Below are 227,064 nucleotides of genomic sequence, written 5' to 3' on the forward strand. Positions count from 1 at the left end.
CTCGGGCTGGAGCGGTCCGCGGCTGCTGGCGGAGTGGACGCTGACGGGCGGCCCGCGGGGGCTCTCGTTCCTCGCCGACGACGCGGTCCCGGGCGGGCCGGGGCCCTCCGTCGAGATCCGCACGACCCTCGGCGATCCGCGGCACGACGTCGCGCTGCTCTGCTGCCGGGAGGAGGCGCCCGTCTCGTTCGTGCAGCCGGAGGCGCTGCCCGCTCCCACGCGGATCGCGGAGATCCCGGTCGACGGTGCTCCGGAGCCCTTCGAGGTGTGGGAGGGAGCCGGCGCGGTGCGCGCGGCCGCGTGGGTGCGCGGGCACGTCCTCACGCTGGAGTGCCGCGGAGTCGATCTGGACGCTCTCGCGCTGGACGAGGTGGACGACATCGAGCCGTTCGTGGCCGGCTGGCTGGAGTTCGTCGGCGCCTCGCGGCGCTGAGCGACGACCCGCGCTCCCGCGCTGCTGGGAGAGCGCGGAGTCCCGCCCGGCGCGCCGGTGAAAGATGTGCGCCGATCCCGGACAGGAGGGAGCATGAGGCACATGCCAGCTCCCCTCGCGGGTCCCGACCGGTTCGCCGCGGTCGCCGCCGCGGTCGCCGATCCCGTCCGCCGCTACCTCTGGCGGCGCACCGACTCCGCCACCGCCGACGACGTGCTCGCCGCGACGCTCTCGGTGCTCTGGCGCCGCAGCGCCGACGTGCCCGAGGACGACCCGGTGCCGTGGGCGATCGGCGTCGCCCGGCTCCAGCTGCAGAACGCCCGGCGGATGCAGCGCCGCCAGGTCATGCTCGCCCAGCGGATCGCGGTCGTCGATCCGCCCCAGGTGCAGATCGACGAGGGCGAGGCGTCGGGCGCGGAGGAGACCGTGCGCCTCGTGCTCGCCCGGATGCGCGAGCAGGACGCCGAGCTGCTGCGCCTCTGGGCGTGGGAGGAGCTCGACGTCCGCGGGATCGCCGCGGTCCTCGGAGTCACGGCGAACGCCGTCTCGATCCGCCTCCATCGCGCGCGGCGCCGCTTCGCCGAGCTCTACGACTCCGCCGACCCGCACGCGCCCGAAGGGGGACTCCGATGACCGGAACCGACGACGAGGACGTCCGCCGCCTCCTCCGCACGGTCGACCCCGCGCGGAGCCTCCCCGCGCTCGACCGCGACGAGCTCGCCGAGCAGATCGCCGCCGCGACGGGTGAGGGCACGCGGACGGTGCACTCCCGCCGCCGGTCCCCCTGGCTGATCGTGGGAGTCGGCGCGCTGAGCGCCGGGGCCGCCGCCTCCCTCCTGCTGCCCTTCGCGCTCGGCGTGGGCGGGGGCAGCACCTCGACGCTGATCCTGCCGAGCACGGGCGGGCCGATGGCCGCGTGCTCGCCGGTGACGGCCGCCGCGCTGGCCCCCGCTCAGCTCGCGTTCCGGGCCGAGGTCCGCTCGATCGACGGGAGCACCGTCACCCTGCACGTGCTCGAGCGCTACGCGGGCGAGGTCGGCGACGGCGTCACAGTCACCCAGGGCAGGGAGACGGCGGTGGACGGGGCCCCGATCGTGTTCGAGACCGGGGTCGACTACCTGGTCGCGGCCGACGGCGACACGATCCTGACCTGCGGCCTCAGCGGTGAGAGCTCCCCCGAGCTCGCGGCGCTGTACCAGGAGGCGTTCTCGCGGCAGTAGGCGGAGGCGGGTAGCGGCCCGCGCGGGCGGTGGCAAGGGCCTCCCCGATCGGGGGGAGCGGCGCGCAGGCTGAGGCATGGGCCTCTCGGCCCTCCCCCTCCGGTCGCCCGGCGGCGCCCGCGGGCCCTCGGCGACGCCGCCCCGCCCGCCCCGCAGGAGGCCCGCATGCCGGTGTTCCGGCTCCTCGAACCGCTCCACGCCGCCGGTGTCGCGCTCGCCGACCTCGCGAGCGATCGGCTCCGCCTCCACGGCGACGGCTCCGACGTCCGCATCACCGCGGTGACCGTCGCGCACACCGAAGCGGGCCCCGGCGCCCTCTTCGCCGCGCTCCCCGGGAGGAGGAGCCACGGGGCCCGGTTCGCGGCCGACGCGGCGGCGGCAGGAGCGGTCGCCGTGCTCACCGACGCGGGCGGGCTCGACGAGGCGCGCGCCTCCGGACTGCCCGTCCTCCTCAGCGACGACCCCCGCACCGCCCTCGGCCCGGTCGCCGCGCAGGTGTACGGCACGAGGAGCGGACCGGTGCTCCTCGGCGTGACCGGCACCAACGGCAAGACCAGCACCGTGCACCTCCTCGACGCGGTGCTCCGGCAGCTGGGCGTCGTCTCGGGGCTGAGCTCCACCGCCGAGCGCCGCAGCGCCGACCACGTCGTCGCCAGCCGCCTCACCACGCCCGAGGCCTCCGAGCTGCACGCGCTCCTCGCCCGGATGGCGGAGGACGGCGTCGAGGCGGCGGCGATCGAGGTCAGCGCCCAGGCGCTCGTGCGCTCCCGGATGGAGGGGATCGTGCTCGACGTCGCCGGGTTCACCAACCTCAGCCACGACCACCTCGACGACTTCGGCGACCTGGACGAGTACCTCCGCGCCAAGCAGCGCCTGTTCACGCCCGAGCGGAGCCGCCGCGGCGTCGTGGTCGTCGACACCGAGGCGGGGCGCCGGGTCGCCCGCGAAGCCTCCGTCCCGGTCGTCACGCTCTCGGCCGGGGACGGAGCCGACTGGCGGATCGACGTGCTCGAGACCGCGGTCGACCGCACCCGCTTCCGGCTCACCGCCCGCGACGGCTGGTCGACGACCACCACCGTCCCGCTCCTCGGACGCCACATGGCCTCGAACGCGGCGCTCGCGCTGGTGATGCTGATCGAGGCGGGCCACGCGCGCGACCGGGTGGCCGCGGCGGTCGGCTCCGGGATCGACGTCACCGTGCCCGGGCGGACGCTGCTCGTGTCCGGCGCCGACGGGCCGCGGGTGTTCCTCGACTTCTCACACACGCCCGACTCGGTCGCGCGCACCGTCGACGCCCTCCGCGAGGTGACGCCCGGCCGCGTGCTCGTCCTCCTCGGCGCCGACGGCGACCGCGACCCGAGCAAGCGCGCGCCGATGGGCCGGGCCGCCGCCGAGCGCGCCGACCTGGTGATCGTCACCGACCACCACCCGCGCTTCGAGGACCCCGCGCGGATCCGTCGCGCCCTGGTCGACGGCGCCCGCCGCGTCGAGCGCTGCGAGGTGCTCGAGATAGCGGAGCCGGCCGACGCCGTCCGCGCCGCGCTGCACCGGGCCGGCCCGTCCGACTCCGTCCTCTGGGTCGGCCCCGGCGACACCGACTACCGCGTGGTCGGCGCCGACGACCTCCCCTACTCCCCCCGCGCCGACACGGCCCGCGCGCTGGCCGAGGCCGGCTGGAGCGTCGACCTGCTTGACTGACCGGGTGTTCTCGACCCTCCCGGTGCGCCGCGTGCAGGCCCGACCCGAGCACCCCGCCGACCTCGCGCGCTGGCCCGCGACGCTCGCGCCCGTGCGGCAGGTGCTGGCCGAGGGCTGGGATCTCGGCCAGGTGACGGTGATCACCGGCGAGAACGGCTCGGGCAAGTCGACGCTGCTCGAGGCGGTCGCCCTCGCCTACGGGCTGAACGCGGAGGGCGGATCCACGGGTGCGATGCACTCCTCCCGCGCCTCGGAGTCGGACCTGGCCGAGCACCTCCACCTGGTCCGCGGGGCCGGGGCGTCCAAGCGCGGCTTCTTCCTCCGCGCCGAGACGATGCACGGCTTCTTCAGCTACCTGGAGGATGTGGGGATCGACGGCGGGTACCACGAGCGGAGCCACGGCGAGTCGTTCCTCGACATCGTGGCGAACCGCTCCCGGATCAGCGGACTCTGGCTCCTCGACGAGCCCGAGTCGGCCCTCTCGGTGTCGGGCTGCCTTGCCCTGATCGGGCAGCTGCGCGACCTGGTCGCCGGCGGCTCGCAGGTCGTCCTCTCCACGCACTCGCCGATCCTCGCCGCCCTCCCCGGAGCCGACCTCTTCGAGCTCGACGAGACGGGCCTGCGCCTTTGCCGCTACGACGACCTCGACCTGGTGCGGACCTGGCGCGGCTTCCTCGACCAGCCGGCCCGCTTCCTGCGCCGGCTGGAGTAGGTCGGCGGGCGCTCGGCCGCGCCGGAACGGGCCGTTCGTGTTCGCCACGAAGGGAGGTACGTCGGCAGGCCGCCTCGATCTCGCGCATCCCGAGCCGCCCGGGCGAAGCCCTCCTCCGGCACGAGCACTGTCAGGCCGCGGAGGCCGCCGTCGGCCGGGCGACCCGGGGCGCCCAGCCCACCGCGATCGCGGCGCCGGCGAGCGCGAGCTGTCCGAGCGGCGGCAGGACGGCCGAGACCAGGGAGCCGTCGCCGCCGGACGTGACGAAGGTGTCGGCGACCGACATCCCGAAGCCGAACCCGGCGAAGAAGCGGAAGACGACGGCGCCGGCGACCAGGGCGAGCATGAGCACCGCGATCCGCCGCGGAGTGAGCGGCGACCTCCGGCCGACGAGGGCGCCGACCGTCACGACGATCGCGGCGGCCGTCCAGAACGCGGCCCAGCCGGTGACCCAGATCGCGTGGGAGCCGAACTCGAAGCCGTCGCGCTCGGACATGGTCGCGTAGATCTCCGCCAGGGCCACGCCGGGGACCTTCGCCTGCGGATTCCAGACCAGCAGATCCACCGCGCCCACCACCGTGACGCCCGCCATGAGCGCGAGGCCCGCGAGGGCGACGGGGAGGCGCTGAGCGCGGGTCGCCGTCCGCGGTGCGAGAGCGATGGTCCGCGAGCCGCCGAGGACGATCGCCCCGCAGACGAGTCCGGCGAGGGAGACGGGCAGGCCGACGAGGGCGAGGGGTCCGGGGAGGAGGAGGCCGGCCGCGGTGAGCACCGGGCCGACGACGGCGCCGACCAGGGAGATCCGCGCGAGCACCGTGCGGGCCGACGCCGCGGCGCCGAGGAGGTGGACCGCGCCGAGGACCGCGACCGCGACGGCGGCGACGAGCACCGCGGTCTGCACGGCGCCGACGGCGGCCAGGGCGGTGTCGGAGGCGGCGCCCGGCTCGGGGACGATCCCTCCGCCGGTCAGCGCGATGCCGCTGAGCATCAGCGCGGCCGCGGCGAAGAGCGCGAGTCCGCGGCGGGCGAGGCGGCGCGGGAGCGTGCCCCGCGCTTCGCCGGTGTGCGCGGGCAGGTCGCGGTCGACGCTCGCCAGCAGGGCGAGCGCTCCGAGGACGACGCCGCGCCGGGGCAGTCCCAGCTCGGCGGCCCCGGCCAGGTCGGCCCGCCACTCCTCGAGGTAGCGCTCGCGGGCGAGCGGGGGCAGCAGCAGCGACAGGAGCCGCAGGAGCGCGCTCATGCGGTCGCCTCCGCCGCTCGCGGCGCCGTCCGCGCGGTCGACCGCATCCGCTCGACGGCGGCCCGGGCTGCCGGGGCGCCCTCCGCGGTCAGCTCGTAGAGCCGGCGACGCGGGCCGCTCCGCTCGCTCGCGGCCTCCCACTCCGAGACCACCCAGCCCGCTCCCTCGAGCCGCTCCAGGATCGGGTAGACGCTGCCCGCCGGTCGCCCGGTGGCCTTGATCACGACCATGCCCCAGGTCGGGCCGTCGGCATCGAGGAGGGTCCGGAGGACCTCCGCGGTGGCGGGCGTGAGGCGAGGGAGTGGCTGCACACGGATGACGCTACCTATGTAGAGATAGCGGGGTCAATCGGACCGCCTCCGTACGTCCGGGCGATTCCACGCCACTCCTCGGCCTCGGTCGGGCCCTCAAACGTTCGACGACTGCGCCGCCCCCGTCCGAGGAGGACCGGCGTCGGCCCCGCCCCCGCTTCCCTGATCGGCGGGATCGGCGCCTTGATACTCCGATGACCAGGGCGGGATCAGCTGCCGCATCACCCTTCACGGCGGGGTGGTCGCCGACCAGATCAGCACAGGCGCGTCCGCCTCGGCGATCCCCACGGCGACCCCGCAGCAGCCGCGGACACTGCCGCTAGCCGGACCCCGCACGCAGAACGTCGGCCGAGAGCGGCCGCCCTCCACCCTCGGGGGACGGCGGGCACTCTCGGCCGACGTTCTGCGCGCGAGCGCGGGGACTACTTGCGGAACATCCGCGCCGTGGTCTCGAAGAGGCCCTTCACGGGGCGCTGCTGCTCGCCCTGCTGGGCGCCGAGGACGATGATGACGGCGGTCAGCACGGGGATCGCCCACTGGGTGACCTTCTGCACGCGGAGGGCCGTGGTCAGCTCCTGCGAGTTCTGCTCCGACGCCTCGGTCACGCCGGGGGCGCCCTCGTCGGCGTGCTTGGCCTGCGTCGCTCCGGCGACCGCGGCGATCACCGAGGCTGCGCCGGCGAGCCCGGTCACGACGGTCTTGACGACGGTGTTCGTGCGGCTCTCCTGCTGGTTGGCCAGGCGGGTCTTGTTGGCGAGGACGAGACCGATGCCGCCGACGCCGTGGGCGGCGATCGCGGCGAGCTGCACGGGGGTCCAGCGGGCCCAGCCGTTCGAGGAGAGGCGGAGGCGCTCCGCCGGGTCGGACGACGTGGACGCGGCGCCGTTCAGGCCGACGGCGCCCATGAGCGAGCCGCCGAACCAGGCGGCGGCTCCGAGGTCGTGGAGACTGCGGACGAGGGTGTTGCGGGAGGGCATGTGGGCCTCTTCTCTGCCGGCGGCGGACGTCGGCGGTGGTCGGCTGGTGCGGACTCCTCCGACGCTACGCGCGCCCTGGAACCGCGCACGGGGCTTGACCTCTCCCCCTCCGACACGCTCCGCTGGAGGTCACCGACCGACCCGGACCGACCGACCCGAGGAGCCCCGCGATGCCCACCGACGACGAGAAGCGGACGACCCGCGACGAGTTCCACGACGCCGTGAACATGACCGCGAAGGAGCTCGAGGAGTGGCTCGGCACCGACGAGTCGAAGGAGGTCGGCCAGAAGCCGGAGGGCGGCGGCGAGTCCGTCGGCCACGAGAGCGGGCGCCGCATCGTCGACCTGCTCGGCACGAAGCAGGCCGACCTGAGCGACGACGACTACGCCCACATGACGAAGGTCGTCGGCTACGTGCACCGGCACGCGAAGCAGCGTCCCTCGGGCGATGTCACCGAGACGAAGTGGCGCTACTCCCTGATGAACTGGGGCAACGACCCGCTGAAGGGCTGACCCGGTCCGAGAGCTGCGCTCAGCACATCCCGAAGAGGTTGCAGAGGGCGCCGCGGTCCTGGATCGACTCCATGCCGCCCGGCTTCTGCACCTTCGGCAGCTCGTAGGAGGCGGCGACCGTCTGCACGCCGGCGGACGAGGCGGCCTGCACGGGAGCGGCGGCAGGAGCAGCGGCGGGAGCGAGGACGGCTCCGAGGGCGAGGGCGGCGGCGGCGAGGATCGGGGCCATGGTCGTTCTCCTGTGATCGAGGGGTGCGATCGGCTCGACCGCTCCACCAGCATGGCGACGCCCCGTCGCACCGCTCCTGTACGAAAGACCAGTCCGCCCTTGTACGGAAGGCCGACGGGGCTCGGAGAAGGCTTCGGTACCCTGGTCCCGTGGTGGGGACGACGCGGTGGACGAACGACGTGCGGACGCTGCCCGGCGGCTGGATCACCCGGTCCCTCCTCCTCGGCTCCTTCACGCTCCTCGTCGTCATCGACCTGATGGGCGGCAGCGTCGACCTCACGTCGGTCCGCGGCTGGATCGAGCTGGCGCTCCCCTACCTGCCGCTCCTGGCGCTGCTCGCCGGCGCGATCCCCGCGGCGGTCTCGCTCTACCTCGTCTACGCCGTCGTCCTGATGCTCGGCGCCCCGCCGCTGCTGCTCGCGGCGCTGATCTTCCCGACCATCGTGGTGGTCGGCTTCGTCACCTTCCTCCTCCCCTGGCGCGCGGGGCTCGTCTTCGTGCTCGGCACCCTCGTCCTCCTGCCCGCGGTGCTGCTCGTCGACCGCGCCATGGGCACGGCCGTCTACGTCCTGGGCGCGTTCGTCCTCTTCGGCGGCACCGCCGGGCTGGGCCTGAACGCCTTCCGGGGCCGCAGCGAGCGGAGCGAGCGCCGGGCCGACCGCATCCAGGAGGAGCAGGCGCGGATCCGCAACGAGGAGCGGACCCGGCTCGCGCACGAGCTGCACGACATCGTCGCGCACGAGGTCACCATCATCGCCATGCAGGCCCGCCGCGCGACCTCGGTCGAGGACCCGGCCAAGACCGAGCGCATCCTCGAGAGCATCGGCGACGCGGCGCAGCAGGCGCTGCAGGATCTGCGGAGCCTCGTGACGCTCCTCCAGGACGAGGACGAGGCAGGCGCTCCCGCCCGCGGCGACTCCGACCTGCTCGGGACCCCGGAGGTCTCGGGCGCCACGACCACCGCTGTCGGCTTCGTCCACGACGTGCGGAACGTCGCCGACGCGATCGAGCGCGCGGGCTTCCGGGTCCGCCTCGACGTGGCGGGCTCCGTGGCGCAGGTGCCCGCGAGCCTCCGCCAGGTGCTGCGGCGCACGGTCCGGGAGCTGGGCACGAACGTGCTCAAGCACGGCGACACCGCCGGTGAGGTGCAGCTCCGGCTCGAGGTGTCGGGGGGCGAGGTGCAGCTGAGCTCCTCCAACGCGATCGCCTCCGCGGCTCCGATCGTCTCCTCGCACCTCGGGATCGAGGCGATGTCGGCCCGCTGCGCCGTCTTCGGCGGGCGGCTGGACGCGGGAGCCCGCGGCGGCCGCTGGACCACGACCATGACCATCCCCCTCGAGGGCCGGGCGTCCGGTGCGCTCGTCGCGGGGGCGACCGACGAAGGACGAGAGCGATGACCCGCGTGCTGCTGGTGGACGACGAATCGATGACCCGCGAGATCCTCCGCGACTACCTCTCGCAGGACCCGGCGATCGAGGTGGTGGGCGAGGCCTCCGACGGGAGGATCGCGGTGCAGCAGGCGGCGACGCTCCAGCCCGACCTGATCCTGATGGACATGCAGATGCCGGTCATGAACGGCGTCGCCGCGACCGAGCGGATCCACGCCGAGCACCCGGGCATCGCGATCCTCGGGCTCAGCACGTTCACCACGGACCGCTACGTCGTCGACCTGCTCCGCGCGGGCGCCTCCGGCTACCTGGTCAAGGACACGAAGCCGCGGGAGATCATCGCGGCGGTGCACGCGGTGCTCGCGGGCGAGTCCGTGCTCTCCGCCGAGGTCACGCGCCACGTGGTGAAGGGGCTCGAGGAGTCGGTGCCGGCGGAGACGGTGCCGGACCCCGATCTGCTCGAGGCGCTCACCGAGAAGGAGCTCGAGGTGATCCGCCTGCTCGCCCGCGGGATGAGCAACCGCGAGATGGCGCAGGAGCTGTTCGTCACCGAGTCGACCGTGAAGGCGCGGTTCGTGAAGGTGATGGAGAAGCTGGGCGTGCGCGACCGGGTGCAGATCCTGGTCTCGGCGATCGAGCACGGGCTCGTCGACCTGGGGACGCGTCCCGGCCGGAGCTGATCGAGCCCGCCGGATTCAGCCCCAGCCGACCACGTCGGCGACGGGCCGCACGAGCCCCGCGACCGCCCGCTCGAGCGCACTCTCGTCGACCGCGGCGAGCGCCGGCTCCGGATCGAGCACCAGGGCGCCGCCCCAGCCCATCACCTCGTACTCCACCAGGGTGCGCGCGAGCGTCTCGGGCGACCGCCAGGCGCGGAGGAGGTTCGCCCGCGCGAACGCGTGCGCGGCGCGTGCTCCCTCCCCGTGCGCGGCGCGGCCGTCGAGGACGGTGCGCAGCACGGTCTCGAGGGTCGGGATGCCCTGGCCGGCCGGGGAGACGACCTGCCAGGTGAGGGAGGGGCGGCTCGAGCGCAGGCCCCGCGCGACCTGGGCGACCGCATCGCCGCCGGCGGAGCGCAGTGCGGCGGGGACGAGCGGTTCGGCCCCCGCGGTGAGGCGGCACAGCGCCAGGAATGTCGCGGCGTGGCCGACCTCGCCGGACGGGTCCGCGCCGGTGACGATCGTGCTCTCGTAGCCCTGCTCGCGGGACTGGTGCAGAGCGCTCGGCAGCGGAGCCGCGGCGGGCACGGAGACGGGCCGGGACGTCTCGCAGACGGCGCGTTCGGGCCCGACCACGGCGAGCACCGGATCCCCGGCTCCCTGGGCGCGCTCGAGCGTCAGGGCGGTCCAGGCCGCGGCGCCCTCCGGAGGGAGCACCGCGGTGAGGCTCTGCGCCCCGGCCGTCGCCGTCCACGCGAGCGAGACCGCTCCGGGGGGAACGGCCGAGCGGAGGCGGGCGGTGCGGTCGGGCCCGTCGTCTCCGGCCGGGTCGCGCCAGCCGAGGGCGACGACGGCGAAGCGGGAGCGCTCGTCGACGACGGCGAGCGGGGGTGCGGCGGTCATGGGCTCCTCCTTCCTGGAGGGGTGGAGGCGGCGGGAACGCCCAGTGCGGCGAAGGGCTGCTCGGCCAGGCGGGCCGCGGCGTCCGCGAGCAGCGGGCGCGGCGGCCGCGCGGCGAGGGAGTCGACGAGCTCGCCCGCGAAGCCGGGCGCACCGCGCAGCAGGGCATCCCGGGCGACGGTGCGGGCCAGACGCTCGTCGTCGTGCACCAGCCGCTCCGCACGCAGCACCGCGCGGTGCCGGGCGTGCTCGAGGGCGGAGTCGTCGCTCACCGCGAGGGCGCGGAGGCGGTGCCACGGATCGACGGGCACGGCGGTGTCGTCGACCAGCACGAAGAGGTCGTCGGCGACGGTGTCGCCCGGGCCGAAGAGTCCGGCGCTCGCGTCGAGTCCGGCCTGCGCAGCGAGCGCCTCGGCGGCGATCAGGTCGCCGAGCAGCTCGTCGGAGACGCGGGTCGACGGCGCGGCGGCGGTCGCGGCGAGCCGGCGGGCGGCGGGCTCGGCGCGGTACTCGGGGCGGGCCGTCCCAGGTAAGACGGCGACCGGTCCTGCCGCGCGATCGGGCGTCTCCGCGAGGGCCGCGACCAGGCGGTCCAGGAGCCGGGCGGGGTCGTCGGCCGTGACGCCGACCAGCACGGAGCCGGCCGGGCGGTAGTGGCGCCTGTGCAGCGCGCGCAGGACGGGCTCGGTCGCGCGGCCCTCGAGGTCGAGGTCGCCGCTGCCGTCGTGCGCGTTCGGGGCGTCGGCCCAGTAGCGGGCGGTCAGGTGCGGCCACGGCAGCACGCCGCCCGGAGCGGGGGCGAGGCGCGCGGCCCGCTCAGAGGCGACCGCGCGGATCTGCTCCGCGATCTGCTCCGGCCGGAAGGCGGGGCGGAAGACCTGCTCGACGAGCCGCTCCGCGATCACGGCGGCCGACCCGGGAGAACCCGTCTCGAAGAACTCGGAGTAGTCGAGGTGCGTGTGACCGCCGAGGACGCCGCCGCTCTCGGCGACGCGGGTCTGCCGGACGAGACCGGCGACCCCCTCACTGTCCTGGTAGACGAGGTGCTCGATCAGGTGCAGCATCCCCTCCTCGCCGTCGCGCTCGTGGCGCATGCCGGCGGGCACGGCGAGGGCGACCGAGTCGTTGCGGACCTCCGGCCGGTGCACGACGAGCGCGCGGGCGCCGGAGGGCAGGGCGGCGGACAGGGTCGGGACGTCGCGGGCGCTCATTCCGCCCGCTCCCCCAGCTGTGCGGCGGACAGGCGCAGCAGCAGCCGCGCCTGATCGCTGCTGGCGCCCCCGGAGCGGTGCCAGTCGACGGCGTGCTGGGCCAGCCGGAACGCGGTGCCGACGCGCAGCAGCTCGGCGTCGTGGTCCTCCTCGAGCGAGAGTCCGCGGCGGAGCGCGTCGAGGGCCGGGCGGAGCGCGGGGTGGAAGGCGTGCAGCTCTGCGAGCTCCCCGAGCACCCAGGCGGCGTCCCAGACCGGGTCGGCGAGCCCGACGTCCTCGCCCGTGAGCAGAGCGACGCGGGTCCCGTCGACGACGAGGTGGGCGAGGCCGGGGTGGCCGTGGACCACGACCGCGGCCGGCGAGGCGACGACCGCCTCCGCCCAGTCGGCGAGCTCGAGGAGACCGCCGGCGCCGAGCTCCTCGGCGGCGGGCGCCCAGCCACCGGCGAGCCAGCCGCGGGCGCGCTGCAGCGGACGCGGAGGGAGCGGCTCCCCGGCGGGCCGGGCGCCGTGGAGCGCGTCCAGCGCGCCCTTCCACTCGCGGCCGACGGAGACGAGCGCCTCCTCCGACAGCTCGTGGAGGAGCGCGGGCAGCAGGGCGCGGGCGGTGGTGCGGTAGCGGCGGATCGACGGGTCGGCGCCTCCCGGCACGATCCGGGGATCGGGCGCTGCGAGGCGGACGGGCACCGGCGAGAACGGCAGCGGCGCCTGCTCTCCGAGGCGGCGGGTCCAGACGGTGGTCCCGTCGGGTCCTTCCGAGAGCTCGGTCACGAGCAGCCCGGTGACGAGGGCCCGCGGAGGGGCGGTGGTGCTCACGCCGACCTCGCCTCCTCCGCGGCAGCCGGTGCCGTGCGCAGCGACTCCAGGTGGCGCAGCACCGCGGGGAACGCGGGCGGCACCCAGGCGAGCGCCGTGTCGCTGGACTCGCTCGGCCCGGGCACGGGGTCGATGATGGTGAAGTTGGCCGGCTCGCGCAGCAGCGCGAGGGTGGACTCGACGACCGGGTTGCCGAGCGCCCGCGGCGGGAGCGACGGAGCGATGCACACCGGCGCCTCCGTCGTGAGGGCCGCGAGCAGCGACGGGGAGTCGGTGATGCCGTGCGCGAGGCGCGAGGCGTAGTCGAGGGTGGCCGGGTAGATCAGGATGAGGTCGGCCCATTCGGCGAGGTCGACGTGGGCGACGACGATCTCGTCGTCCCAGCGGTCGTCCTGGATCCGGCCGCGCAGTCGCGACTCCAGGTTGTGCCGGGTGGTGAAGCGGTAGGCCGAGTCGCGGACGAGCACGCGGAACTCGGTCGCCGGAGCGGCGGCGCGCGCCCACTGGATCCAGTAGGGCATGACCTGGGTCATGGCGGAGCCGGTCAGGACGAGGGCCACCCGGGAGTAGCCGAAGCGGCCGAGCGAGAGGTCGGAGAGTGCGGCGCTCTGCGCACCGGGCGGGGTGGTCATGGCGGTCTCCTCAGAGGGCGGCGGGCGGGAGGGCGGATCGGGTCGCGGCCGGCGGTGAGGACGGCGGCGGACGGGCGGACCGTGCCCGCGGAAAGGGCGGACGGGGATGGGCGGACCGTGCCCGCGGAAAGGGCGGACGGGGATGGGCGGACGGCGCGAGCGGACGGCACGCGCCCGGGAGGGGCCGGGGCGACGCGGTCGAGGACCGGTCGCCCCGTGCCCGTCAGCACCCTGCGGTGAGGGTGACGCCGATGATGACGCCGGCGCAGAACGGGGTGGTGGCGGGCGCCTCGGAGGCGGCGTCGGTGCCGATCTCGTCGGCGGCGGTGAAGGTGTCGTGGGCGGTGGCGAGCTCGGCGAGGTCGGCGGACTGGACGGTCTGGCCGGTGATGGTCGACATGGTGTTCTCCTTGGATGAGTGGTGGCGGCGGATCCGCCGGGTCGTGCGGGGAGTGGTGCGGGTGGTCCGGCCGGAGGGCCGGGGAGCGGGTGCTGCGGGAGCACCCGGGCGGGAGGAGGGCCGGGTCAGCAGCCCGCGCCGAGGGTGGCGCCGACGATGATGCCGACGCACAGGGGCGTGGTGGCGGGCGCCTCGGTCGCGGCGTCCGAGCCGAGCTCGTCGACGGTGGCGAAGGTGTCGTGCGCTCCCGCGAGGGCGGTGAGGTCGGCGGACTGGGCGTCGGTGGAGATGGTGGTCATGATGTGTCCCTTTCGTGGAGTACCTCGGGCTGAGGTGGTGGTCCCCTCGGGATCGAGGGGAGGTTCGTGGGGCCCTAGCGGGCGGTGAGTCCCGGGCGGTCCGGGTCGATGCGCGCGGCGCGGGCGGCGTCGGCCCAGGCGTCGGCGGCGGGGATCGTCTCGGCCGAGGAGCGCAGGAGCGCTTCGGCGAGGACGCGGGAGCGGTGCTGGCCGAAGCTCAGTCCGCGGTAGGAGGAGCGCTCGTCGGCCGGGTCCTCGGCGTAGGCGAGGCCGTCGGCGAGCCTCTCGGCGAAGGCCGAGACGGCGGTGCGGGGCGAGGGCCGGGCATCGAGCAGCGGAGTGATCCTCCGGGCGACGTCGTCGGCGGAGTCGGCGGGCAGGTAGACGACGAGGGCGTCGGAGCGGGGGAAGGCCCGCGGGTCCGAGAGCGCCTTGGCCTGGTGGCGGGCTCCGGAGGCGGCGAGCGCCTCCAGGAGCGGGCCCCACAGGGCGAGCGCGTCCTCCGCCGAGTCGGCGACGAGCGAGAGGCGCACGACCCGGTCGGCGATATCGAGTCCCATCGGGCCGAGGGCGAGGAGGTAGCCGGGAGTGGTGCGGGTGCGCCAGCTCGGCAGCCGGACGCCGGCGACGGCCCCGTCGGCGGAGCGGACGAGATCGACCTCGGGCACGAGGACCCGGACGCGGCCCAGCTCGACGACCCGGCGCTCCTCCCCCTGCACGGTGGCGGAGCCGAGCACTCCGGAGGGAGCGGGCTGCAGGACCGTGCGGTGCGGGATCGCGTCGATCAGCCGGGGGGCGAGGTCCTGGCCGTCGCCTCCGGCGGTCTCGCCGAGCAGCGGGTTCCGGAGGTGCAGGTGGGTGTAGAGGGTGGCGGCGAGTCGTGCCCGCAGCTCGATCGGCCCGGTGGCCTCGATCACGGTCCCGTCGACCTCGGCCCGCAGCCGGGCGGCGTCGACGCTGATCACGGCCTCGTCGAGGACGGAGCGGGTGGTGAGGGCGGTCATCGCGGGCTCCTGTCGAATCCGAGGGCGGTGGAGTAGGCGGAGGGGGCGAGCAGGACGCGGCGGCCGATGCCGGCGGCGGCCCGCTCGATCCCGGGGAGGCGGGAGACCATCGAGGCCCGGGCGAGGGTGCGGTCGACGAGGTGCCAGCCCAGGTGGGCGGTGGCGCGGACGGCGAGGGCGTCGTCCGCGCCGGCGGTCTCGGCGGCGTAGGCGAGCCACATCCGCCGGATCCTCGGGACCAGTGCCGCCATCCGCTCCGCGATGCGGGCGTCCGCGGCCGCGGTGTCGAAGGCGAGGGGAGGAGCGGAGGCGCCCTCCCGGGTGGTCACGGTGTCGAGCACCGCGCGGTGGATCCACTCCCCCGCCAGCGTGCCGAGGTCGCGGGCCGGATCCCCGATCCCGAACTCCTCCCAGTCGAGCAGCTGGAGGCGCCCGTCGCGGAGGTGGAACTGGTCGAGGCGGAGGTCGCCGTGGATCGGGGCCGTGCGGTTGCCGCTCTCCCACTCGCGGAGATCCTCCGTGGCCGAGACGAGCTGCTCGTCGTGCTGCAGGTCGCCCCAGAAGGCGAGCTCAGCGAGGGTGAGGTCGACGTAGCGGGTGTGCGGGATGCCGACGCGCAGCATCTCGACGGGAGGGCTGGGGTGCGAGGTCGCGGTGAGGCCCGCCACCGGGCCGGCGTGCAGCCGGGCCAGGAGCCGGCCGGCCTGTTCGGGGAAGTCCGCGGGGACGCGCTCCTCCACGAGCAGGAGGGCCAGGCTGGTGCCGGGGCAGTGCTCGAACACCAGCAGGGAGTCGTCCTCGTCGGCCGCCAGCAGGCGGGGTCCGGCCGGGGCGTGCTCGGGGCTCCGGGCGGCGAAGCCGGCGAAGTCCCTGGAGCGGCGGAAGGCCGCGGGGCCCGCCGTCCGGGGCGAGACGTGCTTGACGAAGACGCGGGCGCCGTCGTCGAGGGTCATCGTCCACGACGCGTTCCGGCCGGCGAAGGCGGGGCGGTCGATCGCGGCGACGCGGTGGCGTCCGCCGCCGAGCAGCCGCTCGGTCGAGGCCGCCGCCCGGAGGGCCGCCGGATCCGCGGGGCGGTGCCCGGGGGTCGCGGGGCGGAGCCCGGGAGTCGCGAGGAGAGTCACGATCGTGTCCTTCGGTCGGTCGAGCGGATCAGAAGAGGTAGGTGACGACGAGGTAGGCGCCGCCCGCTCCCCCGACGAGGAGGGCGGTGTTGACGAGCAGCTTCTTGAGGGGCGAGGGGCGGGTCGAGGCGGTGCGCGAGGTGGTCATGGTGGTGTCCTTCCGAGGGGTGGTGATGGTGGATATCGGGAGCCGGGCCTAGGAGGCGTCGGCGGCCTTGAGGGAGGCGCGGAGCGAGACGCGGGAGCCGGTGCGGAGCGCGTTGTTGCGGTAGACGCGGACGACCAGGCGGAACAGCAGCGGCACCGTGATCGCGGCGACGACGGCGGCGATCACCATCTCGGGGGTGCCGACCGAGTCGAGGCCGAAGCGCATCGGCATCAGGTAGGAGGAGAAGAGGGGGACGAAGGAGAGCGCGTGCACCCAGGCCTCGTCGAGGTTCGCCGGCACCACGTAGAGCGCGATGATCAGCAGCGCCATCTGCACGACGGAGAGCGGCATGGCGGCGGTGCCCAGGTCCTCCTGCCTCGACACGGTCGAGGCGAGCAGGGTGCTGAGGAGCGCGAAGAGCACGTAGCCCTGCAGGAACCAGACGAGGAACCAGACCAGGCTCGGGCCGAGCTCGATCTCGAGGACCGACCACCCGCCGACCACGCTGAACCCGCCGACGACGGCGCCGCCGATCACGAGCAGCTGGGCCAGGGTCACCAGGCCGACGCCGATCATCTTCCCGGCGAGCAGCGGGGCGACGCCGATCTTCGTCAGCAGGATCTCGACGATCCGGGACGACTTCTCCTCGACCACCCCCGAGGCCAGACTCGACGAGGAGTAGACCATCGCGGCGAGCAGGGCGCTGATCATCGCGGTCGCGAACAGGATCCGGGTGTCGAGGACCACGGTCCCCGCCTCCCTCGTCGCGTCGACCAGGAACCAGCCGCCGATCCCGGCGCCGAGGCCGGCGATCGCGGCCAGCGCGAGGGTCGCGGTGAGGATCGTGCGGTTCCCGGTGCGGGTCAGGATCTCGCGGCGGACGATCGTCGCGGCTCCCCGGGCCGGCGTCGGAGGAGCGGAGCTCTCGGCGGTCCGGGCGTGGGCGGCGCGGGGGTGCGTGGTGGTCATCGTCCTGCTCCTTGGATCTCGAGGCGGCGCTCGGCCGCAGGGGTGGAGGCGGCGGTGAGCCGCTCGGACAGCAGCTCGGTCAGCGAGCGCTGCGCGGTGCGGATGCTCCGGAGGCCGCCGTGGCGGGTGAGGGTCGCGAGCACCTGCTCGGGGACGTCCCGGCCGCTGCCCTCGATCGAGACGAGCAGCGACTCCGGCTCACCGGGGACCGGCTCGGCCGACAGTCCCGGTGTGACGCCGAGCTCGGCGACGAGCCGGTCGTCCAGGGGGCGGGAGAACTGCAGCTGCCAGCGGCTGCGGCCGTCGTCCTGCAGCTCGGCCACCGCTCCGCTCGCGGTCACACGGCCGGAGTCGAGCACGCAGACGGTGTCGCAGAGGCGCTCGACCAGGTCGAGCTGGTGGGAGGAGAAGAGCACGCCGACGCCGCGGGCGGACTGCTGCCGGATCAGGCCGGCCATCGTCTCCACGGCGACCGGGTCGAGCCCCGAGAAGGGCTCGTCCAGCACCAGGAGCGACGGATCGCCCACCAGGGACACGGCCAGCTGCACGCGCTGCTGGTTGCCGAGCGAGAGGTCCTGCACCAGCGTGTCGGCCCGCTCGGCCAGGCCCAGCGCGTCGATCACCTCCTCGGCGGTCTCACGGGCTCCCCGGGCGTCGTGCCCCTCGAGCAGAGCGAAGTGGATCACCTGCTCGCGGACCCGCATCTGCGGGTAGAGGCCGCGCTCCTCCGGCATGTAGCCGATCGAGCGGCGGTCCTCGGCGGTGATCGGCGCGCCGTCCCAGGTGATGGTCCCCGTGTCGGGGGTGAGCAGGCCCAGGATCAGCCGCATCGTCGTGGTCTTGCCGGCGCCGTTGCCGCCGATGAAGCCGACGATCTCGCCGCGGCCCACGGACAGGTCCACGTCGTGCAGGACCCGGTGGCCGCCGAATGCACGGCTCACGCCGCTGAGCTGAAGCCCTCGCATGTCATCTCCTCGAAGTCGTTTCTCTTGACTCCTCAGACGCTACGGACGCTCTCGCGACGGGCTCCTGTACTTCGGTACAGCGCCGAGGTGGCCGAAAGTGCAGGTCCCGCATCACCGGACGTGCAGGTCCCGAGGCGGCCGCGCGTGCAGGTCCGGGGGCGGCCCGGGTGCGGGCCGCCTGCGTCCCGAGCACGACGGACGCCCCCGTGCTCGTCCGGTCGGCGACCGGAGCGCACAGGGGCGTCCGTGGAGGAGGAGGGGCGGGGTCAGGCCGTCGCGCAGCTCCCGTCGACCTCGCCGATGACGCCGTCCGTCACCGACACGACCGCGCAGTTCGGGTAGCCCCGCTGCGGCCGGTGCGCGGGGTCGAGCGCACGGAGGATGCTCCCGAGCACCGCTCCGTGCGTCACGACCAGCACGTCCCCGTGCTCCGCCGCCGGCGCGAACCGCGCGATCGCGGCCTCCACGCGGGCGCGCACGGTGGCACCGCTGTCGGCCCGGCCGGAGGGGTCGTGGCGGTGGATCGCGTCGAGCACCGAGTCGAGACCGGCGTCGGTCATCCGCGGCCAGTCGGCGGAGGAGGGCACGTAGGAGTAGCCGTGATCGGCGAACACCGGCTCCCAGAGCGAGGCGTTCGGCTGCCCCTCGAAGGCGCCGAAGTGCCACTCGCGGAGCTCGACCATCGGCTCGGCCTCGAGCGACGGGTGCCCGGCGAGCGCCGCCGCCGCCGTGGTGCGGGTGCGGGTGAGGTCGCTCGTGAACGCCGCGACGAGCGGCACCTCGCGCATCCGCTCGCCGAGGGCCGCCGCCTGGCGCTCGCCGCGCTCGGTCAGGGGCGAGTCGCACCAGCCCTGCAGCTGGCCGGCGACGTTGAAGAGGGTCTCGGCGTGGCGGACGAGGTGGATCGTGCCGCTCACGGGCGCTCGCTCGCGGGCGTCGTCGGGCGGGCGGGGGTGGCGCGGTGCATGCGGTTCTCCGGGGTCAGCGCGCTACTCCGGAGCGGCGCGCGCGATGTGGAGGGCCAGGAAGGCGACCTCCTCGTTGGGCAGGGCGGCCTGGTACTCGGCCGCCACGAAGGAGCGGACCCGCTCGGCGGAGGCGATCGCGCGCGGGTAGCGGGCGCTGAGGCTGGTGAAGAGGAAGTCGTCCTCGCTCTCGAGCAGGCCGCCCGAGAAGAAGCGCTCGGCGAAGTACTGCAGGTGCGCCACGAAGCGGGCGGAGCGGAGGTCGTCGCGGTCGAGCGCGGCTCCGCTGGAGTGCTGGATGATCGCGGTCACCGAGCGGATGAGCTGCACGATCCGGAGCGAGTCGATCCCGACCTTGCCGAGCTCCGCGTTGGCGAGGTGGAACGCGACGTTCGCGGCCTCGTCGGCGGGCAGCTCCACGTCCAGGCGCTCGCGCATCCGCTCGACCGCCCGCTCCCCCACCGCGTACTGCACGGGGTAGACCGTCCGCATCTCCCAGGCCAGCCGGTTGGCGACCGAGAGCCCGCGCCGCTGCCGCTCCACCGCGAAGTGCAGGTGGTCGGTGAGCGCGAGGTACACGTGGGGGTCGAGCTTCAGCCCCTGCTCCTCCGCGTCGGCGACGACCGCGCGGGTGAGCTCGACGAACTCCGGCGGGATCTGCGCCAGGAGCTCGACGAGGTTGCGCTGATCCGAGTCGTCCAGCGCCACGAACACCTGGTCGACGCTCGAGGACTCGATCGCCTCGCCGGCCTTCGCTCCGAAGCCGATCCCCCTGCCCAGGAGCACGCGCTCGACGCCGCGCTCGTCGACGACGAGGACGACGCTCGAGTTGAGCACCTTCTTGATGGTCTGCATGCGTGTCTCCGTCGACGGCCGCGTCAGGGCTGGGGTGGGGGTGGCGGGGCCTCTGCCCGGAGAGCCGGACGGCGCCTCCGGGCAGAGGAGGATCATCCCAGATCCGCGCCGTTGGAGGCGATGACCTTCTGGTACCAGAAGAACGAGTCCTTCCGGTAGCGCTCGGTGCTGCCGTGGCCGAGGTCGTCCATGTCGACGTAGACGAACCCGTAGCGCTTCGAGATCTGCGAGCTGGAGGCGCTGATCAGGTCGATCGGCGCCCAGCTCACGTAGCCGAGCAGCTCCACGCCCTCGTCCACCGCCTGGATCATCTGCTCGAAGTGCGCGCGGAAGTAGTCGATCCGGTACGGGTCGTGGACCCGGCCGTCCTCGGTCAGCTCGTCGCGCATCCCGAGCCCGTTCTCGACGATGAACAGCGGCTTGCCGTAGCGGTCGTAGAGGTCGATCAGCGAGATCCGCAGCCCGACGGGGTCGATCTGCCAGCCCCACTCGCTCGACTCGAGGAACGGGTTCTTGACGCCGAGGACCGTGTTGCCGGGGGTGCGCTCGGCGTCGGGGCGCACGGACTCCGTCATCGACATGTAGTAGCTGAACGAGATGAAGTCGACGGGGTGCTCGCGCAGCAGCTCGACGTCGCCCGCCTCGAACGGGATCTCGACTCCGCGGCTCTCGAGCGCCCGCAGCGCCAGGCGCGGGTAGGCGCCGCCCGCCTGGACGTCGGTGCAGAGGTAGAGCATCCGCTCCTTCGCCTGCGTCGCCGCGACGTCGTCGGGGTGGCAGGTGTTGGGGTAGGTGGTCAGCATCGTGAGCATGCAGCCCATCCGCGACTCGGGCCACAGCTCCTTCAGCGTCCTCGTGACCGAGGCGGAGGCGACGAACTGGTGGTGCAGGGCCGTGTAGCAGGCCTGCTCCACGCTGCCCTCGACGGTCTCCTCGATGATCCCGCCCGAGGTGAACGGGTGGCGGATGATGCCGTCGATCTCGTTGAAGGTCAGCCACATGTCGACGAGGTGGCCGAAGCGCTCGAAGCAGGTCCGGGCGAAGCGCTCGAACAGCCCGATCGTGCGGCGGTCGACCCAGCCGTTGTGCTTCAGCGCGAGCGCGAGCGGCGGATCGTAGTGCGAGAGCGTGACCAGCGGCTCTATCCCGAGGCGCCGCATCTCGGTGAAGAGGGCGAGGTAGTAGGCGATGCCCTCCTCGAGCGGCTCCGCCTCCTCCCCCGTCGGGTAGAGGCGGGTCCAGGCGATCGAGACGCGGAGGGTGGTGAAGCCCATCTCGGCGAACAGCGCGAGGTCGCCGGGGTAGCGGTGGTAGAAGTCGATGCCGCGGCGCTTGGGGTAGTACTCGGTGTCGTCGTCGGCCATCGCCGCCGTGATGCTCTCCACCGTGTTGCGGTGGTGGATCGCGTACTCCTTCGGGTCCGCCTTCGGCTTGTAGGAGGCGACGTCGCTGACCGCCGGGCCGCGCCCGCCCTCGCGCCACGCGCCCTCGACCTGGTTGGCGGCGAGGGCGCCGCCCCATCGGAATCCGTCAGGAAGCGCCATCGGCGAGCTCCTTCTCTCTCTGCGTCACGGTCATGATCCGGTCGCCGGCGGTGATCCGCTCGGCGGCCTCGACGAGCACGGTGTACTCGGCGGAGTTGGTCACGAGCACCGGGGTCGTGGTGTCGTAGCCGGCCGCGGTGATCGCGGCCAGGTCGGCGGTGAGGAGCAGCTGCCCGGCCTCGACCCGGTCGCCGACCGCGACGTGCGCCTCGAACGGCGCGCCGTCCAGCTGCACCGTGTCGATGCCGACGTGGATGAGCACCTCGACGCCGTCCGCGCGGCGGAGCCCCACGGCGTGGCGAGAGGAGAGCAGCGCGATGACCTCGCCCGCGAACGGCGCCCGGACGGCTCCGTCGGTGGGGCGGATCGCCAGCCCCTCGCCGAGCACGCCGGCCGAGAACACGGGGTCCGGCACCTCCGAGAGGGGGATGACGGAGCCGGTGAGCGGCGCCTGCAGCGCGAGCGGGCTCCCGGCGGCGGCCGCCACGTCGCCGAGCGCCTGGACGCTGGCGGAGGCGTCGTCGCGCCAGATGACGAAGGAGACGACGAACGAGACGGCGACCGAGATCAGCAGGCCGATCACGGCGTTGAGCAGGTTCCAGGGGTTCAGCCCGTCGATGAACATCGAGATGCTCGCGACGCCGGGGCTGACCAGCGCGAACGCGGCGACCTGCGTGGCGCCGATGTAGGCGCCTCCGACGACGCTGCCCGTGATGACGGAGACGAGGGCGCGCTTGTTCTGCAGCGTGACGCCGTAGAGCGCCGGCTCGGTGATCCCGAAGAGGGCCGAGAGGCCGCCCGAGAAGGCGGTGGCGCGGAGGGTCGCGCTCTTGGTGCGCAGGGCGATCGCGAGACTGGAGCCGGCCTCCGCCGCGTTGTGGGCGAGCGAGGAGGCGAGGTAGAAGGTGTCCTTGCCCGCGCTGGCCATCGTCGCGATGGTCGGCGGGATGAAGGCCTTGTGCATGCCGACCGAGATGATCAGCGGGAGCACGCCGGCCAGCAGCGCGACGGCCACCCAGCCGAGCGCCCCGTAGAGGCCGATCATCGCGCCGGTGAGCATGGAGCCGAGCCAGTAGCCGAGGGGGCCGAGCAGGAAGATCGTGGCCGGAGCGACGATCACGAGGCACATCAGCGGCACGTAGAACGTGCGGATCGGGCCCCACGAGTGCTTCGTGAAGAAGCGCTCGACGACCGAGAGCAGCAGCACGGCCAGGATCGCCGGGAACACCTGGGCGTTGTAGGCGATGACCGGCACCGGGATGCCGAAGAGCGCGACGCCGCCCTCCTGGTTGAGCAGCGTCGTGAACGCCGGGAAGACCAGGACGCCGACGAGCCCGAGCGCGAGCGGTCGGTTCACGTCGAGCTTCTTCGCGCTCGTGTACGCGACGAGCAACGGCAGGAAGCCGAACACCGCGTCCGGGATGGCGGACAGCAGCTTGAAGTTGTCGGAGGCCGGGTCGAGCCAGCCCAGCGCCGAGGCGAGGACGAGGAACGACTTGAAGATGCCGGCGCCCGCGATGGCCGGGATGATCGGCGTGAAGACGCTGACCACGAAGTCCATGATCGTCGCGCCGAGGCGCTTGAGGGACCGCGGCTGCTTCGCCTGCTCCGCGGATGCGGTGGTGCCGCCGCGCAGCTTCTCGACCGCCGCGTACATCTCGCTGACGCCGCTGCCGACGATGACCTGCGTCTGCGGGCCTGTGACGACGCCGATCACGCCGGGCACCGCCTTCAACGCCTCGACGTCGGCCTTCGCGTCGTCCGCCAGCGCGAACCGCAGACGGGTCGAGCAGTGCTGCAGCTTCGCCACGTTGGCGGCGCCGCCGACGTGCTCGAGGATCGCCTTCGCGCTCTCCTGGGTACTCATCGGTACTCCTCCGGGTGTGTGGGGACGCGCGCTTCCCTGCGCTGTGCTGCCCGGCCGTCCGTCGCCGTCCCCGCCCCCTCCGGCACCGTCATCGGTGCTCCGGCGGAGCGTCAGGAGGCGTCCGGGCACAAAAAAAGGACCCGACGACGCTCATTACGCGTTTCGTCGGATCCTGCCTGCACGACCAGTCACATGTCCGAGAGCGACGCTAACACGGGGGTGGGTGGGGCGTCAAAGAGGGGGGGCGTGCGCTCGGCCATCGCGTACGGGCGGTTGTTGCACCGGTGTCGGCATGATGGACACGTGGACACTCTCGACGTCGTTGCGGCGGTCATCAGCGATCGCGGCCGTATTCTTGCCTGCCGTCGGCGGGCGGACAAGGCGGCGGGCGGGCTCTGGGAATTTCCCGGCGGCAAGAGAGAACCTGGCGAAACGGCTGAAGTCGCCCTCGCGAGGGAGATCCGCGAGGAGCTGAGCGTGGAGATCGAGGTCGGCCCCAAGCTGACGTCAGATGAAACGGAGGTCGGCGCTCTCACCATTCGGTTGCACTGCTTCCGAGCCGTGGTTCGTGGCCCACGCCCCACGGAGAGCACCGACCACGACCAACTCCTCTGGCTCCTTCCGAGCGAACTCCCCGGACTGGAGTGGGCCCACCCCGATCTGCCGGCCGTTCGGCTTCTTTCCTCTACGGATCGATGAGGTCGAAGCCCTCGTCAGACCTGAACGCTGTGATGATCGAGAGGCTGCGGATGAGATCCAGCATGTCCTCTTCCGGGCGACCGGGAAGCAGGATGACGGGGACTGCCGCGTAGCCCTCGCGCTGCGCAAGATGCGCATAGTCGAGCACCTGCCCGATGGCCATGCGGACGAAGGACCGGGCGGTCGACTTCTTGGCTTCGACGATCCAGCCGCTCGATCGGACGTACAAGTCCGGCTCGACCCGTGAGCTGCCGACCGGGAGGGTCAGACGACTGGGCGGCGTGCCGTTCTCGGTCAGCCAGAGCCCAAAGTCGGACTGCAGCTCGAACTCGATTCGGGAGACGACCCGGTCATCGAGAGGGCTGACATCCGCACCCGCGATGACTATGTCGGAGTGCTCGGGAGGCGTCCAGTCGCCGAGCGAGGCAGCGGGCTCCTGCATGCCACCATAGGTCGGCAGCCGAGTGATGTCCGCCGCGAGCGGCAGGAGAGTGAAGATGATGCCGCGTCGCTGCGTCCCTTCGGTGTCCGGGATGATCTCCCACCGGTAGGTCGGAGTCCCTGTCGTGAAGGCACCGATGTAGGTCACGCTCGTTCCCTGCACCGTGAAGAGCCGAAGCACCCGCCCATCCTGCGCCGCGTCCCGGAGAGCCCTGTTGCCGCGAAGAAAAACTTGGTCACCGACCTGCCCTTCTCCCGTGTAGGAGTAAGACCCGTCCTCGCGAAGTCCCTCGAACCGGTCGTAGCCGTATCGAGCTCCCTTCGCCGGATCGGTGAAGATGAAGATTTCACGGAGCGCTCGCGGCGTCACGATCCCCTGCTGCTGCTGCCCTCCGTAGGCGCGGTGAATATCACGCCGGAGGACCTGGTCGCCCACTTCCAAGGTGAACCGACGCTCGGTGGTGTCTCGTCGAAGCAGACGGGAGCGGACAGCCTCCGCCTGCGCTTCGGTCAGATCCCACCGAGATTCCTCAGCCGGAAGAGTTCCGTAGGAGGAGCGGAGGAGGCTTCGGATTCGACGCTGAGAAACGCCCAGTTCAAGTGAGAGTGTGGCGGGAGTAACGGGAGGCATCTCGCGAGACTAGGAATGCTCGGAGCACGTTCTGTCGAGATGTACTCGTGTTAGCGACAGAGTTACTCATATTGCCTAAGTGCTGAACTTTGTGCCGCATGCGTCCCAGAAGAGAGGTCACAGAAGAGACCATTACTCACTATCGCAGAGTTGAAGGACGCTAATGCGGTCACGCCGGCCGCTGTTGCGGCGTCGGGACGACCCTCCATCAGAGGAAAGAGGTTCTCCCCCTCAATACCGGCACCCCGCCAGCACCGCCTCCGACGCCGCCCGGTCCCGGGCGCCGATCCCGAGCCCGTACTCGCTGAGCACCGCCACGAACTGCTCCACGTACCCGCAGCGCAGCTCCGCGGCCGGTGGCAGCCACTCCCCCGGGCCGGCGTCGCTCTTCGCGCGGTTCGTCTGCTCGGAGGCGGCGACGAGGTTCGCGGGGTCGTTCGCGAAGGCGAAGCGCTGGTCGTCCGTCCACGACCAGGCGCCGTGGTGCCACGCCCAGCCGAGGGCGACGACGTGGTCGATCTGCACGAGGCGGGAGGTGTCGGTCCCGGAGACGAAGGCGACCGAGGTGCCGTCGTAGGGGTCGATCAGGGTGCCGGTGAGGACCTTGCAGTCGCGGGTGCCGGGCTTGAACACGGGGGCGAGCAGGTCACGGCCGAGGACGTCGTTGCGGGTGTCGCAGCCGTTGCGGTCGACGTCCGACCACGCCTGTCCGAAGAGGTCGCGGTCGTAGGGGACGGCGGCGGGGCCTTCGACCGCGGGGAGAGCGGCCAGCGTCGCGAGGGACGGAGCGGACGGCCCCGTTTCCGGAGCGGACGGCTCGACGTCCCCCGAGGGGCTGCTCGGCGCGGGAGCAGCGGGACTGCTCGACGCCGCAGAAGCACCGGCCGAGGAGGACACCGCCTCCGGTCCGCCTCCTCCCGCCGTGTCCGACAGCGCGACGGCGGCGACGGCGAGCGCCGCAGCTCCCAGCAGAGCGAGGATCGCACCGGCCCGTCGACGAGGGCGCCGGCGCACGGGGAAGGTAGGCCAGTGGCGCATGATCGACCCTCCTGCGATGAGACCCGCGATGCGGTCGACGCGACGCGCCTCCTCAGTATGCGGAGTGACCCGCTCCGGGCTCGACGGTCGGGTGGAGCGTCGGGAACGGGGCGGCCGCGCGGAGCGACAGCGTCGACGACCGGGCTCGAGCCTCCCGGAGGCCACCTCGTCGCGCCCGCGCCGTCGACCCGCGCCTGCTTGACTGCTCCCATGGAGATCTTCATCGGAGTGGTCGGCCTGCTCGGCGGGCTGGTCATCGCCGGGCTCGCGGTCGTCGCGGTGGTCATCGGACGGCGGCGGGCGGTGCCGGCGTCGCTGGTCGACGTCGAGGTGCGGCTGACGCACGCCGGGGACGACTGGTGGCGGGTGGGCGCGCGGGTGCGCAACTCCGGCCGCTCGCTCGTGCCGGTGACGAGCTACAGCGACGGGCGGCCGATCTCGGTCGATCTCGGCGGGGCCGTGTCGGCGGAGTGGTACGGGTCGGCTCCCCGGTCGGACGCGTGGCGGATCGATCCGGCGGTCGGGCTCCTCCTCGGACCCGTCGCGCTGGAGCGCGGGGCCGACCTGGGGGCGACCATCGTCGTGCGCGGGCGGCCGCAGGTGCGGATCGACGCGCCGCTGCGCTACGTGCCGGTGCGCGAGAACGTGATCGAGTCGCAGACGCCGGACGCCGCTCCGGTCTGGGGCGTGTCCGAGGCCGCGACCTCTCCGGCAGCAGCGCCTGCGTCGGCTCCCCCCGCGCCGATCCGCCCGCGCCAGCAGCGTCCGATGGACGCCGACCCGTCACGTCCCGAGCGCGAGAGCGTCCTCCGCGGCGGCTTCGGAGTGTGGGCGGCCATGATCGCGGGGGGCGCCGGAGCCGTCGGCGTCGCGATCGGGATCGCCCTCGAGCTGGCCGGCGTCGAGGCGTCGGGGCTCGGCGGCGCGGGCATCATCCTGATCGCGGCCGGCTTCCTCGGCCTCGTCGGCACCCTCGTGATCCGGCTGCTGCGCCGCTGGCTCGAGCCGCCCGCCCTCTGGCGGACGCCCGCGCAGCGCCTCCGCCGCCCCGGGACGATCACCGTCCTCATCCTGAGCTACGCGGGGCTGGCGCTGTTCTGCACCGAGTTCGCGGCGCAGTCGGTGACCGGCGACACGACCTGGGTGGCCGGTGTCGCCGTGCTGATGCTGATCGCCGCATTGATCGGCATGGGACTCGTCGGGTTCCTCCGTCTGGTGGTCCTGCTTGGCGTGCGCCGCGCCTCCCGGGAGACCCCGTGACCCGTGAGGTCGTCGTCGTCGGAGCCGGCCTGGTCGGAGCGGCGACAGCCCGCGCCCTCACCGAGCGCGGCGATCGCGTGGTGCTCGTCGAGCAGTTCGAGCGGGGTCACGACCGCGGCTCGTCCCACGGCGCGACGCGCATCTTCCGCCGCGGCTACCTCGAGGACGACTACCGCGCCCTCACCGGACGGGCCGGGCGCGCCTGGGCACGGCTGGAGGCTGAGACCGGCCGCCGCCTGCTGCACCCGGTCGGCGCGATCGACCACGGCGACCCCGCCGTGCTGGCCGCCGTCGAGGCTGTCCTCCTGCGCGACGGGATCCCCGTGGTGCGGATCGAGGCGGACGAGGCGCAGCGGCGCTGGCCGGGACTCCGCTTCGAGACCGACGTCCTGCTGCACCCCGAGGGCGGACGCCTCGACGCGGTGGCCGCGATCGACGCGATGCTCGACTCCGCCCTCGGACGCAGCGCCGTCCTCCGGACGCAGACGCGGGTGCTGGGCATCGAGGAGCGCGCCGACGACGTGCGCGTGCTGACCACCGATGGCGCCCTCGACGCCGACGCGGTCGTCGTGGCCGGCGGATCCTGGACGCCGCCGCTCGTGGACGGCCTCGTCCGCGCGGCCGGCCGACGCCTCCCTCCGCTGCGCGTCACGCAGGAGCAGCCCGCGCACTTCGCGACGGACCTGCCCCTCGACTCGTGGCCGAGCTTCGCCCACCACCGCGCCGGCCTGCCCGTCGTCTACGGGCTCGCGACGCCCGGAGTCGGGGTGAAGGTGGGCGAGCACAGCACCGGAGTCGTCGTCGATCCGGACGAGCGCACCTTCGAGCCCGAGCCCGAAGCGCTCGCCCGCCTCGTCGGCTACGTCGCGGAGTGGATTCCGGGCGTGGACGCGGCGAGCGCCACTCCGATCAGCTGCCTCTACGACAGCACGCCCGACGAGGACTTCGTGCTCGACCGCGTGGGCCGCGTGACTCTGGCGACCGGGTTCTCGGGGCACGGCTTCACGTTCGGTCCGGTCCTGGGCGAGCTGCTCGCGGACCTCGTCGCCGGCGGAGTGGCGCGGGAGCGGTTCCAGCTGCTGCCGGCGTGAGGGGCGGGTGCGTCCGGAGGAGTGGCTTCCGACCGGGGAGCAGCGGCTTCTGACCGGGGAGCAGCGGGTGGATTCCGACGCAGCAGCGTCTGCTCAGCGGCCTGCGGGGCCCGTCCCGTGCTGCTCGCGGCCGTCCGGGTCGAGGAGCACGGCGTCGTCCCAGCCGCTCGCCGCCTCCCTCGCACGGGCCTTCGCGGGCGCGCGCCGAGCCACCGCGACGACGATCAGCGCCCCCAGCATCACCAGGGCGGCGGTCTGCAGCGGCGGCGCGACCATCGCGAGCGCCTGCCGCACGTAGAGCTCCGGCGGGACCGTGATCGAGTCGCCCTGGTACTGGTTCGGCAGCAGGAGGACCACGACCGGGAGCGCGAGCACTGCGGCCCAGAGGACGACGGTCACCGCGATCGCGGCGGCCCAGAGCAGGCGGACCCGCGTCATCGGCCGGGAGCCCTCAGCAGCGGGACCACGACCGCCAGGCCGAGCGCGATCAAGCCGACGGTGAGGAACGGTCCGATCGCGTTGTCGCTGAGCACGCGGAGGTACTGCTCGGGCCCGAAGGCGCTCTGCGACGGCGAGTAGTCGTACCAGCTGTGGGAGCTGTTCCAGAGGGCGAGGAGTCCGACGAGGACGCTCACGGCGCCGACGACCGCCAGGGCTCCGGCGATGCGGCGAGTGGAGACAGCGGGGCGGGGGTCGGCGTCGGTCGCGTCGCGACGCTCACCGGAGCCGGGCGCCGCGTCGCCGGGAGCGGAGTCGGGTTCGGCGGGGAGCGGGACGGTCGGCTCGGTCGGGAGTGGGACTGTCGGCTCCGCGGGTCGGGGCGCGGTCGGCTCCGCGGGTGTCGGGACGGCCCGCACCGCCGCTCTCGCGCGCTCCGGAGCGGTCCGTCGGCCGGAGCCTCGGGAGCCCGTCGGGCGGCCGACCGATCGCACGTCCTCGTGCTCGGGAGCGGACCGGCCGCCTCTCCGGCCGGCCGAGCGCCCGGTGCCCGCGGCCCCGCTCGACAGGAACGGGGAGCGGAGGCGCTCCTCTCCGCTGCCGCGCCGCTCGGCCTCGCGTCCGTCGTAGCCGCGCTGGAAGCCCGCGTGGTAGCGCGGGTCGGTGCCGCCCTCGTCCGTTCCGCCGCTCTCGCGTGGGGAGCCGTCCGCTCCGGTGCTCCGCGCCATGCCGTCCCCCGCTTCGTGCAGTCGGGCCATCATGTCGCACCTCGCCCGCTGCGGGGAGGTGCCGGGCGGAGCTCGGGGTGCGGTCGGCGGACGCGGGGGTTCAGCGCCCGGCCGCGGTGGTGCGGGACGGGAGGCTGACGATCCCCGCTCCGACCAGCAGCAGGCCGATCGTCACCGCCGTCAGGGCCGGCCAGCCACCGGCTCCGACGGCCAGGCCGAGGAGCCAGCCGCCGGCGGCCGAGCCCGCGTAGAAGGCGATCGTGTAGACCGCGCCGGCGTGCCCGCGGAGTGCCGGAGCCGCCCGCGCTCCCGTCCAGGCGGCGCCGGTCGCGTGCAGGGCGAAGAAGCCGGCCGTGAAGACGAGGAGTCCGGCGATCACCACGGCCACGTTCTCGGCGAGCATCACCAGCAGTCCGACGATCATCAGGGCGACGCCGATCCGCATGACGAGGCGGGGACCGATCCGCGGCCCCCATCTCCCCGCGAGCCGGGAGGAGACGGTTCCCGCGAGGTAGGCGGCGAAGAGGAGGGAGACGAGCGCGGGCGCGAGTGCGAACGGGGGCGCCTCGAGCCGGAACGCCAGGTAGTTGTAGACCGCGACGAACACGCCGACCGCGAGGAACGTCTGCAGCGCGATCGCGACGAGCATCGGATCGCGGAGCACCTGCGCCGTCTTTGCTCGCCAGCCGCCGGGAGCAGTCTCGCGCGCGCCGCCGCCCCGGGGCGTGAGCACCGCGAAGACGATCGCCGCCGCTGCGCAGACGGCCGTCACGACGAGCAGGGCTCCGCGCCATCCGAGCGCCGCCGCGAGCGGTCCGGCGAGCAGGCGTCCGGCGGCACCGCCGATCGTGGTCCCGGAGACGTAGGCGGTCGCGGCGGCCGTCGCTCCGGCGCCCCCGACCCGGTCGTGGATCGCCGCGACGGCGAGCGCCGGGACGGCACCCAGTGCCGCTCCCCCGAGGAAGCGCAGGACGAGGAGGAGCTCGAAGGTCGGGGCGACGCAGGCGAGCAGCGCCAGGACCACGGACGTGAGGACCGCGATCCGCATGGATTCGAGCCGTCCGATGCGCTCGGCCACCGAGGCCCACGGCAGCACCGAGAGCGCCAGTCCGAGGGTCGCGGCCGAGACGGTGAGCGCGGCGTCGGACGGGGCGAGGGCCCATTCCCGCGCGAGCTGCGGGAGGACGCTCTGCACGGCGTAGAGCTCGGCGAAGGTCGCGACTCCGGCGGCGAGGAGGGCGATGGTCAGCCGCCGCTGCGAGAAGGGTGCCGCTGCGCGCATCGGTCGGGTGCGTGCGGCGGTGCTCATGATTCCGACGGTAGACCGCCTCCGGTTGCATGACTAATGTGCTTTCTCGTACTGTTCATGCGTTCTGGTCATGTCCGGATCTAGGGTGGTGGCGTGTCCGACGACTGGCCCGCGACCCTCCGCCTCCTGCCCCTGCTCGTCGCGGTCGCCCAGACCGGGAGCGTCACGGCGGCGGCAGCCGAGCTCGGGATCCCGCAGCCGACCGCGAGCCGGTCGCTCGCCCGGCTGTCCGCTCTGGTCGGCACTCCCCTGGTCCGCCGGGAGGGCCGTGGGGTGGTGCTGACGGAGGCGGGGACCCGTCTCGCCGAGGCCGCGCAGGACGGCATGTCGGTGATCCGCGCCGGGCTCGCGGAGGTGCGGCAGGCGGGCGACGTGGAGCACGGCCGGATCGACCTCGCCTTCCAGACGCTCCTCGGGGAGAGCTTCGTGCCGGATGTGATCCGCCGGTTCCGCCGCCGCTGGCCGCAGGTCGGCTTCGGGCTCCGTCACGGCTCCCGCGCCCTCTGCCTGCGGGCCGTGGCGGAGGGCGAGTCCGAGCTGGCGATCGTCGCGGATCCGCCCGATCTCCCCGGCACCACCACGACGACCCTCTACTCGGAGCCTCTCCTCGCGGTCGTGGACCCCCGTCATCCGCTGGCCTCGCGGCGCTCGGTCACGGTGGAGGACCTCCGCGGCCTCGACCTGATCATGCTGGCGCCCGGCTACGGCCTCCACGAGTCGGCCCGGCGCCTGCTCGCCGTGGACGGCCGCGACCCGGTGCCGGCGTTCGAGGTCGGCGACTACCGCGCCGCCCGGGGACTCGCGGCAGCCGGTCTCGGACTCACGATCCTGCCGCCGAGCCCGTCCTCGGTCGACGACGACGTCCGCGAGATCCCGATCGACGATCCGGGCGCGAGCCGTGAGATCGGTGTGCTCGCCCGCGACACCGGAAACCCGGTCGTCCCCGAGTTCCTGCGGGCCCTGCACGCCGCGGCGGCCGCCCGGCGCCGGTGACCGCTGCTCGGCTCTGCTGTCAAGCACAGGAAGCGGAGGCCCTTCGTGCAGCAAGCTTCGAGAGGATCCCCGCACCGCCAGCGACACCCCCATCCCCCCGCTCCTGCACCACGTCACCGAGGACGGCCCCGGTCATGATCCTTCTCCGCACCCACGCCAACCGCTGGACCGCGCGCGCCCGCCGCAGCGGCGTCGTCCTCGGCATCATCACCCTGGTCTCCGATCTCCCCCGCCCGGCCTACCGGACGGTCCGCCTCGACCCGACGAGCGGCGAGCGCTTCCTGCTCCGCGACACCGCCGAGCTCGAGGAGGCCTTCGCCGTGCTCCTCGCCGGGCTCGAGCGCTCGCGCATCGCGGCCTCGGCGCCCCCGGCCGAGTCCGCTCCCCCGTGCGCCCCGGTCGACGCGCCCGTCGCAGTCGAGGACGACCTCGAGGAAGCCGCCTGACCCGACGGCGTCCTTGCGGGGAGACCCTCACCGCGCATCAGGCGCCGAGCTCTCCGCCCGCCTCCTTCACACTCGACGTGTCGGATCGACGTGCCGTGACACCTCGACCGGCGGATCCGTCCTCGGCAGGTCCCGCGGACCGATGACCCGTCGGAGCCGGGCCGACCTGCGCGACCGCAGGAGAGCCCGGCGCCAGCGCGGATCGGTGCGGGCCCGGAGGCGGGGGTCGAGCGGGCGGAAGCCTCCCGCGGTCCGCTCCTCGATCAGCACGATCGTCGCGGTCGCGAGGTGCAGTCTCCGGATCGGCTCCCTCTCGGGATGCGGATGCCCGGAGCGCGTGCGGAGCTGCTGCTCCAGCTGCTCCGGGTCGGCGGACCACCAGGTGCTGACGCCGACGCGTCCATCGGGGAGAGGGAAGCGCTCGGTGATGCGGTACGGGAGGCCGTGCTCGGTCATGCAGTAGTGCCTTTCGAGGAGAGGGTCCGGGAGCCCGGGTCGCGCTGCAGCGGCCCGGGCTCCGGTTCACGAGGTGCGGGTCGAGCGACGGCGCAGCGCCGTCAGGGCGCCGCCGGCCAGGAGCAGAGCGCCGGCTCCGGCCGCGAGGGGCCCGGCCGCCGCTCCCGTCGAGGCGAGCACCGTCGGCACGAGTCCGACCGGAGGCACCGCCACCTGGGCGCAGCTGGCTCCGCCGTCGTCCGCGCACGGGTGCAGGACGGTCGTCGGATCGAAGCCCTCCGGGACCTCGGTCAGGCGTGCCCGGTTGGGGATGGTCCACGCGTCCGCGCCGTCGGCGACCCGTCCGGTCACGGTGAACGTCGTCGACGCTCCCGGGGCCAGAGACAGGTTCTCGACAGTCAGGTCGGACGACGCCGGGCCGCCGTCCCGGGAGATCGTGACGTCGCTCAGGTGCGCGAGCTCGGGGATGTCGGTGAGGGTCACCCCGTCCGCCGGCCGAGCCCCCTCGTTGGCGACCACGATCCGGAACCCGGCACGCCCGCCGTGGTCGACCTGATTCCCGATCGCCGTCTTCTCGATGGAGAGCCTTCCCTCGACGGGCGGCACCGGGATCTCGGCGCAGGACGACGTCGCATCGTCAGCGCAGGCGTTCTCGACCGTCGGCGGGTCGAAGCCCTCGGGCTGGTGGGTGATCGAGACGCGGTTGGGCAGGGTCGCGGCGTCGTACCCGTCGGCGACCCGGCCGCTGACGTGCAGCGACACCTGGCCGCCGGCGGGGATGTCGAGACCCGTGACGGGCTCCGTGGCCGGCTGCGTTCCTCCGGCGCCGTTCTCGATGGTCGCCTCGAGCAGGTGGTCGAGCGTCGGGACGTCGGTCACGGTCACGTCCGTCGCGTCGACCGTTCCGGTGTTCGCCACGACGATGTCGAAGCCCGCCGTGCCGCCGTGCTCGGCGCTCGCCTGGGACGCGGTCTTCCGGATCAGGAGCGACCCCTCGCCGATGTCGTGCGGGACGGTGGCGCAGGGGTTCGCGTCGGTCCCCGTGCCGGACGAGGCGGGAGCGAAGGGCGCATCGGCGAGGCAGGCCGTGTTCGTCAGCGCGCGGTCCCCCTCGCCGGTCACGATCACGTCGAAGGTCAGCTCGGCCGTCGCCCCGACCGGCAGGCTGCCGGCCGCCCAGGAGATGCGGCCCGTCTCCGCATCGATCGTGGCCGTGCCCTGCGAGGCGCGGAGGGAGCCGGAGTCGAGCTCGGCGTCGTCGAGCACGCCCTTGTCGAGGTAGTCGATGACGGCGGCGTCGGAGTAGTCCCCGGTCCCGTCCGAGGTCAGCGTCACCCGGTAGGGCACGCGGGCGCCGCGGAGCAGCGGAGTGGCGGAGTCGACCGACGAGGTCTTCGCGATGGTCACGTGCGGCGCGAGCGGATCGAGGCGTGCGACCGCGACCGCACCGTCCGAGCCGTAGGCCCAGTCGTCGATCGCCCGCAGGTCGCCGTAGGAGCCGTGCACCGAGTCGTTGGCGTTGGGGACGCGGCCCCGCCCGGAGTCGTCGCCCTCCCAGCGGTGCACCCCGCCGGACGAGTCGGTGCCGCCGTCGCCGGACGTCACCGAGGAGGTGCCGGAGTACCGCTCCGAGTTCGATCCGGCGAGGAGCGAGTCGTCCCAGTGCACCGTCGACGGGTCGTCGCCGCCGCCGGTCGACCTCACGACGGACACGCCGCCGGCGGACGTCTCGGCGTCGACCCGCGTGAAGTGGAACTCGTTCGTGCGGCCGATGGAGGCACGGAAGGTGACGTCGGGGTCGGTCACGTCGACCGTCCCGCCCTTCGCGTCCCGTCCGTCCCAGTCGACCGAGAAGGGACCGGTCGTCCCCGCGATCCGGGTGAGGTGCACGTCGCGCTCGCCGTCGTAGGCGCCGTCCCCGTCCGCATCGACGTCCACGACGACGGTGCCCGGCTGCGTCCCCAGGACGCCCGTGAGCGTGCCCGCGTCGGAGCCCGCGGACGACCGCCGGAAGGCGAGGCCCTCGATTGTCGGCGCCTGGTAGGCCGGAGCGATCGACTCCGGCAGGTCGGACGACGGCGGGTCCAGGAAGAGCTTGTAGGTCTGCAGGCCGTCGATCCCGGAGCGTCCGGACGCCTGGACGTACTGCGCCCCGATGCCGCCCGCCTCGCTCGACTGCGGCATGGGGACCGAGAGATAGGACGGATCGGACGACCCGACCTTCACGTTGCCCTTGTTCGTGGCCTGGACCGTCGAGGCGACCCCGTCGTAGCCGCGCAGCCCCAGCTCGTAGCGGGCGCCCGTCTCCGTGACGGCGTGGAGCGTGAAGGACGAGCGCCGCTCCTCGGGCGAGGAGTAGGACTCCTTCGCCCCGGACTGGATCGCATAGGAGTCGGACCACACGCGGCCCGCGACCGCCGCGCCCCGTGCGTCTTGGACGCCGATGCTCCAGACGAGGTTCACCGGGGCCGTCACGTCGTCGTCGGACACCCGGATCTGGAAGACGCCGGTCTCGTCCGCCACGAACGAGCCGCCGGCGGACACCGAGGGCGCCGCTCCGGGCGCGAAGTCCTGCTCGTCGAGGACGGCTCCGCCCGGAGCCGTCACCCGGGCGGTACCGCCGCCGGTCTCGCCCTCGCCGGTGCCCGAGCCCGCCTGGAGCGGGTGGAGGTCCACCCGGAGCGTCTCGCCCTTCTGGACCCAGGCCGAGACGGTCGTCACGCCGGCGTTCGTCGCGCCTCCCTGCAGGAGGGTGTTCTCGATCGTCGTGTGAGGACCGTCGGCGGCGAGGGCGGGCGGCGGCGCGAGGCCTCCGCCCAGCAGCCCGCTCACGAGCACGCAGCCCGCCGTCGTGCCGACCAGCGCTCGCGCCGTCCGCGCTCGGGGTCGTCCGCGCTCGTCCCGCCCCGACTGTTCCGTTCGACTCATCCGATGTCCTCTCCTCTGCCGACCGAGCGCACTGCGTCGGCGGCGACCGTTCAGCCCCACGGAAGGAGAGTATTGCTCGGTTCGACTGTCACCGCGGCCGGGACGGCTGCATCCGTGGAGAACGGCGCGAGATGGGCGCTGTGGAGGAGGAAACGGCGCATGAGACGAGCCGAGCTGCGTGTTCGCGACACGTAATCGCAGAGCCTGCGAGGAGTGATCGCGAGCGCGGGCGCGGACTGATCGCGGATGCGGGCGGAAGACGGTCGACGTCGTCGACGGCGCGAAGAGGCGTCCTGCGAGGCGGAGAACCGGCTGTTCCCTCGCCCTGCACTCACCGGGAGACCGACGCCGACGGCCACCGGAACGAGCGACCGTTAAAACGAGAACGGCCCGCCGAAGCGGGCCGTTCTGCTCTGTCTCAACCAGAGTGCGCCCGGAGGGATTCGAACCCCCAACCTTCTGATCCGTAGTCAGATGCTCTATCCGTTGAGCTACGGGCGCAGTCCATAGCGTGGGCCAGAGGCGCACGCAACGAGGTACGACTATACATGCCGGGAGCCCCCTCCGCGAATCGGCGGCGGGGGCGCAGACGGCTCCCTCTCGGGACGCCGCCGCAGCCACCAGAACCCAGGCTCCGTCGGGGTGTCCCGGAGCGCCTCGCAGAGCCTCCGACCGGCGGACGCCGCTGCTCCCCCTCACGGCGTACCGTGGGCTCATGGAGGCCGCCGCGATCGAGCTCGTGGGCTTCGTCGTCTCTCCGCTGCACCGCTACGAGGGCCGCCCCGCCGATGGTCCGGTGCCGTCCGAGGGCAACGAGCAGCCCGAGCGGATCGAGATCCGCGCAGGCCTCGGCATCGTCGGCGACCGCTTCTTCGCCCAGCGCGCGCACCGCCCCGCGGCGATCACGCTCTTCGCGGTCGAGACCCTCGAGCACATCGCCGCCGAGCTCGGCGCAGGGGCCTTCGACCCCGCCGACGCCCGCCGCAATATCATCGTCCGCGGCGCCGACGTCGATGCCCTCGCCGGCCGCACGTTCGCGATCGAGCAGGGCGGGGAGCGGATCGAGTTCCAGGGCGGACGACCGGCGAACCCCTGCGCCTGGATGGACGTCGTGCTCGCCCCCGGGGCGTTCCGGGCGATGCGGAGGCGCGGCGGCGTCCGGACCGCTCCTCTGACGAACGGCGTCCTCCACACCGGGCCGGCCCGCCTGATCCTCCACAGGTCGGACGACATGCTGATCTGAGCCCGGCGGCGAGCGCTTAGGCTCGCAGCGACCGACTCCCACGATCGAAGGAGGCCCCGTGCTCCGCCCGAGCGACCTCCTCCCCACCCTCGCCACGACCCTGCGGCGCGGAGTCCGCGACGTCTTCGCGACCACGCGCTCCCGGGGGCGGGATCCGCACCGCCGCACCCGCAGCACCGACGTCTCGGTCCAGCGCGTGCACCACCGCGACGTCTGGGCGCGGGTGAGTACGGTGGGGCGCGACGGCGAGCGCACGTTCGTCCTCGTGCCGGGGATCGGAGTCGCGGCCACCTACTTCGAGCGCCTCGCGCCCGCGCTCAACGAGTTCGGTCCGGTGCACGCTCTCGACCTGCCGGGCTTCGGCGGCGTGCCGCACCCGATCGACGCGCGGCGCATGGACATCGGCGACTACGCCGAGCTGGTCGGCGCCGTCATCGACGAGCTCGGCCTCGACGATCCCGTCGTCCTCGGCCACTCGATGGGGACGCAGGTCGTGGCCGAGCTCGCCGCCCGCCGTCCGGAGCTGACCACCATCGTCCTGCTCGGACCCGTGATGAACCGGCACGAGCGCCGCCTCCCGACCGCCGCGCTCCGCTTCGCCCAGTCGAGCGTCCGCGAGCCCCTCAAGGTCGCGATCCTCGCCGCGGGCGCCTACCTCCTCTGCGGACCGCGCTGGTTCTCCCGCGTGCTGCCCGAGATGATGCACTACCGGATCGAGGAGACCGTCCCCCGGATCCGCGCGTCCGCCCTCGTCATCCGCGGCGAGTTCGACCGGCTCGTGCCGCACGAGTGGGCGGAGGAGATCGCCCGGTCGATGCCGCACGCGCGGGCCTGGGAGATCCCCGACGCCTCCCACTCCGTGATGCACGCGCACGCGGAGGAGGTCGCCCGCCTCTGCGTCGAGCACGCGCGGGCGCCGCAGCCCGACCGGGACGAGGCCGCCCTCCGCCGCTACCCCGACTCGGAGGTCGATCACGCCGAGGAGGACGCGCCCACCGAGGACCCGATCGGCGCTCTCCGGGGACGCATCACCGAGCTGGCCGGCATCCTCATGGACGACGACTCCCTCATCGCCGAGGGCAAGACCCTCCACGCCGAGGCGAGCGATCCCGAGGCACTGCACCAGGTCGCTCCGGACCCGGGCGACGGCGAACTCGTCGAGGGCGGCGGACCGAGGAAGGACGGCGAACAGGACGGCTGACCACCGCACACCGCCACCACCCGCACGTCGCGCGGCGTGAGACGCCGAGCGCAGCAAGAGCAGCCCTCCCGCCGACGCCACTCGGCGCCCGCCCGTCAGGACTCCGCGCCGACGATCTCCTCGCGGATGCGCCGCAGATCCTCGGCGAGCGCCCCCAGCAGGATCCAGTGCTGCGGATGCGGAGTCGCGATCACGAGCGGCGCGGTGAGAGCGGGCAGCTCGTCCGTGATCGCCTCCGGCTCGGGAACGTCGACCGAGGACTGCACGAGGAGCCGCAGATCGTGGGCGGCCCGGTGCAGCTGGACGGCGATGTCGGCGATCGTCGGCTCCCCGACGAGCTCGTCGTCATAGAGGTCGTGCACGGTCCGGGTCATGCCGCGGACCCGGGTCACGATGCGCCCCAGCCGCGGGACGACGGAGTCGAGGGCCAGCAGCCGGTCCCGGTGGGCGGAGCGGCGCGGGTTGAGGCGGAGGGACTCCTCGCCGGTCGCGATCGCCTCCTCCGCCTTGCTCTGCATGGTCTGCAGCAGCCGGGCGTTGATGAGCAGCTCGTCGAGCCGACGTCGCGGGACGGGGGCCTGGAGGGCGTCGCCGAGGTCGTCGAGGGCAGCGGCGAGCTGAGCGGTGAGGTCTCCGATCGCCCGCTCGGCCGGCGCCAGCACGACCGGAGGGACGATGAGCACGTTGATGACGACTCCGACGGCCGCGCCCACTAGGGTCTCGAGGATGCGGTCGAGCGCGTAGTTCGGCGTGACCGCGCCCACCGAGAGCACGAGCATCGCGCTGATCGGGATCTGCACCGCGGAGGCGGGGGTCAGGCGCACGGCCCACCCGACGGCGATCGCGGCCACGATCGCGAGGAGCACGATGATGCTCTCGCCGCCGAGCACCGTGCCGATCACGGATCCGACGATCACGCCGATGATGACGCCGACCGAGCGCTCGAGGGCCTTGGAGAACGACTGGTTGATGCTCGGCGCGACGACGAGGAGCGCGGCGATCGCGCCGAAGACGGGCAGCGTCCCTGGGAAGACGACGCCGGCGAGGAGCCAGGTGACGACCGTGGCGGCCGCCGTCTTGACCAGCTGCAGCACCGGCGGCCGCGTCGGCACGGTGAAGCTCGAGGTCAGGCGCATGGGACCACGGTAGCGAGCGCCCGCCGCCTCGCGGTCCCCGCGCGGGTCACCGGCTCGCGGCCGCCTCGACGCTCGCGAGCACCGCGCGGAGCGAGCGCGACGCCTCCGTCCGCAGATCGGCGGGCACCCCCGAAAGCAGCGCCCGCTCGGCGTCGAGCACCTCGGGGAAGGCCCGGTCGACCAGCTCCTCCCCCTCGCGAGTCAGCGTGATGAGCGAGCCGCGCCCGTCCGCCGGGTTCGCGGCGCGCCGCACCAGGCCCCGCCGCTCCAGCGAGTGCACGCGCTTGGTGATCGCGGGAGCGGAGGCGAGGGCGATCGTCCGGAGGGTCGTCGGCGACTGCGGAGCGCCGGCGCGACGCAGCGTGGAGAGCACGTCGAACTCGCCGCGAGTCAGCCCGTAGGCGGCGAGCAGCTCCTCCGTCGCCCGCACGATCAGCGCGGAGGCGCGGATCACCCGCCCGACGACGTCGACGGCGGAGGTGTCGAGCTCGGGCCGCAGCACCGCCCAGCCCGCCCTGATCTCGTCGACCGCGTCACTCGGCTGGCCTTCAGAGTCATTCACACGTAAAGTATATCTGCTTCACCCGTGAAACACTTCTCCGGCCGCCGCCGCTCGGACCCCGATCAGAGGACCCGATGGCCGCCACCCCCGTTCTGCCCCACCCCCGCGAGCTCCTCGCCTTCGGCCCGCACGCCGGCGCCCATCGCGTCGCCCTGCGCGCCGGCGTCTCGATCGCCGTCCCGCTGCTCGTCCTCTGGGCGCTCGGCCGCACCGATCTCGCCCTCTACGCGACCTTCGGCGCCTTCACGGCCCTCTACGGTCGCCAGCACACGCACCGGCCGCGCCTGCTGATGCAGCTGTCGGCCGCCGCGTTCCTCGTCACCACCGTGACCCTCGGCACCGTCGTCTCCCTCTCTCCTCACCGCGACTGGCTGATCATCCCCGTCGTGGTCGCCGTGACCGTCGCGGCGGCCTACCTCAGCGACGCCCTGCACTGGCACCCGCCCGGCCCACTGTTCCCGGTGTTCGCCGTCACGGCGTGCGCGTCCGTCCCGTCCGAGCCCTCGCGGATCCCGCTCGCCGTCGCTCTCGCCGCGGGCTCCGCCGCCTTCTCGGTCGTCGTCGGCCTGAGCGGTCTCGCGCTCCCCCGCGCACGCCGCCTCGCCCCGACGCCGTGGCGCACCTCGTTCCGCGCGGCGGCGGCCCGTCCGGCGACGCGCGCCGCCCTGCTGCGCTTCGGGGCCGTCGTCCTGGTGGCGGGCACCGTCCCGACCGCGACCGGCCTGGGCCACCCCTACTGGGCGATGGTCTCCGCCGTCGCAGCCGTCTCGGGAGCGGACGCGGGCGCCCGGCTCGTGCGCGCGGGCCACCGGATGCTCGGCACGATCGTCGGAGTGCTGATCGCGGCCGCGCTCCTGGCCCTGCCGCTCTCCCCGCTCGCCGTGATCGTGGTGGTGGTGCTCCTCCAGATGACCGCCGAGCTCGTCGTCGGCCGCAACTACGGTCTGACCCTCGCCTTCGTCACTCCGCTCGCGATCCTCATGGTCGAGCTCGCGCACCCCGTCGACGAGCTCGTGCTGCTGCGCGACCGGGCGCTCGAGACCGCGCTGGGCGTGCTCGTCGGAGTCGTGGCGACGCTCCTGACCCACGCCGCCTCGCAGCGCTCGCGCTCCCGCTCCTAGGCTCAGGAGGATGGACCGCACGATCCCCGCTGTGCTCGCCGAGATCACGGCGGCCGTCGCCGAGGTGCGCGACGTCGCACGGTCGCAGCAGGACGGCGCGCGGGCCCGCGTCGCGGACCGGCTCGACGAGCTGTTCGCCGGAGCGACGACCCGCCGAGAGGTCCGGGCGGCGGCCGCCGACGCGCTCGGGCTCTGGGGCGGGGCGGGCTCCTTCTCGGACGTCGACTCGGCCGAGGCCGACCACGCGGTCAGGCGCCTGTACCGGGCCCTGCGCGCCGGCCGCTCCTGGCTGCTCCACGCCGGCTGACCCGCACGTCGCGACCGCCGCACGACGCCGAGAACGACGAAGGCCCCCTGCTTCCGTGGAAGCGGGGGGCCTTCTCGTTGGCGGTACCGGTGGGATTTGAACCCACGGTGGACGCAAGCCCACACATGTTTTCGAGACATGCTCCTTCGGCCGCTCGGACACGGTACCGGGGTCGAGTGTACGCGACGGCCGGAAGTCGCGCCAATCGAGACGACGGGCCGCCGTCAGGCGGGGAGGAGGAAGCCGAGCACGCGGTCCCACTCCGGAATCGCGAGCAGGTGGCCGCGGCCGGGAACGACCTCGAGGCGGGAGTCGGGCAGCCGTGCGGCGTACCACTCGGCGTGGCGGCGGCCGGCGACCGCGTCCTCGGCGCCGTAGAGGAGGAGCGCGGGCGGCTCGGCGGACTCGACGGCGAAGCCCCACTCCTGCACGCCGTAGCCGATGAGATCAGCGGCCATGCCGAGGGCGCCCTGGGCGGCGGCGCGCTCGAGCATGCGCGAGAGGCGCTCGCGGACTCCGGGGGTCTCGAGCACCGCGGTGTCGGCGTCGCCGGAGCCGAGCATCCCGAGCAGCGCGTCCGGGGCGGGGGTCGGGCCGAAGGCGCCCTCGAGGGTGCGGGTGAGCGAGCGGACGGCCTCGTCGAGCGGGAGGTCGGCCAGGCGGGCGAGCTCGGCGCGGTTCTCGTCGCCGACCCACGGCACGGCGCTGTCGGGAGCGGGCGTGCCGATCACGGCGACGCGCTCCACGAGGCCGGGGTAGTTCGCGGCGAGTGCGAGGGCCACGCGGCCTCCTGCCGACCAGCCGGCGGCGCTGACGGAGGCGATGCCGACGGTCGCGAGGTACTCGGCGATGTCGGCGGCGGCCTGCTCGGGGCTGGCTCCGACGCCCGCTCCGGCGGGGTCGAGGTCGGTCAGAAGGGAGGAGGCGCCGTAGCCCGGGCGGTCGAACGAGAGCAGGCGCACGCCGTGGCGCGCGGTCTCCTCCGGGTCGGGGTCGAAGTCCGAGGAGCCGGGAGCGGGATGCGCCAGGACGACGACCCGCTCGGCGCCCTCGGGGCCGGACCAGCTGACTCCGAGCGGGCGGCCGGACTTGAGGACGTGCACTGTAGAGGGCATGTCCCCCAGTCTCCCGCAGACGTCCGACGCCGACGGGGCGGCGCTCGGGGCGGCGTCGTCTTCCGTGGCGCGATCCCCCGCCTCCACCCCCTCCGCGACGACGCTCCTCCACAGACGGCTTCCACGTGACCTCTCCCCCGGCCTGGCGCGCCCCGCTCCCGGCGTCGGTGGTCGACGGTACTGTCGAAGACACGTTCGAACGAGCGGCGGTGTCGGGGGTCCCCCGTAGCGTCGCGCTCGTCCCCCTCCCCCGCCCCGAAAGGACCTCATGGCCTCCTCGAAGACGCGCACCGCCCCGTACCGCTGCTCGGAGTGCGGATGGACGACCGCGAAGTGGGTCGGCCGCTGCGGCGAGTGCCAGCAGTGGGGCTCCGTGATCGAGAGCACCGAGCGCACCGGCCTCGTCCGCGCGGTCGCCGCTGTGGCTCCGGCCGCCGGCCGCATCGCGCGGCCCATCACCGAGATCGAGACCACGTCGGCGGCGCACCGCCCCACCGGCGTGGGCGAGCTCGACCGCGTGCTCGGCGGCGGGATCGTCTCCGGCGCGGTCGTGCTGCTCTCGGGAGAGCCCGGCGTGGGCAAGTCGACCCTCCTGCTCGAGGTCGCGAGCCGCGCCGCGGCCGAGGGCCAGCGGGTCCTCTACGTCAGCGCGGAGGAGTCGGCCGCGCAGGTGCGCATGCGGGCCGAGCGCACCGGCGCGATGCACGACAGCCTCTTCCTCGCGGCCGAGACCGACCTCGCCACTGTGCTCGGCCAGATCGACGAGGTCCGACCGGACCTGCTCATCGTCGACTCGGTGCAGACGGTCGCGAGCGACACCGTCGACGGCCTGCCCGGCGGTCCCAGCCAGGTCCGCGAGGTCGCCGCGACCCTCATCCGCGTCTGCAAGGAGCGGGCGCTCCCCCTCGTGCTCGTCGGACACGTCACGAAGGACGGCTCCATCGCGGGGCCGCGCCTGCTCGAGCACCTGGTCGACGTGGTCTGCCACTTCGAGGGCGACCGGCAGACGGCGCTGCGCTTCGTCCGCTCGCTCAAGAACCGCTTCGGCCCGACGGACGAGGTCGGCTGCTTCGAGATGACCGCCGAGGGCATCGCCGAGATCCCCGACCCGAGCGGTCTGTTCCTCAGCCGCACCCGCTTCCCCACCCCGGGCATCTGCGTCACGGTCGCGATGGAGGGACGCCGCGCGCTCCCCGTCGAGATCCAGGCGCTCGTGATCGCGAACGACGGCGAGCACCCCCGCCGCGTCACGAACGGAGTCGACGCGTCCCGGGTCGCGATGATCCTCGCGGTCCTCGAGCGGCAGGCGGGCATCCCCCTGCGGCGCTGCGACGTCTACGTGTCGACCGTCGGCGGCGTGAAGCTCATGGAGCCGGCGGCGGACCTGGCGATCGCGGTCGCCATCGCCTCCGCCCACGCCTACACGCCGCTGCGGCCCGGGATCGCCGCGTTCGGCGAGATCAGCCTCTCGGGAGACATCCGGCCCGCCTCCGGAGCGAAGCAGCGCGCCTCTGAAGCGACACGACTCGGGCACTCCTCGCACCTCGACTCCAGCGCCTTCACCCTCTCGAGCGCGATCACCCACGCGCTCGTCCCCGTTCCCGAGCGCATCCGTCCGGAGCGGGTCCCCGCGCACTGACGGCCGCGTCCCCGGCACGCTGCACACGCACCCGTCCACCGATCGGAGCCGCGGGCGCCCCCGTCCACCGCATCGTCGATGCATCGACACCGGAGGCGAACACCGGCTCCATGGGCACTGCTCAGCAGCTCCCCGCGCCCACCGCACGCGTCCGCTCCGCCGCAGCCGCCCGTCGCAGCCTGCCCTAGACGCCGCCCGCGCCGCCGCTCGAGGAGCTCGACGAGGATCCGACGTAGCTCGACGTCGATGACGAGAACGAGGACACGCTGCCGGCGAAGGCCGCCGCGTGGAAGCCGTTCGGTCCGGAGTACCAGACCGGCTCCTCGCCGGTGCGCTCGTAGGCCGACGCGAGCTCCGCCGACCACTCCTTCTCGAGACCGAAGAGCACGGCCCACGGCAGCAGGCGCTCCGTCACTTCGACCACCTCGACCGGTCCGACCGTGCGCCGGTCCGCCCCGCGGGGCGACTGCAGCATCGCGATCCGGTCGGCCTCGGCCAGGCGGATGTACAGCTCGAGCCCGCGCAGATGGTCGCGCAACTCCGCGCCCGCGGCCGTCAGCGGCACCCTCGAGACCAGGATCGTCCCGACGACGGCCGCGACGATCGCGACCAGCATCAGCACGAGCGGGAGCGCTCCGCCGAAGGAGCCGGTCATCAGGAGGATCGCGCCCAGGAAGGCGGCCATGACACCCAGCAGCAGCGGGACGATCACGAGCACGCTGCCGCCGATCGTCCCGGCCTTCTTCAGTCCCGCCTCGGTCACCCGGTTGCCCAGCGCGGTCCGGAACTGTCCGACGGCCTTGCCGAACTCCTTGTCCTTGCCGGAGAGCTCACGCACCGTCCCCGGCACCCGGCCGAGGGCGATGTCGAGGAACTCGCGGTCGTCGGAGGCGAGGGGCCGCGGGCGTCCCGCGCGTCGCGTCGGCGTCGTCGCGGGGTCGAGCACCCGCACGGCGTACTCCTGCTTCCGCCCCTCCCCCGTCTCCTCGATGCGCACGAGTCCGCGGACGGCGGCGTCCAGGAGTCCGGCCGCAGGGGCCTTCGACGTCTTCCGCAGCAGCGCGGCGGAGAGGAACAGCCCCTCCGCGGGCGGGTCGTACTCGGCGACGACGGTCGGGCGGCCGGGAGCGTCGCGGAGCACGGTCCGGCGGCGGTGCACGGCGAGCGCGAGGCCGATCAGGACCGCGGCGAGGCCGCCCAACTGCACCCAGGACCAGCCGGAGGCGAGGTAGCGGTCGTCGCGCGGCGTGAAGGTCCCGGGAGCGAAGCCGATCGCCACGGTCACGTTCTCGCCCGGAGCCAGCGACTCCCCCGATGCCGTGACGACCGCGCCGTCGCGGCCGATCGGGCAGGGCGTCGTCGAGCCCTCCGGTCCCCGGTAGCAGCTGACGGTCCCCGTCGCGGCGGAGGCCAGCGACCCGGCGAGCTCGACGCGCACGTCGTAGCGGTCGAAGGACTGGCGCCAGCCCGTGCCGTTGACGTCCCAGTAGAACTCGTCCTCGCCGCTGCGCGTGCCGGATCCAGGGAGGGTCGTGTTGTGCTGCGTGTAGGTGAAGACGTAGGTCTGGCTGCCGCTGACGAACTCGTCCGCCGCGCTGGTGACCAGGAGGAAGCCGTCCTCGCGCTCGGTGTCGACCGGCCGCGCTGCCCCGTCGCCGTCGGTGACGGATACCAGGTCGACGTCGGTCGGGTGCCCCTCGTAGTCGAGCGGGATCGCGCGCTGCATGCCGCGGTTCTGCGACGGCGGGAACTCGGCGACGAAGGTCTCGACGGTGGTCAGCGTCGAGCGGCCCTCCTCGTCGCGGTCGAGGCGGAAGTCGGCCGAGTACTCCGAGAACCGGAAGCCGTCCACATCCGCGCGCACGACACCCGCGACGGTGTGCGCACCCGCGACGGGCTGCGGAGCCGCCACGGCCTGCGCCGCCGCTCCGCCGACCAGCAGCGGGACCGCGAGGGCCGCAGCCGCCGCTCGCCGCGCGACCACCCCCGCCCGGCCGGTCGAGGCGGACAGGATCGTGCCGAGCAGCCCCCACATGCCTGCGATGCTACGCGCCGACGCACGGCCGGCACGTCCCCCGGGCGGACTACTGGAGCAGGAACTGCGTGGGCGAGCCCGAGGGGATGCCGGCGACCGACACCGACAGGTTGTAGGCGGCGCCGCCCGCCTCGACCGCCTCGCGTCCGCCGGAGCAGGTGTCGGCGGAGGAGCGGGTGCGGTCCCACGTCAGCGCGCTGCCCATCACCGAGCGGCCCGCCTGGAGGAGCACCGGCAGATCGGCCGCGCCGGTCTGGCAGTCCGTGGAGGTCCAGATCTGCTCGGAGCCGCTCGTGATCGTGAAGACCTGCTTGCTCGTGCCCGCGTCGATCACGCAGTCGGTGCTCGAGATGTTGGCCAGCGAGAGCGAGAGCTGCGGATCCTCGCCGGGCGCGTAGCTCGTGGCGTCCGTGACCGCGGTGACGGCGACGGAGTCGGCCGTGCAGGCGGGTGCGGCGCCGGGCGTCGCACCGGGCGAGGTGGTCGGGTAGAGCGTCGGCAGCACGACGGTCGGCGTGGGGCTCGACGCGGCGTCGGAGCCGGTCATCCGCGGGAGCAGCGACAGCACCACCGCCAGGCCCGCGACGATGACGACCAGCGCGAGCAGCACTCCGGCGCGGCGTCGCCGGTAGACCCGGGAGGGCAGGCGGCGGGGCGGCGGAGTCACCGGGACAGGCTACGACGTGGCGGCGGTCAGAGCGTCTTCAGCATGCGGGTGTTGCCGAGCGTGTTCGGCTTCACCCGGGCGAGGTCGAGGAACTCGGCGACTCCCTCGTCGGGAGAGCGGAGCAGCTCGGCGTAGACCTCGGGGTCGACGACCTTCTCGCCGATCGGCTCGAAGCCGTGGCGGGCGAAGAAGTCGACCTCGAAGGTGAGGCAGAACAGGCGCTTCAGGCCGAGCTCGCGCGCGTCGTTCTCGAGGCGCTCCAGGATGTGGTGACCCACACCCCTCCCGAGCCAGTCCTGCGCGACCGCGAGGGTGCGCACCTCCGCGATGTCGTCCCACATCACATGCAGCGCACCGCAGCCGATCGCCGTCCCGTGGCCGTCCTCGGCGATGCGGAACTCCTGCACGGCGCCGTAGAGCACCACGCGGTCCTTGCCCAGGAGGATGCGCTCGTTCACGAGCGGCTCGCTGAGCTCCTGGATGAAGGGGACATCGCTCGTGCGCGCGCGGCGCACCGGGTACTTCCAATCGGCCATTCGACAAGCCTAGGCCGCACCGGGCGCGGGATCCTGCGAGCAGGCGCCCACCCCCGGACGACGACGTGCCCGCCCCCTCGCGAGAGGGGACGGGCACGGGGTCGTTCGGCAGCCTGCTACGACATCAGGTCGGGCGTCGCCGGGCCGGCCGTGGCCGCTCCGGTGGACGCGCCGGCGCTGATCGAGATCAGGCGCGGGGTCGTGGTGAAGACGAACCTGTTGTCGGCGAAGTCCACGTGGATGTGGTCTCCGGCGCCGAGCTCGCCGTGCAGGATCCGCTCGGACAGCTGGTCCTCGATCTCGCGCTGGATCGCGCGGCGCAGGGGGCGCGCACCGAGGGCCGGGTCGAACCCGACCTCGATCAGGCGCTCCTTGGCCGGCTGCGTCAGCTCCACCGTCATGTCACGGTCGAGCAGACGGTCGCCCAGGCGCTTGATGAAGAGGTCGACGATCTGGAGCAGCTCGGGCTTCGACAGCTGCGGGAAGACGATGACGTCGTCCACGCGGTTGAGGAACTCGGGCTTGAAGTGCTTCTTGAGCTCCTCGTTGACCTTGCCGCGCATGCGGTCGTAGCCGGTGGCGTTGTCGCCCTCGATCTGGAACCCGACGGGACCACCGGCGATGTCACGAGCACCGAGGTTGGTGGTCATGATGATGACGGTGTTCTTGAAGTCGACGACACGGCCCTGGCCGTCGGTCAGTCGACCCTCCTCCAGGATCTGGAGGAGCGAGTTGAAGATGTCCGGGTGCGCCTTCTCGATCTCGTCGAAGAGGACCACGCTGAACGGCTTGCGGCGCACCTTCTCGGTGAGCTGGCCGCCCTCCTCGAAGCCGACGAACCCGGGAGGGGCGCCGAACAGCCGCGAGACGGTGTGCTTCTCGCCGTACTCCGACATGTCGAGCGAGATCATCGCATTCTCGTCGTCGAAGAGGAACTCGGCGAGCGCCTTGGCCAGCTCGGTCTTCCCGACGCCCGTGGGGCCGGCGAAGATGAACGAGCCCGAGGGGCGCTTGGGGTCCTTGAGGCCCGCGCGGGTGCGGCGAATCGTCCGCGAGAGTGCCGCGATGGCCTCCTCCTGGCCGATGACGCGCTGGTGCAGGGCCTTCTCCATGAAGACGAGCCGCGAGGACTCCTCCTCCGTGAGCTTGAAGACCGGGATGCCCGTCGCCTGGGCGAGGACCTCGGCGATCAGGCCCTCGTCGACCACGCCGGTGGCCTTGACGTCGCCCGACTTCCACTGCTTCTCGAGGCGCAGACGCTCACCGAGCAGCTGCTTCTCCTCGTCGCGGAGCGACGCGGCCTTCTCGAAGTCCTGGTCCTCGATCGCGGCCTCCTTGGCGGAGCGGACCACGGCGATGCGGTCGTCGAAGTCGCGCAGCTCCGGCGGCGCCGAGAGGATCGAGAGGCGCAGGCGTGCGCCTGCCTCGTCGATCAGGTCGATCGCCTTGTCGGGGAGGAAGCGGTCGCTGATGTAGCGGTCGGCCAGGTTGGCCGCCGAGACGATCGCGCCGTCGGTGATGGACACCTTGTGGTGCGCCTCGTAGCGGTCGCGCAGGCCCTTGAGGATGTTGATCGTGTGGGGCAGCGACGGCTCCGCGACCTGGATCGGCTGGAAGCGGCGCTCGAGAGCGGCGTCCTTCTCGAAGTGCTTGCGGTACTCGTCGAGCGTGGTCGCGCCGATGGTCTGCAGCTCGCCGCGGGCGAGCAGCGGCTTGAGGATCGAGGCGGCGTCGATCGCGCCCTCAGCGGCCCCTGCGCCGACGAGGGTGTGGATCTCGTCGATGAAGGTGATGATGTCGCCGCGGGTGCGGATCTCCTTCGTGACCTTCTTGAGGCGCTCCTCGAAGTCACCGCGGTAGCGGGATCCGGCGATGAGCGACCCGAGGTCGAGCGTGTAGAGCTGCTTGTCCTTCAGCGTCTCGGGCACGTCGCCGCGCACGATCGCCTGGGCGAGGCCCTCGACGACGGCGGTCTTGCCGACGCCGGGCTCGCCGATCAGGACGGGGTTGTTCTTGGAGCGGCGGGAGAGGATCTGCATGACCCGCTCGATCTCCTTCTCGCGCCCGATGACCGGGTCGAGCTTGTTGTCGCGTGCCGCCTGGGTGAGGTTGCGGCCGAACTGGTCGAGGATCTGCGATCCCCCCTGAGGCTGCTGCTGCTCACCGCCCACGGCGACCTGCTCCTTGCCCTGGTAGCCGGAGAGCAGCTGGATGACCTGCTGGCGCACGCGGTTCAGGTCGGCACCGAGCTTGACCAGCACCTGAGCGGCGACGCCCTCGCCCTCGCGGATGAGTCCGAGCAGGATGTGCTCGGTCCCGATGTAGTTGTGGCCGAGCTGCAGCGCTTCGCGCAGGGACAGCTCGAGGACCTTCTTCGCCCGAGGCGTGAAGGGGATGTGGCCGGTCGGCTGCTGCTGCCCCTGGCCGATGATGTCCTGCACCTGCTCGCGCACAGCGTCGAGCGAGATCCCGAGGGACTCGAGCGCCTTGGCGGCCACTCCCTCGCCCTCGTGGATCAGGCCGAGCAGGATGTGCTCCGTGCCGATGTAGTTGTGATTGAGCATCTTGGCCTCTTCCTGGGCCAGGACGACGACGCGCCGCGCGCGATCGGTGAATCTCTCGAACATGCTGTCACTCCCTACAGAACCCGCAGGGGTGGGCTCCGATACGTCGACTGTAACCAGCGCTCCCCCCGGTGAGCAGGCCTGTTCGCCCTGGGCGTGCACGCGATCCGGGAGGGGTGCGGGCGGCGGTCCCGTCCACCGGTCCATGCGAAGGCATACACTTCCCGCATGAGCAACCTGGAGGAGCATCCCGACGAGCTCCCCGTCGCCGCGGAGCCGGTCCCTCGCGAGCCCGGCGCGGTCGAGATCCTGGAGGCGCGGCTCGTCCCGCTCGGCGGTCCGCGTGCGATCGAGGTGCGCCGCACCCTCCCGCAGCGATCGCGCTCGACGATCGGCGCGTGGTGCTTCGCCGACCACTACGGCCCGGTGCGGCTCGGCGAGGAGGCCGGGATGGACGTCCCGCCGCACCCGCACACGGGCCTGCAGACCGTGAGCTGGCTCTTCGAGGGCGAGATCGAGCACCGCGACAGCGTCGGCAGCCTCGCCGTGGTGCGCCCGGGCGAGCTCAACCTGATGACGGCCGGACGCGGCATCTCGCACTCGGAGGTCTCGACCGGGGGCGCGCCCGTCCTGCACGGGGTGCAGCTCTGGGTCGCGCTGCCCGAGGAGGCACGGCTCGTCGATCCGTTCTTCGAGCACCACCGCGGCGTTCCCGTGGAGCTGCCCGGCGCGCTGGTGCGCGTCTTCGTCGGAGGGATGCTGGGCGCGTCGGTGCCCGCGAGCACCTTCACTCCGCTGGTCGCCGCGCAGATCGACCTCGAACCGGGTGCCCGGGTCGAGCTGCCGGTCGAGGAGTCGTGGGAGTACGGCGTGCTCGTCGACGCCGGCCCGGTGGCGGTCGAGGGTGCGGACGTCCCGCGCTCGGACCTCGCCTACCTCGCGCCCGGCCGCTCGCACCTGGTGCTGACCGCCGGGGACGCGGGCGCGCGCGTGGTGCTGCTCGGCGGCGAGCCGTTCGCCGAGGAGCTGGTGATGTGGTGGAACTTCGTCGGCCGCAGCCACGACGACGTGGCGGCCGCCCGCGAGCGCTGGCAGTCCGACGTGATCGCCGGGGCGGATCCCGCGGGACCGTTCGGCACCGTCGACGGGTACGGCGGACGCGCGCTCCCCGCGCCCGTGCTGCCGACCGTGCGCCTCAAGCCGCGCCGCCGGGCCTGAGCCGAGACCGTCAGGCCGAGGCGCTCCGAGGCGGGGCCCACGACTCGGGAGCGCGGGAGTCGCGATGATCCCGCTCGACCACCGCGACTCCCGCGCTCTCACCGGCGCGTCAGGACGCGTCCGACTCCTTCTTCGCGGCGGCCTTCGCTGCTGCCTCGCGGTCGGTGGCCTCGGCCGTCTCGCGGAAGGCGCGGCGAGGATCCTGCAGCGCGCTCATCGGCGAGAGGTCGCGCGGAGTGACGGCGTCGACGAGCCAGCCCGTGATGATCCGCCACTTGCGGTCCAGGGTCGGCATCGCCGCTCCGTGGTAGGCGCGGTGCGCGAGCCAGGCGGGGAGGCCGCGCAGCTTCACGCCCTTGATCAGGCCCGCGCCCTTGCCGATGCCGTACTCGGCGACGGTCCCGACTGAGGCGTGCCGGTACTCCTCCACGGTGCCTCCGGTGAGATCGGCGATGATGTTGCGCGCCAGGAGCTTGGCCTGCCGGACCGCGTTCTGCGCGTTCGGCGGGTAGTACGCGGGCTGCTTCTCGCTGGTGAGGTCCGGCACCTGCGCGCCGTCGCCGGCCGCCCAGGCGCCGCCCACCGGCTCGCCGTCCTCGCGGATGACCCGCAGGCGCGCATCCGCCATGACGTGGCCCTTCGGCCCGCGGGGCGCGTCGGTCGCGTCGAGGATCGGGTTCGGCTTCACGCCGGCGGTCCACACGATCGTGGCCGTCGGGATGCGCTCGCCCGAGGAGAGCTCCACGACGCCGTCCTCGCAGGAGGGCATCGTCGTCTTCAGGTGCACGTGCACGCCGCGCGAGCGGAGGTGGTCGAGCGTCCACTTCGAGAGCTCGGGACCGACCTCGGGGGCGACCCGGTCCAGTGCCTCGACGAGGTGCCAGGTGACGTCGCCCATCGAGAGGGAGGGCTGCGCGGCGAGGGTCTTGCGGCTGAGGTCGAGCAGCTCGCTCAGCGCCTCGACGCCGGTGTAGCCGCCGCCGACGAAGACGAAGGTGAGCAGGCGCCGGCGCTCGGCGGGATCGGTGGTGAGCGCCGCCTTCGCGATGTTCTCGATGACGCGGTCGCGCAGGTGCGCCGCCTCCTCCACCGTCTTGAAGCCGATGCCGTGCTCGGCGAGGCCCGGCGTGGGGAACGTTCGGGTGACGGCTCCGAGCGCGAAGACGACCTGGTCGAACTCGATCGTGCGGGTGGAGCCGTCCATCGCGGCGACGGTGGCGCTGCGCTCGGCGAGGCTCACGCCGGTGATCGCGCCGCGGATCACGCGGGTGCGCTTGAGCGCGGAGACCAGCGGCACCGTGACGTGGCGCGGCTGGACGTGCCCGCCGGCGACCTCGGGCAGCAGCGGCTGGTAGGTCATGTAGGGGTTCGGCTCGACGACGGTGACGTCGATCGGCGCCTCCCCCCGCCTCTTCTCGAGGCCCCAGGCCGTGTACAGGCCGACGTAGCCGCCGCCGAGGATGAGGATGCGCGTCGTACGGGATGCCGTCATGTCCGTTCCCTTCTCGAACCCGGCGCCGGGCAGGCGGAACCGGATGGTGCTGAGGACGCTCCGACGCTACGCGGGGCGCGGCGGCCCGCACAGGGCCTTGCGCGACGAGCCGGGGCCGCGCATCCTCCGCCTGCGGGCGGACGGGAGCCGCGCTACTGCAGCGCCGAGGTGAGCCGCGCCAGGTTGTCGAGCAGGGTCGAGCGGAGCGGCTGCTGCCGCCACTCGCGGAGGGTCAGCTCACGGGAGTGCTCGCGGTAGTCCTGCTGCACCTGGCGCAGATCCTCGACGAACTCCGAGCCGCGCACCATCAGCGAGACCTCGAGGTTGAGCGTGAAGGAGCGCATGTCCATGTTGCTCGAGCCGATCACGGCGACGTCGTCGTCGATCGTGAAGTGCTTCGCGTGCAGGATGGTCGGCTTGCGGTACATCCAGATGCGCACGCCCGCGGTCAGCAGCGTCTCGTAGTACGAGCGCTGGGCGTGGTAGACCACGGCCTGGTCGCCGATCTCGGAGACGAAGAGCTCCACGTGCACGCCCCGCCGGGTCGCCGTCGTGATCGCGTAGAGCATCGCCTCGTCGGGCACGAAGTACGGGCTGGTGATGATGATCGACTTCTGCGCCGAGTAGAGCAGCGTCAGGAACAGGCGCAGGTTGTTCTCGCCCTCGAACCCCGGGCCGCTCGGCACCACCTGGCAGTCGATGGTGTCGCGCTGCTGCAGCGCCTCCATCGGCTCCGACTCCCGCAGGAGCAGCTCGTCGGTCTCGCTGTACCAGTCGGTGATGAAGATGGCGTTGATGCCCTGCACCACCGGCCCCTCGAGGCGCACCATCAGGTCGTGCCAGTGCAGGCCGCGGCGGATGTTGCCGCGCTTGTTGTAGCTGGAGTCGACGACGTTCTGCGAGCCCATGAAGGCCGCGTTGCCGTCGACGATCAGCAGCTTGCGGTGGTTGCGCAGGTCCGGCCGCTGGTACTGCCCGCGCCACGGCCGCACGGGGAGCATGTACGACCACGAGGCGCCCGCCCGCTCGAGGGCGCGCAGCCGGCGATGGGTGCCGCTGTAGTAGCCGGGCACGCGGATCGACGCGATGTGGTCGAGGAGGATCCGCACCCGCACCCCGCGCGCCACCGCGCGGTCGAGCGCGTCGAAGAAGGGCGCGGTGGTCGAGTCGGCGGCGAGGATGTAGAACTCGCAGTGCACGTACCGGCGGGCGCGGTCGATCTCGGCGGCCATCGCGCGGATGGTCTGCTCGTAGTCGCCCTGGAGGCGCGCGTCGTTCCCGCCGACCAGCGGCATCGCGCCGAGGTTGCGGTTGAGGGTGACCACCGACTCCAGCCACTGCGGCCACGGGTGCTCCCGGGCGACGCGGTCGATGCCGTCGGTCGACTCCAGGATGAACCGGTTGATCTCCTGCTGCTTCCGGCGGCGCTTGCGCGGCAGCCGGTAGCTCCCGATGAAGAGGAACAGCAGGATGCCGACGTACGGGATCAGGAAGATCGCCATCAGCCAGGCGAGGCCGGTGGTCGGACGGCGGTTCCGCGGCACGACGATGACGGCGATCACGCGGACCACGAGCTCGACGACGACGGCCGCGATCGGGAGGATCACCGCCCAGTCGGGTGCGGGCACCGCGCCTCCTCGTTCGTCGTGCGGAGCCGCTCAGCGGGCGTGGAAGGCACCCGCGCGGCGGCGGTGGTCAGGAGGCGTCGCGGGGAGGCAGGCCGCGGCGCTCGCGCTCGCGGGCCTCGATGCGGTCGTACGCGCGGCGCTCGTTGCGGTCCGAGCGGATGAGGGCGCGCATCACGAACCAGAAGATGGCTCCGACCGTGATCGTCGGCACGAGGGCCCACAGCCCCTGGTTCCACAGCTCCCAGTCCATGCGGCGATCCTACCCGCGGCACCGGCGCGGGAGCCGTGAGCCCGGAGGCCCGTGCGCCCAGCGGCCTTCGCGGGCGCTGGGCGCTACTGGCTCTCGACCGACTTGTTCAGCGCCGCGGCATCGGAGTTGAGGCCCTCCAGCTCCGAGCGCAGGCCGTCGTACACGGCGATGTCCGCGTCGATGGCGGCCCGGGTGGCGTCGACGGCCTGGCTGCGGGCGAGCAGATCGGCGCGCTCCGCCTCGAACTCGGCCGTCGATCCGAAGTCGCCGCTGTCGGCGCGCGAGTTGAAGTCGTCGATCTCGACGTTGAGCGCGTCGTACTCGGCGTTGTTCGCGTCGACCCGCGCCGTGAGGTCGGCGTACATCGTCTCGATCCGGGAGACCAGGTCCTCGATGCGGTTCTCGAGATCGGTGAAGACCGCCTCGTAGCGGGCGTTCAGGCCCACGACGACGGAGCGGTCGTCGAAGAACTCGGCGTAGTGCGCCTCGAGCGCCGGCGGCAGGTCGGCCACCTCGGTCCCCAGGATCGAGTGCAGCTCGTTGACGCGCTCGCCGAGGCCGCCGGTGCGGTACAGCTCGAGGCGCTCGGCGATCGTGCCGTCCTGCGGGAGGGTCTCGTACGCGGCCTCGAGCTCGTCGCCCAGCTCGGCCTGCTCCTCCGCGTCGAGCCGCACCCACGCGGCGTGCAGCATCTCGTGGGCCGCCGTGACGTCGCGGATCCCGTCGAGGTCGGGGTTCGCGACGTCCGAGATGTAGATGCTGGTGCCGGTGTAGCAGCCGAGGACGATGTCGTCGGAGGCGCCGTAGCCGCAGAGGTCGTTGAAGCCGGCGGTCGGCTCGACCGACGGGCTCGACGCGTAGTAGAGGGCGCGGCCGCGGTCGGACATGGCGGTCCGCTCCGCGAAGCCGGCGATCGTGGGGTCGGGCGTGAACGCCTCGGCCGCTCGCCGGTCGGCCAGCGCGGTACCGACGTCGCCGGAGGAGGTGAGGACGCTCGCGGCGACCGCGGTCCCCACTCCGAACTGCGCGATCGTGAGGACGCCCGCCGCGACGGCCGCGACGATGCTCGATGCCCTGACCATGTCTCCCCCTCGGCTCCTGCGACCCTACTTGACGAGCGGGAACAGGATCGTCTCGCGGATCCCGAGGCCGGTGATCGCCATCAGGAGGCGGTCGATGCCCATGCCCATGCCGCCGGTGGGGGGCATGCCGTGCTCGAGGGCGCGGAGGAAGTCCTCGTCCAGGCGCATCGCCTCGTCGTCGCCCGCGGCGGCCTGGCGGGCCTGCTCGACGAAGCGCTCGCGCTGCACGACCGGGTCGATCAGCTCGGAGTAGCCGGTGGCCAGCTCGAAGCCGCGGACGTAGAGGTCCCACTTCTCGACGACGCCCGGGATGCTGCGGTGCGCGCGCACGAGCGGCGAGGTGTCGACGGGGAAGTCCATCACGAAGGTCGGACGCGTCAGGCCGCCCTTCACGAAGTGCTCCCACAGCTCCTCGACGTACTTGCCGTGCGTGGGGACGTGCACCTCGACGCCCTCGCGCGCGGCGAGGGTCTCGAGCTCGGCGAGCTCCGTCTCCGGCGTGATCGCGATTCCGGCCGCGAGCGACAGGCTCTCGTACATCGAGATGCGGTCCCACCGGCCGCCGAGGTCGAACTCGGTGCCGTCGGCCCAGGTGACCACGTGCGAGCCCGCGACGGCCTGGGCCGCGTTCTGGATCAGCTCCTGGGTCAGGTCGGCGATCGAGTTGTAGTCGCCGTACGCCTGGTAGGCCTCGAGCATCGCGAACTCGGGCGAGTGGGTGGAGTCGGCGCCCTCGTTGCGGAAGTTGCGGTTGATCTCGAAGACCCGGTCGATGCCGCCGACGACGGCGCGCTTGAGGTAGAGCTCGGGCGCGATGCGCAGGTACAGCTCGGTGTCGAACGCGTTCGAGTGCGTGGCGAAGGGTCGGGCGGAGGCGCCGCCGTGCATCACCTGCAGCATCGGGGTCTCGACCTCGAGGAACTCGTGCGAGGCGAAGGTGTCGCGGAGGGAGGCGTTCACCCGGGCGCGGGTGACGACCGTCTCGCGGGCCTGGGGGCGCACGATCAGGTCGAGGTAGCGCTGGCGCATCCGGGTCTCGTCGCCGAGCTCGTTGTGCAGGTTCGGCAGCGGCAGGATCGCCTTCGCGGCGATCGTCCACTGCGACACCCACACGCTCAGCTCGCCGCGCTTGCTCGAGACGACCTCGCCCTCGACGAAGAGGTGGTCGCCCAGGTCGACGAGCTCCTTCCACGCCGCGAGCGACTCCTCGCCCACGTCGCCGAGCGAGACCATGGCCTGGATCCGCTCGCCGTCGCCGGCCTGCAGGGTCGCGAAGCAGAGCTTGCCCGTGTTGCGCTGGAACACCACGCGGCCCGCGAGGCCGACGCGCTCGCCGGTCTTCACGTCCGGCTCGATGCCCTCGTGGCGCGCCCGGACGGCCGCGATGGTGTCGGTGACTCCGACCGCGACGGGGTAGGCGCCGGCGCCGAGGTCGTCGCCCGCGAGCTCGAGCAGGCGCTCGCGCTTGGCGAGGCGGACGGCCTTCTGCTCGGAGGCCTCCTGCTGCGCGGCCCGCTCGGCGGCGGCCTGCTCGGCGGCGGGGGTCGTGGACTCGGGGACGTCGGGGGTGTCGGCCATGAGGGGTCGCGGTGCTTTCGGTTCGGGGCGGACGGCCGCGATCAGGCGAGCAGGATCGGGGCGTTGTCGAGGAGGCGGGTGGTGCCGACGATCGCGGCGACGAGCACGAGTGCCGGGCCGCGGTGGTCGGCGTCGACCGGGAGGAGCGTCGCGGGATCCACGACGACGAGGTAGTCCAGCTTAACGAGCGGCTCGGCGTGCGCGACGGCCTCGGCGGCCTCGATCGCCGCGGCGGCACCGCGGTCCGCGGCTTCCGTGGCGGCCGCGAGGAGGCGCGGGAGCACGAGGCCCGCGCGGCGCTGCTCCTCGTCGAGGTAGCGGTTGCGGCTGGAGCGGGCGAGCCCGTCCTCCTCCCGCACGATGCCGACGCCCTCGATCGCGACGGGCAGGTCGAGGTCGCGGACCATGCGGCGCACGAGGAACAGCTGCTGCGCGTCCTTCTGCCCGAAGACCGCGACGTCCGGCTGGGCGATGCTCAGGAGCTTGGCGACGACGGTGAGCATCCCGTCGAAGTGCCCCGGCCGCGCGCGCCCCTCGTAGAAGCCGCCGACCTCGCCCGCGACGACCCTCGTGGAGGACGGCCCGTCGGGGTACATCTCGGCGACTCCCGGAGCGAAGAGGAGGTCGGCCCCGGCCGCGTCGAGCAGGGCGGTGTCGCCCTCGAGGTCGCGCGGGTAGCGGTCCAGGTCCTCGGTCGGACCGAACTGCAGCGGATTCACGAACACCGACACGACGACGACGTCGGCCAGCTCGCGCGCCCGCTCGACGAGGGCGAGGTGCCCGGCGTGCAGGGCGCCCATCGTCGGCACGAGCGCGATGCGCCGACCGGCCCGCCGCGCCTCCTGCAGCCGCTCGCGGAGGTCGCCGATGCGGTGGACGGTGCTGATCACCCGACGATGCTACCGGCGGTCCCACGGCCGCCCGGGCCCTCGGCACCGAGACGCCGTGCTCCTCCGCGAGGCACCGCCTCCCGAGCGGCGTCCCACCCGGGAGCGGCGTCTCGAGCGGCGCGCCCGTCAGCCCGCCGCGCGGCGCAGGGCGTCGTCGACGGAGGAGCGGACGAGGCTGGAGAGGAAGAAGCCCGGCTTCTCGACGCCGATGCCCGCCAGCAGTCCCGCCGCCTGGTCGACGATCGCGGTCGAGAAGGTCGTGGCGGTCGAGACGGCCTCCGCGTAGGCGGCGCGGTCCGACTCCGCCACGGAGACCGGCTCCCCGCCCATCTCGACCACCAGCGCCTGCGCGATCGGCAGCACCGGGCCCGGTGCCGACACGGCGAAGTAGGTCTCGGCGAGGCGCGCCAGGTCGAGGCTGGTGCCGCTGAAGGCCATCGCCGGGTGGACTGCCAGGGGGATGACCCCGGAGGCGAGCGCCGGAGCGAGCACCCCGTAGCCGTGCTCAGGCGCCGTGTGCAGCACCAGCTGGCCGGGCTGCCACGCTCCGGTCGCGGCGAGCCCCGCGACCAGGGCGGCGATCTCGCTCCCGGGGACGGCGACGATCACCAGCTCGCTGCGCTCGACGAGCTCGGGGATCGCGAGCACGGGGACTCCGGGGAGCAGCGCGTCGGCGCGCTCGCGGCCGCTCTCGCTGGTGGTGGCGATACCGATCACGGCGTGGCCGGCCCCGGCGAGCGCGGCACCGAGCACCGGGCCCACGCGTCCGGCACCGATGACGCCGACGCCCAGGCGTCCGTCGCGGCGGTTCTCAGGCATGCGGTTCCCCCTCCGGAGCGGGCCAGTCGGGCAGGGCGGGTGCGGCCGCGCGCCGCCCCCACTGGTGGCTCGCGTCGCGGTCGGCGGCCCGCACTCCGGCCGTCGCGAGGCTCTCGAAGAAGGCGAGTCCGTCGGCTGCGCTCATCACCGGCACGAGCGGAGTGACGGGGCCGGCCACCGTGTGCACGCGCGCCGAGGCCAGCCCGAGCAGGCGCTGGAGCGGTCCCTGCTGGACCCCGACGCTCTGCATCCGCGCCAGGGGCACCACGGCGACCCGCCGCCAGACCGCTCCACTGCGCAGGATCGCGACCTCGTCCGTCAGCCGGTACCCGGTCCTCCGGAACGAGAAGGGGCGGAGCCACACCGCCGAGCGCGGCGCCCGGGTGAAGCCGGCCGCGTCGCGGTGCCGGAGTGCATCTCCGACGGGCGTCGACTCCGCTCCCTCGGCCGGTCCGGGCAGCAGGAGGGCGAGGACGCGCTCGACGGCGGCGAGGTCGCCGACCGGCAGGATCGTGGTGTTCGGCTCGCCGTTCGCCCCGCGGGAGGCCGCGTGGCCGGCGCGGTCGATCCGCACCTGCCACCAGCCGAAGGGGCGCCAGAGCAGCGGCTGCGTGATCTCGACGGCGTGGATCCGGCCGGGCGGGATCGTGTCGCTGCTGGTCGAGAGCACGCCGTAGCCGACCCGCACGCCGTCGGGCGTCGCGGCGATCGAGTACCGGAGCGAGCGCACGAACTGGCGGACGTAGTAGCTGCCCGAGCCGATCAGGCCCGGCAGGATCGCGAAGAGCACGTAGGGCGAGCCGTAGACGGCGACGAACACCACGGCGACGACCGAGGCGGCCAGGAACAGCGTGAAGCCGCTGAAGACGAGCGAGCCGAGGAGTCGGCCCGGCGGGATCGAGACGACCGACTCGGGCGGCGTCTCGTCCTGAGGCTCGCCGAACTCCTCCAGCCGGCGCGCCAGGAACCCGCCCGCCGGAGCCGCACCGTCGACCGTCGCCTCCCGCTCGCGCACCCCGGACGCGAGCCGCAGGATGTCGCGGCGCAGGGCGTCAACCAAGCGCGACCCGAGGTACGACAGCTGGACGTTCGCGTCCTGCCCGGCCACGCTCACCTCGAGCTTCGCGGCTCCGAACAGCCGCGCGAACAGCGGACGCTGCACCGCGATGCCCTGGATGCGGTCCAGCCGCGCCCGCCGGTTGGTCCGGAAGAGCACGCCGGAGCGCACCTCGACGAGCTCGTCCGTGATGCGGAAGGTGTGCATCCGCCAGGACAGCCAGAACGCGAAGACGGCGACCGCCAGGCCCACCGCGACCGCCAGCAGCGCCCAGCCGACGAGACCGCGGCGCAGCAGCTCGTCGACCGGATCGCCGCTCTCGAACCCCTCCGGCCCGGGCAGGAACAGCTCGACCAGGCGCTCGCGGAGGTTCGTGATCACGATGCCGAGGACGACCAGCAGGCCGATCCCGCCCTTGAGGACCGGTGTCGCGGGGTGCAGGCGGTGCCACTCCCCGTCGGCGAGGTCCGTCTCGACGGCGCGGAGCTCGGTCACAGGCCGGCCCGGCGCGACTCGGCGAGCTCGACCAGGCGGTCGCGGAGCTCCTCCGCGTCCTGCTCGGCCAGGCCCGGGATGCTGACGCCGGTCGCCGCGGCGGCGGTGACGAAGCGGAGGTCGGCGAGGCCGAGCGCCCGGGCGAGCGGCCCGCGGTTGACGTCGATGAGCTGCATCCGCCCGTACGGCACCGACACGAAGCGCTGGAACATGATGCCGCGGCGGAAGAGCAGGTCGTCCTGGCGCAGGAGGTAGCCGTAGGCGCGCGCACGGCGCGGGGCCACGATCAGGAGGGTCACCGCGAGGGCGGCCGCGGCGGCCAGCGGGATCCAGCCCCACGGCAGGCCGATCAGCATCAGCACCACGGGCACGGCGAGCAGCAGCACGCTCGACACGACGGCCGACACGATCTCGACCGCGACGTACCGGGGCGAGACGCGGCGCCACTCCCCCGTGATGTCGAGGCGGTCCCGCCGGCGTCCCCTCGCGTCGCGGCGGGTCGTCGGCGACGCGTCCTCGGGCTCGGCGGGCATGGCGTCGTCCTCACTGCCCGCGGCGATCCGGGCGTCGGCGTCAGGCGTGGTTCACCTCGCCGACGGCGCTGTCGTCGTCGTCGCTCGGCGGGATGGTGCACAGGTGCTCGGCGACCAGGCCGGCCACCAGCAGGACGAGCGCACCCACGATGGTCGCGACGTCCTGCCACACGGAGCCTAGCGAAGGGATCGCACGGCTCAGCAGGTACACCAGGATGCCGCCGGAGGCTCCGAGCAGCAGAGCACCGACGTGGCTGGACGCCTTCGCCAGCACCACGACGCGCATCGCCCGGAACGGATCGATGGGCCGGCGCAGCGTGCCCTTCGTGGCGCGGTGGATCGGGACGGCGAAGCCGAGCACGAGAGCCGCGACCACGATCAGGGTCAGCGGAACCGTCAGCGGCGGGATGAGCACGGGGCGGCCGGCGGCGGCGATCGCGAGGTCGAGGAGGAACCCCGCGACGGCCCCGGCGAGGCCGAGTCCGAGCAGGGTGCTGATGCGGGTGCGCCTCACGGGGTCCTGCTCTCGGGGTCGGCGGTGCTGCCGCGGGCGGAGTCGCGCCCCGGCCAGGTCAACCCGGCCGGGTGGTCGGTCACGCGGTCGGTCGCCCGTGCGCGCAGCTCGGCCACGGGTCCGGCTCCGGGAAGGACCGCCGCCGGCTCGGCGTCGAGCCAGGGCTCGAGCACGAAGGCCCGCTCGGCCGCCCGCGGGTGCGGGAGGGTCAGGTGCGGGTCGTCGCGGAGCACGCCGCCGACCGCGATCACGTCGATGTCGAGGGTCCGGTCGCCCCAGCGCTCCTCGCCCTCGCCGCGGATCCGGCCGCCGGCCGATTCGATCGCCGCCGTCGCCGCGAGCAGGTCGTCGGGCTCGAGGACGGTCGAGCCGGTCACGACCGCGTTGAGGTACCCGGGCGCGTCCTCGTCGACGCCCTCGGGCTTCCACGCGGGCGACTCGACGACCTTGGACACCGCCTCGATGCGCAGGCCCGGCGTCGTGGCGAGGGCCCGCAGCGCCTCCTCGAGGTGCGCCAGGCGGTCGCCGAGGTTGCTGCCGAGCGCGAGCACGACGTGGCGGACCGGGCGGACGCGCTCCTGCCGCGGCCTCACGAGCGGGTCCTCGTGATCTGCACGGCGACGTCCTCGAACGGCAGCGGGATCGGCGCGTCCGGCTTGTGGACGGTGATGCGGACGACGTCGGCGGCGGCGAAGCCCAGGGCGACCCGGGCGAGGCGCTCGGCCAGGGTCTCGATGAGGTCGACCGGGTCGCGGGTCACCGCGTCGGCCAGGGCGATCGCGAGCTCGCCGTAGTGCACCGTCTCGGCCAGCGCGTCGCCCTCGGCCGCCGGCGCGGTGTCGAGCCAGACCGTCGCGTCGATCACGAAGTCCTGGCCGTTCTCGCGCTCGAAGTCGAAGACGCCGTGGTGCGCGCGCACGCGCAGCCCGGTGAGGGTGATGGAGTCGCGCACGGCGAGGGCGGCGGGGTCGATCGCGGTCACGGGGTCTCCTCCTGAAGTCGGGCGGCGAGGGCCAGGGCGCGGGCGGACGAGCGGACGTCGTGGACCCGGACGCCCCAGGCGCCGTGCTCGGCGGCGACGAGGCTCAGCATGGCGGAGACCTCGTCGCGCTCGGCGGCCGGGGCGCCGGCGGGGGCGAACGGAGCGAGGAACCGCTTGCGCGAGTGGCCGACCAGGACCGGGAAGCCCAGCGAGACGATCGCGTCGAGCCCGGCCAGCAGCGCCCAGTCGTGCGCGCCGACCTTCGCGAAGCCGAGGCCCGGGTCGAGCAGGAGGCGGTCGTCCCGGATCCCGGCCTCACGGGCGGCGTCGACGCGGCGCTCGAGCTCGCCGCGGACGTCCGCCACCACGTCGCCGTAGGAGGCGAGAGCGGTCATGCCCGCGCTGTGCCCGCGCCAGTGCATCGCGATGTAGACGGCGCCGCGCTCGGCGACGAGCGCGAGCATCCGCGGATCGGCGAGGCCGCCGGAGACGTCGTTGACGACGACGGCGCCCGCGTCCAGGGCGGCCTCGGCCGTGGCGGCGCTCATCGTGTCGATGCTGACGCGCACCCCCTCCGCGGCGAGGGCGCGGACGACGGGCAGCACGCGGCCCTGCTCGGCGGCGGAGTCGACGCGCGCCGCACCGGGACGGGTGCTCTCGCCGCCGACGTCGACCAGGTCCGCGCCGAACGCGGCGGGTCCGTCCCCGGCGGGCCGGGTCAGGTCGAGGCCGTGGCGGACGGCGTCGTCGACGGACAGCCAGCGGCCGCCGTCGCTGAACGAGTCCGGAGTGACGTTGAGGATCCCCAGGAGCGCGGCGCGGCCGGTCGGCGTGAGGTCGGCGACGGTGGTGGCCACGTCACTCCCCCCGCGCGGCGCCGATCAGCGCGATGATCTCGGCGCGGGCGGCCGGGTCGGCGAGGGAGCCGCGGGCGGCGACCGTCACGGTCGAGCTCGCGGTCTGGCGCGGCCCGCGCATCCGCACGCAGCCGTGCTCGGCGTCGACCACGACGAGCACTCCCTCGGGAGCGAGGCCCTGCTCGAGCGCGTCGGCGATCTGCTCGGTCATCCGCTCCTGGATCTGCGGTCGCGACGCGACCGTCTCGACCACGCGCGGCAGCCGGCCGAGGCCGACGACCCGCTCGCGCGGCCGGTAGGCGATGTGCGCGACGCCGAGGAACGGCAGGAGGTGGTGCTCGCAGACGGAGCGGAAGGCGAGGTCGCGCACGATCACCGTCTGGTCGAGCGGCGACTCCTGGCCGCCCTCGACCACCGCGAACGTCTCGGTCAGCTGGGCCGCGGCGTCGTCGTCGAACCCGCCGAAGAACTCCTCGTACGCCTCGGCGAACCGCCGCGGCGTGTCGAGGAGTCCCTCGCGGCCCGGGTCGTCCCCGATGGCCGCGAGGATCTCGGCGACGGCCGCCTCGATGCGCGCCTTGTCGACGGGCACGCGCGCGCTACGCCGTCGCGGGGCGCGGGTTGATCAGCGGCGGGCGCTTCGGCGCGACCTCGTCGGCACCAGCGGAGGAGACTCCCCCGTCGGTCGCACCCGAGTCGATCGGCGCCTTGGCGACCGGGACCGCGATGGGCGGCAGGTCGGACAGGGGGCGCTTGTCGCTCGAGAGCCACTGCGGGCGCTCGTCGATGCGGCGGACGTCCTTGAAGATCTCGGCCAGCTGGTCGTGGTCGAGCGTCTCCTTCTCGAGCAGCTCCATCGCGAGGCGGTCGAGGATGTCGCGGTTGTCGTTGATGACCTGCCACGCCTCGTCGTGCGCCTGCTCGATGAGCTGGCGCGTCTCGGCGTCGACCGTCTCGGCGATCTGCTCGGAGTAGTCGCGCTGGTGGCCCATGTCGCGGCCGAGGAACATCTCGCCCGACGACTGGCCGAGCTTGACCGCTCCGACGTTCGCGGACATGCCGTAGTCGGTGACCATCTTGCGGGCGATGGAGGTCGCCTTCTCGATGTCGTTCGACGCTCCGGTGGTGGGGTCGTGGAAGACGATCTCCTCCGCGACGCGGCCGCCCATCGCGTACGTGAGCTGGTCGAGGAGCTCGTTGCGGGTCGTGGAGTACTTGTCCTCCAGCGGGAGCACCATCGTGTAGCCGAGGGCGCGGCCGCGCGGCAGGATCGTGACCTTGGTCACGGGGTCGGTGTGGCGCATCGCCGCCGCCGCCAGAGCGTGTCCGCCCTCGTGGTAGGCGGTGATCAGCTTCTCCTTGTCGCGCATGACCCGCGTGCGGCGCTGCGGCCCCGCGATGACGCGGTCGATGGCCTCGTCGAGCGCGCGGTTGTCGATCAGCTGCGCGTTGGAGCGGGCGGTGAGCAGTGCGGCCTCGTTGAGGACGTTGGCCAGGTCGGCGCCGGTGAAGCCCGGGGTCTTGCGGGCGACGACCTCGAGGTCGACTCCCCCGGCGAGCGGCTTGCCGCGGCCGTGGACCTCGAGGATCCGCTTGCGGCCGAGCAGGTCGGGGGCGTCGACGCCGATCTGGCGGTCGAAGCGGCCCGGACGCAGCAGCGCGGGATCGAGGATGTCGGGGCGGTTCGTCGCCGCGATCAGGATGACGTTCGTCTTGACGTCGAAGCCGTCCATCTCGACCAGCAGCTGGTTGAGGGTCTGCTCGCGCTCGTCGTGACCGCCGCCCATGCCGGCGCCGCGGTGGCGGCCGACGGCGTCGATCTCGTCGACGAAGATGATGGCCGGCGAGTTCTCCTTCGCCTGCTGGAACAGGTCGCGGACACGGCTCGCGCCGACGCCGACGAACATCTCGACGAAGTCCGATCCGGAGATGGAGTAGAAGGGGACGCCCGCCTCGCCCGCGACCGCGCGCGCCAGCAGGGTCTTGCCGGTGCCGGGAGGGCCGTAGAGCAGGACGCCCTTCGGGATGCGGGCGCCGACGGCCTGGAACTTCGCGGGCTCCTTGAGGAACTCCTTGATCTCGTGCAGCTCCTCGATCGCCTCGTCGGCGCCGGCGACATCGCCGAACGTGACCTTGGGCGACTCCTTCGAGACGAGCTTCGCCTTCGACTTGCCGAACTGCATGACGCGGTTGCCGCCGCCCTGCATGCCCGAGAGCATCAGCCAGAAGAACGCGCCGATCAGGAGGATGGGGAGCAGGAAGCCGAGGGCCGAGAGGAACCAGTTGGTCTGCGGGACCTCGTCGTTGTAGCCGGTGCTGCCGAGATCGGCCGCGGACACCGCGTCGACGACCTCTGCGCCGCGAGGGGCCACGTAGTAGAACTGCACCTGCGTGCCGTTGTCGCCGTCGGCCTGCTTGAGCGTGAGGTCGACGCGCTGCTCGCCGTCCACGATCTTCGCCGAGTCGACCTTGCCGTCCTTCAGGAGGTCGAGACCCTCCTGCGTCGTGACCGGCCGGAAGCCGGACATGGTGATCAGCGAGGAGCCGATCCACACCGCGACGATCGCCAGGACGACGTAGAGGATGGGACCCCGGAAGATGCGCTTCACGTTCATGCTTGTTGCGGGTGCGACACCCGGCGCCTTTCTGACGAGGAGATTGTGCCTGCCAGGCTACCTCCCGCACTCTGAGCGCCGCCCACGCGTTCGCCGTGGGCCGAACGGCCGCGGGCTGTGTGGTCTGGCGGGGATGCGGCGGGCCGCATCCCCGCGCGCGGTCGGCTTCGCGACGGGTGCGTTCCGCAGAGCGGGTCTCGTCGGACTGCCGGGAAACGCTGACACGCGTCGGCACCGTCCGGCGGGGATGCGGCGGACCGCATCCCCGCGCGCGGTCGGCTCCACGAGATGGTGCGTTCCGCAGAGCGGGGTGCGTCGGACTGCCGGGAAACGCTGGCACGCGTTTCCCGGTCCGCGTCCTCTGCCTTGCGGGTGGAGGTCGCGGGGATCGGCGCTTCGGCAGTAGGGACGCGCCGCGAGAGCGCAGGAGTTGTCGCACTCGAGCTCGACAGCGACAACTACTGCGGTCTCGGGAAGGAGGCGAAGGTGTCCGAGCAGGACGCGCCGCGAGAACGCAGGAGTTGTCGCACTCGAGCTCGACAGCGACGACTACTGCGGTCTCGGGGGGGCGCTGGCGTCCGAGCGGGGCGTGCCGCGAGAAGGGGCAGCAGGCGCGGACGGGCAGGCCGGGCCCGCCCGGTCCGCGTCAGGCCGACTCGAGGAGGGGCTCCGGGTCGCGGAGGCCGGGCACGAGGCGACGGCGGCGGCGGGCGGCGGCCAGCACGGTCACGGCGAGCGCCCCGACCAGCCAGAGCACGAGCACCAGGACCGCGTGCGCGACTCCGATGCTGCCGCCGGCGATCAGCGAGCGGAACGCCTCCACCGTCCAGGTCAGCGGCAGCACCCCGTGGATCGCCTGGAAGAAGGCGGGCGCGGTCTCGACCGGGTAGGTGCCTCCGGCCGAGGACAGCTGCAGCACGATCATCAGCAGCGCCAGGAACCGGCCCGGAGCGTCCAGCAGCGCGATCAGCGCCTGGTTGATCGCCACGAAGGTGAGGCTCGTGAGCACGGCGATCCCGATCAGCCCGGGCAGGTTCGACGCCTCGACGCCCACTCCGAAGCGGATGACGAGCGCGGCCAGGACGCCCTGGGCGACCGCCATCAGCGCGCCGGGCAGGTAGCTGCGCAGCGCGATGACCCAGGCGGGCCGGCGCGCGGCGAGGAGGCGGGAGCTGAGCGGGGCGCTCATCAGGTAGAAGGCCAGCGCGCCGACCCAGAGCGCGAGGGCCATGAAGTAGGGGGCGAGGCCGTAGCCGTAGGACGGCACGCGGTTCATCCGCTCGGCGTCGATCCCGACCGGGGCGGCCGCGACGGTGCTGAGCTCTTGAGCCTGCTCGCCGGTGTAGGTGGGCACGTCGTCCGCGCCGTCCGAGAGCTTCGTGTCGAGGGTGCGCGATCCGGAGGCGAGCGAGTCGATCCCGTCGGCGAGGTCCTGCGAACCGGTGGCCGCGTCGGCCGAGCCGGTCGCGGCGGTCTCGGCGCCGTCCGCGAGGTCCGAGGCGCCCGTCGCGAGGGCGGCCGTCCCGGAGGCGAGGTCGGAGGCGCCGGCGGCCGCGGAGGCGATTCCGCTGGTGAGCGGGCCGACCGCGCCGGAGAGGGTGTCCACTCCGCCGGCGACCTGCGCGGCTCCGCCGTCGAGGGTCGCAGCTCCCTGGGCGAGGGCCTGCGCACCGGTCTGCAGCTTCTGGGCGCCGTCGGCGGCGGAGGTCGCCCCGGTGGACAGAGCCGCGGTGCCGGTCGCGAGGTCGGCGGCTCCGCCCGAGACCGTGGCGGCACCGGCGGCCAGCGCCGTCAGTCCGCTGCCGTCGTCGCCGACGAGCGCGGTCGCACCGGAGGCGAGCGTCTGCGCGCCCGCGTCCGCCGAGGCGGCTCCGCCCGCGAGAGCGGCCGCACCCTGCTCGAGGGCGGTCAGCTCGGCTACGCGCTGGGCGTCGGACAGCGAGTCGTACCGCGAGAGCAGGGAGGCGAGGCCGGAGTCGACTCCGGTCGCTCCGGTGGCGAGTTGCGGAGTGGCGGTCGCGAGCGCTCCCGCGCCGGTCGCGAGCTGCTGGGCTCCTGCGAGGGCCTTCCCTGCTCCGTCGGAGAGGGAGGCGGACCCGGTGGCCAGCGCCTCGGCGCCGGACGCCGCCGAGGCCGCGCCGTCCTTCAGGGTCGACGTCCCCGCGGCGAGGTCGGTGGCGCCCGAGGCGAGCGACGCCGCTCCTCCGTCGAGCTGCTGGGCGCCGTCGGCGACCGTGCGGGCTCCCGTGTCGAGCGCCGCCGCCTGGTCGGGCAGCTGCCCGGTCCCGCTCGCGATCCGCTGGAGTCCCGACGAGAGGTCGGACGCTCCGGAGGCCGCGCTCCCCGCGCCCGAGCGGAGGGAGTCGGCGCCGGTCGCCAGCTGCGCGGTGCCGTCCTGCAGCTGCGCGAGCCCGACAACCAGCTCGGAGGAGCCGGACGCCGCGGTCCCTGCGCCGTCCGCCAGCTGAGCGGCGCCGCCGGCGGCCTGCTCGAGGCTGGAGTGCACGTCGGTGAAGCCGAGGTAGACGTTCTCGAGGTACGTCGCGCCGACCTTCTCCTCCAGCGTCTTCGTCACGGTGGTGCCGATGGTGGAGGCGATGTTGCCGACGATCAGGTTGGCCGCGTCGTTCGTCTCGATCGACAGCTTCGCCTGCACGGCCGCGGCGGGGTCGTCGCCGCCGACCGAGGCGACGTCGGCCGAGAAGCCGGCCGGCACCGTCAGGACGGCGAGGACGTCGCCGGAGGCGAGCTCGCGGGACGCCTCGTCGGCACCGGTCGCCGTCCAGGCGAAGTCCGAGCCGGACGTGTCGGTGGTGAGCTGCTCGGTCAGGTCGTCGCCGAGGGCGAGCGCGGAGCCGTCCGAGGCGGTCGCGCCGGTGTCCTCGTTGACGATCGCGGCGGGCACCGTGTCGAGGTGGTGCGTGGGATCGAGGTTGGCCGAGGTCAGCAGTCCCGCGTAGATCAGCGGGATGAGCGCGATCGCGGCGAAGACGACGACGAGGCGCGGGTTCACGGCGCGCAGGGCGCGGCGGAGCGGGGAGGTGGTCATGGTCCTTCTACTTCGTGGAGTGCAGGGCGGCGAGCCGCGGCGAGGCGACTCCGGTGACGAGGAGCTCGGCGATGTCGGCGGAGGCCGAGGCCACGGGACGGCGGGCGTCGCCGTCGAGGAGCCAGCCGACGACCAGCCAGGTGGTGCCGGCGGCGAGGAGGACGGCGAAGCGCTCGACGCGGGCGTGGTCGCCGCCGCCCGATCCGCGCTCGGCGAGGGGCGAGAAGGCGAGGAGCCGCTGCGCGAGGAACGCGACGACCGACTCCTGCACGGCGCGGGCCGTGCCTCCGCTCAGCACGCGGCGGTAGAAGTCGGCGTGCACGAGCAGGCCCTCGAGGAGCCCGCGGACGATGCGGGGGACCGCGCCCTCCCAGTCGGCGGGGGCGGTGCCGGGAGCGACGTCGCCGAACAGCGCGTGCATCCGCTCCACCGCGGCGGCCTCGATCAGGGACGGCACATCTCCGAAGTGCTGGTAGAACGTGGGGCGGCTGACGCCCGCGGCGCCGCAGAGCTCCGTGATGGAGGGCTGGTCGTCGCCCGGGCGGTCGAGGGCACTCGTGATCGAGGCGAGCAGGAGCTCGCGCGAGCGGGTGAGCCGCGGATCGGTCACGGGGTCCTTCTTCCCGGCGCGAGGAGCGCCTTCTTTACGTCCGTCAGATAACTTACAACCGTAAAGAAGAGCGCGCAAGCGTCAGGAGGAGGGCGGCTCCGGGAGCAGCGTCGCGATGGCGGACGTGTCGACGATCACCGAGTCGTGCGGAGTCAGTCCCGGGCTCCGGGGCGTCGGCACCGGCAGGCGCACGAGCAGGGCGCCCGGATCCACGCCGAAGCGCCCGGAGCGGGTGCGGCCGACCGGATCGCCGTCCAGCTCGGCGAGCACCGGCTGGTCGAGCTCGAACGAGAACTCGCGGCCGGGCCACTGCCGGAGCGAGGCGAGCCCGTTGCGGTTGCCGGTCGCGACATCTAGCGCGAGGCCGAAGCGCCGACGCAGCAGCACCAGCTCCAGGTCGCCGTCGTCGAGCACCGCGCCCGCGGCCAGCTCGATGTTCGCCACCACGGAGCTGCAGTTGCAGGCCAGCACCATGAAGCAGCGCTGCGGAGGCTCCTCCGCGCCGTCGATCGTGAGGGTCACCTCGAATCCGGCCTTGAACATCGCCGGCGCCCCCGCCGCGAAGTAGGCGCCCCAGCCCACCCGCTTCTTCAGCTCCTCGTCCGTCTTGTCCATGATCTCGGCGTCCAGGCCCACCCCGCCCATCACCATGAACACCCGCTCCTCGCCGTCGTCGAACGCGGCCGTGCCCACGTCGATGGCGCGGTCCTGCCCGAGCAGGGCGATCTCCACCGCCTCGGGCAGCGAGCCGAGCGGGATCCCGAGGTTCCGCGCGAGGAGGTTGCCCGTGCCGCTGGGCAGCAGGCCGTAGGGGACGCCGGTCCCGCGCAGCACTGTGGCGACGGCGCGGACGGTGCCGTCGCCTCCCATCGAGCACACCAGGTCCGGGCCCGCCTCGAGCGCGGCGCGGGCCGCAGCGGCACCGGAGTCGCCCGGGCTGGTCTCGAACCAGAGCGGCTCGTTCCAGCCGTGGCGGCGCGCGATCGTCGCGACCAGGTCCTCCGCGGCGCCGACGTCGTCGAACTTGCTCGGGTTGATCACGACGGCGACGGTGCGCTTCTCGGGTGCCTTCACCCCGTCAGTCTGACGGCACCGGCGACCGGTCCAGTCGCGCTGACGCCTCCAGGGCGAGCACGGCGCCGATCTCGGCCGAGAGCGTGGCGGGCAGCGACGGAGGCGCGTCCCAGCGGGGCCCGGCCAGCAGCACGCCGCGGCGGACGCTCGAGCTCTGCAGCGCGGCGACGCTGCCGGTGACGAAACCGCGGACGCGAGCCGCCACCGCGGGCGCGACTCCGCTCGTCGTGGCGAGGTCGACGAGGTGCCGGTAGGCGATGCCGCCGAACAGGGCGCCGTCCCCCGAGCCCTGGTCGACGAAGACGCCGTCAGGGGCGAGCCGGTCCAGCAGGTCCTCGGCCGTGCGGGAGGCGTGGGCGACCAGGCGGGGGTCGGGCCGCAGGCGGTGCAGGGCGAGCGCCGCGCCGATGTAGACGGCGTGGTTGTAGCTGAAGGCCCAGTCGTCGCGCGCGGAGCCGCCCTCGCGGCCGATGCCGTCGGCGACGAAGCCGGTGTCGTCGTCGCGGAGGCGCACGTGCATCCAGTCGAGGGCGGCGCGCGAGAGCTCCTCCCGGCCGTCCGGTCGCAGCCGCTCCAGGCGCGCGCCGAGGATCGCGAACGGGCCGTTCGCGGGTGCGTTCTTGTAGTCCAGCTGCCGGCGGCGCCAGGCGAGGCTCGCCCCGTGGCGGAGGTTCCAGCCCTTCGCGACGGCGAAGCGCCACAGGCGGTCGGCCCGGTCGAGGAAGCGCGGGTCGCCCGAGGCCTCCCCGAGGCGGGCGAGCGCGCTGCCGAGCCACATCATGTCGTCGAAGTAGCCGTTGACCAGGCGCCCGCCGTTGCGGAGGCGGATCGCGCGGTGGATCCGCCGGGCACGCTCCAGGTGCGCCTCGTCGCCCGTGCGCTCGAAGGCGTCGACGGCCGCGTCGATCGCGTGCGCGAGCCACCAGTAGTTGAACTCGAAGTCGGCCCGCAGAGAGGTCGGGTAGCTCATGTGGTAGCCCAGCAACGGCACCGCGAAGAGCCGCTCGAGGCTCTCCTGCGCGGTGTCCGCGGCGCTACTCGTAGACGTGCGGGGCGAGGACGGCGACATCGCGGAGGTTGCGGTAGCGCTCGGCGTAGTCGAGCCCGTAGCCGATCACGAACTCGTTCGGGATGTCGAAGCCGACGTAGGCCACGTCGACCTCGACCTTGGCGGCCGCGGGCTTGCGGAAGAGCGCGCAGATCTCGACGGACTCGGCGCCGCGGCTGCGGAGGTTGCCCTGCAGCCACGAGAGCGTGAGGCCGGAGTCGATGATGTCCTCGACGATCAGCACCTTGCGGTTCGTGATGTCGGAGTCGAGGTCCTTCAGGATCCGCACGACGCCGGAGGACTTGGTGCCGCTCCCGTAGGACGAGACGGCCATCCAGTCCATGACGATGTCGAGCTTGAGCTCGCGGGCCAGATCGGCCATCACCATCACGGCGCCGCGCAGCACCCCGACGATGAGCAGGTTCTCACCCGCGTAGTCGCGCTCGATGGCGCGGGCCAGGGCGCGGATCCGCTCGTGGATCTCGGCCTCGGTGTAGAGGACCTCGGTGATGTCGTCGGCGATGTCGGCTGCTTCCACCCGGCCACTCTACGGGTGACCGGCCCCCGTCTCCCCTCCGCGAGACTCCGCTCTCGTACACCTCCGTCGGCGAGTCGCGTGCCGGAGCGGCATCTCGCGGGGAGGGGTCGGGCGCCCCGCGGGGACCGGCGTCGCGGGGACGGGGTCAGGGGGAGGCGGGTGCGGGGTCAGGGGGCCGCGGGTGCGAAGACGAGGGTGGTGCCGCGGCGGGTGGCGAGGACGCCGGGGAGGTCGACGCCCTTCTGGCCGTGCCAGTCGGTGACCAGCGCGGCGACCGCCAGCGTCTGCGAGCGCGAGAGCGCGACTCCGAACTCGTTCGCCACGACCAGGCGGATGATCCGCTGCCGCAGCGCCGGCGGGTCCGCCGCGAGCCCGCGCGCGTCGACCGTGACGTGCCCCGCCTCGTCCTGGCCCACCAGCTCGAGCGCCCAGTCGAGGGCGAGCGCGTCGAGCGCGTCCCCGTCCTCCCGCAGCTGCTCGGCCGTGCGCGCCAGAGCCTGGGCCACTCCCGGCCCCAGCTCGTCCTCCAGCACGGGCAGCACGCGATTCCGCACCCGGACCCGCGAGTAGCGGGGGTCGTCGTTGTGCGGGTCGTCCCACGGCACGAGCCCCTGGTCGGAGCAGGCGAGACGGGTCGTCTCGCGCCGCAGGCCCAGGAGCGGCCGCCTCAGCGGCCCGCTCACCGGCGCCATCCCGTGCAGCGAGGCCGCACCGGCTCCGCGGGCGAGCCCCAGCAGCACCGTCTCGGCCTGGTCGTCGAGGGTGTGGCCCAGGAGGATCGCGGCGGCGCCCGTCGCGGTCAGCGCGTCGTCGAAGGCGCGGTAGCGCGCGCTGCGGGCGGCCGCCTCCGGACCGCCCTCGGCGGACACCGTCACCACCTCGCGCAGCACCGGCGCGAGCCCCAGCGCGTGCGCCTGCTCCGCCGCCCGCCGCGCGACCTCCGCCGACGCCGCCTGCAGCCCGTGGTCGACGATCACCGCGCCGGCCCGCCTCCCGCCCCGCGGGGCCTCGAAGCCGACCGCCGCCGCGAGCGCGAGCGAGTCCGCTCCCCCGCTCAGCGCGACCAGCACGAGCGCTCCGGGGTCGAGCCCGTCGAGGCTCTCGCGCACCGCCCGCCGCAGATCGGCGACGGCGGGGGTCAGGCGGGGGCGATCGGGCACATCAAGTAACGTAATGCCAGCGATCCGCCCCTCCCGCGCGCGCACCCGCGCGAGCGTTCCGGAGGCCGATCCGTCCGCCGATGCGCCGCTCACGGCGCCACCGACTCAAGGAGAGAGCATGGCCGCATACGACGTCGTCGTCGAGATCCCCAAGGGGAGCCGCAACAAGTACGAGGTCGACCACGAGACCGGTCGCGTCTACCTCGACCGCGTGCTCTTCACCTCCTTCGTCTACCCGACGGACTACGGGTACTTCGAGAACACCCTCGGCCTCGACGGCGACCCCGTCGACGCGCTGGTGCTGCTCGAGTACCCCGTCTTCCCGGGCGTGGGCGTCTCCGTCCGCCCGGTCGGCGTGCTCAACATGAGCGACGAGGCCGGCTCCGACGCGAAGGTGATCGTGGTCCCCGCGAAGGACCCGCGCTGGCAGCACATCCAGGACATCGGCGACGTCCCGGAGCAGACGAAGAACGAGATCAAGCACTTCTTCGAGCGCTACAAGGACCTCGAGCCCGGCAAGTGGGTCAAGGTCGACGCGTGGGGCGACGCCGCCGAGGCGGAGCAGATCGTCCAGGACGGCATCAAGAAGCTGGCCGAAGAGGGTCACTGACCCCTCGCATCAACGAAGGAACCCCCTCCCGTCGTCTCGACAGGAGGGGGTTCTCTCGTTGTGCGGTGCGGCCGCGGCTCAGGCGGCCGGGCGGCCGACCATGCCGGCGGGCGTGCCCCAGGTGTTCCAGATGCGCACGGGCTTGCCGTAGTCGGCGGCCTCGATGATCTGGTTGTTCCCGAGGTAGATGGCCACGTGGTAGTAGTCCCCGCCGCCACCCCAGAAGATCAGGTCGCCGCGCTGGCGCTGGCTGTAGGGGACGAGCTTGCCGGCGCCGGCCATGGTGTTGTACTGGTTCGTCGCCGAGTGGGTGCCGATGTAGATGCCCGAGGACGCGTACGAGGCCTTGGTGAGGCCCGAGCAGTCCCACTGGTCCGGGCCCATGCCGCCGAGGACGTACTCCTCGCCGAGCTGAGCCATCGCGTACGAGATCGCGTTCTCGACGGCGCCGCTGGTCGGCACCAGGACCGGAGCGGTCACCGGCTGCGGGAGCGGCTGAGCCGCCGGCTGGGCGACCGGCTGAGCAGCGGGCTGGGCCGGAGCAGGAGCCGGAGCCGGCTGCTGCTGCGCGGGCTGCGGAGCGGCGGGCTGCGGGAGGGACGCGGTCTGATGCGACGGGGCGGCGGCGTCGGCCTGCGCCGAGGACTGCTGCTGGGCGGAGCGGGCGGTGGACTGCGCCTGAGCGGCGGCCTCCGCCTCGGCCTGCGCCTGGGCGGCGGCCTCGTCGGCCTGGCGCTTCTGCTCGCCCGCGAGGTACTGGGTCTCGGCCTCGACCGAGGAGTCCTTCAGCAGCGCGAGCTGGGCGACCAGCTCCTGCGACTTCTCCTCCTGCGCCGAGAGCGACGCGCGGGCCGACTCGGCGGCGGCGTCGGCGTCCTTGCGGGCTGCGTCCGCCTCGTCCGAGAGCGCCTGGTGCTCGGTGACGGCGAGGTCGGCCTGGTCGCCGAGCGACTCCGCGTTCTGCTTGTCGGCGAGGGCGTCGGCGTAGACCTTCTGCGACTGCTCCGAGAGCTGCGACATCGCGCCGAGCTGGTAGAGCAGGTCGCCCGCGTCCTTGCCCTTGGCCACGAGGCTGGCGGAGAGGTCGCCACCGGCGGCGCGAGAGAGGTGCGCGGCCAGCAGGCCGGCGCGCATCTTCGAGGTCTGGGCCTTGGCGGAGGCGGTGGTCGCCTTCTCCTCGAGGTCGTCGACGGCCTTCGCAGCGGCGTCGAGCGCCTCCTTGGCCTGGCGCCAGGCCTCGGCCTTCTTCATCGCGGTGATCGACTTCTCGTCGACCGCGGTCTGCAGGCTCGCGATGAGGCCGGTGATCGAGTCGATCTCTGCCTGCTTGCTCGCCTCGTCCTTCTTGGCGTTCTGCACGTCGTCCCACGAGGGGTACTTCGCGTCGTCGGCGAGGGCCGGGGTGATGCCGAGGGACGCGGTGACCGCCGTGACCGCGAAGGCGGCGGAGATGACGAGCGGGAGGCGGCCCTTCCAGGCGCGCTCCCGGGGTGCCGGGGTGAAGGTGCGTGCGGTCGTCTGTGCGTCAGCCAAGGGTGACTCCTCGTTGGGCCATGAAAGGTTGGGCGTCGACGGCGGAGCCGTTGACGCGGGTCTCGAAGTGCAGGTGGCAGCCGGTGGAGGCGCCGGTCGAGCCGACGGCGGCGATCTGCTCGCCCGCCTGGACCTGCTGGCCGACGCGGACGTAGATCCCGCCGGACATGATGTGGGCGTAGCCGGTGCTGATGCCGCTGCCGTGGTCGATCAGAACCCAGTTGCCGTAGGTGCCGTTGGGGCCCGCGTAGGAGACGGTGCCGCTGTGCGCCGCGAAGATCGGGATGCCGCAGCCGCCCGCGAGGTCGGTGCCGCGGTGGTACGAGCCGGAGGATCCTCCGCCGGTCGAGATGCTGTCGCGCGGGCCGAAGGTGCCGGTGATGCGGCCTCCGGCAGGGCGGACCCAGCCGGAGTCGCTGACGGCGCTGGAGCCGCCGCCGCCCGAGGGGGCGACGTACCCGCCGCCGCCACCGCTGCCGCCGCTGGACGCGGCCGCGGCCCGGGCGGCCTCGCGGCGCGCGGCCTCGGCCTGGGCGGCGGCCTGGCGGGCGGCCTCCTCCTCGGCGAGCTTCCGGAGGCGCTCGGCCTCGCGGGCGGCGACGCCGGCCTCGTACTCGGCCACGGTCTTCGACTCGGTGTCGCGGAGCGCGGCGAGCTGCTGCTCGAGCACGACGCTCTGCTCCTGCTGCTCGGCGAGCGCGGCCTCGGACGCCTCCTGAGCGGCGGTCGCCTCGGCCAGCTTCTGCTCGGCGGCGACGCGGAGGCGCTCGCGCTCCGTCTGCGCGACCTCGGCCTGGTCGGCGAGGGACGACGCGGTGTTCCGGGCGGTGCTGGCCTGCTCGTAGATCGCGGAGGAGCGCTCGACCAGCTTGGTCATGCTCCCGATCTTCGACAGCAGCTGGTCGGCCTGGCCGGCCTTCTGGTCGAGGAAGATGTTGACGGACAGGTCGGTGCCGGTGCTGCGGTAGAGCTGCGCGGCGAGCAGGCCCGCCTGCTGCGAGGCCTTGTCGGCCTCCTCGGCGCTGGCGGCGGCCCGGTCCTCGAGCTTCTTCGACTGGTCCGAGGCCTCGTCGAACGCCTGCTGAGCGGCGAAGTGCTCGTCGCCGCGCTGCTGCGCGAGCTGCTGAGCGGAGGCGACCTCGCTCTGGAGGTCGCCGATCAGGGACGTGATCCGGTCGACCTGAGCGGCGGCGGCGGCGGTGTCGCCCTTCGCCGCCTCGACGTCGGCCCACGACGGGTACTCGACCGCCTGGGCGGGAGTGGCGACGAGCAGGCCGGCGACGAGCGCGACGACGGCGGAGGCCAGGGCAGCACCTCGGAGTCGCCCGAGTCGCGGCGCGCCGGGGAGGCGGGCGGGACGCGGACGGCGCAGGGAGTGGGGCATGGGACCTCGGGGATAGGGGGCCCTCCCTCCGCGGCGGTGCGGCTCCGGCGCGCGGGTGGGGGGAAGAGCGATTCCGCCCCACCCTAACCGCGGCCCTGCCCGATCTCCTAGACCCGGGTCAACCCCGGACGGGGTGCACGCCGCCTGCGGAACCGTCGATTTTGCATCCTGCGCCGCGGCCCCCTATGCTTGCGTGTCGGTAGTCATGGGGGGTCGGCCGCAGGGTCGCCCCGCGAGTCTCCGGCCCCATCGTTTAGTGGCCTAGGACACCGCCCTTTCACGGCGGCAGCACGGGTTCGAATCCCGTTGGGGTCACGGATGGGTCGGTACTACCAGCACCACCAGAAGTACCAGCACCACCGGAAAGTGCGCCGGCTCGAGAGGGTCGGGGCGTGAAAATAGAACAGCCTCGAAGGCAGTATGCTTGTCTTCGCAACGAGGCCCTGTAGCGCAGTTGGTTAGCGTGCCGCCCTGTCACGGCGGAGGTCGCGGGTTCAAGTCCCGTCAGGGTCGCAAAGAGGCCCTTCCGAGAGGAAGGGCCTTTTTCAGGAGATCACCTCTCCAGCGACATCACGTCGCAACGGCTCTGTAGCTCAGTTGGTAGAGCGCACGACTGAAAATCGTGAGGTCACGGGATCGACGCCCGTCGGAGCCACTGGAACCCTCGCCTAGCTTCTACATGGCGGGGGTTTCTTCGTACCCGGAGGTCCCCGCCGCCGCGATCCGCCGCACATCCCTCCCGTTCCGGCCCGCGCCGAGCAGTGACTGCGGCCCGGATCCCGTCCAGGCGGTCTGCGTAGGCTGGCCCGGCCATGGAACCCGACGCCTTCCCGCCGCCCGATCCCGCGACGCTCGCGCCCGACTCCGCTGCGGCGACGTCGTGGCCGGCCGAGCCCCTCCCCTCGGTCCATGCGCCCTACTCCTCCCTCCTCTACCTGCCCGATCCTCGGGTCCGCTGGGGCCTGCCGACCGCCGTGCTCACGATCGTCGGGATCGTCCTGCCGCTGGCCGTGCTCATCCTGCTGTTCGGGTTCGGCGTGCTCCCCTACTCCGCCGGACTCGCCTTCGCGGGGGCGCTCGCGAGCTACCTCGTCGCGCTGATCGTCCCGTTCGCGGCGTCTCGGCTGCGCGGCCTGGGCACGATGGCGGCCGACTTCGGGCTGCGGTTCCGCTGGATCGACGTGCCCATCGGGATCGGGCTCGGCGTCGCGGTGCGCGTCGTGATCCTGTTCGTGCTCGCCGCGTTCGCTCCGCTCCTCCAGGACGCGCAGGGGAACCTCGACATCGACCCCGACCCGCTGTGGTTCGTGCTGAGCTCGGTCCTCATCCCCCTCGTCGTCGCGCCGCTGGTCGAGGAGGTCCTCTGCCGCGGCGTCGTGATGCGCGCGGTGCGGAACCGGATGCTCCGGGGCTCCGCGGAGTCGGCGCCGCCCACCCGCGGCCGCCGGGTCTGGGCGATGGTGTTCAGCATCCTGGCGTCCACGGCGGTCTTCGCCCTGCTGCACGGGCACCAGATGGTGAACCCGGCGACGATCGTGACGCTCGGCGTGACCACGGTCACCGCGGGACTCGCGCACGGCTGGATCGCGACGATCACCGGGCGGCTCGGAGCGGCGATCGTCTCGCACGCGACACTGAACGGCTCCGCGGTGCTGCTGCTGGCGCTGCTGCCGCTGCTGACTCCGTAGGGGGATCTCGAGAGGCCCGATGCGCGGGCTGCTCGATCGGCAGGAGTCGGGGCGGCCCGATCGGCGGCGTGGGGCGACGCGTCAGACGTCGTAGGTGCGCGCCCCGGGCAGCGGGCCGCGGACCTGGCGGTGGAGGCGCTCCATGTCGGCGTCGAGGGTGGCGGCGGTGCGGGCCGCGTCGGCGAGGCCGTCGAGGAGCTCCTGCGGGACCTGGCGGTCGTACTTGTAGTAGATCTTGTGCTCCAGGCTCGCCCAGAAGTCCATCGCGATGGTCCGGAACTGCACCTCGACGCAGACGTCGACCGATCCGCCGGAGAGGAACACGGGCACCTCGACGATCGCGTGCAGGCTCTTGTAGCCGTTCTCCTTCGGCTCGGCGATGTAGTCCTTCACCTCGAGCACCGTCACGTCGGACTGCGAGGTGAGCAGGTCGAAGACGCGGTAGACGTCCGAGACGAAGCTGCAGGTGATCCGCACGCCGGCGATGTCGGTGATCGCGTCGGCGATGCCCTCGAAGGTCGTCTCGCAGCCCTTGCGCTCGATCTTCTCGATCAGGCTGTCGGCCGACTTGAGCCGGCTCGTGACGTGCTCGATCGGGTTGTACTCCTGCAGCTCGCGGAACTCCTCCTGCAGGATCGACACCTTCGTGACGATCTCGTCCATCCCGAACTTGTACTGGAGCATGAAGCGCGCGAAGTCGTCGCGCAGGGCGCGGATCTCGGCGACGGTGGTGGCGTCGAGCGCTTCGGCGACGGCATCCGTCAGCGGAGGGACGGCGTGCGCGGGTTCGGGGATGCGGGATTCCACAGTCGGACACCCTACGCGCGGAGTCGTTCGAGACCGGTGGGAGGCGCCCGGCCTAGCCTGGGAGCGTGATCACCGAGCCCCGCCCGCTGCGCTTCTGCGCGTTCGTCATGAACACCGCCTCCCACATCCAGCACGGCCTCTGGCGCCACCCCGACGCCCGGCAGCACGAGTTCGACGACGTGCAGCTCTGGATCGACCTCGCCCGGACGCTGGAGCGCGGCCGCTTCGACGCGATGTTCTTCGCCGACGTGGCGGGGCTCTACGGTCCGGCGGACGGCGACTGGGACGTCAACGCCCGCGAGGGGCTGCAGCTGCCCAGCAACGACCCGTCCGTGCTGCTCTCGGCCCTGGCAGTGAGCACCGAGCACCTCGGCTTCGCGTTCACGAGCTCGGTGCTGCAGTCGCATCCGTTCGACTTCGCCCGGAAGGTCTCGACCCTCGACCACCTCTCGAAGGGGCGGATCGCCTGGAACATCGTCACCAGCGCCCTCGACGGCGCGGCCCGCAACTTCGGCTACGACCGGCTCGAGGAGCACGACGAGCGCTACGCCTGGGCGCAGGAGTACCTCGACGTGGTCTACAAGCTGTGGGAGGGCTCGTGGGACGACGGTGCGCTCCTGCGCGACAAGAGCGGCTCCTTCGCCGACCCGGCGCGCATCCACCGCATCGACCACGTCGGGAAGCGCTACCGCGTGCAGGGGCCGCACCTCTCGGCTCCGTCGCCCCAGCGCACGCCCGTGCTCTTCCAGGCCGGCTCCTCCCCCGCGGGCCGGCGCTTCGCCGCGCGGAACGCGGAGGCGCAGTTCGTGTTCTCGGGGTCGCCGGAGAAGACCCGCGAGCTGATCGAGGACACGCGGGCCCTCGCCGCGGCGGCCGGTCGCGGAGCGGGTGCGCCCTCCTTCTACCTGGGGCTCTCCTTCATCACCGGCGACACGGAGGAGGAGGCGCGCCGCGCCGAGCGCGAGATCGACGAGTACCTCTCCTCGGACGCGTTCCTCGTGCACTCGAACCTCGGCTTCGACCCGGCGACGGGCGAGAAGCTCGACCCCGACCTGCCGCTCTCGGCGATCGAGACCTACGCCGGCCAGAGCCACCTGCAGTGGATCCGCGACGCCTCCCCCGACCGCGAGCCGACCGTCCGTGATCTGGCCCGGCTCTCGGCGAAGCTGCGCGGACGGGTCGTCGGCACTCCGGAGCAGATCGCCGACCACCTGGCGGGCTGGCGCGACGCGGGGATCGACGGGATCAACGTCGTCAACTGGATCCTGCCCGGCAGCTACGAGGAGTTCGTCGACCGGGTGATGCCGGTGCTCCAGGAGCGGGGCCTCGCGCAGACCGAGTACGCCGAGGGGACGCTGCGACGCAAGCTGTTCGGGACGGACGAGCTGCCGGCGACGCACCCGGCGCGGGCGTACCGCGGGGCGTTCGCGGGCTGAGCCGTCGCGGGCCGGGCTCTGCGCGTCCACTGCCCCTGCACCGGCTGCCCGCCCCGCCCCGCGCACTCCGCCGAGCGGGGGACGCGAGGGCGGGCGCGGCTCCGTAGCGTCGAGGGATGATCCAGACCTGGGGAGTCCTGACCGCGCTGTACGGAGTCGTCGTGGCGGCCGTCGCGGTGCTCGCGATCGTGCTGCTGGTGCTGCTGTGCCGCCTGGTGCTCGCCGCGCGCGAGAACCTGCAGGCCTCGACGCGGCTGCGCGAGCTGCAGATCGAGCGGATGCTTCTCGAGGACGAGTAGCGGACGCGACGCCGGCCGCGACCAGGTCTCCTCAGCGAGGAGCACTCGCGGCCGACGACGCGCGGTCCGGTCAGGGCAGAGCGGGTCGCGCCTCCGGGCGGGGCGCCCGCGGGATGAGCAGGCCGAGGGCGACGGCGACCAGCGCTCCGATCGCGCCGATCACGAACGTGGTCTCGAAGCCCTGCGAGCTCGGCAGCTGCACGTCGCCGACGGACACGGTCAGCTGCGCGAGCACGCCCGCGGTCACGGCGGAGGAGAGCGTCGTGCCGAGGGTGCGCATCAGCGAGTTCAGCCCGTTCGCGGCGGCGGTCTCCGAGGCGGGGACGGCGTGCATGATGAGCGTCGGCATCGCGGCGTAGGCGAGGCCCAGGCCGACACCGATGAGGGCGTTGATCACCAGGATCTGCCACACCTCGCCGCCGAACGGGAGGATCAGCAGGTACGAGACCGCGATCAGCCCGGAGCCGGCGATCAGCACGAGCCGCGGCCCGGACTGCGCCGAGAGGCGGGCGGCGAGCGGGGACGTCGCCATCATCGCCAGGCCCGAGGGCGCGAGCACGAGGCTCGCCACGATCAGGCTCAGGCCGAAGCCGACGCCCGACGCGGCCGGCAGCTCGAGGCGCTGCGGCAGCGTGATCTGGGCGCCGAAGAACGCGAAGCCGACCGCCACCGAGGCGAGGTTGGTGAAGAGCACGGCGGGGCGGGCGGCCACCCGGAGGTCGACGAGCGGGCTCTCCTGCCGCAGCTCGTACCAGCCCCAGAGGAGCAGGACGGCGATGCCGCCGAGGCCGGAGCCGAGGATCGCGGGGCTCGTCCAGCCGGAGTCGTTGCCGCGCGAGACGGCGATCAGCACGCCGCTCAGTCCGAGGGCGAGGCCGATCGTGCCGACCACGTCGAAGGTGCCGGGCGAGCGCAGCGTCGACACCGGCACGACCAGGAGGACGAGGACGATGTCGAGGACGCCGAGACCCGCGGACATCCAGAACAGGACGTGCCAGTCGGTGTTCTGCGCGATGAGGGCGCTGAGCGGCAGGCCGAGCGCGCCGCCGATGCCGAGGGTCGCGCTGACCAGGGCGATCGCGCCGGGGAGCCGGTCGCGGTGGAGGGTGTCGCGGAGGATCGAGATGCCGAGCGGGATGACGCCCATCACCGCGCCCTGGAGGGCCCGGCCCACGACCAGCGTCCACACGTCCCCCGCGAAGGCGCACACGATCGAGCCGATCACGAGCACGACCAGCGCGGCCACAGCCATCCGCCGCTTGCCGTAGAGGTCGCCGAGGCGGCCCGAGACCGGGGTGAGGATGCAGGCGCTCAGCAGCGTCGCGGTGATCACCCACGCGGTCTCGGTGCGGTCGGCGCCGAGCAGCGTCGGCAGCTCGGACTGGATCGGGACGACCAGCGTCTGCATGAAGGAGGCGCTCATGCCCGCGAAGGCGAGGACGGCGGTGATGAGGCGCGGGTCCGGCGAGCGGGTCAGGGAGCGTCTGTCGGAGTCGGGCACGGCGGTCCTTCGTGTCGGCGGCGGACGCGCACCCGGACCGCGGCGGCGGGCGGGCCGTCGTCGGCGGGATCGTATCGCTCGGCTCTGCTTTCGACCGGCTCGGGGCTCAACAGCGCGGGCCGCCGCTTTGTTCCCTCCTCCTCCTTCCCGCGCGCGTCGGGCAGGACGAGGATGGGCGGATGATCGACATCGAGAGCTGGATCACCGGCTACGAGAAGGCCTGGGCCACGGACGACGCGGCAGACGTGGCCGCACTGTTCACCGAGGACGCCGAGTACTTCACGGCGCCGCACCGCGACGCGATCACTCCGCGCGACGCGATCGTCGAGTGGTGGCTGGCGGAGGAGGAGCCCGCCGACCCGACGTTCGCGTGGGGCCTGGTCGCACTGACGGAGGAGACCGCGGTGGTGGAGGGGCGCACCGTCTACCCGGGCGACCGCACCTACCTGAACCTCTGGGTCATCCGCTTCGCCCCCGACGGGCGGGCGCGCTCGTTCACCGAGTGGTACATGGAGGAGCCGGCCGACTCCGTGTCCTGACCCGCGCGGGTCCCCAGGGAGCGGCGAGGAGCCCTCAGCGGCGCCCGGTCAGAGCTGCGCGGCCGCGAAGGTGTCGCAGCTGGTGGCGTCGCCCTCGAAGCCGGCCCGGAACCAGCGCTGCCGCTGCTCGGCCGAGCCGTGCGTCCACCCCTCCGGATCGACGGTGCCGGTGGCCTGCTCCTGGATGCGGTCGTCGCCGACGGCGGCCGCGGCGCCGAGCGCGTCCTGGTACTCCTGCGCCGTCACCGGCTTGAGGTAGGGCGTGCCGGTCTCGTCGGGCACCGTCGAGGCGTCGCCCACCCAGGCTCCGGCGAAGCAGTCGGCCTGCAGCTCGAGGCGCACCGAGTCCGACTCGGGGCCGGTGCCGGAGCGGTCCGCCGACTCCATCGCGCCGGTCAGGTTCTGGATGTGGTGGCCCCACTCGTGGGCGAGGATGTACATCTGCGCGAGCGATCCGCCCGAGGTGTCGAACCGGGTGCGCAGCTCGTCGAAGAAGTCGGTGTCGAGGTAGATCGTCCGGTCCGGCGGACAGTAGAACGGGCCGACCGCGGCGGTCGCGCTCCCGCAGCCGGTGGTGGTGCTGTCCTCGAACAGGTCGACGCCGGTCGGGGTCGTGTAGGCGACTCCGAGGGTCGGAGTCTGCTCGCCCCAGTAGCGGTCGAGCGACTCGGCCGCACCCTCGAGGCGGCAGTCGACCTGCGTGTTCGCGTCGGCGCCGCTGTCGCAGGCCACCGCGGTGGAGGTGACGCCCTCCGGCGAGGACCCGCCTCCGCCGAACACCTCGCCGAGGCCCGAGAGGTTCACGCCGAGCAGCTGCGAGAGCAGCGCGAGCACGACCACGCCCACCGCGCCCCCGCCGACGGCGATGCCGGTGGTGCGGCCGCGGCGGCGGACCTTGCCGCCGCTGAGCTGGGAGTCGTCGTTGAAGGTCATGCCGACGAAGCTAGCGCTCCGCGGACGGGCTCCGCTCGGGCTTGCGGTCAGCCCCAGCGCGACTCGCTGGCCGAGCGGATGATCTCGAGCAGCGCCTCGCGCAGGGGGCCGTGCTCGAGCGAGCCCGGGAACATGTCGACCTCGAGGCGGTGCGCCCGGCGCCAGGCCTCGCTGCCCACGTCGGTGAGCGCGACGAGCTGCCGGCGGCGGTCCGACGGATCCGTGGTGCGCGAGACGTGGCCCTCGCGCTCGAGGCGCTCGATGGTGCGCGACATGGTCTGCACCTCGACGTGGGCCGCGGCGGCCAGCTCCTTCTGCGCGACGGGACCCGCCTGCAGGAGGTGCAGCACGATCAGGCCGGCGTGGGTGAGGCCGATCTCGGCGAGAGCGCCGTGCCAGGCGTGCTCGACCATCCGGGAGGCGGTGGAGAGCAGCCGGCCGGTGGGCCAGTCCTCCATACCGGAGGCGTCGTCCGCGCGCATCTGATCAGGGTAGACCCGCTCCCGGGGCACGACGGCACCGGGCGCGGGACGCTCAGGCACGGGCGCCCGGGCATCCCGGCCGCGAGGCGCGGACCGCCCCGCCCGTCAGGACGCGAAGCGGTCCGTCGCCTCGATCAGCGCGTCGAGGATCCCCGGCTCATCGAAGGCGTGGCCCGCGTCGGCGATCATCCGGAAGTCGGCCTCGGGCCAGGCCCGGTGCAGGTCCCAGGCCGTGAAGGCCGGGGTGCACATGTCGTAGCGGCCCTGCACGATGACGGCCGGGATGTCGCGGAGGACGCCGGCGTCGCGGATCAGCTGCCCCTCCTCCAGCCAGCCCCTGTGCACGAAGAAGTGGTTCTCGATGCGGGCGAAGGCGAGCGCGAAGACGGGATCGGACCAGTCCGCGATCAGCTCCGGCTTCTGCAGGAGGGTGATGGTCGACGCCTCCCAGGTGGTCCAGGCGACACCGGCGGGGCCGTGCACGGCGGGGTCCGCGTCGTGGAGCAGGCGGTAGTACGCCTCGATGAGGCTGCCCCGCTCGCCGGCCGGGACGACGGAGGTGTAGCCCTCCCAGAGGTCCGGGTAGACCGCGGCGGCGCCGCCCTCGTAGAACCACTCGAGCTCGGCGCGCCGGAGGGTGAAGATCCCGCGGAGGACGATCTCGCTGACCCGCTCGGGGTGGGTCTCGGCGTAGGCGAGGGCGAGGGTCGAGCCCCAGGAGCCGCCGAGCACGAGCCAGCGCTCGACGCCGAGGTGCTCGCGGAGGCGCTCGATGTCGGCGACCAGGTACCAGGTGGTGTTGGTCGAGAGGTCGGCCTCCGGCTCGCCGGCGTGCGGGGTGGAGCGGCCGCACATCCGCTGGTCGAACAGCACGATGCGGTACTTCTCGGGGTCGAACAGCCGCCGGTGGGCGGGCGAGGTGCCGGCGCCGGGGCCGCCGTGCAGGAACACGACGGGCTTGCCCTCGGGGTTGCCCGAGACCTCCCAGTAGAGCGAGTGGCCGTCGCCGACGTCGAGCATGCCGGAGTCGTGGGGCTCGATCTCGGGGTACAGAGTGCGCATGGCCCGCACCCTACCGACTGTCAGGGTCGCGGTCCGCGAGGCGGGCGGCCCGGCCCCGGAGTGGGCGGGAGCGCCCGCGTCCACCCGGCGCACCCGCCTCCCGCGGTCGTTACTGTGGATCGGACCTGCACGCCCCCGTCGAAGGAGCCCCCATGCCCACCACTGTGCGCGGCGTCATCGCCCGGTCGAAGGGCGCTCCCGTGGAGCTCGTCGACATCGTCGTCCCCGATCCGGGCCCGGGCGAGGCCGTGGTCGACATCGAGACCTGCGGTGTCTGCCACACCGACTTCCACTACCGCGAGGGCGGGATCAGCGACGGCTTCCCCTTCCTCCTCGGTCACGAGGCGGCCGGACGGGTCAGCGCGATCGGAGAGGGAGTCACCCATGTCGCGGTCGGCGACTTCGTGGTCCTCAACTGGCGCGCGGTCTGCGGCGAGTGCCGGGCCTGCACCCGGGCCGAGCCCTGGTACTGCTTCGACACCTTCAACGCGACGCAGCGGATGACCCTGGAGGACGGCACCGAGCTCAGCCCCGCCCTCGGGATCGGCGCCTTCGCCGAGAAGACCCTCGTGCACGCGAAGCAGTGCACGAAGGTCGATCCGGAGGCGGACCCCGCCGCGGTGGGCCTGCTCGGCTGCGGGATCATGGCCGGCCTCGGCGCGGCGATGAACACCGGGAACGTGACGCGCGGCGACTCCGTCGCGGTCATCGGCTGCGGAGGAGTCGGCACGGCCGCCGTGGTCGGCGCCGCTCTCGCGGGCGCCGGCACGGTCATCGCGATCGACCGGGACCCCAAGAAGCTGGTTGCGGCCGAGAAGCTCGGCGCCACGCACGTCATCGACTCCAGCGGCCTCGACGAGGCGGGCGTCATCGCGGCGGTGCAGGCCCTGACGAACGGCTTCGGAGCGGACGTCGTCATCGACGCTGTGGGCCGCCCCGAGACCTGGCGCCAGGCGTTCTACGCCCGCGACCTCGCCGGGACCGTGGTGCTGGTCGGGGTGCCGACTCCCGAGATGACCCTCGAGATCCCCCTGCTCGACGTCTTCGGCCGCGGTGGATCGCTGAAGTCGAGCTGGTACGGCGACTGCCTGCCCGAGCGCGACTTCCCGATGCTGACCGGCCTCTACCTCCAGGGCCGCCTGCCCCTGGACGAGTTCGTGAGCGAGCGGATCGGGATCGAGGACATCGAGGAGGCCTTCGCCACGATGGCCGGCGGCGACGTGCTCCGCTCGGTGGTGGTGCTCTGATGGGCGCGCGGATCGAGCAGCTCGTCACGAGCGGCACCTTCAGCCTCGACGGCGGCACCTGGGACGTCGACAACAACGTCTGGATCGTCGGCGACGACTCCGAGTGCGTCGTCATCGACGCGGCCCACGACGCGGACGCGATCCTCGCGGCCGTCGGCGAGCGCCGGCTCCTCGCCGTGCTGCTGACCCACGGGCACGACGACCACCTCGACGCGGTCGAGGGAGTCCGCGCTGCGACCGGCGCCCCGGTGCTGCTCCACGAGGCCGACCGGATGCTGTGGGACGCCGTGCACCCCGGCACGGCCCCGAGCGGCGCCCTGGTCGACGGGCGGATCGTGCCCGTCGCCGGCGTCGAGCTCGAGGTGCGGCACACCCCGGGCCACACCCCCGGCGCCGTCTGCTTCGTCGCCGAGGCGCTCGGCACGGTGTTCACCGGCGACACGCTCTTCCAGGGCGGGCCGGGAGCCACCGGCCGCTCCTACAGCGACTTCCCGACGATCATCGACTCGATCACGGAGCGCCTGCTGACGCTGCCCGCCGCGACGGTCGTCCGGACCGGCCACGGCGACTCGACCACGATCGGAGCGGAGGCGCCGCACCGCGAGGAGTGGATCGCGCGCGGGCACTGACCGGGCGGGGCGGGGGCAGAGGCTGCCGGCCCTCCCGCTTCGGCGTTCTGCTCGCCCGGATGTCCGACGGGTGTGGGAGTTTCGCAACCGATGGTCGTGCTCCCTTGTTACCGTGAACAATCGCCGGTACCGTGCGAAGACCATACCGCTGGCGGGATCCCCCGTCCGCCCACCGGTTCGCTGCAGAACCCGAGAGGACACGTCGACGATGACGTCACGACCCCCGGGCGGAGGCAGGCCCTCGCGCCTGCTCGCCGCCACCCTCGCCGCATCCGCGACGATCGCCCTCGCCGCCGGCGCCGCCGTGCCGGTCGCCGTCGCCGCGACAGCGGCGACCACTCCCGCGCAGAGCCTGCTCGCGGACTTCACCTTCGACACCGCCCCGAGCGGAGGCGCCTTCACCGACAGGTCGACCCGCGCCGCCGTGAAGGGCACGCCGACCCTCGTCGCCGGCCGCACCGGGCAGGGCAGCGCCGTCTCGCTGTCGTCCTCGTTCTGGCTCGACCTCACTGCGACCGACGGGCAGCCGCTGCTGAAGGGTCGCGACTCCGTCACTCTGTCGTACGACTCCAAGCCCGCCGCCGCGGACAACGTCGGCTGGTCGGTCTTCGCCGCTCGCTCGGCCGCGACCCAGGACTACGCCCAGGAGAAGTACGTCGGCGTCCTCGACAGGACGAACGGCATCACCGTCGAGCGGTACGCCAACAGCGGCGCCCGCGACTCCTCGGGCAACCTCACCGGCCCGAGCAGCACGGAGTGGAAGCACGTCGATCTCGTGCTGAGCGCCGGCACCGCCCGCCTCTACGTCGACGCGAAGCCCGTCGCCGTCACGACGGCCGGCCCCTCGCTCGCGACGGTCCTCGGATCGACCGGCGGAGTCCTGCAGATCGGCAAGGCCAACTGGGGCGGCGGGGAGTACTTCGCCGGACTCCTCGACAATCTGCGCGTCTACGACCGCGCCCTGACCGGGGCCGAGCTGGGCGCGACGAGCAGCACCGTGGCAACCGACCTGCGCGCCGCCCTCGACGTCCCCACGACCGTGCTCGGCGACCTGCCCGCGCAGGTCCTCGGGAACACCGTGACGTGGACCGCCTCCGGCGCCGGCGCCGCGCGCGTCTCCTCCACCGGCGCCGTGAACCTCTCGGGCCTCACCGCTCCCGTCGCCGTCCGCCTCCAGGCAGCCGTCGCCGGGCAGACCTACGCGTGGGACAGCACCCTCGCCGTGCCCGGCGGGCGCATCGCCACCTCCGTCAAGACCGTCACCACGACGAACGGCGTGAAGGACGACCCGCTGGCGTACAACGACGACCGCCGCGCGGACTCGCTCTTCACGGCCGCACTGCCCGCCGGCGCGACCACCTGGGAGCCGCTGAACCGCTCGCAGTCGATCCTCTCCGTCCTCAAGGACGGCGATCAGGCGCAGCGCCCGAACGCCCAGATGGGCTCGCCGCTGCTGTTCCGCTCGAAGGACGGCTCGCTCGGCGCGGTCTCGTCGCAGAACAACGCCACGGACTCCGTCTACCTCTGGAGCTCCGCCGACGGCCGCACGTTCCGCGACCAGCGCGTCCTCCGGGTCGCGCCGGGCTCGGTCGTGACCGACCCGCGGATCGTCTTCGACTCCGCCCTCGGCGTCTACAAGCTGTTCTGGACCGATCTGCTCACCACCGAGGGCCGCGTGACGCTGTTCACGGACCTCGCCTCCGGCACCGCTCCCGGAGCGACCACCCGCGCCGACGCCCGCGTCCCCGGTGTCCAGGGCTCGGGTCTCCCCGCCGGGTTCACCCAGGGCCAGGCCGGCGAGACGGCGCTGACCTCGACCGAGTTCAGCACGTTCTACCGCGAATACGTCGACCTGAAGAACACCGGTGTGAAGTCGCTCAGCGGCTCCGTCGACTCCGGCGCCGGATCCGCTGCGATCGCCGCAGCGCTCCCGGGGCAGGCCGTGATGGAGTACAACGACGGCTCGACCAAGTCGCTCAACGTCGACTGGCAGGACGATCTGACCACCGCCGTCGACACCTCGCGTCCCGGGACCTACCGGGTCACCGGCTCCGTCCAGCAGGACCCCGAGGCGATGGTCAACGAGGCCCGCGCGGATCCGCACGTCTTCTTCAACGAGGACGACGGCTACTACTACCTCACGGGCTCGCACTACGGTCAGGACTCGCTCGGCCCGATCGAGGAGAGCTCCAGCTACCGCAAGATCGGCCTCAAGCGCTCGAAGACCATCGCCGGTCTCGACTCCGCTCCCGAGCAGATCGTGATCGACCCCGACGCCGGCACGCCCGGTCGCCAGAGCCAGTACCCGAACACCTTCTACGGCTGGGGCGGATACATCTGGGCGCAGGAGTTCCACAAGATCAACGGCACCTGGTGGATCGTCGCCGGCATGAACAAGGGCTACGCGCCTGTGGGCGGCTGGTGCGACAACACCGTCCTGATCCCCTACACCGGGACCGACGCCTCGATCGCCGAGGGCGGATTCCTCGACCAGACGAACTGGGGCGAGCCGGTCGTCCTCGAGGGCGCGGCCTTCGACGTCAGCTACATCGACCGCCAGGAGAACGGCGCCACCCAGGGCTACTGGGTCCTGCCCAACGGCAACACGCTCTCCCTCGCCAAGGCGACGATGGGGCCCAAGGGCACCGTCCCGCTGGTGACCGGTGCGGTCACCCGCATCTACGGCGAGAGCCAGCCGTGGGAGTCGGGCAAGCGCTCGCCGACCCCGTCCGACACCACCGAGGGCAACGACCAGGGCGTCGTCGAGGCGCCGTTCATCGTGTCCAAGGGAGGACGCATGTACCTCACCTACTCGGGCGGAACGGTCGACAAGTACTACTCGCTCGGCCTGCTCACGGCCGACGCGAGTGCCGACCTCCTCAACCCCGCGACGTGGACGCAGACCGCGTTCCCCGTGCTGGACACCGAGGACACCTACCTGGGCCGCCTCGGCGCGGACGAGACGCAGTACTTCTCGCGCCAGCAGGCCGGCACCGGGCACAACTCGTTCGTCGAGGACGAGTCGGGCAACCTGCTCCTCGCCTACCACGCCCGCCCCTACCCGGACCCGCACACGGCGACCGATCCGCAGAATGCGGGCGGCCTGTTCGATTCGGACCGCAACACCTGGTTCAAGGGCGTGAACATCCGCGCGAGCGGCCGGCTCGACCTCTCGCTCTCGAAGGAGCAGGAGGTGGCCTCGGCCAACCGCACCGTCACGGCGACGATCACCGTGAAGGCGCCGGCTGTGCCCGTCACCGCCACTGCAGCGGCTCGCTGCGTCGCGGGCAAGGTGGTGGTCACGCTGACCACTGTCAACAAGGCCGCGTCGACCGCCGACCTCCGCTGGAACACCCTGTGGGGCGCGAAGACGCAGCAGATCGATGCGGGCCGGACCGCCTCGCTGGCCGTGACCACGCGGGCCGCCTCGGTCGCCGCCGGCACCGTCCAGGGGGTCGCCACCGTCGGCAGCGCCTCCGCTCCCGTGAGCGCCGCCTACCCGGCGCTCCGCTGCGGCTGACCTGACCGGGTCCTCCGACCGACGACGCCCGGCCGCCTCTCACCTGAGGGCGGCCGGGCGTCGTCGTTCCGGTCTGCGGTGATGTGCCGGGCGACCGGGTCGCGACCCTCGATGATCTCGGCGGTGCAGCCGGCATCGCGGGAGAAGACCCACCGGATGACGCGGCCGCGTCGGACGACCGGACCGTTGCGATCCACGAACGACTCCCCATCGAGGGGAGGTCGTCGGTCGGCGACGTACGGGGTGTCGTGAGTCGGACGGGAAGAGGCGAGCCGGTCTGCCGCTGCTGCACGAACCGGCCCGCCCCTTCGGCATCGTCTCAGTGGACGAGGGCGGCCTCCGCCTCGTCCCAGGCGGGGTTCAGGTCTTCCTTCTTCCCTCGGATGAGGAGGAATCCGGTGAGAGAGGCCGCGACCATGGTCACTGCTGCGGCCAGGAACACGGCCTTGTAGCCGTCGGTGAATGCGGTGAGCTCGGCCGTTCCGGACGCGATGGCGGAGTCCGCGGTGCTCGCGTAGAACACGGTGAACACCGCGAGACCGATGGACCCGCCGATGTGGAAGACGGAGTTGACGACGGCGGAGGCCACTCCGGCGTCCTCGTTCTCGACCCCGAGAAGGGCGAGGTTCTGGACGGGCACGAAGAGCATGGAGAGTCCGATTCCGAGCACGACCAGGGCGGGCAGGACCTGGAGGAAGTAGTTTCCGTCCGGGGTGATGCCGAGGAGCAGGAAGAGCCCAGCTGCCGAGACGAGCGGCCCGACGATCATCAGGGGTCGGGGGCCGAACGTGTTGAGGATCTTCGTGGTGACGGGCGAGAACGCCATGATCGCGACGGTCATGGCGAGGTTCGCGAGTCCTGCCATCAGCGGTCCCATTCCGAGCACGATCTGGAAGTAGAACGCGAGATAGAGGATGGCCCCGATCATCACGGCGCCATTGGCGGCCTGGATCAGGATCGCGCCGCCTCGCACACGACGCAGGATGACGCGCAGGGGCAGCAACGGCTGGTCGACCGTGCGTTCGATGAGCACGAAGACGGTCAGCAGGACGATGCCGAGTGCGAGGAAGGCGACGGTGTCGATCGCGCCCCATCCGTGCTCGGCTCGGGTGAACCCGTAGACGATCGCGCCCAGTCCCAGGGTCACGGTGACGGTTCCCCAGACGTCGTAGCGGTTGTCTCCTTCCGCCTTGCTCTCGCGGAGCACGAGAGCCCCGCCGACGAGGCCGAAGGCGACGAAGATGAGGTTGACGAAGAGGCACCAGCGCCAGTCGGTGAATTCGGTGAGCACGCCGCCCAGGATCAGGCCGATTGCGGCTCCGGATCCGGCGACCGTGCCGAAGACGGCGAAGGCGAGATTGCGCTCCTTGCCGTGGGCGAACGTCACGGTGAGCATGGCGAGTGCGGCGGGGGCGAGCAGTGCCGCGAAGGCGCCCTGGACGCCGCGAGCGATGACGAGTTCCATGCCGCTCTGCGACAGTCCGGCCCAGAGCGAGGCCGCTCCGAAGCCGATCATTCCGACCATGAAGGTGCGCTTGCGGCCCCAGTAATCGGCGATCCGACCGCCCAGAAGGAGAAGTGCTCCGAAAGCGAGGGCGTAGGCGGTGACGACCCACTGGCGCAGGCTGTCGCTCATCCCGAGATCCAGTTGGGCCTGAGGCAGGGCGATGGTGACGATCATCGTGTCGAGGACGACGACGAGCTGGGTCATGGCGAGAACGGCGAGCGCCCACCAGCGGGCGTTCGGCTTGTCCGCGATTCTGGACATGAAGAAACCTCCAGGCTTCTGAGGAATGAAGTCGCTGGAGGTTTTCAGCCTCGGATCCCGCACCGGCAGTGCATCTGACCGCCCACAGCTCCGAAGCTGGGCAGGCCGTTACCGTACCACAACTGTACAATCATGAATGTACAGTTGCTTTCTGATTCGTCGACCGTGACAGCCGTCCCTCCGGCTGCAGTCCGTCGTCAGGACGGCTCGACACCGAGGGGGTCGAGCCTCACCTTCCGACGTCGGCAGGAGAGGATGGCAGACTGGCGGCCGACGCTGTCGCACCCGCTCGTGCGGTGACGCGTCGACACCCTCCGGGCGCCTCAGCACCCGCCGTCCCTAGCTGCTCACTCGGACCGAGGGAGCGGCGGAATCGATCACGACATGGAACCGAACCCGCCCAGCGGTGAGGGGGTCCTGGCTTCTCCTCGGACGTCTCCTCGCGCGACGCGACCCAACAACCGGACTCGGATCCTCGACGCAGCGGTCCGTGTCGCGGCGAGGGAAGGTTCTGTTCGCGTCACGCTCGAAGCGACTGCCGAAGAGGCTGGGCTGACACGCGGTGGAATGATGTACCACTTCCGCGATCGAGCCGATCTCGCCCATGCTCTCCAGGAGCACGTCGCGGCCGGCTGGGAAGCCCAGCTGATCGACGTCGCGGGGAAGACCGCGAACGAGGCCACCTTGACGGAGCGCGTGAGTGCCTACGTCACCGTCGCCCTGACGCCGTCGACGCACATGCAGATCGGACTCCTCCAGGCCACGGGCAGCGACACCGCTCTCCGAGCGCCGGTAGCGGAGGTGCGCCGAAGGTGGACGCCCTCCGCAGAGGAGACCGCGACCGATCCGATCGCTCTCCGCCAGTTCATCGCCTGCCTTGCGGCTGACGGCCTGTGGTCGCACCACTCCCTCGGAGGCGATCGGATACCGGACGACACTCGAGCCGCGGTGATCTCCGAGATCATCCAGCTCTCCAGCACGGGGTGATGCACGAAGGGCGCGTTCCGGCGTGAGGCGGGTCCCCCGCCCGCCTCACACTGCTGAGGATGCAGCAGCGACGGCGTCCTCGAGGAGCGCCGCCACCGCCTCGCGCCGCGGCAGCACGGTCGCGAGCGCGGCGCCCATGACGGTCGGCGATGCCTCGTGCTGCCCCGGAGCGCTCGGGACGCGGTCGGAGGCGACGCACTTGTCGAAGTCTCTCCACGTGGAGCGTCACCGACACGACCGATCCGACGACGGCCGACCAGGAGACGTCCCGCGTGCGCCCGCACAGGCACTCGGCTCGTCAGCGGGACAGCAGCGCGACGTGGATCTCCTCGGCGAGGAGGTCCAGTGCTCTGGCGTGGGACGCCAGGAAGGCCCGGCCGTCGCGCGTGATCGAGAAGCGCTCGATGCGCTGCAGCGGGGTCCTCCTGCCTCTCTCGAGGAGCACCAGACCCCGGCGGGAGAGCCGCAGGAGGCGCTTGCGCACCTCGACGACATCGACACGGTCACCGGAGCGGTGGTCGAGAACCTCTCGGAGGCGGGACTCGCCGCGGTTCTCGCCGGTCGCGAGCGCGATCAGGATGAAGACGTCGGTGCTGCAGTCGAGCCCGCAGGCTCCGCAGCGGTTCGTGCACCGCGCAGAGCGTGCCAGGGACACGAGGAATCGATCGAGGCGCATCACGGGTGTCTCCTGGGGAACGGCGGTCTCCTGCTGCAACGAGAGGAACGGGCCGGACCGGTCACGGTCGGCCCGCATCCGGGAGTCCGCTCAGGAGAGGTTCGCACATCAGCGATCGGTCCGGACAGCAGGATACGGCCCGATCGCCGCCCCGGTCCGCAGCCGGTGGTGATGCCGCCGCGGCGGAATCGTCGGGCGATCAGGGTCGAGGACCCGTCCCAACGGCGCAGGGGGGGCTCAGGAGAGAGGGAGGGCGTTGCCGTTGATCAGCAGGAGGTCGTGTCCTCCGACCGCAGCTGCGCTGCCGGCCGCTCCGTCGTCCTTCTCCTCGGTGAGGGTGTGCGACTGCGCGACCTTCGTCAGCACGGGCCCGATCGTCGGGACCGTCCCGGCCCTCCTGCTGTGGTGCATCTCGTCGGTCGTCCTTCTGAGGTGGCGGCACTGCAGGGCGGCGCAGTGCCGGTCGGAGGCGGGACGACGAGGGAGCGGGCGATCGTGGCGCCCGCTCCCTCACCGTCTCAGCGGCAGCTGCGCGCCGGGTAGTCGACGCTCGTCTGCGTGCTGACCGTCTTCCCGTCGACGACGGCCTTTCCTGTCGCGGCCACCGACCCCGCGGGGATCGAGACCGCTCGGGTGGTGACGGCGCTCGACGCGGACGATCCCGGAGCGACTCCGGTCACGGTCTTCGAGCCGAAGGCGGTGACGGTCGTGATGTCCATGATCGAGCGGCTGTCGTTCTTGACCACAGTGGTCAGGACGACCTTCCCGCTGACGCAGCGGGTCGACGCCGTGGCGGTCACGGTCAGGGGCGACGTGACGGTGACCTTGGCGGTCACAGTCCGGTTCGCGGGTGCGACCTCCTCCGTCGGCGTCAGGTCGAAGACCGGCCGGCCGTCGGCGGCGTAGTGGATGCGGGCGAGACGGGTGTCGCGGCCGTCACCCCCGACTCCGTTGCCCCAGGTGTGGTAGACGTACACGTCGTTGCCGTCCTCGTCCTGGGTGACGGCTCCGTGGCCGGGACCCTGCTCGTAGGTGCGGTAGTCGAGGACGCCGTCGGGCAGGGGAACGCTCTGCAGGAGCGGGGCGTCGTACTTGGTCCAGCTCGCGATGTCGGTCAGGTCACTGCCCTCCTTCGCCCAGGCGCCGCCCACGATGTACTTCGGGCTGACGCCGCTGCTGGAGTAGACGAGCGTGATCCTCCCGTCGCGCTGGATCGCGAACGCTCCCTCGGACAGGTGGTCCTCGAACGTCAGCGAGGGCACGATGATCGGGGTCGGCTCGCCGATGACGCGGGTGGGGTTCGCGGGATCGACCTTGGCGATCCAGGTCGCCGGGTCGCTCACTCCGTTGTCGACGTAGCGCTGGGACCAGGCGTAGTACGCAGTTCCACCGGACTCGAAGTAGGTCATGTCGAGGCTGATGTTGCGTCCCGTGCCGGGGCGTCCGAGGGCGCTCCCATCGCTCTTCACGACGGCGCGCGGCGCGCTCCAGTCGGAGGGGTTCGCGGGGTCTCCGCCGTCGCGCAGCTGCATGATGTGCGCCTGCACCGTGAACCACTGACCGTTCTGGTTCGACTGGTCGTTGTCCGGGTTGAAGCACGGGGCGAACAGGATGGAGAGCTTGCCGCCGATCTCGTGGATCTCGGGGGCCCAGTAGCAGCCCGCGATCACCTTGCCCTCGGCGGTGCGGTCCATCCGCGTGGTGCGGTTGAGGAGGTCCACCTCACGGGCCCGTCCGCCGTTGTCGTCGCTGAGCTGGTCGATGCTGTCGGCGACCCGGATCGGCAGGTGCTGCGAGGCGACGTTGTTGTTGTTCGTGTCGTCCGTGGCGGTGAAGAGGTACTGCGTCTTCCCGTTGCGCTCGTAGCGGTAGATCGTCGGATCCGCGCGGTTGTAGGCGAACGGCTCGTTGTACTGCCGCTGGCGGACGGTCCCGGAGAGGTCGTACGTTCCCGGGCCCTTCGCGGCGAGGTCGGCGAGCTGCTGCTGGTTCCAGTCGATGCCGAGGCTGCCGGTCGAGCCGTCGTTGTAGGAGAGCTGCGCCTTCACTCCGGACAGGGCGGAGGTATCGCCCTGATCGATCGTCTGCGGTGCGACCGAGGATCCGGTGTTGACCGTGCGGCCGAACCTCTTCACGAGCGAGTCGGCGACGGAGCCGGAGACCGTCAGCGCGCCGCCCGGCAGAGCGTCGGCGACGCGGCCCGGGACTCCGGAGAGGTCGGGAGCGGCGACGGTGGCGGGGCTTCCTCCGAGGACCGCACCGCGGTTCCCGTCGGTCACGACGACGCTGCGACGGCCGCCGTCCTTCGGCCAGAACGCCTGCGCGCGGAGCTCGGTGCGGGCGAGGTCCGTGACGGTCGTGTACTTCGCCGCCCCGGAGGAGTCCGTCCAGGAGACGAGGTAGCGGTTCTGGTCCGTGTCGAAGACGGCCTTCGGCGCGACGACGCCGCCGGTGGTGCCGAGGTCGATGAGGCCGAGCTCGGTGAAGTCGGACGCGGTGGCGTCCGTGGCCTTGAAGATCAGAGCGCTCGAGGCCCCGGTGCCGTCGGACGCGCCCGACTGCAGGACGCGCGTGGCGATCACGCCGACGGTGCCGTCGGCGAAGGTGAACAGCGAGGGGTTCGCGAGGCCGCGGTTGTCGGCCTTGTCGGTTCCGAGGAAGACCCCGTCGGCGAAGAGGACTCCCGAGTTGCCCGAGAGCGGTGCTGCGTCGGCGACGGACGAGCCGAGTGCCAGGTGGAGGCCGCGGGCGATCGTGTCCTGGTTCGCCTTGTCCTCGCCGGTCGGCGTCCGGGTGTACGACACCACGGTCTTCGCCGTGGAGGCGCTGAGGACGGTGGTGCGGAAGGTCTTCGTCAGCGTGGTGGCGCCGACCTTCACGGAGGCGGTGAGCGCGAGTGCCCGGTCGGTCGCCGAGTCGTTCACGAGGCGGCTGCCGGACAGGCCGGCACCGTCCGCGCTCCACGACACGGTGTAGCCGGCGACCGTGGGAAGAGCGGTTCCGGAGGCGACGGTCGGCGGGACGACGAGGGCGGTGCGCAGGCGCGCCGTGGCGTCGGCCTCGGTGTCGGCGGCGACGGTGACGGTTCGCGCGGTGCCGGTGGCGGCGGATCCGGCGAACGTCGCGGTCGGGGTCAGGGTCACGGTGGCGTTCGCCGAGCCGGGTGCCGGGCGGCGCACGGAGCCGTCGGTGCCGATCACCGCGGGGTCGCTGCTCGCCCAGGTGAGGACGGAGCCGCCCGCGCCGCGGGTCGGGAGGGAGAGGTCGCTGGTGACGGGTCCGGTCACGGCGATGGTCGCCGCGGCGGCGTCCGATGCAGCGATCGCGGCAGCGGCCGGAGCCGCGTCCTCGCGCACCTGGTCCTGGGTCAGTGCGGAGGAGTAGACGTGCACGTCGTCCATCGCCCCGGCGAAGAGAGGGTCAGGGCCGTAGAACGACTTGCCGAGGAGGCCGGAGAAGGCGGAGGTGCCGACAGTCGCCGCTCCGGTCGCGGAGGTCGGGGTGGTCTGGGCGAGCCGGCCGTCGACGTAGGTCGAGACGCTGACGCCGCTGCGCAGGACCACGGCGACGTGGCTCCAGCGGCCGGTGGCGGCGGGACCGGAGTCGGCCGCGCGCTGCTCCGAGCCGTTCTTCACCGCACCGATCAGGCTGCTTCCACACTGGGGCGTGGTGAAGAGGTACCGCTCGGTCGACTGCCCGAGCGCGTACGCCCAGCTGCAGTTCTGGTTCCCCTCCCAGCGCAGCCAGGCCGACATGGTCACGTCGGTGGTGGCCGCCGTGGTCAGTCCCGGCGCGATCTCGGCGTAGGCGGCGGAGCTGCCTGCGGCGCCGCCGGGGAAGCGGAGTGCGCGGTCGGTGCCGCCGCGCGGACCGGCGACGGTCGTCGCTCCGGTCCCGCGTACGGTGGCGGAGCGGCCCGCAGCGGAGTCGGTCAGGGTCGTGCCCGCGCCCACGGCGGAGCCGACGGCGGCGGACGAGGAGAAGTCGTAGGAGAGGACCGGGCTGGGCACCGCGGCCTGTGCGGGTGCCGCGCCGAGCGCAGCCCCTCCCGCTGTCAGGCTCGCGGCGACCAGGAGGGCCGTCGTGCGTCGGAACCGCATTGTTCGTCTACTTCCGTGGGAGAGGTGGATGCGGGGAGCACGGACCCAGGGTCCATGCTCCCCTGCTCCGGTGGCCGGAGGCCCCGGAACGGAGGAGGTCAGGGGAGGGGCGGCTGGACGCCGCCCCTCCCCTGTCACCGGCCTAGCGGCAGGTGAGCGCCGAGTACGGCGCGGTGGCCGTCCTGGTGCCGTTCGCGTCCTTCGAGGCGACGCTCACCTCGCCCGCGGTGACCGAGGTCGCCCGGGTGGTGAAGGCGGCGGACACGGACTTGCCGGGAGCGACCCCGGCGAAGGTCCTGCTCCCCCACTGCGAGCCGACGGTCATCTCGACCGTGGAGCCGCTCGTGTTGGTGCCGGTCGCGGTGACCGTCACCTTGCCGGCGACGCAGCGGCTCGCGGCCGAGGCCGTCAGCGACGGTCCGGGAGGAGCCGTGGCGGTGATGGTGGCGATGGCCGGCGTCGCTGCCGAGTTGGCGAGCTGTCCGCGCACCTGCACGGTGTCGCCCGCCTTCTTCAGCGAGCTGAGATCGGCGGTCGCCCACGTCACGGCGACCGTCTCGCGGTGGCCGTCCTTGAACGTCGCGCCCACCGTGGCGGGCAGGTCGACGGTGGTCGATCCGGCCTGAACGGTCCGCGCCACGGCGTCGATCGAGGTCACCAGGAGCGACGGGTTCCACTTCGCGGCGAGCCCGTCGCGCTCCTTCGCAGTGATGGAGACGACGGATCCGTGGCGGGGCGACGTCGGCAGCGAGAAGCTGCTGGGGATCGTCCACTGGATGTCGCCCTCGAGCGAGTTCGTGCCGAGCGGGATGTAGCCGCGTCCGCCGTAGTTGTCGGTCCAGAGGAAGTACTTGTAGCCCGCCCGGTCACCCTCGTTGGTCTTGAAGATCTCGGGACCCTCGACCTCCGGCGTTCCGGCGGTGCGGCCGATGCAGGTGTCGATCAGGCTCCACGCGCCGGAGGCGGTGGTGGCCCGCAGGTTCGTCGACTTCTGTCCGATGATGTCGGGCGAGGGGCAGCCGCTGGTCTCGGTCGCCTTCGTGAAGCGGTAGTAGGTGTCGCCGTCCTTGAGCATCGTGGCGTCGATCAGCCCGTTGCGGCTGTTGAGCGAGGGGACGTCGGCGGCCTTGAACCAGACCTCGGGGGTGGTGAACTCCCGGAAGTCGCGGGTGGTGGAGGTGAGGATCTGCGGTCCGTTGCCGTCCTCAACGTTGCGGGTGCTGTCGGTGAAGAGGGCCGAGGTCCAGTAGACGACGTACGCGTCGATGGTGGGGTCGTAGGTGGCCTCCGGCGCCCAGGTCATGCCCGCGTTCGGCAGGTTGACCTCGACGTGGCGCTGCTGGCCCCAGTTGACGAGGTCCGTGGACTCCCAGATCTCGAGGTAGCGGCTGCCGCGGTTGGTCGAGCCGCCGAAGCCGGTGGTGCCGACGGAGAGGTCGGTGGCCATCAGGAAGAAGCGGTCGCCCTCCTTCGAGCGGAAGACGAACGGGTCGCGCAGGCCCTTCGTGCCCAGGGTCGAGGTGAGGATCGGCTGCGCGTCGTTCAGGGTCTTCCACGTGAGCGAGTCGTTGCCGTCGGAGGTCGCGAAGCGGATCTTCTCGCCCTCGATGCTGTCGCCGGTGAAGTACGCGAACAGGTACGCGTCGAGGTCGCTCGCGGCGACGGGGGCCGCGGCCGGAACGGTGCGCGTGAGGGTCCGGACGAGGGGCGTGGTGCCGGGGACGGTGATCGTCGCGGTGAGGGTGACGGTGGTGTCGGCGGACGGACGCGTGAGCGAGCCCTTCGCGACGACGTTCGGCGCGGTGCCCTTGTCGGCGGAGGTGATGACGGCCTCGTTCGACGAGGTCCAGGTCACCACGGCGCTGGCGCTGTTCGCGCGCGCGGCGGTGGTGGCGACGTCGGCTCCGGTCGAGGGCAGGTTCAGGCTGCCGCGCACCGGTCCGGCGAGGGCGGGATCGTTGGCGATGCCGTCGGCGACGGCCCGGGCGAGCTCGGCCTCGGCGCTGTCACCGGCGGCGTACGCCGGGACGGAGACGGTGGTCGCTCGGCCGACGACGGTGATGCCGCCGTGGACCGCGGTCGGGGTCAGCGTGACGGTGGCGTCCGGGCTGCCCGCGGCGGGCCGGGTGACGACGCCGCTGGTGCTGACGACGCCGGGGGCGCTCGACGTCCAGGTGATCGTGGAGCCGTTGGCGCCGGTCGTGGGGAGAGTGAGGTTCGAGGTGACGTTCGAGGTGTCACCGAGCGAGACGGCGGCGTCCTGGTTCGCGAGCACCGAGTGCACGGACGCGGCGCTCTGCTGCACCTGGCCGGCGGTGAGCGCGGAGGTCCAGACCTGCATGTCGTCGATCGCGCCGGCCCAGTAGGCGTCCGCGCCGTAGAAGGACTTGCCGAGGAAGCCGGAGAACGTGGAGGTGCCGATCGCCGAGGCGGCGGTGAAGGTCGTGCTGCCCTGGCCGACGAGGGTTCCGTCGAAGTAGGTCGAGACCGACTGGCCGCCCTTGACGACGACCGCCATGTGCACCCAGCGGTTCGCGGCGACCGGAGTGGTGCCTGCGGCCCGCACCTCGGAGCCGCTCTTGATCGCGCCGAAGCCGGCCGGTCCGCACTTCGTGGTGGAGAGGACGTGGGAGTCGACGCTGGAGCCGAGCGTGAAGGGCCAGGTGCAGTCCGGAGCACCGCTCCAGCGCAGCCAGGCGGACATCGTGACGTCCTGCGTGCCGGCGGGGATCAGGCCCGGGGCGATCCGGACGTGCGGCGCGGCCGACGTGCTCGATCCGCCCGGGAGCGAGAGAGCGCGGTCGGTGGAGGCGCCGGAGGGACCCGCGACGCTGGTCGCGCCGGAGTTGATCAGGGTGCCGGGGTGATTGCCCGGAGCGGAGTCGGCGACGACGGCTCCGTTGGCGAGCGTCGCGCCGATGCCGTCGAACGAGTACTGCAGCGCGGGAGCGGGGACGGTCTCTGCGGCGCCGGCGGCGCCGATCGGTCCGAGGACGCCGCCGAGGCAGGCGATCGCGAGCGTCAGCGCGGCGCCCGCTCGGGGGAGGCGTGAGCGCCGGGTGCGCTCCTGCCGGGGGGTTCGTGACATGGGGGGTCCTTCAGGTGAGGGGTCGGAGGGGGAGGACGGAGCCCGCGCGATCGGCCGGCGGAGTGGTGAGTCCGGCGTCCGTCTGGCGGGGAGGGAATCGCCGGAAGGCGGCCCGGGACGCGGGCCTGGCGACCCGTGATCGGGAGGCGGAGGTCGACGTGGGTGCGAGGACGAGACGTCGCGCGCTGCGGGCGCCGACCGCGGTCACCGCGTGGGAGGTGTCGGCCGGGCCGACAGTCATCGGGGCCGGGCGTGGGCCTGCGGCGGGAGGGTGCGGCGGGAGGGTGGTGCTGTCGTCATCATCGACGTTCCTCTCAGGTTCGCCTTCGAACCGGTCGGAGTGGGACGCGAGGCGCGAGGACGCGCTTGCCCACTTCAGGTGACACCGTACCGACTTTTGTTAACGGTAACAATGGCGGATTCCGGGCGATGCCGCAGCGACGGCGGGTGTGAGCGCTCTCTCCCTGCGAGCACGGGGATCCGCGTGGACGGATCACCCTCGCCCGGCGGGGCTCGGACCGGATCCGCTCGAGACCGGCACTTGACACCGGCTCCGCGACCGGTCGATGGTTGTCCACGTCAACATGCAGGTCGTGATCAGCTTCCCGTCCCACTCGGAGCGTCGGCGCTGACGCGTCCCGCGGCGGGACGACCGGATCACCATCCCGGTCGCTCCGGCGCATCCTCTGCCGTGCTCCGACCCCTTCGGACACGGCTCCTTCCTGCGACCCTCACCCGCGTCCCTTCGGGGACGCCGGATGTCTGTGAAAGGCACCCATGTCCCGGACAACGAAGTCCCACCCCTCCAAGCGCCTGATCGGCGCCCTGATCGCGGCCGTCGTCGGCATCACGACCTTCGGCATCAGCTCGCCCGCCTCTGCAGCCACCGCCCCGGTCGGCCTCGGATCGGCGCAGGAGATCCGCAACCAGCACAGCAGCATGTGTCTCGACGACTTCGACTTCGGCACTCAGCCCGGAGCCGAGGTGCGGCAGTGGAGCTGCACCGAGGGGAGCAACCAGCGCTGGCAGGTCACCGACCTCGGCACAGGCTACGCCGAGATCAAGAACACCTTCAGCAACCTCTGCCTCGACAACTTCGACTTCGGCACCACCCCGGGCTCGGAGGTGCGGCAGTGGAGCTGCAACGGCAGCACCGCCCAGCAGTGGCGGATCACCTCCGTCGGCGGAGGCTACGCCGAGATCGCCAATCGGCACAGCGACCTCTGCCTCGACAACAAGGACTTCCGCCAGCTCGACGGCTCCCCCATTCAGCAGTGGACCTGCACCGGCTCCAAGGCCCAGCGCTGGGCACTGACCGATCCGACCGTGCAGAAGATCACCTGGACGCTGAACCGCGTCGCGAGCCCGACCGCTGACGAGGCCGACGCCTACGCCCGCATCACCGACGCGATGGACCGCGCCGTGGCCCGCTACAACCGCCTCAGCAACATCTCCCGCTCCCTGACCGTCTCGTACAGCCCCGGAACCCCGACGGCCGATGCGAACATCTACGGCCAGATCCGCTTCGGCAAGGAGCGCGTCTACATGGTGGAGGGCACCGCCATGCACGAGATCTCGCACACCGTGGGCTTGGGCACGTCGACCACCTTCAACACGAACTGCGAGAACAGCAGCTGGGACTCGGCCCTGGCACTGCTGCGCACCTGGGACGGACCGGACGCGACAATCCAGTGCACCCCGGGTCACATCTTGAACTACGGCCTCAACTACAACAGCGAGTTCAGCCAGCTGAACCTCGAGCGCCACGTGAAGCTGGTGCAGTCCATGCTCAGTGACGGCATGTAGCCGTCACTCGAGGCACGCCCGAACGAGCATCCTCGCCGCCCCTCGCGGGCGGCCGGCGCCGGCGGGGCGGGGAACCAGAGCCCTCCCCCCCGCCGGCGCCGCATGCCCCGATGTCTCCCTCCGGAGGCGCGGGGCAGCGGAGCGCTCGGGAGTCGAGGAGGGCCCCTCGACCGGGTGGTCGCAGCTGACGTGCCGGACGCCGCACCCTGGGGAGGGGGCGTCCGGCACGTCTCCCTCGTGTCCGCGCCGTCCGGTCCGCCGGACCCCCCGGAGGCGCATGACGGGCGGCGTCTGCGGGCGCTAGCGGTTCTGCTCGACGGTGCTCGGCGCGGTCCGGTGCGTCTCCGGCGCCTCCGTGCCGACGGGCTCCGCCTCCCCGCTCGCCGCGGCCTCCCGCAGGTACTGCGCCGACATGACGCGGTAGGAGCGGGTGAGCATCGCCGCGCCGGCCGCGATGATCATGACGACTCCGCCGACCAGGAACACCAGCGCGATCCCCCGGCCGATGCCGTCGCCGAGCAGCCCGCCGAACGCCGAGCGCCCGGCCGGCGACTCCATGTACGGGATGAGCGCGAACTCGGCGATCGGGGCGATGAGGAACGACGTGATCGGAGCGGCGGCCGACTCGAACGCCGCCGCGAAGCCGAAGACGCGCCCCTGGGTCTCGAAGGGGACGACCTTCTGGATCACCGTCTGCTCGGCGGCCTCGACCGCCGGGATCAGGGTCATGTAGATCCAGATGCCGCCGGCGTAGAGCCACCACCAGTCGCGGAGGGTGAAGACCGCGCCGATCAGGCCCATCGCCATCACGAGCAGCAGCATCGTCCGGATCGGGTTCCTCCCGAGACCGAACCTCGCGACGAGCAGACCGCCGATGACGAAGCCGCTCGCCGTCACTCCGAGCACCACGCCCCACAGCTCGACCGGGAACAGCTCGAGGCCGTACGGGTCCATCAGCGCCATGTAGACGCCGCCGATCAAGTTGTTGAACGTCGAGAAGACGATGAGCGCGAACAGCCCGGTCGCCGCCCGCACCGCGGTGATGCTGCCGCGGAGATCGATCAGCGGCGCCCTCTCCCCCGTCGGCGCGGGCCGGTCCTCCGGGATGCGCAGGAAGAGGAGGTGCAGGAGCGCGGCGGCGGAGAGGCCGATCGCGATCACCAGCGTCCACCCCATGCCGAGCAGGCCGATGGCGAGCCCGCTGAAGACGCTCGTCACCACGAAGGCGAGGCCCTGGACCGTGCCGACGAGGCCGTTCGCGCGGGCGTGCCCCTCCACCGGGACCAGCAGGGTCACCGTCGTGGACAGGGCGATGTTGCGCATGTTCTCGATGACGGCGCCGAAGAGGATCGTTCCCGAGAACACCCAGAACCAGGGGGCGCGGAAGTCCAGGAGCGCCGCCTCGGGCAGCGCGAGGAAGAGACCGCCCGCGACGCCGAACGACACGAGCGTGACCGCCCCGGCGAAGACCATGACGCGGAACTTGCGGTGCCGGTCCACGATCGTGCCGAAGGCCATCGCGAAGACCGCGACGAGCAGCATGTAGGCGCCGCCGATGATCCCGGTCGCCAGGACGGAGCGCGTCTCGAGGTACACCCAGAACGTGAGCGCGAACCAGAGGAAGCTCGTCGTCACGTTCGCGACGGCGGTGTTGAGGAGGATCTGGTGGAAGTCGCGGAGCTTCGTCGAGGTGTCGGCGTCGGCTCCGGGCACGGGGGCGGTCGAGGACACGGCTTCCCTCCGCTCGCGACGGCGCCGTCGGTCCCGCGGCGGGAGTCGAGGGTCGTCGCAGCCACTGTAGGACCGCGCCGTCGGCGAGTCGAGAGGGGCCGGGCGTCCGGCGGGGATGCGCTGCCGCCTCCCGCGCGGACGCGGGCGCCGCCGCCCTCGCGACCCGGATCAGCGGGCCTCGGGGGCGGTGGCGCCGACGGGTCAGACGATGGCGGCGCGGAGGGCCGCGGCGGCCTCGCCGACGTCCGGGGCGCCGTAGATGGCCCCGCCCGCGACGGCCACGAGGGCGCCGGCGCGCTGCACCGACTCGATGGTGGCGGTGCTCACGCCGCCCGCGACCGAGAACGGCACGCCGGAGGACTCGCCGTCGCGCAGCAGGGTCTCGAAGGTGAAGCCCTCCTCCGCCTGCTCGTCCAGACCGGCGTGCATCTCGACGAACTCGGCGCCGAGGGCGACGACCTCGCGGGCGCGGGCGGCCTTGTCGGGCACGCCGATGAGGTCGACGACGACGCCCTTGCCGTGCTTCCTCCCGGCGGCGATCGCGCCGGCGATGGTGCTGTCGCCGGCGACGCCGAGGACCGTCACGAGGTCGGCGCCGGCCGCGAAGGCCATGTCGGCCTCGAGCTCGCCCGCGTCCATCGTCTTGAGGTCGGCGAAGACCGTCTTGTCGGGGTGCGCCTCCTTGATGGCGGTGATGGCGGAGAGGCCGGCGCTCTTGATGAGCGGGGTGCCCAGCTCGAGGATGTCGACGTGCGGGGCGGCGGCAGCGGCGAGCTCGAGGGCGGCGTCGGTGCTGAGGGTGTCCATGGCGAACTGGAGCTTCACGGGGTTCTTCTTCCTGTCGAGGTGGGGAGTCGGGTCATTCGAGGTTCGCGTGGCGCGGCCAGAGCTCGTCGGCGCTGTCGCCGCGGCGCTGCCAGAGCGCGTGGAACAGGGCGTCGCCGGTGAGCACGACGACCTGCTCGAAGAGCCCGCCGGAGTACTGCGCCGAGGCGGCCCCGGAGCGGTCGAGCTTGTCGGCGGCGGGCACGACCACCACGGCGGAGGCGAGCCCGGCCAGCGGGGAGTCGGCGGCGGTCGTGATCGCCGCGACCCGCGCTCCGGCGTCGACGGCGGCCTGCGCGGCGCGGACGATGCCCCCGGTGGTGCCGGAGCCGCTCGCGGTGAGCAGCACGTCGCCGCCGCGGATCGCCGGGGTCGTCACGTCGCCGACCACGTGCACGACGAGTCCGAGGTGCATGAGGCGCATGGCGGTCATCCGCAGGGCGAGGCCGGAGCGGCCGGCGCCGTGGACGAAGACGCGGTCGGCGCCGGCGAGCAGCTCGAGGACGGGCTCGAGCCGGTCGGTCGTCAGCGAGGCGGTCGCGGCGGACACCTCGGCGGCGATCACGGCGAGCGCCTCTGCGGGGTCGGTGGTGCGGTCGTCAGCGGGCATGGGTCCACAGTGCGCCCGGCGACCGGATCCGCGCGCCACCTGATCGAGGAGGTCCGCCTACCCGATCGGGTGGGCGGTGCCGCTCGCGGGTAGGACGGGTAGGTTCGGGGGATGGATCCCGCCGAGTCCCCCGCCTCCCGCACCCTGCTGCAGCAGCACGCCCGCACGGTGGCCGAGCAGGCCGACCGGCACGCGGTGGCGCTGGAGTCGGTGCTCGCCGCCCTGCGCGCCGAGCGCCTCGACGACCGTGCGGCCCGCACCGTCGCGATCGACATCGCCGCGAACGCCCTGGTCGAGCTGCGCACCGCCTCGGACGAGCAGCGCAGCGCGATGCTGGAGCCCGTCGTGGGCGCGTTCGCGCGGCTCCGGAGCGACCTGCGTCCGCTCGTGCGCTTCGGCGACCTCGACGTGCAGTTCGTCGAGCCGCCCGCCACCGGGCGCGCCCTCCCCGGCGAGGTGGCGCACGCCGCCCGCGCGATCGTGCGGAGCGCCGTGCTGGCCTTCGTGGAGTCGGAGCAGACGCGCCGGGTGCGGATCCAGTGGGACTGCGACGGGCTCAACCTGCTCATCGAGATCCGCGACGACGGCCGGGGCGAGCTGACGACCCGCGACGACGCCCTGCGCCCGATCGCCGAGCGCGTCCGCGGGCTCGACGGGGAGCTCTCGGTCGCGTCGACCGCGGGCTGGGGGTCGACCCTGTCGATCCGCCTCCCCCTCGATCCGCCGGCGCAGCCCGACGGGCTCGACCTCGCCGAGCTCAGCGCCCGCGAGCGGGAGGTGCTGAACCTGATCACGCTCGGCGCCTCGAACCAGCGGATCGCGGACGACCTCGGCATCAGCGGCAACACCGTGAAGTTCCACGTGTCGAACCTGCTGCGCAAGGCCGGGGCCCGCACCCGGGCGGAGCTGGCGGCGCTGGCGCGCTGATCGATCGGGGTGCCCCGCCCGGCAGCACGGCCCTGACAGACCCCCCGGATGCACGGACGGGCCGCGGCGGCCGCCGAGGGTCCCCCCTCTGTGGCGCCGCGGCCCGTCCGGCCGATCAGCGCGTCCCGATCACTCGCTCCGGAGCAGCCCGAAGCGGAACCGGCCGGAGCCGTCGAGCGTGTCGTCGATGCCCGAGATCGTGGAGGAGGCGATGACGGTCTCCGTGCCCTCGAGGAGCGGCACGGTGATCGCCTTCTCCGCCGCGAGGCGCTGCGCCTCCTCGATCGCCGCGGTGCGCTCGTCGCCGGGGGCCAGGCTCCGCTCGCGCAGCACGACCTCGTTGTAGGCGTCGTCCTTCACGGCGGCGCCGAGGATGGAGGGGGCCTCGTCGGTGCCGTAGAGCAGGTTCAGGTAGTTGTCCGAGTCCGGGTAGTCCGCGAACCAGCCCTGCTGGTAGAGCGGGTAGGAGGTCGACTTCTCCTTCACGTACTGCGTCCACTCCGTCGACTGCAGGTCGACCGTGAACAGCCCGCTGCGCTCGAGCTGGTTCTTGATGAGCGCGTACTCGTCCGAGGTGCTGGAGCCGTAGTGGTCGGTGTTGTACTGCAGCTTGAGATCGACGGGACCGGTGATCCCGGCCGCCTGGAGCGCGGCGGCGGCCTCGTCCGCGCTGGGACCGCCGCTCCCGTCGCCGAAGGCCTCCTCGTACGCCGGCGTCGATCCGGTCAGAGCGCTGGGGACGATCGAGTAGACCGGCGCGTAGGTGCCCTTGTAGACCTGGTCCGACAGCTCGTCGCGGTCGATCAGGTCGGCGACGGCGGTGCGGACGGCGAGCGCCTTGTCGGCGTCGGCCTCGGAGGTCGCGGAGCCGTAGGGCATGGTCTCGGGGTTGAAGACCAGGAAGCGCATCTCGGCACCGGGACCGGAGTGCACCGTCAGGCCCTCCTCGCCGCGGAGGTCCTCCGTGTCGGTCGCGTTCAGCGTGCGGTAGGCGACCGCGATCTCGCCGCGCTGGATGTCGAGCTTGAGGTTGCTCTCGTCCGCCTAGTAGCGGACGATCACGGACTCGTTGGCGGCGGCGCCGAGGAGGCCGTCGTAGGAGTCGTTGCGGGTGAGCTGCACGAGCGAGTTCAGCGTGTAGCTCGTGATGGAGTACTGCCCGTTGAAGGCGTCGCCGGCGACGATGTCGTCGTCGGTGGTGAGGGAGTCGGCCGAGAAGACGTCCTCGTCGACGATCGCGGCGGCGGGGCTGGTGAGGATCTGGGGCCAGAGGGCGTTGTCCGGGGTGGCCAGTGTGAAGACGACGGTGGAGTCGTCCTCCGCCTCGACCGAGACCATGTCCGAGAGCAGCGACGAGGGGCCGTTCGGAGCGGCGATCGCCACCTGGCGCTCGAAGGTGAAGACCACGTCCGAGGCGGTGAGCGGATTGCCGTTGGCGAAGGCGGCGTCCTCGCGCAGGGCGACGCGGTAGTGGGTCGGGTCGGTGAACTCGGCCGAGGCCGCGAGGTCCGGCACGGGATCCGTCGATCCGGGGGCGGAGGTCAGCAGCCAGGAGAAGACCTGGTTCTGCAGCGTCGCCGAGCCGAGGTCCCAGGAGCCGGCGGGATCCAGGGCGGTGACCTTGTCCGTGGTCCCCAGGAGGATCCCGGGGGGCGCCTGGGCGCCGGTGGTGCCCGGCGAGCAGGCGGTGAGGGCGACCGGCGTCGTGCCGTCGCGGTTCCGGCTACTCGAGCAGCTTGCCCGCGGTGGCGACCTCGCCGCTGATCAGCGCCTGGATCTCCTCCGGCACCGCGGGGATCTCCTCGCGCGTGATCCCCGCGGAGGGCGACCAGACGAGGTTCACCTGGAGGGCCGGGTCGATGTCCGGGTAGTCGCTGCGGTTGTGGCAGCCGCGGCTCTCCCGGCGCTCGAGCGCTGCGTCGAGGGTGGCCCGCGCGGCCATCGCGGCCGACTTGAGGTCGAAGGCGTGGGCGAGGTCCTGGAAGCCGGCGATGTCCGGGTGCACGCCGATGTCGGCGATGCGCGCCTCGATCGCGTCCAGCTCGGCGAGCCCGGCGAGCAGGCCCTCCTCGTCGCGGACGACTCCGGCGTGCTCGGTCATCGTGTTGCGGATCGCGCGCTGCAGAGCGCGGACGTTCTCGGTGCCGTCGGCCGCGAGCAGGCCGGCGATCTCGTCGCGGGCGACCTGGACGGACGCGGCCGAGCGCGTCTGGGCGGTCAGTGAGGCGGAGTACTCCGCCGCCGCCTGCCCGACGATCCGGCCGAACACCAGCAGCTCGATCAGCGAGTTGCCGCCGAGGCGGTTGGCGCCGTGCAGTCCGCTGGAGGCCTCTCCGATCGCGTAGAGCCCGGGGACGTCGGTGCTGTGGTCGTCCGAGCGCACCCAGACCCCGCCCATCGAGTAGTGCGCCGTGGGCGCGATCTCGATCGGGTCCTTCGTGATGTCGAGCATCTGCAGCTCGAGCATCGTCTGGTACACCCGCGGCAGCCGGGTCATGATCGTCTCGCGCGGCAGGTGCGAGACGTCGAGCCAGACCCCGCCGTTGGGCGTGCCGCGACCCTCCTTGATCTCGGTGTAGCAGGCGAGGGCGACGCGGTCGCGGGTCGAGAGCTCGAGGCGCTCGGCGTCGTACTTGCCCATGAAGCGCTCGCCGAGGCCGTTGCGGAGGATGCCGCCCTCGCCGCGCGCGGCCTCGGAGATCAGCGTGCCGGCCGCGTTCTCGGGCTCGATGATGCCCGACGGGTGGAACTGGACGAGCTCGGGGTCGCGCAGGCGGCCGCCGGCCTCGACGGCCAGGCGGAACGAGTCGCCCGTGTTCTCGTCGCGGCGGGAGGAGGTGCGGCGCCAGATGCGGTTGTGCCCGCCCGCGGCGAGGATCACCGCATCCGCGTGGATCAGGTAGCGGGTGCCGTCGACGAGGTCGAAGCCGTAGGCGCCGAACACGGCTCCGTCCTCGTTGACGAGGATGCGCGTGACGTACACGGTGTCCAGGATCGGGATCTCGAGCTGGGCGGCCCGGTTGACGAGCGTGCGCTGGATCTCGAGGCCGGTGTAGTCGCCCGCGAAGGCGGTCCGGCGGTAGGTGTGCGCGCCGAAGAAGCGCTGCGAGATGCGGCCGTCGCCCTCGCGGGCGAACGGCATGCCGTAGCGCTCGAGGTCCTGGATGCCGCGGGCGGCGTTGGAGGTGACGATCTCGACCGTGCGCGGGTTGGCGAGCTGGTAGGACTCGGTGATGGTGTCGGCCGCGTGCTGCTGCCAGCTGTCGTCGGGGTCCATCGTGGCGAGGGCGGCGTTGATGCCGCCGGCGGCGAGGGAGGTGTGCGCGTCCGACTTCGAGCGCTTGCCGAGCGCGAGGACGTCCACGCCCGCCTCGGCGAGCTCGATCGCGGCGCGCAGGCCCGATCCGCCGGTGCCGATGACGAGGACGGAGGTGGAGATCCGACGCTCCGGTGCGGTGGTCTCTGAAGTGGTCATGCCTCCACGCTAGGCACGGCGCTTCGATTACTCCAATGCATAATGCTGGGCACGGCCATACGCATAGGGTATGCATGTGGATCTCGAGCAGCTCACCGGATTCGTCGAGGTCGCCCGCCTCGGCAGCTTCACCCGCGCCGCCGAGGAGCTGCATCTCGCGCAGCCCTCGCTGAGCCGCCGGATCGCCGCGCTGGAGCAGGACCTCGGCTCCGAGCTCTTCCACCGGGCGCGTTCCGGCAGCACCCTCACACCGGCCGGGGAGCTGCTGCTGCCGCTCGCCCGGCGCATGCTCGCCGACGCCGGATCGGTGCGCCGCGAGCTGGCCGAGCTGGCCGGACTCGAGCGCGGCCGGGTGCGGTTCGGCGCGACGCCGACGCTCTGCATCAGCCTCGTCGCGGAGGTGCTGCACGCGTTCCACTCCGCGCATCCCGCCGTGGAGCTGCACCTCGCCGAGGACGGGTCGCGGAGCCTCTTCGACCGGCTGGCACGGGGCGAGCTCGACCTGGCGCTGGTGACGACCTCGACCGCGGCCGCTCCCGGCGCCTTCACGGTGACGCCGCTGCTCGTCGAGGAGCTCGTCGTGGTCTCCTCCGCCGCGGAGCCTCCCCTCGCCGCGACCGGCGCGCTCGACCTGGCCGCGGTCGCCCGCCTCCCGCAGATCGTCTTCAACTCGAGCTACGACCTGCGCCGCACGACCGACGCCGCGTTCGCCGCCGCGGGCCTGGAGCCGGACGTGGTGCTGGAGGGCGCCGAGATGGACGCGGTGCTGCGCTTCGCCGAGCGGGGCCTGGGCGTCGCGGTCGTCCCGGCGATGGTGCTGCAGGGGCGCCCGGGGCTGCGCTCGATCCGCATCGAGGAGCCGACGCTCGAGAAGCCCACGCTGACCCGGACGATCAGCCTCGCGCGCCCGGCGGACCTCGCGCCGACCGCCGCGGCGCGGGTCATGCAGCGCACCATCGCGGCGACCGCCCGCGCCTTCGCCGCCCAGGCCGGCGGCACGATGCGCCTGGCCGACAGCCGCTGACCCAGCGGGGTCTCATCACCCCGCTGCGCGGCCGGCACATGCTGATCGAGCAGCCCCGGAGGGGCGTATCGAGATCCCCCCGCACGCGCAGGAGCGCCCCCGGCCCCGCAGGGCCGGGGGCGCTCCCCGGTGGTTCAGCCGTGCGCTACGAGCACGGGCGCGCCGCGTACGGAGCGCTCACCTCCGTCTCGACGGGGGCGCCGTTCATCGTGGCCGTGGCCTCGACGGTCACCGCACCGGCGGGCAGGTTCGCCTGACGGGTGGTGAAGGCGTGCGACACGGTCTTGCCGGGCGCCACCGAGGTGAACGACTTCGTGCCGGACGTCGACGTGAAGGTCACGCCGACGGGGACGTCGGAGCCGTTGCTCGCCTGGACGGTGACGATCGCCTTGCCCGCGATGCAGCGGGTCGCCGCGCTCGCCGTGATGTCGAGCGCCGGAGCCGCCTCGCCCTCGGTGAAGGCGAAGGTGTCGAGCTCGAACAGGTCGCCGGAGGGTCCGGAGTAGCTGAAGAACACGTCGTGCACTCCGGTCGCTCCGGTCAGCGCGGCGCTGACGTCGGTCCACTCACCGGTCGTCCCGTTCACCGCGACGGTGCCCGCGACGGGCCCGGTCTCGGAGTCGAGGCGGACGGTGACGGTGCCGCCGGCCTGCAGCGCCTTGGCCTTCGCGGTGAACGTCGCGGCTCCGGTGTCCCCGAAGTCGACGGCGGACAGCGCGGTCCAGTCGCCGTTGTCGAGGTCCTTCAGCACGAGGTTCTGCGTCGCGCCCGCGGCGGGGGTGCCGAGCGGCGCCGTCGCGATGCCCTTGCTCCAGCCGATGGTCTCGGCCGGGAAGGTGCGGTACGGATCGAAGTCCTTCACCTGGTCGACGCCCTTGTAGTCGCCGACCACCTGCTGCACCGTGCCGTCGGCGTTGAACTGCAGCTCCTGGATGTGCGGGCTGCGGTACCCCTGGGTGGTGTCGCCGTTGATCCGCTTGTTGAGCGTCGGCGCGTGGTAGGTGAAGTAGTACTTGCCGCCCAGCTCGAAGACCGACTGGTGGTTGTTGCCGCCGGTGCCGGCTCCGAAGAAGCGGCTCTGGTTCGGGAACATCACGCCGGCGTAGTTCTCCTTGGGCCAGGACATCGGGTCGTCCGAGATCATGTAGCCGATCTCGCCGCCGCCCGGGTAGCCGGGCTCGCGGGTCTGGTTGCCGCCGAAGTCGTTGCCGCCGAAGTGGGACGAGTACGAGAGGTAGTACTTGTCCTGGCGCTTGAACACCTGGGCCGCCTCGAACGCGACGGGCGCGTCCACGACGGCGGAAGTGCCCTGGGTCGAGATCATGTCGTCGCCGAGCTCGATCACGCGGATGTTCTTCGGATTGTTGAAGCGCTCGGCCGCGGGGAGCGCGGTCGAGGCGGGTCCGCCTCCGAAGAACAGGTAGCCCTGGCCGTCGTCGTCGACGAGCGGTGCCGGGTCGAACTTCCACGCGACCGCCTCGGCGCCCGGGGTGGACGCGTTGATGAGCGTGGAGGTGCGCTGGCTGGTCCACGGACCCACCGGCGAGTCGCCGGTGATCACGTTGCTGGAGCCGCCGCCGTTGGCGTAGTAGAGGAAGTACTTGTCGACGCCGTTCACGGTCTTCTTCGCCATGCCGGGAGCCCACGAGTTGCCGGTGTAGGGCGCGACTCCGGTGGAGCCGGCGACCTGGATCTCGCCGTGGTCGGTCCAGTTGACGAGGTCGTCCGAGGAGATCACGGTGATCTGGTTGATCTTGCCGTAGTCGATGCCCGCCGAGACGCCCGTGGCGGGGTTCGGAGCGTAGCCCTGGGTGTCGTTCGTCATGTACATGTACACGCGGCCGTTCTCGACGAAGCCGAAGCCGTCGGCGCCGAACTTCCAGCCCATGAGCGGGTTGTGGTCGCCCGGGATCTTGCCCACGACCTCGATGGTGCGCGAGGCGGGCGCGGGCGGCGCCGCTCCGACCAGCGAGACGTCGTCGAGCTTGTAGTCCATGAGGTGCGTCTCGGGCGCGGCCGAGGGAGTCGCGGTCCACGGCGTCTCGAAGAAGAGGCGCGCGGTGGCGACGCTCTGCCCGGCGGGGATGGTGAACGATCCGTTGATCGTCGCCCACTGCCCCTTCGTGGCGGTGACGCTCGCGAGGTTCGTGTAGGTGCCTCCGCCGTAGTGCATGGTGGCGAAGAACTGCTTGGTCGCGGGGCTCGCGGCGTTCTCGTACTTGATCTGCGCCTTGACCTGGTAGGTCTGGCCGGCGACGACCTTGCCGCTGAGGTCCTGCATGGCGCCCGCGCCGGTGGTCGTGCGGCCGGTGACGAGCGCTGCGGCGGTGCCGGTGCGCGCATCCGTGGTCGTCGCGATGGTGCCGGCGTCGGCGGCGTTGCCGTTGTTGACGAACCAGCTGCTGATGCCGCTCTCGAAGCCGCCGTTGACGATGAGCTCCGCCTCAGCGGCGGACGAGGTCTGGGCGGCGAAGGGGGCCACCAGGAGCGCGGTCAGCGCGGCCGTGGCCAGCAGCCTCAGCCGCAACCGCCCCTTCGGAGCGGCTTCTCGTTGTGGTGATCTCACGGATCCTCCTTGATCGTGTCGTGCAGGAGATCGTCGGCGACGGGTGCCGCTGACGCGTTCGGGGGCGGGGGCGGCCGCGCGGGCCGCCCCCGGAGTGCTCAGCCGCAGGACGCGGCCGGGTGGGGCGCTCTCACCGTGGTCGTCACCGGCTCGCCGTCGAGGGTGGCGGTCGCGGTCACGACCACCTCGGCGGCGGGGACCGAGGCCGCCCGCGTGGTGAAGGCGTGGCTCGTCGTGGCGCCGGGTGCGAGCGCGGCGACCGTCTTCGTGCCGGAGGCGCTCTCCATCCGGAGGGCGACGGGCACGTCGTCGGCGTTGGTCGCCCGCACGGTCACGACGACCTTCCCCGCGATGCAGCGGGTCGCGGCGGCGGCGGTCACGTCGAGCGACGCCTCCTTCAGCGTCCCGAGGCGCGCCAGCTGGTAGCTGAGCGCGCGCTCCGGGGCGTCGATCTGGTTCTGCGATCCCGCGGTGCCGACCGCCTGCGCCTTCGCGAGGACCGACTGGAGGTCGGACCAGGCGTCGGCCGGGTAGTCGTCGGAGCGGAGCGTCGCCGCGTGGGCGACGGCCGCGTCGAGCTGCGAGCGGTCGAGCGCCTTCCCCTCCGAGGAGAGGGTGTCGCTCAGGAGGAACTCGTCGACGTCGACGTGGCCGCCGGCGGTCTTCGTCGCGTAGCTGAACAGCCCGAGGCGGTGGCCCATGAAGTGCGTGAGCTGACCGTCGAGGGTCTGCGGGCCGACGCGGCTGCCGAGCTTCGTCCAGCTCGTCCCGTCGAGGCTGTACGAGAAGGTCGTCCAGAGCTGTCCGGCCGGGGCCGAGAGCTCGAGATCGGCCTTCAGGCGCACCTGCGAGGCGTCACCGAGAGCGGCGGTGGTGCCGGGGAGGAAGGACTCGACGGCCGCCTGATCGAACGTGGTCGCGAACGGCTGGCTGCGGTTCACGACGCCGACGGTGGTGACGCCGTCCACGCGCTTGACCGCGACGTAGGAGAAGCCGCGGTTGTAGGCCGCGAGCCCGGCGACGTCGCCGTCCTTCATCCCGGAGACGTCGAACGCCGCCTCCGCCGACTGCTTCGGAGCCACGATGCGCTGGGAGAGCGTGTTGCGCGCCTCCTCCAGGTACGTCATCTCGGGCGAGCCCGAGAGGCGTGTGTGCGCGGCCGTTCCGCTGAGCACCTTCCCGTTGGTGAGGCGGAGCCAGCCCTCGCGCTCGGTCAGCGACCAGTAGCGGTTGTCGGGGGCGTGGTTCCACTGCCAGGGGAGGGCGAGGGTCGAGCCGTTCGGCTCGATCTCGGCGGCCGTCGGGCGCTCGAGGGTGGGAGCGGCGCCGACGAGCGAGACGTCGTCGAGCAGGTACTCGGTGCTCGAGGACGCCGGCTGCGGATTGCCCCACGGCGTCTCGACGGCGAACTTCACGCTGCCGACGTTCGCGGTCTCGGGCACCGTGTAGGTCCCCGTGATCGTCGTCCACTGCCCCTGCGTGACGGCGGCGGAGGCCATCGTCACGGGTCCCGCGCCGAAGTCGGCGCAGAGGTTGAAGCGGACCGACGCGGGGCCGGTCGTGTACTTCACCTTCGCGGACACGGTGTAGGTCACGCCGCGCTGCAGCTTGTTCGCGAGCACCTGGCTCGGGCCTGAGCCGTTGAGCGTGCGGGTGCCCACGCGGAGCGCGGCGGTGCCGGACGCCGGGTCGGTCGTGTCGGCCGACAGCGTCGCGCCGAACTGGCCTGCCCACGGCGCCGTCCCCGACTCCGCTCCCGGGTTCTGGAGCAGCTGCACGCCGAGCAGCGACGCGTCGTAGGAGGGCGCGGGCGGGATCGTCCACGACTCGTCCTGGTAGGCCTTCGCCGGGGCGTCGTTGTCGAAGTCGTCCGAGACGACGATGCTCTTCTGCCGCTCGAACAGCTCCTCCTCGGGGCTGAGGCGGATCGGCTTCGGGAAGCTCCCGCCCACCGGCACCGAGCCGTTCGTCCCGAACGTCGGCCAGCCGTCCTTCCACGTCGCCGGGATGAGCCCGGGGATGCGGCCGGTCGGGAAGCTGTCGCGGAAGAACATGCCGTGCCAGGCGGTCGAGCCGTCCTCCTTCGCGATCGGCACGAGGCTCCCCTGGGCGAACCCGCTGGAGTTCAGCACGCCCTTGCCCTCGTAGGGGTTGCTGCCGTCGGCGGTCGCGTAGCGGCCCAGCAGCTCGGACGAGCGGAACAGCGCCACCTGGCGGCCCTGGCCCGAGGGCCAGGTGATGATGACGATGTAGTACTGCCCGTCGATGTACTGCACCTGCGCGCCCTCGAACAGGCCGCCGAGGTAGCCGGCTCCCGGGTAGTCCGAGGTGCGGAGGATGTTCGGGTACTCGGCGACGACGGTCGTCAGGTCCTCGCTCAGCTTCACGGCGCTGGTGGATCCGGAGCCGTAGAAGATGTACGGCGTGCCGCCGTCCGCGTCGTCGAAGAAGAGCGACGGGTCGTGGAAGGCGCGGCCGAGGGCCGTGCGGGTCCAGGCTCCGTCCTCGATGTCGTCGGTCGAGTAGAGGTAGGAGCCGCCGAGGTTGTTGGTGTTGAAGACCGCGTAGTAGCGGCCGTCGTGGTACCGGAGCGACGAGGCCCACTGGCCGTTGCCGTAGGAGTTCTGCCCGTTCCGGAGCGAGAAGCGGTCGCCGATCTCGAGCCGGTCGAAGACGTAGTTGACGATCTCCCAGTTGACGAGGTCGTAGGACTTCATGATCGGGGCGCCCGGGCTGAGGTGCATCGTGGTGCTGATCATGTAGTAGATGTCGCGGCCCTCGTCGTTCTCGGCCGCGGGCACGCGCTCGACGCTGACGTCGGGCACGTCGGCGTTCAGCAGCGGCACGGAGTAGGTGCCGTCGCCGCGGTCCGTCGACGTGTAGGAGGCCTTCGGCGACCAGGCGCCGGCCGCGGTCGCCGGAGCCGCGCCGGAGGCGAGCAGGCCCGCCGCGAGGAGGGCGCCGATCGCCGTGGAGGCGACTGCGCGCATCGGGGTCATTCGAACAGCGACAGCGTCAGGACGGAGGAGTAGTCGCCGGGGGCGACGTCGGCCTCGGTCTTCAGGGTGAGGCCCGCGGACACGGTCCAGGACCCGTCCGTCGCGGTCTCCTGCGAGTCGAGCGACAGCGCGAGCAGCTCCTGGTCGAACAGGCCCACGGCGTCGGCGCCCTCGTCGAGGATCGTGTCGACCGGGTCGCCCTCGGACACGAGGCCCGACTCGCCGCCGTCCACGAGGACCGGCGTCCAGCCGAGGTGGTCGGAGGAGATGTCCTCCTGGTCCGCGTCGCCGGTGAAGGCGCTCGCCGAGCCAAGGACGTACCAGCCGGCTCCGGCCGGGATCTCGTCGACGGTCCGGGTGTCCGTCACGGTCACGTCGGGCAGCTGCCCGGTGAACGCGCGCACGGTCGGGGTGGGGCCCTCCTCGGCGAGCGTGGCGGAGGTGCCGTCGATCGACATCGAGAGGGCGCCGGGCTGCTCCAGCTCCTCGATGCTGACGTTCACGTCGACGTCGTCGGAGCCGTACTCGGTGTCGGCGGCCGCGGCCGCGGCGGCGACGCCGGACAGGAGCAGGCAGCCGGCGAGAGCGGCGCCCGAGCGGACGAGCCAGAGGGGTCGGGGGGTGCGTCGCGTGGACATGGTGTTCCTCACTCGATCGGCATCGTCGCCGATCAGGTCGAGCGCCGGACGGCGCGGAGTGGTGGCGCGGCCCGAGGCCGCGAGAGGACGGAGCGCGGCGCAGCCCGAGGGGCGTTCGGCCGCGCCTGGAGCGCAGGACGCGCGGAGAGCGGCGGACGGCTCGTGCGCGGCGGCTTCCACAGCGTGGCCACGCGAGCTCCAGCTCTCGACCCCCTCAGCACTGAGGGGAGAAAGGCTGCCCGATACTCGTCTCTCTCGACTGCTGAGCTTTCCCTCAGCTAGTCTTGCGGGCAATGTTACCGGGAACATTCCCGATTGCAAGGACGTGTTCTCAACCGTCCGGAGCAGCGCAGCGAGGCGATCACCGCGTTCCGCCGCGGCCGGGCGGGGACGGCGGGAGGGGACGAGGATGTCCGCAGGGGCGGCGACGGCGGAGGCCGAGCAGGAGGTCGTGACGACGGAGTGCGCGGAGCGCTCAGGCGTCATCGGCGTGCTCCTGGGCGACTTCGAGCCGTTCGGCACGGAGGTGCTGCAGGGAGTGGCGACGGCGCTCCGGGGGACCCGGTTCGACCTCCTCGCCGGCAGCGGGGCGAGCCGCCGGGGCCGGGCGGGATGGGAGCAGGAGTCCCTGCGGCGCCTCACCGAGGCGCACGTAGCGGGAGCGATCCTGGTGACTCCCTCCGGCGTGATCCCCCCGTCGGACCTGCCGCTCGTCGTCGTGGATCCGCTGACCGCGCAGACCGAGCTGCACTCGGTGGCGACCGACGACTTCGGCGGAGCGCAGCTGGCGACCAGCCACCTGATCGGGCTCGGCCACCGCCGCATCGGCTTCGTCGCGGGCCGCCCCGACCTGGAGTCGTCGCACCGGCGCGGCGCCGGCTACCAGCGGGCGCTCGCGGACGCCGGCCTCCCCTACGACCCCGCGCTCGTACGGGTCGGCTACTACCGGCACGACCCCTCCCTCGCAGCCGCCCACGAGCTGCTGCTGCTGCCCGACCGCCCGACGGCGGTCCTCGCCGCGAACGACGCCTCCGCCATCGCCGTGATCGAGGCGGCCCGGGCGCTGGGCCTCTCGGTGCCGGGGCAGCTGTCGGTCGTGGGCTACGACGACGTGCCCGACGCCTCCCGGGTGGTCCCCGCGCTCACGACGGTGAGGCAGCCGCTGCACCGCGTGGGGCGCGCGGCCGCCCGGGCGCTCCTGACGCTGATCGACGGCGGGAGCGTGGCCGAGCAGCACGTGCGGCTGCGCAACAAGCTCGTGCTCCGCGGGTCGACGGCGCCTCCCGCCGAGGGCCCGCCGTCCGGCTGACTCCTCCCCCTCCCCCAGCCGGCGGGAATACGCTCGGCGCATGAACCAGCAGCGCACTCCGGTCACGGTCACGGTCACGGGAGCGGGGGGCGCCATAGGCTACGCGCTCCTGTTCCGCATCGCCTCGGGTCAGCTCCTCGGGCCGGACGTCCCCGTCCGCCTGAACCTGCTCGAGATCCCCTCCGGCCTCCGCGCGGCCGCGGGCACGGCGCTCGAGCTGCAGGACGGCGCCTTCCCCCTCCTCCGCGGGATCGAGGCGACGGACGACCCGGCCGCCGCGTTCGACGGCGCGAGCGTCGCCCTCCTCGTGGGCGCCCGGCCGCGCAGCGCGGGCATGGAGCGCGCCGACCTGCTCGCCGCGAACGCGGGCATCTTCGGGCCTCAGGGCGCCGCGCTGAACGCGCACGCCGCCTCCGACATCCGCGTGCTGGTCGTCGGCAACCCGGCCAACACCAACGCCTGGATCGCGCGGCGCAGCGCCCCGGACATCCCCGCCGGCCGCTTCACCGCGATGACGCGCCTCGACCACAACCGGGCGGTCGCGCAGCTCGCCGCGAAGCTCGACGCCCCCGTCGACGCGATCGAGGGCGTCGCGATCTGGGGCAACCACTCCGCCTCGCAGTACCCCGACGCGACGCACGCCACCGTCGGCGGACGGCCGGTGCCCGAGCTGGTCGACGCGGAGTGGCTGCACACGGAGTTCGAGCCGCGGGTCGCCAAGCGCGGCGCCGAGATCATCGAGGTCCGCGGCGCCTCCTCGGCCGCGTCCGCCGCCTCCGCCGCGATCGACCACGTGCGCGACTGGGTCGACGGCACGTCGTGGACCTCGGCCGCCGTCGAGTCGGACGGCTCCTACGGGGTGGAGGAGGGGCTGATCTCCTCGTTCCCGGTCCGCTCCGTCGACGGCGAGTGGCGGATCGTCGAGGGGCTCGAGATCGACGCGCACTCCCGCGCGCGGATCGACGAGTCCGTGCTCGAGCTGCGCGCCGAGCGCGACCAGGCGCTGGCGTTCCTCGCGTCCTGACGCGCCCCTCCCCGTCCTGTCTCCGCGGGATTCCACTCCGGTGCGCCTCGCGCGACGTGTCGCGTACCGGAGCGGCATCTCGAGGAGGGGCTCAGCGGCGCTTCTCCGGAGTGGGGAGGGTGCCGGAGGCGCGGGCGGCCTCGTACCAGGCGTGCGCCTCCTCCTGGCGCTCCGCCTCGGCGCCCGTCGCGATCGCCGCGCGCACGTGCTCGGGCCCGTAGCCGAACGACGCGACCAGGTCGGCGGCGTGCGGGCGGATGCGGGCGAGCAGCCGGTCGATGTAGGACGTCACCGCGACCGCTCGCTGCGACGACAGGCGCCCGTGGATGAGGTACCAGTCGAGGTGCTTCTCGATCAGGCCCAGGCCGAACAGATCGCGGAGCCAGGTGAGGACGGTGCGCGTGCCCGCGTCCTCGACGCCGGCGAGCGCCTCCGTGAACGCCTCCCACTGCAGCAGCTCGGCGTGCGCGCGCGCCGCCTCGATGAGCTCGCTCTGGTGCGCGTTGAACAGGCGGGCCGCCTCGTCGGAGGGCAGCTTCGACGCCGGGCGCAGCCGTGAGGCGATCCCCGCGACCATGCTCTCGACGCGGCCGGTGAGCAGCTCGCGCTGGTCCTCCCGCAGCTGGCCGACCGAGCGGGCCGTCGATCCGCGATCGGCGACGACCTGGGCCAGACGGCGCAGACCCGAGTTGTCGACGGTCGCCCCCGCGACCTGCGAGGCGGCGTACCGCGCGAGCTCCGCGGGCTGGGCGCCCTTGAAGCGGCGTCCGACGTCGGTCAGCAGGCGCTTGGCGACCAGCTGGAGGAGCACGGTGTTGTCGCCCTCGAAGGTCGCGTACACGTCGAGGTCGGCGCGCAGCTGCGTGAGCCGGTTCTCCGCGAGGAAGCCCGCGCCTCCGCAGGCCTCGCGCGCCTCCTGCAGCGTGTCGAGAGCGTGCCAGGTCGAGAGCGCCTTCAGCCCCGCGGCGAGGGTCTCGAGGTCCTGCCGCGACTGCTCGGTGTCGTTCGCGCCGGAGAAGACCTCGTCGAACGCCGTCAGCAGCTTCTCGTGCGCGAAGGCGGCGGCGTAGGTGGTGGCCAGGCGCGGCAGGAGGCGGCGCTGGTGCCGCTGGTAGTCGAGCAGCACCTCCTCCCGCTCGCCGCCGCCGGTGAACTGGCGGCGCTGATCGCCGTAGGTGACGGCGACCGTCAGCGCGATCTTCGCCGCGGCGACCGAGGCTCCGTCGAGAGAGACGCGGCCCTGCACCAGCGTGCCGAGCATGGTGAAGAAACGGCGGCCCGGGCTCGCGATCGGCGAGGAGTAGGTGCCGTCGGCGGCGACGTCGCCGTAGCGGTTCAGCAGGTTCTCGCGCGGGACGCGGACGCCGTCGAAGTGGAGGCGGCCGTTGTCGATCCCGTTCAGACCACCCTTGAGGCCGTCGTCCTCCCCGCCGACGCCGGGCAGGAACGCGCCCTGCTCGTCGCGGATCGGGACGAAGAAGGCGTGGACGCCGTGGTTCACCCCGCGGGTGACCAGCTGCGCGAAGACGACCGCCGCGCGCCCGTCCACGGCCGCGTTGCCGAGGTAGTCCTTCCAGGCCGCGCGGAACGGCGTCCGCAGCACGAACTCGCCGTCCTCGTAGGTGGCGGTCGTGGCGATCGACGCGACGTCGGATCCGTGCCCGGTCTCGGTCATCGCGAAAGCGCCCGGGATCTCGAGGCTCATGATCCCCGGCAGCCACTTCTCGTGGTGCGGGCGGGTGCCCAGGTGCAGGACCGCGGCGCCGAAGAGCCCCCACTGCACGCCGGACTTGATCTGCAGGGAGGGGTCGGCGGTGACCAGCTCCTCGAAGCCGGCGATGTTGCCGCCGTGGTCGGCCTCGCCGCCGAGGTCGACCGGGAAGGCGCGGTGCACGCCGCCCTCGGCCGCGAGCACGCGCATCTGCTCCGAGACGCGGAGGCGGTGCTCCTTCATCGGGAGGCCGTCGGTGCGGTGCAGCTCGGGGCGGGCGGTCAGGGCGCGGCTGGCGAGGCGCTGCTCGCGCCAGGCGCCGAGCAGGGTCTCGCCGAGGGCGGCGACGTCGACGGAGGGGGCGCCGTCCTCGTCCAGGCGCGCGTCGACCTCGGAGCCGAGGGAGTCCACCGGCGGCGTGGGCGCGATGGAGCCCGAGCGGGAGCGCCGGGCCCGCGTGCGTCCGGTGGCCGCCCGGTCGGCGGCGTCGGCGGCGGAGCGGGGGTGGGGAGCGGTGCTGACCATGGTGTTCGTGTCCCTTCGACCGTCTGCGGTTCGGGCCGCTCCCGGCGCGTCGTGCGCCGACGGGCGCGGCAGCGGAGGCGGTCCTCGCACGGTAGGTCGCGCGGCGGCGCGGCGGAAACGTTCCGTCGCCCGGGCACAAACGGCGCCGGGCGGAGGCGGAAGCGCGTTGTCGGAACCGACCAGGCGGAGGCGGGGCGCCTCGTCTGCGCGCTGGACGGGCTGTCCCTGCCGACAGGAGCGGAGGATGGGGCGGCTCGTCCGTGTGCTGAACGGGCTGTCCCTGCGGACCCCAGCGGAGGAGGGGCGCCTCATCGGAGGACGCGTCGCTAGTCTCTCGGCATGAGCGAGCCGCCGCTGCCTCCCCCTCCGCCCGCCCGACACCCGGCGGCCGGGCCGCCCGTGGTCGGCTCGCCCGCGTCTCTCGGGACTCCGGGTGCGCCGCCCTCGGACGTCGCGGCAGCGCCTCCCGGGCCTCCGGCCGCGCCGGGATCCGGGGTGCCGCATCGCCGTCCGGTCCGCGTCTGGGATCTGGTGCTGACGATCGTGCTGATCCTCGTGGCCTCCGCGGTGACGCTGCTGCTGTCGTTCTTCGGGCTGTTCTTCGCGATGGCCAGCGACTCGTGCGGCGGATCGAACGCCTGCGACATCGGCCTGATCGAGGGCGGGATGGTCCTCGCCGCGGGAGGAGTGTGGGTCCCGTTCGTCGCGGCGCTGGTCGTCTCGATCGTGCTGCTGGTGCGGCGGCGCATCGCGTTCTGGGTGCCGGTGGCGGGTCTCGCGGCGTCGTTCTGCTGCACGCTGCTCGGCGGGTGGATGGCGTCGACGGGCGCGGGCGGCTGAGGGCGCCCGCCGGCGCCTCGGACCGAGGACGCTCGCGTCGCTGACGAGATGGGCCCGATCGCCGACGCGGACGCCGGAACACGATCGCCCGCGCCGGCGCCCGCCTCCGTCGCGGGCGGTGAACCGCGCGCCTCAGCGACGGATCAGTAGCTGTCCCAGCCGGGCTCCCAGTCGGGCTCGTCCGGCGGCACCCAGTCGTCCTCCGGCGGCTGAGCGGCGGACACCGGCGGACCGGACGACTCGCGGCCGAACGAGGGCTTCGCCCCTTGTGAGCGGGACGACCCGCCACGGGCGGCCGGCGCGCGGCGGGGAGCGGGAGCCTCCTCACCGGGTTCCGGGACGGCGATCTCGGGGCTCTCCCCCGCGACGACGGCGAGCACGGCCTCGCCGTAGGTGAGCAGCTTCTTCTGGCCGACGCCGCCGATGATGCTGAGCGCGTCCATCGTCGCCGGCTCGGCGGTCGCGATCTCGCGGAGGGTCGCGTCGTTGAAGACGATGTAGGCCGGGACCGCCTGCGCGCGGGCCTGCGCGGCGCGCCACTCCCGGAGCCGCTCGAACAGCGGCTGAGCCTCGCCCGACAACTCGGCGACCGTGGACCGCCCGGAGCGGGAGGATCCGCTGGAGCGGGCCGGCTTCTCCGGCTCCTGTCGCAGCTCGACCTTCCGCTCGCCGCCGAGGACGGAGCCGGACGCGGGCGTGAGCACGAGCGTGCCGAAGCCGTCGTCGTTCACGCCGAGAAGGCCCTGCGCGAGGAGCTGGCGGGCGACTCCGCGCCACTGGGTGTCGCTGAGCTCGGCGCCGATGCCCCAGGTGGCGAGGCCGTCGTGCTGGTGCTGGGTGGTGCGCGGCGTGGTCTTGCCGCGGAGGACGTCGATGATGTGTCCGGCGCCGAACTGCTGATTGCGCTCGCGCTTGAGGCGGACGACCGTCGACAGGAACTTCTGCGCCGCGACCGTGCCGTCCCAGGAGGCGGGCGGCTCGAGGCAGGTGTCGCAGTTGCCGCAGGCGGTGCTCTCCTGGCCGAAGTAGGCGAGCAGGTTCACCCGGCGGCACTGGACCGTCTCGGAGAGCGCGAGCATCGCGTCCAGGTGCGCGGACATCCGCCGACGGTGCGCCAGGTCTCCCGGCGACTCGTCGATCATCCGGCGCTGCTGCACCACGTCCTGCAGGCCGTAGGCGAGCCAGGCGGTGGACGGCAGTCCGTCGCGGCCGGCGCGACCCGTCTCCTGGTAGTAGCCCTCGACCGACTTGGGCAGGTCGATGTGCGCGACGAACCGCACGTCCGGCTTGTCGATCCCCATGCCGAAGGCGATGGTCGCGCAGACGATGACGCCCTCCTCGCGGAGGAACCGCGACTGGGCGGCGGCGCGCACCCGCGAGTCGAGGCCCGCGTGGTACGCGACGGCGTCGAAGCCCGCCGAGCGCAGCGCCTCGGCCGTCGCCTCGACGCTCTTGCGGGAGAGGGCGTAGACGATGCCCGCGTCGTGCGCGTGCTCGCGCCGCAGGAAGTCGATCAGCTGCTTGCGCGGCTCGACCTTGTTGACGATCCGGTACTGGATGTTCGGGCGGTCGAAGCTCGAGACGAAGTGGCGGGCGGCGCCGAGGTGCAGGCGCGACGTGATCTCGCGGTGCGTCGCCTCGGTGGCGGTCGCGGTGAGGGCGATGCGCGGGACGTCGGGCCAGCGCTCGGCGAGCTCGCCCAGTGCGAGGTAGTCGGGGCGGAAGTCGTGGCCCCACTGGCTGACGCAGTGGGCCTCGTCGATCGCGAAGAGGGCGATCCGGCCGCGGGCGAGGAACTGCTTCATGCCCTCGTTGCCCAGGCGCTCCGGAGCGACGTAGAGCAGGTCGAGCTCGCCGTCGAGGTAGGCGCGCTCGACGCGGCTGCGCTCGCCCGCGTCCTGGGTGGAGTTGAGGAACTCGGCGCGGACGCCGTTCGCGCGGAGGGCGTCGACCTGGTCCTGCATCAGCGCGATGAGCGGGGACACGACCACGCCGGTGCCGGGGCGCACGATGGCGGGGATCTGGTAGCAGAGCGACTTGCCGCCCCCGGTGGGCATGAGGACGACGGCGTCACCGCCTCCGATGACCTGCTCGACGATGGCCTGCTGCTCGCCGCGGAAGGAGCCGTAGCCGAAGACCTTCTCGAGGATCGCCTGCGCCTCGGAGGATCCGGATCCCGGGGCGCCGCTCGCCGCGTCGCTCCGGACGCCGCCGCGGGGCTCCGCCGAGGGGTCGGCGAGCGGCGGGGCGGGGAGGGCTGTCGCGGTGGGCTCTGTCACCCGGGGAACTCTACCCGCCGCCTCCGACGCCGCCCCGGGGGTCCGGGGAACTGTGGAGAAGGGCCGCAGGGAGGGAGCTGGGGAGGCGGCTGCGGGGAGGTCGGGGGTCTTCTGCGGCGCCCGGATCAGAGGTCGGTGAGGGTGCGGGTGTCGCCGTCCCAGAAGCGGACGCCCGCGAGGCCGACGGTGAACGGCTCGCCGAGGAGGGGGACGGCGTCGCCGAGCTGCTCGGCGCGGAGGCGGCGAGAGACGCTGATGTGCGGCGTCCAGGCGTCCTGGAGCGAGGTGTCGACGCCGCCCGGCACGAGGCGCGTGGCCCGATCGTGCAGAGCGTCGAGGGCGGGCGAGCGGACCACTCCCCAGGCGAGGACGAAGCGCCCGGCGTGCGGGAAGAGGAGGACGGCACCGAGGTCGGCCGTCGCCGGAAGCGGACCGAGCGCGCCCGGCTCCGGGGCGGTCAGCTCGGGCCCGGCGACCAGGGTGAGGTGCGGGCGGTTGCTGGCGGACGTGTGCAGTGCGAGGCTCGGGATGCCGGCCGCCTCGAGCGCCTCCCACTGGCTGCGGACGCGAGCCTCCGACTCCGGATCGAGGAGGACTTCGAGGCTGCGCATGTCCACATTCTGCCGCGGCTCCTGCGTGCGGGCCTTCGCCGACGCGCGGCCACTCGCGGGTGCGCGCGATCCTCGCCGGCTCCCGCGAGTGTGCAGGAGTCGTCGCACTCGCAAGCACGCAGGAGTTGTCGCACTCGCCCTCGACTGCGACGACTCTTGGAGACTCGACGCTCGTCCACTCGAGCGACCCTCGAGTGCGCAGAAGTCATCGTGCTCGCGCTCGACTACGACGACTCTCGAGTGCTTGGCACTCGGCGCTCGGCGCTCCCGCGAGTGTGCAGGAGTCGTCGCACTCGAGCTCGAGTGCGACGACTTCCGCGCACTCGCGGGGGCGGGGAGCGGGGCGGAGACGGGCAGCGGGCGGGCACCGCCCACCCGCGCCCCGCCACCCGCGTCAGCCGATCGTCACGAGGGCGGCGAACAGCTCCGGCGCTCGGCGGTCGACGATCCGACCGCCGACGCGGATGCCCACCAGCGCGAAGACGGTGCCCAGCACGAGGGCGGCCGCCAGTCCGATCAGGCCGAAGGCCGGGTCGCCGCCGATGAGCGAGATCGCGCCGAGGACGATCGACGGGAGCGCCAGCAGACCGGTCGCGGCCATGCTCCCCAGCATCACGACGCTCGAGATCATCCCGGAGCCCGGCGGCGTCTTCAGCGGGCTGTCCCCCGGCCCGGGCACGGGGTAGACGACGAGCGACGAGGCGACGCTCGACACTCCGAACCCGCTGAGCACGAGGGCCAGCGCCATGCCCAGCACGGCCGGGATCGCGTCGGCGCGTCCCGCGTACAGCGCGGTGCCCACCGCCACGACGACCACCGCAGGGACGCCGATGATCGCGGCGGCGACGACGCGACCGGCGCGGTCGGCCGACCCCGTCACTCCGGAGCTGACGTGCGCCGCCCAGGCGGTGCCGTCGTACGACACGTCGGCGCAGAGGGTCACGCCGAAGATCAGGCCGACGAGCACGGCCGAGAGCAGCACGAAGGTGTCGCCCCCGCTGCCGATCGCGGAGTAGAAGACCGCGAGGACGACGACGGCGGGGATGACGAGGAGCCCGCGGCTGTAGCGCGGGTCGCGCCACCAGTAGCCGAGGGCACGCGCGGCGACGGCGCCGGTCGGGGTGCCGGGGAAGCGCCCGAACAGGCCGAGGCCCGCGGATCCGGAGGCGGAGTGCGCGCCGGACGCGGCGGGCTCCGCGAGCGCGTGCCGCAGCGCCCGGGCCCACGCCCAGACGAGGACGGCCAGCGTCGCGAGCCCGATCAGCAGGCGCGCGATCGCCGCGACCCAGTCGCCCGCGACGACGGATCCGGGGACGGCCCAGATCGCGCCGAGCGGCGACCAGCCGAGGGCGCCCGCGATCACGGGCAGGACGTCCAGGCCGTCGCGGATCACGTTGGTCAGGCCGAAGAAGAGCGGTCCGAGCAGGATGACGACGACGAGCACGACGCCGCCGATCACCTCGCGGTAGCGGCGGCTCGAGCCCAGGCCCGTGGTGAGCGCGCCGATCAGGCGGGACGCGACCACGCAGGTCGCGACGCCGATCACCGCGGCGACGAGGCCGGGCAGGATGCCGATCGGACGGCTCCACCAGGCAGCCGCGGAGGCGAGCGCCCCGAGCGTGGTCACCACGCCGGGGATGCCCGCGAGGCCCGCGGCGGCGAGCCCGAGGAGGAGGGTCCGCAGCGGGATCGGGAAGGTCGCGAGGGTGGGCAGGTCGAGGCTCTGGTCGGAGCCGGACAGGAAGATCGGCCCGAGCACCCAGCCGAGGATCAGAGCGGATCCGCCGAGGACGATCGCGACGTTCGCGAACGCCGGGTCCGTGCCTCCGAGCGCGACCAGGCCGGCCGCGACCAGGCCGAGCACTGCGATCGCGTAGAGACCGCCGAGGATCACGCCGATCAGCTGCCACACGTTCCGCGTCAGCGAGTTGCGGAGCAGGAGCAGCCGCAGCCTCAGGAGATGCGCAACCATGCCGGTCCCTCCTGGTGGGTGCGGCCGCCGACCAGCTCGACGAAGCGCTCCTCGAGGCTGGAGCCGGCGCGGACCTCCTCGAGGGTGCCGGAGGCGAGCACGCGGCCGTCGGCGATGACGGCGACCCGGTCGCACATCCGCTCGACGAGGTCCATGGAGTGGGACGACACGATGACCGTGCCGCCCGACGCGACGAAGCCGGTCAGGATGTCGCGGATGTTCGCCGCCGAGACCGGGTCGACCGACTCGAACGGCTCGTCGAGCACCAGGAGGCGCGGGGCGCGCACGAGCGCGCAGGCGAGCGCGATCTTCTTGGTCATGCCCGCGGAGTAGTCCACGACGAGCGTGCGGTCGGCCGGATCGAGGCCGAGCAGGGCGAGGAGGTCGTCGGTCCGCTCGACGACGACGGAGCGCTCGAGCCCGCAGAGCAGGCCGTAGTAGGTGACGAGCTGGAGACCGGTGAGGCGGTCGAACAGCTTGACGCCGTCGGCGAGGACGCCGATCAGCCGCTTCGCCTCGAGGGTGTCCTTCCAGACGTCGACCTCGTGGATCGTGACGACGCCGCTGTCGGGGCGGAGCAGGGCCGTGGCCATCGAGAGGGTCGTCGTCTTGCCCGCGCCGTTGGGGCCGACGAGCCCGAAGAAGGACCCGGCGGGGACGTCGAGGTCGATGTCCTTCACGGCCTCCTTGTCGCCGAAGCGCTTGCGGAGGCCGCGGATCCGCAGGGCGACCTCGCCGTGGCGGCCGGAGGCCTCGGGGGCGGCCCACGCGGGGGTCGCGGAGTCGGTGTGCGCGGAGTCGGTGTGCGCGGAGTCGGTGTGCGCGGAGTCGGTGCCGTCGGCGGCGGTGCGCGCGGCGGCGGTCTCGGTATCCGTGCCGTCCTGGGGAATGCCGGGGGGCGTCGTCCCGTCCATGTGTGTCCCTTCCGGGCCGCGGTGGGCGGCCGCTCCTCCACCCTAGGCAGGCGCTGCGGTCGGGGCATCCGTCCCGCGATGGAGTCGCGCGGAACGCACCGGCGCGGCCCCGGCGGCTCGACGGGGCGGGGCGGAGCACGGCCGCCTACGCTGGCCCCATGCCCACGCTCCTCCTCGTCCGGCACGGACGCACCACCGCGAACACCGCGGGGATCCTCGCCGGACGCACCGCCGGAGTGCGGCTCGACGACGTCGGACGCACGCAGGCGGCGCGCACCGGGGAGCGGCTGGCGGCGGTCGAGCTCGCGACCGTGGTGTCGAGCCCGCTCGAGCGGTGCCGACAGACCACGCGCTTCGTCCTCGAGCGGCAGACGGGATCGCCGGCGACGGTGATCGACAAGGGCATCACCGAGTGCGACTACGGCGACTGGTCGGGGCGCTCGCTGCGGGATCTCGCGACGGAGCCGCTCTGGGCGACGGTGCAGAACCAGCCCTCCGCGGTGGTGTTCCCCGGCGGCGAGGGGATGCTCGCGATGCAGGCCCGGGCCGTATCGGCGATCCGGCGGCACGACGCGGCGGTGGCGGAGGAGCACGGGGCCGGCGCGGTGTGGGCGGCGGTCAGCCACGGAGACACGATCAAGGCGATCCTCGCGGACGCGCTCGGCATGCACCTCGACCTGTTCCAGAGGCTCAGCGTCGGACCGGCGTCGGTGTCGATCATCCGCTACGGCGCGGGGCGGCCCGAGGTCGTCGCGATGAACACGGACGCCGGGGACCTGGGCTGGCTGCGGAAGGCGGCCCCCGTGGCGGACGCCGCCGTGGGGGGCGGGGCGGGGCACGAGTAGGCGCGGTTCGGGAGGGCCGCTTCAGGGCTCGACCGAGCGGCAGGGACGCGGGTGCTCGGCGGCGGTGGATCTCGATGCGCCCGCTCCGCGGGGGGCTCGGTCAGCAGAAGAGACGGCTGCTCGATCAGCAGGCCGCCCGAGCCCGACGCGCGCAGCCACCGCGGAGGCGGGCGCTCGTAGACTGGGGGCATGCCTCCGATCGTGCACGGATTCGACTGGCCCGATCGCGTCGTCGTGGGGACCGTCGGCTCACCCGGCTCGCGCTCCTTCTACCTCCAGGCCAAGACCGGGCCCCGCGTGGTCAGCGTCGGCCTCGAGAAGCAGCAGTCGGCCCTCCTCGCCGAGAAGATCGACGAGATCCTCGACCAGCTGATGACCGCCCAGGGCAACCCGGTCAGCGTCCCCGCCGGCACTCCCCCGGAGCTCGTCGACAACGACCCGCTCGACCAGCCCGTGGAGCCCGAGTTCCGCGTCGGCGGTCTCAGCCTCGGCTGGGACCCGTCCACCGCGCAGATCGTGATCGAGGCCTACCCGCTGACCGAGGCGGAGGACGACTCCGGGGAGGAGCCCGAGCCCACCGAGATGCTGCAGGTGAAGATCCCGGTCGGCACGGCGCGCGCCTTCGCGAAGCGAACCCTCGAGGTCGTCGGCGCCGGACGTCCGCTCTGCCCCCGCTGCGGCGAGCCGATGGATCCCGACGGGCACGACTGCCCGCTCGCATGAGCGACCCGGGCGGGCTCGACGGCGAGCTGGAGCTGGCCGGCCGGATCACGATCGCCTCGAACGCGACGTTCCTCGCGCAGCTCGGCGAGACGTCCGTCGTCTACAAGCCGATCTCGGGCGAGAAGCCGCTGTGGGACTTCCCGGACGGCGTGCTCGCGGGCCGCGAGGTCGCCGCGTACCTCGTCTCGGAGGCGCTCGGCTGGAACGTGGTGCCGCGCACGTGGCTCCGCGACGGTCCGCTCGGGCCGGGCATGGTCCAGCTCTGGCAGGACATCGATCCGGACCAGGACGCGGTCGACCTGGTGCCCGCCGACGCCGTGCCCGACGGATGGCGGCACGTCCTCGACGGCAGCGACGAGGAGGACCGCGACATCTCCCTCGTGCACGAGGACTCGACGGCGCTGCGCCGGATGGCCGTGTTCGACGTGGTCGCCAACAACGCGGACCGGAAGGGCGGGCACGTGCTCGCGCTGCCCGACGGCCACCGCTACGGGGTCGACCACGGCCTCACCTTCCACTCCGAGCACAAGCTGCGCACGGTCCTCTGGGGCTGGATCGGCGAACCGCTGCTCGAGGAGGAGCTGACGGCGCTGGCGGTCCTGCGCGCGCAGATCGACGGACCGCTCGGCGAGGCGCTCTCGGAGCTGCTCACCGAGGACGAGGTCGCCGCGTTCGCGAAGCGCTGCGAGCGGCTCGGCTCCTTCGGCCGCTTCCCGGGCCCGCGGGGCGGGATGCCCGCGGTGCCCTGGCCGCTGTTCTGAGCCGGGCGCGGTCGGAACTCAGGACGAACGCCTCCGGAGCGGCGGAGACGCGCTGATCCTCAGGCGCGGGAGCGGATCCCTCCTGCATCCTGAGGGGCTCAGAAGCTCCAGCCGCGGCCGAACAGCTCCTCGCCCGGCGCTCCGCCGCCTCCCGGACCCGCGCCGCGAGCGCCGAGGTAGGAGGAGACGACGGCCGCTCCCAGGTCCTCCGCCTCCGGGTTCACCACCGAGCCGCCGACCCGGCGGGCGAGCGAGTCGATGAAGCGCGCGAGGCCCGGGTCGTCGCCCAGGCGGAAGAACGTGGTGTGCGCGCCGAGGCGGAGCGACGCGTCGAGCTCGCGGACCGAGACGGCGACCGTCAGCGGGTCCGGCGGGTAGTCGAAGAAGACGCCGCCGTCGGGCTCGAGGTGCGCGGTCGGCTCACCGTCGGTGACGATGAGCAGCACCGGCTGCGCGTTCGGGTGCTTGCGGAAGTGCCGGTTGGCCAGCAGCAGCGCGTGGTGCAGGTTCGTGCCCTTGTCCCACTCCGCGTCCAGGCCCACCAGCTGCTCGACGTCCATCACCTCGGCGCGTCGGCCGAAGGCGACGAGCTGCAGCGCGTCTCCGCGGAACCGGCTGCTGATCAGGGTGTGCAGGGCGAGCGCGGTGCGCTTCATCGGCACCCAGCGGCCGTCCATCGCCATCGAGAACGAGGTGTCGACGAGGAGCGCGACGCAGGCCTGCGTGCGCGCCTCCGTCTCCTGCACCTCGACGTCGTCGATCCGGATGCGCACCCCCGAGCCGACAGGTCGGCCCTCGCCGGCGGTGCGGGTGAGGGCGTTGGTCACCGTGCGGGGGATGTCCCAGGCCTCGGTGTCGCCGAACTCCCACGAGCGCGTCGCTCCGGAGCGCTCGCCGGCCGCGCCCGCGCGCCGGACGTCGCGGGCGCCCTGACGGCCGGAGACGGTCTCGGCGATGTCGCGCAGGAGCGCCTTCCCGAGCTGGCGCATGGCCTTCGGGCTGAGGGCGAGACGGCCGTCGGAGCCGCGGCGCAGGGTCCCGGAGTCGCGCAGGGCCCGCTCCAGGCGCTTCAGCGTCTGCGCGTCGACGGAGGCGTCCTCGCCGAGGCGCTTCGCCAGCAGGTCGAGGTCGAGGTCGTCGAGGGAGGAGCGGTCCGTCTGCGCGAGCTGGTCGGCGAGGGCGTCGAGGTCGGCCAGCTCCTGGAACACGCCCGTCCCGTCGCCGAGGCCGAGCCCCTGCTCGCCGTCCATCCGCTCGGAGCCGCCCCAGTCCTCGCCGGGACGGAGCCCCCGCAGGGTCTCGTCGAGGCGGCCGAGGGACTGCATGAGCTCCGGCGTGCCGAAGGCCTCCTGGGCGAGGGCGTCGAGCTCGGCGCGCTGCTCGGCGGTCATCGAGTTGCGCATCCGCTGGGCCGCCGCCGCGCGGGCGGCGAGCGCGTCGATCAGCTCGTCCACCGATTCCGGGCCCTCGGGGAAGTACTCGCCGTGCTGCTCCATGAAGGCGTCGAACTGCTCGGGGGTGTCCTCGCCGCGCGCGTGCGCCTCGAGCAGCTCGTTCAGGTCGCGGAGCATCGCGTCGATCGCGGCGCGGTCCTCGTCGCTCGCGTTCTCGAGGGCCTGCTTCATCCCCTCGAAGCGCTGATCGAGCATCTCGCGGCCCAGGAGCTCGCGGATCCGCTCGAAGTCGGCGCGCGCCTCGGGGCTCTGCCAGCGGTAGTCGCGGAGCTCCGAGACGGCCGCGGCCGGCGAGGGCGGGAGGCTGTCGAGCTGGATCTCGGCGAGCGCGCGGTCGCCGTCGTCCATCTGCGTGTCGCGGGCGAGCTGCTTGCGCTCGGCGAGGACGGCCCTGTCGAGGAGCTCGCGGATCTCGCGGAGCGTGCCGTCGAGGTTGTTCCTCTGTGTGAGTTCGCGACGCCGCTCGGCGACGCGGGCGGCCAGGTCGTCCAGGCCCTCGCGGTCGCGGGTGCCCCGGCGGAGGAACTCGCGCAGGGCGCGCTCGGGCGAGGTGCCGCCCATCACGTCCTCGCCGATCGCGTCGAGGGCCTCCTTCAGGTCGACCGGAGGAGCGAGCGGATCGGGTCCCCCGTCGTACTTCGCGTAGCGCGCGTCGCGCTTCAGCCGCCGGTTGCCGCGCGGAGCATCAGCCATAGACGGCCTCGCCCCCGCCCGTCTCCTTGCTCAGCTTGCGCGAGAGGTAGAGGCCCTCGAGGGCGAGCTCGACCGCTCCGGCGCGGCGCCCCTCCCCCACGGCGTCGAGGCGCTCGGCGACCTCGTCGTACACGCGGGCCTCGCCCAGCAGCGGCAGGCCGGCCAGGAACTCGCGGGCGGTCACCTGCTCGCCGGTCGTGATCATCGCGCCGTTCTCGACCGCCTCGACGAGCGGCCCGAGGTCGACGCCGCGCAGGTGGGCGCGGACGGTCTCGGCGGTGGCCTGACGGAGCAGGTGGTCGAGGATCTCGTCCTCGCGGCCCTCCTCCCCCGACTCGAACTCGATCTTGCCGCCGAGCACGTCGACGGCGGTCTCGAGGTCGATGGGGCGGGCGACCGCCTCCTCCTCGCCGCGGCGGGTGGCGCGGTGCAGGGCGGCGGCGGCGATGGTCTCGGCGCCGGCGATGGCGAAGCGGGCGCTGACACCGCTGCGCTGGTCGACGGAGCTCGACTCGCGCAGGGCCCGCGTGAAGCGGGCGAGGATCTCGATGAGCGCATCGGGCACGGTCGCGACGAGGTCCGCCTCCTGCCGGATGACGGCGACCTCGTCGACGAGAGCCGTCGGGTAGTGGGTGCGGATCTCGGCGCCGAAGCGGTCCTTCAGCGGCGTGATGATCCGGCCGCGGTTCGTGTAGTCCTCCGGGTTCGCGCTCGCGACGACGAGGACGTCGAGGGGGAGGCGGAGGACGTAGCCGCGGATCTGGATGTCGCGCTCCTCCATCACGTTGAGCATGGCGACCTGGATCCGCTCGGCCAGGTCCGGCAGCTCGTTGATCGCGACGATGCCGCGGTGGCTGCGCGGGATGAGGCCGAAGTGGATGGTCTCCGGGTCGCCCAGGCTGCGGCCCTCGGCCACCTTCATCGGGTCGACGTCGCCGATGAGGTCGGCGACGCTGGTGTCGGGGGTGGCCAGCTTCTCGACGTAGCGCTCCTCGCGGGGCTTCCACGCGACGGGCAGGTCCTCGCCCAGCTCCTCCGCGCGGCGGCGGCTCTCCGTGGTGATCGGCTCGTAGGGGTGCTCGCCGAGCTCGGACCCCTCGATGACGGGCGTCCACTCGTCGAGCAGGCCGACGAGGGTGCGCAGGAGGCGGGTCTTGCCCTGGCCGCGCTCGCCCAGCAGGACGATGTCGTGGCCGGCGATGACGGCGCGCTCGACCTGCGGGATGACCGTCTCGGCGAAGCCGTGCAGGCCCGGCCAGGGGTCGCGGCCCTCGCGCAGGGCGTCGAGCAGGTTGTCGCGGATCTCGGTGCGGAGGCTCTTCTGCACGTGCCCGGAGGCACGGAGCTGGCCGAGGGTCTGGGTCGTCGGGCGCATCACCTCGGCAACGCTACGCCGCAGGTCCGACACGTGGTGGAGGTGCGGCGGATTCGCGGCGCGGGCTTGCGCGGGCGCGGCGCCGCGGACGGCTCAGCGCCCGAGGCGCGGGGCGGCGGCGAGCAGGCGGCGCGTGTACTCCTCCTGCGGTGCGGCGAGGAGCGACGCGGCCGGCCCCGCCTCGACGATCCGGCCCTCGCGCATCACCGCGATGCGATCGCTCATGTGCGCGATCACGCCGAGGTCGTGCGAGATGAGGAGGAGGGCGAGGCCGTGACGGCGCTGCAGGTCGTCGAGCAGGTCGAGGATCTGCGCCTGCACCGACACGTCGAGGGCCGAGACGGGCTCGTCGCAGATCAGCACGTCGGGGCGCGTCGCCAGCGCCCGGGCGATCGAGACGCGCTGGCGCTGACCGCCGGAGAGGGTCCGCGGCGAGCGCCGCTCCAGGGCGGGGTCGAGCCCCACGCTCTCGAGCAGCGCGGGCACGGAGGCTGCGCCGGCGTCGCGGAGGAGGCGGCCGACGCTCCAGCGCGGGTCGAACGAGGAGAGGCTGTCCTGGTAGACGGCGCCGATCCGCGGGCGGCGGGGACGGCGGGAGCGCTCGGTCGCTGCCGACCACGGCTCGCCGAACAGCTCGACGGCGCCCGCGTCCGGACCCCGCAGCGCCAGCACGAGCCGGGCCACCGTGCTCTTGCCCGACCCGGACTCGCCGACGAGCCCCACGGTCTCGCCGCGCCGCACCCTGAGGTCGACGTCGTCGACCGCGACCCGCACTCCTCCGCCGGGCAGCGGGAAGCGGGCGGCGAGTCCGCGGGCCGCGACCACGACCTCGCCGGGGGTCTCGGGCGGGGTCGCCGGTGCGGTCGGGTCGGTGAGCCGGGAGCCGCGCGGGCGCCCGGCGGGGACAGCGGCCACGAGCGCGCGGGCCTCGGGGCTGCGGGGCGCGCGCAGCACCTCGGCCGCGGTCCCCTCCTCCACCACGCGGCCGTCGGCGAGCACGAGGATGCGGTCCGCGAGGCCCGCCACCACCGCGAGGTCGTGCGAGACCAGGACGAGCGCCCGGCCGCGCGCCTTCTGCTCGGCGAAGAGCTCGAGCACGCGGGCCTGGACGGTGACGTCGAGCGCGGTGGTCGGCTCGTCGGCGACGAGCAGCGGCGGATCGAGTGCCACGGCCGCCGCGAGGAGGGCGCGCTGGCGGAGCCCGCCGGAGAGGTCGCCGGAGCGCTCCCGCATCCGCTCGGCCGGCTCCGGCATGCCGACGCTCGCCAGGGCCTCGACCGTCCGCTGCGCGCGCTCGGCCGCGGGGAGGCGGCCGTGGAGGCGGAGCACGTCGCCGATCTCGCGGCCGATCGGGCGCAGCGGGTCGAGCGAGAGCAGCGCGTCCTGCGGGACGAAGCCGACGGATCCGCCGCGCAGCCGCCGCAGCTCCCGCTCGTCCGCTCCGACCACCTCGGTCCCGCCGACGCGGACGCTCCCGGTCACGGCGCCTCCGCTCAGCCCCAGCAGCGCTCGCGCGGTGACGCTCTTGCCCGACCCGGACTCGCCGACGATCGCGACGCACTCCCCCGGCTCCACGCGGAACGAGACCCCGTGCACCACCTCGACTCCGTCGAAGGCGACCCGGAGCCCCTCGACGACGACCGCGCTCACCGCGCACCCCGCAGACGCCCGCCGAGGACCGTCGTCGCGATCGTCGTCAGCACGATCGCCAGCCCCGGGAACACGGTCAGCCACCACGCGCTCGAGAGGTAGGTGCGGCCCGCCGAGAGCATCGCGCCCCACTCCGGCGCGGGCGGCTCGGCGCCCAGGCCCAGGTAGCTGAGGGCCGAGGCCCAGACGATCGCCTGGCCGACGCCGAGGGTCGCCAGCACGGCGAGCGGCCCGAAGGTGTTGGGGAGGACGTGCCGGAGGAGGATGCGGACGGGTCCGTGCCCCAGCACGCGCGCCGCCTCGACGTAGCCGGAGTCGCGGATGCCGAGCAGCTGCGTGCGCAGGATGCGGGCGTACCCCGGCGCGGTCGAGAGGCCGACCGCGATGGTGGCGGGGACGACTCCGGGACCCGTGACCACGATCACGAGCAGCGCGAGCAGGAGCGCGGGGAAGGCGAAGAGCACCTCGAGTACGCGGCCGATCACGCCGTCGACGACGCGGCCGCCGAACGCCGCGACCACCCCGAGCACCGCGCCGAGGACGAGGCCGATCGCGGTGGCGCTGGCGCCGATCAGGAGGGATGCGCCGGCCCCCGCGATGAGGCGGCTGAGGACGTCGCGACCGGACTCGTCGGTGCCGAGCAGGTGCGCGGCACCCGGTGGGGTGAAGGCGTCGCGCGGGGCGACGGCGAGCGGATCGGAGGGGGCGAGCAGGCCGGGCGCGACGGCGGCGAGCAGGAGCAGCACCACGAAGACCGCGGCCAGCACCTCGCCGGCGCGGAGGCGGGAGGGACCCCGGCGGAGCGGGCGGGCGGCGCGCAGCTCGAGCTCGCTCACGCGACCGCCTCCCGCCGGGCCAGCCGCGGGTCGATCACGCGCGTCAGCAGATCGGTGGCGAGGGTCACGACGATGTACGCCAGCGCCGTGACCAGCACGACACCCGTCACCACCGGCACGTCACGGACGGTCACCGCCGCGAGCAGAGTCCGGCCGAGCCCCGGCCTCGCGAAGATCGTCTCGACCACCACGGCCCCGCCGATCAGGTAGCCGAACGCCCAGCCCGAGAGCGAGACGCCCGGCAGCACCGCGTGGCGCAGCGCGTGGCGGGCGCGGACGCCGAGCTCGCCCTCGCCGCGCGCCCGAGCGGCGAGCACGAACGGCGACTCCAGCGCGTCGAGGAGGGAGCGGCGCATCACCTGGCCGAGGAAGCCCGCCAGCGGGATCGCGAGGGTGAGCGTCGGCAGCACCAGCCCGGCGGACGACCCTGTGCTGACCGGGGGCAGCCAGCGCAGCGCGGTCGCGAAGACGGCGATCAGCACGGTCGCCAGCCAGAAGTGCGGGAGCGCGGCTGCCGTGAGCTCGAGGCCGGACCCGACCGCGGCGGCGAGGCGGCCGCCCCGGGTCGACCAGAGGGCGGTCGCGAGCGCCAGGATCCATGCGGCGGTGAGCGCGAGCACGGCGAGCAGGAGGGTGCCGGGCAGCTGCTCGCCGAGGATCTGCGCGACGGGAGTGCGCAGGGAGTAGGAGGTGCCGAGGTCGCCGCGCGCGAGCCTGCCGAGCTGCACCAGGTACTGCACGAGGAGCGGCTGGTCGAGGCCGTACTGCTCCCGCACCGCGGCGAGCGCCTCGGGCGACGCCTGCGAGCCCGGACCGCCGAGGATCGCCTGCGCCGGATCGCCGGGGACGAGGCGGATGAGGACGAAGACGGCGGTCGCGACGGCCCACAGCACCACGAGGGCGCCACCGAGGCGGAGGAGCACGCGACGGATCATGCGGGCGGGCGTCCTCTCTGGTCGGGGCGGTGGAGGGGGGCGTCGTCGAGGTCCGCTCCCTCCGGAGCACGCGATGCGCGACCGACGGCGGCTACTCGACCAGCATGGAGGACGGATCCCTGCTGATCGAGCGGCCCGCGGAGCGGGCGCATCGAGATCCGCCCATCCCGATCGCGGGGTCTCGATGCGCCGCCGCGGCGGCTACTCGACCGGCACGCGTACGCTCATCGATCGGTGCAGGCGGCTCGCCGGGGCCGGGTCAGACCCAGGCGTCGGCGAACCAGGGGGTCGACACGGTGTCGAGGGCGACGAGGCCCTGGACGGCCGACCGGTGCAGGTAGTGGTTCTGCTGGTCGTAGAGCGGCAGGATCCAGTAGCCCTCGAGGACGGTCCGCTGCGCCTGCTCGTACAGGTCGGCGCGGGCGTCCTCGTCGGTCGTGGCGCTCGCCTGCTCGAGCAGCGAGTCGAGCGCGGGGTCGGCGATCTGCGCGTGGTTGGCGAAGTAGCCGCTCGGCGCGGGGGTGATGCCCGAGGAGGAGTAGAGGATCCGCAGCACGTCGGGTCCGACCTTCGTGTACGGGGCGCTCACCAGCTCGTACTCGTTCGACGCGAGCGCGGTGTACCAGCTCGACAGGTCGAGCAGGCTGATCCGCACGTCGAAGCCGAGGGTCTTCGCCGAGGCCTGGATCTGCTCGAACAGCGACTGCTCGGCCGGGATCGACTGGTTGGTGCTGACGGGGAATCGCAGCGTCAGCGGCGTGCCGTCCTTCTCGCGGATGCCGTCGCCGTCCGAGTCCACCCAGCCGGCCTTCTCGAGCAGGTCCTCGGCGGCGGCCGTCTCGGAGTCGGACCCGGCGTCCTCGAAGAGCGACGGGTCGGAGTACGCGGTCGCCTCGCGGCTGGACAGCGGGGAGTAGGAGCGCTCGGCGGTGCCGAAGAAGAGGGAGTCGATCGCGTCGTTCACGCCGACGCCGCGGACGAACGCCTCGCGGACGGACTCGTCGTCGAACGGCGCCTGCCCGGAGTTGAGCTCGAGGCGGTTGACCGAGCCGGGCCGGGGCGCGTCGAGCTCGACGAGGTCGGTGGCTCCGGTCGCGGCCTTCAGTGTGTCGGGCTGGGCGTTGTCGAGCACGTCGACCTCGCCCGACTGCAGCGCCGCGTAGCGGGTGGCGGAGTCGGGGATGAAGCGCCAGGTGATGCTCGCCAGGTGCGCGGGGCCTTCGTGGCCGTCCCCGGTCGGGCCGGTCGACGCGTCGTAGGCCTCGTTGCGGGTGAGGGTCACGTGGTCCTGCTTGACCCACTCCGAGACGGTGAAGGGGCCGGTGCCGACGGGCGCCTCGCAGTTCGCCTCCTCGCCGCGGGCGATGCCGGCGGGCGACTCGATCGCGGTCCACGGCTGCGCGAGCGACTCGAGCAGCGCACTGTCCGGCGCGGTCAGGGTGAAGCGGGCGACGGTCGGCGAGACCGCGGTGACGGAGGCGACCTTCGCCACGGCGAGGTAGCCGGTGGAGGACTTGGTCGCCGGGTCCTGCAGGTGCGCGATGTTCGCGGCGACCGCCTCCGCGTCGAGGGCGGTGCCGTCGGTGAAGGTCGCGCCCTCGCGCAGGGTGAAGTCGTAGCTGAGCGCGTCGTCCGAGACGGTCCACGACTCGGCCAGCCACGGCGTGATGGTGCCGTCGGCGTCGCGCGAGACGAGCGACTCGAGCACCTGTGTCGCGAGGAGCGCCTGCGGGTAGTTGCCGCCGACGTGCGGGTCGAGGCAAGTGGGCTCGGCGTCGCCGGACGCGTAGGTGAGGGTCCCGCCGTCGACGGGGGTGCTGGAGGCGTCGGGCGTCTCGGCGGTGCAGCCGCTGAGCAGGAGCGCGGCGGCCGCGACGGCGGCGGGGAGGGCGAGGAGGCGGGAGCGCAGCGGCATGACGTCTTTCGTGGAGGGGTCGGGGGTGCACGCGTTTCTTGGACGCGACCCAGGAAACGCTAGCAGGGCGTGGAGGCGGCGGGCGGGGATCGCTCGGATCCGTGGAGGAGCGCCCGGATCCCGCGCTGGGGAGGGACGAATCGCGCTGGCGGAGATCCCCGACGCGCCTGTCGGTGGGGATCGGCCTCCGCTCTCCTACTGTCGACGCATGACCTCCGCCGTGCTCGCCCTCCTGTTCGGCTCCGCCGTCGCCCTCGTGGGCCTCGTGCCCTGGGCCGCCCTGCAGTACCGGCGCCGCGGCGTCCTCGGGATCGGCAACGCGGTGCTGGCCTTCGCCGCCGTGGTCTACGCGCTCGCCCTCGTCACTTACACGCTCCTCCCCCTGCCCGACGAGGCGACGGTCGCCGCCGCCTGCCGCACCGGATCGGGTCCGCAGCTGCGCCTGTTCGCCTTCGTCGGCGACATCGCGAAGGAGGGCGGGATCGACGGGCCCCGCGCGCTGCTGACGAACCCCGCGTCCGCGCAGGTGCTCCTGAACGTGGTCTTCTTCGTCCCCCTCGGGATGCTCGTCCGCCACCTCGCTCTGCGCGGGCGCCTCGTCGCCGGGCTGATCGGCGGCACCGTCGCCGGCTTCGCCGTCTCGCTCCTCATCGAGGTCACGCAGCTCACCGGCGACTGGTTCCTCTACCCGTGCGCCTACCGGCTCTTCGACGTCGACGACCTGCTGGCCAACACGGCCGGCGCCCTGCTCGGCACCCTCCTCTCCCCCGTCCTCCTCCTCTTCACCCGCCGGACCGAGGGCGCGGTGCCGGAGCTGGCCCGCCCGGTCACGATCCGCCGCCGCGCGTTCGGCATGTTCTGCGACGTTCTCGCGCTGAGCCTCATCACGGGCGCGCTCGTCTCGATCACCGGGGTCGGCCTCGTGCTCGCGGGGGTGGACACGCGCTCGAGCCCCGGGGACGTGGTTCTCGGAGCCCTGCCGTTCGTCGCTCCGCTGCTCCAGCTGGTGATCGTGCTGCGGTCCGGACGGACCCTCGGCGAGACGGTGGTGCGCCTGCGTCCCGAGCCGCGACCGCTCCTCTGGCAGCGGCTCGTGCGCTGGGCGGCGGGATCGGGCGGCTGGTCGACCCTGCTCGCCGTCGAGGGCGGCTTCTGGTCGCTGCTCGCCTTCGTCCTCGCGGCGGCCGCGATGATCGGCCTGGTCGCGACACGGGGCCGCCGGGGGACTGCGAACGCGCTGGCTCGCCTCGACGTCGTGGACGAGCGGGCGGAGGCGCCGTCCGCCATACGGAAGACGGACTGAGAGGAGCCTGCCGGACGCCTGGGCCGGCCGGTGGTCAGACCGCCGCGCGGAGCCCCTCGACAAGGTCGTGCTGCGCCTCGCGGCCGGCCCGCGTGGGCACGAGCGGGTACACGTGGACCTGCCCGACGGCCTCGTGGAGCTCGAACGGGACTCCGGCGGCCGCCGCCCGCTCGGCCAGCACATGGGCGTCCGGATTGAGGACGTCCCGCGTGCCGGTGAAGACGGTGAGGGGGCCGAGGCCCGCCAGGTCGCCGAACAGCGGGCTGACCACGGGATCGAGCAGGTCGAGGGCGCCGCGCCAGCTCTCGGCGAGGACGCGACCGCCCGGGGTGCCGAGCCAGGGATCGGTCGGCTGCACCTCGGGGATCCGCGGGTTGCTCCAGGAGAGGTCGAGCGCGGGCGAGACGAGGGTGGTGCGCGGCAGGACCACCCCGTCGTCGCGCAGGGCGAGAGCGGTCGAGAGGGCGATCTGGCCGCCCGCCGAGTCGCCGGCGAGGCAGGTCGCCCCGTGCCGCTCCAGACTCCGCAGCACCAGGGCGCGGACGCCGTCGCGCGCCTCGAGCGCCGTGCCGAAGGGCACGAGCGGGTAGATCGGGAGGGTCACCGCGACGGAGGCCTCGTCGGCGATGCGGGCGGCGAGCCACCAGTGCTGGGGCGCGATCTCGTTCACCCAGCCGCCGCCGTGGACGTAGACGACGCCGCCGCGGATCACCCGCGGGCGGATCGTGTAGACCGGCCGGGAGCCGACCTGCTCCACGTCGACGCGCACGCCGGGCCGGAGGCGGGGCGGCGGGCCGTAGGAGGCGGGACGGAGCGCGCGCTCCCGGATGCGGCGACGGGCTCCCTCCGCGCTGACGAAGGTGCGGTTCGCACGGGCGAGCCGGAGCGCGAGCGGGACGAGGGCATCGGGGACGACGAGCGGCATCGCCCGAGCATCGCGCACCCCGGTGCGCGGCGGCTGGGCGGCGACGGGCTGCGCGGCTGCCGACTCTGGGGCGACGGACTCGGCCGCCACCGACGCGGCGTCGACGGACTCGGCCGCCGATCCACGGAGGTCGGAGGACGCGGCGCGGGCTCCGCGGACGGAGCGTCGGCACCCGCGGACGCAGCGTCGGAGACCACGGACGACGCCCGGGCACCCCGCGCACAGCACGACGGCCCGGCCCGTGGAGGGAGCCGGGCCGGGGCCGCCGGTCAGCGTGGTGCCTGCACGCCCGCGGAGGGCGGGTCGGCAGCGACCTCGCTGTCGCCGTGCGCTGCGGGTCAGCGTCGCGCGGCGGAGCGGCCGGCGAAGCGGGTGTAGACGAGCAGGACGATGATCGCTCCGATGATCGAGCCGATGATGCCGGCGGGCTGGAAGAAGCCGTCCATCGGGTCGTGCTGGAAGATCAGGAAGCCGAGGAAGCCGCCGACGAACGAGCCGACGATGCCGAGCACGATGGTCATGCCGATGCTGATGCTCTGCTTCCCGGGGACGATGAGGCGGGCCAGCGCTCCTGCGATGAGTCCGACGACGATGAGGCTGATGATGAGACCGAGCATGGCGGTCGTCCTTCCGTTGTGCGGGCGGGGGCCCGCTGATCGGTTCCGCGGTTGCGGGACCGATGGCTACGCAACCACCCCGGAGGAGGCGGCGGTACACCCCTGGGGGTGTGCTCGCCCCGACGAGCCGTGCGGTAGCGTCCGACCATGACCCGCCGTGCGCCCCTCACCGTCGCGCTCGTCGACGACTACGACGTCGTCCTCACGGGCCTCGCGCACATGTTCGACCACTACCGCGACCGGGTGGTCGTCGCCGAGATCGACGCGAACGCCTCCCTCTCCGATCGGATCGACGTCGTCCTCTACGACTCGTTCGCCCAGCCGGAGTCGGACCACCACGAGATCGCGGAGCTGGTGCGCAACGAGCGGGCCGAGCACGTGGTCGTCTACACCTGGAACTTCGCGCCGACGCTCATCACGGACGCCCTCGAGCAGGGCGTCCACGGCTACCTCTCCAAGACCCTGCCGGCGCGGGAGCTGGTGGCCGCGCTCGAGCGAGTGGCGGCGGGCGAGGTCGTCGTCAGCGATCCTCCGCGGCGGGCGGGCAGCGCACCGGGCCTCGACTGGCCGGGCCGCCACGAGGGCATCACCGACCGGGAGTCGGAGATCCTCGCGCTCATCACGCAGGGCAAGAGCAACGCCGACGTCGCCGCGCTCACCTACCTCAGCCCCAACACGGTGAAGTCCTACATCCGCAGCGTCTACGGAAAGATCGGCGCGACCAGCCGCACGCAGGCCGTCCTCTGGGGCGTCGACCACGGCTTCACCCCCGACCACCACCGCATCGACCACTGGCTCGGCGGCCCCTGACCCGCGCCCGCGGCACGCCGCTCCGGTACGCGACCCGCCGACGAACACGGACCGGAGCGGCATCTCGTGGGAGGGGACGGGGGCGCACGCACCGCTACGGTGTGGCCATGCCCCTCGACCGCGCGCCGACCATCCGCGACGTCGCGGTGCGGGCCGGAGTGTCGTACCAGACGGTCTCGCGGGTGCTCAACGACAGCCCCCAGCTGCGGCCGCGCACCCGGGAGCGCGTGCTCGCCGCGATCGAGGACCTCGGCTTCCGCCCCAGCGCCGCCGCCCGCGCCCTGGCGACGAGCCGCTCCGGCCTGATCGGGATCCTCGCCGCCGAGAGCCACAGCTTCTACGGCACCGCCACCGCGATGGCCGCGATCGAGCAGGCGGCGCGCGACGCGGGCTACCGGGTCCCGGTCGTGAACGCGGCGCCGGACGCGGAGTCGCTGGCCGACGGTCTCGCCCACCTGCAGCGGGAGTCGGTGGAGGCGATCGTGGTCCTCGCCCCGCAGGAGCGCGCGCTGGAGGCGATCAAGAGCCTCGCGATCGGCGTCCCCTCGGTGACGCTCGGCGCGACGGACCGCGGCGCCGACTCCCTGCTCCTCGTCGACCAGGCGGCCGGAGCGCGACTGGCCACCTGGCACCTCGTCGGCCTCGGCCACACCCGCATCGCGCACCTCGCCGGTCCGCAGCACTGGGTGGAGGCGCAGGCGCGGCTCGAGGGCTTCGGCGCCGGGATGAGCGCGGCCGGCCTCGACCCCGTCGCCGTCGTGGAGGGCGACTGGAGCGCCGAGTCCGGCTACCGCGCCGGCCTCCGCCTCCTCGGAGCCGCGCTTCTGCCGACCGCGGTGTTCGCCGGCAACGACCAGATGGCCCTCGGACTCCTGCACGCCTGCACCGAGCGGGGACTGCGCGTGCCCGAGGACCTCAGCGTCGTCGGCTTCGACGACGTGCCCGAGGCGGCGCACTACCAGCCGCCGCTGACCACCATCCGCCAGGACTTCGCGGAGGTCGGCCGCCGCACGATCGGCGTCGTGCTCGCGGAGCTGCGCGGCGAGGAGCCCGCCGTCGACCGCCCGGTGCCGCCAGTGCTGGTGGAGCGGGCGTCGACGGCTCAGGCCTGAGAAGCACCGGCCCCCGCCTCACCCCGCGTGCGGCAGCAGCACCTCCACGCGCCCCTCGCGCACCCGCGTCTCGAACCGCGGCTGCGGCGAGGTGGCCGGCCCCCGCAGCACCTCGCCGGTCTCGAGCGAGAAGGCGCTGCCGTGCCACGGGCAGGCGACGCACGCCTCCCCCGAGCCGTCCGCCGAGACCTCGCCCTCGTCGAGCGGGCCCGAGAGGTGGCTGCAGACGTTCGAGAGCACGTCGATCCGCTCGCCCCGCCGGAAGGCGAGCAGGGGGAGGCCCGCGACCTCCCTCCTCACCGGCGTGCGCTCCGGCAGGTCCGCCAGGGCGCCGAGCTCCTGCCAGCCGGAGGGGAAGCGGTGCGGCACGTCCTCCGCGTGGTTCGCCCCCGCCGCCTGGCGGTAGCTGAGGTGGCCGCCCAGGTAGCCGCCGCCTGACACGACGGCGAGCCCGAGCATCCCGAGCACCTTCCCGCTCGTGGTGCGCCCACGGCGGCGCTGCACCCACGACGCGGCGTAGAGGCCCGTCGCGACCACGTTGGCCGCCGAGTGCACCAGCCCGACGCGGGTCTGCTGCTCGTGCAGCTCCGACCAGTCGGTGAAGCCGGAGGCGGCGGTCGGCAGGACGCTGATCACGCCGACGCCGACGAGGGTCCGCGCCGCCCGCTGGTTCCCCGGCAGCAGGTCGAGCACCGCCGCCGACACCCAGGCGCCGGTGGGCACGAGGACGAGCAGCGGATGGACGGGGTGGCCGACGGGGACGCCGTGCAGCACGTCCCGCACCGGCTGCGGCCGGACCACCGCGTTCACGGCCCGCTTCACCCGGCCGACGAGCGGATCGAGGGCGGCGGCGTTCTCAAGGCGGGTGACGAGTCTGACGAGTCTGATCTCACGCATGCCTCATGCGACCAAGCGGGCGGCCCCGGCGGAAGGGGCTTGCGGCGGAGGAGGAGCAGTCGGACCCCGTCGGGCGGCCCCTCGCTTGCCGACCCCGAGCCGTTTCGCCTACGCTGACCCGGGGCTTTGTGAACGGTCACATCGCCCGAGCGAGGAGCATGATGGACCAGCGCAGGCCCACCCCCGCCGACGTGATCACGAGCGGCGCCACCGCCCTCGGCATCGAGCTCGGCTCCACCCGGATCAAGGCGTGCCTGGTCGACGCGGCCGACCCGTCCGTGGTCCTCGCCGTCGGCAGCCACGAGTGGGAGAACCAGTTCGTCGACCGCCGCTGGACCTACTCCCTCGACGCCGTCCACGCGGGCCTCCAGGCCGCCTACGCGGACCTCGTCGCCGACGCCTCGTCGCGCCACGGCGTGCAGCTCTCCTCCGTCGGGGCGCTCGGCGTCTCGGCGATGATGCACGGCTACCTCCCCTTCGATGCGGACGGCGGGCTGCTCGTCCCCTTCCGCACCTGGCGCAACACCAGCACCGGGCCCGCGTCGGCCGAGCTCACCGAGCTGTTCGGCGCCAACATCCCCCTGCGCTGGTCGCTCGCGCACCTGCACCAGGCGGTCCTCGACTCCGAGCCGCACGTCGAGCGGATCGACTTCCTCACCACCCTCGCCGGCTACGTGCACTGGCGCCTCACCGGCGAGAAGGTCCTCGGAGTCGGCGACGCCTCCGGCATGGTCCCGACCGACCCGGCGACCCGCGACTACGACCAGCGTGTCGTCGACCTCTACGACGCGCGCGCGGCCGGCGCCGTGAAGCCGCTGCGCGAGCTGCTGCCCGCCGTGCTCCCCGCGGGCGCCGACGCCGGCTCGCTCACCGCCGAGGGCGCGCTCCTGCTCGACCCCACCGGCGCCCTCCGGCCCGGCGCCCCCGCCTGCCCGCCCGAGGGCGACGCCGGCACCGGCATGGTGGCGACCAACTCCGTCGCCCCGCGCACCGGCAACGTCAGCGCCGGCACCAGCATCTTCGCCATGGTCGTCCTCGAGGGCCCGCTGGAGAGCGTGCACCACGAGCTCGACCTCGTCGCGACCCCCGCCGGCGACCTCGTCGCGATGGTCCACTGCAACAACGGAGCCAGCGAGCTCGCCGGCTGGGTCGGCCTGTTCTCGCGATTCGCCGCCGCATCCGGCGGACCCTCCGACAGCGACGCCGTCTACGGCACCCTCTTCGCCGAGGCGCTCGAAGGCGAGGCGGACGCGGGCGGACTGCTCGCCTACAACCACCTCGCGGGCGAGCCGATCGCCGGCCTGGTCGAGGGCCGCCCGCTCGTCGTGCGCACCCCCGACTCGCGCCTCACGCTCGCCAACTTCATGCGCGCGCAGCTCTACGGCGTGTTCGGCACGCTGGCTCTGGGCATGCGCGTCCTCGCGGGCGAGGGCGTCCGGATCGACGAGATGTTCGCGCACGGAGGCATGTTCCGCACCGCCGGGGTCGCCCAGCGCTTCCTCGCCGGCGCGCTCGACGCCCCGGTCTCGGTCGCCGCGACCGCCTCCGAGGGCGGCCCGTGGGGCATGGCGGTGCTCGCCGCCTACCGCCTGCAGAGCGGAGTCGCGCTCGACGCGTACCTCACCGATCAGGTCTTCGGCGACTCCGGCTTCGAGACCGTCGCCCCCGACGCGGACGACGTCGCCGGCTTCTCCGCCTACCTCGAGCGCTACCGCGCCGGCCTCGCCGTCGAGCAGACCGCCGTCGAGACCCTCACCGACCCGCAGAACCAGGGAGCCACCGCATGACCACCCAGACCCCCGCCGTCGAGGAGGCGATCGCCCGCGTCCGCGAGGACGTCGCGCGGCTGCACTCCGAGCTCGTCCGCTACGGCCTCGTCATCTGGACCGGCGGCAACATCTCGGGCCGCGTGCCCGGTGCCGACCTCTTCGTGATCAAGCCCAGCGGCGTCTCCTACGACGACCTCGCGCCCGAGAACATGATCCTCTGCGACCTCGACGGGAACGTCGCCCCCGGCACCCCCGGCAGCGACCGCAGCCCCTCCAGCGACACCGCGGCACACGCCTACGTGTACCGCGAGATGCCCGAGGTCGGCGGAGTCGTGCACACGCACTCCACCTACGCGACCGCGTGGGCGGCCCGCGCCGAGTCGATCCCCTGCGTCATCACCGCGATGGCCGACGAGTTCGGCGGGGAGATCCCCATCGGCCCGTTCGCGATCATCGGCGACGACTCCATCGGCCGCGGCATCGTCGCGACCCTCAGCGGCCACCGCTCGCGCGCGGTCCTGATGCAGAACCACGGCGTCTTCACCATCGGCAAGGACGCGAAGGACGCCGTCAAGGCGGCCGTCATGGCCGAGGACGTCGCCCGCACCGTGCACCTCGCGCGCCAGGGCGGCGAGCTCGTCCCCATCCCGCAGGAGTCGATCGACGCCCTGTTCGACCGCTACCAGAACGTCTACGGACAGAACCCCACCGGAGCCATCGCATGAGCGTGTACCAGAGCATCATCCCCGACCTCGCCACCCGCACCGTCTGGTTCCTGACCGGCAGCCAGGACCTCTACGGCGAGGACACCCTCCGCCAGGTCGCCGAGCAGTCGCAGGCCGTCGTCGCGCAGCTCAACGAGGCGAGCGCGATCCCCGTGACCGTCGAGTGGAAGCCGGTGCTGAAGAGCTCCGACGCCATCCGCCGCACCATGATCGAGGCGAACTCCGACGACTCCGTCGTGGGCGTCATCACCTGGATGCACACCTTCAGCCCCTCGAAGATGTGGATCCACGGCTTCGACGCGCTCGCCAAGCCGCTGCTGCACTTCCACACCCAGGCGAACGTCGCCCTGCCGTGGCAGGACATCGACTTCGACTTCATGAACCTCAACCAGGCCGCGCACGGCGACCGCGAGCACGGCTACATCCTCAGCCGGATGAGCGTGCCTCGGAAGACGGTCGTCGGCCACGCGAGCGACGCCCGCGTCACCGAGGCCATCGGCACCTGGTCGCGCGCGGCCGCCGGCTGGTCCGCCTCGCAGAGCATGAAGGTCGCCCGCTTCGGCGACAACATGCGCAACGTCGCCGTCACCGAGGGCGACAAGACCGAGGCCGAGATCCGCCTCGGCGTCAGCGTCAACACCTGGGGAGTGAACGAGCTCGTCGAGCGCGTCGACGCCGCCACCTCCGAGCAGATCGACGCCCTCGTCGCGGAGTACGTCGAGAGCTACGACGTGGTCCCCGAGCTGCTCCCCGGCGGCGAGCGCCACGAGTCGCTCCGCTACGGCGCCGCGGTCGAGATCGGCCTGCGCTCGTTCCTGGAGGAGGGCGGCTTCGAGGCGTTCACCGACAGCTTCGAGGACCTCGGCGGGCTCCGCCAGCTCCCCGGACTCGCCGTGCAGCGCCTCATGGCCGACGGCTACGGCTTCGGCGGCGAGGGCGACTGGAAGACGGCCGTCCTCATCCGCATCGCCGCCGTCATGGGCGCCGGCCTCCCCGGCGGCACCAGCCTGATGGAGGACTACACCTACGACATGACGCCCGGCGAGGAGCTCATCCTCGGCGCGCACATGCTCGAGGTGTCGCCGTCCCTGTCGTCGAAGCGCGCCTCGCTCGAGATCCACCCGCTGGGCATCGGCGGCCGCGAGGACCCGGTGCGCCTGGTCTTCACCGCCGACGCCGGCCCCGCCGTGGTGGTCGCCCTGAGCGACGTCCGCGAGCGCTTCCGCCTGGTCGCGAACAAGGTCCAGAACGTCGAGCCGCCGCAGACGCTGCCGCACCTGCCGGTCGGCCGCGCCGTCTGGCAGCCGGCCCCCGACTTCGGCACCAGCGCCGCCGCCTGGATCACCGCCGGTGCCGCGCACCACACGGTGATGACGACGCAGATCGGCCTGGAGGCGTGGGAGGACTTCGCCCGCATCGCCGGCGTCGAGCTCCTGGTGATCGACGAGTCGACCACCCTCCGCGGCTTCGAGTCCGACATCCGCTCGAACGCGGCGTACTACCGCCTGTCCCAGGGCCTGTAGATCCTGCGAGGCCGGACGGCCGGCTCCCTGCGGGGGGCCGGCCGTTCCGTCGTTCCCGGCGAGCCGCCGGGTCGGGGCGGGGGGCCCGCCGCCGAGACCGACCTGGATCGCGTCCGCGATCGAGGGCGGATCGCCCGCTCCGGCCCGTTCGGCGCCCGCTGCAGCGTCCCGGCCCCGGTTGCGGACGCGCTCGCAGCACGACGGAGGCCGGAGGCCCGGACGGCCCTCGCGGGCAGTCGGTCCTTCCGGCCTCCGGGATGCAGGCGTGCGGCGGGCGGTCAGTCGCGCGAGGTCGAGAACGCCGCGTCGAAGGCGTCGGCCGGCGGCGTGATCGCGTTGAGCTTCCGCACGAAGGCCAAGGCCTCGGGGGCGCCGTCGAGGCGGTCCATGCCGGCGTCCTCCCACTCGACGCTGGTCGGGCCGGTGTAGCCGATCGCGTTGAGCGCGCGGAACACCGGCTCCCACGGGACGGCGCCGTGCCCGGTCGAGACGAAGGTCCACCCGCGGCGCGGGTTCGCCCACGGCAGGTGCGAGCCGAGGACGCCGTTGCGGCCGTCGAGGTTGGTGACCGACTCCTTCACGTGAACGTGGAAGATGTGGTCGGCGAAGTCGAGCACGAACGCGACGCTGTCGAGCTGCTGCCAGACGAAGTGCGACGGGTCGAAGTTGAAGCCGAACGAGGCGCGGTGGCCGATCGCCTCGAGGGTGCGCTTGGCGGTCCAGTAGTCGTAGGCGATCTCGCTCGGGTGCACCTCGAGCGCGTAGCGGACGCCGACCTCCTCGAAGACGTCGAGGATCGGGTTCCAGCGGTCGGCGAAGTCCTGGTAGCCGGCGGCGATCCACTCGTCGGAGGCGGGCGGGAACATGGCCACGCCCTTCCAGATCGACGAGCCGGAGAAGCCGTTGACCTGCGTCACGCCGAGCGCGGCGGCGAAGCGGGCGGTGTCCTTGAGGTCCTGGGCGGCGCGCTGCCGGACGCCCTCGGGGTCGCCGTCGCCCCAGACGCGGTCGCTGAGGATGTCGCGGTGGCGCTCGTCGATCGGGTCGTCGCAGACCGCCTGGCCGGTGAGGTGGTTCGAGATCGCGAAGACCTGGAGGCCGTTGCGCTCGAGGATGTCCTTCCGGCTCTGCACGTACTCCGCGTCGTCCCAGCGCGCCACGTCGATGTGGTCGCCCCAGCAGGCGATCTCGAGGCCGTCGTAGCCCCACTCCCCCGCGAGGCGCGCCACCTCCTCGAAGGGGAGGTCCGCCCACTGGCCGGTGAAGAGGGTGATCGGTCGCGTCATCGCGGATTCCTAACTCTCGACTCCCGCGCGCCGTCGCACCGGGAGAGGTAATTTGAGGGTTCACGCAACATATCAGGCACTCCCGCGAGCCCGAAAGGAACCGATCATCGCCCCGATCGCCGGCGCACTGTCGCGCACGCCCACCCTCGTCACCGCCACTGCGGCCCCGACCTGGGAGGAGGGCCTGATCGTCGGCAGCGGCCGCGTCGGCGCCGTGGTGCACGGCCCGGCCGACTCCCTGACCGTCCCGCTCGCCCACGAGCGCTGGTTCCTCCCCGTCAATCCGCGCCCGGACGCGCCCGACCTCGCCGGCGTCCGCGACGAGCTGCGCGGCGCCCTGCTGGCCGGCGACTCCGACACCGCCACCGCCCTGCTCGCCCGCGCCGCCCGCGACAGCGGCTACGACGGCGGCCTGATCTGGACCGACCCGCTCGGCCTCTGCGCGACCGTCACGCTGCGTACCCCCGGCGGTGTCGCCTCCGCGGTCCGCCTGATCGATCCGCTCGGCGGCGAGGCCGCGGTGGAGTGGACCGACGAGGACGGCGGCCGCCACGCCGTGCGCCTGCTCGCCCCGCACGGCGGCGAGGGCGTCCGGCTGGCTCTGGAGTCCTCCGCGGACACCGTCGTCACCGTCGAGCTCGCGCTCGGGGCCGGCGAGGCGACCTCCTTCGACACCGGCGTGCCCGACGCCTCGGTCGTGGTCTCGTCGCACGTCGAGGGCGGCGCCTCCGCGGTGCTCACGGCCGAGGCGGGCGAGGGCCCGACCGCGATCCGCGCCGTGACGCGGGCGACGAGCGGAGCGACGTGGCGCGTGGCCGGGGGCGCCGCCGTCTCGGACGTGGAGATCTCCGCGGGGGTCGCCCGCGTGCTCCGGCTGGACGTCGCGATCGGCGTGGCTCCCGACGCCTCCGCCGACCTCTCCTGGGCGGAGCTGCGCGAGGCCCAGCGCGAGGGGCACGGCCGGCTGGTCGGCGCCTCCGTGCTGGATCTCGACGGCGCCTCCGACGCCGAGCTGACCGAGGACCTGTGGGACGCCGCCCGCGCCGGCGACGAGGGCGCGCGCCGCCGCGTCGTCGAGCTCGCGTACCTCAGCGGCCGCGCGAACATCGTCGCGTCGACCGGCGAGCTGCCGCCGACGCTGCAGGGCGTCTGGCAGGGCACCTGGCGGCCGGCCTGGTCGGCCGACTACACGCTGAACGGCAACGTGCAGAACGGCGCGATGGCGGGGATGATCCCGACCGGCACGCCCGAGCTGGCGCTGTCGATCCTGGAGCTGGTGCTGCCGCACCTCGACGACTACCGCGAGAACGCGCGCCTCGTCTACGGGGCGGAGGGGATGCTCCTGCCGTCGCGGATGTCGACGCACGGCCGCGCCGACCACTTCGCGGCGAGCTACCCGCACCTGTTCTGGACCGGCTGCGGCGGCTGGGTGCTGCGCCTCGCCGCCGACGCCGTCGCCGCGACGGGCGACCGCGGCATCGTGGACGACCGGCTGTGGGAGCTGGCCGAGGGCGTGCTCCGCTTCGCCGAGACCGGGACGACCGTGGTCGACGGGGTGCGCCGGATCGTCCCCTCCTACTCCCCCGAGAACACACCGGGTGGTGCGCGCTCGCCGATAGCGGTCGATGCGACGATCGACGTCGCCGTGCTGCGGGACGCCGCGCGGGCGACGGCGCTGCTCGGCCGGGCCCGCGGCGACGACTCGCTCGACGAGCGCTGGGCGCGGGTGGTCGCGGAGCTGCCGGAGTACCGGGTCGCCGAGGACGGCACGCTGGCGGAGTGGATCGACCCGCGGTTCGCGGAGGAGATCGCGCACCGGCACGCGTCGCAGCTGTACCCGCTCTGGTACGCGGGCGACGCGGCCTTCGAGGGCCCCGGCGCCTCCGCGGTGCGGATGCGGGCCGCCGCGGCGGCGACGGTGGCGGCGAAGATCGCGTGGCGGGCCGAGGCGCCGACCGCTCCTCCCGGGCGGATGGAGATGGCGTTCGGGCTGGTGCAGGTGGGCGTCGCGGCGGCGGCGCTGGGTGACGGGGAGGCGGCGCTGACCTGCGCGGAGTGGCTCGCGGTCGAGCACTGGTCACCGACGCTGACGACCCTGCACGACGCGGGGCGGATCTTCAACCTCGACGCCAGTGGCGGACTGCCGGGGCTCGTGGCGGCGATGCTGCTGGGATCGGATGACGAGACGCTGACGGTGCTGCCGGCACTGCCGTCCGCGTGGGCGCGGGGTGCCGTGACGGGGCTGCGCGCGCGCGGCGGGGTGGTCGTGGACCGGCTGGAGTGGTCGCCGGGGCGGGCGACGCTGTGGGTGCGGCGGGTGCCGAGCGCGGAGTGGCTGGCACCGGCGGGCGGGACGCGGGTGCGCACGCTGCGCGACGCGGTACTGCGCGTCGACGGGCGCGAGGTGTCGGGCGGGCTGGAGCTCGGTGCGGAGGCGGTGCGCGTGGACGTGGAGTGGCTCCGCGCCTGAGGGTTGTGGGGGGCGACCTCCGACTCGTGGAACGCGCCTAGGCATGTGGAAACGGGCGGATCCGGTGAGCCGGCCGAGGTCTGCCCGGGCGATGCGGGAGCCGCGGTCAGGCCGGTGGCCTCGCAACGAGCTCCCGCAGCAACCGGTCATATGCCATGTCGGTTGTGCGGGCACCTTCACGCGTCCACCGCTTCGTGAGCGGAAGTCGTAGTGGGGGACGATCCGCAAAATACACTTCAGTCGCGCTCACACCGAAGGTGGCGCCCGTGTCGTCTGACGGCGACTCGGCATCAAGGACGCGCACCTCACGGACACTGTTGAGCGGCCAAATGGCGGTGGCGATCTCTGCAAACTTTGAGCGTTGGTCGATTTCTGACACGGTGATGTCTACCGCTAGGCGGCCTGCGATCAGAAAGACCCGTCCGCCGGCCACCTCGTCTAGGGCGCTGGTGATGTATTCGATCGATGCTGATCGAGTGGCGGCGAGGACTCGAGTCAGTAGTATCTGGAACCACGCCGGCCAGTCGTCGACTCGGCGGTGTGCGAAGTGAAGGTAGTTGTCGGAGTTCGCGGCAGACACTTGATGGCCGAGAGCAACGAGTGCCTCCAAAGCACCGTTCTGTGTTTTCACAACTCTCCGCTCGGTGTCAGTGGTACCCGTCAGACTAGCAACATGCGAATTTTCATCAGCAGTGTTCGGACGGGGCTGGAGCAGGAGCGCGACGCGCTGCCGGGGCTGGTCAGAGCACTGGGCCATGAGCCGGTGCGGTTTGAGGAGTTCACAGCGCAAGCGGTCCCGAGTCGTGAGGCGTGCATCAACGGCGTCGAATCCAGCGACGCGTACCTATTGTTGCTCGGACCGAACTACGGCGAGCCTCTTGCCGATACTGGGCACTCGCCGACCCACGACGAATGGATCGCTGCTACGCGAATCGGGATCCCCCGTTTCGTGTTCCGCAAGAACGGCCCCATCGCGGATGAACGCCAGCGTGAGTTTGAGACGGTGCTCGGTGATTATCGTTCCGGCCGCTTTTGGGCAAACTTTGAGGACACGCCCGAACTGCTGGCAGCGGTTGTCACTGTCGTGCGCGAGCTCGAGGCCGGTCCATCCAGCCTTACATTCGAGCCGCTGCCGCATCCGATCTCGATCGACTGGTATGCCGTCGGCGATCGCAGTTCGGGTTCACAGGACGGCGCCCGACCGCAACTCGAGATCCACGTTGCACAGCTCGGCGGCCGACTCCTGTCGGAACGGATCCTCGACCAGGTCGAGAGCGGTGTTCCGAGCTTGGTGCGAGCGGCGGCCCTCGCCGACCAAAGCGCGCCGCTCGATGTCGACCATTCGCCGGGCTTGGTGACCCTTGTAACGTCGGCGCCTCAGCGGGGATCCTGGCAGGAGACTAGCGATGGACACCTCAGCGGTGTGCACGTGGCGGCATCCGGTCAGGTCAGCGTGCTGTTTGGTCTTCCCGGCGATGCGATGGGAACCATCTACGATCCGCAAGACGTCTCCGCGAGGATCGCGTCGGCTCTGCGTCTGATCGGCCAGATCGGTGTCGTTCAGACGCCACTAATTGCCATCGGAGTCGGTCTCACTTCGATGTCGATGGTCGCGATCGGTACAGCAGGCGGACCCGGTCGAAATCGCGCCGGCATGACGATGAGCAGCAGCGCCGTCAGGGCCGAACCTGACGAAGCGATCTCCATCGCCGCGCTTGATCAAGGGGCGGGCGAAGTCGCCGTAACGCTCAGTCGAACGCTGCTTCGCGCCGTGCAAAGGGTGCGATGATCACCGCTCGGAGGGCGCTGAGGGCGCTCCACGAGCGAAGTGTTCTCTTGCGGCGCACCTCCGTCAGCCGGGCCTCGCCGATGCCGGACTAGTAGTGATGAATCGGCGGAGCCCCCTCAGAACACGCCCGGCGATCACGATCGAGAAAACGCGGACACGATGATAGCGCGTGGCGTCCACACGGCTATCGAAGACGATCTTGCGGCACTCGCAGAGCGTGTACGCGGGCCAGAAGCCAGGGATGGTGGCCATCCTTCCTCCGCTGCCCCATCCTCCGACGCATTCCCACGCACCGCGGAGCTCCCTGAACTCTGATGCGGGAATGAGTTCGCCTTGACGGTCCCGATTGCGCAATGCTCCACCTCGATAGGCGAGCGTGCGCGATACCGACGACGACTGCAGATGGGACTCCGACGCCTCGTTGGACAAATCCACCGTCCCATTGAGCTTTGCTCTGGCCGATCGCAGCCGCAACCGCAGGTCCCGCGGAACGCCCTCAAGCCCGTCCAGGGCCGCCGCGGCGCGTTCGCGCGCGCGCCGTTGCGGAATCCATCGCGTGTCAGGAAGTTGGGACATCTGCTCGAGAACGCGCACGAGAGTGTCCGCAATGACGAGACGCAGTTCCGGCGGAGGAGGGGGTTGCTCGACAGTCATCTCCGCCAGAGCCCGAACAAGGGTCCGACGGGCCTTCACATACCGGCCCATTATCCAATCGCAGGCGGCCGAACGTTCTACCCGCCGCCACCGCCACTCCAATGAATCGTCACCGGCGGTCGCCCATAGCCTGGCCACCTCACGGTATCGGCCGGCATCCCATTCCGCTTCGGCGAAGCTGACCGCCGTTGTTGCATCGACAAATTCTGGATGTCGGTACCGTAAACCTCTCAGCGCCCCCGGCATACCCAGCTGTGCGAATAGCAAGACAGTGGCGCGTGATCGCGTTACCGAATCCAACAGCAACTGTGGCGGGTCCGCTCTGGATGCGACGTTTACGGATGGGACGTCGATCTTCCAGCGCAGCCCGATACCCGCCAGTATTAACGCGGTTGGGCCTACTACGACCGTGACTTCGACCCCTGCTGAACGCAACAATTTGACCGTCGACGCCGCACTATCTGTCTGTGGCAACTCTTGGACTCCTTGATCGACCTTCGCGTAGTCGAGCCATACGACGGAAAGGTGGGTCATGCGAGGTGCTCGGTCGGAAAGGTAGGGGATGACGTCGAAATAGTCCGATGAGGAGTATCCGGCGACAATGAGGGTTCGTGCTGTCTTGTCAAGAAGTATCTGATCGAGCTCGACTGCTACGTCGGGTGCTAGCCCGTTCTCGATGACTGGCAAGGTGAGGCCGATTTCGTTGAATCCAACGCCGGCATCGAGACGGCGGTGGAGGTGAAGTATCGGCGCAGGCGCGCCCTGATGCGCCTGCGCGTAGGCGGTTTCGATCGCCGTGTCCACGTTCGCCGTCACGTGGCGGCCCCCACGGAAGCAGTGCTCGGCGAACAGTTGATGGTTCGAATTTGGCGGTACGTTGAGACGATCGCGGAGGAAGGGACCAACGACATCGGAAGGGTAGCTGTTCATCACAACATCGAGGATGGTCTCGAGGCGAGGTACTCCATCGGGCGCCCCGGCGATCTTCAACGCTTCGGTGACCTCGTTCCACACTCCGTCCTCGAAGAACGTTGTTACCGCATCCAGAGTTAGTTGGATGCCACTAGGGCCACAGCTTGGAGGGTCCACCGAGATGCCGGCACCGGTTAAGAAGATTGTTTCGCGCGGATCCGGGCTAACCAGGCCCGCGGCGATATCCACTCCGACGCTCACACGGGGCCCCGCTCGGGCGCTCGTGTGGCGCAGCGGTGCTTGACCGTTTCGATCAGTGCCGGCCGCATGATAGGACTTTGATTTCTCACCTGATCGGTGATCGTCGGCTAGTGGCCCGCCGTCCGGCGCTTGTGCTCACGCTTTCCGGCCTGAATGCGGCTCGTCCGCTCAGCGAGCGTGCTGCGCCACCAGCCGCCCGCGGGTTCACCCATGATTCCGCAGCCGAGTTCGTAGAAGTACATCATCTCGTTCTTCTTCTCGTTCTCACGTCGAAGCCAATCGCGCAGACCCATGGCGGGCTCCTATCGGGGTGGGGGAGCTGTCTGGTACGGACGAGTATGGCGAAGCGCAGAGCCCGACGTCTACCCTGATCGAACCGACCGGGCGATGAAGGAGCACCACACGGTGAGCATCCCTGGATTACGAGGAGGAATCGTTTGATGGACCCAACACCCGTGATCACGCAGACCGCCGAAGCCAGCGCCGGTTCGGCCGGCGGTAACGACCTGGTGGTAGCGCTTGTTGGCGCTCTCGCTGGTGTCCTGGCCGGAGCCATCGTGACGACCGTACTTGGCGGTCTCTCCGGATATTCGGCTTCTCGCCGCCGAGAAAGCTCTGCGCTTCGGTTCCTGGTGTCGTCCTTGGCGCAGAGGCGCGCGTTCCGGCCTCGACCAGAAAGTGAAGCCAGTGAGGGGGAAGACCGCCGGCGCCTGATTCAGTCCATCATTGCCTCGCGTGATCTCGCGAACGAGACACGGAAAGAGCTTCGGCCGAAATCGTACGCATGGGATCAAATCATCACCGTCATCGCTGAATGCAACGGGTTCCTGGAACGAGTCGAAGACGATCCCGCGTCCTACCGGACCTTCGCGCACGCCCTCGCCGAGGACCTCGCCGCACCCTTGACCGTGATCATCACCAAGCAGAAGCTGGCCACATCCGAGCGCAACTACCTCCCCGGAAGCCTCGCCTACCCGTCCAGCCTTTCCTCAGCATCGCCCCTTCCGGCAGCAGGATAAGGACCGCTGCGCCGCCGCCGGTTGACTAGGTCGACGCCGAGACTCAGAATGAGAGGGAGGGGCGAGGATTGGCCTCGCCCCAGGTGCGGCGGGTTGTTTCGCATCATCCGCCAAGAAACTGGATGTGATGGGGACGAGTGCGATCCGGCCCGTGTTGAGGAGATACTGCTCGGCGAAGTCGATGTCTCGCGCGCCGAAGAGGATGACATTCTGGTCGTCTAGGCCGTCGCTCAACCCGGAGTTCCAGAGCCCGAGCGGGCCGGAGAGCGCCATGCCGCCGAGGTAGCCGGTGGCGGTGTTCCCCGGGGTGCTCAAGTCGGCGTGGGCGTCGAACCAGATCACAACCGCATCGGGGTGACGCTTCGCAGTCATCGGCGGCATCGCCGGAGCGACCGAGCAACTACGGAGGACCGTTACCGGAGTCCGCCCGGCGGTCAAGAGCGTGTCGTATCGCTCCGCCGTCCGCTGCAACACGGGAGGGCGAAGGCGAGCTCTTCATCCCATTCATCCGGAACAGCGGGCGTCGGTTCCCCGACCACCGTCGCGCGCGCATCAAGGGTATCGCCGAGGACGGCCGTCTCGCTATTCCTGCGAGACGGTGGGTACGCGCTTGCCCTGGCCGCCTTTGGAGATGCGGATAACGATGACGCTCTTTGAGGTTGGCTCGATCATTCTAATGTAGTAGGGCTTGTTGCCCTGTCCCGGCGACCGTCCTGGAACATCGATGAGGTCCTGCACGAGCGCCCTACCCGGGTACCACTCGCTCCACTGTGTGTCAGCAGCCTGACGGACGTCGACGGGGATCGATGCGTAAAGCACTTCCCTCGCAGTGGCGTCAGGAGTCGACGGTACTTCGGTTAGGCCGCTGAGGGGTCCCATCTCGCCGTCAACTGCGCCTGGCGGTACAACGTCGACCTCTTCTCCTGCCGGTGAGGTCTCGAGAAAGGATGTCTTTAACGTCCACAGCCGCCCCGTAGCGCACAAGAGCGCGAAGATCGCTGCGCCGGCGATGAGCGCAATAGTAATCGCTGGATCAGGCGGACTCGAGACGCTCACGACACAACCGGCCGGTGCGTCCGTGCATACAGGGGCGGCTTCAAAAACCCGGATCGGGAAGGTAGTGATGGCGATAGCGGCTAGTCCGAAGAGGGTTGCGACGGCGCCAGAAATCACGCGATGGTTGAGATTGAGTTTTACTGGTTGCGTCGTCTTCTTTGGTACGTCCTTGTCTGACATGCGATCCTCGCTGCTGGGAGCCGGTGTGGGTAATGGGGTCAGTCTGTCCCTGAAGGGGAGCCGGTGCAAGAAGGCAAGGTTCGCGGCCCTCCTGAGTCCCCCTGACCGCGGTTAGTCAGGAGGTCGGTTCCGGCAGGAGGCCTGCCTGCTGCTGGAAGGTGAGGTCGTCCTCGAGGTGCCAGCCCTCGACGATCCGCCCGCTCGCGCCGACGTGCTGGATGTCGATCGCGCCGAACTCGATCGGCTGGCCCTCGCCCTGGACTCCGCCGGAGACGCCGGTGAAGTGGCCCGTGAAGGTCAGGCGTGCGGTGAAGGTGTCACCCGTGACGTACAGGTCCTCGAGCGAGCACGCGAGGTCGGGGACGGCCGCGCGGAACTGCTCCGAGGCGGCGATCGGCCCCTCGGGCCCCTGGGGTCGCCCCTCGGGGAGGGTGCGGTCGAGGAAGGAGTCGTCGACGGCGAGCTCGAGCCAGGACGCGTCGCCCGTGTTCCAGAAGGCGTAGAGCTGCTGCGCGCGGAGGACGACGGGTCGGCTCTCGTCGACGCTCGAGCCGCCCAGATGCACCGTGCCGGGCTGCGCGAGGCCGTCGTCGTCACTCACCGCCGCGGCCGGGTTCCCGTCGGGGCCGTGCCGGCGCATCCGGTGATGGCGAGGAGCGCGGCGAGACCGACGGCGAGCAGGGGTGCGCGTTGATTCACGAGAGCCGCCCGCCGCCGTCGACGTGCAGCGTGGTCCCGGTCACGAAGGTGTTGTCCATGGCGAAGCGGACGGCCGAGACGATGTCGTCGACCGAGCCGATCCGGCGAACGGGGATCCCGGCCGCGGTCTCAGCGAACATCGCTGACTTCTCCTGCTCGCCCAGTGCGTCCCAGGCGCCGGAGTCGATGATCCCCGGCGAGATCGCGACCGCGCGGACCGGAGCGAGCTCAACCGCGAGCGCCTCGACGAGGAAGGACACAGCTCCGTTGGTCGTCGCCATCACCACGAGCCCCGCCGACGGCTTCCACGCCGCGACACCGGAGAAGAAGAGGAAGCCGCCGCCCGGTCGGATCGAGGAGGCGAGGTGCTTGGCGAGCAGGATCGGCCCGATGACCTTCGCGTCGAACGCCGTCAGGACGGCGTCGCGCTCCAGCTCGCGGACCGGGCCGTTCGCGTGCGCCGCCGCGAACGACACGACGAAGTCGAGCGGCCCGAGGTGCGCGGCCGCGGCGATGCTCGCCTCGTCGGCGAGGTCGATCCGAAGGGACCGGAACCGGTCTCCGAACTCCGTCGCGTCATCACTGCCGGGGTCGCGGCCCATCGCGTCCGCGGGCCCGAAGGCGTTGTCGCGGTACCAGGCGCCGGGGGCGAAGCACTCGTAGTCGCGGAGGTCGTCGGACCCGGTCAGCCCGAGCGAGACGGCGGTGGAGAAGCCGAGGTCACCGCCGGCCGCCAGCACCTCGACGTCGCGGTGCACGGAGAAGCCGTCGCCCGCGACGCGCCAGACGTCGGTGACGGCGAAGGCCGACCCGGAGCGGACGGTGATCGTCCCGCTCGCGGTGATCGCCCCCTCCGACAGCGAGACGTCATCGTAGGGCGCGCCGGAGTACTCGCTGATCGCGGCGACGGTCTTGACCGTGACGCGCAGCGGCCGGTCGTTCGCATAGAGGACGCGCTCGCCCGCGAGCACCTCGAGGCCGCCCGCCTCGACGCGGAGGGTGTAGTCGCCGGAGCGCAGTTCCACGGTGGTCCCTTCCCGGAGGGTCATCTCAGCTCTTCTCGTCGTGCGCGCGGGGGCCGGCCGATGGGGCGGCCCCCGCCCGCTCGTCCTCGAGCCGCTGCGCCCCGGGATCGAAGCGCCGCGAGCCCGACCGGAACAGCAGCGCCACGCCGCCCTCGACCAGCCCCGCGAGCAGCAGCAGGATCGCGAACGGGATCAGCGAGATCTCGGCCCACGCGCCCATCACCGGCATCACCAGTCCGGCCGCTGTGAAGCTGACCGTGCCGAGGATCGCCGTGACGCTGCCCGCCTCGCTCGACGGGCCCTGCAGCGAGAGGTACTGCACCGGGGCGAAGCCGAGCGAGCGGCCGGCCAGCGCGAACGTCAGCGCGCCGACGACGACGAGCAGCGGCTGCGTGCCGGTGAGCGCGAGCACCGCGACCACGACGGCGCCGAGCGCCGTGACGATCGCCGAGGCGGACATCGCGAACCGGGGTCCGAACCGCGGCACGATCACCCGTCCCGTCGTCTGCCCGACCGCGATCGTCACGAGCGAGGTGACCAGGAACAGCAGCCCGTACAGGTCGGGCCCGACCGCGTAGACGTTCGTGTAGAGGAAGGGAGCGGTCGCGAGATACGCGAAGCCGACCGACCAGCCCGCGGCCGAGGCGGCGGCGAGCGCCAGCACGCGCGGCCGGCGGAGCATCCCGAAGGAGTTGCGCAGCGACGGGCCGAGCCCGCCCTGGTGCCGCCGCTCGCGGGGCAGCGTCTCGGGCAGCACCAGGAGCGCGATCACGGTCGCGAGCGCTCCCCAGGCGGCGACCGCGAGGAAGGAGCCGCGCCAGTCGATCACCTTGGTCAGCTGCGCGCCGACGGAGGGCACCAGGATCGGGAAGACCGAGACGATCACGGCGAGGTTCGCGAGCATCGTGACGAGCCGCTTGCCGCTGTAGAGGTCGCGGACGATGGCGGTGACGACGACGCCCGCAGCGGTGCAGGCGGCGCCCTGGACGAAGCGGGCCGAGAGCAGCACGGCGGTGTCGGAGGTCATCGCCGCGACGAGGCTCGCCGCGATGTGCAGCGCCGCCGAGACGCCGAGCGGCCACTTGCGGCCGACCGCGTCGCTGAGCGGTCCTGAGATGAGCTGGCCGGCCGCGAAGCCGAAGGTGGCGCCGGTGACGACCAGCTGGGCGGTCGCCACCGAGACGCCGAGATCGTCCTGCAGCGTCGGCAGGAACGGCAGCACCAGGTCGATGGTGAGCGGCCCGAAGCCGACGAGCATCGCGAAGATCGGCAGCAGGAGGCGGCCGCGGGGCATCGCTTGGACGGCGGGGGAGGCGGTGGAGGCGGTCATGAGCGCGGAGCGCAGGTCACGGAGGGGATCCTGTCCATCAGCTCCCGGCCGAGACCGGGAAGTAGAGCGAGAAGGGTTCGTCGACGACCTCGTGCAGAGGCCGGAAGCGGACGGCGGCGGGCTGGCCGACGGCGCGGTAGCCGCGCAGCCACTGGGTCCACTGCCGCTCGTTGTCGGGGGCGAGCAGGGCGGGGGCGTCCTCGAGGCGCCCCCGCAGCGCGATCTCGCGGTCGACGATGCCTGCCAGCACGATCGGGCCCTCGACGAAGGCGACCGTGCCCGGCTCGTCCGGGATCGGCACGGCGCGGATCTCGGTGCCGAAGGCGAGGTCGACGCTCGTGCGGCCGCCGGGGTGCTCGATCAGGAGCGCGCCGTCGCCCGCCCGGACGCGCTCGGCGTCGCCCGCGACCCCCGGCTCGCCGACGGTCCACTCCGGCACCCGCAGCCGCACGTGCAGCGCGACCCCCTCCTCCGAGACGATCTCGACCCGGATCCGCGAGGCGGTGGGGCGGTGCACGTCGCCCGCGTCACCCGCGTTGGCGTCCGGGCCGACGTAGCCGGCGGTGTCGAGCACCTCGACCCGCACCGCCGCGTCGCCGGCGGCGGACGGCAGGCGCAGGCTCGCGTCGACGTGCTGCGCGATCGTCAGCTCGGCGTCGCCGCCGCGGTAGAAGACGAGCCCGGAGTGGCGCGTGTGCGCCTGCACCAGCGTGCCGTGGCAGCACCAGAAGTCCTCGGTCGGGCTGCCCCAGTCCTTGCGGGCGCCGCCCTCGAGCGGCAGGAAGTAGGCGACCATCCCGGTCCGCGGGTTCTGCTGGGCGAGGAGGCCGTTCCAGAGGTTCCGCTCGATGTAGTCGGCGTAGGCGAGGTCGCCGGTCCAGCGCAGCAGCACGTCGGCCAGCCGGATCATGTTGTAGACGACGCAGTGCTCCTGCGTCTTCTCGCCGCGGCGAGCGGCGAACGCGAAGGGCGGCGTCCAGATCTCGCCGGAGGTCTGACCGCCCGTGCAGAAGGTGCCGCGGAGGGTGACCGCCTGCTCCCAGTAGGCCTCGACGATCCTCCGCCAGCGCTCGTCGCCGGTGACCTCGTAGGCGCGGGCGGCACCGAGCACCTCGGGGATCGTGGTGTTGGCGTGCATGTTGGTCAGCACGTCGCGGCCCTCGAGCAGGCCCTCGAAGAGGGAGCGGCGGTCGTAGCGGCCGAGCAGCTCGGTGTAGACGGGGTCGCCGGTGATCGCGAGGAGGTCGGCCCAGACCTCGAGCATGCCGCCGGTCTCGACCTCGAGGATCTCCTGGAACGCGGCGTCGTCGAATCCGCGGACCCACTCCAGCAGCGGGACCGTGGCGGCCCGCGCCATCCGCAGCGCCCGCTCGTCGCCGAGGTCGAGGTGCAGGTCGACGAGGCCCATCAGCAGCTTGTGCATCGCGTACTGCGGCGCCCAGATGGGGCGGCCGGTCGCGAGGCGGTCGAGGTAGCCGCGCGGGATCGCCCAGATCCAGCCGCCGCCGTTCTCCTCCTGGCAGCGCTCGAGTCCGTCGAGCACGGAGTCGATCCGGACGCGCAGCAGCGGGTCGCCGGTGACCGCGACCTCGCGGGCCGCGGCGGAGAGCCAGTGGCCGAGGAAGTGCCCGCGCAGCTGGGAGCCCGGCGTCTCCCAGCCCCAGTGCCGGTCGAGGCCGCGGGCCTCGCGCGAGTCCTGCGAGGGGTGCAGGTGCCAGCCCTGGTCGCCGATCCCGGCCTCGATCAGGAAGTTCTGCAGCAGCCCCTCGTCGGTGAGCGAGAGGAGGTAGTCGCGGTTGAGCCGCCGTCGCGCGTCGAGCACCCCGCGCTCCAGGCGGGTCTCGTGCGGGGCCGGGTGGGTCAGCGGCATGGGTGCTCCTCGTCGAGGCCGTGGGTGGTGGGGGTGAGCGGTGCGAGCGGTGGTCGATCGGCGCGGGTCGATCCGCGCGGTGGTCCATCCGACCGAGGGTCGAGATCGATCTCTCGCTGTACTCAGACCAGGATCGACGATAGGAATGGGGACATGCAATCCCCGAGAGTGATCCATCTCGTCGCCGATGACGTGTCCGCCCTCCTCACTCAGTCGGGAGGCGACCTGCCCGTGCTGCTGCACTGGGGTCCGCGACTCGACGCGAGCGACGACGATCTCGCAGCTTTCGCAAGAACTCCCGTGCGGACGGGGATCGAGGGCTCCTCCGACGTCCCCTACGAGCCCGGGATCCTGCCCGAGCACACCTTCGGCTGGGCCGGCCTGCCGGGTCTCCGGGTGCACCGGGAGGGCGCCGGCTGGTCGCCGAGGCTGACCGTGGACACCGTCTCGGTGGACGGGGAGGCCCTCGCGGAGGGCGCGGTCGCGCAGGCCGGCAGCGCCGCCGTGACCGTCGAGGCGCACGACGCGCAGGCCCGGATCGGGGTCGTCCTAGAGATCGTTCTCTCCCCTGCCGGACTGCTCAGGACCCGCGTCTCTGTCCGCAACGACGGCGCCGGGCACCTCGAGGTGATCGGCGTCGACCCCGCCCTCCGGATCCCGACCGAGGCCCGCGAGATCCTGGACTTCTCCGGCCGCTGGGGCACCGAGAAGATCCCCCAGCGCCACCCCGTCGTCACCGGCACCCACTCCCGCTCCTCGCGGCGCGGCCGCACCGGCCTGGACGCGACGACGGTCGTCGCGGTCGGCACCCCCGGCTTCGACTCCGCCGACGGGCGGGTCTGGCTCTGCCACGTCGGCATCGGCGGCAACCACGAGCACGCGGTGGAGCGCGGCGACGGCTGGCTCGCCTTCCGGGGCGGCGAGCTGCTCCTGCCCGGCGAGGTGCGCCTCGCGAGCGGCGAGAGCTACTCCTCCCCCTGGATCTCCGGCAGCTTCGGCCACGGCCTCGACGCCGCGGCCGCGCGCTTCCACGCCCACCTCCGCGGGGTCTCCCGCTCCTCGCGCCGGCCGCGCCCGGTGACGCTCAACGTCTGGGAGGCGGTCTACTTCGACCAGGACCTCGCCGTCCTCGCCGAGCTGGCCGACCGCGCCGCCGCCCTCGGGGTCGAGCGCTACGTGCTCGACGACGGCTGGTTCCTCGGCCGCAGCGACGACCGCGCCGGCCTCGGCGACTGGACACCCGACCCCGTCGCCTGGCCCGACGGCCTCCTCCCCCTCGCCGAGCACGTCCGCGGCCTGGGCATGGAGTTCGGCCTCTGGGTCGAGCCCGAGATGATCAACGAGGACTCCGACCTCGCCCGCGCGCACCCCGACTGGATCCTGCGGGCCCGCGAGGAGCTGCCGCCGCGGTTCCGCTTCCAGCAGGTGCTCGACCTGACGAACCCCGACGCGTTCGCGCACATCCTCGGCGTGCTCGACGGCCTGGTCGCCGACCTCGGCGTCGCGTACCTCAAGTGGGACCACAACCGCGACCTGATCGACGCGGGCCACCCCGCCACCGGGACGGCCGCGGTGCACGAGCAGACGCTCGCGCTGTACCGGCTGATCGACGAGCTGCGCGCCCGGCACCCGGAGCTCGAGATCGAGAGCTGTGCCTCCGGCGGCGGCCGGGTCGACCTGGGGATCCTCGAGCGCACCGACCGCGTGCACACCTCCGACAACCAGGACCCGCTGGACCGCTCGCGGATGCTGCGCTGGACCGGGCTGCTCGTGCCGCCGGAGATGCTCGGCTCGCACGTCGCCTCGCCGGTCAACTCCGTCACCGGTCGCACCAGCGACCTGCACACCCGCTGCGCGATCGCCTTCCTCGGCCACTTCGGGATCGAGTGGGACCTCCGCGAGCTGGACGCGGAGGAGGAGCCCGTGCTGGCGGGCTGGATCGCGGCGTACCGCGAGCACCGCGGCCTGATCGCGACCGGCCGGGTCGTCGGGGGCGACGACTCCGACCCCGACGCGCCGTCGCTGCGCGGCGTCGTCGCGCCGGACGGCTCGGAGGCGCTGTACACGCTGGTCACGCCCGCGCTGACCGCGGACTCGCGCCGCCGCGTCCGCCTCCCGGGCCTGGATCCGCGGGCGCGCTACCGGATCGAGACCGCGCGCCCCGGCTCGCTCGGCCCGCCCTGGCAGAGCCCGCACTGGCTGGAGTCGACGGTGCCGCTGGACTCCGACGCCCCGGCCCCCGCCTACTCGGGGAGCCTGCTGGGCGAGGCGGGCCTGGACCTGCCGACCTTCCACGCCGACCGCGCGATCGTCCTGCGGCTCGTCCGCGAGACCGCGTGAGCACCGCCGCCGCCGACCCGTCCGCCACCACCCTGGAGCACCCCGTGAACAGCACCGTCACCGTCGACCTCGACCGCCCCGGCGCCACCATCAGCCGCCACCTCTACGGCCACTTCGCCGAGCACCTCGGCCGGTGCATCTACGACGGCTTCTGGGTCGGCGAGGACTCGCCCGTCCCGAACGAGGGCGGGATCCGCCTGGACGTCGTCGAGGCCCTCCGCGCCCTCGACATCCCCAACCTCCGCTGGCCCGGCGGCTGCTTCGCCGACCGCTACCACTGGACCAATGGCATCGGCCCGCGCGAGGAGCGCCCCGGCCTGATCAACACGCAGTGGGGCGGAGTCGCGGAGGACAACTCCTTCGGCACCCACGAGTTCATGGCGCTCTGCGAGCTGCTCGGCGCCGACGCCTACATCTCGGGCAACATCGGATCCGGCACCGTGCAGGAGATGGCGGACTGGGCCGAGTACCTCACCGGCGCGGGCAAGTCGCCGATGGCCGATCTGCGCCGCTCCCACGGCCGGGAGGAGCCGTGGACCGTCCGCTTCTGGGGGCTCGGCAACGAGACCTGGGGCTGCGGCGGCAACATGCGCGCCGGCGCCTACGCCGACCTGGCGCGGCAGTTCGGGACCTTCGTGCAGAGCGGCAACGACACTCCGCTCTACCGCGTGGCCGCCGGAGCCGACGGCGCCGACACCCACTGGACGCAGACGCTGATGGAGGTGATCCCCGAGATCGAGGGCACCCCTTCTCCTCCGTGCCGTGGGAGTCGGTCTCGGTGCACTACTACACGATCGGCGGCAGCTGGCACGCGAAGGGCAGCGCGACCGACTTCGACGCCGACACCTACTGGAGCACGATCGTGGCCGCGCAGGGGATCGAGGAGCTGCTCCGCTCGCACGCCGCGGTGATGGACGTCCACGACCCCGAGAAGAAGTACGGGATGGTGCTCGACGAGTGGGGCACCTGGTGGGACGTGGAGCCGGGGACCCACCCGGGCTTCCTCTTCCAGCAGAACACGATCCGCGACGCGATGGTCGCGGCCTGGCACTTCGACGTCTTCCACGGCTTCGCCGACCGCCTGACGATGGCGAACATCGCGCAGACGGTGAACGTGCTGCAGGCGATGCTGCTGACGGACCCGGACGGCGGCGAGATGGTCCGCACGCCGACCTACCACGTGTTCGAGATGAACAAGGGGCACCACGACGCGACGGTGCTGCCGACCACGGTCGCCGGCCCGACGCACGCGGTCGACGGCCGCGAGATCCCCGTCGCCTCCGCCTCCGCCTCCACGAAGGACGGCCGCGTCCTGGTCTCGCTGACGAACGTCGACCTGGAGGAGCCGCTCGAGGTCTCCCTCGACTTCCGCGGTGGGACCGTGACCGGCGCGACCGGCCGCCTCCTCACCGCCGACCGCCCCGACGCGCACAACCGGCCCGGCGCCGCCGACGAGGTGAGCCCCGTCGCCCTCGAGGGCATCGAGACCACGGCGACAGGCCTGCGCGTCACGCTGCCCCCGCACTCCTTCGCGACCGTGACGCTGGAGCTGTCGTGATCGCCGCGCGCACGGAGGCCGCCCGCCGCCCGCCGATGGGCTGGAACAGCTGGGACTGCTTCGGCGCCTCGGTGACGGAGGAGGAGGTGCTCGCGAACGCCGAGTACCTCGCCGAGCACCTCCTGCCGCACGGCTGGGACACGGTCGTCGTCGACATCCAGTGGTACGAGCCCGATCCCGGCACGAGCGACTACCAGGAGGTGTCGGAGCCGGTGCTCGACGACTGGGGACGCCCGCAGCCCGCCGTCGGCCGCTTCCCCTCCGCGGCGACGGGCGGATTCACGGCGCTGGCCGCGCGCGTTCACGCCCTCGGCCTCCGCTTCGGCGTGCACCTGATGCGCGGCGTCCCCCGCCGAGCGGCCGAGCTCGGCCTGCCGGTGCTCGGGGCGGAGGCGACCTGCGCCGACATCGCCGACCGCGGGAACGTCTGCCCGTGGAACCCGGACAACTACGGCGTCGACATGAGCGCGCCCGGCGCGCAGCAGTACTACGACTCCGTGATGGCGCAGCTGGCCTCGTGGGGCGTCGACTTCGTGAAGCTCGACGACGTGCTCTACCCGCCGATCCAGGCGGAGGAGATCGCCGCACTCTCCCGCGCGATCGACGCGACCGGCCGTCCGATGGTGCTGAGCCTCTCGCCCGGCAAGCAGCTCTCGCTCGAGAATCTCGAGCTGCTGCGGTCGACCGCGCAGATGTGGCGGATCTCGGACGACTTCTGGGACGACTGGGCGCACCTGCACGAGCAGTTCCAGCGGGCCGCGCGCTGGGCGCCGCACCAGCGCCCCGGCGCGTGGGCCGACGCCGACATGCTGCCGCTGGGGCGGATCGGCGTGCGCGCGCACGTGGGCGAGGACCGGCGCTCGCGGTTCACGCCCGCGGAGCAGCGGACGCTCGTGACGCTGTGGTGCCTGCTCCGCTCGCCGCTGATGATGGGCGGGCACCTCCCGGACACGCCCGCCGACACTCTCGCGCTGCTGACGAACGGCGACGTCCTCGCGCTCCTCGGCAGCGACGGCAGCCGCGAGATCGTCCGCGACGGCGACCTGGTGGTGTGGTCGGCGTGGCGCGGCGACGAGCAGTGGCGCGGAGTGTTCTGGCTGGGCTCGTCGGCGCGGTCCTACTCCGCGCACCTGACCGAACTGGGCTGCTCCGGCGCAGCCTCGGCCGTCGACGTGTGGAGCGGCGCCGAGCTGCCGATCGTCGGCGGCGCCGTCGAGCTCGAGCTCGAGCCGCACGGCTGCCGCCTGCTGCGCCTGGCCTGACGCGCGGCCGCCCGCCCCGGCTCGCCTCGGCGAGAAGCCAGGAGTCGTCGCACTCGAGACCGACCGCGACAACTCCTGCGCACTCGCGGAACCGCGGTCGGGATAAGCCCGGCGAGAAGCCAGTAGTCGCGAGCGGCCTCGGGACGCCGGACCCTCGTCGCTCCTGCGCCGAGCACCCCGAGACTCCATTAGTTGTCGCACTCGACGCCCACTGCGACAACTCCTGCGCACTCGCGAGCGGAGGCGGCGGCGGATGCGAAGAGACGCAGGAAGCCGCCGCACTCGAGCTCGAGTGCGACGGCCTCCGGACCGTCAGGAGCGGGCGACCGCGGGTCAGGACTCCGTGTCGACGAGCGAGTCGAGGTGCGCGAGGTCCTCGGACGAGATCTCGAAGTCGACGTCGGCGTTCTCGACGATGCGCGAGGGCGTCGTCGACTTCGGCAGCGGCAGCACGTCCTTCTCGAGCAGGTAGCGGATGCAGAGCTGCGCCACCGACTTGTCGTACTTCGCGGCGATCTCGCCGATGTCGGAGTTGTCGAGCAGGCCGCCCGTCGCGAGCGGCGAGTACCCCTCGACGAGGATGCCGTGCTCCTTGCAGTACGCGGTCGTCTCGTCCTGGGTGTTGCCGACGAACCAGCGGATCTGGTTGGCGTGCGGCACCACGTCGGTCGCCGCGATCAGCGACTCCAGATCGGCGACCTGGAAGTTCGAGACGCCGATGGCGCGCGAGCGACCGGCCTCGAGGATCTCCTCCATCGCCTTCCACGCCGCGATGTTGCCCTCGCGGTGGTCGGAGCCCATGTCCTGCCAGGGCCACGGGGCGTGGATGAGGTACAGGTCGACGTGGTCGAGCTCGAGCGCCGCCATGGTGGTCTCGAAGCTCGCCTTCGCGCCCTCGTAGTCCTTCACCTCGGCCGGGAGCTTGGTGGTGATGAACACCTCGTCGCGCGGGACGCCGCTGTCGCGCAGGGCCCGGGCGACGCTCGCCTCGTTGCCGTAGGCGCGGGCGGTGTCGATGTGGCGGTAGCCGGCCTCGAGCGCGGCGGTCGTCGCGTCGTAGGCCTCGGGGCCGTCGGGGATCTGCCAGGTGCCGAACCCGATCTTCGGGATGGCGACTCCGTTGGACAGCGTGAACGTGTCGGTCAGGGCGGGCATGACTCTCCTCTGCATCGGTCTTCTCCGCGGGCCGCCACCGGCGGCGCCGCTCCTTCCACGCTAGGCCGGGCCCCCGGCTCGCGCGGGCCCCTTGCGCTTGGCGCCTCCGGTGCTACGCGGCCGTCGCGCTCCCCGCCGCCGACCCCGCAGAAGACGCAGGTCTCGCGCGCGAGTACCGCGACTTCCGCGGGGTCGCGAGCCGGCACCGCCGGCCCGCCCCCGCGAGCGGCCGGCGCCTCCCCCCTGAGGCGCCGACCGCTCAGCCTCGCGCCACCGACCAGGGGGTCCGCAGCGCCCGCTCGGCGAGCAGCCGCCGCTCCCCCGTGATCGACACCTCCGCCGTCACCGCCGCGTCCGCCGCCGAGGCGCCGGCCGTCAGCCGCAGCGGCCCCGGGTCCACGGCGAGCCGGCCGTCCTCCCCCGTCACCGCGAGCCGGGCCGCGTCGACGTGGAAGTGCACCGTCAGCGTCTCGCCCGCCGCGATCGGCACGCGCGCGAAGCCGATCAGCTGCGCGACCGGCCGCACCACCGCAGACGTCGGGTAGCCCGCGTAGAGCTGCACCACCTCGACCGTGTCGGCGCCGTCGTTCCGGAGCGATACCGCCACGTCGAGCGATCCGCCGACCGGCAGCTCCGCCGCCGTCGCCAGCTCCGTGTACGTCACCGCGCCGCGGGTCAGCCCGTAGCCGAACGGGTAGAGCGGAGTCGCGTCCAGCGCCGTGATCCCGGGGTTCGAGAGCCCGAGCGACGGCTGCAGGTACGTGGTCGAGGCGGACGGGAGCCGCGGGATCTGCACGGGCAGCCGCCCGGTCGGAGCCACGCGGCCCGAGAGCACGCCGGCGACCGCGGCCGCCCCGTCCGCTCCCGGGAAGAACGCCTGCACGAGTCCGCGCGCCGCTCCGAACGCCCCGAGCGCGTAGGGCCGGCCCGAGAGGACGACCACCACGGTGGGCACGCCGGTCTCGAGCACGGCCGTCACCAGCGGCTCCTGCGCTCCGGGGAGGCGGAGGTCGGCCGCGTCGCAGCCCTCGCCCGAGGTGCCGTCGCCGAAGAGCCCCGCGATGTCGCCGACCACGACGACCGCCGCGTCGGAGCCGCGGACGAGGTCCACCGCCTCCTTCACGCCGTCGGTCGACGCGGAGGTGATCGAGCCGCCCGCCGCGAAGCGCACGCGCGACGCTCCGAACTCCTCCTGCAGCGCCGTCAGCACCGTCGGGATCGACAGCCCGAGGTCGTGGCCGGGGTGCTTGGAGAGCACGTGGTTGGGGAACGCGTAGCAGCCGACCAGGCTGCGGAACTGGTCCGCGGCCGGTCCCACGACGGCGAGCGAGCCGGAGGACAGCAGCCCCGAGACGTCCTCGTCGCGCAGCAGCACGACCGACTCCTCCGCGATCCGCGACGAGATCGCGCGGTTGCGGGCGCTGTCGAGGTCGACGTCCTCGGCCCCCTCGGGCACCGGCGGGCCGCCGTCGAGCAGGCCCGCCTCGAACTTGTGGCGCAGGTGCCTGGCGACCGAGCGGTCGAGGTCGGCCTCGTCGACGACGCCCTCGCGGATCAGGCGCGGCAGCTCGCCGTACGCCGCCGTCTGCGGCAGCTCGACGTCGACCCCCGCGTGCAGCGCCAGGCGCCCCGCGTCGGCCGCGTCGACCGCGACGTGGTGCATGGCCTGGAGGAACGGCACCGCCCAGTAGTCGGCGACGACCGTGCCCTCGAAGCCCCAGCGGTCGCGGAGCAGCGTCGTCAGCAGGTGCCGGCTGGCGCTGCTGGGCACCCCGTCGATGTCGGTGTACGAGGTCATTACGCTGCGGGCACCGCCGTGCCGCAGGGCGGCCTCGAACGGAGGCAGCACCGTGTCGGCGAGCTCGCGCGGCCCCATGCTCACGGGTCCGTGGTTGCGGGCGCCGCGGGAGGCCGCGTACCCGGCGAAGTGCTTCAGCGTCGCGACGACGCCGGTCCCCTCCAGCCCCGCCACGTAGGCGGCACCGAGCTGCGAGACCAGGTACGGGTCCTCGCCGAGGGTCTCCTCGACGCGGCCCCAGCGGTAGTCCTTCACGACGTCGACGACCGGGGCGAGGCCCTGGTGGATGCCGAGGGCGCGCATGTCCGAGCCGATCGCCTCCGCCATCTCGCCCACGAGCTCCTCGTGGAAGGTGGCCGCCCAGGCGAGCGGAGTGGGGAACGCGGTCGCGCCGTACGCGGCCAGGCCGGTGAGGCACTCCTCGTGCGCGATGGCCGGAATGCCGAGGCGGCTGCCTGCGACCACGCGCTCCTGCAGCTCGCGGAGCCGGCGGACGCCCTCCGGGACGGTGACCGGCTCGGTGCCGAACACGCGGGTCAGCTGGCCGAGGCCACCGGTGAAGAGGTCGTCGCCCGCGGCGGGCCCGTCCTCGAGCTTCGGGGCGAAGTCGTCGGCGGAGTCGGTGAGCCAGACGGAGCCGAGCTGCGCCGCCTTCTCCTCGAGGGTGAGTTCCTGGGTCAGGAGGCGGGCGCGCTCGGCCGGAGGCAGAGCGCGATCCCGCCAGTCCCGCCCGGGAGGACGCGCGGCGTCCGTCCCGGGCAGTGCTAAGGAAGCGTCGTGCATCAGCCCTTGAACGCCCCGTCCATGATCCCGGACACCATCCGGCGGCCGACGAAGAAGAACGCGATCAGCAGCGGGAGGGTGGCCATGAACGATCCGCCCATCGCCAGGGCGACGTCGATCGAGCGGTTGGCCTGCAGCTGCTTCAGCGCGATCTGCACCGTGAACAGCTCCGGCGACTTGAGGACGATGAACGGCCACATGAAGTCATTCCAGACCGCGGTGAAGGTGATCAGTCCGAGGACGAACGCCGCGGGGCGGACCACCGGGAAGGCGATGCGCCAGAACAGCTGCCACGAGTTGGCGCCGTCGATGCGGGCCGCCTGGATCAGCTCGTCGCTGACCGTCGTGGACATGTGCTGCCGCATCCAGAAGATGCCGAAGGCGCTGGCCAGGCCCGGCACGATGATCGCCTGGAGGGTGTCGACCCAGTCGAGCGCCGAGACGATCAGGTACTGCGGGATGATGCTCAGCTGCGCCGGCACCGTCATGGTCAGCAGCACGATGAGGAACAGCACGTTGCGGCCGGGGAACTGCAGCTTCGCGAAGGCGAAGCCGGCCATCGCGCAGAGGATCGCCGAGATGACGGCGATGCTCAGCGACACGATGAGGCTGTTCAGCATCGAGGCGATGAACGGGACGGTGTCGAACACCTTCTCGGCGATCGCCATGAAGTTCGTGCCCGGGTACAGGCGCGGCGGGATCGACGTGACGGCGGTCGCTCCGACCGACGCGACGACGAACATGTAGTAGAGCGGGAAGATCGAGACGAGCACCGCGATCACGAGGAAGACGTAGGTCGGCCAGCCGACTCCGCCGCCCTTCCCGTGCCGCTTCGGCAGCTGTGCCTTCTGGACCGTGGGGGCCAGCGTCTGCGGGACGGCCTGGTCGATCACATCCGACATCAGACGGCCTCCTTCCGGGTGCGGGTGGAGAGGTAGAAGTTGAGGAGGGAGACGAGGACCACGATCACGAACAGCACGACGCCGATGGCGGATCCGTAGCCGAACTTGAACTGGCCGAAGCCCTGCTCGTAGAGGAAGAGCGCCAGCGTCTGGCACTGCCGGCCGGCGCCGCAGGTGAGGCCCGATTCGGGAGCCACCAGGAGCGCCTCCGTGAAGATCTGCAGACCGCCGATGGTCGACATGATCACGGTGAAGACGATGATCGGGCGCAGCGCCGGGATCGTCAGGTGGCGGAACTGCTGCCAGCTGGACGCGCCGTCGACGGAGGCCGCCTCGAACATCTCGCGGGGCAGCGACTGCAGGCCCGCCAGGTAGAGGAGCGTGTTGTAGCCGAACCAGCGCCAGAAGACCATCGTCGAGATGACGATCCAGGAGCCGTAGTTCGTGGCGAGGAAGTTGATCGACGGCAGTCCGAAGATGCCGAGGAACCAGTTGATCAGGCCGAAGTTCTTGTCGAAGATCTGCGCGAACACGATCGCGGTCGCCGCGACGGAGGTGATGTACGGCACCAGCAGCGCCATGCGGAAGAAGTTCGCCCAGCGGAGGCGGGCGTGGTTCAGCAGGTGCGCGAGGAAGAGGGCGAACAGCAGCTGGGGCACCGTCGAGATGATGAAGATGCCGAAGGTGTTGACCAGCGCGTTCCAGAACCGGGAGTCGGCGAAGAGCTGCTGGAAGTTCGCGATGCCGACGAAGGTCTGCTCGCCGATCGGGTTCCAGTCGAAGAGCGAGACGTAGAACGTGAACAGGAGCGGGAAGAGCCCGAAGACGATGAAGATGATGAAGAAGGGCGCGACGTACGCGTAGGGGGCGATCCGCTCCGAGAGGGAGTTGCGGATCCGCGCGGCCTTCTGGACCGGCGCGCTGGGCTGCTTGCGCTGCTTGCGGGGTGGTGCTGCTGTCACCGTTGACACGGGAGTACCTCCGTCGAGAAAGGGGGGAGGGGCCCGGCGCGCGAGGCGCCGGGCCGCTCGGGTGGGTGGGGCGATCAGCCGCCGATGGCCTGCTTGGCCGTGTCGAGTGCGGTCGACCACGCCTTGTCGGAGGTCACGTTGCCGGCCTCCAGCTCGACGAGGGTGTTGAGGAGCGCCCCGTTGATCGGGGTGGTGTCCGGTCCGTTGTAGAAGGACGGGAACTGCTCGACGGAGGTCGCCATGACCTCGCCGATCTTCGAGTCGCCGAAGAACGGGTCGGTGTACGACTGGACCTCGTCGCTGGCGACCGCCTCGGTGGCGGCGGGCAGCGTGCCCGAGGCCTTGAAGTGGTCGGTCTGGCCCTCGGCCGACATCATCGTCTTGATGTACTGCCAGGCGGCCTCGGGGTGCTCGGCGCGGGCGGGGATGGCGATGACGCTGCCGCCCCAGTTGCCGCCGATGCCGGGGACGCTGGTGACGCGCCAGTTGCCGGCGGTGTCGGGGGCGTCGGTCTTGATGCCGGCGAGGATCCACGAGGGGGCGATCGTCACGGCGAAGGCGCCGTTCGCGCGGCCCGGGGCCCAGCCCGAGGACCAGGCGGCGATGCCGGCGCTGATGCCGGCGTCCTTGGTGTCCACGGCGACCTGGAACGCGTCCTTCACCTGCGGGTTGGTGTCGTAGACCAGCTCGCCGTCGGGCGAGTAGTACTTCTCCGAGACCTGGTTGACGGTCGAGAAGAAGACGCTGGTCTCGATGTTGTCGACGAACGGCTTGCCGGTCGCCTCGGTGTACTTCTTGCCGGTCTCGATGAAGGACGGCCAGTCCTTCCAGAGCTCGGCGACCTGGTCGGGCTCGGTCGGCAGGCCGGCCTGCTCGAAGAGGTCGGCGCGGTAGGCGAAGCCCAGTCCGCCGACGTCGGTCGGGACACCCACGACGGAGCCGTCGTCGGCGGTCGCGGCGGAGGCGGCCCACGGGAGGTAGGTGGAGGCGACGTCGTCGCCGCCGAGGGTGCGCAGGTCGAGGAAGTTCGAGCTGTTGGCGACGAACTGGGGCAGGTCGTCGTTCTGGATCATGACCAGGTCGGGCACCTTGCCGCCGGCGAGGGCCGCGGTGAGGGCGGTGGCGGTCTCGGTCGTGCTGCCGACCTCGGAGAGCTTGATCTTCGCGTCGGGCATCTTCGCGAGGTACTCGTCGACGCTGTCCTTGGCGTTGATGCCGGTGAAGGACCAGAAGGTGGCTTCGGCGTTCGGGTCGTCCGAGGCGCCTCCTCCCCCTCCGGACGAGCACCCGGTCAGGGTGAGCGCGACTACTGCTGCTGCGGCGGCTACGGCCGTCAGGCTTCTTTTCACGACAATTCCTCTTCGTTGGGGATTCGCAGGGTTTCGGTGAGGGCGGGCCTCAGAGAACGATCTCTTGGCGGCCAACCTAACCCGCCCGCGAGCACGATGCAAGCGAGAACCGGTCTCCGCGAGATAACGATCTCCGCCTAGTATCAAAGGGAAGTTTCGCAAATCGAGCAGTTCCGGACGGCCGCCCGCCGCCCCGTGCGAGTCTTCACTCCGACGTTCTCCCCACCGTGCTCCGCGGGGAGGCGCGGAAGCCGGAACCTCCCCTCGCAGAAGGAAGCAGCATGACTCGACCCACGCTGGTGGACGTCGCCCAGGCCGCGGGCGTCTCGCGCGCCACCGCCGCCCGGGTGCTCGCAGGCGGCACCAATGTCGACGTCCGGATGACCGCCGCGGTCGAGCGCGCCGCGAAGTCCCTCGGCTACGAGGCGAACAGCGCCGCCCGGATGCTCCGCGGCGGGCGGGCCGGGGCCATCGCCCTGATCGTCGCCTTCAACGAGCTCGACAGCCTCACCGGGACGTTCTTCACCTCGGTGCTGAAGGGCGCCGCTAAGGGCCTGTACGCCGGCGAGGTGCAGCCCGTGCTGCTGCCCGCCGACCACGACGACAGCGACCGCATCCCCCGCTTCCTCCGCTCGCGGGCCGTCGACGGCGCGATCGTGATCCTCCAGCACGAGATCACCCACCTCGCCCAGGCGCTGGCCGACTCCCCCGTGCCGATCGCCTGGGTCGGCCGCCCGCGCGTCGCCCTGCCCGAGGACGCCATCGTCATCGACTCCGACAACTACGGAGGCGGCCGCCTCGCCGCCCGCGCGCTCGCCGACTCCGGCCGCCGGCGCCTGGGCATCATCGCCGGCCCGCACGACATGGAGCCCGCCCGCGACCGCATCCGAGGCTGGCGCGACGAGCTCACCGAGCTCGGCCTCGACTCCAGCCCGATCGTGCACGGCGCCTTCACCCTCGAGAGCGGTTCCGCCGCGATGGCCCGCCTCCTGCAGCGCCACCCCGACCTCGACGGCGTCTTCGCCTCCTCCGACCTGATGGCCAACGGCGCGATCCGCGTGCTCCAGGCGTCCGGCCGCCGCGTCCCCGCCGACGTCTCCGTCATCGGCTTCGACGACGTCGTCATCGCGACCACCTCGGATCCGACCCTCACGACCATCCGCCAGCCCCTGGAGGACATGGGCCGCGTCGCCGCCGAGACCGTCGTCGCCGTCGTGCAGGGCCGCCCGGTCGACCGGCAGCCGATCCTCGCGACGACCCTCGTGCAGCGCGAGTCCGCATGACCCCGCCTCCCCCGCACCGCCTGATCGTCAGCACCGACGCGGCGAACGAGGCCGACGACCAGTTCGCGATCGTCCAGGCGCTGCTGACCGAGACCCTCAACGTCCGCGGCCTGGTCGCGGCGCACTTCGGCCGGCCGGGGAGCATGCCGGAGTCGCGCGCCGAGATCGACCGCATCGTGGAGTTGGCGGGTTCGACGGTGACCGTCGTCGACGGCGCCGAGTCGGCCCTGCCCGCCGAGGCGTCGGACGGCGCCCGCCTGATCGTCGCGGAGGCGCTGCGCGACGCCGGCCGACTGTGGATCGCCGTGCTCGGGCCGCTGACCGACGTCGCCGCCGCCCTGCTGCTCGAGCCGTCGATCGCCTCCCGCGACGTCGTGGTCGTCTGGGTCGGCGGCCCGCCCTACGACGAGATCCCCGCCTACAGCCCCGAGTTCAACCTGATCAACGACGTCGACGCCGCGAACCTCGTGCTCCAGTCGGGCGTCGCCCTCTGGCAGATCCCGATGCCCGTGTACTCCGGAGTCGGAGTCGGCCACGCCGAGCTGCGGACCCGGCTGCGCGGCACGAGTCCCCTCGCCGACTACCTCAAGGACCAGCTGATCGCGTTCAACGACACCATCCCGTACGGTCCGCTCGACTTCCGATCGCTGGGTGACAGCCCGGCCATCGGTGCCGTGATGAACCCCGCCGGTGGACGCTGGCGGGAGCGCCGCGCGCCGCGGTTCTCCACGGACGGCGAACTCCTGCCCGACTCCGGGCCGCACACGATCCGGGTCTGCGAGGCGTTCGACACCCGCTGGCTGATCGAGGACCTGTTCGCGAAGCTCGTGGAGTTCGGGGAGCGAGCGGGCGGCGAGTAGAGGAGGGCCTCCCCGACCTGGTGGAGCTCGGCCTGATCACCGCTCGCCACACGGTCAGCTGGTGGAAGCTGCACCGTGACCGCAGGAAGATCCTCGCGGCGCTGGACGAGCTCGCGGACCGGTGACCGGATCGCGCGGCTGAGTACAGAGTCGCCGGCGAGGAGATCCGCGCCGCACGCGGGCGAGTCCGTCCGCGCGATCGGCGGGCGATCAGGCCGACTCGCGGAGCACCAGCTGGTGACGGACGGTGCGGTGGACGTCCGGGCCGCCCCGCGGGAGCTCGCCGGCGATCATGGCGACCGCGAGGTCGAGGGCGTGCCGCGCGAGCTCGTCGAGGTCGACGGCGAGGGTGGTCAGCGTCGGTGCGAGGAGCCGCCCGATCGAGAGGCCGTCGATGCCGACCACCCGGACGTCGCCGGGCACGTCGACGCCCGCCCGACGGCAGGCGGAGAGCACGCCGAGCGCGCAGAGGTCGTTGAACGCGACGATCGCGTCGGCGACCCGGGGCCGGGCGATGATCCGCTCGGTCGCGTCCGCGGCCGCCTGGGCGGTGGGGCCCTCGGCGCGGACGACGGAGGCCTCGAGTCCGCGCGCGGAGAAGGCCCGGATCAGCAGCTCGGCTCGCCGGCTCGGCCGGGCATCCCGCGAGACGTCGACGACCACCGGGCGCCGCACGCCCGCTCCCGCCAGGTGCTCGGCCAGCGCCTCGACGGCGTCGGAGTGGTCGAGCAGCACCGCGGCGCGGAGCGGGTCGCCGGTCGGGTCGAGCTCGACGACGGGCACGGAGCCGAGCCGCTCGATCCACTCCGCCGAACGATCGCCGAAGGTGCCGATCACCGCGTCGGTCTGCGCGCCCAGCGCCTGGATCATCCGGTCGGAGTCGGCGGCGAGGCCCACGTCCGCGAGCGACACGTTCCAGCCCCGCGCCGCCGCGACCCGCACGACGGCCGAGGCGAGCTCCGGCGACCACGGGTTCCGCAGGTCGTCGACGACGAGCCCGAGCTGGTGCTCGCCGCCGGTGACCAGGCCGCGGCCGAACCGCGACGGGCGGTAGGACAGCTGCTCCGCGGCGTCGAGGACCCGCCGCTTCGTCTCCTCGCTGATGCCCGGCATGCCGTTCATCGCGCGGGTGACGGTCTGGCGGGAGACCCCGGCGGCGGCCGCGACGTCGTGGATCGTCGCGCGGCCGCCGGCCTCGGCACCGCTCAGGCGCGGAGGTCGAGCCATGCCGTCTGCTCCGGAATCAGCTCGATCGACAGGCCGCGCATCGACGAGCGCAGCTCGGTGATCGTGCGCGGCCCGAAGAGCGGGAAGGTGGGGAACGGCTGCGCGAGCACGTAGGCCAGCGCGATCGCCGTCGCTCCGACACCGTGCTCGGCCGCCAGCTGCTCGGCACGGCGCAGGCGCTCGAAGTTGTCCGGCCCGTAGTAGCAGCGCACCAGCTCGGCGTCGCTGGTGTCGTCCGGGCGGGCGCGACCGGTGAAGAAGCCGCGGGCCTGCGAGGACCACGGCAGCAGCGGGATCTGCCGCTCGACCAGCCACTCCTTCGACGCCCGGTCGGTGACGTGGACGCAGCCCTCCCACGGCACGTCGTACGCCTCGGCCAGGCCGAAGTGGTCGCTCAGCGCCTGGAACCCGGCCCGCCCGTGAGTGCGGGCGTACTCCTGCGCCTCGTCGAAGCGCGCCGGCGTCCAGTTCGAGACGCCGTAGGCGCGGATCCGCCCGGCGCGCTGGTGCTCGTCCATCACGTCGACGAACTCGCCCACCGGCACCTCGAGGTTGTCGCGGTGCATCAGGTAGATGTCGGCGTAGTCGGTGCCCTGCCGCTCGAGGCTCTCGAGCAGCTGCCGGGAGAGCGACTCCGGATCGCAGTAGGGGGTGTGCGCGCCCTTGGTGATCACGACGACGTCCTCGCGGATGCCGCGGTTGCGGATCCACCGGCCGAGGCGGCCCTCCATCTCGCCATCGCCGTAGATGTAGCCGGTGTCGAAGGCGGTGCCGCCCTGCTCGACGAACGCGTCGAAGATCGCCGAGGCGTGCGCCAGATCCGGCTGGTTGTCGACGCCCATCACGAGCCGCGACATCCGCTTGCCGACGCCGGGGATCTCGCCGAAGAGCATCGGGCTGTCCGACGCCGCGCGCAGCGGCCGCCCGGACACCGTCGGGATGTCCGCGGTCTCGGCCTCGAACGGGAAGCGCAGGCCGATCGCGGCGCGCCAGCGGTCGAGCGTGCGGGCCGTCGCGAGCGTCTCCTCGAGCGTCATCTGCGGCGCCTCGACGGATCCGGCCGCCAGGGCGTCGGTCGTCGCATCCGCCTCGAGCGCGTAGGGGCTCTCCCCCTCGAACGTGAGGATGCGCGGCTCCTCCCCCACGACGCTGATCTCGATGCCCGCGTCGGACGCACCGAACCACGGGTCGGCCACGTGCAGACGGCCGCGCGTGCCGTGGATCGTCAGGGCGTTCACGTCGTCGAGTGCCACGCCGGTGCGGAGGGCCGCGGTGATGCCGCCGCGGTAGGTCGCGCGGGCGACGCTCCACTCGTCGACGCCGGTCGGGCCGAGGCTGCCCCTCGCGTCGAACTCGACGGGCTCCGCGACGGCGACACCGGTCGCGGCCTGCACCACGGCCGCCGCGGCGGTGACGGTGTACCCGCCGACGTCGAGGACGCCTCCTCCGGCCGTCGCGACGTCGTACAGGCGGCCCTCGCGGGACGGGGTGCGGAAGGAGAAGGAGGCGTCGATGTGCACGACGTCGCCGATCGCGCCGTCGCGGACGAGCTCGAGCAGCGCGGCGGTCTGCGGGTGGAAGCGGTACATGTACGCCTCGACCAGCGGCAGACCCGCGCTGCGGGCGGCGTCGACCAGGGCCATCGCCGTGCCGTGGTTGACGGCGAACGGCTTCTCGCAGAGCACGGCCTTGCCGGCCTCGAGCGCCTGCAGGACGAGCGCGGCGTGACCCGTGTGCACGGTGGAGATGTAGACCGCGGTGACCCGCGGGTCGGTGAGGACCGCGGCGTAATCGCCGGCGGTCGCGTCCGCGAAGCCGTGCTCGACGGCCTCGGCGGCGAAGGCCGCGGCTCGCCCCGGGTCGGAGCTGCCCGCCGCGACGAGCCGGGCGCCGCGGTCGCTCGCCGGGAGCTGGGAGAGGAACCGGCGCGCGATGCTGCCGGGGCCGAGCACCGCCCAGCCGGGTGCGGGAGTGGTCGGAGTGGAGTCGGTCATGGGGACCCTTTCGCGGCGTCATCGGCGTGAACGTTCACGGACCACGCTAGGCGGGCAGGAGGGGACGGGACAAGTGCGGTGCGGAACCTGAACGTGAACGTTCACCACGGGACGGAGGGCGCTCCTCCGCTGCTCGAACGGCCGGGCGGCCGGGCGGAGGGAGGGTCGCCGAGATCGCTTTCGATGCCGAGCGCCGTCTCGGTCTCGGCGAGCGACGGCCGCGGCCCGACCCGGAGGTCGCCGAGGGCGTCTTTCCGCAGGTCGCCGAGGGCGTCGTTCCGCCGGAACACGTCGCCGTCACGGACGGGCGGAGCACACAGGCAGCGGAGCCTCTGAGCAGCTCGCCTTCGTCGGGTCGCCACGAGTACCGTCCCGGGTGGGGTGCCTCAGCGGGACTCTTCATCGGGCGGGGTTGTCGGGACACTGCTCGCCGCGGGATCCCGCGGCCGGTTCTGCTGCGTGCGCGTGTACCGGAGAACCATCCCCAAACGGGACGATGGGCTTGGGGTTTACGTCCGGGCCGAGCGAGAGCAAGGTGCAACGATGTGCTCATGGACGAAGCGGCGACGGTAGAGCGCGCTGACCAGCTATGGCAAGCGGGCCGCCGAGCGGCTGCTCTTGAACTCTTGAAGGCTCAGGTACGCCGCTCCCCCTCCGATCCGGCGGTGCGGCTCGCGCTGATCGCGAGATACCGCGAACTCGGCGCTCCCGATCAAGCAGGACGCTGGGGACTCGCTTTGGATGGCGAGACTACGGACTTCGAGCGAGACAGGGCTGCTCGCCTGCTGGCAGGGGCAGGCCTTCGCGATCACGATCTGCCCGACTTCCTCTCCCTGCCGTCTCGCGATCTTCCCCAAGAAGCCCTCGAGCTGCTCGCTCTGGTCGAGCACTATCGCGCGCGGTTCAATGAAGAACACCCCTACCAAGCGCCGCCGCCGCGAGACCGGCTCGAATTCGCTGCGTTCGTCCTCTGGCTCGCCGCAGTCGGCCTGGCCGTCGTTGCCTCGATGATCGCGTGGGGTGGCGCAGTGCTCGACACGCAGATGACCGCCTTCGCTCGATGGTCAGGTGTCGTCTGCGTCGGCATCGCGGCCCTTGGCTTCGTTGCACAGGGATGGCGGTGTCTGCGCTCAGGGTCCCGCGTGCTCGGCTGGACCTGGCTCGTAGCAGCCGCGATCATCGCGATCGAACTCGCCGTCCTACTCCCGGCCGCGGCCCAGAACGCCGGAGAGCTTCTGTTCACCTGGGAGAAGTGAACCAACCGCACCACGCCAGGAACGCAACCACTGAGACACGCGGCGGCAGCGCTGAAGAGCGCCCCGTTCAGCCATCCCCTATTGGGACGCTGCCTGCTCTCCCGCAACTGCGCGGCGAGCGGCGTCCGCTTGATGGCGATACAGCGAGGCACGACTCCACCCGACGAGACGAGCAGCATCCTCAGCAGTGCGCCCACGCGCTCGCGCGTCCGCGGCGATCGCGAGCTTGTCCGCGACCACCGCAGGATCCGATAGGGGACGGCCGAAGCGCGTTCCGTTCGCACGTGCGGCGGCGATACCAGCGTTGACGCGTTCGACGATGAGTTCCCGCTCGTATTCCGCGAGTGTGGCGAGCATGTTCAGCATCAGCCGGCCAGTCGACGTCGACGGGTCGATGCCGTCCGAGATCGACCGCACCTGAACACCTCGCTCACGCAGCAGGTTCACCGTGTTGAGCACGTCGATCAATGACCGGCCGAGGCGGTCGACCCTCCAGACGACGACGGTGTCCCCGTCTTCGGCGTACTCGAGCAGCTTCTTCATCCCGCGGCGTTCAATCGCGGTCTTGCTACCTGACGTTACATCAGCGAACACATGGCGCTTCCGCACGCCGGCCGCGACGAGCGCGTCGACCTGCAACTGCGCATCCTGACTCGACGTACTCACACGCGTATAACCGAGAAGCCTCACGAGCTCAGTCTGACTCGGAAAGTCTCTGCGAGCACCCTCCTGAGACGAAGTACGCCAAGACAAGTTGTTGAGACAGTGAGAGGGCCGCCGTTCCGGTCGAGACCGAGCTAGGACGTGCTCCTGACTGGTTGTCTCAGAAAGCTAATGCTTCTCGACACGTATCGAGGGTTGAGTGCAAGAGCGCGACGAGGTGGAGTACGTCCTGCACGCAATCGACCGATCGTGACCCCTTCCCGCTGTCGCTGACTACGAAAATCCTTCTCATCCCACCCCGCGCGGTCAGCACCGACCACCAAGCACTCCCGAAACCACATCTTGCTAGCGACACACGAGGTTTCTCGTTCCCTCCAATCGAGCGGCGCCGCAGTCAAGCCCGATTTGGAGGCGTCTCCGGCCCACGGCTGCGCCAACGGCTACGTATCGAGCCGCAAGAGTCGAAGCGGTCTCCGCTTCGCAGCCCACCCCCTCGCCGGCTACCGAAAGATGGGCGTGTGACAGCGAGCGCTACACCGACCCGAGCGTGTTCAGTGCAATGATCAGATCGGCAAAGCACCTCCCCGACCACTCACGAAGCAGGAGCCAGATTGACACTCACCGACGCGCTAGGTGACCGCTTCGTACACGCCCGAAACGCTGCGCGCTCAGGCCACTACCAGCTTCTGCTTGGGGCCGGTGCGAGCATTGGAGCAAAAACGGCAAATGGCTCAGTTCCTGATGCTAAAAAACTTGTGGGACTTCTACAGAAGAAGTATCCGCACGCACCCATCTCCGATGGAACACGCTTGGAACGTGCTTACCAGCGCGCCATTCAAGCAGATGGCGCTGATAACGTCTGGCGATTCTTGAAGACCATTTTTCATCGAGCCAACCATGAAGCGTGGTTTACCGAGATAGCCTCAATGCCATGGCGTCGTACATGGACCCTGAACATCGATGACGCATTCGAGCGCGCATATGCTTTGTCGGACAGAAGAAAACGAGCAAGTCTTACTAGTATTAACTGGGTGGACGAATACATGGAAGCTAAAGGCCCCGAAATCATACACCTGCATGGTTCGATAGCTACAAAAAGTCCAAGCCCGCTAATTTTTAGCCTTAGTGAATATCACGCCGCAGCGGAGGCGCATGGCGTGTGGCATAAAGTTCTGCGTGGGGTACTATCGAGCGAGCCCGTTGTTATTGTGGGCGCACGAATTCTAGACGATACAGATATAGAATCCCTTGTCCTTAACGCGAGGCCACGGAGCGCTGCTCCTTCTATAATCGTTGATCCTTTCATCTCTCCCGAAAATGCGTTCGACCTGACCAGTGCCGGATACATTATATATCAAGGCAAGGCCGACGCGTGGATTGACGAATGGTCAGATCTATTCGGTCTCGACCCTGATAATCGCAGGTTGCTCTACGCAGACGTCGCAATCAATCTCCCGCAAATTGACGAGCTTAGGACTGACCGAGTCGTCCCGCCGCCTTCAAGTCATGACATTTTCACTGGAAGCGAACCTCTTTGGAGTGACGCTTGTTCTAACTTCATCGCACCCTTCGAATGGACAACAAGCGTCGTGCATCATATTGCGCAGTGGGCCGTTGACGAAACAGAGAACGTATTCGTCCGGGTGCTCTACGTTCGACGCCTAGCTGGAGTCACCGCCGGCCTCTACTCCATCGCAGTCGAAGTTGCGAAGCTTGGGATTCGGGCATTTCGCTTCAACCGATCTGTTCGGTTCAGTCCGCAGCTCGTCCTCGATATGTGCCGTGGCGCTGGGCCAATTGTGCTATTCATTGACGGCGGCTACGCATTCACTGATGATGTCGATCGCCTAGCGGCACTAGCAAACGAGGATCCAGATGTGAAGTTGTATATCGCGCTTGGCGATAGGCCCTCGAGCGCAAGCCTGATTGAAGATCATCTTTCTCCTAGTGTCTACTCTGTTTCCGTCGACAATGTTGCATTGCGCCGATCAACGAAAGATGCCCGTGAGGTAGTGCGCGTCCTCAAGCGAGAGGGTCGCGTAGAGCTACTGAATACACTCTCGCCGTCGCAACAAATTGCTCATTTCAACAATCGCGATATATTCAGCTCGATGAGCGAGATCGAAAACGCGGCCGGTTTTCGGGCACGTCTCGATCAAGAAATCCGGAGACTCGACACGAAGTGGCATCGTGATCTTGTAATACTCGTCGCGCTCGCGAAGCATGGAGGCGCCGAAGTCTCACTAACGGAGGCCGCGTTTGCTCTGAATACTTCGGCCGGGTCAATCATCTCAGCAGTAAGCGACAGCGATCACCTTGGCGCTCTCATTGAAGTCGATGAAGACATGCTCTTCGCTCGTCATCGCCTTCAGGCGGTTGACTCTTTGATTCGCAAGTCTGGCGGGGAGGGCTTCTTGACCTCGCTCGCAGACATGCTCGTTGGTCTTGCGGCCCTTCTTCCGCGTGGGAGCTATGGGGATCGGACGCGCGGCTCTGCACTCGTTCGTCATTTGATGGGCGCTAAACTCCTGCACGGCATCTACCCAACAACGGATATCGACTACCTATTCCAGCGAATTCGTCCACAATATGGCGACTGGAACGCTCGCTATTGGGAACAGCGGTCGATCTACGCACGCATTTCAGGCAATTTGGACCCCGCGGTCTCGTACGCTCAACAAGCGGTTGAGGTCCACGACGATGACTTCACTCGGAATACGCTTGCCGTGAATCTGCTCAGCAAAGCCGAGTTTCTCGCAGACCGTCAAGAGCCTGGGTGGGAGGAGTACTACCTTCGAGGCAATGCTGAGTTTGCGGCTGCAGCGAAGAATGCGCGGTCCACATTGGTGTCCCGATTCGCTAAGCTCTCAGCAACACTCGATCTCCTTTCTGCCCTATCAAAATCTTTCGAAATCAGCCGTTCTCAGGGTGACGTTCAGCAAATAATCGTGGATTGGTCTGCTTCATATGCAGATTACCGTCTGGCCCTTCCCAATATCGCCGGGTCCGAGCTAGTCCGGGACGCTGAGAAGTTGTCAAGACGTTTTTCGACGGTGGCTGATAATTGGGCAGCAGAGGCGCTTGCCCTGGGTGGGCTAGAGACCAGCAAAGAAAGTAGAAAGGACCGAGTAAGCCGTGAAATACGAGATGCTGCTTTGTCCTTGACGTCTCCGACATTGCTAGCTCAGCTAGCAGCTCGTGTGCGAGACCAGCTTCCAGCAGAGGATGCTCTGAACTGGGGCGGATTCAAAACTTTCAAATCGGCACTGCTAGTGGCGCTTCCAGATAGCAGAATTTTGCCCGAAAAGGGAGGTATCCTACTCCCCGCAATTATTCAGTCACCTTCTGCTCAAATGTTAGACGGTGCGGCATCGGTAGATAAAGCCGCCGTACTGGCTGCAATCTCCACGAGAGTAAAAGAACTCACTGAACCGATGGCGATGCATATCCTTGCCGAACTGGTGGCTAAGGATTTGAAAATTAGTGGAAAGTGGGATTGGGGTGGATTTAGGAAGTTTAATAAGGCCTTGACAGCGGCCGCTCCGGACGTGCAGATCGACACGACGCCGCCGATGTTCGTAGTCCCGCTGGACGACTTCGAGTAATTGATGGTGCGCGTCCCCGGCGAAGCTAAAGTGCGCTCGCGCCTGTGTCCCGCTTTGGCGGTGATCTCAAGGCCCAAGACTGAGGCTTTCGTCTTTTGCTCTCGAAGGTGAACGCCTAAGCGCCTGCCCGTGGCGCCGTCGGCATCGGTGAGCTTGATGCTGTAGTTAACTACTCGGCCGCCTAAGTCAGCTCGAGTAGTTCGCCCGGGGTGAAGGTCGCGGTGGTCCTGCCAGGGTCGATGTAGACGCGAACGGTCAACAGCTCGCGAGGCGTCGGAATGCTTAGGGGCTCACCCGGAGCGAAGGCACCGTCCGCACGACGGGAAGGATAACATTGCCAATGGTTTAGAGCCAGTGACTCTCGCATGTGCGTGCCGGTTCGGAATGCGACGCTACAGCGTACTCGGCGCAATCTCCTTCTGCCGAACCAGGGGCGAGTTGGCGAGCTGGCGGGGCTGAATCATCGCGGCCATGACGTCTCCAATAGGTCGGCCGACCACCACGCGAGTTCTATCAATAAGCTCAGTTGCTTCGTTGAATTTCCAGGCGAGTCGCGCGGCGAGCAGGCGAGCGTTCTCAGTGTCGTCCGCGCGGCGTGCCTCGGTGTTGATCCGAGCCTAATGGGACGCAGCTAGTCGCGCATGGTCATCGGTTCGACCTATCGGTGGGTCGGGCGTCGGGATCTCGTGGACGCGCTCAGGTGCCGGTGGCAGACTGACCTTATGGCCAAGCGTCGCACCAAGACCGTTCGTGCTGCGCTGATTTCCAATGGCATGGTGTGGTTTGGGTTTTCGCTGATGCTCTTCGCGATCGCCGGCGAGCAGACCTATGCCGCATTCACCGGTGAGTGGTTCAACGTGCTCGGGTGGGTGCTGATCGTCGCCGTGGCCGCCGGCCTGGCGGTCGTCGGCGTCATCGAGAACCGGAACATCCGGGCGGGGAAGAAGTACAAGCCGCGGCCTCGCCGCTGATCGCTACTCGGGCGCAGCCTCACCGGACACTACGGCGCGGGCGCGCTCGATGTAGCTGAGGCCGGCGGCGCGCAGCGCGTCGACCGTGATCTTGCGCTCTTCCCCGGGGGCTCCGATGACGGGCAGGGGCGTGGCGAGCAGGGCGACGTCGCGAAGGTCGTCCGCGAGGTCTTCGTCGTAGATCCCGGTGTCGCGGTCAGCGAAGGCGACGACCTCGACACCGGTCGTGAGTCCCCGAGCGGTGAGAGTGTCGCGGATGACGGCGAGGTAAGCGTCCTGGTACGCGGCGACGTCGCGGTCCCAGACCTCAGTGATGGCGCGGGAGAGCCGTTCCGTCGCGTAATAGACGTCGTAGCGGGGGTCGCCTGCATCCCTGGCACGGTCGAGGACCGCCTGGTGAATCTCACCGAGCTGGTCGTAGTGCTCGGCGCGCACCTGCTCCGGGTCGGACATTTCGGCGGCGATCGCTGCGATCCGGGCTGTCTCTTCGGCGGTGGTGTGCTCCTGCAGCATCGCCGCGGTGTCGACGTCGGTGGCGGCGGAGAGGTCGATCTGGTCCTGGTCGGCGAGGTCGAGGAGCCCGAAGTCCTCCAGGTCGGATTCGGCTGAGACGACGACGCGGACGGGAGTGGTGCGCCACTTCAGGGTCTTGTAGCCGCAAGCCTTCTCCTGGGCGAAGTGCTGCTCGAGCATCGCGGGGAAGCAGCCGCAGTCCTCGTGCTCGTCGTGGTGGTGGCCGATGCAGCGGTCATCGTCGCAGCCGCACTCATCGCCGGCCCACTCTGCGGCGGAGGGCGAGCCGTGCTCGCGTGCCCATTCGTCGGGGTCGATTTCCTGGGCGCGGAGGGTGCTGATCACGTCGGGGTAGAGCTTCATCGTGGGTGTCCTGTCTGATGAGGCGCGACGGCCGGCGGTCGCGACGGGTGCGAGCGCGTCCATCGTCGCATCCGGTCATGACACTGGCCGTGCTGCTGCTATGCGAGGTCCGGGGGTCGAGGGGCTTCTCCCTCTCATGCGGGCCGGCCCGGTCGGGGGCGTAGGGGTCGTTACGCGTCAGATTTGGCCGGAGCGGTTTGGGGGCGGATGGCATAGACGAGGCCGCCGATGATCAGCGCCAACGACACGGTCAGCAGCGCTGTCTGGAACCAACTCGGATCGATCACGGCTAGGACGTCACCTGAGGCCAGGCGCGAATAGGTGCATCTGAGGCCGACCGGCCACATCGAGGCTTCTGCTCGAGTCGTCGTCTCCACGCCGGGAAAGAGAACGCCGTACCAGGCGTAACAGGTCTCGGTGCCGTTGCGGACCTGGCCGTAGAGCTCGAAGAACCAGATCAGGAGTCCAGTGACTCCGGCTCCGATCGACACTTTCGGCCCGGTCGTCACAAAGGGTGCCTCTCTGCCATCACTGCGGTTTTCGCGTCCGTAGCCTAGCCACCGGTGAGAGCACAGGCATGATGCGGGTGCGTGGCCGGGGGGTTGAGGGGGTTCTCCCCCTCGTGCGGGCCGGCCCGTTTCGGGTCGGCCCGCGGCGCGCGCTCAGAGGGTGAGCGTGTGGAGGATCAGGGTCGTGGAGCCGATGGGCTTTCCGAAGTCGGTGTAGTCGAGGGTCGCGCGGCGGTTGCTGATGAGGTCGAGGGCGATCAGCTCCTCCTCGGACTCGTCCGTCATGTCGCCGGGCTCCTCGTCCCATTCGCGCAGCACCTGCCGGTCGGCGTCGAGGACTTTCCACAGTCCCCAGACGTGGGCGATGGGGCCGGTCGTTTCGTACTTGAAGACGAGGGCGGTCGCGGTGGGCCAGCCGTAGGCGGCCGCGGCGACGATCAGCGCTCGCGCTGCGGCGGCGGTCGCGTCGGCGTCGCCGGACGCGGCCGCGGCGTCGACGGCGACCTCGGCTGCTCGCAGCGTCGGGTCGTCCTGGTACGGGTCGAAGCGGTGGGCGGGGCGGGGTGCGATGGTCGTGGTGGTCATGGTCGGGCCTTCCTGTGCAGCAGTGAGAGGAGAGGAGGGGGCGGGGACCGGCTCGAGCCGGTCCCCGCCGGAGGGGCTAGCTGAGCCCTGCGGCGTCGGCGGGGGTGCTGTCGCCGGTGACGACCTGCTCGACCGGGGAGAGCGCGTATCCCCAGGCCGCGAGCTGGCGGAAGTGCTCGGCCGTGCGCTCGTCGCCGCGGCGCCAGGACTCCTTGCTCGTGTGCGCCTCCTGGCCTTCGAGGACGACGGCCAGCGCGACCAGGCGGGCCTTCGCGGGGTTCGCCTCGATCAGCGCCGCGAGAGCGTCGGCGCGGTAGCCGGAGGGGCGCTCGATGCGCAGCAGCGCGTGCGCGAGGTCGCTGCCGTTGCTCATCCCGGAGGACACCGCGAACCGGTGAGCGGTGAGACCGAGGGCGATGATGCGATCCGCGTCCTTGGGGAGGGTCTTGCGGGCGAGGAAGATCGCGATCCACTCGCGGCGCACCTTCTCGGCCGCGTTCCACGCCTTGTTGTTGGCGATGAGCACCTTCCGCTCCGCGGACTTCTCAGCCCGCTCCTCCTCGGCCTCCTCCTCGGTCTGCGGCTGCTCGGGGGCTCCGTAGGCGTAGGTGAATCCGGCGGCGGTGGGATCCTGAACCAGGAGCGTGACCTCGACCTCTCCGCGCCAGCTGGTGTCGATGAGCACTCCGCGTCCGGGAGCGGCGGCGACCTGCTCGGGAGTGACGCTCTTCCCGTCCTCGCCGCGCAGCTGCCGCACCGGCGTCCACGTCGCCTGGTCGCCGTAAGCGTCGGAGCGGGTGAGGACCTGGAAGCCGTTGCCGGTGTACTCGGCGGCGGTCGCCGCGAGGAGCGCCTGGTGCGCGGCCTCGTCGCGGAGGGTCTGCGCGGTGTGCTCGAACTGGGCCGGGTCGTGGGTGGCGACCTCGATCAGGGTCGCGCGGGCCTCCGCGTCGTCCTCGAACTCCAACAGCACCGCCGCCTGGTCCAGGGTCAGCTCGTGCTCGTGCAGAACGGACGTGACGGTCGCGGACTCCGCGACCGCAAGCCCCTTCTTCACCGCATCGGTCTTGGTGCCGGTGCGCTTGGCGATCGCTGCGGCGGACACGCCCTCGAACGCGAGCTGCGCCCACGCGGCGGTGCGGTCCGCGACGCTCAGCTCGGCGCGCTGGTCGTTCTCGATGATCTGCTGAACGATCCGGTCGGCGGTCGTCTCGTCGCCCTCCACGACGTAGACGGGGATGGTGGCGACTCCGGCCTCGCGGGCGGCGAGGGTGCGGCGCTGTCCGGCGCGGACGATGACGTTGCCGCGCTCGTCGCGGCGGGCGAGGACCGGGGTGATGACGCCGTTCTCGCGGATCGACGCGATGAAGTCCTTCGTCAGCGGGGCGCTGGTGCGGACGTTCGCCTCGATCACGAGGACGGTCGGGTCGATGTGCTGAACGGTCCCGGTTCCGGTGGTGATAGTCACGATGGTTTCTCCTCAATCGGTGTGTAATCATCAAGACGGCAGGCTCTGTGGTCCCGCACCCCGGTTGCGGGGCTTGTCCTTTGTCTCTTCCTGATCGTTTTTCTTTGCCTCTCCGGCGAGTGAAAACCAATTGAGTGGAGTCGGCGGAGTGACGCCGATCACGGGCGAAACAAGCCCGGAGGGCGCGTCCGGGATCGGTGGCACGCAGCCGATGGAGCGAGATAGGTTGAAACCGCGGAGAGGTGAAGAAAACCTAGAAACGCGCCGCGTAGCGGCTCCCGCCGGCGGTGTTCCGTCACCGCTGCGCGTGCGGAGCTCGCGCCCCGCCGGAGAAACGACGTCGATAGGCTTCGGGCAGGTGACGCTTGATCACCCCGAACGGGAGAACGACATGAACGCCGTGATCTACCGCATTCGATCCATCGCCGCATTGCTCCGCGCGAAGTTCACTACAGCGCCGGCGGCGCTGCCGACGGATCCGTTCGGGGAGCCGCCACGCGAGGCTCACGACCCGCGCTCGTACCAGGGGGAGTCGTGGAAGGCACCTGCGCCTTCCACGCTCAACTTCCACTGAAGCCGCACTCCCTCGGGGAGCGTGAGGGGTTAGCCCCTCACAGGCTGGCCCGCACCGTTCACCGACCTGACCGGCTGCTCGATGCCTTCGGCGCTGAACTCAGATCGACTGCGGTCGGATCTGTCCGCGATTGACGGCGTAGGCGGCACCACCTGCGATGATCCCGGCGACGAGGAAGGCCGGGAGCGGAACGAACCCGAACGCGGGGATGTACGTCGGTTCGGTGAGGCCCGCAGGAAGCAGCGGAACGCTGACCGCGATAGAGCTACCAAGAGCGGCCCCGATCGACTCGCGCGTGACGGTCAGCCGGCGGCAGGCGCGGCGGACGACCGCTCGGCTCGCGAGTGCACCGACTGCGCCGTAGGTGCCCACAATCGCCCCCAGGATGACTGTCACGATGAAGAAACCGACAAAACCGACGACGCCAATGGCGATCTGGTTCCCATCGCTGAAGTCGTTGTACGGGAACAGCAAGGAGACGAAAGGGGCGCTGTAGAGGGTCGCGACGATGCCTCCGAGGAACGCGCCCACACAGACGGGGTGTCTCTTCATCCACACGGGCACGTGTACTCCTTCGTTCCGAGGCTCACAGTAGCCCTGCCACAGCGGCCCTGCGCCTCCCAATCGGCCACTACACCCGCGGCGCTCGCGACCCCGGTGCGGGGACGCCGGGAAGCATGAAAGGGTCTCCCCTGACGGGCCGTCTCGCCGCCTGTCGTCGCCCTCGTGAAGGGTTGCCGCCCGTCGCGAATCACCTCCCGGTCATCCAGACTGAGCGACGTGACCGATCAGCGAAACGCCACGGGCTTGAAGCCCCTGGCTGATGCCGAATTCTGGCCCATCATCGATGTGCTCGGGGGCCGTTACCAGCTCCGGACGATCGCGGCCGCGGAACGAGAACTGAGCCGACGGCCGGAGCTCGAGATCCTGCGGTGGGCGGAAACCGCAGCGCTCAAAGCTCTCAAGCTGGACAGCGCGATCGACTTCGGGAAGGACACGTTCCGGGCACTTGGTGCAGTCATCGGCAAGGGGAGGACGGTCTTCGAGACGGTCCTTCGAGACGCCGACGCCTACGAACCGAAATGGATCAACGACAACTCGCAGAGCGTGCTCTTCATCGGCGGCGGCGCGATCGAACGCCACGGCGCTGACTCGCACGTCATCACGTCCTTCACCCCCCGGCACGCGGTACTCGTGAAGGAGCTGTACCCAGCAGGTCCTTGGGAGTGACGCATAATCGGCGGGTGGCTGAGCAAGAGTGGTTCTCGAACGAGGAGTCCCCGGTGATGAGCGCCTTCCTCGGCGCGTTCGTGGCGCGTCTGAGGCTACGCGCGGCCGAGTGGGACACGGACGTACGACCGGCCGACACCACCTTCGACGCCTCACTCGATGAGGTCTGGTGCGGGATCCAGGTTCCCGGCTTGTCCGGGGACTTCACCGCTCTATGGCTGGAATGCGCGGAGGACGACCACGGCATGCCCAAGCTGGAGGGGTCGTGGGGTGTCCGCGATCTCGTCGCCGACGACTACGGCAGCGACCCGATCCGCGACCTCACCGTGCGCGGCGCCCCGATTACGCCGGAGACGCTGGCCGATCTTGCCGCCCAGTGGTGTCAACGCCACCTCCGGATGGACATCAGCCGCGAAGAATGGAAGCACCGTCGCTGGACCCGCCACGACGACTTCGGCCGCGTGCCCCACGCGCGGCGACGTGGCATCCCGCTGCGCACGGTACTCGAGCGATCGAACGGCCACGCGACGGGCCTTCACCTGAAAACTCACAAGCCCGCCTGACGACCTGGAAGACGCCCGCGGCCTCCACGACGATCCGATTCCAGGAAGATCGCGCTCCCGATGAGGGTGAAAAAACCTAGAATCGCGCCGCGTAGCGGCTCTCGCCGGCGGTGCTCCGGCGCCGCTGCTCGAGGGGAGCTCGCGCCCCCGAACGGGGAGACGGGTGAGGCTTTGACCGTCTGCGCGACCGCAGTTCCGTCCGGCGCGAGAAAGCGGCCTGTGACACTCTGTGCACATGATGATGTGGCGTGAGACGGCGTCAGCCGAAGCGCAAGAAGATCTCGACGGCCTGCTCGATCTGACGATGACCCGCGCCGTCGAGGCTCTCGGAAAGCGCGGTGAGCTCGGCCCGTTCTCCGCCTCGATCGACACCGACGGGCGCAGCGTTCTGAGCATGGTGGAGCCGGAGCCGGGTCGCGGGAACAGCTCGTCCCAGGCGGACCTCGACGAGCTCCGGCGTGCAAGCAGAGAGAACCGGCAGTCGTTACGGGCGGTCGCGTACGTCAGCGTGGTCACGATCAGCGGGAGCGGTGACGCTATCCGAGTCGAGTCGGAACATCGGGAAGGCATCGCGCTGGTGGTCCTGGTTCCCTACACCCGGCTTCGTCTCCGCAAGCAACTGAAACTCGGCGAGATGCGCCTGCAGGCCGGCGTAGCCGACATCTGGGCGCCGGAGGTCTGACTTCCTCGCGACCGATGACCACGCATGACCGCGTGTCCCACGAGGAACGCGATGCCGAGCGTGAGCCAGGCCAGCAACCAGGCGAGCAAAGGACCTGCCGCCTAGCGGCTCCCGCCGGCGGTGCTCCGTCACCGCTGCGCGTGCGGAGCTCGCGCCCCGCCTCCGGCGGAACACGGGGGAGCGCGAGGGGATCGCCCCTCGTGGCCGGCCCGAAGGCCGGCCCCTCCCCCGCGCTACTCGGCGGGCGTCAGGAACGCAATCAACGCGGCAGCCTCGGCGGTGCCGTCGTCGTAGACAGGCATCCCGCCGGGTCCACACTCCCCCGGCAGTCCGAGCGTGTTGCGGGTGCGCGTGAGAATCTCCACGTCGGTCGCGGCGGCGTTCTCCGGGTCCTCGTCGCGGCTGGTCGCGAGGATGAGGGCGAGCTGGTCGGCGCTCGCGCGGCCGGTGTCGATGCGGGTCATGGTGTGGTCCTCTCAGCGGCTCAGGAACGGGGCGACGCGGCGGATCGCTGCGCGGCGGATCGCTGCGCGGCGGATCGCTGCGCGGCGGGCGTGAGCGACGCAGTGGCGGAACGAGCCGCTGGTGATGCCGTGCAGCTGGTCGGAGTGCCACGCCTCCCAGTCCCCGGACTTGCGGCGGGTGACGTGTACCGAGGGCGTCGTCGTGGGGTCGGTGCCCACGACGCGGACGTCGACCGCGCGGGTGCCTCCGAGCGTGAGGTAGGTCTTCGTGGTGGTCTGCAAGTCGGTGGTGGTCTGCATGGTGTGGGTGCTCCCTCTGGCTGATCGTTTTTCTTTGCCTCTCCGGCGGGGAAAACCGTTTGAGTGGAGGCGGCGCAGTGACGCCGATAGCGAGCGATGTGAGGGAGCGCAGCGACCGCGTTCGGGATCGGTGGCACGGAGCCGGTGGAGCGAAATAGGTTGAAACCGCGGAGAGGTGAAGATTCTCAATCAGGTTTGTCAAGCCAGCGGGGGTGGTCTGGCTCGGTTGTTCTTCCTTCTCTCCCAGCGTTTTTTTGCCTGGAAGGCACGTAGTGCCGAGCAGGGTCGGAGGTGGGAGCGCAACCCGGAGGGCGGAGGAGGAGAGGTTGTCGGCGCGATGTGAGGGAGCGCAGCGACCGCGTGTCGAGAACCTCGGAGGAGCCGGCCGCGCAGCGGCTTGCGCGGACGCCGGAGGCCCGTACGCTGCCGAAGGCTTCCAGGCAAAATGCGCGCAGCGCACAGCACCGCGTCGACCGGAGGTCGGCGTCCATGTCGGTGCCCGCGTCCGAGATCGTCTGCGCACCAGGAACGTGCTGCTCGATCGGGGTGCACGTGCGCTGTCTCTGTATGCAGTGCGTACCGCTGAGAAGCCGCATATCTCCGCGGAGCAGGCCGGTTCCGCCGCGCCACGGGTGCGAGCATGACCGTGGGAGGCCGGGATGCGTGACGCGGTGATGGTCGTCGAAGACGACGTCGAGATGGGCGAGCTCATCAAGCGGGGTCTTACCGGCGACGGCTACGACGTCGCCCTGTTCTCGAACGGGGTCGACGCGCTGAACGCGGCGCGCGACGCGGACTACGCCGCCGCGGTTCTCGACGTGATGCTCCCCGGAATGAGCGGCTTCGAAATCTGCCGGCACCTGCGCGCGACCGGCGCCACGCTCCCGGTGATCATGCTCACCGCCCGCGACGCCCTGCAGGACCGCGTGTTCGGCCTCGACGCAGGCGCCGACGACTACCTCGCCAAGCCGTTCCACTTCGAGGAGCTCTCCGCTCGCCTACGAGCCATGATTCGCAGAGAGCACCTCACGAATCGCGCGCCGGTCATGATCGGGAACCTGCGCATAGACCCGTACGCCCACTCCGCGACGATCGACGGCGCCGTCCTGCCGCTGAGTCCAAAAGAGTTCGGAGTCCTCCGCGCGCTCGCGGCGCGTGCCGGGGACTTCGTGCCGCGGGAGGAGATCCTGCTCGAGGTGTGGGGGTCGGCGGACTTCGTGGACCACAACATCGCGGAGCAGTACGTCAGCTACCTCCGCCGCAAGCTGGCCGCGGGCGGCGCGTCGGTCGAGATCCTCACCCGTCGGGGTGCGGGCTACCGGCTCGGGGGGAAGCCGTGAGCTGGCGGTCCCTGTCGATCCGGGTGCGGATCACGGTGTCGAGCCTGCTGGTCGCGATGCTGTTCTTCGGGATCGTCGCGGTCGTCGTGCGCGAGCAGCTCGATCACATCCTCGATGCCTCCACGATCGAGCTGGTCCGCTCGGGAGCGTCGCAGGCGCTGATCGAGGAGAGCCGCGACACCGCCGAGGCCGTCGTCGGCGGCGTCAGCACGACGCTCCTGATCGCCCTCGCGATCCTGTTCGTCGCGTTCGCTGTGACGTCCTGGGTCCTGGTCGGCCTCGCGCTGCGCCCCGTCGGCAGGATGCGCGCGATCGCCGACCGGCTGCGCCAGGGACGCTCCACCGAGCTGCTCCCGGTCGGGCCCGCCCGCGACGAGCTCTCCGACCTCGCCTCGACCCTGAACGCGCTGATCGCGGACCTGCGGGAGTCGGCGGACCGGGAGCGGCGGCTCGTCGCCGACGCGAGCCACGAGCTGCGCACCCCGCTCGCCGCGCTGCGCACCCGGCTCGAGCTCGCTGAGCGGGTCCGTGACGATCCGGCGGCTCTCTACGCCGATGTCGTCGACGCGCGCCGCTCGATCGACCGCCTGCAGTCCCTGACGGACGGGCTGCTGATCCTGTCGAGGATCGACGCGGGCATCGCTACCGGCGACGCCTCCTCGGCGGCCCTGCGGGAGGAGGTAGCCGACAGCGTCGACCGCGCCCGGATGCTCGCCCGCGAGCGGGACCTCGCGATCGACTTCGTCGCCCCCGCCTCGATCGTCGCCGCCCGGTACCCGATCTCCCCGACCGATTTCGGCCGGATCCTGGACAACCTGCTCGCGAACGCCGTCACTGCGACGCCCGACGGCGGCAGCGTCAGCGCGACCCTCGTCGAGCGCGCCGACGAGATCGTCCTCTCCGTCGACGACGACGGCCCGGGCGTCCCCGACGCGTTCCTCGCCGTCGCGACCGACCGCTTCACCCGCCCGGACGCCGCCCGCTCCCGGGAGGGCGGCGCCGGCCTCGGCCTCGCCATCGTCGCCGGGCTCAGCCGGGCCGCCGGCGGCGAGCTCCGACTCCGCAACCTCGCCCCCCACGGCCTCGGTGTCGACGTCCGCATCCCCGCGACGCAGCCCGACCCGACCTCTCGCAAGGAGAACCGATGATCGACCCCCAATCCCTCCTCGACGGCGCCGGCCCCTGGGCGATCGCCCTGGTCTGCCTGATCGCGTTCGTCGAGACGGGCCTGCTGATCGGGTTCTTCCTCCCCGGTGACACCCTCCTCTTCTTCACCGGTGTCTTCGTCGCGACCGGCGTGATCTCCCTGCCGGTGCCGCTGGTGATCCTGATGGTCGCCGCCGCCGCGTTCCTCGGCGACCAGCTCGGGTTCGTCATCGGCCGCGCGAGCGGGCCGCGGATCTTCGAGCGCAAGGACAGCGGGCTCTTCAGCCGCTCGAGCGTCGCCCGCACCCAGTCGTTCTTCGACCGGTTCGGCGGCTGGGCGGTCACCATCGCCCGCTTCGTCCCGGTCGTCCGCACCTTCGCCCCCGTCGCCGCCGGAGTCGGGAAGATGCACTACGCCCACTTCGTCGGCTTCAACGCCCTCGGCGCCGCCGTCTGGTCCACCGGCGTGATCCTCCTCGGCTTCTTCCTCGGGCAGATCCCCGGCGTCGCGGACTTCGTCGGGAAGTACATCGACATCGTCCTCGTCGGCATCGTCGTGATCAGCCTCGCCGGCATCGCCCTCACCTACTGGCGGCAGAGGAACCGCGCTGGCCGCGACGCCTGAGCGCCGCGCTCAACGGGTCGGGCGCGGTCGGCGGAGCGCGATCACCGCTACCAGCAGCATGAACACCGCGAGGGCCGCGAGCGTGACCGGGCCGGTGCCCAGGCCCAGGCCCTTCCGGTCGACCGGATCCGCGAGCCAGTCGCAGACCGAGGCGCCGAGCGGTCGCGTGACGACGTAGGCGGCCCAGAACGCGAGGACCGCGTTCCGCCCCGTGAACCGGTGCGCGAGCGCCGGCACCGCGATGACCGCCGCGAACAGGACCGCGGACGGCAGGTAGCCGAACCCGAGCGTCGACGCGGTCAGATCGCCCGCGGCCGTGCCGAGCGCGAAGGTCCCGGAGACGGCGAGCCAGTAGAACGCGGCGCGGCGCGGCGTCGTAATCGAGTGGATCGACAGCGTCCGCTCCGCCCGCCACCACAGGGCGAAGACCGCGGCGAGCGCCACCGCGAACCCGAGAGTCGAGACGAGGTACGGGACTCCGGCGACCACGTGCAGCACGTCGGCGGCCATCGTGCCGAAGACGCTCACCATCAGCACCGCCGTCCAGTACACCCACGGGATGTACCGGCGGGCCGCGAACTGCAGCGCGAGGGCCGCGAGGAACGCGAGCCCTGTCGCGCCGACCACGATCACCGGGTCGAACGCGGTCGCGAGGAAGTCCGACGCCGTCTCGCCCATCCCCGTCGTCAGCACCTTGAGGACCCAGAACAGCGCCGTCGCCTCGGGCACCGTCGAGGCGGCGTAGCGGCCGGCGAGGAGGCGGGAGCGGATCCGAGGGAGCGGAGGGCGGCGCTGATCGGTGAGATGCGTCATGCCGCCATGGTCGGGCAGTCTGCGGCACCCGGGGCTGGGGGCTTCGCCGGGTCCGTTGAACAAGCGCACAGCGACCCGCTCACCGGCAGCGCTGCCCGCTGCCTTCCGCCGTCATCTGGTCGGACGGTGCCCGGAGAAGCGCCGCCAACGGAACGACGGTGATGCAGCACGTTCGGTGTGCAGCCTGACCGCGAGCGGCGCCCAGACGATCAACGCCACCCCGGCGCCCAGGAGCAGCCCACCGACGGTGTCGGAGATCCAGTGCGCACCGAGGTAGGTGCGGCTGAGCATCATCGCCACCGTGTAGAGGGCACCGGCGATCCGGACCCACCACAGGGGGAAGACGATCGCGAGGACCACCGCGGTCGTGGCCGCGTTCGCGCTGTGTCCGGAGGGGAAGGAGCCGAAGTCGGCGTTCACGAGGATCTCCAGCGGCCGTGGACGCCCGACCGCGTTCTTGAGGATCTGCACCAGCAGCCCGCTGAGCGGCGCGGCGATCGCGAAGTACGTCGCAGCCCAGCGACCGCGCCAGAGCAGCAGCGCCGCGAAGACGACCAGAGGAATCACGATCGTCCCGAGGATCCCGCCGCCGAGGCTGTTCATCACCAGCGACGGGACCAGCCAGAACGTGGACCGGTGCTCGATGATCTCGTTCATCCAGGCGGTGTCGAACCCGAACGGCTTGTCGTGCTCGCGGTAGAAGATCAGCGCGGCCAGGAGGATGGTGAGCAGCACCGCGAGGCCCGCCGAGATCAGCGGCCATCGTCGCGCCGCCCGATACGCGATCGCACCGTCCGGTAGGGGTTCCCGGTTCGGCATCAGTGTCGTCCTCGTCTCTCGACGCGAAGCACGCCGCAGAAGTCCACGCTATGAACGAGCCGTCTGTGGCGGCGGCGGATTCCCCTGCATCCGTTGTGAAAGCACAGAGCCTCGACCCCCTCAGCTCGGTACCGACCTGATCGCGTTCGGGTACTTCGGGTCGTTGTGAGCAAACACAACGCAGCACGGCGCATCCCGAGCCGCCGCCCACTTCCCGACTGAGACTCTGCGGGCATGGACATCTCAACGACGGCAGCACCGTCCCGCGGCCGGCGGCTGCTCAGCAAGGTCCCCGAGGTCACCATCTGGTTCTGGATCATCAAGATCCTCTGCACAACCGTCGGCGAGAGCTTCGCCGACTGGATCAACATGGTCCTCGGCGTCGGCCTCATCGCGACCGCCGTGATCTTCATCATCGTCACCGCAGTCGTGCTCGCGATCCAGATGCGGCTGCGCCGCTACCTGCCCGCCGCGTACTGGCTGACCGTCGTCGTCATGAGCGTCACCGGCACCCTGCTCACCGACATCCTCACCGACCAGCTCGGCGTCCCCCTCTGGGCCAGCTCCCTCGTCTTCTCCGTGCTGCTCGCGATCGTGTTCAGCGTCTGGTACTCGAAGGAGCGCACCCTCTCCATCCACAGCATCGACACCGCCCCGCGCGAGGCGTTCTACTGGCTCACCGTCCTCGTCACCTTCGCGCTCGGCACCGCCCTCGGCGACTGGACTCTCGAGCTCACCGGCTGGGGCCCTGGCGTCTCGATCCTCCTGCCCCTCACGCTGCTCGCGATCGTCACCGGCCTCTGGCGCTACGGCGCGAACCCGGTCCTCGCGTTCTGGATCGCCTACATCCTCACCCGCCCCCTCGGCGCCAATATCGGTGACTGGCTCGGCCTGTCCCCCGACGAGCAGGGCCTCGGGCTCGGCACCTTCGTCACCAGCATCATCTTCCTGCTCGCGATCCTCGCCACCGTCGTCTACCTCTCCCTCAGCAAGGCCGATGTCGACAAGGGCGCATCCGAGCACTACACCACGCCAGTCGCCCGCGAACGCCGTTCACTCGTCGCCTTCGCGGTCCTCGCCGTCGCCGTCGTCGGGCTGCTCGCCTTCACCAACAGCCAGCCGCACACCAGTCCGGCACCGGAAGGCGCAGCCCCGGCCTGCGATGCGTCGGGAACGCTGTCCGCAGCTGACGCGAAGGCATCCGTTCAGACCGACTTCCCCTCCGCCGACGTGCAGAACTTCCAGACGATCACCGCCGACACCCTCGCCCTCGTCACCAGCGGCGATCAGGCCGGCGCGAAAGCCCGCGCCACCGACCTTGAGACCGCCTGGGACGACGCGGAGCCCGCACTGAGCGCCGCGAACTGCCAGACGTGGACCTACGTCGACCAGCAGATCGACCCCGTTCTCTCCTCCGTCCGCGCCGGCAGCCCCGACCCGGTTGTCGAGAAGACGAGCATCCAGGACCTGCTGACCACTCTCGCCGGACGCTGACATGAGGCGTCACGGTCTTCTTTTGCGACCCGAATCTGGCCTCCTCCGACCAATTGATCACTGCCGCCCTGCCCTGCCGCCGCCGCAGCGGCATCAGCGCGACTCAACACATCGATCGGAACCGGTCGGTGACAAATCGGTCCGCTATTGAACCCATGCTCGAGCTCGTAGACGCACTCCGAGCACACGGGGCTGCCGACCAGGCCGGCGTCCGCGAGGTGCTCCACCCAGGGGTGCGAGCACTCACCACAAACCTCAGCGAGCAGAACCCGGAACCGGGCGCGGCGCGAACGGCGAGCGTCAGCTCGCCGGCGCCACTGCGGGAGGCCGACCATCACGTGAGCGTAGCGAGCGCGCCACCAAGCAATCGCGCGCTTCGCCTCATCCGCATCGCCTCTGGCGTCCCGTTTGGGGATTCCCATACGGACGGTAACTAAGGATCTATCCGGCGGTGATCAGCTCGCCGGGCGCACCGAGAGACGCGAGGTCGACATCGCCCTGTGACGTCAGGAGCTCTCCGCTGATCCCGTCGTAGACGGCGGTGAAGACGTCCACCCGATGGAGGTCGAAGCCATAGGGCACGTCTGTTCTCTCCGCGGGCGCGTGCACGGTCAGCGCCCAGACCGGCTCGTCCTGTGCGACCCAGTAGTGGTCCGCGAGAGCGGGGTCATACGCGGCGAGCTCCTCGTACGTGGTTCCGACCGCGTAGATCGGGTACTGCTTCTTCTCCTCCGCACTGAGCGTCGAGAGGAGTCTTCCGGTGCCGTTGGCCAGGTCGAGCGCCGGGTTCGTCAGCTGCTGGACGTCGATGATCGGCCCCTCAGAGGCGGCGGCGGCGATGGGGGTGCCCGGCGGGCCCTGTGTCGGGACGGTGGGTGTCAGGGCCTCCGTCGTCTCCGTTGGTTGGGCAGGCGTCTCGGTGGAGATGGGGGTCATGCTGGCGTTGGCGTCGATGGTGACGGGGCCGGAGCGGATGCGCATCGTCGTGGAGGTCTGGGTGAGGCTGACGTCCTTGGTGCCCAGGACGTCCATCAGCCACTGCTCTCGTTCGCCAGCGGCGGCGAGGCAGCCGACGTAGGTCGTCGCGGGGTCCCCGCTGACGACCCACAGGGATGTCTGCAGACCCGCGGACTGGAGGTCGTAGGTCAGCGTGTTGCACGGCCCGTCGACGCTTAGCTTCGACCGGCCGTCGATGCCGATGATGCGAAGACTGACGGGGTGATCGAGCAGCCATCCGCCTGATCCTTGATCGCCGATGACAGCGGTGGTCTCGTAGACGGGCTTGGTCGCGTCTTCGGCGCTGAGCAGTTCACCCGGCACCTGCGCCGTCGACGGCGACCCGGGGCTGCTGGCGCTCGTCGCGCATCCACTGGCGAGGAGCGCCGCGGAGAGGCAGAGGGTACTGAGGGCGAGGGTTCTCGTGCGTCTGAAGGTCACTGGTCGACTCCGGTCCGGGTCGTGGGCGGGTTGGTGCAGTCGACTGTGGTGGTCAGGTCCGTGAAGATGTCGATTCGGCCGCCCTCCTGGCACACCTGGGTTCCTGCGAGGGAGAACAAGGCGGCGTCCGTTCCGTCTCCGTTGGTACCCGCGAGCGCAGCGCACGCCGCGGCGAGCGACGCAGTGGAGTGTTCTGCGGGTGTCTGGATCTCGCCCGACAGGGCAACGCCCTGCCCGTCCGCTTCCCAGCAGGTGACGGGCGCTGCGACCGGAGTGCCGCGCTCGGTCGTCACCGCCGTGAGGACTGCCGCGCTGAGGACGGCGCCGGCGATGCCGGCGAGCGTCACCGCCGCGGCCTGGCGAAGACGTCGGCGGCGGCGGATGCGGTGCGCGAGGCGTGCGCTGATGCGCTCGAGCTGCTCATCGCTCAGGTCACGACTGTCCATGGTCCTCTGTCCGTTCCGTCAGGGCTCTCGTCACCGATGCCCGTGCCCGCGAGAGGCGGTTGCGGACCGTCCCGCGGGACAGGCCGAGGGAGCCCGCGGCATCGCTGTAGCTGAGGTCGTCTTCGATGCACGCCGTCCAGATCGCGCGGTCCGTCGCGCTCATCTGCTCGACCAGACGTCGCACGTCCAGCAGCCGCTCGCTCGCCTCCGCGTCGACGCCGCGAGAGGCGGTGTCGTCGGAGAGGGGCAGGTGGCGTCGGCGCTGCTCGCGGCGATTGGTCGAGAAGCTGAGGTTGCGTACCGTGACCAGCAGCCAGGGCAGCACCGACTCCCCCACGATGCGCACGCCCGAGCGGCGCTGCCAGAGCAGGAAGAAGCTCTCCTGCACGACGTCCTCGGCATGACCGGCGTCCGCGAGGAAGCTTCCCGCGGCCCGGTAGACCGCGCGGCCGTGCATCCGGAAGAGAGCATCCAGCGCCGAAGGGTCACCGCCGCGAAGACGATTTACCAGCGTCACCTCAGCAGCACCGACCATCCGACATCACCCCCTCAGTAGTGAATGCCCTCAGAGCACGGTTTCGTCTCAAACTTCACGAACGAACATCGCCGGTCCCGCAATGCGTCTGTGACCGATCGCCTTGCGGACGCTCTCGGTCGCGAGCCGGTTGCTCCTCGTGGTGAGAGCCGCATCACGCCTACTCTTCTCCCGTGGGCGGACTCGAGCTGGGCAGCGGTCGAGGCCGTTTCTCGCCCATTGAGGGGAGACGCCGTGGTTGAAGGTCTGGACAGTTGGGATCCGAGCGGGCTCTCGCCGGACCGGCAGACGCCACCCCGCCAACGACGGTCGGTGAGACTGTCGATCGCGCTGGGCGCTCTAGCCGTCGTGGCGGCCGCGGGTTCTGTGGGTAGGTGATCTGCTGTTCGGAGTGCATGGCCCTTCCCACTACGTCAGCATCACCAACGACACCGGAGCCTCACTCACCTGGTCCTGCTCCTGGTCCGATCTTCACCTCGCCGCCGGGGAGACGGGTCAGCTGCGCATCCTCGACCAGCCCGACCAGGACTACGGCTGCGTCCCACAAGCAGCGACCCCCTTCGTAGCGGCGGCGCACAACAACGACATCTGCCCGTCACTGAACTCCATGACCGAGGGAAGGCAGTTCACGGCAACCGACTTCGCGAAGACATACCGCTGCCCGTAGCTGATGCGCGCTTGCGGCGTCGTTCCGAGCTGGCTCGACAGCTGTTCGGGATCATCGCGTCGGGCGGGCGCACCGAGAGCAGCTGTCGGCACGTCCCCCTCGGTCCGGAGGACGGCTAGACCGGCGTCGTACACGGGAGCGCAGAGAACGGCTGCAGCCGCGATCGTCGCTCCCGCGACGACGAAAGGGCGTCCGCGCTCTCTGGGCTCATCCACGAGCCCGGCCACGAGCAATGCGCTGTGGCCCCTGAGGGAACTGCGGCCACTCCATCCGGTCGCCCCAACCTCACGAGAAAGGGAGGAGCGGGGATGACGGCGGATGACCTGCTCTCCCTCAACCCGTTCCGCTTCCCTTCGGACGAGATTCTGCGTGTCGGTGAAGTGTCGCTGCGCGATGACCTCCCTGCGGGGCGCTCGCAGCCGCCTCTGTTGTTCCGGTTCTTGATCGATCCCGTGAAGTGCAGTGCATGATGTCCCGATGACCGTTGGAGAGCCCCCGCGACCGAGTGCAGCGACGCCCGTCGTTCTCGCCTTGGTCTTCGGCGGTCTCGCAGCCGTCATGGGAGCGGTTGCCTCCATCTACATGTGGGACCCGAGCGAGACGTGCCGGACCCGCGGCGGAGGCAGCCTGACCGGAGAGGGGTTCCTCTGGAACCCGCTGTGCTCGGACGGTTCGACCGTTCAGCCGACATGGATGACGTTGACGACTGCTGCGGCGTTGATCGTGGCTGTGACATGCGTCGTCCTCGCGGCCATCCGACGAGCTGAACGCGACGGACAGGAAACGGCGTCGTCCGACGTTCTGCACGACTTCTCGCGCCAGACCCTGCCGGAGGACAACCGGCTCCGCAAGCTGGGCGACGAATGGTGAGAGACGGCGGCTCCCAGGGGTTCTATCGTCCCGCCGTCGCGATGCGGCGTGCGTCGGTCCACGAATCGGCGTTTAGGTGATCGCTCGACGATCCCCATAAGGGACGCGCACAAGGCGCTCGGGTTCGCGAGACTGAACTGATGTCGGGGTTGCTGGTCATCGATCTCGTGTCGCGCGTGATCAGAGCCCGCCGCGGCCGAGCCGCGACGCACGAGAGGTGACGCGCCCGACGTCGGGAATCAGCACGCCTCATGGTCCACGGCGACGGAGGACCGGACGTCAACCAGCCGATCTGCGGCGTCGGCTCAGCGCCCAGACGAGCGCGCCCGCGAGGATCACCGCGCAGGTCAGCCCGGCGACGTGCAGGACGAGCGACGGCACGCCGTTCTCGGGGAGCAGGAAGCCGTACGGCACCCACCCGTCGGTCGCCCCGCGGACGAGCACGACGACGACCCAGACGATCGGGTAGGGCAGGACGACCCACAGCCGGCGCCAGGAGAGCGGCCCGCGGTCGTTGACGACGATGAAGTCGAGGAGGACGAGCGCGGGGAGCACCACGTGCAGGACGGCGCTGACCCAGGGCGGGGCCGTCCCGGTACCGGGAACGAGGGTGTTGTAGATCACGGCGACGACGATCGAGTAGGCCGTCGCCGCGCCGCGGACGTAGCTCAGCCACACGGGCGTCGGACGGCGGGCGAGCGCGACCGATCCGGCGACGATCAGCACCGCGCTCGCGAGCAGGCTGGTCTGGTTCGTGAAGTAGCCGAAGTAGTCGAACGGATTCGGGTCGCCGACCGCAATGCTCAGCGCATAGGTGTGGAGGATCACCGCGACGGCGGCTGCACCGACGGCGATGCGCGCTACACCCACGAATGGGCGGGTCGGTGCCGGGGAACTCATCGGGTCAGCCTAGGAGCCGTCGGGCTTCCTGACGACCCGCAGCAGACCGGCTGACAGCGGTCAGCCCGCCGGCACCGTCCGCATCTCCTCGCCCACCGAGGTGTGCAGATCGCCGCTTCGACTGGGGCTCTGCACCATCGATGACTCTGTCCGAGTGCGAATGACGGGGGTCCGTGTCACCCTGACTGCATGGGTTAACTCCCGGCCGGCGCTGGGCTCTGCCTCTCCCCTTCGTCTCTTCCCAGCCGGTGCAGCACTGACGGGATCGGGCAGGCTCGCCTGGCTAGCGCTACCGAGGGGTGGGTGCTTGCATGGCCCTCATGTCGACCCCATTCACGCCTCAGCCCTCCTCGCCCCGCGCGGAACCGCACGACAGCGCGATTTCAGGGCGGCTGAACTGGTTGCGAGCGGGCGTGCTCGGCGCGAACGACGGCATCGTCTCGGTCGCCGCTCTCGTCGTGGGTGTCGCCGGAGCGACGACCGCCACGGCACCGATCCTGACGGCGGGCGTCGCAGGGGTCGTCGGCGGTGCGATCTCGATGGCGCTCGGCGAGTACGTGTCGGTGAGCAGCCAGAGCGACAGCCAGCGCGCACTGATCGCGAAGGAGCGGGTCGAGCTGGCCGAGGATCCCGACGGGGAGCTCGAAGAACTCGCCTGGCTCTATCGAGCGCGTGGCCTGACCCCGGAGACAGCGCATCAGGTCGCCCGCGAGCTGACCGAGAACGACGCTCTGACCGCACATCTGGAAGCGGAGCTCGGATTGAACGAGGAAGCGGTCGCCAGCCCGCTCGCCGCCGCCGGCGCCTCGGCGCTGGCTTTCCTCCTGGGAGCCGTGCTGCCGCTGCTGGCGATCCTGCTCCCTCCGCCGGACTGGAGGGTTCCGGTGACCTTCGCCGTGGTGCTGATCGCCCTCGCCGCGACCGGATACATCAGCGCACGGGTCGGCGGCAGCCCGGCTCTGCGCCCGATGATCCGCATCGTCGTCGGCGGCGCTCTGGCCCTCGCGGCGACGTTCCTGATCGGCCTGCTGCTCGGCACGTCCGGCGCAGTCTGATGTCCCGGATCCTCGTCGTCGAGGACGACCCGCAGATGGGTGCCCTCGTCGAGCGGGGACTGCGGGAGGACGGCTACGACGTGCAGCTCGTCGACAACGGCGTCGACGCGCTGATCGCCTTCACCGCGGGAGACGTCGATGTCGCCGTCGTCGACGTGATGCTGCCAGGGATGACCGGGTTCGAGGTCTGCCGACGGATGCGGGAGTCGGGCAGCACCGTCCCGGTCGTGCTGATCACGGCGCGGGACGCCGTCGAGGACCGGATCTTCGGGCTGGACTCGGGCGCCGACGACTACGTCACCAAGCCGTTCCACTTCGGCGAGCTGAGCGCCCGGATCCGCGCACAGATCCGGCGCCGAGCCAGCGGCCCGCAGCCAGTGGTCCAGATCGGAGCGCTGCGCCTGGATGCCCTGTCCGTGCGCGCGACGGTCCGAGAGCGTCCCTTCGCGCTGAGTGTCAAGGAGCTCACGCTGCTGCGCTTCTTCGCCGTGCATCTCGATGAGGTACTGACCCGGACGGAGATCCTCGCCGAAGTGTGGGGGTCTACGGAGACGTTCGAGCCGACCCTCGTGGATCAGTACGTCAGCTACCTCCGCAAGAAGCTCGCCATCGCCGACACAGGCCTCCGGATCACGACCGTCCGCGGCGCCGGATACCGGCTGGAGCGCGCCGAGTGAGGCTGCTGCGCTCCCTGTCGATCCGCTCCCGGATCACCCTCGGCAGCCTCCTCGTCGCGCTGATCGGGGTCGGCGTGATCACCCTCGTGCTGCACGGGCAGGTCCGCAGCATCGTCGTCGCGTCCGAGGTGACCGTCGCCGAGGGCGACCTCGCCCCGTATCTCGCCGATCTGGGATCGGACCCGACCGAGACCCCCGACCCTCCGGCCGAGGGGATCCTGATCTTCGCGCGCGCTCCCGGCGGAGCGGTCCCCGTCGATACGATGCCGCACGACGTCCACGAGGTTCTGGAGCGCAGCACCGGCAGCGACGGCACCTCGACGGTGATGACCGACGAGGACGTCCGGTTCACGATCGTCTCCCGGACCCTGGACACGAGTGCGGGCACGTGGGAGCTGTGGGCGGCTCGCAGCGGCGCCGGCAGCGACCTGACCGTCGCGGCCCTGGACCGGACGCTGCTCGTCAGCGCCGCGGCCCTCGTGATCCTGTCCGCCCTCGCCGCATGGCTGCTCACCGGCGCCGCCCTGCGTCCGGTCGAGCGGATGCGCCGCACCGCCGCGTCGCTCGGCGACCGGCACGGCGGCGAGCTTCCCGTAGGCCCGGCGACTGATGAGCTGTCGGATCTGGCGGAGACGTTGAACGCGTTCATCGCTCGGACGCGGGACACCGCCGATCGGGAGCGGCAGATGGTGTCCGCGGCAAGCCACGAGATCCGCACGCCGCTGGCAGTCGTCATCACCCAGCTCGAACTCGCGCACCGGCACTTCGGCGACGCGGACGCCCTCGAAGAAGAGATCCGCGCCGCCGAGGGGTCCCTCGCCCGCCTGTCCCGCCTGGCGACGAACCTCCTGGAGCTCTCCCAGCTGGACGCCGCCCCGCCCGTCACCGCGCGCGCGACGGCGAGCGAGCTGGAGACCGAGCTGATGGACTCCGTCGACCGGCTGAGGACGATCACCGGCGGCACCGGCCCCGACATCGAGCTCGATACCGCGATCGAGCGCGCCGACGCGCCCTACCCGCTCTCGGTGAGCGCGTTCTCGCGGATCCTCGACAATCTCGGCGCGAATGCGATCGCCGCAACACCTCCTGCCGGACGCATCACCCTCCTCCTCGAGCAGCACGATTCCACCCTCGAGCTGAGCGTCCGGGACACTGGGCACGGCATCCCGGAGGAGTTCGTGCCGCACGCGTTCGAGCGCTTCTCTCGACCCGACGAGGCGCGCACCAGCCGCGACGGCGGCAGCGGGCTCGGGCTCGCCCTCGTCGCAGCTCTCGTTGACACCGCGGACGGATCGGTCACCATCGAGAACTGTCGACCCGCCGGAGTGAGGGTGACGGTCGTGCTGCCCGAGCGGTGACATGTGATACCTCGAACACGAATCGGGCTCCGGCGGGGAATCGGCACGCATCCCTCATAGTCGACACCAAGACTCCCCCGCGACGGTAGGAGCGCGCCCCCGGAAACCCGAGGTCGGCGCATGCGACACCGACCGGAGGGCGCCGCCGTGAGCACCACGATCCGACCGACCAACGCACCCGCACCCCACGCGCCGACCACGCTGCGGCGGTCGCAGGCCGACCGCGAGCGATCCCTGCGTCGGCGCCTGCGTTCCGCGGACGCGCTCGTCACCGCCGGCTGGGTCTCGGTCGCCCTCGCCATCGCGCTCTACCTCGCAGCCGGCGGGCCCGCGGAGGCCACCGATATCGCCGGAGCTCTCACGGCCGCAGGGATCGTCGCCGGCCTCGTCGGCACCGACCTGATCCTGGTCATGCTCGTCCTCGCCGCCCGGATCCCCTGGATCGATCGCACCTTCGGCCAGGACACCGCGATGGCGCTGCACCGTCGCCTCGGCAAGCCCGCCCTGTCTCTGATCCTCGGGCACGGTGCCCTGCTCACCGTCGGCTACGCCCTCACCGACGGGCTGACGCTGTGGAACGAGACACTCGCTCTGTACTCCGGCGCCGACATGCTCCTGGCGCTGCTCGGCAGCACCCTGCTGGTGCTCGTCGTCGTCACCTCCCTCGTCGCCGTGCGCCGCCGCTTCGCGTACGAGGCGTGGCACGCGATCCACCTCCTCAGCTACGCGGCGGTCCTCGTCGCCGTCCCCCACCAGCTCTCCGCCGGCCAGGTCCTCGCCGAGAGCACCCCGCAGCGCGTCTACTGGCTCGCCCTCTACGTCCTGGCGTTCGGAGCGATCGCCAGGTTCCGGTTCGCGGTGCCGGTCCTCACGACGCTGCGGCACCGGATCCGGGTCGAGGCCGTCGAGACGATCGCCCCCGGCGTCTTCTCGCTCCACCTCTCCGGCCGCGACCTCTCCCGCCTCGGCGTGATCGGCGGGCAGTACGCGATCTGGCGGTTCTGGAGCCGCGGCACCTGGTGGCATGCGCACCCGATCTCCTTCTCCGCCGTCCCGACCGACACCCGCGCTCGGATCACCGTCCGCGCACTCGGAGCCGGGACCGACCGTCTCGCACGACTGCGCCCCGGGACCGCGGTCTCGATCGAGGGGCCCTACGGGATCTTCACCGACGTCGCCCGCACCGCCCCGCGGCTCGCGATCATCGCCGCCGGCATCGGCATCACCCCCGCCCGAGCGCTCCTCGAGCACGGCGGCCTCCGACCCGGCGAGGCCACCGTCCTGCTGCGCGCCACCGACGACTCCCAGACCTACCTCTGGGACGAGACTCGGACACTGGTCCGCAGCAGCCGCGGCGCGCTGTTCGGGATGATCGGCCGGCGGCCCGCAGGGCTGGCGACGTGGATGTCCGCCGAGTCCGTCGCCCGAGGTGTGACGATCACCTCGGCACTGCCGGGCCTGCTCGAATCCGACCTGTTCGTCTGCGGTCCCACCGCCTGGACCGACCTCGTCGTCCGCGACGCGCGAGCGGCAGGCCTGCCCGACCGGCAGATCCACGTGGAGAGGTTCGACTGGTGAGAACACGAGCAGCAGTCGCCAGCGTCCTCGCCTCCCTCGCCGTCCTCGTCGGCGGCTGGCAGATGGGATCCGCCGGCGCCACCGGTTCCCCGCTCGCCACCGGAACGAGCGCCACCACGGCCACGGACCCGACATCCCCCGCGGCGACCACGCCGACCTCGGCCGGCGCCCCCGCCTCGACGACGCCCTCCGCCGGCGCGCCCACCGACCCGTCGGCCGGTACGAGCTCGACGGCCACTGCGAGCCCGTCCGCCTCGGCCGACGGCACGTGGACCGGCTCATCTGTTCCGACTCGCTTCGACGCTGTGCAGGTCGCGATCACCGTCGCCGGCGGGCAGATCACCGACGTCACGGCCGTGCACCTCACGGACAAGGACGGCCGGTCCGTGTCGATCTCGCACCGGGCCGCGCCGATCCTGCGTCAAGAAGTCCTCGCCGCCCAGTCCGCGAACGTGCAGGCGGTCAGCGGAGCGACCTACACCAGCGACGGGTACCTCACCTCCCTGCAGTCGGCGATCGACCAGGCCGGACTCTGACCGTGCACACGTTCACGACGATGGGCACCGTCGTCAGCCTGCGCGCCGCCGACGACACCCCGGTCGGCGACGTCGAAGCCGTCTTCGCCGACGCCGACGCCCGCTTCAGCCTGTACCGGCCGGAGTCGGAGGCGTCCCGGATCGCCCGCGGCGAGCTCGCGCTGACGGCCGCGTCCGAGCAGATGCGGACCGCCTACACCGAATCGCTGCACTGGCGAACGGCGACGGACGGCGCCTTCACCCCGCACCGGCCCGACGGGGTCATCGACCTCGCCGGAACCATCAAGGCGACCACCATGGCGCGCGCGGCCCGGCTGCTCGGAGACGGCGAGTGGCTCCTCGACGTCGGTGGCGACGTCCTCACCTCGCCCTTCGGCAGCTGGAGGGTCGGGATCGTGGATCCCGACGACCGGCAGGCACTGCTCTGCGTCGTCCCGCTCGGCGACGGGCGCCGCGCGATCGCCACCTCCGGGACGGCTGAACGCGGAGAGCACGTCTGGCGCCGACCTGCCGAGCCCGGTGACGTCCCCTTCGTGCAGGTGTCCGTGATCGCCGAGGACATCGTCACCGCCGACGTCCTCGCGACCGCGATCCTCGCCGGCGGCGTCGGGACGCTCGACACCGTCACCGACCGCTTCGACGTCGACGTCCTCACCATCGACGCCGCCGGTGCCCTTCTCGTGACCGACCGGCTCCGCCGCCTGATCGCACCGGCGAGCCGGCACACGTCCTGACTCCGCTCGGTCGGCTCCTCGCATATCGGCGGTGAAGCGGGGAGTCGGCTCGGAGGACGGGCGAGTGATCGTTCGAGGGCTCACACGAACACGTCCAACGGCAGAGCGCGCAGGGCGGGGCGCGTTAGCGTCACGAGGACAGCCCCCCTCTCGACCGAAGGCGCCCCCGATGAACGACTGGCAGATCAACGGCCTCCCCCTCCACCCGCTCCTCGTGCACGCCGTCGTGGTTCTGCTCCCCCTCGCCGCACTGATGCTCATCCTCGGCAGCCTCTGGCCGGCCGCCCGCCGCAAGTTCGGGATCCTCACCCCGATCATCGCCCTCGCCGCGCTGATCGCCGTCCCGCTCACCACGCAGGCCGGAGAAGCGCTCGAACGACAGACGGAGCCGTCCGCGATCCTCGAGAAGCACACCGAGCTCGGCGACCACCTGCTCCCCTGGGCTGCCGGCCTGTTCCTCGTCGCCCTGGTCCAGTGGCTCTGGTTCCGCCGCACGCGACGAACCGAGGACCGAGCCGCCACCACCCGCCGCCCCCTCGTCGGAATCGTGCTCGCCGTCGCAGCGATCGCCATCTCCGTCGGAGCGACCATCGACGTGATCCGCATCGGCGACTCCGGCGCACAAGCCGTCTGGTCCGACTCCACCTCGAGCACCAGCACCGATCAGGCACCCGCGCCCGACAGCGACGACGACTGACCCACCCGCTCTCGGGCACTGCCCTCTCCGGCTGACACCGCCCCCTCTTCGCAGGAGGATGGTGTGAGTGCCTCAGCACTCGACGCCATCTGCGAGGTCCTCGGCTGCCAGGTGGGCGACATCCTGACTCACGTGCCGGACGACGTCGGGAGCAGTACGGATCGGCTCGGTGACCGAGCGGCCCGCTGACACGTCGCACCTCGGTGGTCGACTGGTCACCGCGGGCGTCGTCCAGCTGGTGGCCGTCGTCGCGCTCAATGTGCTGGGGCCGATCGTGCCCGTCTGAAGGATCTCCGGCCCGAGCGCTCAGGGTCCACTGCGGTCCCCGATCTGTCGCCTCTGCTCTGCTGGGCGATCGCCGCGGCGGTGTTCCTCGTCTGGGCCTGGTCGACGGCGTGGCCGGCCGGCCCGGAACGCACCCGCGACCTCGCCCGCCACGAGGACCGGTCCCGGAAGCTGGTCGACTCGCTCATCATCGCCGCCACCTTCTTCAGCCTCGTCCTCGTGGTCGTCGCACTCCTCCGCAGCCAGCAGAAGGACCCCGTCGGATCCGCGGCCGCGATCCTCGCGGTCGTCGGGGTCGTCGCGGCCTGGGCGCTCGTCAACACCGTCTACGCCTTCAAGTACGCGCGCATGTACTACCTCGACGACCGCCACCGCTTCGACTTCGACCAGGACGAGGAACTGTCCTACAGCGACTTCGCCTACACCGCGTTCTCGATCGGGATGGCCTACAGCGCGAGCAGCATCACCCAGTCCTCCACCCCCTCACGCCGCGTAGCCCTGGCCCACGCCCTGCTGTCCTACTTCTTCGGCACCTTCGTCGTCGCCGTCGCCATCAACCGGATCACCGGCCTCACCCAGGGAGGGTGAGGAGCGCCGCACATCCTCAGGCAGGCGTGTCGGAGCTCGATACTGAGGTCATGGCATCACCGCTCGTCTCCGACGTCGCTCACTCCGGTCTCACCGTGGCCGACCTCGACGACGCGCTGGTGCTGTGGTGCTCCGGTCTCGGGTTCGTGCTCGAGCGCACCTTCACGCTCGACGCCGACGTCACGGCGGCGACCACGGGCGTCCGTGGAGCCGTGATCCGCGCAGCGACGGTGACCCTCGGCCCCCACCGGGTGGAGCTGCTGCAGTACGACCCGCCCCGACAGCTCGAGTCCGCCGGCTCGCCCGCGCAGGTCGGCACGGTGCACATCGCGCTCACGGTCTCGGACCTCGATCGTGTCCTCGAACTCTGCGCTGGACACGGCTGGAGACCGGTCGGGACACCTCACCGGATGACCGGTGGCGCCCGAGCCGGCACGCGCATCATCTACCTCGAAGGTGCCCTCGGCGGATTCCTCGAACTGATCGCGCCCCCGCAGCTCCCGTAGGCCGCGTCGGCCGATCGCGTCGAGGGCCCGATCTCAGCCCGCCAACCTCGCCATCCACTCCTCCACCGCGTCGGGCGTGCGCGGCATCGCCGCCGAGAGCAGGATCGACGACGTCTCCGTGACCACGAGGTCGTCCTCGATCCGGATGCCCAGGCCCCGCAGCTCGGCGGGGACCGTCAGGTCGCCCGGCTGGAAGTAGAGGCCCGGCTCCACGGTGAGCGTGTGGCCGGCCGCGAGCACTCCGCCGAGGTACGTCTCGTGCGGAGCGTGGTTGCAGTCGTGCACGTCCATCCCCAGCATGTGCCCGGCGCGGGAGATGCTCCACCGGCGGTGGTACGACGCGGACGGGGCCATGGCCTCGTCGACGGAGCAGCGGATCAGGCCGAGGTCGATCAGCCCTTCGGTGAGGGCTCGCCCGCACGCGTCCTGGTAGTCCTGGAAGCGCACTCCCGCGCGCAGGGAGTCGATGCCGGCCTGCTGCGCGCGCAGCACGATCGAGTACACGTCCCGCTGCAGCGGGGTGAACTCCCCGCTGACCGGGAAGGTGCGGGTGATATCGGCGGCGTAGAGCGAGGGCAGCTCGACGCCCATGTCCATCAGGACGAGGTCGCCGTCGACGAGGGGCCCGGTGTTCCGCGTGTAGTGCAGGGTCGTGGCGTGCGCTCCCGAGGCGACGACCGATCCGTAGGCCGGCCCCTGCCCCTCGACCAGGGCGCGGCGGGCGAAGGTGCCCTCGAGGTAGCGCTCGCCGCGCGGCATCGCGCGGGCGACCTGCCACGCCTCGAGGCAGTCGTCGAAGCCCCGCGCCGTGCCGTCGACGGCGAGCTGCAGCCGTCCGATCTCCCAGTCGTTCTTGATGAGGCGCAGCTCGTCGAGCGTCCCCTTGAGCACGAGGTGCGGTCCGAGCTCCGGCCCGCAGATGCTCCGCACCAGCTCGTCGACGCTCTCGTCGAGGGTGGGCAGGACGCGGATGCGCCGGGCCCGCCGCGCGGCCCGCTCCACGTCGCGGGTGAAGTCGGCCAGCGGCCGGGTCTCGATGCCCAGCGCCGCCTGCGTCTCGGCGAGCGACGGCCGCGGCCCGACCCAGAGGTCGCCGAGCGCGTCGTTCTGCCAGAACTCGTCGCCGTCGCGGCCGGAGGGAGCACGCAGGTACAGGATCGAGCCGGCCTCCCCTCCCGTCGTGTCGACGACGAGCACGCTCTCGGCGACTCCGTTGCCCGTCAGCCACACGTGGTCGGTGCCCGGGCGGAAGCGGTGGTCGCTGTCGTTCGAGCGCACCCGCGGCAGGCCGGAGGGGATGATCAGCAGCTCGGCGGGCAGCGCCTGCGCCAGTCGCGACCGGCGCTCCGCGGTGTAGGCGAGCACCGGCTCGTCGGGGTCGATCACCGGCTCCGGATCGGCCCAGCCGGCGGTCATGAACGCGCCGTCCCCGGGGAGCGGACTGCGGTTCACGGCCCTCGGCATGCTCCAGAGAGCGGACTCCTCGGCCCGGGCCTCCTCCACCGCGCTCACGCGCCCGTCCGCTCCAGCGCGTCGGGCAGCTCCTCGAGCCAGGCCGCCCGGTCGGCGTCGAGCGGGGCCAGCGGCAGCCGCCCCAGGCCGTCCGGCAGCGGGATCGCCGCGAGCAGCGCTCGCGTGTACGGGTGCAGCGGGCTCTGCCACACCGTCTCGGTGTCCCCCGACTCCACGACCCGGCCGCGGTACATCACGAGCACCCGGTCGGCGATGCGCCGGACCACCGAGAGGTCGTGCGAGATGAACAGCATGCCCGCGCCGGCCTCGACGCTGAGCGAGCGCATCAGCGCGGCGACGCTCGTCTGGGTCGAGGCGTCGAGGGCCGAGATCGGCTCGTCGGCCACGAGCATCCGCGGCCGCGCCGCCAGTGCCCGCGCGATGGCGATGCGCTGCTTCTGGCCGCCGGAGAACTCGTGCGGGAACCGGCTCGCCATCGCCGGGTCGAGCCCGACGCGGCGCAGCCAGTCGGCCGGATCCGAGCCCTCGGCGCCCCGGGCGAGCGCCGCCCGGACGCCGTCGCCGATCTGCTCGCCGATGCGGCGACGGGGGTTCAGCGAGGAGTTCGGGTCCTGGAAGACCATCTGCACTCCGGTCATCGCCGGACTGCGCCGACGGAGTCCGAGCGCGGGCACGTCGACGCCGTTCAGGCGAACATCGCCGCCGCGGCGCTTCTCGATGCCGACCACCGCGCGCGCGAGGCTCGACTTTCCGCAGCCGCTCTCGCCGACCAGCGCCACGACCTCGCCGGCCGCCACCCGGAAGCCGACCCCGTCGACGGCACGCAGCGGCGGTCGCCGCCCGTACTCGACCACGATGCCATCGGCCTCGAGAACCGCTCCCGCGCTCATCGCGCACCCCTCTCGACGTCGCCTGCCGTGGCCGCGCCCGGATCGTCCGCGGCGGCGGCCCTCTCGTGCCCCTCGACGAGCTCGGCGACCAGCTCCTCCGGGCTCTCCTCGAAGCTCGAGCCGGGCAGAGCCGCGAGCAGCGCCCGCGTGTACTCGTCCTCGGGTGCGGTGAACAGCCGCTCGCGCGGAGCCGACTCCACGACGAGCCCCTGGCGCATCACCGTCACCTCGTCGGCCACGGCGCTCATCACGCCGAGGTCATGGGTGACGAGCAGGATGCTCAGCCCGCCGTCGTCGACCAGCTCCCGCAGCAGCTGCAGCACTCCGGCCTGCACGGTCACGTCGAGCGCGGTCGTCGGCTCGTCGGCCAGCAGCACGGAGGGCTCGCACGCGAGAGCCACCGCGATCGCGATGCGCTGCCGCTGACCGCCGGAGAACTGGTGGGGGTAGCGCCCGAGGGAGGCCCGGGCGTCCGGGACCCGCACCCGCTCGAGCAGGGCCTCGGCCCTGGACCGCGCGGCCTCCTTGCCGAGACCGAGGTGGTGGCGCAGGTGGTCGGTGAGCTGGCGGCCCACGGTGAGCTGCGGGTGCAGGCTCGTCGACGGGTCCTGGAAGACCATGGCGACCCGGCGTCCGCGCACCGCGCCGAGCACCTGCCGGGACGCGCCGACGAGCTCCGTCGTGCCGTCGCCGGTGTCGTCGGCGAGGCGGATGCTCCCGCTGGCCGTCATCGATCCGGGCAGCAGTCCGAGCACCGCCAGGGCGGTCATGGTCTTGCCCGAGCCCGACTCGCCGGCGAGACCGTGGATGCCGCCGCGGCGCAGCGCCAGATCGATGCCGTCCACGACGGCGTGGCTGCGGGTGCGGATGCGCAGCCCGCTGATGGTCAGTGCGTCGCTCACAGCGTGGCGCCTCCTCCGCGGATCGTCTGCGACCGCGGGTCCAGGGCGTCGCGCAGGGCGTCGCCGACGAAGTTGAACGCGATGACGACGGTGAGGATGGCCAGGCCCGGGAAGACGCCGATCCACCACGCGTCGAAGTTCTGGATGGCGTCCGACACCATCGAGCCCCACTCGGCGGTCGGCGGCTTCGCGCCGAGCCCGAGGAACGACAGGCCCGACAGCAGGAGGATGGCCGTGCCGATGTCCAGGCTCGCGAGGACGAGCACCGGGCCGACGATGTTGGGCGCGATGTCGCGGACGAGGGAGCGCAGCGGCGAGAAGCCGAGCAGCTGTCCGGACACGACGTAGTTCGACGAGCGGAGGCCGAGCACGAGACCGCGGGTCAGCCGGGCGTAGGACGGCCACGACACGATCAGCGCCGCGAGCACCGCGTTCAGGAGCGAGGCTCCGAGCGCGGCCGCGATCACCATCGCCAGGATGACCGTGGGGAACGCCATCACGAGGTCGGTGATGCGCATCGCGACCTCGTCGACCGCACGGCCGAGGAATCCGGCGACGGATCCGACGATCGCGCCGATCAGCACCGACATCACGACGAGCAGCAGGGCGAGCGGGATCGTGACCCGGGCACCCCAGATCACCCGCGAGAACACGTCCCGGCCGAGCGCGTCGGTCCCCATCAGCGTGCCCTCGCCGGGCGCCTGGAGGAGGGGCAGGTCCTGCGCGAGCGGATCGTGCGGGGCGATGACGGGGGCGAGCACGGCGATGAGGATCCAGAGCACGCCGACGGCGGCGCCGAGGAGTCCGAGCGGCGCCGACCAGCGACCCAGGCGCAGGCGGGGGCGGCGCAGGCGGAGGCCGGGGGCGGCGACCGGGTCGAGCACTCCGGCACCGACGCCGTCGCGCGGACCGGCCGGAGCGCCGTCGCGCGGGTCGGACCGGGTGGTTCGCGGATCCGTCACGAGGCCAGCCTCACTCTCGGGTCGAGCACGCCGTACAGCAGGTCGACGATCAGGTTCACGAGCAGGTACATCACGCCGATGAGCAGGCCGACGCCCATGATGCCGCGCAGGTCGAGGTGCGACGCGGCCTGGTAGGCGTAGGAGCCGATCCCGGGCCAGCCGAAGACCGCCTCGACGAGCACGGTGCCGCTGAGCAGGCTGCCGAAGGCGAGGCCCACGACGGTGAGGATCGGGATGCTCGCCCCGCGCAGCACGTAGGAGAAGGTGACCGCGCGGTTCGGCAACCCCTTCGCGCGGGCGGCCCGCACGTAGTCCTGGTCGAGGATCTCGAGCACCGCGGTGCGCACGAACCGGGTCAGCAGGCCCACCGTGTAGAGCGTCAGGACGAGGACGGGGAGGAAGAGGTGCGACGCCGCGTCGAGGAAGGTGTCGAGCTGGCCGGCGAGCAGGGCGTCGACCGTGTAGAGGCCCGTCACCGTCGGCGGCGTGGTGAAGTCGCTGCTCAGCCGGCCGGATCCCGGCGCGATCCGGAGCTGGAAGTAGAGGACGTAGTAGAGGACCAGCGCGAGCCAGAAGGTCGGCACGCTGAGGCCGGCCAGCGACACGACGCGCAGAACGTGGTCGGAGGCCCTGCCGCGCCGGTAGGCGGCGACGGTGCCGAACAGCACGCCGATGATCACGCTGAGCACGATGGCGCCGAAGGCGATCTCGAGGGTGGCCGGCAGCGCCTTCGCCAGGTCGGCGACCACCGGGTTGTGCGTGGTGGTGGAGACGCCGAGGTCGCCGTGCAGCAGGTTGCCGAGATAGGTGAAGTACTGCACGACGAGCGGCTGGTCGAGACCGTACTGGGCGCGGAACTGCGCGACGATCTCCGGATCCTCCGCAGCGCGCTGGCCGAGGGCGGCCGCCACGGGGTCGCCCGGCACGAGGTTGGTCAGGATGAAGGTGACGAGGGTCACGCCCACCACCAGCAGCAGCGAGGTGAGCACGCGGCGGAGCGCGTAGCGGAGGAACGGGTGGGCCGCCCGGCCCCCGCGCTGACGCGGGGTCCGGACGGCCGTCGTGGTGGTGGACACGGACTACTGCGCGGCGAGGGCCGCGATGTCGATGGTCCACACCGCGTTGTAGACGACACCCGAGACGTCCTTCGCCGCGGCGATGTTGTTGCCGGGCTGGAGCAGCGGGATGAAGGGGCCGTCGGCGTTCAGCGCGGTCTGCAGCTCCTCGAAGCGCGACTGGCGCTCGTCGTCGCTGCCGCCGGTGGCCGCGGCGTCGGCCAGCGCCGAGATCGCGGGGGCCGCACCGTCGGTCCAGCCGGAGCGGAGGCCCACGACGTCGCCCGGGGTGAAGACGAGGTAGTCGCTCGGGTCCGGGTAGTCCGGGCCCCAGTACCAGAGGCCCATGGTCTCGGTGCCGTTGCGGTAGGCGTCGAGCTCGGTGGCGACGGGGGCCGGTGCGAGCTCGACGGTGATGCCGGCGTCCTTCAGCTGCGACTGGATGCGCTGCGCGATGGTCGGGAAGTCGATGCCGTTCAGGCTGATGTCGCTCGGGAAGTTGAGCGTCACGGACTCGCCGGCGTAGCCGCTCTTCGCGAGGTCCGCCTTCGCGGCGTCGAGGTCCTGGGTGAGCGCGCCGCTCTCGGGCAGGGCGCCGAGCAGCATGCTCGGGATGACGCCGGACGCCTGGGCGGTGCCGTTGCCGGCGATCGAGACGAGGTCGTCGTAGTCGACGGCCTCCTTCACGGCCTTCACGAAGTCGGGGTTCGACGTGATCGCCGAGACGCTCGGGTTCTGGTTGAGCAGCAGGAAGATCACGTTCGCCGACGGGTCGCTGGTCACCGCGACCGAGTCGCCGAGCGCCTCCGCCTGAGTGCCCGAGAGGTCCAGCGCCACATCGGCGCTGCCGCCCTCGACGTTGATCTTCTGGGTCGCACCCTCGACGTTCTGGATGACGACGCGGCCGTAGCCCGGGGCGTCGCCGTCGTAGTTCTCGTTCGCGGTCAGCACGACCTGCGAGGCGAGGTCGAGCGTGTCGAGCACGTACGGGCCGGAGCCGGCGGAGGTGGTGTTGAGGAACGTCTCGGCGGTGTCGGTCTCGTCGGTGGTGCCGCCGTTCTCCTTCACGACCTTCGAGTTCAGGATGCCGAGCGCCGGGTTCGCCAGGATCGCCGGCAGGGCGGGCGTGGGGTTCTCGGTGGTCAGCACCACCGTCGTGTCGTCCTTCTTCGTGACGGTGACGCCGTCGAGGAGGAACGAGGGGTTGCCCTTGAGGCCGATCACGCGCTGCAGCGAGAACACCACGTCGTCGGCGGTCATCGCGGTGCCGTCCGAGAAGGTGTGCTCGCCGTTCAGGGTGAGGGTGAAGGTCTTCGCGTCGTCGGACTGCTCGAGGCTCGCGAGGCCGTCGACGACCTGCGAGACGTCGCCGCCCTCGAAGGTGAGGAGGGTCTCGTAGAGCGCCTTGTCGACCATCTGGCCGGTCGGCTCGTACATGCGGCCCGGGTCGGCGGTCTTGAGGTCGAACGCCTTGTTGATGGTGAGCGTCGCGCTGCTGCCGTCGGCGGTGTCGACGCGGCCCGAGGAGCAGCCCGCCACCAGAAGGGCGAGGGAGACCGCCGCAGCGGCGATCACCACTCGCGTCGGGGCGGAGCGCGGGGTGCGGGTGGAGCGGACAACCATGGAGGCCTCCTGGCGAGGGTTCGGCTGGACGTGTTGCGAAACGATGGCACATCGCGACGCACTCCGTTTCCAGAGGGCCGCTATCGTGGACGAACTGCCGCCCGCAGCGACGAAGGAGTGGATTATGTCGATCACCGATCCGGCCGCCGGTGCGGTCGCTGGACAAAGCGCGGGCGGGCTCGACGACCTCAATCTGCGCATCCTCGCCGTCCTGCGCGAGAACGGGCGCATCTCGATGTCCGCCTTGGCCGAGCGGGTGAACGTCTCGCGGGCGAGCGTCTACAACCGGGTCGAGCAGCTGACCGCATCCGGCGTCATCACCGGATTCTCGGCCCTGGTCGATCCGGGGAAGGTGGGGCTCGACGTCTGCGCCCTGGTGTTCGTGACGGTGCATCCGCAGTCGTGGCACCGGTTCCGCGAGGGCATCCTCCAGATGCCCGACGTCGAGTACTGCTGCATCACGACCGGCGAGCACGACGCGATGCTCCTGGTCCGCTCGCTCGACATCGGCGGCGTGCACGACTTCGTCACCGGCGTGGTCGCGGCCCGGCCCGAGGTGAAGTCGGTGGTCTCGGTCGTCGTGCTCGACGAGGTGGTGCGCAAGGCCTACCTGCTGCCCTCCGACATCCCCGACCGCTCCGGATCGACGAACCGGCTCGGCATGACGCGGTTCACCACCGCGGGGAACGGCCGCGACGCGGCGCGTTGAGCGTCAGACCTCGACGCAGATGCTGACGTGGTCGTCGCCGTCGATCTCGAACTCCTCGACGAGCCGCAGCAGGCCCTCGCCGTCGAGCTCGACGCGGCTGCCGCCGGTGCCGCTGACCACGGTCCCGCCGTCGATCAGCTGGTGCACGAACGAGACCTGCAGGGCGTCACCCGTGCGCGTGCCCACGAACCGGCCGAAGGTCACGGTGTCGCCGACGTAGTCGCCCCACACCACTCCGTCGCGCTCGGAGTAGTGGAACCGCGACGGCGACTCCGGGTCGACCGCGCTGTTGGTAGAGGAGGTCATCACGAACTCGCGGCCGTCGAGACTGGGGGCGGTGGTGGCGTCGTTCACGTCATGGAGTATGCCGGAGAGGTCGAGGTGTCCTGGCCGCACGCCGGTTTCGTCTCGTTCTTCGGGTCCGCGACCCCCGGGGCTGGACGAAAGTGCCATCTGCGGGTCTCTCGACGGTCCATTCGTCTGCGATCCTCCGCCGCCCGTCCCGATCCACCGAGCGACTCCGGGATCGGACGGACGATCTCCGCGGACAGGCGGCGGCGAGGCGTCCGGACTTCCCTTGCCGCCTCGATACTCCATCGACTCGTCCGTGATCGGAAACTTTCCCGTACTCTCAGGACCCGTACGGGAAATGAACCGGGGGCTCATTCGCATCCGGTTCGAATTCGACATCTTGGGGGCGCAATGGATCCGCAGCAATCGGTGAACAGTGATCGCGCCGTGTGCGCCCACGCGAGGAGCGGCGGATGACCGGGTCGAGTGCGACCGGCGCCGTGGTGAAGCGCCCCGAGTCGCGGGAGTGGATCGACTTCGCCAAGGGCGTCGCGATCAGTCTCGTCGTGCTCTACCACTCGTCGTTGTTCCTGGGATTCTTCGGCCTCGAGGGGTACGTTCCGAAGCTCCGCACTGTGCTGCTCTACTTCCCCATGCCCGTGTTCTTCTTCATCGCGGGCCTCACGGCCGCCCGGATGCTGACGTGGACGTTCGCCGAGCTGTGGCGCCGCCGGGTCCTCGCGCTGGTGTACCTCTATCTGCTGTGGTCGTTCATCCGGGTCGTCTTCTACCTCATCGTCCCGTTCTCACGGTCGGAGGCCACCTCACCGACGGACCCGCTCAACGTGCTGGTGCTCCCCATCCTGCCGTCGAGCAGCTACTGGTTCATCTGGGCTCTCGCGATCTTCAGCATCCTCGCCTGGGCGATCCGCAAGGTGCCCCGGTGGATCCAGCTCTCTGTGGCCGGGCTGCTGTCCGTCGCGTCCACGACCACGGGCCTGCTGGACACCGACAACATCGGCTGGGACCGGGTGCTCCAGAACTTCATCTTCTTCCTCGTGGCGATGTTCATCCCCCGCACGTTCTACCGCTTCGCCGCCCGCGTGAAGGTCTGGCAGGCGCTCGCGCTCGCAGTGTCCTACATCGGCATCATCGCGGTGATCGTCGCCTTCGACGCCAACCGCATTCCGGGCGTCATCCTGATCGCCAGTTCGGTCGCGATCGTCCTGGGCATCGCCGGCTCCCAGTACCTCGTCAAGGTCCGCGCACTGAAGATCTTCGTCACCATGGGGCAGCAGAGCTTCCAGATCTATCTCCTGCACCTCTTCGTGATCGCTGTCGTCGTCGCGTTCGTCCCCCTGCTCGGCGAGACGAATGTCCCGACCGGCCCGGCGACGGTCTTCCCGTTCGCCCTGACGGTGTTCTCCCTCTGGGCGTCGCTGTTCCTCTTCCAGTCGCTGCGGCGCTTCTCCTGGTTGTGGGTGAGCCCGTTCAGCACCGGCAAGTCCCAGAAGAAGCGCCTCGCCGCCAAGGAGGCGAGATCGGCCGCGGTCCAGCCCACCGCGGTCGAGTCCGCAGCTCCTGTCGCCCCGGCCGATGAGCCCGCTGACGCGGGGACTGCGGGCAGACCGGAGAAGGACTGACCGGCGAGCACCTCCCGGGTGACTCCCCGGGCGACCCTTCTGCAGGCCCGAGTCGTCTCGGGCGCTGGTGAGTCCGCCTCAGACCGGGCCGGCCCGCGCTGCTCGGTCTCGGGTGAGCCGAGGGAGCAGTCGGACGAGGACGACCATGCCGACGAGTTCCACGAGGGTCTGCGTGACGACGACGACGGGCGCGAGCGACAGCGGTGCCGGGAGCGCGAGTGCGAGGGGCAGCACGACGAGCGAGTTGCGAGTCGCGCCGCTGAACACGAGGGCGCGCGTCGCGGGCACGTCGAGTCGGAAGACGCGTCCAGCACCCAGCCCCAGAGCGGTCATGACCACGAGGAATCCCGCGTAGAGCGGGACGAGAACGAGAAGCCGGCCGGCCGAGGCGCCCACGGCGCCGGACTGGGAGGCGACGACGGCGAAGAGCGTGGCCGTCATGAGCGGCACCATGAGCCCGAGCATCGTGGACTCGACGATCCGGCCGGACACGTGTCGGCGCGCCAGGGCCTGCACCAGCCCGGCCGCGGACAGCGGCACCACGATCAGCAGCAGGAACGCCCGCGCGAACGGACCGGCGTCGACCACCGCCACCCCCGCAGGACCGATGAAGAGCACCAGATACACGGGGAGGGGAGGATCTGCGCGAGCATCAGCAGCGGTGCGGCGGCGAGCAGCCGGTCGGACGCCCCTCCGGCGAGCCCGGCGAACACGATCACGTAGTCGATGCACGGCGTCAGGAGCACCAGGAGGACCCCGAACAGCAGCACCGGAGTGTCGGCGACGAATCGGGACAGCCCGTAGGCGACGAGCGGCACGACGACGAAGTTCAGCACCCCGACCGCGGCGAGGAAGCGGCCGTCGCGCAGAGACCGTCCGATCGCGGCGAACGGGACACCGAGGAACGTGGCGAACAGCAGCAGCGCGAGCACCGGTTCGATCGCGACCTCGAGGTGGTGCGCGGCGGGCAGCAGCAGTCCGAGAGCGGCGCCGGCGGCGATCGCGGCGAGGTAGAGCGGGATCTGGCGGTGCTCGAGCCAGGCGACGAGCGCTCTCACGACAGCAGGTCGGCGAGAAGGAGGGGCACGGGTGCAACGGTAGAGGCTCGCCGCCCGGCTCACCGACGTGGCCGAGACCACCCGCGAACCGCCGGCGCTGACCTGATCGCGCGTCGAGCGGAAGCACCGCCGCACAGTGAGTCCGCTGACGACCGCGACCTGGCGCGCCCGGGCGGATGATGGTCGGGTGAACCGCACCGATCGTCTCTACGGGCTCGTCGAGGAGCTGCGGGCGGTCTCGCCCCGGCCGCGGAGCGCGCGCCGTCTCGCCGAGCGGTTCGAGGTGTCGGTGCGGACCATCGAGCGGGACCTGTCCGCGCTGCAGCAGGCGGGTCTGCCGATCTGGGCGGAGCCCGGCCGCACGGGCGGCTATGTCATCGACGCGTCCGCGACCCTCGGGCCGGCCGGATTCACGGTGGAGGAGGCCGTCGCCGTGCTGATCGGCCTCAGCGCGCTGCAGCGCAGTCCGTTCCGGCAGGCAGCCAGGACCGCCGCCCGGAAGACGCTCGCGGTCCTGCCGGACGACGTGGCCGCCCGCGCCGGCGCGGTCGCGTCCCGGGTGCACTTCCTCGAGAGCGAGGAGGAGGCGGTCGTCCCGGCGGAGTTCGCGACGGCCCTCCGAGCGGATCGTGTCGTCCGGCTGCGCTACCGCGACAGCAGCGGCGCGGAGTCGGTCCGCGACGTCGAACCGCTCGGCTCGATCGGGAAGGAGGAGCACTGGTACCTGATCGCGTGGTGCCGGCTGCGGGAGGGGGTCCGGGCGTTCCGCGGCGACCGGATGCTGTCGGTCGAGGTGACCGACGAGCGGCCTCCGCAGCGCACCCTGCGAGCCGAGGACCTCGCGCTCCAGTACGGACGGCTGCGGTCCGTCGTCGACGACTGACCCGCTCCGGGGACGGCCGCCGCGGACCTCGCGGAGTCGCGGACGATCTTCGGAAACACCGACAGGACGGTGTCGCGACGACCGGCGAGCCTGGTGCCATCACCTCATCCCGGCCCTGAAGGAGCCCCATGTCGTTCACCTCCCTCCGCATCGTCACCGACGACCTCGACGGCCTCGTCGCCTTCTACGAGCAGGTCGTCGGCCGACCGGCCGAGCGCCCGGCGCCGGTCTTCGCGCAGTTCACGGGAGCGGGTGCGACCCTCGCGATCGCCCGCACCTCGACGGTCGCGATGCTCGACGGCGCCGTCGTCCCCGCGTCGAACCGCTCTGTCCTGCTCGAGTTCGAGGTGGCCGACGTCGACCGCGCCTTCGCCGAGCTCGCACCCCGGAGCGAGGACGTGGTGCTCCCGCCGAGCACCATGTCGTGGGGCAACCGCTCCACCCTCGTCCGCGACCCGGACGGGAACGTCGTCAATCTGTTCAGCAGGCCCGCCGGCTGATCGGGCGCACTCCGTCGGTCCGAGCACGCCCATGCCTGGCCGGTGGGACCCGACGGGGATCGCGGAGACCACCGGGGATCCTCTCTCTCGCGACGCG

General features: G+C 71.9%; 204 protein-coding genes, 5 tRNA genes and 2 pseudogenes (1 of these 211 only partly in view). 83 read left to right on the top strand and 128 right to left on the bottom strand.

Translation table 11 applies throughout. The features are described from left to right. The 5 genes from C5B93_RS02745 to C5B93_RS02765 all read left to right on the top strand — a co-directional run. A protein-coding gene (locus tag C5B93_RS02745; protein ID WP_104246989.1) for a hypothetical protein crosses the window boundary here: on the top strand, window positions 1-433 show its 3' portion. It extends 104 nt beyond the left edge of the window; 433 of the gene's 537 nt are visible here — the last part of the coding sequence; the start codon falls outside the window, past its left edge; it ends in the stop codon at window positions 431-433. A 102-nt stretch (window positions 434-535) separates the two neighbouring features. Next, on the top strand, window positions 536-1,066 hold the full coding sequence (locus tag C5B93_RS02750; protein WP_181067978.1) for an RNA polymerase sigma factor: 531 nt from the start codon (window positions 536-538) through the stop codon (window positions 1,064-1,066). Further along, window positions 1,063-1,653 carry a hypothetical protein gene (locus tag C5B93_RS02755; RefSeq protein WP_104237812.1) on the top strand — a complete coding sequence of 197 codons (591 nt, stop codon included), beginning with the start codon at window positions 1,063-1,065 and terminating at the stop codon, window positions 1,651-1,653. The genes C5B93_RS02750 and C5B93_RS02755 overlap by 4 nt, the downstream gene beginning before the upstream one ends. A 165-nt stretch (window positions 1,654-1,818) precedes the next feature. Continuing rightward, window positions 1,819-3,351: a Mur ligase family protein gene (locus C5B93_RS02760; RefSeq protein ID WP_104291718.1), complete on the top strand. Its 1,533-nt coding sequence runs from the start codon at window positions 1,819-1,821 to the stop codon at window positions 3,349-3,351. Between the two features lie 4 nt (window positions 3,352-3,355). Further along, complete coding sequence (locus C5B93_RS02765; protein ID WP_258068113.1) at window positions 3,356-4,063, top strand: AAA family ATPase; 708 nt, start codon at window positions 3,356-3,358, stop codon at window positions 4,061-4,063. 130 nt (window positions 4,064-4,193) lie between these two features. On the opposite strand, the gene C5B93_RS02770 is transcribed toward C5B93_RS02765, so the two are convergent. From C5B93_RS02770 to C5B93_RS02780, 3 genes are all read right to left on the bottom strand, one after another. Next, window positions 4,194-5,303, bottom strand: coding sequence for a hypothetical protein (locus C5B93_RS02770; RefSeq protein WP_104291719.1), 1,110 nt, complete (start codon window positions 5,301-5,303; stop codon window positions 4,194-4,196). Continuing rightward, the gene (locus tag C5B93_RS02775) at window positions 5,300-5,614 is read right to left on the bottom strand and encodes a helix-turn-helix transcriptional regulator (protein ID WP_219814013.1); all 315 of its coding nucleotides are present in this window, start codon (window positions 5,612-5,614) and stop codon (window positions 5,300-5,302) included. Before C5B93_RS02775 ends, C5B93_RS02770 begins: the two co-directional genes overlap by 4 nt. Window positions 5,615-6,036: 422 nt before the next feature. After that, window positions 6,037-6,591: a hypothetical protein gene (locus C5B93_RS02780; RefSeq protein WP_104225093.1), complete on the bottom strand. Its 555-nt coding sequence runs from the start codon at window positions 6,589-6,591 to the stop codon at window positions 6,037-6,039. 170 nt (window positions 6,592-6,761) lie between these two features. Between C5B93_RS02780 and C5B93_RS02785 the strand changes: the two genes are divergently transcribed. Then, window positions 6,762-7,103 carry a DUF3140 domain-containing protein gene (locus tag C5B93_RS02785; protein WP_104246984.1) on the top strand — a complete coding sequence of 114 codons (342 nt, stop codon included), beginning with the start codon at window positions 6,762-6,764 and terminating at the stop codon, window positions 7,101-7,103. Between the two features lie 19 nt (window positions 7,104-7,122). On the opposite strand, the gene C5B93_RS02790 is transcribed toward C5B93_RS02785, so the two are convergent. Further along, window positions 7,123-7,332 (bottom strand): hypothetical protein, encoded by a 210-nt coding sequence (locus C5B93_RS02790; RefSeq protein WP_104225965.1) that lies wholly within the window; start codon window positions 7,330-7,332, stop codon window positions 7,123-7,125. Between the two features lie 149 nt (window positions 7,333-7,481). On the opposite strand from C5B93_RS02790, the gene C5B93_RS02795 reads away from it, so the two are divergent. Together C5B93_RS02795 and C5B93_RS02800 are read left to right on the top strand one after the other, a co-directional pair. Then, window positions 7,482-8,729, top strand: a complete 1,248-nt coding sequence (locus C5B93_RS02795) for a sensor histidine kinase (protein ID WP_258059356.1) — start codon at window positions 7,482-7,484, stop codon at window positions 8,727-8,729. Continuing rightward, window positions 8,726-9,400 (top strand): response regulator transcription factor, encoded by a 675-nt coding sequence (locus C5B93_RS02800; protein ID WP_104225096.1) that lies wholly within the window; start codon window positions 8,726-8,728, stop codon window positions 9,398-9,400. The genes C5B93_RS02795 and C5B93_RS02800 overlap by 4 nt, the downstream gene beginning before the upstream one ends. Before the next feature lie 15 nt (window positions 9,401-9,415). Here C5B93_RS02800 and C5B93_RS02805 read toward each other — a convergent pair whose 3' ends face one another. The 14 genes from C5B93_RS02805 to C5B93_RS02860 form a co-directional block, all read right to left on the bottom strand. After that, window positions 9,416-10,282, bottom strand: a complete 867-nt coding sequence (locus C5B93_RS02805) for a hypothetical protein (protein ID WP_104233476.1) — start codon at window positions 10,280-10,282, stop codon at window positions 9,416-9,418. Next, complete coding sequence (locus tag C5B93_RS02810; RefSeq protein WP_104291720.1) at window positions 10,279-11,490, bottom strand: pitrilysin family protein; 1,212 nt, start codon at window positions 11,488-11,490, stop codon at window positions 10,279-10,281. The genes C5B93_RS02805 and C5B93_RS02810 overlap by 4 nt, the downstream gene beginning before the upstream one ends. Continuing rightward, on the bottom strand, window positions 11,487-12,305 hold the full coding sequence (locus tag C5B93_RS02815) for a hypothetical protein (protein WP_104291721.1): 819 nt from the start codon (window positions 12,303-12,305) through the stop codon (window positions 11,487-11,489). Before C5B93_RS02815 ends, C5B93_RS02810 begins: the two co-directional genes overlap by 4 nt. After that, window positions 12,302-12,937 carry a flavoprotein gene (locus tag C5B93_RS02820; protein WP_104291722.1) on the bottom strand — a complete coding sequence of 212 codons (636 nt, stop codon included), beginning with the start codon at window positions 12,935-12,937 and terminating at the stop codon, window positions 12,302-12,304. The genes C5B93_RS02815 and C5B93_RS02820 overlap by 4 nt, the downstream gene beginning before the upstream one ends. 223 nt (window positions 12,938-13,160) lie before the next feature. Next, entirely contained in the window at window positions 13,161-13,337 is a 177-nt protein-coding gene (locus C5B93_RS17105) for a hypothetical protein (RefSeq protein WP_181068303.1), read from the bottom strand. A 125-nt stretch (window positions 13,338-13,462) separates the two neighbouring features. Continuing rightward, on the bottom strand, window positions 13,463-13,636 hold the full coding sequence (locus C5B93_RS17110) for a hypothetical protein (RefSeq protein WP_181027122.1): 174 nt from the start codon (window positions 13,634-13,636) through the stop codon (window positions 13,463-13,465). 74 nt (window positions 13,637-13,710) lie between these two features. Continuing rightward, window positions 13,711-14,640: a T3SS effector HopA1 family protein gene (locus C5B93_RS02825; protein WP_104291723.1), complete on the bottom strand. Its 930-nt coding sequence runs from the start codon at window positions 14,638-14,640 to the stop codon at window positions 13,711-13,713. Next, the gene (gene lxmK, locus C5B93_RS02830) at window positions 14,637-15,764 is read right to left on the bottom strand and encodes a class V lanthionine synthetase subunit LxmK (protein WP_258059357.1); all 1,128 of its coding nucleotides are present in this window, start codon (window positions 15,762-15,764) and stop codon (window positions 14,637-14,639) included. Before lxmK ends, C5B93_RS02825 begins: the two co-directional genes overlap by 4 nt. A 196-nt stretch (window positions 15,765-15,960) precedes the next feature. Continuing rightward, on the bottom strand, window positions 15,961-16,881 hold the full coding sequence (locus C5B93_RS02835; RefSeq protein WP_104225127.1) for an ABC transporter permease: 921 nt from the start codon (window positions 16,879-16,881) through the stop codon (window positions 15,961-15,963). Further along, on the bottom strand, window positions 16,878-17,822 hold the full coding sequence (locus tag C5B93_RS02840) for an ABC transporter ATP-binding protein (RefSeq protein WP_258063731.1): 945 nt from the start codon (window positions 17,820-17,822) through the stop codon (window positions 16,878-16,880). The genes C5B93_RS02835 and C5B93_RS02840 overlap by 4 nt, the downstream gene beginning before the upstream one ends. Before the next feature lie 290 nt (window positions 17,823-18,112). Then, window positions 18,113-18,763 (bottom strand): histidine phosphatase family protein, encoded by a 651-nt coding sequence (locus C5B93_RS02845; protein ID WP_104246978.1) that lies wholly within the window; start codon window positions 18,761-18,763, stop codon window positions 18,113-18,115. 72 nt (window positions 18,764-18,835) lie between these two features. Continuing rightward, window positions 18,836-19,666, bottom strand: coding sequence for a PRD domain-containing protein (locus C5B93_RS02850; RefSeq protein WP_104257111.1), 831 nt, complete (start codon window positions 19,664-19,666; stop codon window positions 18,836-18,838). 92 nt (window positions 19,667-19,758) lie between these two features. Continuing rightward, the gene (locus C5B93_RS02855; protein ID WP_104291724.1) at window positions 19,759-21,210 is read right to left on the bottom strand and encodes a glycoside hydrolase family 1 protein; all 1,452 of its coding nucleotides are present in this window, start codon (window positions 21,208-21,210) and stop codon (window positions 19,759-19,761) included. Next, entirely contained in the window at window positions 21,197-23,077 is a 1,881-nt protein-coding gene (locus C5B93_RS02860; RefSeq protein WP_104225132.1) for a beta-glucoside-specific PTS transporter subunit IIABC, read from the bottom strand. The genes C5B93_RS02855 and C5B93_RS02860 overlap by 14 nt, the downstream gene beginning before the upstream one ends. A 303-nt stretch (window positions 23,078-23,380) precedes the next feature. On the opposite strand from C5B93_RS02860, the gene C5B93_RS02865 reads away from it, so the two are divergent. Then, window positions 23,381-23,776: a (deoxy)nucleoside triphosphate pyrophosphohydrolase gene (locus tag C5B93_RS02865; RefSeq protein WP_104326295.1), complete on the top strand. Its 396-nt coding sequence runs from the start codon at window positions 23,381-23,383 to the stop codon at window positions 23,774-23,776. Here C5B93_RS02865 and C5B93_RS02870 read toward each other — a convergent pair. Further along, window positions 23,763-24,653, bottom strand: coding sequence for a hypothetical protein (locus tag C5B93_RS02870; RefSeq protein ID WP_258065471.1), 891 nt, complete (start codon window positions 24,651-24,653; stop codon window positions 23,763-23,765). The genes C5B93_RS02865 and C5B93_RS02870 overlap by 14 nt on opposite strands. A gap of 426 nt (window positions 24,654-25,079) precedes the next feature. After that, window positions 25,080-25,886 (bottom strand): HNH endonuclease family protein, encoded by an 807-nt coding sequence (locus tag C5B93_RS02875; RefSeq protein ID WP_104291727.1) that lies wholly within the window; start codon window positions 25,884-25,886, stop codon window positions 25,080-25,082. 210 nt (window positions 25,887-26,096) lie between these two features. On the opposite strand from C5B93_RS02875, the gene C5B93_RS02880 reads away from it, so the two are divergent. Continuing rightward, a complete protein-coding gene (locus C5B93_RS02880) occupies window positions 26,097-27,146 on the top strand; it encodes a hypothetical protein (RefSeq protein ID WP_104291728.1) in 1,050 nt (349 codons plus the stop codon). After that, window positions 27,143-28,237 (top strand): FAD-dependent oxidoreductase, encoded by a 1,095-nt coding sequence (locus tag C5B93_RS02885; protein ID WP_104291840.1) that lies wholly within the window; start codon window positions 27,143-27,145, stop codon window positions 28,235-28,237. The genes C5B93_RS02880 and C5B93_RS02885 overlap by 4 nt, the downstream gene beginning before the upstream one ends. Before the next feature lie 93 nt (window positions 28,238-28,330). Here the strand turns inward: C5B93_RS02885 and C5B93_RS02890 are convergent, their stop codons facing one another. From C5B93_RS02890 to C5B93_RS02900, 3 genes are all read right to left on the bottom strand, one after another. Next, window positions 28,331-28,675: a hypothetical protein gene (locus C5B93_RS02890; RefSeq protein ID WP_104291729.1), complete on the bottom strand. Its 345-nt coding sequence runs from the start codon at window positions 28,673-28,675 to the stop codon at window positions 28,331-28,333. After that, entirely contained in the window at window positions 28,672-29,436 is a 765-nt protein-coding gene (locus C5B93_RS02895) for a hypothetical protein (protein WP_146078420.1), read from the bottom strand. The genes C5B93_RS02890 and C5B93_RS02895 overlap by 4 nt, the downstream gene beginning before the upstream one ends. A 67-nt stretch (window positions 29,437-29,503) precedes the next feature. Continuing rightward, on the bottom strand, window positions 29,504-30,712 hold the full coding sequence (locus tag C5B93_RS02900) for an MFS transporter (protein WP_104291731.1): 1,209 nt from the start codon (window positions 30,710-30,712) through the stop codon (window positions 29,504-29,506). 93 nt (window positions 30,713-30,805) lie between these two features. On the opposite strand from C5B93_RS02900, the gene C5B93_RS02905 reads away from it, so the two are divergent. Both C5B93_RS02905 and C5B93_RS02910 read left to right on the top strand, forming a co-directional pair. Further along, a complete protein-coding gene (locus C5B93_RS02905; RefSeq protein ID WP_104239291.1) occupies window positions 30,806-31,705 on the top strand; it encodes a LysR family transcriptional regulator in 900 nt (299 codons plus the stop codon). A gap of 134 nt (window positions 31,706-31,839) precedes the next feature. After that, window positions 31,840-32,151, top strand: a complete 312-nt coding sequence (locus tag C5B93_RS02910) for a hypothetical protein (protein WP_104266672.1) — start codon at window positions 31,840-31,842, stop codon at window positions 32,149-32,151. A 66-nt stretch (window positions 32,152-32,217) separates the two neighbouring features. Here the strand turns inward: C5B93_RS02910 and C5B93_RS02915 are convergent, their stop codons facing one another. From C5B93_RS02915 to C5B93_RS02925, 3 genes are all read right to left on the bottom strand, one after another. Next, a complete protein-coding gene (locus C5B93_RS02915) occupies window positions 32,218-32,607 on the bottom strand; it encodes a hypothetical protein (RefSeq protein WP_104266671.1) in 390 nt (129 codons plus the stop codon). A gap of 66 nt (window positions 32,608-32,673) precedes the next feature. Beyond that, window positions 32,674-35,535 (bottom strand): DUF11 domain-containing protein, encoded by a 2,862-nt coding sequence (locus C5B93_RS02920; RefSeq protein ID WP_146078421.1) that lies wholly within the window; start codon window positions 35,533-35,535, stop codon window positions 32,674-32,676. Window positions 35,536-35,963: 428 nt separating this feature from the next. Further along, a tRNA-Arg gene (locus C5B93_RS02925) sits at window positions 35,964-36,036 on the bottom strand. A gap of 214 nt (window positions 36,037-36,250) precedes the next feature. On the opposite strand from C5B93_RS02925, the gene C5B93_RS02930 reads away from it, so the two are divergent. Together C5B93_RS02930 and C5B93_RS02935 are read left to right on the top strand one after the other, a co-directional pair. After that, entirely contained in the window at window positions 36,251-36,778 is a 528-nt protein-coding gene (locus C5B93_RS02930; RefSeq protein WP_104291733.1) for an MOSC domain-containing protein, read from the top strand. 58 nt (window positions 36,779-36,836) lie between these two features. Next, window positions 36,837-37,979, top strand: a complete 1,143-nt coding sequence (locus C5B93_RS02935) for an alpha/beta fold hydrolase (protein ID WP_181068304.1) — start codon at window positions 36,837-36,839, stop codon at window positions 37,977-37,979. A 95-nt stretch (window positions 37,980-38,074) separates the two neighbouring features. On the opposite strand, the gene C5B93_RS02940 is transcribed toward C5B93_RS02935, so the two are convergent. Then, window positions 38,075-39,115, bottom strand: a complete 1,041-nt coding sequence (locus C5B93_RS02940) for an aromatic acid exporter family protein (RefSeq protein WP_104291735.1) — start codon at window positions 39,113-39,115, stop codon at window positions 38,075-38,077. A 46-nt stretch (window positions 39,116-39,161) separates the two neighbouring features. Continuing rightward, window positions 39,162-39,677 carry a MarR family winged helix-turn-helix transcriptional regulator gene (locus tag C5B93_RS02945; RefSeq protein ID WP_104291736.1) on the bottom strand — a complete coding sequence of 172 codons (516 nt, stop codon included), beginning with the start codon at window positions 39,675-39,677 and terminating at the stop codon, window positions 39,162-39,164. A gap of 74 nt (window positions 39,678-39,751) precedes the next feature. On the opposite strand from C5B93_RS02945, the gene C5B93_RS02950 reads away from it, so the two are divergent. Together C5B93_RS02950 and C5B93_RS02955 are read left to right on the top strand one after the other, a co-directional pair. Next, on the top strand, window positions 39,752-40,798 hold the full coding sequence (locus C5B93_RS02950) for an FUSC family protein (protein ID WP_104291737.1): 1,047 nt from the start codon (window positions 39,752-39,754) through the stop codon (window positions 40,796-40,798). Window positions 40,799-40,808: 10 nt separating this feature from the next. Beyond that, window positions 40,809-41,105: a hypothetical protein gene (locus C5B93_RS02955; protein ID WP_104291738.1), complete on the top strand. Its 297-nt coding sequence runs from the start codon at window positions 40,809-40,811 to the stop codon at window positions 41,103-41,105. Between the two features lie 78 nt (window positions 41,106-41,183). Here the strand turns inward: C5B93_RS02955 and C5B93_RS02960 are convergent. Continuing rightward, window positions 41,184-41,273 (bottom strand) — tRNA-Ser (locus tag C5B93_RS02960). A gap of 56 nt (window positions 41,274-41,329) precedes the next feature. After that, window positions 41,330-42,220 (bottom strand): alpha/beta fold hydrolase, encoded by an 891-nt coding sequence (locus C5B93_RS02965; protein WP_181068305.1) that lies wholly within the window; start codon window positions 42,218-42,220, stop codon window positions 41,330-41,332. A 268-nt stretch (window positions 42,221-42,488) separates the two neighbouring features. Between C5B93_RS02965 and radA the strand changes: the two genes are divergently transcribed. After that, window positions 42,489-43,859, top strand: coding sequence for a DNA repair protein RadA (radA, locus tag C5B93_RS02970; RefSeq protein WP_104239282.1), 1,371 nt, complete (start codon window positions 42,489-42,491; stop codon window positions 43,857-43,859). A gap of 184 nt (window positions 43,860-44,043) precedes the next feature. Here radA and C5B93_RS02975 read toward each other — a convergent pair whose 3' ends face one another. The 4 genes from C5B93_RS02975 to C5B93_RS02990 form a co-directional block, all read right to left on the bottom strand. Further along, on the bottom strand, window positions 44,044-45,894 hold the full coding sequence (locus C5B93_RS02975; protein ID WP_104291740.1) for a DUF2207 domain-containing protein: 1,851 nt from the start codon (window positions 45,892-45,894) through the stop codon (window positions 44,044-44,046). 49 nt (window positions 45,895-45,943) lie between these two features. Beyond that, entirely contained in the window at window positions 45,944-46,561 is a 618-nt protein-coding gene (locus tag C5B93_RS02980; protein WP_104226002.1) for a hypothetical protein, read from the bottom strand. 26 nt (window positions 46,562-46,587) lie between these two features. Further along, window positions 46,588-47,097 carry an amino-acid N-acetyltransferase gene (locus C5B93_RS02985; protein WP_104224089.1) on the bottom strand — a complete coding sequence of 170 codons (510 nt, stop codon included), beginning with the start codon at window positions 47,095-47,097 and terminating at the stop codon, window positions 46,588-46,590. Between the two features lie 116 nt (window positions 47,098-47,213). After that, the gene (locus C5B93_RS02990; protein WP_104234294.1) at window positions 47,214-49,724 is read right to left on the bottom strand and encodes an ATP-dependent Clp protease ATP-binding subunit; all 2,511 of its coding nucleotides are present in this window, start codon (window positions 49,722-49,724) and stop codon (window positions 47,214-47,216) included. Between the two features lie 165 nt (window positions 49,725-49,889). Here C5B93_RS02990 and C5B93_RS02995 point away from each other — a divergent pair, with 165 nt between their 5' ends. Further along, the gene (locus tag C5B93_RS02995; RefSeq protein WP_104291741.1) at window positions 49,890-50,879 is read left to right on the top strand and encodes a pirin family protein; all 990 of its coding nucleotides are present in this window, start codon (window positions 49,890-49,892) and stop codon (window positions 50,877-50,879) included. A 109-nt stretch (window positions 50,880-50,988) separates the two neighbouring features. Here the strand turns inward: C5B93_RS02995 and C5B93_RS03000 are convergent, their stop codons facing one another. From C5B93_RS03000 to tilS, 21 genes are all read right to left on the bottom strand, one after another. After that, window positions 50,989-52,371 carry an NAD(P)/FAD-dependent oxidoreductase gene (locus C5B93_RS03000; RefSeq protein WP_104272976.1) on the bottom strand — a complete coding sequence of 461 codons (1,383 nt, stop codon included), beginning with the start codon at window positions 52,369-52,371 and terminating at the stop codon, window positions 50,989-50,991. Window positions 52,372-52,523: 152 nt separating this feature from the next. Further along, window positions 52,524-53,999 (bottom strand): cardiolipin synthase, encoded by a 1,476-nt coding sequence (gene cls, locus C5B93_RS03005; RefSeq protein ID WP_104224093.1) that lies wholly within the window; start codon window positions 53,997-53,999, stop codon window positions 52,524-52,526. A gap of 67 nt (window positions 54,000-54,066) precedes the next feature. Then, window positions 54,067-54,249: a hypothetical protein gene (locus tag C5B93_RS03010; RefSeq protein WP_104224094.1), complete on the bottom strand. Its 183-nt coding sequence runs from the start codon at window positions 54,247-54,249 to the stop codon at window positions 54,067-54,069. An 83-nt stretch (window positions 54,250-54,332) separates the two neighbouring features. Next, window positions 54,333-55,331 (bottom strand): hypothetical protein, encoded by a 999-nt coding sequence (locus C5B93_RS03015; protein WP_104291742.1) that lies wholly within the window; start codon window positions 55,329-55,331, stop codon window positions 54,333-54,335. Window positions 55,332-55,355: 24 nt separating this feature from the next. Next, complete coding sequence (lysS, locus tag C5B93_RS03020) at window positions 55,356-56,909, bottom strand: lysine--tRNA ligase (protein ID WP_104291743.1); 1,554 nt, start codon at window positions 56,907-56,909, stop codon at window positions 55,356-55,358. A 41-nt stretch (window positions 56,910-56,950) separates the two neighbouring features. Then, window positions 56,951-57,799 carry a pantoate--beta-alanine ligase gene (gene panC, locus C5B93_RS03025; RefSeq protein WP_104291744.1) on the bottom strand — a complete coding sequence of 283 codons (849 nt, stop codon included), beginning with the start codon at window positions 57,797-57,799 and terminating at the stop codon, window positions 56,951-56,953. Between the two features lie 126 nt (window positions 57,800-57,925). Then, complete coding sequence (locus C5B93_RS03030; protein WP_104291745.1) at window positions 57,926-58,618, bottom strand: Rossmann-like and DUF2520 domain-containing protein; 693 nt, start codon at window positions 58,616-58,618, stop codon at window positions 57,926-57,928. Next, on the bottom strand, window positions 58,611-60,170 hold the full coding sequence (locus tag C5B93_RS03035; protein ID WP_104238409.1) for a PH domain-containing protein: 1,560 nt from the start codon (window positions 60,168-60,170) through the stop codon (window positions 58,611-58,613). Before C5B93_RS03035 ends, C5B93_RS03030 begins: the two co-directional genes overlap by 8 nt. Further along, entirely contained in the window at window positions 60,167-60,703 is a 537-nt protein-coding gene (locus C5B93_RS03040; RefSeq protein ID WP_104234302.1) for a PH domain-containing protein, read from the bottom strand. The genes C5B93_RS03035 and C5B93_RS03040 overlap by 4 nt, the downstream gene beginning before the upstream one ends. Before the next feature lie 40 nt (window positions 60,704-60,743). Continuing rightward, entirely contained in the window at window positions 60,744-61,217 is a 474-nt protein-coding gene (locus C5B93_RS03045; RefSeq protein WP_104238407.1) for a DUF3180 domain-containing protein, read from the bottom strand. Further along, window positions 61,214-61,810, bottom strand: coding sequence for a 2-amino-4-hydroxy-6-hydroxymethyldihydropteridine diphosphokinase (folK, locus tag C5B93_RS03050; protein ID WP_104255533.1), 597 nt, complete (start codon window positions 61,808-61,810; stop codon window positions 61,214-61,216). The genes C5B93_RS03045 and folK overlap by 4 nt, the downstream gene beginning before the upstream one ends. Further along, complete coding sequence (folB, locus tag C5B93_RS03055; RefSeq protein ID WP_104347803.1) at window positions 61,807-62,199, bottom strand: dihydroneopterin aldolase; 393 nt, start codon at window positions 62,197-62,199, stop codon at window positions 61,807-61,809. Before folB ends, folK begins: the two co-directional genes overlap by 4 nt. Further along, complete coding sequence (gene folP, locus C5B93_RS03060; protein WP_258065481.1) at window positions 62,196-63,056, bottom strand: dihydropteroate synthase; 861 nt, start codon at window positions 63,054-63,056, stop codon at window positions 62,196-62,198. The genes folB and folP overlap by 4 nt, the downstream gene beginning before the upstream one ends. A 1-nt stretch (window position 63,057) precedes the next feature. Continuing rightward, window positions 63,058-63,648, bottom strand: a complete 591-nt coding sequence (folE, locus tag C5B93_RS03065; RefSeq protein WP_104224103.1) for a GTP cyclohydrolase I FolE — start codon at window positions 63,646-63,648, stop codon at window positions 63,058-63,060. Between the two features lie 7 nt (window positions 63,649-63,655). Continuing rightward, window positions 63,656-65,671 carry an ATP-dependent zinc metalloprotease FtsH gene (gene ftsH / locus C5B93_RS03070; protein WP_104224104.1) on the bottom strand — a complete coding sequence of 672 codons (2,016 nt, stop codon included), beginning with the start codon at window positions 65,669-65,671 and terminating at the stop codon, window positions 63,656-63,658. Window positions 65,672-66,317: 646 nt separating this feature from the next. After that, on the bottom strand, window positions 66,318-68,720 hold the full coding sequence (locus C5B93_RS03075) for a YhgE/Pip domain-containing protein (protein ID WP_104291746.1): 2,403 nt from the start codon (window positions 68,718-68,720) through the stop codon (window positions 66,318-66,320). Between the two features lie 7 nt (window positions 68,721-68,727). Then, complete coding sequence (locus C5B93_RS03080) at window positions 68,728-69,330, bottom strand: TetR/AcrR family transcriptional regulator (protein WP_104291747.1); 603 nt, start codon at window positions 69,328-69,330, stop codon at window positions 68,728-68,730. Between the two features lie 81 nt (window positions 69,331-69,411). Continuing rightward, a complete protein-coding gene (locus C5B93_RS03085) occupies window positions 69,412-70,404 on the bottom strand; it encodes a diacylglycerol kinase family protein (RefSeq protein ID WP_104234307.1) in 993 nt (330 codons plus the stop codon). 4 nt (window positions 70,405-70,408) lie between these two features. Beyond that, window positions 70,409-71,374 (bottom strand): glycoside hydrolase family 76 protein, encoded by a 966-nt coding sequence (locus C5B93_RS03090; protein ID WP_181068306.1) that lies wholly within the window; start codon window positions 71,372-71,374, stop codon window positions 70,409-70,411. A gap of 64 nt (window positions 71,375-71,438) precedes the next feature. Further along, on the bottom strand, window positions 71,439-71,990 hold the full coding sequence (gene hpt / locus C5B93_RS03095; protein ID WP_104238400.1) for a hypoxanthine phosphoribosyltransferase: 552 nt from the start codon (window positions 71,988-71,990) through the stop codon (window positions 71,439-71,441). Window positions 71,991-72,157: 167 nt separating this feature from the next. Continuing rightward, a complete protein-coding gene (gene tilS, locus C5B93_RS03100; protein ID WP_104291749.1) occupies window positions 72,158-73,150 on the bottom strand; it encodes a tRNA lysidine(34) synthetase TilS in 993 nt (330 codons plus the stop codon). Window positions 73,151-73,268: 118 nt separating this feature from the next. Here tilS and ppa point away from each other — a divergent pair, with 118 nt between their 5' ends. Beyond that, entirely contained in the window at window positions 73,269-73,760 is a 492-nt protein-coding gene (gene ppa / locus C5B93_RS03105) for an inorganic diphosphatase (protein WP_068255683.1), read from the top strand. A gap of 78 nt (window positions 73,761-73,838) precedes the next feature. On the opposite strand, the gene C5B93_RS03110 is transcribed toward ppa, so the two are convergent. Continuing rightward, complete coding sequence (locus C5B93_RS03110) at window positions 73,839-75,293, bottom strand: NlpC/P60 family protein (RefSeq protein ID WP_104291750.1); 1,455 nt, start codon at window positions 75,291-75,293, stop codon at window positions 73,839-73,841. Further along, window positions 75,286-76,677, bottom strand: coding sequence for a peptidoglycan DD-metalloendopeptidase family protein (locus C5B93_RS03115; protein WP_104291751.1), 1,392 nt, complete (start codon window positions 76,675-76,677; stop codon window positions 75,286-75,288). Before C5B93_RS03115 ends, C5B93_RS03110 begins: the two co-directional genes overlap by 8 nt. A gap of 242 nt (window positions 76,678-76,919) precedes the next feature. Between C5B93_RS03115 and C5B93_RS03120 the strand changes: the two genes are divergently transcribed. The 4 genes from C5B93_RS03120 (at window position 76,920) to C5B93_RS03135 (ending at window position 78,365) form a co-directional block, all read left to right on the top strand. Then, window positions 76,920-76,992, top strand: a tRNA-Glu gene (locus tag C5B93_RS03120). A 124-nt stretch (window positions 76,993-77,116) separates the two neighbouring features. Continuing rightward, window positions 77,117-77,190 (top strand) — tRNA-Asp (locus C5B93_RS03125). Between the two features lie 69 nt (window positions 77,191-77,259). Continuing rightward, a tRNA-Phe gene (locus tag C5B93_RS03130) sits at window positions 77,260-77,332 on the top strand. A 157-nt stretch (window positions 77,333-77,489) separates the two neighbouring features. Further along, window positions 77,490-78,365: a CPBP family intramembrane glutamic endopeptidase gene (locus C5B93_RS03135; protein WP_104291752.1), complete on the top strand. Its 876-nt coding sequence runs from the start codon at window positions 77,490-77,492 to the stop codon at window positions 78,363-78,365. Between the two features lie 81 nt (window positions 78,366-78,446). Here C5B93_RS03135 and C5B93_RS03140 read toward each other — a convergent pair whose 3' ends face one another. Next, complete coding sequence (locus C5B93_RS03140; RefSeq protein ID WP_104234325.1) at window positions 78,447-79,049, bottom strand: GTP pyrophosphokinase family protein; 603 nt, start codon at window positions 79,047-79,049, stop codon at window positions 78,447-78,449. 230 nt (window positions 79,050-79,279) lie between these two features. Here C5B93_RS03140 and C5B93_RS03145 point away from each other — a divergent pair, with 230 nt between their 5' ends. Both C5B93_RS03145 and C5B93_RS03150 read left to right on the top strand, forming a co-directional pair. Continuing rightward, window positions 79,280-80,608: an NtaA/DmoA family FMN-dependent monooxygenase gene (locus tag C5B93_RS03145; protein ID WP_374953130.1), complete on the top strand. Its 1,329-nt coding sequence runs from the start codon at window positions 79,280-79,282 to the stop codon at window positions 80,606-80,608. Window positions 80,609-80,724: 116 nt separating this feature from the next. Further along, entirely contained in the window at window positions 80,725-80,907 is a 183-nt protein-coding gene (locus C5B93_RS03150) for a hypothetical protein (protein WP_104291753.1), read from the top strand. 70 nt (window positions 80,908-80,977) lie between these two features. On the opposite strand, the gene C5B93_RS03155 is transcribed toward C5B93_RS03150, so the two are convergent. Continuing rightward, on the bottom strand, window positions 80,978-82,408 hold the full coding sequence (locus C5B93_RS03155) for an MFS transporter (RefSeq protein ID WP_244230520.1): 1,431 nt from the start codon (window positions 82,406-82,408) through the stop codon (window positions 80,978-80,980). A gap of 179 nt (window positions 82,409-82,587) precedes the next feature. On the opposite strand from C5B93_RS03155, the gene C5B93_RS03160 reads away from it, so the two are divergent. After that, window positions 82,588-82,947 (top strand): nuclear transport factor 2 family protein, encoded by a 360-nt coding sequence (locus C5B93_RS03160; protein ID WP_104224401.1) that lies wholly within the window; start codon window positions 82,588-82,590, stop codon window positions 82,945-82,947. A gap of 48 nt (window positions 82,948-82,995) precedes the next feature. On the opposite strand, the gene C5B93_RS03165 is transcribed toward C5B93_RS03160, so the two are convergent. From C5B93_RS03165 to pip, 3 genes are all read right to left on the bottom strand, one after another. After that, complete coding sequence (locus tag C5B93_RS03165; RefSeq protein ID WP_104291754.1) at window positions 82,996-83,880, bottom strand: neutral zinc metallopeptidase; 885 nt, start codon at window positions 83,878-83,880, stop codon at window positions 82,996-82,998. A 47-nt stretch (window positions 83,881-83,927) separates the two neighbouring features. Next, on the bottom strand, window positions 83,928-84,362 hold the full coding sequence (locus C5B93_RS03170; protein ID WP_104247849.1) for a MarR family winged helix-turn-helix transcriptional regulator: 435 nt from the start codon (window positions 84,360-84,362) through the stop codon (window positions 83,928-83,930). A 105-nt stretch (window positions 84,363-84,467) separates the two neighbouring features. Then, a complete protein-coding gene (pip, locus tag C5B93_RS03175; protein WP_104226020.1) occupies window positions 84,468-85,424 on the bottom strand; it encodes a prolyl aminopeptidase in 957 nt (318 codons plus the stop codon). Between the two features lie 152 nt (window positions 85,425-85,576). On the opposite strand from pip, the gene C5B93_RS03180 reads away from it, so the two are divergent. The 3 genes from C5B93_RS03180 (at window position 85,577) to C5B93_RS03190 (ending at window position 90,820) form a co-directional block, all read left to right on the top strand. After that, on the top strand, window positions 85,577-86,671 hold the full coding sequence (locus C5B93_RS03180; protein ID WP_104291755.1) for an S-(hydroxymethyl)mycothiol dehydrogenase: 1,095 nt from the start codon (window positions 85,577-85,579) through the stop codon (window positions 86,669-86,671). Next, entirely contained in the window at window positions 86,671-87,300 is a 630-nt protein-coding gene (locus C5B93_RS03185; RefSeq protein ID WP_104224396.1) for an MBL fold metallo-hydrolase, read from the top strand. The genes C5B93_RS03180 and C5B93_RS03185 overlap by 1 nt, the downstream gene beginning before the upstream one ends. 208 nt (window positions 87,301-87,508) lie before the next feature. After that, complete coding sequence (locus C5B93_RS03190; protein ID WP_104291756.1) at window positions 87,509-90,820, top strand: family 43 glycosylhydrolase; 3,312 nt, start codon at window positions 87,509-87,511, stop codon at window positions 90,818-90,820. Window positions 90,821-91,139: 319 nt separating this feature from the next. Here the strand turns inward: C5B93_RS03190 and C5B93_RS03200 are convergent, their stop codons facing one another. After that, a complete protein-coding gene (locus C5B93_RS03200) occupies window positions 91,140-92,588 on the bottom strand; it encodes an MFS transporter (protein WP_104226024.1) in 1,449 nt (482 codons plus the stop codon). A gap of 384 nt (window positions 92,589-92,972) precedes the next feature. Between C5B93_RS03200 and C5B93_RS03205 the strand changes: the two genes are divergently transcribed. Further along, complete coding sequence (locus C5B93_RS03205) at window positions 92,973-93,575, top strand: TetR/AcrR family transcriptional regulator (RefSeq protein WP_104291757.1); 603 nt, start codon at window positions 92,973-92,975, stop codon at window positions 93,573-93,575. Window positions 93,576-93,873: 298 nt separating this feature from the next. Here C5B93_RS03205 and C5B93_RS03210 read toward each other — a convergent pair whose 3' ends face one another. The 4 genes from C5B93_RS03210 to C5B93_RS03220 form a co-directional block, all read right to left on the bottom strand. Then, window positions 93,874-94,254, bottom strand: a complete 381-nt coding sequence (locus tag C5B93_RS03210; protein WP_146076480.1) for a hypothetical protein — start codon at window positions 94,252-94,254, stop codon at window positions 93,874-93,876. Window positions 94,255-94,488: 234 nt separating this feature from the next. After that, complete coding sequence (locus C5B93_RS17115) at window positions 94,489-94,662, bottom strand: hypothetical protein (protein ID WP_181068307.1); 174 nt, start codon at window positions 94,660-94,662, stop codon at window positions 94,489-94,491. A 107-nt stretch (window positions 94,663-94,769) separates the two neighbouring features. Next, window positions 94,770-98,351: a family 43 glycosylhydrolase gene (locus C5B93_RS03215; RefSeq protein WP_104291758.1), complete on the bottom strand. Its 3,582-nt coding sequence runs from the start codon at window positions 98,349-98,351 to the stop codon at window positions 94,770-94,772. A 142-nt stretch (window positions 98,352-98,493) separates the two neighbouring features. Beyond that, entirely contained in the window at window positions 98,494-101,439 is a 2,946-nt protein-coding gene (locus C5B93_RS03220; RefSeq protein ID WP_104249687.1) for an immunoglobulin-like domain-containing protein, read from the bottom strand. A gap of 777 nt (window positions 101,440-102,216) precedes the next feature. Here C5B93_RS03220 and C5B93_RS03225 point away from each other — a divergent pair. Further along, window positions 102,217-103,245, top strand: coding sequence for an RICIN domain-containing protein (locus tag C5B93_RS03225; protein WP_104233666.1), 1,029 nt, complete (start codon window positions 102,217-102,219; stop codon window positions 103,243-103,245). 300 nt (window positions 103,246-103,545) lie between these two features. Here C5B93_RS03225 and C5B93_RS03230 read toward each other — a convergent pair whose 3' ends face one another. The 3 genes from C5B93_RS03230 to hxlB form a co-directional block, all read right to left on the bottom strand. After that, window positions 103,546-104,976, bottom strand: a complete 1,431-nt coding sequence (locus tag C5B93_RS03230; RefSeq protein ID WP_104249686.1) for an MFS transporter — start codon at window positions 104,974-104,976, stop codon at window positions 103,546-103,548. Between the two features lie 201 nt (window positions 104,977-105,177). Next, complete coding sequence (gene hxlA / locus C5B93_RS03235; protein WP_104224387.1) at window positions 105,178-105,801, bottom strand: 3-hexulose-6-phosphate synthase; 624 nt, start codon at window positions 105,799-105,801, stop codon at window positions 105,178-105,180. A gap of 34 nt (window positions 105,802-105,835) precedes the next feature. Continuing rightward, the gene (hxlB, locus tag C5B93_RS03240; protein WP_104249685.1) at window positions 105,836-106,411 is read right to left on the bottom strand and encodes a 6-phospho-3-hexuloisomerase; all 576 of its coding nucleotides are present in this window, start codon (window positions 106,409-106,411) and stop codon (window positions 105,836-105,838) included. Between the two features lie 111 nt (window positions 106,412-106,522). Between hxlB and C5B93_RS03245 the strand changes: the two genes are divergently transcribed. Beyond that, complete coding sequence (locus tag C5B93_RS03245; protein ID WP_104239653.1) at window positions 106,523-107,338, top strand: response regulator transcription factor family protein; 816 nt, start codon at window positions 106,523-106,525, stop codon at window positions 107,336-107,338. Between the two features lie 129 nt (window positions 107,339-107,467). Here the strand turns inward: C5B93_RS03245 and C5B93_RS17585 are convergent. Then, window positions 107,468-108,853 (bottom strand): annotated as a pseudogene (locus tag C5B93_RS17585) (ABC transporter substrate-binding protein). Between the two features lie 208 nt (window positions 108,854-109,061). Continuing rightward, window positions 109,062-110,813, bottom strand: coding sequence for an L-aspartate oxidase (locus C5B93_RS03260; protein ID WP_104249682.1), 1,752 nt, complete (start codon window positions 110,811-110,813; stop codon window positions 109,062-109,064). Between the two features lie 70 nt (window positions 110,814-110,883). On the opposite strand from C5B93_RS03260, the gene C5B93_RS03265 reads away from it, so the two are divergent. Beyond that, window positions 110,884-111,837: a LysR family transcriptional regulator gene (locus tag C5B93_RS03265; protein WP_104224383.1), complete on the top strand. Its 954-nt coding sequence runs from the start codon at window positions 110,884-110,886 to the stop codon at window positions 111,835-111,837. Window positions 111,838-111,982: 145 nt separating this feature from the next. Here the strand turns inward: C5B93_RS03265 and C5B93_RS03270 are convergent, their stop codons facing one another. From C5B93_RS03270 to C5B93_RS03280, 3 genes are all read right to left on the bottom strand, one after another. After that, window positions 111,983-114,403, bottom strand: coding sequence for a family 43 glycosylhydrolase (locus C5B93_RS03270; RefSeq protein ID WP_219812654.1), 2,421 nt, complete (start codon window positions 114,401-114,403; stop codon window positions 111,983-111,985). A 98-nt stretch (window positions 114,404-114,501) separates the two neighbouring features. Then, window positions 114,502-117,393, bottom strand: a complete 2,892-nt coding sequence (locus C5B93_RS03275) for a family 43 glycosylhydrolase (RefSeq protein WP_258068116.1) — start codon at window positions 117,391-117,393, stop codon at window positions 114,502-114,504. 5 nt (window positions 117,394-117,398) lie between these two features. Continuing rightward, window positions 117,399-118,040, bottom strand: coding sequence for a hypothetical protein (locus tag C5B93_RS03280; RefSeq protein WP_104291841.1), 642 nt, complete (start codon window positions 118,038-118,040; stop codon window positions 117,399-117,401). 409 nt (window positions 118,041-118,449) lie between these two features. Here C5B93_RS03280 and C5B93_RS03285 point away from each other — a divergent pair, with 409 nt between their 5' ends. Together C5B93_RS03285 and C5B93_RS03290 are read left to right on the top strand one after the other, a co-directional pair. Beyond that, window positions 118,450-119,349 (top strand): LacI family DNA-binding transcriptional regulator, encoded by a 900-nt coding sequence (locus C5B93_RS03285; RefSeq protein ID WP_104224380.1) that lies wholly within the window; start codon window positions 118,450-118,452, stop codon window positions 119,347-119,349. A 40-nt stretch (window positions 119,350-119,389) separates the two neighbouring features. Then, window positions 119,390-120,373, top strand: a complete 984-nt coding sequence (locus tag C5B93_RS03290; protein WP_104226035.1) for a malate dehydrogenase — start codon at window positions 119,390-119,392, stop codon at window positions 120,371-120,373. A gap of 91 nt (window positions 120,374-120,464) precedes the next feature. On the opposite strand, the gene C5B93_RS03295 is transcribed toward C5B93_RS03290, so the two are convergent. Then, complete coding sequence (locus C5B93_RS03295; RefSeq protein WP_104291760.1) at window positions 120,465-122,609, bottom strand: acyl-CoA dehydrogenase; 2,145 nt, start codon at window positions 122,607-122,609, stop codon at window positions 120,465-120,467. Between the two features lie 339 nt (window positions 122,610-122,948). Between C5B93_RS03295 and C5B93_RS03300 the strand changes: the two genes are divergently transcribed. Beyond that, on the top strand, window positions 122,949-123,449 hold the full coding sequence (locus tag C5B93_RS03300; protein WP_219814014.1) for a DUF6264 family protein: 501 nt from the start codon (window positions 122,949-122,951) through the stop codon (window positions 123,447-123,449). A gap of 143 nt (window positions 123,450-123,592) precedes the next feature. Here C5B93_RS03300 and recQ read toward each other — a convergent pair whose 3' ends face one another. From recQ to C5B93_RS03315, 4 genes are all read right to left on the bottom strand, one after another. Beyond that, complete coding sequence (gene recQ, locus C5B93_RS03305; RefSeq protein WP_181068308.1) at window positions 123,593-125,728, bottom strand: DNA helicase RecQ; 2,136 nt, start codon at window positions 125,726-125,728, stop codon at window positions 123,593-123,595. A gap of 125 nt (window positions 125,729-125,853) precedes the next feature. Further along, window positions 125,854-126,339 carry a 2'-5' RNA ligase family protein gene (locus C5B93_RS17120; protein WP_181068309.1) on the bottom strand — a complete coding sequence of 162 codons (486 nt, stop codon included), beginning with the start codon at window positions 126,337-126,339 and terminating at the stop codon, window positions 125,854-125,856. Window positions 126,340-126,733: 394 nt separating this feature from the next. Next, the gene (locus C5B93_RS03310; protein ID WP_104291761.1) at window positions 126,734-128,311 is read right to left on the bottom strand and encodes a transporter; all 1,578 of its coding nucleotides are present in this window, start codon (window positions 128,309-128,311) and stop codon (window positions 126,734-126,736) included. Beyond that, window positions 128,293-129,225: an ABC transporter ATP-binding protein gene (locus tag C5B93_RS03315; protein ID WP_104291762.1), complete on the bottom strand. Its 933-nt coding sequence runs from the start codon at window positions 129,223-129,225 to the stop codon at window positions 128,293-128,295. Before C5B93_RS03315 ends, C5B93_RS03310 begins: the two co-directional genes overlap by 19 nt. 158 nt (window positions 129,226-129,383) lie before the next feature. On the opposite strand from C5B93_RS03315, the gene C5B93_RS03320 reads away from it, so the two are divergent. The 3 genes from C5B93_RS03320 to C5B93_RS03330 all read left to right on the top strand — a co-directional run bounded on the left by C5B93_RS03320 (window position 129,384) and on the right by C5B93_RS03330 (window position 131,554). Further along, window positions 129,384-130,070, top strand: coding sequence for a histidine phosphatase family protein (locus C5B93_RS03320; protein ID WP_104226042.1), 687 nt, complete (start codon window positions 129,384-129,386; stop codon window positions 130,068-130,070). Window positions 130,071-130,259: 189 nt separating this feature from the next. Beyond that, entirely contained in the window at window positions 130,260-130,793 is a 534-nt protein-coding gene (locus C5B93_RS03325) for a DUF3090 domain-containing protein (protein WP_104291763.1), read from the top strand. Then, a complete protein-coding gene (locus tag C5B93_RS03330; protein ID WP_104291764.1) occupies window positions 130,790-131,554 on the top strand; it encodes an SCO1664 family protein in 765 nt (254 codons plus the stop codon). Before C5B93_RS03325 ends, C5B93_RS03330 begins: the two co-directional genes overlap by 4 nt. Before the next feature lie 98 nt (window positions 131,555-131,652). Here C5B93_RS03330 and C5B93_RS03335 read toward each other — a convergent pair whose 3' ends face one another. The 6 genes from C5B93_RS03335 to C5B93_RS03360 all read right to left on the bottom strand — a co-directional run bounded on the left by C5B93_RS03335 (window position 131,653) and on the right by C5B93_RS03360 (window position 140,412). After that, window positions 131,653-133,701 (bottom strand): VWA domain-containing protein, encoded by a 2,049-nt coding sequence (locus tag C5B93_RS03335; RefSeq protein ID WP_104291765.1) that lies wholly within the window; start codon window positions 133,699-133,701, stop codon window positions 131,653-131,655. Further along, window positions 133,694-135,076, bottom strand: a complete 1,383-nt coding sequence (locus C5B93_RS03340; RefSeq protein ID WP_104262318.1) for a magnesium chelatase — start codon at window positions 135,074-135,076, stop codon at window positions 133,694-133,696. The genes C5B93_RS03335 and C5B93_RS03340 overlap by 8 nt, the downstream gene beginning before the upstream one ends. 93 nt (window positions 135,077-135,169) lie before the next feature. Further along, a complete protein-coding gene (locus C5B93_RS03345) occupies window positions 135,170-136,726 on the bottom strand; it encodes an ABC transporter ATP-binding protein (protein ID WP_104291766.1) in 1,557 nt (518 codons plus the stop codon). Then, window positions 136,723-137,562 (bottom strand): ABC transporter permease, encoded by an 840-nt coding sequence (locus C5B93_RS03350; protein ID WP_104291767.1) that lies wholly within the window; start codon window positions 137,560-137,562, stop codon window positions 136,723-136,725. The genes C5B93_RS03345 and C5B93_RS03350 overlap by 4 nt, the downstream gene beginning before the upstream one ends. Beyond that, window positions 137,559-138,497, bottom strand: coding sequence for an ABC transporter permease (locus tag C5B93_RS03355; protein WP_104291768.1), 939 nt, complete (start codon window positions 138,495-138,497; stop codon window positions 137,559-137,561). Before C5B93_RS03355 ends, C5B93_RS03350 begins: the two co-directional genes overlap by 4 nt. Window positions 138,498-138,756: 259 nt before the next feature. Then, window positions 138,757-140,412, bottom strand: coding sequence for an ABC transporter substrate-binding protein (locus C5B93_RS03360; RefSeq protein ID WP_104291769.1), 1,656 nt, complete (start codon window positions 140,410-140,412; stop codon window positions 138,757-138,759). A 208-nt stretch (window positions 140,413-140,620) separates the two neighbouring features. On the opposite strand from C5B93_RS03360, the gene C5B93_RS03365 reads away from it, so the two are divergent. Then, window positions 140,621-141,715 (top strand): VanZ family protein, encoded by a 1,095-nt coding sequence (locus C5B93_RS03365; RefSeq protein WP_181068310.1) that lies wholly within the window; start codon window positions 140,621-140,623, stop codon window positions 141,713-141,715. A gap of 34 nt (window positions 141,716-141,749) precedes the next feature. Here the strand turns inward: C5B93_RS03365 and C5B93_RS03370 are convergent, their stop codons facing one another. Further along, window positions 141,750-142,640 carry an alpha/beta hydrolase fold domain-containing protein gene (locus tag C5B93_RS03370; RefSeq protein ID WP_104291843.1) on the bottom strand — a complete coding sequence of 297 codons (891 nt, stop codon included), beginning with the start codon at window positions 142,638-142,640 and terminating at the stop codon, window positions 141,750-141,752. A 338-nt stretch (window positions 142,641-142,978) separates the two neighbouring features. Beyond that, entirely contained in the window at window positions 142,979-143,257 is a 279-nt protein-coding gene (locus C5B93_RS03375; RefSeq protein ID WP_104225042.1) for a GlsB/YeaQ/YmgE family stress response membrane protein, read from the bottom strand. Window positions 143,258-143,404: 147 nt separating this feature from the next. Here C5B93_RS03375 and C5B93_RS03380 point away from each other — a divergent pair, with 147 nt between their 5' ends. Together C5B93_RS03380 and C5B93_RS03385 are read left to right on the top strand one after the other, a co-directional pair. Beyond that, window positions 143,405-144,067: a response regulator transcription factor gene (locus C5B93_RS03380; protein ID WP_104233645.1), complete on the top strand. Its 663-nt coding sequence runs from the start codon at window positions 143,405-143,407 to the stop codon at window positions 144,065-144,067. A 107-nt stretch (window positions 144,068-144,174) separates the two neighbouring features. Next, a complete protein-coding gene (locus C5B93_RS03385) occupies window positions 144,175-145,179 on the top strand; it encodes a LacI family DNA-binding transcriptional regulator (protein ID WP_104291771.1) in 1,005 nt (334 codons plus the stop codon). 18 nt (window positions 145,180-145,197) lie between these two features. On the opposite strand, the gene C5B93_RS03390 is transcribed toward C5B93_RS03385, so the two are convergent. Then, window positions 145,198-146,076, bottom strand: coding sequence for a Rieske 2Fe-2S domain-containing protein (locus C5B93_RS03390; protein WP_104226053.1), 879 nt, complete (start codon window positions 146,074-146,076; stop codon window positions 145,198-145,200). Window positions 146,077-146,237: 161 nt separating this feature from the next. Between C5B93_RS03390 and C5B93_RS03395 the strand changes: the two genes are divergently transcribed. The 3 genes from C5B93_RS03395 to araA are packed head-to-tail and all read left to right on the top strand — an operon-like array spanning window position 146,238 to window position 150,093. Further along, on the top strand, window positions 146,238-147,863 hold the full coding sequence (locus C5B93_RS03395; RefSeq protein WP_104291772.1) for a xylulokinase: 1,626 nt from the start codon (window positions 146,238-146,240) through the stop codon (window positions 147,861-147,863). Then, window positions 147,860-148,570, top strand: coding sequence for an L-ribulose-5-phosphate 4-epimerase (locus tag C5B93_RS03400; protein ID WP_104291773.1), 711 nt, complete (start codon window positions 147,860-147,862; stop codon window positions 148,568-148,570). The genes C5B93_RS03395 and C5B93_RS03400 overlap by 4 nt, the downstream gene beginning before the upstream one ends. Beyond that, window positions 148,567-150,093 (top strand): L-arabinose isomerase, encoded by a 1,527-nt coding sequence (araA, locus tag C5B93_RS03405; RefSeq protein ID WP_104233641.1) that lies wholly within the window; start codon window positions 148,567-148,569, stop codon window positions 150,091-150,093. The genes C5B93_RS03400 and araA overlap by 4 nt, the downstream gene beginning before the upstream one ends. 278 nt (window positions 150,094-150,371) lie before the next feature. On the opposite strand, the gene C5B93_RS03410 is transcribed toward araA, so the two are convergent. Further along, window positions 150,372-151,379 (bottom strand): sugar phosphate isomerase/epimerase, encoded by a 1,008-nt coding sequence (locus C5B93_RS03410; RefSeq protein ID WP_104226056.1) that lies wholly within the window; start codon window positions 151,377-151,379, stop codon window positions 150,372-150,374. A gap of 52 nt (window positions 151,380-151,431) precedes the next feature. Between C5B93_RS03410 and C5B93_RS03415 the strand changes: the two genes are divergently transcribed. Beyond that, complete coding sequence (locus tag C5B93_RS03415; RefSeq protein ID WP_146078422.1) at window positions 151,432-153,849, top strand: glycoside hydrolase family 95-like protein; 2,418 nt, start codon at window positions 151,432-151,434, stop codon at window positions 153,847-153,849. 106 nt (window positions 153,850-153,955) lie between these two features. On the opposite strand, the gene C5B93_RS17125 is transcribed toward C5B93_RS03415, so the two are convergent. Continuing rightward, window positions 153,956-154,480, bottom strand: a complete 525-nt coding sequence (locus C5B93_RS17125) for a hypothetical protein (protein ID WP_181068311.1) — start codon at window positions 154,478-154,480, stop codon at window positions 153,956-153,958. Between the two features lie 42 nt (window positions 154,481-154,522). Here C5B93_RS17125 and C5B93_RS03420 point away from each other — a divergent pair, with 42 nt between their 5' ends. Further along, complete coding sequence (locus tag C5B93_RS03420) at window positions 154,523-155,638, top strand: DUF4062 domain-containing protein (protein ID WP_181068312.1); 1,116 nt, start codon at window positions 154,523-154,525, stop codon at window positions 155,636-155,638. A gap of 63 nt (window positions 155,639-155,701) precedes the next feature. On the opposite strand, the gene C5B93_RS16865 is transcribed toward C5B93_RS03420, so the two are convergent. Continuing rightward, window positions 155,702-157,453: a hypothetical protein gene (locus C5B93_RS16865; protein WP_181068313.1), complete on the bottom strand. Its 1,752-nt coding sequence runs from the start codon at window positions 157,451-157,453 to the stop codon at window positions 155,702-155,704. A gap of 119 nt (window positions 157,454-157,572) precedes the next feature. Continuing rightward, complete coding sequence (locus C5B93_RS03435) at window positions 157,573-157,758, bottom strand: hypothetical protein (protein WP_104291778.1); 186 nt, start codon at window positions 157,756-157,758, stop codon at window positions 157,573-157,575. Window positions 157,759-157,920: 162 nt separating this feature from the next. Here C5B93_RS03435 and C5B93_RS16870 point away from each other — a divergent pair, with 162 nt between their 5' ends. Next, entirely contained in the window at window positions 157,921-158,484 is a 564-nt protein-coding gene (locus C5B93_RS16870; protein WP_146078424.1) for a hypothetical protein, read from the top strand. Here the strand turns inward: C5B93_RS16870 and C5B93_RS17850 are convergent. The 6 genes from C5B93_RS17850 to C5B93_RS03460 all read right to left on the bottom strand — a co-directional run bounded on the left by C5B93_RS17850 (window position 158,455) and on the right by C5B93_RS03460 (window position 164,644). Continuing rightward, on the bottom strand, window positions 158,455-158,958 hold the full coding sequence (locus tag C5B93_RS17850) for an arginase family protein (protein WP_104291779.1): 504 nt from the start codon (window positions 158,956-158,958) through the stop codon (window positions 158,455-158,457). The two genes, C5B93_RS16870 and C5B93_RS17850, sit on opposite strands and share 30 nt — an antisense overlap. A gap of 108 nt (window positions 158,959-159,066) precedes the next feature. Then, window positions 159,067-159,720 (bottom strand): hypothetical protein, encoded by a 654-nt coding sequence (locus tag C5B93_RS16875; protein WP_146078425.1) that lies wholly within the window; start codon window positions 159,718-159,720, stop codon window positions 159,067-159,069. Window positions 159,721-159,835: 115 nt separating this feature from the next. After that, window positions 159,836-160,321: an ester cyclase gene (locus tag C5B93_RS03445; RefSeq protein ID WP_219814015.1), complete on the bottom strand. Its 486-nt coding sequence runs from the start codon at window positions 160,319-160,321 to the stop codon at window positions 159,836-159,838. A gap of 94 nt (window positions 160,322-160,415) precedes the next feature. Beyond that, the gene (locus C5B93_RS17445) at window positions 160,416-161,468 is read right to left on the bottom strand and encodes an SDR family oxidoreductase (protein ID WP_219814016.1); all 1,053 of its coding nucleotides are present in this window, start codon (window positions 161,466-161,468) and stop codon (window positions 160,416-160,418) included. Between the two features lies 1 nt (window position 161,469). Beyond that, complete coding sequence (locus tag C5B93_RS03455; protein WP_104291781.1) at window positions 161,470-162,774, bottom strand: multidrug effflux MFS transporter; 1,305 nt, start codon at window positions 162,772-162,774, stop codon at window positions 161,470-161,472. 37 nt (window positions 162,775-162,811) lie between these two features. Continuing rightward, the gene (locus C5B93_RS03460) at window positions 162,812-164,644 is read right to left on the bottom strand and encodes a beta-L-arabinofuranosidase domain-containing protein (protein ID WP_181068314.1); all 1,833 of its coding nucleotides are present in this window, start codon (window positions 164,642-164,644) and stop codon (window positions 162,812-162,814) included. 153 nt (window positions 164,645-164,797) lie between these two features. Between C5B93_RS03460 and C5B93_RS03465 the strand changes: the two genes are divergently transcribed. Genes C5B93_RS03465 through C5B93_RS03475 form a run of 4 tightly spaced genes read left to right on the top strand, consistent with a single transcriptional unit; the run spans window position 164,798 to window position 169,804 of the window. Further along, on the top strand, window positions 164,798-166,984 hold the full coding sequence (locus tag C5B93_RS03465; RefSeq protein WP_104238442.1) for an alpha-galactosidase: 2,187 nt from the start codon (window positions 164,798-164,800) through the stop codon (window positions 166,982-166,984). Then, window positions 166,981-167,895 (top strand): hypothetical protein, encoded by a 915-nt coding sequence (locus C5B93_RS17775; protein ID WP_308471243.1) that lies wholly within the window; start codon window positions 166,981-166,983, stop codon window positions 167,893-167,895. Before C5B93_RS03465 ends, C5B93_RS17775 begins: the two co-directional genes overlap by 4 nt. A 32-nt stretch (window positions 167,896-167,927) precedes the next feature. Continuing rightward, window positions 167,928-168,542 (top strand): alpha-L-arabinofuranosidase C-terminal domain-containing protein, encoded by a 615-nt coding sequence (locus tag C5B93_RS17780; RefSeq protein ID WP_308471245.1) that lies wholly within the window; start codon window positions 167,928-167,930, stop codon window positions 168,540-168,542. Continuing rightward, window positions 168,539-169,804 carry a glycoside hydrolase family 27 protein gene (locus C5B93_RS03475; RefSeq protein ID WP_258068120.1) on the top strand — a complete coding sequence of 422 codons (1,266 nt, stop codon included), beginning with the start codon at window positions 168,539-168,541 and terminating at the stop codon, window positions 169,802-169,804. Before C5B93_RS17780 ends, C5B93_RS03475 begins: the two co-directional genes overlap by 4 nt. A gap of 333 nt (window positions 169,805-170,137) precedes the next feature. On the opposite strand, the gene C5B93_RS03480 is transcribed toward C5B93_RS03475, so the two are convergent. The 5 genes from C5B93_RS03480 to C5B93_RS03500 form a co-directional block, all read right to left on the bottom strand. Continuing rightward, a complete protein-coding gene (locus C5B93_RS03480) occupies window positions 170,138-170,959 on the bottom strand; it encodes an aldo/keto reductase (RefSeq protein WP_104226493.1) in 822 nt (273 codons plus the stop codon). A gap of 259 nt (window positions 170,960-171,218) precedes the next feature. Next, a complete protein-coding gene (locus C5B93_RS03485; RefSeq protein ID WP_104291782.1) occupies window positions 171,219-173,540 on the bottom strand; it encodes a glycoside hydrolase family 3 N-terminal domain-containing protein in 2,322 nt (773 codons plus the stop codon). After that, window positions 173,540-174,442: a carbohydrate ABC transporter permease gene (locus C5B93_RS03490; RefSeq protein ID WP_104262300.1), complete on the bottom strand. Its 903-nt coding sequence runs from the start codon at window positions 174,440-174,442 to the stop codon at window positions 173,540-173,542. The genes C5B93_RS03485 and C5B93_RS03490 overlap by 1 nt, the downstream gene beginning before the upstream one ends. Beyond that, window positions 174,442-175,404: a carbohydrate ABC transporter permease gene (locus C5B93_RS03495; protein WP_104224677.1), complete on the bottom strand. Its 963-nt coding sequence runs from the start codon at window positions 175,402-175,404 to the stop codon at window positions 174,442-174,444. Before C5B93_RS03495 ends, C5B93_RS03490 begins: the two co-directional genes overlap by 1 nt. Window positions 175,405-175,487: 83 nt before the next feature. Beyond that, a complete protein-coding gene (locus C5B93_RS03500) occupies window positions 175,488-176,762 on the bottom strand; it encodes an extracellular solute-binding protein (RefSeq protein WP_104224676.1) in 1,275 nt (424 codons plus the stop codon). 281 nt (window positions 176,763-177,043) lie between these two features. On the opposite strand from C5B93_RS03500, the gene C5B93_RS03505 reads away from it, so the two are divergent. Together C5B93_RS03505 and C5B93_RS03510 are read left to right on the top strand one after the other, a co-directional pair. Continuing rightward, on the top strand, window positions 177,044-178,045 hold the full coding sequence (locus C5B93_RS03505; protein ID WP_104224675.1) for a LacI family DNA-binding transcriptional regulator: 1,002 nt from the start codon (window positions 177,044-177,046) through the stop codon (window positions 178,043-178,045). Further along, window positions 178,042-178,905, top strand: a complete 864-nt coding sequence (locus tag C5B93_RS03510; protein ID WP_104291783.1) for a nucleoside hydrolase — start codon at window positions 178,042-178,044, stop codon at window positions 178,903-178,905. The genes C5B93_RS03505 and C5B93_RS03510 overlap by 4 nt, the downstream gene beginning before the upstream one ends. Window positions 178,906-179,115: 210 nt before the next feature. On the opposite strand, the gene C5B93_RS03515 is transcribed toward C5B93_RS03510, so the two are convergent. Next, window positions 179,116-180,132: a LacI family DNA-binding transcriptional regulator gene (locus C5B93_RS03515; RefSeq protein ID WP_104291784.1), complete on the bottom strand. Its 1,017-nt coding sequence runs from the start codon at window positions 180,130-180,132 to the stop codon at window positions 179,116-179,118. Then, window positions 180,111-182,126, bottom strand: a complete 2,016-nt coding sequence (locus C5B93_RS03520) for an aldo/keto reductase (RefSeq protein ID WP_104291785.1) — start codon at window positions 182,124-182,126, stop codon at window positions 180,111-180,113. The genes C5B93_RS03515 and C5B93_RS03520 overlap by 22 nt, the downstream gene beginning before the upstream one ends. Window positions 182,127-182,677: 551 nt before the next feature. Between C5B93_RS03520 and C5B93_RS16880 the strand changes: the two genes are divergently transcribed. Next, entirely contained in the window at window positions 182,678-183,382 is a 705-nt protein-coding gene (locus C5B93_RS16880) for a hypothetical protein (protein WP_146078426.1), read from the top strand. Window positions 183,383-183,460: 78 nt separating this feature from the next. Here the strand turns inward: C5B93_RS16880 and C5B93_RS03530 are convergent, their stop codons facing one another. After that, window positions 183,461-184,072, bottom strand: a complete 612-nt coding sequence (locus C5B93_RS03530) for a recombinase family protein (RefSeq protein ID WP_104291787.1) — start codon at window positions 184,070-184,072, stop codon at window positions 183,461-183,463. Window positions 184,073-184,656: 584 nt separating this feature from the next. Between C5B93_RS03530 and C5B93_RS03535 the strand changes: the two genes are divergently transcribed. After that, window positions 184,657-187,650: an SIR2 family protein gene (locus tag C5B93_RS03535; protein WP_146078427.1), complete on the top strand. Its 2,994-nt coding sequence runs from the start codon at window positions 184,657-184,659 to the stop codon at window positions 187,648-187,650. A 722-nt stretch (window positions 187,651-188,372) separates the two neighbouring features. Continuing rightward, on the top strand, window positions 188,373-188,621 hold the full coding sequence (locus C5B93_RS16885; protein ID WP_146078428.1) for a hypothetical protein: 249 nt from the start codon (window positions 188,373-188,375) through the stop codon (window positions 188,619-188,621). Window positions 188,622-188,624: 3 nt separating this feature from the next. Here C5B93_RS16885 and C5B93_RS03540 read toward each other — a convergent pair whose 3' ends face one another. The 4 genes from C5B93_RS03540 to C5B93_RS03555 form a co-directional block, all read right to left on the bottom strand. After that, window positions 188,625-189,497: a hypothetical protein gene (locus C5B93_RS03540; protein ID WP_104291788.1), complete on the bottom strand. Its 873-nt coding sequence runs from the start codon at window positions 189,495-189,497 to the stop codon at window positions 188,625-188,627. Between the two features lie 170 nt (window positions 189,498-189,667). Continuing rightward, complete coding sequence (locus tag C5B93_RS03545; protein WP_146078429.1) at window positions 189,668-190,006, bottom strand: hypothetical protein; 339 nt, start codon at window positions 190,004-190,006, stop codon at window positions 189,668-189,670. Window positions 190,007-190,159: 153 nt separating this feature from the next. Continuing rightward, window positions 190,160-190,591, bottom strand: a complete 432-nt coding sequence (locus C5B93_RS03550; RefSeq protein WP_104291790.1) for a hypothetical protein — start codon at window positions 190,589-190,591, stop codon at window positions 190,160-190,162. Window positions 190,592-190,667: 76 nt separating this feature from the next. Further along, window positions 190,668-192,059 carry a ParB/RepB/Spo0J family partition protein gene (locus tag C5B93_RS03555; RefSeq protein WP_181068315.1) on the bottom strand — a complete coding sequence of 464 codons (1,392 nt, stop codon included), beginning with the start codon at window positions 192,057-192,059 and terminating at the stop codon, window positions 190,668-190,670. 358 nt (window positions 192,060-192,417) lie between these two features. Between C5B93_RS03555 and C5B93_RS16890 the strand changes: the two genes are divergently transcribed. Then, the gene (locus C5B93_RS16890; RefSeq protein ID WP_146078430.1) at window positions 192,418-192,633 is read left to right on the top strand and encodes a hypothetical protein; all 216 of its coding nucleotides are present in this window, start codon (window positions 192,418-192,420) and stop codon (window positions 192,631-192,633) included. A 99-nt stretch (window positions 192,634-192,732) separates the two neighbouring features. On the opposite strand, the gene C5B93_RS03560 is transcribed toward C5B93_RS16890, so the two are convergent. Next, a complete protein-coding gene (locus C5B93_RS03560) occupies window positions 192,733-193,197 on the bottom strand; it encodes a hypothetical protein (protein WP_104291792.1) in 465 nt (154 codons plus the stop codon). Window positions 193,198-193,413: 216 nt separating this feature from the next. Here C5B93_RS03560 and C5B93_RS03565 point away from each other — a divergent pair, with 216 nt between their 5' ends. The 3 genes from C5B93_RS03565 (at window position 193,414) to C5B93_RS03575 (ending at window position 195,108) form a co-directional block, all read left to right on the top strand. Continuing rightward, a complete protein-coding gene (locus tag C5B93_RS03565) occupies window positions 193,414-193,863 on the top strand; it encodes a hypothetical protein (RefSeq protein WP_104291793.1) in 450 nt (149 codons plus the stop codon). Window positions 193,864-193,877: 14 nt separating this feature from the next. Then, window positions 193,878-194,426 carry a hypothetical protein gene (locus tag C5B93_RS03570; protein ID WP_146078431.1) on the top strand — a complete coding sequence of 183 codons (549 nt, stop codon included), beginning with the start codon at window positions 193,878-193,880 and terminating at the stop codon, window positions 194,424-194,426. A gap of 235 nt (window positions 194,427-194,661) precedes the next feature. Further along, on the top strand, window positions 194,662-195,108 hold the full coding sequence (locus tag C5B93_RS03575; protein ID WP_104291795.1) for a hypothetical protein: 447 nt from the start codon (window positions 194,662-194,664) through the stop codon (window positions 195,106-195,108). Window positions 195,109-195,341: 233 nt separating this feature from the next. Here C5B93_RS03575 and C5B93_RS03580 read toward each other — a convergent pair whose 3' ends face one another. Beyond that, window positions 195,342-195,572, bottom strand: a complete 231-nt coding sequence (locus C5B93_RS03580) for a hypothetical protein (RefSeq protein ID WP_104291796.1) — start codon at window positions 195,570-195,572, stop codon at window positions 195,342-195,344. Between the two features lie 12 nt (window positions 195,573-195,584). Beyond that, window positions 195,585-195,872, bottom strand: a complete 288-nt coding sequence (locus tag C5B93_RS03585; RefSeq protein ID WP_104291797.1) for a hypothetical protein — start codon at window positions 195,870-195,872, stop codon at window positions 195,585-195,587. 659 nt (window positions 195,873-196,531) lie between these two features. Between C5B93_RS03585 and C5B93_RS03590 the strand changes: the two genes are divergently transcribed. The 3 genes from C5B93_RS03590 to C5B93_RS03600 are packed head-to-tail and all read left to right on the top strand — an operon-like array spanning window position 196,532 to window position 198,983. After that, a complete protein-coding gene (locus C5B93_RS03590) occupies window positions 196,532-197,212 on the top strand; it encodes a response regulator transcription factor (RefSeq protein ID WP_104257589.1) in 681 nt (226 codons plus the stop codon). Next, the gene (locus C5B93_RS03595; protein WP_104291798.1) at window positions 197,209-198,360 is read left to right on the top strand and encodes a HAMP domain-containing sensor histidine kinase; all 1,152 of its coding nucleotides are present in this window, start codon (window positions 197,209-197,211) and stop codon (window positions 198,358-198,360) included. The genes C5B93_RS03590 and C5B93_RS03595 overlap by 4 nt, the downstream gene beginning before the upstream one ends. Beyond that, the gene (locus C5B93_RS03600) at window positions 198,357-198,983 is read left to right on the top strand and encodes a DedA family protein (protein WP_104257591.1); all 627 of its coding nucleotides are present in this window, start codon (window positions 198,357-198,359) and stop codon (window positions 198,981-198,983) included. Before C5B93_RS03595 ends, C5B93_RS03600 begins: the two co-directional genes overlap by 4 nt. Window positions 198,984-198,992: 9 nt before the next feature. Here C5B93_RS03600 and C5B93_RS03605 read toward each other — a convergent pair whose 3' ends face one another. Together C5B93_RS03605 and C5B93_RS03610 are read right to left on the bottom strand one after the other, a co-directional pair. Continuing rightward, on the bottom strand, window positions 198,993-199,796 hold the full coding sequence (locus tag C5B93_RS03605; protein ID WP_104250830.1) for a hypothetical protein: 804 nt from the start codon (window positions 199,794-199,796) through the stop codon (window positions 198,993-198,995). A gap of 111 nt (window positions 199,797-199,907) precedes the next feature. Further along, on the bottom strand, window positions 199,908-200,615 hold the full coding sequence (locus C5B93_RS03610) for a phosphatase PAP2 family protein (protein ID WP_104250831.1): 708 nt from the start codon (window positions 200,613-200,615) through the stop codon (window positions 199,908-199,910). 234 nt (window positions 200,616-200,849) lie between these two features. Here C5B93_RS03610 and C5B93_RS03615 point away from each other — a divergent pair, with 234 nt between their 5' ends. After that, window positions 200,850-202,109, top strand: coding sequence for a hypothetical protein (locus C5B93_RS03615; RefSeq protein ID WP_104257592.1), 1,260 nt, complete (start codon window positions 200,850-200,852; stop codon window positions 202,107-202,109). Between the two features lie 441 nt (window positions 202,110-202,550). On the opposite strand, the gene C5B93_RS03620 is transcribed toward C5B93_RS03615, so the two are convergent. The 3 genes from C5B93_RS03620 to C5B93_RS03630 are packed head-to-tail and all read right to left on the bottom strand — an operon-like array spanning window position 202,551 to window position 204,527. Beyond that, entirely contained in the window at window positions 202,551-203,546 is a 996-nt protein-coding gene (locus C5B93_RS03620; protein ID WP_104291799.1) for a hypothetical protein, read from the bottom strand. Continuing rightward, entirely contained in the window at window positions 203,543-203,992 is a 450-nt protein-coding gene (locus tag C5B93_RS03625; protein ID WP_104291800.1) for a hypothetical protein, read from the bottom strand. Before C5B93_RS03625 ends, C5B93_RS03620 begins: the two co-directional genes overlap by 4 nt. Beyond that, the gene (locus tag C5B93_RS03630; RefSeq protein ID WP_104291801.1) at window positions 203,979-204,527 is read right to left on the bottom strand and encodes an RNA polymerase sigma factor; all 549 of its coding nucleotides are present in this window, start codon (window positions 204,525-204,527) and stop codon (window positions 203,979-203,981) included. Before C5B93_RS03630 ends, C5B93_RS03625 begins: the two co-directional genes overlap by 14 nt. Before the next feature lie 391 nt (window positions 204,528-204,918). On the opposite strand from C5B93_RS03630, the gene C5B93_RS16895 reads away from it, so the two are divergent. The 3 genes from C5B93_RS16895 to C5B93_RS03640 all read left to right on the top strand — a co-directional run bounded on the left by C5B93_RS16895 (window position 204,919) and on the right by C5B93_RS03640 (window position 206,064). Further along, complete coding sequence (locus tag C5B93_RS16895; RefSeq protein ID WP_146076568.1) at window positions 204,919-205,194, top strand: hypothetical protein; 276 nt, start codon at window positions 204,919-204,921, stop codon at window positions 205,192-205,194. 308 nt (window positions 205,195-205,502) lie between these two features. After that, window positions 205,503-205,664 carry a hypothetical protein gene (locus tag C5B93_RS17130; RefSeq protein WP_181068051.1) on the top strand — a complete coding sequence of 54 codons (162 nt, stop codon included), beginning with the start codon at window positions 205,503-205,505 and terminating at the stop codon, window positions 205,662-205,664. Between the two features lie 7 nt (window positions 205,665-205,671). Further along, window positions 205,672-206,064 carry a hypothetical protein gene (locus C5B93_RS03640; RefSeq protein ID WP_104250836.1) on the top strand — a complete coding sequence of 131 codons (393 nt, stop codon included), beginning with the start codon at window positions 205,672-205,674 and terminating at the stop codon, window positions 206,062-206,064. A gap of 279 nt (window positions 206,065-206,343) precedes the next feature. Here the strand turns inward: C5B93_RS03640 and C5B93_RS03645 are convergent, their stop codons facing one another. Then, window positions 206,344-206,964, bottom strand: coding sequence for a Pr6Pr family membrane protein (locus C5B93_RS03645; protein ID WP_146078432.1), 621 nt, complete (start codon window positions 206,962-206,964; stop codon window positions 206,344-206,346). A 320-nt stretch (window positions 206,965-207,284) separates the two neighbouring features. Between C5B93_RS03645 and C5B93_RS03650 the strand changes: the two genes are divergently transcribed. The 10 genes from C5B93_RS03650 (at window position 207,285) to C5B93_RS03695 (ending at window position 214,978) form a co-directional block, all read left to right on the top strand. Beyond that, on the top strand, window positions 207,285-208,019 hold the full coding sequence (locus C5B93_RS03650) for a VIT1/CCC1 transporter family protein (RefSeq protein WP_258063407.1): 735 nt from the start codon (window positions 207,285-207,287) through the stop codon (window positions 208,017-208,019). Beyond that, the gene (locus tag C5B93_RS03655; RefSeq protein ID WP_104291802.1) at window positions 208,019-208,696 is read left to right on the top strand and encodes a response regulator transcription factor; all 678 of its coding nucleotides are present in this window, start codon (window positions 208,019-208,021) and stop codon (window positions 208,694-208,696) included. Before C5B93_RS03650 ends, C5B93_RS03655 begins: the two co-directional genes overlap by 1 nt. After that, window positions 208,693-210,054, top strand: a complete 1,362-nt coding sequence (locus C5B93_RS03660) for a cell wall metabolism sensor histidine kinase WalK (RefSeq protein ID WP_104257597.1) — start codon at window positions 208,693-208,695, stop codon at window positions 210,052-210,054. The genes C5B93_RS03655 and C5B93_RS03660 overlap by 4 nt, the downstream gene beginning before the upstream one ends. Before the next feature lie 147 nt (window positions 210,055-210,201). After that, complete coding sequence (locus C5B93_RS03665) at window positions 210,202-211,632, top strand: ferredoxin reductase family protein (RefSeq protein WP_258062910.1); 1,431 nt, start codon at window positions 210,202-210,204, stop codon at window positions 211,630-211,632. Then, window positions 211,629-212,168: an FMN-binding protein gene (locus C5B93_RS03670; protein WP_258062909.1), complete on the top strand. Its 540-nt coding sequence runs from the start codon at window positions 211,629-211,631 to the stop codon at window positions 212,166-212,168. Before C5B93_RS03665 ends, C5B93_RS03670 begins: the two co-directional genes overlap by 4 nt. A gap of 2 nt (window positions 212,169-212,170) precedes the next feature. Beyond that, window positions 212,171-212,902, top strand: a complete 732-nt coding sequence (locus tag C5B93_RS03675) for an FAD:protein FMN transferase (protein WP_258062908.1) — start codon at window positions 212,171-212,173, stop codon at window positions 212,900-212,902. 169 nt (window positions 212,903-213,071) lie between these two features. Continuing rightward, complete coding sequence (locus C5B93_RS03680) at window positions 213,072-213,599, top strand: DUF2231 domain-containing protein (RefSeq protein WP_104226519.1); 528 nt, start codon at window positions 213,072-213,074, stop codon at window positions 213,597-213,599. A gap of 63 nt (window positions 213,600-213,662) precedes the next feature. Then, window positions 213,663-213,788, top strand: a complete 126-nt coding sequence (locus C5B93_RS17855) for a helix-turn-helix transcriptional regulator (protein WP_181065426.1) — start codon at window positions 213,663-213,665, stop codon at window positions 213,786-213,788. Window positions 213,789-213,938: 150 nt separating this feature from the next. After that, window positions 213,939-214,472 (top strand): DUF1345 domain-containing protein, encoded by a 534-nt coding sequence (locus C5B93_RS03690; protein WP_258062911.1) that lies wholly within the window; start codon window positions 213,939-213,941, stop codon window positions 214,470-214,472. A gap of 50 nt (window positions 214,473-214,522) precedes the next feature. After that, window positions 214,523-214,978 (top strand): VOC family protein, encoded by a 456-nt coding sequence (locus C5B93_RS03695; protein WP_104295720.1) that lies wholly within the window; start codon window positions 214,523-214,525, stop codon window positions 214,976-214,978. Between the two features lie 33 nt (window positions 214,979-215,011). Here C5B93_RS03695 and C5B93_RS03700 read toward each other — a convergent pair whose 3' ends face one another. From C5B93_RS03700 to C5B93_RS03725, 6 genes are read right to left on the bottom strand one after another with little or no spacing between them, the layout of a single operon-like run. Then, window positions 215,012-216,490, bottom strand: a complete 1,479-nt coding sequence (locus tag C5B93_RS03700; protein ID WP_219814017.1) for an aminopeptidase P family protein — start codon at window positions 216,488-216,490, stop codon at window positions 215,012-215,014. After that, window positions 216,487-217,341: an ATP-binding cassette domain-containing protein gene (locus C5B93_RS03705; RefSeq protein WP_104223255.1), complete on the bottom strand. Its 855-nt coding sequence runs from the start codon at window positions 217,339-217,341 to the stop codon at window positions 216,487-216,489. The genes C5B93_RS03700 and C5B93_RS03705 overlap by 4 nt, the downstream gene beginning before the upstream one ends. Continuing rightward, complete coding sequence (locus C5B93_RS03710; protein WP_104223256.1) at window positions 217,338-218,243, bottom strand: ABC transporter ATP-binding protein; 906 nt, start codon at window positions 218,241-218,243, stop codon at window positions 217,338-217,340. Before C5B93_RS03710 ends, C5B93_RS03705 begins: the two co-directional genes overlap by 4 nt. Continuing rightward, entirely contained in the window at window positions 218,240-219,205 is a 966-nt protein-coding gene (locus C5B93_RS03715; protein ID WP_258063303.1) for an ABC transporter permease, read from the bottom strand. The genes C5B93_RS03710 and C5B93_RS03715 overlap by 4 nt, the downstream gene beginning before the upstream one ends. After that, on the bottom strand, window positions 219,202-220,281 hold the full coding sequence (locus C5B93_RS03720; RefSeq protein WP_104223257.1) for an ABC transporter permease: 1,080 nt from the start codon (window positions 220,279-220,281) through the stop codon (window positions 219,202-219,204). The genes C5B93_RS03715 and C5B93_RS03720 overlap by 4 nt, the downstream gene beginning before the upstream one ends. Before the next feature lie 3 nt (window positions 220,282-220,284). Next, a complete protein-coding gene (locus C5B93_RS03725) occupies window positions 220,285-221,883 on the bottom strand; it encodes an ABC transporter substrate-binding protein (RefSeq protein WP_104291804.1) in 1,599 nt (532 codons plus the stop codon). A 124-nt stretch (window positions 221,884-222,007) separates the two neighbouring features. On the opposite strand from C5B93_RS03725, the gene C5B93_RS03730 reads away from it, so the two are divergent. Continuing rightward, window positions 222,008-222,592: an Lrp/AsnC family transcriptional regulator gene (locus C5B93_RS03730; RefSeq protein ID WP_104223259.1), complete on the top strand. Its 585-nt coding sequence runs from the start codon at window positions 222,008-222,010 to the stop codon at window positions 222,590-222,592. A 3-nt stretch (window positions 222,593-222,595) separates the two neighbouring features. Here the strand turns inward: C5B93_RS03730 and C5B93_RS03735 are convergent, their stop codons facing one another. Continuing rightward, a complete protein-coding gene (locus tag C5B93_RS03735; protein WP_258060307.1) occupies window positions 222,596-222,946 on the bottom strand; it encodes a hypothetical protein in 351 nt (116 codons plus the stop codon). 410 nt (window positions 222,947-223,356) lie between these two features. Between C5B93_RS03735 and C5B93_RS03740 the strand changes: the two genes are divergently transcribed. Then, window positions 223,357-224,526, top strand: coding sequence for an acyltransferase family protein (locus C5B93_RS03740; protein WP_104291805.1), 1,170 nt, complete (start codon window positions 223,357-223,359; stop codon window positions 224,524-224,526). Window positions 224,527-224,604: 78 nt separating this feature from the next. Here the strand turns inward: C5B93_RS03740 and C5B93_RS03745 are convergent. Then, window positions 224,605-225,584, bottom strand: a pseudogene (locus C5B93_RS03745) (arsenic resistance protein). Window positions 225,585-225,771: 187 nt separating this feature from the next. Here C5B93_RS03745 and C5B93_RS03750 point away from each other — a divergent pair. Beyond that, the gene (locus C5B93_RS03750) at window positions 225,772-226,467 is read left to right on the top strand and encodes a YafY family protein (protein ID WP_104262256.1); all 696 of its coding nucleotides are present in this window, start codon (window positions 225,772-225,774) and stop codon (window positions 226,465-226,467) included. A gap of 128 nt (window positions 226,468-226,595) precedes the next feature. After that, a complete protein-coding gene (locus tag C5B93_RS03755; RefSeq protein WP_104291806.1) occupies window positions 226,596-226,967 on the top strand; it encodes a VOC family protein in 372 nt (123 codons plus the stop codon). Window positions 226,968-227,064: the final 97 nt, after the last annotated feature.

Source organism: Rathayibacter sp. AY1A2 (assembly GCF_002930935.1).
Classification (GTDB): domain Bacteria; phylum Actinomycetota; class Actinomycetes; order Actinomycetales; family Microbacteriaceae; genus Rathayibacter.

Coding starts and splice junctions, on each gene's coding strand:
- C5B93_RS03490 (WP_104262300.1), bottom strand. CDS start 174,442: ATGTCGGATGTGATCGACCAGGCCGTCCCGCAGACGCTGGCCCCCACG.
- C5B93_RS03550 (WP_104291790.1), bottom strand. CDS start 190,591: ATGACCACCACGACCATCGCACCCCGCCCCGCCCACCGCTTCGACCCG.
- C5B93_RS03590 (WP_104257589.1), top strand. CDS start 196,532: ATGCGTGACGCGGTGATGGTCGTCGAAGACGACGTCGAGATGGGCGAG.
- C5B93_RS03265 (WP_104224383.1), top strand. CDS start 110,884: ATGCATGTGGATCTCGAGCAGCTCACCGGATTCGTCGAGGTCGCCCGC.
- C5B93_RS03365 (WP_181068310.1), top strand. CDS start 140,621: ATGACCTCCGCCGTGCTCGCCCTCCTGTTCGGCTCCGCCGTCGCCCTC.
- C5B93_RS02855 (WP_104291724.1), bottom strand. CDS start 21,210: ATGGCGCTTCCTGACGGATTCCGATGGGGCGGCGCCCTCGCCGCCAAC.
- C5B93_RS02910 (WP_104266672.1), top strand. CDS start 31,840: ATGATCCTTCTCCGCACCCACGCCAACCGCTGGACCGCGCGCGCCCGC.
- C5B93_RS03190 (WP_104291756.1), top strand. CDS start 87,509: ATGACGTCACGACCCCCGGGCGGAGGCAGGCCCTCGCGCCTGCTCGCC.
- C5B93_RS17110 (WP_181027122.1), bottom strand. CDS start 13,636: ATGACCACCATCTCCACCGACGCCCAGTCCGCCGACCTCACCGCCCTC.
- C5B93_RS02915 (WP_104266671.1), bottom strand. CDS start 32,607: ATGACCGAGCACGGCCTCCCGTACCGCATCACCGAGCGCTTCCCTCTC.
- C5B93_RS03680 (WP_104226519.1), top strand. CDS start 213,072: ATGAACGACTGGCAGATCAACGGCCTCCCCCTCCACCCGCTCCTCGTG.
- C5B93_RS02820 (WP_104291722.1), bottom strand. CDS start 12,937: ATGACCACCCCGCCCGGTGCGCAGAGCGCCGCACTCTCCGACCTCTCG.
- C5B93_RS03615 (WP_104257592.1), top strand. CDS start 200,850: ATGGACATCTCAACGACGGCAGCACCGTCCCGCGGCCGGCGGCTGCTC.
- C5B93_RS03295 (WP_104291760.1), bottom strand. CDS start 122,609: ATGGTCAGCACCGCTCCCCACCCCCGCTCCGCCGCCGACGCCGCCGAC.
- C5B93_RS02880 (WP_104291728.1), top strand. CDS start 26,097: ATGGAGATCTTCATCGGAGTGGTCGGCCTGCTCGGCGGGCTGGTCATC.
- C5B93_RS02750 (WP_181067978.1), top strand. CDS start 536: ATGCCAGCTCCCCTCGCGGGTCCCGACCGGTTCGCCGCGGTCGCCGCC.
- C5B93_RS03340 (WP_104262318.1), bottom strand. CDS start 135,076: ATGCGCCCGACGACCCAGACCCTCGGCCAGCTCCGTGCCTCCGGGCAC.
- C5B93_RS03285 (WP_104224380.1), top strand. CDS start 118,450: ATGTCCGCAGGGGCGGCGACGGCGGAGGCCGAGCAGGAGGTCGTGACG.
- C5B93_RS02780 (WP_104225093.1), bottom strand. CDS start 6,591: ATGCCCTCCCGCAACACCCTCGTCCGCAGTCTCCACGACCTCGGAGCC.
- lysS (WP_104291743.1), bottom strand. CDS start 56,909: ATGGCCGACACCCCCGACGTCCCCGAGTCCACGACCCCCGCCGCCGAG.
- C5B93_RS03170 (WP_104247849.1), bottom strand. CDS start 84,362: ATGCGCGCGGACGACGCCTCCGGTATGGAGGACTGGCCCACCGGCCGG.
- C5B93_RS02785 (WP_104246984.1), top strand. CDS start 6,762: ATGCCCACCGACGACGAGAAGCGGACGACCCGCGACGAGTTCCACGAC.
- C5B93_RS03325 (WP_104291763.1), top strand. CDS start 130,260: ATGCCTCCGATCGTGCACGGATTCGACTGGCCCGATCGCGTCGTCGTG.
- C5B93_RS03220 (WP_104249687.1), bottom strand. CDS start 101,439: ATGTCACGAACCCCCCGGCAGGAGCGCACCCGGCGCTCACGCCTCCCC.
- C5B93_RS03540 (WP_104291788.1), bottom strand. CDS start 189,497: ATGAAGCTCTACCCCGACGTGATCAGCACCCTCCGCGCCCAGGAAATC.
- C5B93_RS03260 (WP_104249682.1), bottom strand. CDS start 110,813: ATGACCACTTCAGAGACCACCGCACCGGAGCGTCGGATCTCCACCTCC.
- C5B93_RS03355 (WP_104291768.1), bottom strand. CDS start 138,497: ATGATCCGTCGCGTGCTCCTCCGCCTCGGTGGCGCCCTCGTGGTGCTG.
- C5B93_RS03275 (WP_258068116.1), bottom strand. CDS start 117,393: ATGCGCGCAGTCGCCTCCACGGCGATCGGCGCCCTCCTCGCGGCGGGC.
- C5B93_RS02920 (WP_146078421.1), bottom strand. CDS start 35,535: ATGAGTCGAACGGAACAGTCGGGGCGGGACGAGCGCGGACGACCCCGA.
- C5B93_RS02835 (WP_104225127.1), bottom strand. CDS start 16,881: ATGACCACCACGCACCCCCGCGCCGCCCACGCCCGGACCGCCGAGAGC.
- C5B93_RS02825 (WP_104291723.1), bottom strand. CDS start 14,640: ATGACCGCCCTCACCACCCGCTCCGTCCTCGACGAGGCCGTGATCAGC.
- C5B93_RS03185 (WP_104224396.1), top strand. CDS start 86,671: ATGGGCGCGCGGATCGAGCAGCTCGTCACGAGCGGCACCTTCAGCCTC.
- C5B93_RS03370 (WP_104291843.1), bottom strand. CDS start 142,640: ATGCCGCTCGTCGTCCCCGATGCCCTCGTCCCGCTCGCGCTCCGGCTC.
- C5B93_RS03380 (WP_104233645.1), top strand. CDS start 143,405: ATGACCCGCCGTGCGCCCCTCACCGTCGCGCTCGTCGACGACTACGAC.
- C5B93_RS03200 (WP_104226024.1), bottom strand. CDS start 92,588: ATGTCCAGAATCGCGGACAAGCCGAACGCCCGCTGGTGGGCGCTCGCC.
- C5B93_RS03010 (WP_104224094.1), bottom strand. CDS start 54,249: ATGGACTGGGAGCTGTGGAACCAGGGGCTGTGGGCCCTCGTGCCGACG.
- C5B93_RS03460 (WP_181068314.1), bottom strand. CDS start 164,644: ATGCCGCTGACCCACCCGGCCCCGCACGAGACCCGCCTGGAGCGCGGG.
- C5B93_RS17130 (WP_181068051.1), top strand. CDS start 205,503: ATGACGGCGGATGACCTGCTCTCCCTCAACCCGTTCCGCTTCCCTTCG.
- C5B93_RS02895 (WP_146078420.1), bottom strand. CDS start 29,436: ATGATGGCCCGACTGCACGAAGCGGGGGACGGCATGGCGCGGAGCACC.
- C5B93_RS03730 (WP_104223259.1), top strand. CDS start 222,008: ATGTCGATCACCGATCCGGCCGCCGGTGCGGTCGCTGGACAAAGCGCG.
- C5B93_RS03505 (WP_104224675.1), top strand. CDS start 177,044: ATGACTCGACCCACGCTGGTGGACGTCGCCCAGGCCGCGGGCGTCTCG.
- C5B93_RS03420 (WP_181068312.1), top strand. CDS start 154,523: ATGCGAATTTTCATCAGCAGTGTTCGGACGGGGCTGGAGCAGGAGCGC.
- C5B93_RS03375 (WP_104225042.1), bottom strand. CDS start 143,257: ATGCTCGGTCTCATCATCAGCCTCATCGTCGTCGGACTCATCGCAGGA.
- C5B93_RS03165 (WP_104291754.1), bottom strand. CDS start 83,880: ATGACCTTCAACGACGACTCCCAGCTCAGCGGCGGCAAGGTCCGCCGC.
- C5B93_RS02805 (WP_104233476.1), bottom strand. CDS start 10,282: ATGACCGCCGCACCCCCGCTCGCCGTCGTCGACGAGCGCTCCCGCTTC.
- C5B93_RS03205 (WP_104291757.1), top strand. CDS start 92,973: ATGGAACCGAACCCGCCCAGCGGTGAGGGGGTCCTGGCTTCTCCTCGG.
- C5B93_RS03245 (WP_104239653.1), top strand. CDS start 106,523: ATGGATCCCGCCGAGTCCCCCGCCTCCCGCACCCTGCTGCAGCAGCAC.
- C5B93_RS02900 (WP_104291731.1), bottom strand. CDS start 30,712: ATGAGCACCGCCGCACGCACCCGACCGATGCGCGCAGCGGCACCCTTC.
- C5B93_RS16875 (WP_146078425.1), bottom strand. CDS start 159,720: ATGTCAGACAAGGACGTACCAAAGAAGACGACGCAACCAGTAAAACTC.
- C5B93_RS03215 (WP_104291758.1), bottom strand. CDS start 98,351: ATGCGGTTCCGACGCACGACGGCCCTCCTGGTCGCCGCGAGCCTGACA.
- C5B93_RS03640 (WP_104250836.1), top strand. CDS start 205,672: ATGACCGTTGGAGAGCCCCCGCGACCGAGTGCAGCGACGCCCGTCGTT.
- C5B93_RS03280 (WP_104291841.1), bottom strand. CDS start 118,040: ATGTCCACGCGACGCACCCCCCGACCCCTCTGGCTCGTCCGCTCGGGC.
- radA (WP_104239282.1), top strand. CDS start 42,489: ATGGCCTCCTCGAAGACGCGCACCGCCCCGTACCGCTGCTCGGAGTGC.
- C5B93_RS03395 (WP_104291772.1), top strand. CDS start 146,238: ATGGACCAGCGCAGGCCCACCCCCGCCGACGTGATCACGAGCGGCGCC.
- C5B93_RS02975 (WP_104291740.1), bottom strand. CDS start 45,894: ATGTGGGGGCTGCTCGGCACGATCCTGTCCGCCTCGACCGGCCGGGCG.
- C5B93_RS03705 (WP_104223255.1), bottom strand. CDS start 217,341: ATGAGCGCGGGAGCGGTTCTCGAGGCCGATGGCATCGTGGTCGAGTAC.
- ftsH (WP_104224104.1), bottom strand. CDS start 65,671: ATGAACGTGAAGCGCATCTTCCGGGGTCCCATCCTCTACGTCGTCCTG.
- C5B93_RS03650 (WP_258063407.1), top strand. CDS start 207,285: ATGTCGACCCCATTCACGCCTCAGCCCTCCTCGCCCCGCGCGGAACCG.
- C5B93_RS03580 (WP_104291796.1), bottom strand. CDS start 195,572: ATGACCCGCATCGACACCGGCCGCGCGAGCGCCGACCAGCTCGCCCTC.
- C5B93_RS03360 (WP_104291769.1), bottom strand. CDS start 140,412: ATGCCGCTGCGCTCCCGCCTCCTCGCCCTCCCCGCCGCCGTCGCGGCC.
- C5B93_RS03400 (WP_104291773.1), top strand. CDS start 147,860: ATGACCACCCAGACCCCCGCCGTCGAGGAGGCGATCGCCCGCGTCCGC.
- C5B93_RS02790 (WP_104225965.1), bottom strand. CDS start 7,332: ATGGCCCCGATCCTCGCCGCCGCCGCCCTCGCCCTCGGAGCCGTCCTC.
- C5B93_RS03135 (WP_104291752.1), top strand. CDS start 77,490: ATGGAACCCGACGCCTTCCCGCCGCCCGATCCCGCGACGCTCGCGCCC.
- C5B93_RS02890 (WP_104291729.1), bottom strand. CDS start 28,675: ATGACGCGGGTCCGCCTGCTCTGGGCCGCCGCGATCGCGGTGACCGTC.
- C5B93_RS03510 (WP_104291783.1), top strand. CDS start 178,042: ATGACCCCGCCTCCCCCGCACCGCCTGATCGTCAGCACCGACGCGGCG.
- C5B93_RS16880 (WP_146078426.1), top strand. CDS start 182,678: ATGGACGAAGCGGCGACGGTAGAGCGCGCTGACCAGCTATGGCAAGCG.
- C5B93_RS03300 (WP_219814014.1), top strand. CDS start 122,949: ATGAGCGAGCCGCCGCTGCCTCCCCCTCCGCCCGCCCGACACCCGGCG.
- C5B93_RS03225 (WP_104233666.1), top strand. CDS start 102,217: ATGTCCCGGACAACGAAGTCCCACCCCTCCAAGCGCCTGATCGGCGCC.
- pip (WP_104226020.1), bottom strand. CDS start 85,424: ATGCGCACTCTGTACCCCGAGATCGAGCCCCACGACTCCGGCATGCTC.
- hxlB (WP_104249685.1), bottom strand. CDS start 106,411: ATGCCCGCTGACGACCGCACCACCGACCCCGCAGAGGCGCTCGCCGTG.
- C5B93_RS03000 (WP_104272976.1), bottom strand. CDS start 52,371: ATGACGGCATCCCGTACGACGCGCATCCTCATCCTCGGCGGCGGCTAC.
- C5B93_RS03435 (WP_104291778.1), bottom strand. CDS start 157,758: ATGGGTCTGCGCGATTGGCTTCGACGTGAGAACGAGAAGAAGAACGAG.
- C5B93_RS03090 (WP_181068306.1), bottom strand. CDS start 71,374: ATGAGCTACCCGACCTCTCTGCGGGCCGACTTCGAGTTCAACTACTGG.
- C5B93_RS03385 (WP_104291771.1), top strand. CDS start 144,175: ATGCCCCTCGACCGCGCGCCGACCATCCGCGACGTCGCGGTGCGGGCC.
- C5B93_RS03605 (WP_104250830.1), bottom strand. CDS start 199,796: ATGACGCATCTCACCGATCAGCGCCGCCCTCCGCTCCCTCGGATCCGC.
- C5B93_RS02850 (WP_104257111.1), bottom strand. CDS start 19,666: ATGCAGACCATCAAGAAGGTGCTCAACTCGAGCGTCGTCCTCGTCGTC.
- C5B93_RS03465 (WP_104238442.1), top strand. CDS start 164,798: ATGCAATCCCCGAGAGTGATCCATCTCGTCGCCGATGACGTGTCCGCC.
- C5B93_RS03645 (WP_146078432.1), bottom strand. CDS start 206,964: ATGAGTTCCCCGGCACCGACCCGCCCATTCGTGGGTGTAGCGCGCATC.
- C5B93_RS03520 (WP_104291785.1), bottom strand. CDS start 182,126: ATGACCGACTCCACTCCGACCACTCCCGCACCCGGCTGGGCGGTGCTC.
- C5B93_RS03695 (WP_104295720.1), top strand. CDS start 214,523: ATGGCATCACCGCTCGTCTCCGACGTCGCTCACTCCGGTCTCACCGTG.
- C5B93_RS02985 (WP_104224089.1), bottom strand. CDS start 47,097: ATGGCCGATTGGAAGTACCCGGTGCGCCGCGCGCGCACGAGCGATGTC.
- C5B93_RS02940 (WP_104291735.1), bottom strand. CDS start 39,115: ATGCGCCTGACCTCGAGCTTCACCGTGCCGACGCGGCCGCCGGTGCTG.
- C5B93_RS03115 (WP_104291751.1), bottom strand. CDS start 76,677: ATGCCCCACTCCCTGCGCCGTCCGCGTCCCGCCCGCCTCCCCGGCGCG.
- C5B93_RS02755 (WP_104237812.1), top strand. CDS start 1,063: ATGACCGGAACCGACGACGAGGACGTCCGCCGCCTCCTCCGCACGGTC.
- C5B93_RS17120 (WP_181068309.1), bottom strand. CDS start 126,339: ATGCGCAGCCTCGAAGTCCTCCTCGATCCGGAGTCGGAGGCTCGCGTC.
- C5B93_RS03075 (WP_104291746.1), bottom strand. CDS start 68,720: ATGACCACCTCCCCGCTCCGCCGCGCCCTGCGCGCCGTGAACCCGCGC.
- C5B93_RS02770 (WP_104291719.1), bottom strand. CDS start 5,303: ATGAGCGCGCTCCTGCGGCTCCTGTCGCTGCTGCTGCCCCCGCTCGCC.
- C5B93_RS02950 (WP_104291737.1), top strand. CDS start 39,752: ATGGCCGCCACCCCCGTTCTGCCCCACCCCCGCGAGCTCCTCGCCTTC.
- C5B93_RS02990 (WP_104234294.1), bottom strand. CDS start 49,724: ATGTTCGAGAGATTCACCGATCGCGCGCGGCGCGTCGTCGTCCTGGCC.
- C5B93_RS03330 (WP_104291764.1), top strand. CDS start 130,790: ATGAGCGACCCGGGCGGGCTCGACGGCGAGCTGGAGCTGGCCGGCCGG.
- C5B93_RS03655 (WP_104291802.1), top strand. CDS start 208,019: ATGTCCCGGATCCTCGTCGTCGAGGACGACCCGCAGATGGGTGCCCTC.
- C5B93_RS03030 (WP_104291745.1), bottom strand. CDS start 58,618: ATGCCTGAGAACCGCCGCGACGGACGCCTGGGCGTCGGCGTCATCGGT.
- C5B93_RS03320 (WP_104226042.1), top strand. CDS start 129,384: ATGCCCACGCTCCTCCTCGTCCGGCACGGACGCACCACCGCGAACACC.
- C5B93_RS02760 (WP_104291718.1), top strand. CDS start 1,819: ATGCCGGTGTTCCGGCTCCTCGAACCGCTCCACGCCGCCGGTGTCGCG.
- C5B93_RS02860 (WP_104225132.1), bottom strand. CDS start 23,077: ATGAGTACCCAGGAGAGCGCGAAGGCGATCCTCGAGCACGTCGGCGGC.
- C5B93_RS02955 (WP_104291738.1), top strand. CDS start 40,809: ATGGACCGCACGATCCCCGCTGTGCTCGCCGAGATCACGGCGGCCGTC.
- C5B93_RS03725 (WP_104291804.1), bottom strand. CDS start 221,883: ATGGTTGTCCGCTCCACCCGCACCCCGCGCTCCGCCCCGACGCGAGTG.
- C5B93_RS03315 (WP_104291762.1), bottom strand. CDS start 129,225: ATGGACGGGACGACGCCCCCCGGCATTCCCCAGGACGGCACGGATACC.
- C5B93_RS02995 (WP_104291741.1), top strand. CDS start 49,890: ATGAGCAACCTGGAGGAGCATCCCGACGAGCTCCCCGTCGCCGCGGAG.
- C5B93_RS03610 (WP_104250831.1), bottom strand. CDS start 200,615: ATGCCGAACCGGGAACCCCTACCGGACGGTGCGATCGCGTATCGGGCG.
- C5B93_RS03180 (WP_104291755.1), top strand. CDS start 85,577: ATGCCCACCACTGTGCGCGGCGTCATCGCCCGGTCGAAGGGCGCTCCC.
- C5B93_RS17780 (WP_308471245.1), top strand. CDS start 167,928: ATGGTGCTCGACGAGTGGGGCACCTGGTGGGACGTGGAGCCGGGGACC.
- C5B93_RS03390 (WP_104226053.1), bottom strand. CDS start 146,076: ATGCGTGAGATCAGACTCGTCAGACTCGTCACCCGCCTTGAGAACGCC.
- C5B93_RS03630 (WP_104291801.1), bottom strand. CDS start 204,527: ATGGTCGGTGCTGCTGAGGTGACGCTGGTAAATCGTCTTCGCGGCGGT.
- C5B93_RS02875 (WP_104291727.1), bottom strand. CDS start 25,886: ATGCGCCACTGGCCTACCTTCCCCGTGCGCCGGCGCCCTCGTCGACGG.
- C5B93_RS02800 (WP_104225096.1), top strand. CDS start 8,726: ATGACCCGCGTGCTGCTGGTGGACGACGAATCGATGACCCGCGAGATC.
- C5B93_RS03140 (WP_104234325.1), bottom strand. CDS start 79,049: ATGCTCCAGTACAAGTTCGGGATGGACGAGATCGTCACGAAGGTGTCG.
- C5B93_RS03600 (WP_104257591.1), top strand. CDS start 198,357: ATGATCGACCCCCAATCCCTCCTCGACGGCGCCGGCCCCTGGGCGATC.
- C5B93_RS17445 (WP_219814016.1), bottom strand. CDS start 161,468: ATGACCCTCCGGGAAGGGACCACCGTGGAACTGCGCTCCGGCGACTAC.
- C5B93_RS03335 (WP_104291765.1), bottom strand. CDS start 133,701: ATGGCTGATGCTCCGCGCGGCAACCGGCGGCTGAAGCGCGACGCGCGC.
- C5B93_RS03575 (WP_104291795.1), top strand. CDS start 194,662: ATGATGATGTGGCGTGAGACGGCGTCAGCCGAAGCGCAAGAAGATCTC.
- C5B93_RS03585 (WP_104291797.1), bottom strand. CDS start 195,872: ATGCAGACCACCACCGACTTGCAGACCACCACGAAGACCTACCTCACG.
- C5B93_RS03310 (WP_104291761.1), bottom strand. CDS start 128,311: ATGGTTGCGCATCTCCTGAGGCTGCGGCTGCTCCTGCTCCGCAACTCG.
- C5B93_RS03145 (WP_374953130.1), top strand. CDS start 79,280: ATGAACACCGCCTCCCACATCCAGCACGGCCTCTGGCGCCACCCCGAC.
- C5B93_RS03480 (WP_104226493.1), bottom strand. CDS start 170,959: ATGCCCGCCCTGACCGACACGTTCACGCTGTCCAACGGAGTCGCCATC.
- C5B93_RS16885 (WP_146078428.1), top strand. CDS start 188,373: ATGGCCAAGCGTCGCACCAAGACCGTTCGTGCTGCGCTGATTTCCAAT.
- C5B93_RS03150 (WP_104291753.1), top strand. CDS start 80,725: ATGATCCAGACCTGGGGAGTCCTGACCGCGCTGTACGGAGTCGTCGTG.
- C5B93_RS03755 (WP_104291806.1), top strand. CDS start 226,596: ATGTCGTTCACCTCCCTCCGCATCGTCACCGACGACCTCGACGGCCTC.
- C5B93_RS02810 (WP_104291720.1), bottom strand. CDS start 11,490: ATGAGCGCCCGCGACGTCCCGACCCTGTCCGCCGCCCTGCCCTCCGGC.
- C5B93_RS03740 (WP_104291805.1), top strand. CDS start 223,357: ATGACCGGGTCGAGTGCGACCGGCGCCGTGGTGAAGCGCCCCGAGTCG.
- C5B93_RS02965 (WP_181068305.1), bottom strand. CDS start 42,220: ATGCCCTCTACAGTGCACGTCCTCAAGTCCGGCCGCCCGCTCGGAGTC.
- C5B93_RS03015 (WP_104291742.1), bottom strand. CDS start 55,331: ATGGTCAGGGCATCGAGCATCGTCGCGGCCGTCGCGGCGGGCGTCCTC.
- C5B93_RS03290 (WP_104226035.1), top strand. CDS start 119,390: ATGAACCAGCAGCGCACTCCGGTCACGGTCACGGTCACGGGAGCGGGG.
- C5B93_RS03515 (WP_104291784.1), bottom strand. CDS start 180,132: ATGGCTCGACCTCCGCGCCTGAGCGGTGCCGAGGCCGGCGGCCGCGCG.
- C5B93_RS17105 (WP_181068303.1), bottom strand. CDS start 13,337: ATGTCGACCATCACCGGCCAGACCGTCCAGTCCGCCGACCTCGCCGAG.
- C5B93_RS03485 (WP_104291782.1), bottom strand. CDS start 173,540: ATGCACGACGCTTCCTTAGCACTGCCCGGGACGGACGCCGCGCGTCCT.
- C5B93_RS02930 (WP_104291733.1), top strand. CDS start 36,251: ATGGAGGCCGCCGCGATCGAGCTCGTGGGCTTCGTCGTCTCTCCGCTG.
- C5B93_RS17115 (WP_181068307.1), bottom strand. CDS start 94,662: ATGCACCACAGCAGGAGGGCCGGGACGGTCCCGACGATCGGGCCCGTG.
- C5B93_RS03410 (WP_104226056.1), bottom strand. CDS start 151,379: ATGACGCGACCGATCACCCTCTTCACCGGCCAGTGGGCGGACCTCCCC.
- C5B93_RS03625 (WP_104291800.1), bottom strand. CDS start 203,992: ATGGACAGTCGTGACCTGAGCGATGAGCAGCTCGAGCGCATCAGCGCA.
- araA (WP_104233641.1), top strand. CDS start 148,567: ATGAGCGTGTACCAGAGCATCATCCCCGACCTCGCCACCCGCACCGTC.
- ppa (WP_068255683.1), top strand. CDS start 73,269: ATGGCCGCATACGACGTCGTCGTCGAGATCCCCAAGGGGAGCCGCAAC.
- C5B93_RS03040 (WP_104234302.1), bottom strand. CDS start 60,703: ATGCCCGCCGAGCCCGAGGACGCGTCGCCGACGACCCGCCGCGACGCG.
- C5B93_RS03160 (WP_104224401.1), top strand. CDS start 82,588: ATGATCGACATCGAGAGCTGGATCACCGGCTACGAGAAGGCCTGGGCC.
- C5B93_RS03455 (WP_104291781.1), bottom strand. CDS start 162,774: ATGACCGCCTCCACCGCCTCCCCCGCCGTCCAAGCGATGCCCCGCGGC.